The 230,686-nt window shown below is 57.2% G+C and carries 199 protein-coding genes (1 of these 199 cut by a window edge); 118 read left to right on the forward strand and 81 right to left on the reverse strand.

Going from position 1 to position 230,686, the window contains the following annotated elements; translation table 11 throughout:
- The 5 genes from CPH17_RS14890 to CPH17_RS14910 all read left to right on the forward strand — a co-directional run.
- On the forward strand, positions 1-801 hold the 3' portion of the coding sequence (locus tag CPH17_RS14890; RefSeq protein WP_074395026.1) for a gamma-glutamyl-gamma-aminobutyrate hydrolase family protein. Its footprint begins 6 nt before the window's first position; 801 of the gene's 807 nt are visible here — the last part of the coding sequence; its start codon lies beyond the left edge, outside the window; its stop codon occupies positions 799-801.
- A 35-nt stretch (positions 802-836) separates the two neighbouring features.
- Positions 837-2,213 carry an aspartate aminotransferase family protein gene (locus CPH17_RS14895; protein WP_074395027.1) on the forward strand — a complete coding sequence of 459 codons (1,377 nt, stop codon included), beginning with the start codon at positions 837-839 and terminating at the stop codon, positions 2,211-2,213.
- Complete coding sequence (locus CPH17_RS14900; RefSeq protein ID WP_074395028.1) at positions 2,213-3,712, forward strand: aldehyde dehydrogenase; 1,500 nt, start codon at positions 2,213-2,215, stop codon at positions 3,710-3,712. Before CPH17_RS14895 ends, CPH17_RS14900 begins: the two co-directional genes overlap by 1 nt.
- Before the next feature lie 221 nt (positions 3,713-3,933).
- The gene (gene nhaC / locus CPH17_RS14905) at positions 3,934-5,388 is read left to right on the forward strand and encodes a Na+/H+ antiporter NhaC (RefSeq protein ID WP_096300124.1); all 1,455 of its coding nucleotides are present in this window, start codon (positions 3,934-3,936) and stop codon (positions 5,386-5,388) included.
- A 167-nt stretch (positions 5,389-5,555) separates the two neighbouring features.
- A complete protein-coding gene (locus tag CPH17_RS14910; protein WP_082934174.1) occupies positions 5,556-6,107 on the forward strand; it encodes a cupin domain-containing protein in 552 nt (183 codons plus the stop codon).
- A gap of 74 nt (positions 6,108-6,181) precedes the next feature.
- On the opposite strand, the gene CPH17_RS14915 is transcribed toward CPH17_RS14910, so the two are convergent.
- From CPH17_RS14915 to CPH17_RS14925, 3 genes are read right to left on the reverse strand one after another with little or no spacing between them, the layout of a single operon-like run.
- The gene (locus CPH17_RS14915) at positions 6,182-6,922 is read right to left on the reverse strand and encodes a sulfite exporter TauE/SafE family protein (protein ID WP_096300127.1); all 741 of its coding nucleotides are present in this window, start codon (positions 6,920-6,922) and stop codon (positions 6,182-6,184) included.
- An 11-nt stretch (positions 6,923-6,933) separates the two neighbouring features.
- On the reverse strand, positions 6,934-7,614 hold the full coding sequence (locus CPH17_RS14920) for a transglycosylase SLT domain-containing protein (RefSeq protein ID WP_074395031.1): 681 nt from the start codon (positions 7,612-7,614) through the stop codon (positions 6,934-6,936).
- 60 nt (positions 7,615-7,674) lie between these two features.
- A complete protein-coding gene (locus tag CPH17_RS14925) occupies positions 7,675-9,093 on the reverse strand; it encodes an aminotransferase-like domain-containing protein (RefSeq protein ID WP_074395032.1) in 1,419 nt (472 codons plus the stop codon).
- Between the two features lie 237 nt (positions 9,094-9,330).
- On the opposite strand from CPH17_RS14925, the gene CPH17_RS14930 reads away from it, so the two are divergent.
- From CPH17_RS14930 to gabT, 3 genes are read left to right on the forward strand one after another with little or no spacing between them, the layout of a single operon-like run.
- A complete protein-coding gene (locus tag CPH17_RS14930; RefSeq protein ID WP_074395033.1) occupies positions 9,331-10,746 on the forward strand; it encodes an APC family permease in 1,416 nt (471 codons plus the stop codon).
- A gap of 29 nt (positions 10,747-10,775) precedes the next feature.
- On the forward strand, positions 10,776-12,227 hold the full coding sequence (locus CPH17_RS14935) for an NAD-dependent succinate-semialdehyde dehydrogenase (RefSeq protein WP_096300129.1): 1,452 nt from the start codon (positions 10,776-10,778) through the stop codon (positions 12,225-12,227).
- A gap of 11 nt (positions 12,228-12,238) precedes the next feature.
- Entirely contained in the window at positions 12,239-13,510 is a 1,272-nt protein-coding gene (gene gabT, locus CPH17_RS14940; protein WP_096300131.1) for a 4-aminobutyrate--2-oxoglutarate transaminase, read from the forward strand.
- 257 nt (positions 13,511-13,767) lie between these two features.
- Here the strand turns inward: gabT and CPH17_RS14945 are convergent, their stop codons facing one another.
- The 3 genes from CPH17_RS14945 to CPH17_RS14955 form a co-directional block, all read right to left on the reverse strand.
- Entirely contained in the window at positions 13,768-14,058 is a 291-nt protein-coding gene (locus tag CPH17_RS14945) for a type II toxin-antitoxin system RelE/ParE family toxin (RefSeq protein ID WP_074395036.1), read from the reverse strand.
- The gene (locus CPH17_RS14950; RefSeq protein ID WP_074395037.1) at positions 14,051-14,272 is read right to left on the reverse strand and encodes a TA system antitoxin ParD family protein; all 222 of its coding nucleotides are present in this window, start codon (positions 14,270-14,272) and stop codon (positions 14,051-14,053) included. The genes CPH17_RS14945 and CPH17_RS14950 overlap by 8 nt, the downstream gene beginning before the upstream one ends.
- A 348-nt stretch (positions 14,273-14,620) precedes the next feature.
- Positions 14,621-16,198: a cryptochrome/deoxyribodipyrimidine photo-lyase family protein gene (locus tag CPH17_RS14955; RefSeq protein WP_096300133.1), complete on the reverse strand. Its 1,578-nt coding sequence runs from the start codon at positions 16,196-16,198 to the stop codon at positions 14,621-14,623.
- A gap of 106 nt (positions 16,199-16,304) precedes the next feature.
- On the opposite strand from CPH17_RS14955, the gene CPH17_RS14960 reads away from it, so the two are divergent.
- The 9 genes from CPH17_RS14960 (at position 16,305) to etfB (ending at position 26,353) form a co-directional block, all read left to right on the forward strand.
- A complete protein-coding gene (locus CPH17_RS14960; protein WP_074395039.1) occupies positions 16,305-16,607 on the forward strand; it encodes an antibiotic biosynthesis monooxygenase family protein in 303 nt (100 codons plus the stop codon).
- Between the two features lie 43 nt (positions 16,608-16,650).
- The gene (locus CPH17_RS14965; protein ID WP_074395040.1) at positions 16,651-16,890 is read left to right on the forward strand and encodes a hypothetical protein; all 240 of its coding nucleotides are present in this window, start codon (positions 16,651-16,653) and stop codon (positions 16,888-16,890) included.
- A 20-nt stretch (positions 16,891-16,910) separates the two neighbouring features.
- Positions 16,911-18,053 (forward strand): GlxA family transcriptional regulator, encoded by a 1,143-nt coding sequence (locus tag CPH17_RS14970; RefSeq protein ID WP_074395041.1) that lies wholly within the window; start codon positions 16,911-16,913, stop codon positions 18,051-18,053.
- 236 nt (positions 18,054-18,289) lie between these two features.
- Positions 18,290-19,267: a dipeptidase gene (locus CPH17_RS14975; protein WP_074395042.1), complete on the forward strand. Its 978-nt coding sequence runs from the start codon at positions 18,290-18,292 to the stop codon at positions 19,265-19,267.
- Positions 19,268-19,458: 191 nt separating this feature from the next.
- The gene (locus CPH17_RS14980) at positions 19,459-20,004 is read left to right on the forward strand and encodes a DUF5943 domain-containing protein (protein ID WP_074395043.1); all 546 of its coding nucleotides are present in this window, start codon (positions 19,459-19,461) and stop codon (positions 20,002-20,004) included.
- Between the two features lie 23 nt (positions 20,005-20,027).
- A complete protein-coding gene (gene dgcA / locus CPH17_RS14985) occupies positions 20,028-22,112 on the forward strand; it encodes a dimethylglycine demethylation protein DgcA (RefSeq protein ID WP_096300135.1) in 2,085 nt (694 codons plus the stop codon).
- A gap of 170 nt (positions 22,113-22,282) precedes the next feature.
- Positions 22,283-24,286, forward strand: a complete 2,004-nt coding sequence (locus CPH17_RS14990; protein ID WP_096300137.1) for a (Fe-S)-binding protein — start codon at positions 22,283-22,285, stop codon at positions 24,284-24,286.
- Positions 24,283-25,551, forward strand: coding sequence for an electron transfer flavoprotein subunit alpha (etfA, locus tag CPH17_RS14995; protein ID WP_096300140.1), 1,269 nt, complete (start codon positions 24,283-24,285; stop codon positions 25,549-25,551). Before CPH17_RS14990 ends, etfA begins: the two co-directional genes overlap by 4 nt.
- Complete coding sequence (gene etfB / locus CPH17_RS15000; protein ID WP_096300142.1) at positions 25,541-26,353, forward strand: electron transfer flavoprotein subunit beta; 813 nt, start codon at positions 25,541-25,543, stop codon at positions 26,351-26,353. The genes etfA and etfB overlap by 11 nt, the downstream gene beginning before the upstream one ends.
- Before the next feature lie 76 nt (positions 26,354-26,429).
- Here the strand turns inward: etfB and CPH17_RS15005 are convergent, their stop codons facing one another.
- Together CPH17_RS15005 and CPH17_RS15010 are read right to left on the reverse strand one after the other, a co-directional pair.
- A complete protein-coding gene (locus CPH17_RS15005) occupies positions 26,430-27,317 on the reverse strand; it encodes a DMT family transporter (RefSeq protein ID WP_074395048.1) in 888 nt (295 codons plus the stop codon).
- Positions 27,318-27,422: 105 nt separating this feature from the next.
- Complete coding sequence (locus CPH17_RS15010) at positions 27,423-29,174, reverse strand: sodium:solute symporter family protein (protein ID WP_074398387.1); 1,752 nt, start codon at positions 29,172-29,174, stop codon at positions 27,423-27,425.
- A gap of 278 nt (positions 29,175-29,452) precedes the next feature.
- Between CPH17_RS15010 and betC the strand changes: the two genes are divergently transcribed.
- Positions 29,453-30,967, forward strand: a complete 1,515-nt coding sequence (gene betC, locus CPH17_RS15020; protein ID WP_074395050.1) for a choline-sulfatase — start codon at positions 29,453-29,455, stop codon at positions 30,965-30,967.
- A 140-nt stretch (positions 30,968-31,107) separates the two neighbouring features.
- On the opposite strand, the gene CPH17_RS15025 is transcribed toward betC, so the two are convergent.
- Entirely contained in the window at positions 31,108-32,697 is a 1,590-nt protein-coding gene (locus tag CPH17_RS15025) for a BCCT family transporter (RefSeq protein WP_096300144.1), read from the reverse strand.
- Positions 32,698-32,942: 245 nt separating this feature from the next.
- Here CPH17_RS15025 and fdhA point away from each other — a divergent pair, with 245 nt between their 5' ends.
- The 7 genes from fdhA (at position 32,943) to CPH17_RS15060 (ending at position 43,664) form a co-directional block, all read left to right on the forward strand.
- On the forward strand, positions 32,943-34,133 hold the full coding sequence (gene fdhA / locus CPH17_RS15030; RefSeq protein WP_074395052.1) for a formaldehyde dehydrogenase, glutathione-independent: 1,191 nt from the start codon (positions 32,943-32,945) through the stop codon (positions 34,131-34,133).
- Between the two features lie 139 nt (positions 34,134-34,272).
- On the forward strand, positions 34,273-35,991 hold the full coding sequence (locus CPH17_RS15035) for an NADH-ubiquinone oxidoreductase-F iron-sulfur binding region domain-containing protein (protein ID WP_172898701.1): 1,719 nt from the start codon (positions 34,273-34,275) through the stop codon (positions 35,989-35,991).
- Between the two features lie 11 nt (positions 35,992-36,002).
- Positions 36,003-38,861: a formate dehydrogenase subunit alpha gene (fdhF, locus tag CPH17_RS15040; protein WP_096300146.1), complete on the forward strand. Its 2,859-nt coding sequence runs from the start codon at positions 36,003-36,005 to the stop codon at positions 38,859-38,861.
- Positions 38,862-39,136: 275 nt separating this feature from the next.
- Positions 39,137-40,276: an ABC transporter ATP-binding protein gene (locus CPH17_RS15045; protein ID WP_096300148.1), complete on the forward strand. Its 1,140-nt coding sequence runs from the start codon at positions 39,137-39,139 to the stop codon at positions 40,274-40,276.
- A 79-nt stretch (positions 40,277-40,355) separates the two neighbouring features.
- Complete coding sequence (locus CPH17_RS15050) at positions 40,356-41,465, forward strand: extracellular solute-binding protein (RefSeq protein ID WP_096300150.1); 1,110 nt, start codon at positions 40,356-40,358, stop codon at positions 41,463-41,465.
- Positions 41,466-41,555: 90 nt separating this feature from the next.
- A complete protein-coding gene (locus tag CPH17_RS15055; protein WP_096300152.1) occupies positions 41,556-42,809 on the forward strand; it encodes an ABC transporter permease in 1,254 nt (417 codons plus the stop codon).
- Positions 42,810-42,812: 3 nt separating this feature from the next.
- The gene (locus tag CPH17_RS15060) at positions 42,813-43,664 is read left to right on the forward strand and encodes an ABC transporter permease (RefSeq protein ID WP_096300154.1); all 852 of its coding nucleotides are present in this window, start codon (positions 42,813-42,815) and stop codon (positions 43,662-43,664) included.
- A 30-nt stretch (positions 43,665-43,694) separates the two neighbouring features.
- On the opposite strand, the gene CPH17_RS15065 is transcribed toward CPH17_RS15060, so the two are convergent.
- From CPH17_RS15065 to CPH17_RS15075, 3 genes are all read right to left on the reverse strand, one after another.
- Entirely contained in the window at positions 43,695-45,731 is a 2,037-nt protein-coding gene (locus CPH17_RS15065; protein WP_096300967.1) for an NADH:flavin oxidoreductase, read from the reverse strand.
- A 156-nt stretch (positions 45,732-45,887) separates the two neighbouring features.
- Entirely contained in the window at positions 45,888-46,523 is a 636-nt protein-coding gene (locus tag CPH17_RS15070; protein ID WP_096300156.1) for a TetR/AcrR family transcriptional regulator, read from the reverse strand.
- A gap of 122 nt (positions 46,524-46,645) precedes the next feature.
- On the reverse strand, positions 46,646-47,932 hold the full coding sequence (locus CPH17_RS15075) for an aromatic ring-hydroxylating oxygenase subunit alpha (RefSeq protein WP_096300158.1): 1,287 nt from the start codon (positions 47,930-47,932) through the stop codon (positions 46,646-46,648).
- Between the two features lie 361 nt (positions 47,933-48,293).
- Between CPH17_RS15075 and CPH17_RS15080 the strand changes: the two genes are divergently transcribed.
- From CPH17_RS15080 to CPH17_RS15120, 9 genes are all read left to right on the forward strand, one after another.
- Positions 48,294-49,400, forward strand: a complete 1,107-nt coding sequence (locus tag CPH17_RS15080) for a hybrid-cluster NAD(P)-dependent oxidoreductase (RefSeq protein WP_074398390.1) — start codon at positions 48,294-48,296, stop codon at positions 49,398-49,400.
- A 41-nt stretch (positions 49,401-49,441) separates the two neighbouring features.
- Complete coding sequence (locus CPH17_RS15085) at positions 49,442-50,476, forward strand: GlxA family transcriptional regulator (RefSeq protein ID WP_096300160.1); 1,035 nt, start codon at positions 49,442-49,444, stop codon at positions 50,474-50,476.
- A 286-nt stretch (positions 50,477-50,762) separates the two neighbouring features.
- Positions 50,763-52,064, forward strand: coding sequence for a serine hydroxymethyltransferase (gene glyA, locus CPH17_RS15090; RefSeq protein ID WP_074395061.1), 1,302 nt, complete (start codon positions 50,763-50,765; stop codon positions 52,062-52,064).
- A gap of 25 nt (positions 52,065-52,089) precedes the next feature.
- A complete protein-coding gene (locus CPH17_RS15095; RefSeq protein ID WP_074395062.1) occupies positions 52,090-53,340 on the forward strand; it encodes a sarcosine oxidase subunit beta family protein in 1,251 nt (416 codons plus the stop codon).
- Between the two features lie 14 nt (positions 53,341-53,354).
- On the forward strand, positions 53,355-53,714 hold the full coding sequence (locus CPH17_RS15100; RefSeq protein WP_096300162.1) for a sarcosine oxidase subunit delta: 360 nt from the start codon (positions 53,355-53,357) through the stop codon (positions 53,712-53,714).
- Complete coding sequence (locus CPH17_RS15105) at positions 53,711-56,761, forward strand: sarcosine oxidase subunit alpha family protein (protein ID WP_082934175.1); 3,051 nt, start codon at positions 53,711-53,713, stop codon at positions 56,759-56,761. The genes CPH17_RS15100 and CPH17_RS15105 overlap by 4 nt, the downstream gene beginning before the upstream one ends.
- Entirely contained in the window at positions 56,754-57,416 is a 663-nt protein-coding gene (locus CPH17_RS15110; protein WP_096300164.1) for a sarcosine oxidase subunit gamma, read from the forward strand. The genes CPH17_RS15105 and CPH17_RS15110 overlap by 8 nt, the downstream gene beginning before the upstream one ends.
- 58 nt (positions 57,417-57,474) lie before the next feature.
- Positions 57,475-58,341, forward strand: coding sequence for a formyltetrahydrofolate deformylase (purU, locus tag CPH17_RS15115; RefSeq protein WP_074395064.1), 867 nt, complete (start codon positions 57,475-57,477; stop codon positions 58,339-58,341).
- 36 nt (positions 58,342-58,377) lie between these two features.
- Positions 58,378-59,757 (forward strand): L-serine ammonia-lyase, encoded by a 1,380-nt coding sequence (locus CPH17_RS15120; protein ID WP_096300166.1) that lies wholly within the window; start codon positions 58,378-58,380, stop codon positions 59,755-59,757.
- 97 nt (positions 59,758-59,854) lie between these two features.
- Here CPH17_RS15120 and CPH17_RS15125 read toward each other — a convergent pair whose 3' ends face one another.
- The 5 genes from CPH17_RS15125 to CPH17_RS15145 are packed head-to-tail and all read right to left on the reverse strand — an operon-like array spanning position 59,855 to position 65,198.
- Positions 59,855-61,255 carry an amidase gene (locus CPH17_RS15125; RefSeq protein WP_096300168.1) on the reverse strand — a complete coding sequence of 467 codons (1,401 nt, stop codon included), beginning with the start codon at positions 61,253-61,255 and terminating at the stop codon, positions 59,855-59,857.
- A gap of 2 nt (positions 61,256-61,257) precedes the next feature.
- Positions 61,258-62,532: a Zn-dependent hydrolase gene (locus tag CPH17_RS15130; protein WP_096300170.1), complete on the reverse strand. Its 1,275-nt coding sequence runs from the start codon at positions 62,530-62,532 to the stop codon at positions 61,258-61,260.
- Between the two features lie 30 nt (positions 62,533-62,562).
- Complete coding sequence (locus tag CPH17_RS15135) at positions 62,563-63,390, reverse strand: FadR/GntR family transcriptional regulator (protein WP_096300172.1); 828 nt, start codon at positions 63,388-63,390, stop codon at positions 62,563-62,565.
- Between the two features lie 28 nt (positions 63,391-63,418).
- Positions 63,419-64,942: a sodium:solute symporter family protein gene (locus tag CPH17_RS15140; RefSeq protein ID WP_074395069.1), complete on the reverse strand. Its 1,524-nt coding sequence runs from the start codon at positions 64,940-64,942 to the stop codon at positions 63,419-63,421.
- 13 nt (positions 64,943-64,955) lie between these two features.
- Positions 64,956-65,198, reverse strand: coding sequence for a hypothetical protein (locus CPH17_RS15145; protein WP_096300174.1), 243 nt, complete (start codon positions 65,196-65,198; stop codon positions 64,956-64,958).
- A gap of 254 nt (positions 65,199-65,452) precedes the next feature.
- Here CPH17_RS15145 and CPH17_RS15150 point away from each other — a divergent pair, with 254 nt between their 5' ends.
- From CPH17_RS15150 to abiEi (CPH17_RS15165), 4 genes are all read left to right on the forward strand, one after another.
- The gene (locus CPH17_RS15150) at positions 65,453-66,826 is read left to right on the forward strand and encodes an aspartate aminotransferase family protein (RefSeq protein WP_096300968.1); all 1,374 of its coding nucleotides are present in this window, start codon (positions 65,453-65,455) and stop codon (positions 66,824-66,826) included.
- A 20-nt stretch (positions 66,827-66,846) separates the two neighbouring features.
- Positions 66,847-68,343, forward strand: coding sequence for a CoA-acylating methylmalonate-semialdehyde dehydrogenase (locus CPH17_RS15155; protein ID WP_074395072.1), 1,497 nt, complete (start codon positions 66,847-66,849; stop codon positions 68,341-68,343).
- Between the two features lie 95 nt (positions 68,344-68,438).
- On the forward strand, positions 68,439-69,059 hold the full coding sequence (locus CPH17_RS15160) for a TetR/AcrR family transcriptional regulator (RefSeq protein WP_074395073.1): 621 nt from the start codon (positions 68,439-68,441) through the stop codon (positions 69,057-69,059).
- A 68-nt stretch (positions 69,060-69,127) separates the two neighbouring features.
- Positions 69,128-69,667 (forward strand): type IV toxin-antitoxin system AbiEi family antitoxin, encoded by a 540-nt coding sequence (gene abiEi / locus CPH17_RS15165; RefSeq protein WP_074395074.1) that lies wholly within the window; start codon positions 69,128-69,130, stop codon positions 69,665-69,667.
- Between the two features lie 32 nt (positions 69,668-69,699).
- Here abiEi (CPH17_RS15165) and CPH17_RS15170 read toward each other — a convergent pair whose 3' ends face one another.
- From CPH17_RS15170 to CPH17_RS15205, 8 genes are all read right to left on the reverse strand, one after another.
- Positions 69,700-70,644 (reverse strand): helix-turn-helix domain-containing protein, encoded by a 945-nt coding sequence (locus CPH17_RS15170; RefSeq protein ID WP_074395075.1) that lies wholly within the window; start codon positions 70,642-70,644, stop codon positions 69,700-69,702.
- Positions 70,645-70,767: 123 nt separating this feature from the next.
- Positions 70,768-71,952 (reverse strand): MFS transporter, encoded by a 1,185-nt coding sequence (locus CPH17_RS15175; RefSeq protein WP_074395076.1) that lies wholly within the window; start codon positions 71,950-71,952, stop codon positions 70,768-70,770.
- The gene (locus CPH17_RS15180; protein ID WP_074395077.1) at positions 71,949-73,223 is read right to left on the reverse strand and encodes a metal-dependent hydrolase family protein; all 1,275 of its coding nucleotides are present in this window, start codon (positions 73,221-73,223) and stop codon (positions 71,949-71,951) included. Before CPH17_RS15180 ends, CPH17_RS15175 begins: the two co-directional genes overlap by 4 nt.
- Positions 73,223-73,948: a type 1 glutamine amidotransferase domain-containing protein gene (locus tag CPH17_RS15185; RefSeq protein ID WP_074395078.1), complete on the reverse strand. Its 726-nt coding sequence runs from the start codon at positions 73,946-73,948 to the stop codon at positions 73,223-73,225. Before CPH17_RS15185 ends, CPH17_RS15180 begins: the two co-directional genes overlap by 1 nt.
- A gap of 3 nt (positions 73,949-73,951) precedes the next feature.
- Positions 73,952-74,734, reverse strand: coding sequence for a cupin domain-containing protein (locus CPH17_RS15190; protein WP_082934178.1), 783 nt, complete (start codon positions 74,732-74,734; stop codon positions 73,952-73,954).
- 11 nt (positions 74,735-74,745) lie between these two features.
- A complete protein-coding gene (locus CPH17_RS15195) occupies positions 74,746-76,098 on the reverse strand; it encodes a pyridoxal phosphate-dependent decarboxylase family protein (RefSeq protein ID WP_074395079.1) in 1,353 nt (450 codons plus the stop codon).
- A complete protein-coding gene (locus CPH17_RS15200) occupies positions 76,091-76,639 on the reverse strand; it encodes a hypothetical protein (protein ID WP_096300176.1) in 549 nt (182 codons plus the stop codon). The genes CPH17_RS15195 and CPH17_RS15200 overlap by 8 nt, the downstream gene beginning before the upstream one ends.
- Positions 76,636-77,091, reverse strand: coding sequence for a hypothetical protein (locus CPH17_RS15205; RefSeq protein ID WP_074395081.1), 456 nt, complete (start codon positions 77,089-77,091; stop codon positions 76,636-76,638). Before CPH17_RS15205 ends, CPH17_RS15200 begins: the two co-directional genes overlap by 4 nt.
- 369 nt (positions 77,092-77,460) lie before the next feature.
- On the opposite strand from CPH17_RS15205, the gene CPH17_RS15215 reads away from it, so the two are divergent.
- A complete protein-coding gene (locus CPH17_RS15215) occupies positions 77,461-77,919 on the forward strand; it encodes a nucleotide triphosphate diphosphatase NUDT15 (RefSeq protein ID WP_074395083.1) in 459 nt (152 codons plus the stop codon).
- Positions 77,920-77,942: 23 nt separating this feature from the next.
- Here CPH17_RS15215 and CPH17_RS15220 read toward each other — a convergent pair whose 3' ends face one another.
- Positions 77,943-78,395: an Lrp/AsnC family transcriptional regulator gene (locus tag CPH17_RS15220; protein WP_096300178.1), complete on the reverse strand. Its 453-nt coding sequence runs from the start codon at positions 78,393-78,395 to the stop codon at positions 77,943-77,945.
- Positions 78,396-78,527: 132 nt separating this feature from the next.
- On the opposite strand from CPH17_RS15220, the gene CPH17_RS15225 reads away from it, so the two are divergent.
- The 3 genes from CPH17_RS15225 (at position 78,528) to CPH17_RS15235 (ending at position 81,071) form a co-directional block, all read left to right on the forward strand.
- Positions 78,528-79,469, forward strand: a complete 942-nt coding sequence (locus tag CPH17_RS15225) for a hypothetical protein (RefSeq protein ID WP_074395085.1) — start codon at positions 78,528-78,530, stop codon at positions 79,467-79,469.
- A 143-nt stretch (positions 79,470-79,612) separates the two neighbouring features.
- The gene (gene abiEi / locus CPH17_RS15230) at positions 79,613-80,152 is read left to right on the forward strand and encodes a type IV toxin-antitoxin system AbiEi family antitoxin (protein WP_074395086.1); all 540 of its coding nucleotides are present in this window, start codon (positions 79,613-79,615) and stop codon (positions 80,150-80,152) included.
- Positions 80,139-81,071 carry a nucleotidyl transferase AbiEii/AbiGii toxin family protein gene (locus CPH17_RS15235; RefSeq protein ID WP_074395087.1) on the forward strand — a complete coding sequence of 311 codons (933 nt, stop codon included), beginning with the start codon at positions 80,139-80,141 and terminating at the stop codon, positions 81,069-81,071. The genes abiEi (CPH17_RS15230) and CPH17_RS15235 overlap by 14 nt, the downstream gene beginning before the upstream one ends.
- 137 nt (positions 81,072-81,208) lie before the next feature.
- Here CPH17_RS15235 and hpxO read toward each other — a convergent pair whose 3' ends face one another.
- The gene (gene hpxO / locus CPH17_RS15240) at positions 81,209-82,429 is read right to left on the reverse strand and encodes an FAD-dependent urate hydroxylase HpxO (protein ID WP_074395088.1); all 1,221 of its coding nucleotides are present in this window, start codon (positions 82,427-82,429) and stop codon (positions 81,209-81,211) included.
- A gap of 319 nt (positions 82,430-82,748) precedes the next feature.
- Between hpxO and CPH17_RS15245 the strand changes: the two genes are divergently transcribed.
- The gene (locus CPH17_RS15245; protein WP_074395089.1) at positions 82,749-83,210 is read left to right on the forward strand and encodes an Hsp20/alpha crystallin family protein; all 462 of its coding nucleotides are present in this window, start codon (positions 82,749-82,751) and stop codon (positions 83,208-83,210) included.
- 36 nt (positions 83,211-83,246) lie between these two features.
- The gene (locus CPH17_RS15250; RefSeq protein WP_074395090.1) at positions 83,247-83,645 is read left to right on the forward strand and encodes an Hsp20/alpha crystallin family protein; all 399 of its coding nucleotides are present in this window, start codon (positions 83,247-83,249) and stop codon (positions 83,643-83,645) included.
- Between the two features lie 103 nt (positions 83,646-83,748).
- Here CPH17_RS15250 and CPH17_RS15255 read toward each other — a convergent pair whose 3' ends face one another.
- Both CPH17_RS15255 and CPH17_RS15260 read right to left on the reverse strand, forming a co-directional pair.
- Positions 83,749-84,615, reverse strand: coding sequence for a PhzF family phenazine biosynthesis protein (locus CPH17_RS15255; protein ID WP_074395091.1), 867 nt, complete (start codon positions 84,613-84,615; stop codon positions 83,749-83,751).
- Positions 84,602-84,814, reverse strand: coding sequence for a DUF1127 domain-containing protein (locus tag CPH17_RS15260; protein WP_074395092.1), 213 nt, complete (start codon positions 84,812-84,814; stop codon positions 84,602-84,604). The genes CPH17_RS15255 and CPH17_RS15260 overlap by 14 nt, the downstream gene beginning before the upstream one ends.
- A 162-nt stretch (positions 84,815-84,976) precedes the next feature.
- On the opposite strand from CPH17_RS15260, the gene CPH17_RS15265 reads away from it, so the two are divergent.
- The 3 genes from CPH17_RS15265 to CPH17_RS15275 all read left to right on the forward strand — a co-directional run bounded on the left by CPH17_RS15265 (position 84,977) and on the right by CPH17_RS15275 (position 88,153).
- Positions 84,977-86,428 carry an aminotransferase-like domain-containing protein gene (locus CPH17_RS15265; RefSeq protein WP_074395093.1) on the forward strand — a complete coding sequence of 484 codons (1,452 nt, stop codon included), beginning with the start codon at positions 84,977-84,979 and terminating at the stop codon, positions 86,426-86,428.
- 32 nt (positions 86,429-86,460) lie between these two features.
- Positions 86,461-87,078 carry a class I SAM-dependent methyltransferase gene (locus CPH17_RS15270; RefSeq protein ID WP_074395094.1) on the forward strand — a complete coding sequence of 206 codons (618 nt, stop codon included), beginning with the start codon at positions 86,461-86,463 and terminating at the stop codon, positions 87,076-87,078.
- 103 nt (positions 87,079-87,181) lie between these two features.
- Entirely contained in the window at positions 87,182-88,153 is a 972-nt protein-coding gene (locus tag CPH17_RS15275) for a zinc-dependent alcohol dehydrogenase family protein (RefSeq protein ID WP_082934179.1), read from the forward strand.
- An 8-nt stretch (positions 88,154-88,161) separates the two neighbouring features.
- Here CPH17_RS15275 and CPH17_RS15280 read toward each other — a convergent pair whose 3' ends face one another.
- Genes CPH17_RS15280 through pcsA form a run of 3 tightly spaced genes read right to left on the reverse strand, consistent with a single transcriptional unit; the run spans position 88,162 to position 89,838 of the window.
- Positions 88,162-88,566: a VOC family protein gene (locus CPH17_RS15280; RefSeq protein WP_074395096.1), complete on the reverse strand. Its 405-nt coding sequence runs from the start codon at positions 88,564-88,566 to the stop codon at positions 88,162-88,164.
- Positions 88,567-88,594: 28 nt separating this feature from the next.
- A complete protein-coding gene (locus CPH17_RS15285; protein WP_074395097.1) occupies positions 88,595-89,197 on the reverse strand; it encodes a DNA-3-methyladenine glycosylase I in 603 nt (200 codons plus the stop codon).
- Between the two features lie 14 nt (positions 89,198-89,211).
- Positions 89,212-89,838 (reverse strand): phosphatidylcholine synthase, encoded by a 627-nt coding sequence (gene pcsA / locus CPH17_RS15290; RefSeq protein ID WP_082934307.1) that lies wholly within the window; start codon positions 89,836-89,838, stop codon positions 89,212-89,214.
- A 259-nt stretch (positions 89,839-90,097) separates the two neighbouring features.
- Here pcsA and CPH17_RS15295 point away from each other — a divergent pair, with 259 nt between their 5' ends.
- Entirely contained in the window at positions 90,098-90,547 is a 450-nt protein-coding gene (locus CPH17_RS15295; RefSeq protein WP_074395098.1) for a GNAT family N-acetyltransferase, read from the forward strand.
- Positions 90,548-90,570: 23 nt separating this feature from the next.
- On the opposite strand, the gene CPH17_RS15300 is transcribed toward CPH17_RS15295, so the two are convergent.
- From CPH17_RS15300 to CPH17_RS15315, 4 genes are all read right to left on the reverse strand, one after another.
- Positions 90,571-91,047: a YbaK/EbsC family protein gene (locus CPH17_RS15300; RefSeq protein WP_074395099.1), complete on the reverse strand. Its 477-nt coding sequence runs from the start codon at positions 91,045-91,047 to the stop codon at positions 90,571-90,573.
- 52 nt (positions 91,048-91,099) lie between these two features.
- Positions 91,100-92,353, reverse strand: a complete 1,254-nt coding sequence (codA, locus tag CPH17_RS15305) for a cytosine deaminase (protein ID WP_074395100.1) — start codon at positions 92,351-92,353, stop codon at positions 91,100-91,102.
- Between the two features lie 16 nt (positions 92,354-92,369).
- Positions 92,370-93,635, reverse strand: coding sequence for a cytosine permease (codB, locus tag CPH17_RS15310; RefSeq protein WP_074395101.1), 1,266 nt, complete (start codon positions 93,633-93,635; stop codon positions 92,370-92,372).
- A gap of 66 nt (positions 93,636-93,701) precedes the next feature.
- A complete protein-coding gene (locus CPH17_RS15315; RefSeq protein WP_096300180.1) occupies positions 93,702-94,325 on the reverse strand; it encodes a TetR family transcriptional regulator in 624 nt (207 codons plus the stop codon).
- 156 nt (positions 94,326-94,481) lie between these two features.
- On the opposite strand from CPH17_RS15315, the gene CPH17_RS15320 reads away from it, so the two are divergent.
- Complete coding sequence (locus tag CPH17_RS15320; protein WP_096300182.1) at positions 94,482-95,576, forward strand: efflux RND transporter periplasmic adaptor subunit; 1,095 nt, start codon at positions 94,482-94,484, stop codon at positions 95,574-95,576.
- A gap of 1 nt (position 95,577) precedes the next feature.
- Entirely contained in the window at positions 95,578-98,622 is a 3,045-nt protein-coding gene (locus tag CPH17_RS15325; protein WP_096300184.1) for an efflux RND transporter permease subunit, read from the forward strand.
- A 64-nt stretch (positions 98,623-98,686) separates the two neighbouring features.
- On the opposite strand, the gene CPH17_RS15330 is transcribed toward CPH17_RS15325, so the two are convergent.
- Positions 98,687-99,703, reverse strand: a complete 1,017-nt coding sequence (locus tag CPH17_RS15330) for an IS30 family transposase (RefSeq protein WP_027336024.1) — start codon at positions 99,701-99,703, stop codon at positions 98,687-98,689.
- Positions 99,704-100,162: 459 nt separating this feature from the next.
- On the opposite strand from CPH17_RS15330, the gene CPH17_RS15335 reads away from it, so the two are divergent.
- A complete protein-coding gene (locus CPH17_RS15335; protein ID WP_074395104.1) occupies positions 100,163-101,842 on the forward strand; it encodes a methyl-accepting chemotaxis protein in 1,680 nt (559 codons plus the stop codon).
- 128 nt (positions 101,843-101,970) lie between these two features.
- Here CPH17_RS15335 and preA read toward each other — a convergent pair whose 3' ends face one another.
- From preA to CPH17_RS15355, 4 genes are read right to left on the reverse strand one after another with little or no spacing between them, the layout of a single operon-like run.
- Positions 101,971-103,305 carry an NAD-dependent dihydropyrimidine dehydrogenase subunit PreA gene (gene preA, locus CPH17_RS15340; protein WP_096300187.1) on the reverse strand — a complete coding sequence of 445 codons (1,335 nt, stop codon included), beginning with the start codon at positions 103,303-103,305 and terminating at the stop codon, positions 101,971-101,973.
- Positions 103,302-104,681, reverse strand: coding sequence for an NAD(P)-dependent oxidoreductase (locus CPH17_RS15345; RefSeq protein WP_096300189.1), 1,380 nt, complete (start codon positions 104,679-104,681; stop codon positions 103,302-103,304). The genes preA and CPH17_RS15345 overlap by 4 nt, the downstream gene beginning before the upstream one ends.
- Positions 104,682-104,729: 48 nt before the next feature.
- Positions 104,730-106,169 carry a dihydropyrimidinase gene (hydA, locus tag CPH17_RS15350; protein ID WP_096300191.1) on the reverse strand — a complete coding sequence of 480 codons (1,440 nt, stop codon included), beginning with the start codon at positions 106,167-106,169 and terminating at the stop codon, positions 104,730-104,732.
- Positions 106,170-106,200: 31 nt separating this feature from the next.
- Positions 106,201-107,067, reverse strand: a complete 867-nt coding sequence (locus CPH17_RS15355; RefSeq protein ID WP_074395108.1) for a nitrilase-related carbon-nitrogen hydrolase — start codon at positions 107,065-107,067, stop codon at positions 106,201-106,203.
- A gap of 539 nt (positions 107,068-107,606) precedes the next feature.
- Between CPH17_RS15355 and CPH17_RS15360 the strand changes: the two genes are divergently transcribed.
- Entirely contained in the window at positions 107,607-109,127 is a 1,521-nt protein-coding gene (locus tag CPH17_RS15360) for an NCS1 family nucleobase:cation symporter-1 (protein WP_096300193.1), read from the forward strand.
- 79 nt (positions 109,128-109,206) lie between these two features.
- On the opposite strand, the gene CPH17_RS15365 is transcribed toward CPH17_RS15360, so the two are convergent.
- Complete coding sequence (locus CPH17_RS15365; RefSeq protein WP_096300195.1) at positions 109,207-110,109, reverse strand: LysR family transcriptional regulator; 903 nt, start codon at positions 110,107-110,109, stop codon at positions 109,207-109,209.
- Between the two features lie 160 nt (positions 110,110-110,269).
- Between CPH17_RS15365 and CPH17_RS15370 the strand changes: the two genes are divergently transcribed.
- Positions 110,270-112,960 carry a bifunctional diguanylate cyclase/phosphodiesterase gene (locus CPH17_RS15370; RefSeq protein ID WP_074395111.1) on the forward strand — a complete coding sequence of 897 codons (2,691 nt, stop codon included), beginning with the start codon at positions 110,270-110,272 and terminating at the stop codon, positions 112,958-112,960.
- Here the strand turns inward: CPH17_RS15370 and CPH17_RS15375 are convergent.
- Genes CPH17_RS15375 through CPH17_RS15395 form a run of 5 tightly spaced genes read right to left on the reverse strand, consistent with a single transcriptional unit; the run spans position 112,957 to position 117,680 of the window.
- The gene (locus tag CPH17_RS15375) at positions 112,957-113,976 is read right to left on the reverse strand and encodes a CobW family GTP-binding protein (RefSeq protein ID WP_096300197.1); all 1,020 of its coding nucleotides are present in this window, start codon (positions 113,974-113,976) and stop codon (positions 112,957-112,959) included. The genes CPH17_RS15370 and CPH17_RS15375 overlap by 4 nt on opposite strands.
- 2 nt (positions 113,977-113,978) lie before the next feature.
- Positions 113,979-114,971 (reverse strand): GTP 3',8-cyclase MoaA, encoded by a 993-nt coding sequence (moaA, locus tag CPH17_RS15380; RefSeq protein WP_096300199.1) that lies wholly within the window; start codon positions 114,969-114,971, stop codon positions 113,979-113,981.
- On the reverse strand, positions 114,968-116,215 hold the full coding sequence (moeA, locus tag CPH17_RS15385; protein ID WP_096300201.1) for a molybdopterin molybdotransferase MoeA: 1,248 nt from the start codon (positions 116,213-116,215) through the stop codon (positions 114,968-114,970). Before moeA ends, moaA begins: the two co-directional genes overlap by 4 nt.
- Positions 116,212-116,823 (reverse strand): molybdenum cofactor guanylyltransferase MobA, encoded by a 612-nt coding sequence (gene mobA / locus CPH17_RS15390; protein ID WP_096300203.1) that lies wholly within the window; start codon positions 116,821-116,823, stop codon positions 116,212-116,214. Before mobA ends, moeA begins: the two co-directional genes overlap by 4 nt.
- Positions 116,820-117,680 (reverse strand): formate dehydrogenase accessory sulfurtransferase FdhD, encoded by an 861-nt coding sequence (locus CPH17_RS15395; protein ID WP_096300205.1) that lies wholly within the window; start codon positions 117,678-117,680, stop codon positions 116,820-116,822. The genes mobA and CPH17_RS15395 overlap by 4 nt, the downstream gene beginning before the upstream one ends.
- A 109-nt stretch (positions 117,681-117,789) precedes the next feature.
- On the opposite strand from CPH17_RS15395, the gene CPH17_RS15400 reads away from it, so the two are divergent.
- From CPH17_RS15400 to CPH17_RS15450, 11 genes are all read left to right on the forward strand, one after another.
- Positions 117,790-118,230, forward strand: coding sequence for a DUF3305 domain-containing protein (locus CPH17_RS15400; protein ID WP_096300207.1), 441 nt, complete (start codon positions 117,790-117,792; stop codon positions 118,228-118,230).
- Positions 118,227-118,871 (forward strand): DUF3306 domain-containing protein, encoded by a 645-nt coding sequence (locus tag CPH17_RS15405; RefSeq protein WP_096300209.1) that lies wholly within the window; start codon positions 118,227-118,229, stop codon positions 118,869-118,871. The genes CPH17_RS15400 and CPH17_RS15405 overlap by 4 nt, the downstream gene beginning before the upstream one ends.
- A gap of 250 nt (positions 118,872-119,121) precedes the next feature.
- Positions 119,122-120,879, forward strand: coding sequence for a 4Fe-4S dicluster domain-containing protein (locus tag CPH17_RS15410; protein ID WP_096300211.1), 1,758 nt, complete (start codon positions 119,122-119,124; stop codon positions 120,877-120,879).
- A gap of 3 nt (positions 120,880-120,882) precedes the next feature.
- On the forward strand, positions 120,883-121,497 hold the full coding sequence (locus tag CPH17_RS15415; RefSeq protein ID WP_074395120.1) for a TorD/DmsD family molecular chaperone: 615 nt from the start codon (positions 120,883-120,885) through the stop codon (positions 121,495-121,497).
- Positions 121,498-121,595: 98 nt separating this feature from the next.
- Positions 121,596-121,796 carry a twin-arginine translocation signal domain-containing protein gene (locus CPH17_RS15420; protein WP_082934180.1) on the forward strand — a complete coding sequence of 67 codons (201 nt, stop codon included), beginning with the start codon at positions 121,596-121,598 and terminating at the stop codon, positions 121,794-121,796.
- A gap of 24 nt (positions 121,797-121,820) precedes the next feature.
- Positions 121,821-124,676, forward strand: coding sequence for a formate dehydrogenase subunit alpha (locus tag CPH17_RS15425; protein WP_074395122.1), 2,856 nt, complete (start codon positions 121,821-121,823; stop codon positions 124,674-124,676).
- 65 nt (positions 124,677-124,741) lie between these two features.
- Positions 124,742-125,356 carry a formate dehydrogenase FDH3 subunit beta gene (gene fdh3B / locus CPH17_RS15430; RefSeq protein ID WP_074395123.1) on the forward strand — a complete coding sequence of 205 codons (615 nt, stop codon included), beginning with the start codon at positions 124,742-124,744 and terminating at the stop codon, positions 125,354-125,356.
- Positions 125,357-125,367: 11 nt separating this feature from the next.
- Positions 125,368-126,462 carry a formate dehydrogenase subunit gamma gene (locus CPH17_RS15435; protein ID WP_074395124.1) on the forward strand — a complete coding sequence of 365 codons (1,095 nt, stop codon included), beginning with the start codon at positions 125,368-125,370 and terminating at the stop codon, positions 126,460-126,462.
- 89 nt (positions 126,463-126,551) lie between these two features.
- Positions 126,552-126,875: a DUF1244 domain-containing protein gene (locus CPH17_RS15440; RefSeq protein ID WP_074395125.1), complete on the forward strand. Its 324-nt coding sequence runs from the start codon at positions 126,552-126,554 to the stop codon at positions 126,873-126,875.
- A gap of 4 nt (positions 126,876-126,879) precedes the next feature.
- Positions 126,880-127,401, forward strand: a complete 522-nt coding sequence (gene moaB / locus CPH17_RS15445; protein WP_074395126.1) for a molybdenum cofactor biosynthesis protein B — start codon at positions 126,880-126,882, stop codon at positions 127,399-127,401.
- Positions 127,394-128,599 (forward strand): molybdopterin molybdotransferase MoeA, encoded by a 1,206-nt coding sequence (locus tag CPH17_RS15450; RefSeq protein WP_074395127.1) that lies wholly within the window; start codon positions 127,394-127,396, stop codon positions 128,597-128,599. Before moaB ends, CPH17_RS15450 begins: the two co-directional genes overlap by 8 nt.
- 86 nt (positions 128,600-128,685) lie before the next feature.
- On the opposite strand, the gene CPH17_RS15455 is transcribed toward CPH17_RS15450, so the two are convergent.
- The gene (locus tag CPH17_RS15455; protein WP_082934181.1) at positions 128,686-130,071 is read right to left on the reverse strand and encodes a GGDEF domain-containing response regulator; all 1,386 of its coding nucleotides are present in this window, start codon (positions 130,069-130,071) and stop codon (positions 128,686-128,688) included.
- A gap of 506 nt (positions 130,072-130,577) precedes the next feature.
- Here CPH17_RS15455 and CPH17_RS15460 point away from each other — a divergent pair.
- Complete coding sequence (locus CPH17_RS15460) at positions 130,578-132,173, forward strand: solute:sodium symporter family transporter (RefSeq protein ID WP_074395128.1); 1,596 nt, start codon at positions 130,578-130,580, stop codon at positions 132,171-132,173.
- Positions 132,174-132,253: 80 nt separating this feature from the next.
- Here the strand turns inward: CPH17_RS15460 and CPH17_RS15465 are convergent, their stop codons facing one another.
- From CPH17_RS15465 to dctP, 5 genes are all read right to left on the reverse strand, one after another.
- Complete coding sequence (locus CPH17_RS15465; RefSeq protein WP_074395129.1) at positions 132,254-133,777, reverse strand: malonate--CoA ligase; 1,524 nt, start codon at positions 133,775-133,777, stop codon at positions 132,254-132,256.
- Positions 133,774-135,129 (reverse strand): malonyl-CoA decarboxylase, encoded by a 1,356-nt coding sequence (locus CPH17_RS15470; RefSeq protein ID WP_074395130.1) that lies wholly within the window; start codon positions 135,127-135,129, stop codon positions 133,774-133,776. Before CPH17_RS15470 ends, CPH17_RS15465 begins: the two co-directional genes overlap by 4 nt.
- Positions 135,130-135,142: 13 nt before the next feature.
- Positions 135,143-136,477, reverse strand: a complete 1,335-nt coding sequence (locus tag CPH17_RS15475; protein WP_074395131.1) for a TRAP transporter large permease — start codon at positions 136,475-136,477, stop codon at positions 135,143-135,145.
- A gap of 2 nt (positions 136,478-136,479) precedes the next feature.
- A complete protein-coding gene (locus CPH17_RS15480; protein WP_074395132.1) occupies positions 136,480-137,001 on the reverse strand; it encodes a TRAP transporter small permease subunit in 522 nt (173 codons plus the stop codon).
- Between the two features lie 66 nt (positions 137,002-137,067).
- Positions 137,068-138,063: a TRAP transporter substrate-binding protein DctP gene (gene dctP, locus CPH17_RS15485; protein WP_074395133.1), complete on the reverse strand. Its 996-nt coding sequence runs from the start codon at positions 138,061-138,063 to the stop codon at positions 137,068-137,070.
- A gap of 157 nt (positions 138,064-138,220) precedes the next feature.
- On the opposite strand from dctP, the gene CPH17_RS15490 reads away from it, so the two are divergent.
- The 5 genes from CPH17_RS15490 to CPH17_RS15510 all read left to right on the forward strand — a co-directional run bounded on the left by CPH17_RS15490 (position 138,221) and on the right by CPH17_RS15510 (position 142,122).
- The gene (locus CPH17_RS15490) at positions 138,221-138,904 is read left to right on the forward strand and encodes a GntR family transcriptional regulator (RefSeq protein ID WP_074395134.1); all 684 of its coding nucleotides are present in this window, start codon (positions 138,221-138,223) and stop codon (positions 138,902-138,904) included.
- Between the two features lie 96 nt (positions 138,905-139,000).
- Entirely contained in the window at positions 139,001-140,005 is a 1,005-nt protein-coding gene (locus tag CPH17_RS15495; protein ID WP_074395135.1) for a GlxA family transcriptional regulator, read from the forward strand.
- Positions 139,996-141,180 carry an MFS transporter gene (locus CPH17_RS15500; protein WP_074395136.1) on the forward strand — a complete coding sequence of 395 codons (1,185 nt, stop codon included), beginning with the start codon at positions 139,996-139,998 and terminating at the stop codon, positions 141,178-141,180. The genes CPH17_RS15495 and CPH17_RS15500 overlap by 10 nt, the downstream gene beginning before the upstream one ends.
- 13 nt (positions 141,181-141,193) lie before the next feature.
- Positions 141,194-141,772: a YgjV family protein gene (locus CPH17_RS15505; protein ID WP_074395137.1), complete on the forward strand. Its 579-nt coding sequence runs from the start codon at positions 141,194-141,196 to the stop codon at positions 141,770-141,772.
- A gap of 83 nt (positions 141,773-141,855) precedes the next feature.
- Positions 141,856-142,122 carry a DksA/TraR family C4-type zinc finger protein gene (locus CPH17_RS15510; protein WP_027336913.1) on the forward strand — a complete coding sequence of 89 codons (267 nt, stop codon included), beginning with the start codon at positions 141,856-141,858 and terminating at the stop codon, positions 142,120-142,122.
- Positions 142,123-142,130: 8 nt separating this feature from the next.
- Here the strand turns inward: CPH17_RS15510 and CPH17_RS15515 are convergent, their stop codons facing one another.
- From CPH17_RS15515 to CPH17_RS15555, 9 genes are all read right to left on the reverse strand, one after another.
- A complete protein-coding gene (locus tag CPH17_RS15515) occupies positions 142,131-142,415 on the reverse strand; it encodes a YrhK family protein (RefSeq protein WP_074395138.1) in 285 nt (94 codons plus the stop codon).
- Positions 142,416-142,569: 154 nt separating this feature from the next.
- Positions 142,570-143,250 carry an RES family NAD+ phosphorylase gene (locus tag CPH17_RS15520; RefSeq protein ID WP_074395139.1) on the reverse strand — a complete coding sequence of 227 codons (681 nt, stop codon included), beginning with the start codon at positions 143,248-143,250 and terminating at the stop codon, positions 142,570-142,572.
- Positions 143,247-143,648 carry an MbcA/ParS/Xre antitoxin family protein gene (locus tag CPH17_RS15525; protein ID WP_074395140.1) on the reverse strand — a complete coding sequence of 134 codons (402 nt, stop codon included), beginning with the start codon at positions 143,646-143,648 and terminating at the stop codon, positions 143,247-143,249. The genes CPH17_RS15520 and CPH17_RS15525 overlap by 4 nt, the downstream gene beginning before the upstream one ends.
- Before the next feature lie 95 nt (positions 143,649-143,743).
- The gene (recQ, locus tag CPH17_RS15530) at positions 143,744-145,582 is read right to left on the reverse strand and encodes a DNA helicase RecQ (protein WP_074395141.1); all 1,839 of its coding nucleotides are present in this window, start codon (positions 145,580-145,582) and stop codon (positions 143,744-143,746) included.
- A gap of 64 nt (positions 145,583-145,646) precedes the next feature.
- Positions 145,647-146,489 (reverse strand): carbohydrate ABC transporter permease, encoded by an 843-nt coding sequence (locus CPH17_RS15535; RefSeq protein ID WP_074398396.1) that lies wholly within the window; start codon positions 146,487-146,489, stop codon positions 145,647-145,649.
- On the reverse strand, positions 146,489-147,373 hold the full coding sequence (locus CPH17_RS15540; protein WP_074395142.1) for a carbohydrate ABC transporter permease: 885 nt from the start codon (positions 147,371-147,373) through the stop codon (positions 146,489-146,491). Before CPH17_RS15540 ends, CPH17_RS15535 begins: the two co-directional genes overlap by 1 nt.
- A 60-nt stretch (positions 147,374-147,433) precedes the next feature.
- Positions 147,434-148,717 (reverse strand): ABC transporter substrate-binding protein, encoded by a 1,284-nt coding sequence (locus CPH17_RS15545; RefSeq protein WP_074395143.1) that lies wholly within the window; start codon positions 148,715-148,717, stop codon positions 147,434-147,436.
- Between the two features lie 11 nt (positions 148,718-148,728).
- The gene (locus CPH17_RS15550) at positions 148,729-149,880 is read right to left on the reverse strand and encodes an ABC transporter ATP-binding protein (RefSeq protein WP_096300214.1); all 1,152 of its coding nucleotides are present in this window, start codon (positions 149,878-149,880) and stop codon (positions 148,729-148,731) included.
- Between the two features lie 112 nt (positions 149,881-149,992).
- A complete protein-coding gene (locus CPH17_RS15555; protein WP_096300216.1) occupies positions 149,993-151,411 on the reverse strand; it encodes a sigma-54 interaction domain-containing protein in 1,419 nt (472 codons plus the stop codon).
- 220 nt (positions 151,412-151,631) lie between these two features.
- On the opposite strand from CPH17_RS15555, the gene speB reads away from it, so the two are divergent.
- From speB to hpaI, 7 genes are all read left to right on the forward strand, one after another.
- Entirely contained in the window at positions 151,632-152,582 is a 951-nt protein-coding gene (speB, locus tag CPH17_RS15560; RefSeq protein WP_096300218.1) for an agmatinase, read from the forward strand.
- Positions 152,583-152,727: 145 nt separating this feature from the next.
- Positions 152,728-154,110, forward strand: a complete 1,383-nt coding sequence (locus CPH17_RS15565) for a YjiH family protein (RefSeq protein ID WP_096300220.1) — start codon at positions 152,728-152,730, stop codon at positions 154,108-154,110.
- Between the two features lie 10 nt (positions 154,111-154,120).
- A complete protein-coding gene (locus tag CPH17_RS15570) occupies positions 154,121-155,779 on the forward strand; it encodes a 5-guanidino-2-oxopentanoate decarboxylase (RefSeq protein WP_096300222.1) in 1,659 nt (552 codons plus the stop codon).
- Positions 155,769-157,079 (forward strand): purine-cytosine permease family protein, encoded by a 1,311-nt coding sequence (locus CPH17_RS15575; protein WP_096300224.1) that lies wholly within the window; start codon positions 155,769-155,771, stop codon positions 157,077-157,079. Before CPH17_RS15570 ends, CPH17_RS15575 begins: the two co-directional genes overlap by 11 nt.
- On the forward strand, positions 157,076-157,810 hold the full coding sequence (locus CPH17_RS15580; RefSeq protein WP_096300227.1) for an MBL fold metallo-hydrolase: 735 nt from the start codon (positions 157,076-157,078) through the stop codon (positions 157,808-157,810). The genes CPH17_RS15575 and CPH17_RS15580 overlap by 4 nt, the downstream gene beginning before the upstream one ends.
- Before the next feature lie 13 nt (positions 157,811-157,823).
- Positions 157,824-159,302 (forward strand): aldehyde dehydrogenase family protein, encoded by a 1,479-nt coding sequence (locus tag CPH17_RS15585; protein ID WP_096300229.1) that lies wholly within the window; start codon positions 157,824-157,826, stop codon positions 159,300-159,302.
- A 104-nt stretch (positions 159,303-159,406) separates the two neighbouring features.
- Positions 159,407-160,174 (forward strand): 4-hydroxy-2-oxoheptanedioate aldolase, encoded by a 768-nt coding sequence (gene hpaI, locus CPH17_RS15590; RefSeq protein WP_096300231.1) that lies wholly within the window; start codon positions 159,407-159,409, stop codon positions 160,172-160,174.
- Positions 160,175-160,192: 18 nt separating this feature from the next.
- On the opposite strand, the gene CPH17_RS15595 is transcribed toward hpaI, so the two are convergent.
- Genes CPH17_RS15595 through CPH17_RS15605 form a run of 3 tightly spaced genes read right to left on the reverse strand, consistent with a single transcriptional unit; the run spans position 160,193 to position 164,134 of the window.
- Positions 160,193-161,617 carry an FAD-binding oxidoreductase gene (locus CPH17_RS15595; RefSeq protein WP_096300233.1) on the reverse strand — a complete coding sequence of 475 codons (1,425 nt, stop codon included), beginning with the start codon at positions 161,615-161,617 and terminating at the stop codon, positions 160,193-160,195.
- Entirely contained in the window at positions 161,617-162,918 is a 1,302-nt protein-coding gene (locus CPH17_RS15600; protein ID WP_096300235.1) for an L-fuconate dehydratase, read from the reverse strand. The genes CPH17_RS15595 and CPH17_RS15600 overlap by 1 nt, the downstream gene beginning before the upstream one ends.
- 52 nt (positions 162,919-162,970) lie before the next feature.
- Positions 162,971-164,134, reverse strand: a complete 1,164-nt coding sequence (locus CPH17_RS15605; protein ID WP_096300237.1) for a fumarylacetoacetate hydrolase family protein — start codon at positions 164,132-164,134, stop codon at positions 162,971-162,973.
- 215 nt (positions 164,135-164,349) lie between these two features.
- On the opposite strand from CPH17_RS15605, the gene CPH17_RS15610 reads away from it, so the two are divergent.
- The 8 genes from CPH17_RS15610 (at position 164,350) to nanR (ending at position 171,389) form a co-directional block, all read left to right on the forward strand.
- Positions 164,350-165,114 carry an SDR family NAD(P)-dependent oxidoreductase gene (locus tag CPH17_RS15610; RefSeq protein ID WP_074395154.1) on the forward strand — a complete coding sequence of 255 codons (765 nt, stop codon included), beginning with the start codon at positions 164,350-164,352 and terminating at the stop codon, positions 165,112-165,114.
- The gene (pdxA, locus tag CPH17_RS15615) at positions 165,111-166,130 is read left to right on the forward strand and encodes a 4-hydroxythreonine-4-phosphate dehydrogenase PdxA (protein WP_096300239.1); all 1,020 of its coding nucleotides are present in this window, start codon (positions 165,111-165,113) and stop codon (positions 166,128-166,130) included. Before CPH17_RS15610 ends, pdxA begins: the two co-directional genes overlap by 4 nt.
- Positions 166,127-166,255, forward strand: coding sequence for a hypothetical protein (locus CPH17_RS20405; protein ID WP_269457709.1), 129 nt, complete (start codon positions 166,127-166,129; stop codon positions 166,253-166,255). Before pdxA ends, CPH17_RS20405 begins: the two co-directional genes overlap by 4 nt.
- A gap of 189 nt (positions 166,256-166,444) precedes the next feature.
- The gene (locus CPH17_RS15620; RefSeq protein ID WP_096300241.1) at positions 166,445-167,446 is read left to right on the forward strand and encodes a sialic acid TRAP transporter substrate-binding protein SiaP; all 1,002 of its coding nucleotides are present in this window, start codon (positions 166,445-166,447) and stop codon (positions 167,444-167,446) included.
- 56 nt (positions 167,447-167,502) lie between these two features.
- Positions 167,503-168,045, forward strand: coding sequence for a TRAP transporter small permease (locus tag CPH17_RS15625; protein WP_096300243.1), 543 nt, complete (start codon positions 167,503-167,505; stop codon positions 168,043-168,045).
- Between the two features lie 42 nt (positions 168,046-168,087).
- Positions 168,088-169,467 (forward strand): TRAP transporter large permease, encoded by a 1,380-nt coding sequence (locus CPH17_RS15630; RefSeq protein WP_096300245.1) that lies wholly within the window; start codon positions 168,088-168,090, stop codon positions 169,465-169,467.
- 55 nt (positions 169,468-169,522) lie between these two features.
- Positions 169,523-170,599 (forward strand): Ldh family oxidoreductase, encoded by a 1,077-nt coding sequence (locus tag CPH17_RS15635; RefSeq protein WP_096300247.1) that lies wholly within the window; start codon positions 169,523-169,525, stop codon positions 170,597-170,599.
- 64 nt (positions 170,600-170,663) lie between these two features.
- Positions 170,664-171,389, forward strand: coding sequence for a transcriptional regulator NanR (nanR, locus tag CPH17_RS15640; protein WP_074395160.1), 726 nt, complete (start codon positions 170,664-170,666; stop codon positions 171,387-171,389).
- 104 nt (positions 171,390-171,493) lie between these two features.
- Here the strand turns inward: nanR and CPH17_RS15645 are convergent, their stop codons facing one another.
- From CPH17_RS15645 to CPH17_RS15675, 7 genes are all read right to left on the reverse strand, one after another.
- Complete coding sequence (locus CPH17_RS15645) at positions 171,494-173,128, reverse strand: UxaA family hydrolase (protein ID WP_096300249.1); 1,635 nt, start codon at positions 173,126-173,128, stop codon at positions 171,494-171,496.
- The gene (locus CPH17_RS15650) at positions 173,125-174,180 is read right to left on the reverse strand and encodes a zinc-binding alcohol dehydrogenase family protein (protein WP_096300251.1); all 1,056 of its coding nucleotides are present in this window, start codon (positions 174,178-174,180) and stop codon (positions 173,125-173,127) included. The genes CPH17_RS15645 and CPH17_RS15650 overlap by 4 nt, the downstream gene beginning before the upstream one ends.
- A 14-nt stretch (positions 174,181-174,194) precedes the next feature.
- Entirely contained in the window at positions 174,195-175,046 is an 852-nt protein-coding gene (locus CPH17_RS15655) for a fumarylacetoacetate hydrolase family protein (RefSeq protein ID WP_096300253.1), read from the reverse strand.
- 84 nt (positions 175,047-175,130) lie between these two features.
- Entirely contained in the window at positions 175,131-175,880 is a 750-nt protein-coding gene (locus CPH17_RS15660) for an SDR family oxidoreductase (protein ID WP_074395163.1), read from the reverse strand.
- Positions 175,881-176,205: 325 nt separating this feature from the next.
- Complete coding sequence (locus tag CPH17_RS15665) at positions 176,206-177,489, reverse strand: TRAP transporter large permease (RefSeq protein ID WP_074395164.1); 1,284 nt, start codon at positions 177,487-177,489, stop codon at positions 176,206-176,208.
- Between the two features lie 3 nt (positions 177,490-177,492).
- Positions 177,493-178,086: a TRAP transporter small permease gene (locus tag CPH17_RS15670; RefSeq protein WP_074395165.1), complete on the reverse strand. Its 594-nt coding sequence runs from the start codon at positions 178,084-178,086 to the stop codon at positions 177,493-177,495.
- An 83-nt stretch (positions 178,087-178,169) separates the two neighbouring features.
- The gene (locus tag CPH17_RS15675; protein ID WP_074395166.1) at positions 178,170-179,258 is read right to left on the reverse strand and encodes a TRAP transporter substrate-binding protein; all 1,089 of its coding nucleotides are present in this window, start codon (positions 179,256-179,258) and stop codon (positions 178,170-178,172) included.
- 329 nt (positions 179,259-179,587) lie between these two features.
- On the opposite strand from CPH17_RS15675, the gene CPH17_RS15680 reads away from it, so the two are divergent.
- Genes CPH17_RS15680 through CPH17_RS15695 form a run of 4 tightly spaced genes read left to right on the forward strand, consistent with a single transcriptional unit; the run spans position 179,588 to position 184,104 of the window.
- On the forward strand, positions 179,588-181,390 hold the full coding sequence (locus CPH17_RS15680; RefSeq protein WP_074395167.1) for an IlvD/Edd family dehydratase: 1,803 nt from the start codon (positions 179,588-179,590) through the stop codon (positions 181,388-181,390).
- Between the two features lies 1 nt (position 181,391).
- Positions 181,392-182,339 carry a DMT family transporter gene (locus CPH17_RS15685; RefSeq protein ID WP_096300255.1) on the forward strand — a complete coding sequence of 316 codons (948 nt, stop codon included), beginning with the start codon at positions 181,392-181,394 and terminating at the stop codon, positions 182,337-182,339.
- A gap of 31 nt (positions 182,340-182,370) precedes the next feature.
- Positions 182,371-183,141, forward strand: a complete 771-nt coding sequence (locus tag CPH17_RS15690) for a FadR/GntR family transcriptional regulator (RefSeq protein WP_096300257.1) — start codon at positions 182,371-182,373, stop codon at positions 183,139-183,141.
- A 36-nt stretch (positions 183,142-183,177) separates the two neighbouring features.
- Entirely contained in the window at positions 183,178-184,104 is a 927-nt protein-coding gene (locus tag CPH17_RS15695) for a Gfo/Idh/MocA family protein (RefSeq protein WP_096300259.1), read from the forward strand.
- A 19-nt stretch (positions 184,105-184,123) separates the two neighbouring features.
- Here CPH17_RS15695 and CPH17_RS15700 read toward each other — a convergent pair whose 3' ends face one another.
- The 3 genes from CPH17_RS15700 to CPH17_RS15710 all read right to left on the reverse strand — a co-directional run bounded on the left by CPH17_RS15700 (position 184,124) and on the right by CPH17_RS15710 (position 187,831).
- Complete coding sequence (locus CPH17_RS15700; RefSeq protein WP_096300261.1) at positions 184,124-185,698, reverse strand: aldehyde dehydrogenase (NADP(+)); 1,575 nt, start codon at positions 185,696-185,698, stop codon at positions 184,124-184,126.
- Between the two features lie 44 nt (positions 185,699-185,742).
- The gene (gene araD1, locus CPH17_RS15705) at positions 185,743-186,729 is read right to left on the reverse strand and encodes an AraD1 family protein (RefSeq protein WP_096300263.1); all 987 of its coding nucleotides are present in this window, start codon (positions 186,727-186,729) and stop codon (positions 185,743-185,745) included.
- A gap of 160 nt (positions 186,730-186,889) precedes the next feature.
- Positions 186,890-187,831, reverse strand: a complete 942-nt coding sequence (locus CPH17_RS15710) for a LysR substrate-binding domain-containing protein (RefSeq protein ID WP_074395173.1) — start codon at positions 187,829-187,831, stop codon at positions 186,890-186,892.
- A gap of 168 nt (positions 187,832-187,999) precedes the next feature.
- On the opposite strand from CPH17_RS15710, the gene CPH17_RS15715 reads away from it, so the two are divergent.
- The 6 genes from CPH17_RS15715 to CPH17_RS15740 all read left to right on the forward strand — a co-directional run bounded on the left by CPH17_RS15715 (position 188,000) and on the right by CPH17_RS15740 (position 195,514).
- Positions 188,000-189,241 (forward strand): aldose epimerase family protein, encoded by a 1,242-nt coding sequence (locus CPH17_RS15715; RefSeq protein ID WP_096300265.1) that lies wholly within the window; start codon positions 188,000-188,002, stop codon positions 189,239-189,241.
- Positions 189,242-189,306: 65 nt separating this feature from the next.
- Positions 189,307-190,302 carry an arabinose ABC transporter substrate-binding protein gene (locus CPH17_RS15720; RefSeq protein ID WP_096300267.1) on the forward strand — a complete coding sequence of 332 codons (996 nt, stop codon included), beginning with the start codon at positions 189,307-189,309 and terminating at the stop codon, positions 190,300-190,302.
- Between the two features lie 44 nt (positions 190,303-190,346).
- Positions 190,347-191,840 (forward strand): L-arabinose ABC transporter ATP-binding protein AraG, encoded by a 1,494-nt coding sequence (araG, locus tag CPH17_RS15725; protein WP_027336864.1) that lies wholly within the window; start codon positions 190,347-190,349, stop codon positions 191,838-191,840.
- Between the two features lie 62 nt (positions 191,841-191,902).
- Positions 191,903-192,919: an L-arabinose ABC transporter permease AraH gene (gene araH / locus CPH17_RS15730; RefSeq protein ID WP_096300269.1), complete on the forward strand. Its 1,017-nt coding sequence runs from the start codon at positions 191,903-191,905 to the stop codon at positions 192,917-192,919.
- A gap of 52 nt (positions 192,920-192,971) precedes the next feature.
- On the forward strand, positions 192,972-194,717 hold the full coding sequence (locus CPH17_RS15735; RefSeq protein WP_096300271.1) for an IlvD/Edd family dehydratase: 1,746 nt from the start codon (positions 192,972-192,974) through the stop codon (positions 194,715-194,717).
- A gap of 20 nt (positions 194,718-194,737) precedes the next feature.
- Positions 194,738-195,514 (forward strand): SDR family oxidoreductase, encoded by a 777-nt coding sequence (locus tag CPH17_RS15740; protein ID WP_096300273.1) that lies wholly within the window; start codon positions 194,738-194,740, stop codon positions 195,512-195,514.
- A 47-nt stretch (positions 195,515-195,561) separates the two neighbouring features.
- Here the strand turns inward: CPH17_RS15740 and CPH17_RS15745 are convergent, their stop codons facing one another.
- Positions 195,562-196,788: an ROK family transcriptional regulator gene (locus CPH17_RS15745; protein WP_096300275.1), complete on the reverse strand. Its 1,227-nt coding sequence runs from the start codon at positions 196,786-196,788 to the stop codon at positions 195,562-195,564.
- A 202-nt stretch (positions 196,789-196,990) separates the two neighbouring features.
- On the opposite strand from CPH17_RS15745, the gene CPH17_RS15750 reads away from it, so the two are divergent.
- The 17 genes from CPH17_RS15750 (at position 196,991) to CPH17_RS15830 (ending at position 212,799) form a co-directional block, all read left to right on the forward strand.
- Entirely contained in the window at positions 196,991-198,502 is a 1,512-nt protein-coding gene (locus tag CPH17_RS15750; protein WP_074395181.1) for a sugar ABC transporter ATP-binding protein, read from the forward strand.
- Positions 198,495-199,511, forward strand: coding sequence for an ABC transporter permease (locus tag CPH17_RS15755; protein WP_096300970.1), 1,017 nt, complete (start codon positions 198,495-198,497; stop codon positions 199,509-199,511). The genes CPH17_RS15750 and CPH17_RS15755 overlap by 8 nt, the downstream gene beginning before the upstream one ends.
- A gap of 82 nt (positions 199,512-199,593) precedes the next feature.
- On the forward strand, positions 199,594-200,547 hold the full coding sequence (locus CPH17_RS15760; RefSeq protein ID WP_074395182.1) for an ABC transporter substrate-binding protein: 954 nt from the start codon (positions 199,594-199,596) through the stop codon (positions 200,545-200,547).
- Between the two features lie 75 nt (positions 200,548-200,622).
- A complete protein-coding gene (locus CPH17_RS15765; RefSeq protein WP_074395183.1) occupies positions 200,623-201,675 on the forward strand; it encodes a sugar phosphate isomerase/epimerase family protein in 1,053 nt (350 codons plus the stop codon).
- 15 nt (positions 201,676-201,690) lie between these two features.
- A complete protein-coding gene (locus CPH17_RS15770) occupies positions 201,691-202,854 on the forward strand; it encodes a Gfo/Idh/MocA family protein (protein WP_074395184.1) in 1,164 nt (387 codons plus the stop codon).
- 50 nt (positions 202,855-202,904) lie between these two features.
- On the forward strand, positions 202,905-203,675 hold the full coding sequence (locus CPH17_RS15775) for an SDR family NAD(P)-dependent oxidoreductase (RefSeq protein ID WP_074395185.1): 771 nt from the start codon (positions 202,905-202,907) through the stop codon (positions 203,673-203,675).
- Between the two features lie 266 nt (positions 203,676-203,941).
- Positions 203,942-204,301, forward strand: a complete 360-nt coding sequence (locus tag CPH17_RS15780) for a hypothetical protein (protein ID WP_096300278.1) — start codon at positions 203,942-203,944, stop codon at positions 204,299-204,301.
- A 409-nt stretch (positions 204,302-204,710) separates the two neighbouring features.
- On the forward strand, positions 204,711-205,013 hold the full coding sequence (locus CPH17_RS15785; RefSeq protein WP_082934183.1) for a hypothetical protein: 303 nt from the start codon (positions 204,711-204,713) through the stop codon (positions 205,011-205,013).
- Between the two features lie 556 nt (positions 205,014-205,569).
- Positions 205,570-205,830 carry a hypothetical protein gene (locus CPH17_RS15790; protein WP_074398401.1) on the forward strand — a complete coding sequence of 87 codons (261 nt, stop codon included), beginning with the start codon at positions 205,570-205,572 and terminating at the stop codon, positions 205,828-205,830.
- A gap of 193 nt (positions 205,831-206,023) precedes the next feature.
- Positions 206,024-207,160 carry an OpgC domain-containing protein gene (opgC, locus tag CPH17_RS15795; protein ID WP_231896500.1) on the forward strand — a complete coding sequence of 379 codons (1,137 nt, stop codon included), beginning with the start codon at positions 206,024-206,026 and terminating at the stop codon, positions 207,158-207,160.
- 22 nt (positions 207,161-207,182) lie between these two features.
- On the forward strand, positions 207,183-208,280 hold the full coding sequence (locus CPH17_RS15800) for a serine hydrolase (protein ID WP_231898042.1): 1,098 nt from the start codon (positions 207,183-207,185) through the stop codon (positions 208,278-208,280).
- A gap of 89 nt (positions 208,281-208,369) precedes the next feature.
- A complete protein-coding gene (locus CPH17_RS15805; protein ID WP_096300282.1) occupies positions 208,370-209,311 on the forward strand; it encodes an ABC transporter ATP-binding protein in 942 nt (313 codons plus the stop codon).
- Complete coding sequence (locus CPH17_RS15810; RefSeq protein ID WP_074395188.1) at positions 209,308-210,069, forward strand: ABC transporter permease; 762 nt, start codon at positions 209,308-209,310, stop codon at positions 210,067-210,069. The genes CPH17_RS15805 and CPH17_RS15810 overlap by 4 nt, the downstream gene beginning before the upstream one ends.
- Positions 210,070-210,122: 53 nt before the next feature.
- Positions 210,123-211,127, forward strand: coding sequence for a nucleoid-associated protein (locus CPH17_RS15815; RefSeq protein WP_096300285.1), 1,005 nt, complete (start codon positions 210,123-210,125; stop codon positions 211,125-211,127).
- A gap of 36 nt (positions 211,128-211,163) precedes the next feature.
- Complete coding sequence (locus tag CPH17_RS15820; protein WP_096300287.1) at positions 211,164-211,628, forward strand: TerB family tellurite resistance protein; 465 nt, start codon at positions 211,164-211,166, stop codon at positions 211,626-211,628.
- Positions 211,621-212,214 carry an exopolysaccharide biosynthesis protein gene (locus CPH17_RS15825; protein WP_096300289.1) on the forward strand — a complete coding sequence of 198 codons (594 nt, stop codon included), beginning with the start codon at positions 211,621-211,623 and terminating at the stop codon, positions 212,212-212,214. The genes CPH17_RS15820 and CPH17_RS15825 overlap by 8 nt, the downstream gene beginning before the upstream one ends.
- A 27-nt stretch (positions 212,215-212,241) precedes the next feature.
- Complete coding sequence (locus tag CPH17_RS15830; RefSeq protein WP_074395192.1) at positions 212,242-212,799, forward strand: YqhA family protein; 558 nt, start codon at positions 212,242-212,244, stop codon at positions 212,797-212,799.
- Positions 212,800-212,803: 4 nt separating this feature from the next.
- Here CPH17_RS15830 and CPH17_RS15835 read toward each other — a convergent pair whose 3' ends face one another.
- Both CPH17_RS15835 and CPH17_RS15840 read right to left on the reverse strand, forming a co-directional pair.
- Positions 212,804-213,838 (reverse strand): serine hydrolase domain-containing protein, encoded by a 1,035-nt coding sequence (locus CPH17_RS15835; protein ID WP_096300291.1) that lies wholly within the window; start codon positions 213,836-213,838, stop codon positions 212,804-212,806.
- A gap of 350 nt (positions 213,839-214,188) precedes the next feature.
- Positions 214,189-214,494 (reverse strand): hypothetical protein, encoded by a 306-nt coding sequence (locus tag CPH17_RS15840; RefSeq protein WP_096300293.1) that lies wholly within the window; start codon positions 214,492-214,494, stop codon positions 214,189-214,191.
- A 213-nt stretch (positions 214,495-214,707) separates the two neighbouring features.
- Between CPH17_RS15840 and CPH17_RS15845 the strand changes: the two genes are divergently transcribed.
- The 6 genes from CPH17_RS15845 to CPH17_RS15870 all read left to right on the forward strand — a co-directional run bounded on the left by CPH17_RS15845 (position 214,708) and on the right by CPH17_RS15870 (position 225,941).
- Positions 214,708-216,030 (forward strand): UDP-glucose dehydrogenase family protein, encoded by a 1,323-nt coding sequence (locus CPH17_RS15845; protein WP_096300295.1) that lies wholly within the window; start codon positions 214,708-214,710, stop codon positions 216,028-216,030.
- A gap of 196 nt (positions 216,031-216,226) precedes the next feature.
- On the forward strand, positions 216,227-217,558 hold the full coding sequence (fliD, locus tag CPH17_RS15850; protein WP_096300297.1) for a flagellar filament capping protein FliD: 1,332 nt from the start codon (positions 216,227-216,229) through the stop codon (positions 217,556-217,558).
- A 174-nt stretch (positions 217,559-217,732) separates the two neighbouring features.
- Positions 217,733-219,115, forward strand: coding sequence for a flagellar filament capping protein FliD (gene fliD / locus CPH17_RS15855; protein WP_096300299.1), 1,383 nt, complete (start codon positions 217,733-217,735; stop codon positions 219,113-219,115).
- Between the two features lie 134 nt (positions 219,116-219,249).
- A complete protein-coding gene (locus CPH17_RS15860; RefSeq protein WP_096300301.1) occupies positions 219,250-220,131 on the forward strand; it encodes a flagellin N-terminal helical domain-containing protein in 882 nt (293 codons plus the stop codon).
- A gap of 359 nt (positions 220,132-220,490) precedes the next feature.
- The gene (locus CPH17_RS15865; protein ID WP_197703495.1) at positions 220,491-224,525 is read left to right on the forward strand and encodes a CDP-glycerol glycerophosphotransferase family protein; all 4,035 of its coding nucleotides are present in this window, start codon (positions 220,491-220,493) and stop codon (positions 224,523-224,525) included.
- Positions 224,526-224,561: 36 nt separating this feature from the next.
- Positions 224,562-225,941 (forward strand): formyltransferase family protein, encoded by a 1,380-nt coding sequence (locus CPH17_RS15870; RefSeq protein WP_096300307.1) that lies wholly within the window; start codon positions 224,562-224,564, stop codon positions 225,939-225,941.
- Between the two features lie 73 nt (positions 225,942-226,014).
- On the opposite strand, the gene CPH17_RS15875 is transcribed toward CPH17_RS15870, so the two are convergent.
- From CPH17_RS15875 to CPH17_RS15885, 3 genes are read right to left on the reverse strand one after another with little or no spacing between them, the layout of a single operon-like run.
- Complete coding sequence (locus CPH17_RS15875) at positions 226,015-226,767, reverse strand: phosphocholine cytidylyltransferase family protein (RefSeq protein ID WP_096300309.1); 753 nt, start codon at positions 226,765-226,767, stop codon at positions 226,015-226,017.
- A complete protein-coding gene (locus tag CPH17_RS15880; protein ID WP_096300311.1) occupies positions 226,764-227,378 on the reverse strand; it encodes a gamma-glutamyl-gamma-aminobutyrate hydrolase family protein in 615 nt (204 codons plus the stop codon). Before CPH17_RS15880 ends, CPH17_RS15875 begins: the two co-directional genes overlap by 4 nt.
- A complete protein-coding gene (locus CPH17_RS15885) occupies positions 227,375-230,422 on the reverse strand; it encodes a PEP/pyruvate-binding domain-containing protein (protein ID WP_096300314.1) in 3,048 nt (1,015 codons plus the stop codon). Before CPH17_RS15885 ends, CPH17_RS15880 begins: the two co-directional genes overlap by 4 nt.
- Between the last annotated feature and the right edge of the window lie 264 nt (positions 230,423-230,686).

The raw sequence follows: 230,686 nt of genomic DNA on the forward strand, positions 1-230,686 counted from the left end.
AAAATCCAATCCCCAAGCCCGGTTGTGGGTGTAATCGCCTGCTGTCGGGATGTGGAAGGCCACCCTGCTCAGATGGTGACCGACAAATACCTCCAAGCGCTCTACCAGTATGGTATGACGCCGATTATTCTCCCCGTGCTAGCTGCCGACACGTTGACCTTTGAACAGCGCAAAGCTCAGGCCGTAGCGCTCTTTGGTAATCTTGATGGTCTTTTGCTTACAGGCAGCTACACCAACGTCTCACCGTCCCGTTATGGCGCCGAGCGCGCACCTGAAAATACCCGCGATGACGCTTGGCGTGATGAGCTGGCACTTGTCTGGGTGCATGAAGCAGTGAAGCAAGCGTTGCCGTTATTCGGAATCTGCCGCGGTTTCCAGGAAATCAACGTGGCATTTGGCGGCACATTGCACCAAGCCGTACACACGCTACCAAATATGCTCGACCACCGTGAGCCATCCGCCGATAACAAAGCCGGTCATTATGCGCCTGCTCATGAGCTGAATATCCGTCCTGATGGTGCTTTGGCGGCGCTATATGATGCAGAGCACGCCGAGGTGAATTCGCTTCATCAGCAAGGGATTGATCAGCTTGCGCCGGAGCTTGATGCGGAGGCGTGGGCGCCGGATGGGTTGATTGAAGCGATTTCTATACGTGATGCCACCGCGTTCGCGCTGGCCGTTCAATGGCATCCTGAGTGGTATCCCAAAGAACATCCTTTATACGACTCGCTGTTTCAGGGCTTTGCAGCGGCTTGCCGTCACCATCGCTACCAACATGACGCACAGCCTGCCGCTTGTTGAGGCTTGTCGTTATGATCTGATCAGGAGCCATGCTCATGCAGACCCAGGATTACCAAACGCTGGATCGCCAGCACCACCTTCACCCATTCTCCGACTTTAAATCACTCGGAGAAGAGGGCAGTCGCATCATTACCCATGCTGATGGGGTGTATATCAACGATAGCCAAGGCAATCGCATCCTTGATGGTATGGCGGGCCTGTGGTGCGTCAACCTCGGCTATGGCCGTCAGGAGCTGGTGGATGCTGCCACCAATCAGATGCAGCAATTGCCGTATTACAACAACTTTTTCAAAACTACTCACCCACCAGCAGTGAAGCTGGCAGCTAAGTTAAGTGAGCTGGCACCCGAGCATATCAATCATGTGTTCTTCACGGGATCCGGCTCTGAAGCCAACGATACCGTGCTGCGCATGGTGCGCCGCTATTGGTCGATCAAAGGCAAGCCGGAAAAGCAATGGATCATCTCGCGTGACAATGGTTATCACGGCTCTACCGTTGCAGGCATGAGCCTTGGCGGCATGGCGCCGATGCACGATCAAGGCGGCCCTTGTGTGCCGGGCATTACCCATATTGGCCAGCCTTACTGGTTTGGCGAAGGGCGCGACATGAGTCAGGAGGCCTTCGGCAAGCAGTGTGCCCAAGCGCTAGAAAAGCAGATCCTGTTGTTGGGTGAAGACAACGTGGCCGCCTTTATTGCCGAGCCGGTGCAGGGCGCGGGCGGTGCCATCATTCCGCCGGACAGCTATTGGCCTGCGGTGAAAGAGGTACTGGCTAAGTACGATATTTTGCTGATTGCCGACGAAGTCATTTGCGGTTTCGGGCGTTTAGGCGAGTGGTTTGGCAGTACTCACTATGGGCTAACACCTGACCTGATGCCGATTGCCAAGGGCTTGTCGTCGGGCTATCTGCCCATTGGCGCGGTGCTGGTGGGAGACCGCGTGGCCGATACATTGATAGAAGATGGCGGTGAGTTCTTCCACGGCTTTACTTACTCCGGCCACCCGGTCTGTGCGGCTGTGGCGCTTAAAAACCTCGAGCTGATGGAAAGTGAGCAGGTGGTCGACAACGTTCGCCATGACCTGGGCCCTTATCTGGCGAAACGTTGGCAGGCGTTGGCGGAACACCCGTTAGTTGGTGAAGCTCGCTCGCTAGGCCTGATCGGGGCACTTGAGCTGGTTGCTGACAAGACGACCGGTGTGCGCTTCGATAAATCCCTTTCGGTAGGCAATCTGTGTCGTGATTTGTGTTTCGAAAGCGGGCTAGTGATGCGCTCAGTGGGCGACACCATGGTGATATCCCCGCCGCTTATCATCACGCACAGTGAAATTGATGAACTGGTGAGCAAAGCGCGTTTGGCACTGGACAAAACAGCCGAAAAGCTGGCGATAACACACCCCATGGAGAGTGCATAATGGCGGCAGATAACACGAAAACCCTAGCCGACTGGCAAGCAAAAGCAGCGTCACTGAGCTTTGAAACGCGCGCTTTTATCAATGGTGAGTTTGTGGCCGCCGCAGGTGGCAGCACACTGACCAGTATCAATCCTGCTACCGGAAGCGTGCTTGCCGAGGTGGCCAGCTGCGATGCGCCAGAGGCTGAGCGTGCAACGCAAGCGGCCCGTGAAACCTTTGATAGCGGTGTCTGGTCACGTTGCCCTCCGAGTCAACGCAAGCGCGTGTTGCTGCGCCTCGCGGATTTGGTAGAGACGCACCGCGATGAGTTGGCGTTACTCGATACGCTCGATATGGGTAAGCCGATTTCCAGCTCGCTTGGGGATTTGGCAGGCACCGTTGCCTGCTTGCGCTATCAGGCGGAATGTATCGATAAACTCTATGGCGAAGTGGCCCCCACGGGAGATCGTGCGCTCGGATTGGTGCTACGTGAACCCATGGGCGTTGTTGCGGCGATCGTGCCATGGAATTTTCCACTGATGATGACGTCCTGGAAGATTGCCCCGGCACTGGCCGCGGGCAACAGCGTGGTTCTCAAACCGTCGGAAAAATCGCCGTTGTCGGCGCTGCGCTTGGCGCATCTTGCCCAGGAAGCCGGTATTCCTGACGGCGTATTTCAGGTTTTACCCGGTTACGGCCATACGGTGGGCAAAGCACTGGCGCTCTCCATGCAGGTAGATTGCTTGGCGTTTACCGGCTCCACGGCGGTGGGTAAACAGCTCATGCAGTACGCCGGACAATCCAACCTGAAACGCGTGTTTCTAGAGTGCGGTGGCAAAAGCCCAAACATCGTTTTTGCGGACTGTCAGCATCTAGATGCCGTCGCCCAAAGCGCTGCAGAAGCTATTTTCCACAACCAAGGTGAAGTCTGTATTGCCGGTTCGCGCCTGTTGGTGGAAAACAGTATTCGCAAGGAGTTTGTGGCCCGTGTGGTGAAAGCCGCTGAGCACATGCAGCCAGGAGACCCGCTCGACCCGGATAGCTTCATGGGCGCCATGGTCGATGAAGCGCAGTACCACCGGGTACTTGAGTATATTCGCCAAGGCGAAAGCGAAGGCGCCACCCTGACGCTAGGGGGTGAAGCCAATCACTCCCAGGGATATTTCCTGTCGCCGACGATTTTCGATGACGTTACTCCCGATATGCGCATTGGCCGCGAAGAAATCTTTGGCCCCGTGCTGAGCGTGTTCGGTTTCGACAGCGAAGAGCAAGCGATTGCACTGGCCAATGATAGTGACTTTGGCCTCGCTGCCGGCGTTTGGAGCCAGGACATTGACCGCATTATGCGGGTCTCTCGGCGTCTGCAATCCGGTCAGGTATACGTGAATAACTGGGCGGGTATCGATCAGACAGTACCCTTTGGCGGCGTTAAACAGTCGGGCAATGGGCGCGATAAATCGCTTCATGCGCAGGAGAAATACTGCGAAGTGAAGACGGTGTGGATGTCGCTGAGCGTTTGAACCCTCGAAGTTCGTAACGAACTTCACCTGGGTACTTCACCCTTTATTGATTCGATTCAACAGCGCTAGGTGTCACGGCAAAAGCCGTGCCCCTCGCCGAGGGGGCCTTGTGCCTGAAAAACCAATAAAAACAAGCATAAGAAGGACCGGAGTCGCCATCACTGCAAGGATTTCCTAACGGAAATACGACGACCAATAATCAAATATTAAGTGAGGACATTATGTCGACTGACCACACTGCTAAAGAAGACCAAGAAACTCCCCGCCCAAGTTTGAAAGCGACCATGATACCCGTTGTGTTTATGGCGGCATCATTGGGCATTTTTATCGGCTATTTCGAGACGGATCCGCACTTGCCACTTTTTTTGAGTGCGATTGTCGCGACGATAGTGGCTATTGCGACGGGTAGTCGCTGGAAGCATCTCGAAGCGGGAATCATGCGCTCTATTGGCCTGACCACTCAGGCGATTGTGATTCTAATCATTATCGGCACCATTATTGGCTACTGGATTGCCGGTGGGATCGTGCCCACCATGATCTATTACGGGCTGAGCATTTTGGCACCAGACTACTTTTTGGTCGCGGCGTGCCTGATCTGCTGCTTGGTATCGCTGGCTGGCGGTAACGCCTGGACGGCGGCCGGCACTATTGGCATCGCTCTGATGGGAGTCGGTGAAGGACTAGGCCTTAATCCGGCGATGGTAGCAGGCGCCGTGATCTCTGGGGTTTATTTTGGCGACAAGATTTCTCCGCTTTCCGAAACTACCAACATGGCGCCAGGTGTCGTCGGTGTCGATCTGTTTGAACACATTCGCTATATGCTCTACACCACGGTTCCTGCGCTTGCAGTAGCGCTGGTGCTTTACACCATTCTTGGTCTGAACATGACGCCTTCTGGCGATGGCGCGACACAAGTAGCCGAGTTGCAGCAGAGCCTAAATGAGTTGTTTATCATCAGCCCGTGGCTGCTACTGGTGCCGGCAGCGGTTATCGTCATGATGATCAAAAAGGTGCCGGCTATCCCTGCGCTTTCTGTTGGTTCGCTAATGGGCATCGTCTGTGCGATTGTGATTCAGGGTGTGCCTCTAGATGATAGCTTCACAATTTTTGTGGAAGGCTATTCGGTAGACACTGGCAATGTCACGGTGGACGACCTGCTGACCAACGGCGGTACTGACGCCATGATGTGGACGGTTTCGCTGATTATCATCGCGATGAGCTTTGGCGGGATTCTTGAGTCTGCAGGTTTCTTTCGCACTATTGTAGAAAGCCTGCTTAAACTGGCCAAGACGACTGGCAGCTTGATCGCTACCACGGTGGCGACGGCGATGACCGCTAATGTAGTAGGTTGTGATCAGTATTTGAGCATTATCCTACCTGCCCGTATGTATGCCAACGAGTTCCAGCGTCGCTCGCTTAAGCTGAAAAACCTGTCGCGCACGGTAGAGGATGCCGGCACCATGACATCACCGCTAGTACCTTGGAATACTTGTGGTGCCTTCATGTTTGCCACGCTTGGTGTCAGTGCTTTCAGCTACGCGCCCTATGCCTTTCTAGCGTTGCTTAGTCCGCTATTTGCCATTCTTTACGGCTTTACCGGTTTCCGGATTGCTTACGAAGACGAGCCGCAAGAGGCTGAAGTGAACTCTGGCTTGGCTGATGCTCGAAGTGCTTGAGCTGAGCACGATGGTGCACACCGATTAGGCGAATTATCTTTTATCGGAAGTACCCTTTTAATTAAGTTTTTGCCCCACAGTCGTGGGGTTTTTTTTTGCGCTATTATGTGCCCTCAATAGATAGTCGAAATAACCTAATTCACTTATTGAGAGGGAGTGAAAAAAGCATGTCGGATGACGTGGGTGCGAGCTTGCGTTCCTTGCGCAAGCAGCGGGGAATTTCGCAGCGTGAGCTGGCAAAGCTATGTGGAGTTACTCACTCTAGTCTTTCGCTGATAGAGCAGGGAAAAGTTAGCCCGTCAGTCAGTTCCCTGAAGAAAATTCTGAACGCATTTTCCATAAGCGTCGGTGATTTTTTTACGATGGACCTTGATAGTCAGGAGCAGGTTTTCTATTCGGCTGATGAGCTTGTTGATATCGCCTCTGGTGATATTTCCTACAAGCTTGTAGGAGCGAATCGGCCTAATCGCGCGTTGGCATTTATGGTTGAGAATTATCAACCGGGCGCTGACACAGGGCAGGCGATGATTGCTCACTACGGTGAAGAGGCTGGCTTCGTCATAGAAGGTGAAATCGAAATCATCGTGGGAAGCACCGCTAGACGCTTAGGGCCGGGTGAATCGTATTATTTCAAGACAAGCGTTCCGCATCGTTTCCGAAATACCGGAGATGCACCCTGTAAGATAATTAGCTGTGCTACACCTGGTAAGACGTTCTGACATTACTGGCTTATATTGTGCGGCAACTGTTGCAGCAATGATGGCGCGCAAATCGCTTGGACTCTGCTGCAACGCTAGCGGGTGAGCAGAAAGACCCCTTGCAAGAAGTAGAAGACCCCAATACCGGTAACAATCCAGCGCGTCCAGGTGCGGAAGTTGGCATCGGTGAGGCGGTGTAAAATGCGGTTGCCGGTGTGGGTACCAAAGATCGCAAACGGGGCGGCTAGCAGCACAATGCCCCACTCTCCGGCACTAAGTGCCATGGCGGCACCCAGGTAGAAGATGATTTTAATGCTGTGCGCCACCACCTGAATCATCGCTTTGGTCGCCACGACTTGGCGGCGATCCATCTGGGAGCGCACAAAGAAAATATCGATCAGTGGCCCGGAAACCCCCGCCGCAATTGTCAAACCGCCGGAGGCAATGCCACAGCACAGGGTGTGACTGGCGCGGTTGGCATCCAGGTGAAACCAGCGCTTGGGCATCCATACCAAAATCGGCATCAGGCCTATCAAAATCGATACGCTGGCGGCGTTAGGGCTGTAGTTGAACAACAGCAGCAAGCCAGCGGCACTCAATACGCCAAGGGTCATAAAGGCAACGATACGCCAGACAATATAGCGCCGCGATAGCCATGCCCGTGACCCATTCGCGGTGAGCTGTATTACGCCGTGCACCGCCATTGCCGTGCCTGCAGGAAAGATCAACAGTAGAAACCACAGCAGTACCAAACCGCCCGCCATGCCAAATACGCCAGAGAGCATCGACGTAAAAAACACCACACTAACCAGGGCTGCACCAATCCATAGTGACATCGTCAGATCCCTTAACTACGACAGAACGGCCATACCTGATAAAACTTGCGGCATTGGAATTCCGCTTCGCAGCTGTTGAGTTGCGATTGGTAGCGGCTGGCCCGCGTGGCGACTTGGCTGGCGGCCCGCTGTACGGCGGGTTTACCACGGTAGCTGCCGCGCTGATAGCCGCCTGCGCCTTCGTGATAGGCCAGGTAAAGGTGTTCAGGGTTGCTGAGTGAAACGCCGGTTTGTTCGCGGGTGCGTTGGTTGTACCAGCCAATAAAATCGGTGGCGTGTTTCATGTGCGTGCGGCGGGAAAATAGCCCGCCTACGTCATCTTCGTATTCACTCCACACAGGGTCTTGGGCCTGGGCGTAGCCTTTGGCTGAAGAAGGTCGCGGGCCGGGGATAAAGCCCAGGTAGTACTTGCGGTCTGGTCGAATGTGGCTACGAAACGACGATTCCTGCTGAATAAATGACATCTGGGTGGCGATCGGCGTGCCCCACTTCTCCTGAGACTCTTGGGCGTAGTCATACCAGCTGGGCTGTTCGCGGAAAATCTCGCAGATGTTGCTTTGATCCTCGGGTGGGTTGGGCGCGAAGGTAGCGCAGCCCGAGAGCGCCAGAACTAGGCCTAGCGGCACCCAACGGCGAAGCGTAGCGAAAGCCGGCCAGTGGCGAGCGATAAATCCATCAACAGGGCGGGGCATGACAAAGTCCTTGTGAATAAATTGTTATCGTTAAATGAGTGGCTGCTCACAAATCGCACGCTAGCGTAGCAGGCTCTCTAAGCAACGGCGTAATCGCTGGGCTTCGCGCACCAATGTTTCCCCCGAAAGCATTCCCACGCCCATTACCAGACCAACCCGTGGGTCGTGTTTGGCGCATACGGGGCTAAGTGGACGCACAACCAGATGTTCTTTTAACAGTGCTTGGGCGATCTGCACATCATTGATACCCGGCTCAAACTCAACACATAGGCTGATGGCGCTGCTCGGCGGTGAGACGCTGCGCACCTGTGGCAGCGAGCCTAGCTGGTCATGCAGTACCTGCTGGCGGCCTAAATAGTCACGCTGGATACGGCGGCACCAGGCGTCCAGGTCACCATCAAAAATGAATTGCGCCAGTACGGCCTGATCAAGCATGCGCCCTTCGCGGAAAAGCTCGCTGCGTAGGCGGTTCATTGGCCCTGCTAGATGATGCGGTACGACCAGGTAGCCCAAGCGCAAGCCAGGAAACATCATCTTGGAAAACGAGCCGACCAGCAAGTGGCGCGCCGAGTGCGCATCGAAGAGCAGGTTAGCGTGATCGTCGCGGTTAAATTCGTAGTCGTCTTCCACCACGTAGCTGGGCGACAAGGCATCACAAAGCTGTTGCTTATGCTCGGCGCTGGTGGGCACGCTCAGTGGATAGTGGTGGGAACCGGTCAAGTAGGCCAGTTTTATCGGGCCGGTATCGGAGGGCAGCGAATGCCCGTTACCGGGCTGCCACGCCAACATCTGGATGTCTAACCCCGCAGCGGTAAATACATTGCGCGCCCCCCAGTAACAAGGCGACTCCATTGCGACGGTATCGCCCACATCGGCCAGCGCCATGGCGCACAGCTGGATCCCGTTATGAGTGCCGTCGGTGATAATAATTTGCTCGGTATCGCAACTGATGTTGCGCCAGCGCGCCAGAAAATCGCGTATCGCACGTTTAAGCGGCCCATAGCCGCCGGTGGAGTAAGACAGCAGCAGGGCATTCTGCGGCACGGTGACACTGGCATACAGCTGCCGCCACTTGCGCATCGGAAACTGGGCAATATCGGGAATGCCGGGGACAAAGGCCCCACTTTGAATCATGCTGGCGCCGGGGCCGTCTAGTACGCGCTGGGCGCGCTTTGAGAGTTGGGTGTTGACTGGCAATGTCGTTGCAAGAACCGCCGGCTTGCAGGTCCAGGTCCCCTGGCCGTGGGCGGTTTTAAGCAATTGCTCCTCAAGTAACGTGCCGACTGCTTGCGCCAGGGTTTGGCGAGACACCCCCACAGCACTGGCCAGGGCACGGTGGGAAGGCAAGCGCAGCCCAGTAGGCCATTGATGGGTAATCGCCTGGCGCAGTGCCAACTCGATACGGACTTGCTTACTCAACTGTTCAGGCTGGTGTGCATAAAGCTGTTCAAAGTGGTGCAAAGCCTCCGTATGGTCCATTTTGAAAGTCTCCTGTCGCACTTTAAGCCGGCAATGATCGGGTGTTACTACGAAAGTCGAATGCAAGTTGCGCACTAATTTGGTGCGCCCAGAAAGTGGTCTAGTCGAACGCCAAAGTGGTGCATTCGCGTTCTGCCCGCTGCCTGCTAGCGTGTGGTTATTCCGTTCAAGCGGAATCGGGATACTGCGCCTCAGAGCGCCCATGACAACATCCAATAACTTGCAGGACTCTGCGCTATGACAACGTCTTCTTCAGAACAAGCCAAACTCGTCCGGGTGCTGGCCCGCGGCGACGTACTCGCCCTGGCATTTGGCGCCATGATCGGCTGGGGTTGGATTGTCCTTACCGGCACCGCCATTCAATCCGCTGGCAGCGTAGGCGCCATTCTAGCCTTTATTATTGGTGGTTTAGCGATTGTTTTAGTCGGCCTAACCTATGCTGAGCTCGCTTCGGCGATGCCTAAAGTCGGCGGTGAGCATGTTTACAGCTACCGCGCGCTAGGCCATTGGCCCTCTTTCTTCTGCACATGGGCGATCATATTAGGCTATCTGAGCGTGGTGGCGTTCGAAGCCGTCGCACTGCCAACAGTGGTCGAGCATCTTGCGCCCAACTACGCCGTCGGCCACATGTGGACCATTGCTGGCTGGGAAGTTAAAGCCACCTGGGTGGCAGTGGGCGTAGGTGGCTCGCTTGCCATGATGATCATCAACTACTTTGGCGTGAGCACGGCCGCACTGCTGCAAAAAGTGGTCACAGGGGTGATTTTGCTGGTGGGGGTGATGTTTGTTACCGGCTCCCTGTTTGAGGGCAGCACCGCCAACATGATGCCTCTATTTTCACAGTCTGAAGGCAGTGTGATATCCGGTATTATTGCGGTTATCGTGATGGTGCCGTTCTTGTTTGTCGGCTTTGATGTCATCCCACAAGCCGCTGAAGAGATCAACTTGCCTTACAAAGCCATCGGCAAAGTGTTGATGGTCTCGGTGATTTTGGCGGTGGTGTGGTACTCGCTGATTATCCTAGCCACCAGCCTGGCGCTGGATAACGAAGCAATCGGTGCCAGTTCGCTAAGCGTGCCCGACGCCATGGAGAGCCTGTTCAATGCTTCATGGGCGGGTAATCTGATGGTGATCGCCGGTATCGCCGGGATCATTACCAGTTGGAATGCCTTTTACATCGGCGGTTCGCGGGCTATCTACGCACTTGCCAATGCGGGCATGCTGCCAGCCGTCTTCTCCAAGCTACATCCGCGCTATAAAACGCCCACCAACGCTATTTTCTTAATGGGCTTTCTGTCCTGCCTTGCCCCGTTATTCGGCCGCCCCGCGCTGGTGTGGATCGTCAATGCCGGTGGCCTGGGGATTGTACTCGCGTACCTGTTTGTGGCGGTGTCTTTCATGGTGCTTCGCGTACGCGAGCCGGATATGCCCCGTCCGTTCAAAGTGAGTTACGGCAAGCTATGCGGCACCTTGGCCGTCGTGCTTTCGTTTGGCATGGCCTGCCTTTACCTGCCGGGAAGCCCAGCAGCATTGGGCACTGCAGAGTGGATCATCCTTGCCGTATGGACGCTACTGGGGATCGGGTTGTACTTCCATGCGCTGCACACTTATGGGCGCGACTACAGCGATCGCCACATGAAAGCTGAGATGTAAGCCGACCCAAAAGATTTCTGGAGAATGTCATGAGCTTTATCGATCAGTGGTTGCACGACGCGGTTCCCGCTCTTGTAGGCGGCGAGTGGCGCACAGGCAAGCAAACCTTTGCGGTGGATAACCCCGCTACCGGCGAAATCATTGCCCGGGTGGCTGATATGGACGCCGACGATACCCGTGACGCGGTGGCTGCTGCTTATAACGCTGGTGCCGCTTGGCGCGCTACCCCAGTGAAGCAGCGCTCGGCGCTGTTACGCCGCTGGTTTGAGCTTATCCATGAGCACGCCGACGACCTGGCCCGTTTGATGACCCTGGAGCAGGGCAAACCGCTGGCGGAAGCCAAAGGCGAAGTGATCTACGGCGCCTCGTTCATCGAGTTCTTCGCCGAAGAAGCCAAGCGCATGGCCGGGGAAACCCTGCCCAGCCACGGTGCCGACAAGCGCCTGCTGGTACTGCGCGAGCCGGTGGGTGTCGTCGCGGCGATTACCCCCTGGAATTTCCCGCTGGCGATGATTACCCGCAAGTGCGCACCGGCTTTGGCCGCTGGCTGCACCGTGGTCATCAAACCCGCAGAGGCGACACCGTTAACGGCGCTTGCCGCCGCTTATTTGGCGCTGGAGGCGGGCCTGCCCGCAGGCACCATTAACGTGATTACCGCGTCAGCACCGGCCGCAGTCGGTGAGGTGCTCACCACGGATTCACGTGTGCGCAAGGTGTCGTTTACCGGCTCGACACCCGTGGGCAAACACCTGCTGGCCCAGTGCGCCAGCACGGTGAAGAAAACCGCCATGGAGCTGGGCGGCAATGCACCGTTTATTGTGTTTGACGACGCCGATGTGGATGCCGCCGTTGACGGTGCGATTGCGTCTAAATTCCGTAACGCCGGGCAAACCTGCGTGTGTACCAACCGCTTTTTGGTGCAGGACGGCATTTACGATGCATTTGTCAGCAAGCTCACCGAGCGTGTCAACGCGTTAAAAGTAGGCGATGGCCTAGCAGAGGGCAGCATTATCGGCCCGCTGATCAACCAGGCGGCGGTGGATAAAGTGCAGCGCCACGTCGATGACGCGATGAGTCAGGGAGCCAAGCTGATGTGTGGCGGCAAGGCCCACGCCGCAGGTGATCGCTTCTTTACCCCCACGGTACTCGCCGATGTCACTACCAAGATGGCGGTAGCCGACGAAGAGACCTTCGGCCCGGTAGCGCCGGTATTCCGCTTCCAGCGCGATGAAGAGGCCATCGCCATGGCCAACGATACGCCGTTTGGCTTAGCCGCCTACTTCTACGCCACGGATTACCGCCGCATTTGGCACACCATGGAGCAGTTGGAGTACGGCATGGTCGGCGTGAATGAAGGGCTGATTTCCACCGAGCTAGCACCCTTTGGCGGCGTAAAAGAGTCCGGCCTGGGTCGTGAAGGCTCACACCATGGCCTTGATGAATTTACCGAACTGAAATACGTCTGTGTTGGCGGTTTATAAAGAGAACGATGATGACGAACCAAGAACTGAACGAACTAAAAAACCGCTTTGTGGCCAACGGTGCTGCGACGCCAACCACCCAGTTTGCCGAGCATGCTGAAAACGCCGAGCTGTGGGATGCCGACGGCAACCGCTGGATCGATTTCGCCGGCGGCATCGGCGTGCTCAACCTGGGCCACCGCCACCCGAAAATCGTCGCCGCGGTAGAAGCGCAGCTCAAGAAGGTGATGCACACCAGCGCCGCGGTGATCTCCTACGCCCCTTATGTGCAGCTGTGCCAAAAGCTCTGCGAACTTACTCCAGTGCGCGGTCCCGAGCGTAAAGCGATGCTGGTCAACACCGGTGCCGAAGCGCTGGAAAACGCCGTGAAGATTGCCCGCGCCGCCACGGGCCGCACCGGCATCATCACCTTCGATGGCGCCTTCCATGGCCGCACCATGATGACCCTGGCGATGACCGGCAAGGTGCTGCCCTACAAGAACGACTTCGGCCCGATGCCGGGCGACGTGTTCCGCGCACCGTTCCCCAACCCGCTGCACGGCATTAGCGAAGAGGCGTCGCTTGATGCCATTCGCACGCTGTTCAAGACCGATATCGCCCCCCACCGCACGGCGGCCATCGTGATCGAACCGGTACAGGGCGAAGGCGGTTTCTACATCGCCTCACCGGACTACCTGAAAGCGCTGCGTGCCCTGTGCGACGAACACGGCATTCTGCTGATTGCCGACGAAGTGCAGTCTGGCTTTGCCCGCACCGGTAAGCTGTTTGCCCTCGAACACAGCGGCATTGAGGCGGATATTCTTACCACCGCGAAAAGTCTCGCTAACGGCATGCCGCTTTCAGCCGTCGTGGGTAGTGCCAAAGTGATGGACGCCTCCGGCCCCAACTCACTGGGCGGCACCTACAGCGGCAACCCGCTCTCCTGCGCGGCAGCACTGGCGGTCATCGAGGCGATCGAGGAAGAGAGCATCCTTGAGCGCAGTGAGCAGATGGGCAAGATGCTTGCCGAGCGATTCGCGGTATGGGAAGCGCGTTTCCCCGCTGTGGCCCACGGCCGCCAGCTAGGCGCAATGGCAGCGTTTGAATTGCTTAACAGCGACGGCAAGCCGGACGCGCAGATGACCGTTGCGCTATGCGCCAAGGCCCGCGAAAAAGGATTGATCCTGCTCTCCTGTGGATTCTACGGCAACAGCATCCGCATTCTGGTACCGCTGACGGTGTCCGTCGCCGTATTGGAAGAGGGGTTGAGTATTATCGAGCAGTCTTTGGAAGCGCTTAGCTAATACCGTTTAAGCAGCACTAAACCCGCCATCGTCAAGCAGTGAAAGCTGTTGGCGATTGGCGGGTTTTTTTATGCGTTGAAAGCTCATAGCTGAGATAGTCATTCGCTCCCAAGGCCTTGTGCTAAGCTGGGTTTGGCAGGTTAGATGAGAAAAATAGCAATACAGGTACCCTCCAACGTATCGCAGGCACGGCGACGCCTTTTTCATTGCGGCTTCGCCTCCATTACAAAGCCGCGCGTGCTGCGGGCGTTACAGCGTCACTGCTTACGCTTAATATCGCGGTAGAAGTTTTCGTGTGAGCCTAGTGCCATCAGTTCAAGGACAAGAGTGCCATCATCAAAACTGTAGCCGAGTAGCGTCAGTTGCTTGTTCATCTTGAACTTATGGACTCGCAGGAAGGCTAGGTCCCCTTTCTTTTGTTCTCCGATGTTAGGGTTGGCCATAAGCTCCTTAACGGCCAAATCAAGGTCCTCTTTCTGGTTAGGCTTGAGCTTCTTTACCGCTTTTTTGAATGTAGGTGTCTGTAAGACACTCGTGGCTTTAACCAAAATCGTAGGCCTCTAGCTTTCCGGCGTCTCGTTCTGCCTGCGCGATGATGGCCTGCCTTACAAACTCGTAGGGTAAGTCGGGGTTATCTTCCATGATTTCGCCGATTTTTGCCCAATGTTCTATTTGCTTGGGCGGGGTCCGATTAAGCGCCTTGGCCATAATGGTTGCCTTTTCAATTAGCTTTTGATCTAAGCGAATGCTGTTCGTAGCCATTTGTACCTCCAAAGTTGGGTTTTCTTGAATGTAGCAATACGCAACAATTGATGCAAGTTGCTACAAAGTTCTGTTGTCGGGCTGTGTTTCCGCTGGCGCTCTAAAGCAGCTGCAAAGCGCGGCGTTAGGCACTTTCCTGTCAACTGAGTAAGCACATATCGGCCGTTCCTCAAACGAGACGCAGGATGGGTAGCGTTTGGCGGCATTGCTGAAGAAATTCACTAATAATATCAGCGATGTGGCGAATTTTAGGCTCCTCCTCATGGCGCATATGCCATGCCGTATTGTTCCCCGATGTGGCCGCGCCCTCTGTTGACAAGCTAGCTATAGCTAAGCGGTAACAGCTACCTATCCTTCCAACCCGCCGTCATCAAACAGCGAGAGCTGCTGCCGATTGGCGGGTTTTGCTTTTTTAGCGCGCTGCTTTGAAGGCCGACGCTGGCTAGCCAGCTTATCCACAATCGCTTGGCTGGCGTCTCGGGCATCCGGGGTGCGACGCAGCTCGTACAGCATCTTCTTCCAGTGGCGCGCCTCACACTCAAAGTCGTTGGGCAGCGGGTAGTGCTCGCCGGGCTGAAAGCCGAATCGCTGGTGCAGGCTTTCCGGCAGCGCCCAGGGTTTGGCGCGCCACTCCAGCGGCAGGGCAGTTAACTCCGGCACCCAGCGGGCGATGAACTCGCCGGTGGGGTCGTTATCCTCCGCTTGCTTGATGGGGTTGTAGACCCGCAGCGCGTTGGTGCCGGTAGCGCCCGCCTGCATCTGCACCTGAGGGTAGTGAATGCCCGGTTCGAAGTCGGTAAACAGCCGCGCCAGGTGGAGGGCGGGTTCACGCCAGTGCAGCCCTAAACCAAAGGTGGCGTGGGAAATCAGCATGGCGCGCATGCGAAAGTTAATCCAGCCGGTGGCGATCAGGCTGCGCATGCAGGCATCTACTAGCGGCACCCCAGTTTGGCCGCGTTTCCAGGCGATTAGGTTGGGATGTTCTGGGCTGCGCTCCCGCAGGCCTCGCAGTGCTGGGTGAAGGGTTTGCGTCTCTATGCTTGGCTCACTTTCGAGCTTTTGAATAAAGTGGCAGTGCCAGTAAAGCCGCGAGGTAAAGGCGCGCAGCGAACGGGCCCAGGCGGTATCGTCGACGTGCTTTTGCCGCTGGCGGCGCAGTGATTGGACCACTTCGCGCATGGAAAGCGTGCCCCAGGCCAGGTGGGGCGACAGCCGCGAGCCAAATTCCCAGGCAAGCAAAGGTTTAGACAGCGATCCACGATAGCGCCGCCCGCGCTGGTTGATAAAGCTGCGCCATACTGCGCGGCCTTCGCGACGACCGCCTGACTGGCGCTCGGGGCAGGGCGTGGTATCAAATCCCAGCGTTAGGTTATGAAGCTGCTCAACGTCGATGTGATGAAAGGCTTGCCATCCTTGGGCCACTCGCGCGTTTTGCGGTGCAGAAAAGGGTGCCGCCGCCATTAGCGTTTCCCAATGAGTTTCCCAGCGAGTTTTGTGCCCGATGCGGCTGGTTAGACCCCGCACCACTCCCTGTTGGCGAGCCTCCTGCCACGTAATGCCATGTTGACGACACCATTGGTTAACGTTTTTATCGCGTTCAAAGCTCCAGGCGTTGCCGGTTTCCTGGTGGGAGTGAAGGGTAAAGTGGCTGTAGTGCACTTTCAGGGCGTTCAGCAAATCGACAATATCGCCCTGCCAAATACACAGCGGCAGGCCCAGCGTCTCCAGGGCGTTGGAAAGGTCGATAAGTGAGTCAGCGGCAAACTGCCAGTGGCGCAGAGCACTGTCGGGTGCTTGCCACTGTTCAGGTGCGATCGCAAAGATGGGCAGGACCGGGCCCGCCGCTGCCGCATTGGCAAGCGGTGCGTGGTCATGGATACGTAAATCGCGCTTAAACCAGACGACCTGAAGGTGTGTGTTCGCCATACGCCCCCGAGTGGCAAAGGGCTATCCGCCGTTACGCCTTGACGTTACCATCAAGCTACCGTTTGCGTAATCAACCTAGCGCTACCCAACCCGTAGGAGAGACACAATGTATATTGCCATGAACCGTTTCCGTATTGCCCCCGGCCGCGAAGAGGACTTCCTAGAGGTATGGCGTAACCGTGACTCTCACCTGGAAGAAGTGCCGGGCTTCAAACAGTTCCAAATGCTGCAAGGCGAAAGCCAGGAAGATCACACCGTGTTTATTTCTCACAGTGTCTGGGAGTCGGAAGAAGCCTTCCGCGACTGGACCAAGTCAGAGGCGTTTCGCAAGGCTCACGCCAATGCCAAGTCGCCCGAAGGGATTTACCTTGGCCCGCCCAAGTTTGAAGGCTATGAGGTGGTGCTCTAAGGCCATTCATTAACTAGACGTCATCAAATAAAGTGTCATAGGCATGGCCGCCAATCAGACCTTTCTGCTGAGCGATCATAGCCCACGGTTTGAAAGCGACATCGAGCGTTTAATTTGCGACGCGTTGCTGGCTTTTCGAGAGAAAATTTGTCGCGTTTTAAACTATTCGTGCCAATATACGACTAAAGAGCAGTACCCATGTGTGGGTGAGAATTTGACGCCGCACAGGGAAGCCGAACAACGCCAGCGACACCTAAATCAACAAGAAAATTTGATGACGTAAAGGTGACCGAGGTAGTAAAGATGAGTTCTCATCAAGCAAATGACCAGACAGCACCGCTCAATCGTACAGGCGAACCGCAAACCCTGGGCTTTCTACTGTTAGATAACTTCACATTGATTTCTCTGGCATCCGCAATAGAACCTTTGCGGATGGCCAACCAGTTGGCCGGCCGAGAGCTGTATCGCTGGTATACCCTGACCCAGGACGGCTTGCCCGTGCGCGCCAGCGACGGCTTACAGGTGACGCCGGACGCCTCTATGCATACCCCGCTGTCGCTTGAGTGGGTGGTCGTTTGCGGCGGGGTAGGCCCGCAGCACAGCGTTACCCGGGAGCACGTGCGCTGGCTTCAGTCGCAGTCGCGCCAACTAAAACGGTTAGGCTCGGTATGTACGGGCAGCTGGGCGCTGGGGCAGGCGGGGCTGCTCGATCACTATCAAACCAGCGTACACTGGGAGTGCTTGGCTTCCATGCAGGAGGCTTTTCCAAAAGTCGTTCTGACCCCGCATTTATTCTCTATCGACCGTGATCGATTCACCGCCTCTGGTGGCACCGCACCGCTGGATATGATGCTCAACCTGATTGCCCACGACTATGGACGCGAGCTTTCGGCAGGCATCTCAGAGATGTTTATCTATGAGCGCGTGCGTACCGAGCAGGATCAGCAGCGTGTGCCGCTCAAACACGTGCTGGGTACTGCCCAGCCCAAGCTGTTGGAAATCGTCGCCTTGATGGAATCCAATCTTGAAGAACCGATCGAACTCGATGAATTGGCACGTTACGTTAATGTGTCCCGTCGCCAGTTAGAGCGGTTGTTCCAACGCTACCTGCTCTGCTCACCGTCTAAATATTATCTCAAGTTGCGGTTGGTACGGGCACGGCAGTTGCTTAAGCAAACCTCCTTATCGATTATTGAGATCGCTTCCGTTTGCGGTTTCGTTTCCACGCCTCATTTTTCCAAGTGTTACCGTGAATACTTTGGCGTGCCGCCGAGAAACGAGCGTCTGGGTGGCTATGATCGCCAAGGCAATAACAGTCAGCCGTTACCTTTAATCAGGCAGTGGGGAAGCAAGCCGACAGCCAACGAGCCGTCATCAGGTGCTCAGCAGGCGCTTGCCAATGCACAGGGCGAACCTACTTTTGCCAGCGTGTTGTTGCTGGACTAATCTCCACTGCGCAAGCAATGCTTATAACGTGCTACCCGTTGCCGGGTAGCACGTTTTTTATGATCGCTACTGGCTATTTTGGCGTTATTCGGCGGCAATGTTGGCAGAAGCACGCGTAGTGGTCGTGTTCAAGACACAATGACGTTTTTGGAATTTCCGCTGTCGTTTCCAAGAGCAGTTCACCCCAACGTCAGCGCTATGCTCGCTACATTCATCAATGTTGCTGGAGCTTAGCCATGACCCCCACCGAACTGCACGATGACGCTATCGTCATCGATGGTCTGATTATCGCCAAATGGAACCGTGAGCTGCTTGAAGACATGCGGCGCGGCGGGCTTACTGCCGCCAACTGCACGGTCTCGGTGTGGGAGGGGTTTCAGGCCACGGTCGATAACATTGTCGCCTCCAACCAGCTGATGGCGGAATGTAGCGACCTGGTACGCCCCGTGCGAACCACCGCGGATATTACCCGCGCTAAAGAAGAGGGCAAAACGGGCATTATCTACGGCTTCCAGAACGCCCACGCCTTTGAGGACCAGATCGGCTATGTCGAGATCTTCAAGCAGTTGGGCGTGGGCATCGTGCAGATGTGCTACAACACCCAGAATCTGGTGGGTACCGGCTGCTACGAGCGCGACGGCGGGCTCTCCGGATTTGGTCGCGAAATCGTCGCCGAGATGAACCGCGTCGGCATCATGTGCGACCTTTCCCACGTGGGTGCCAAAACGTCCGAAGAAGTCATCCTCGAGTCCAAAAAGCCGGTCTGCTACTCCCACTGCCTGCCCTCAGGTCTCAAAGAACATCCGCGCAATAAATCCGATCAAGAGCTGAAGTTCATTGCCGACCACGGCGGCTTTGTCGGCGTCACCATGTTTACACCGTTCCTCAAGAAGGGTGTCGATTCGACCATCGACGATTACTGCGAGGCCATCGAGTACATCATGAACATCGTCGGTGAAGACGCCATCGGCATCGGTACCGATTTCACCCAGGGGCACGACCAAGCGTTCTTCGAGTGGTTGACCCATGACAAGGGCTACGCCCGCCGCCTGACGGACTTCGGCAAGATCATCAACCCCGAAGGCATTCGCACCATTGGTGAGTTTCCCAACCTGACCGAGGCGCTACTGAAGCGCGGAATGAGCGAGTCCCAGGTGCGCAAGATCATGGGCGAGAACTGGGTGCGGGTATTGAAGGATGTATGGGGTGCCTGATTGAACTGAGACCGACACTGGACGCGATCGGGGCGTCGGGGATAGGCCGGAGAGGAGGTTCTTCGCCATGGATGGCGAAGGTAGCGCCCAGGGATGGGTTCACAGCGCCTCCTCGCAGGTCTATCGCCGAACCAGCCCCGAGACTGCCAAGCCAGATGTATTGAAGAACAATGATTTTGAGGAATATAACCGTGACCAAACTGGCCCCTGCACTGCCCATCGAAGTGGATAGCGAGACCGGCGTCTGGACAAGCGACGCCCTGCCGATGCTGTATGTACCGCGACACTTCTTTATCAACAACCATGTGGCCGTCGAAGAGGCGCTGGGTGCCGAGAAGTATGCCGAGATCCTCTACCACGCCGGCTACAAGAGCGCCTGGCACTGGTGCGAGAAAGAAGCCGAATGCCATGGGATCGAGGGCGTGGCCGTCTTTGAGCACTATATGCTGCGCCTCTCCCAGCGCGGCTGGGGACTCTTTATTACCGAGCACATCGACCTCGATGCCGGTACAGCGAGCGTGCGTCTAGAGCACAGCGCCTTTGTTTACCAGCTGGGCAAGACGGGAAAAAAAGAAGAGTACATGTTCACCGGCTGGTTCGCCGGGGCTATGGACCAGATCCTCGCGGCACGTGGCAGTTCACTGCGCACCGTCGCCGAGCAGACCCAGAGTGCCGCCGAGCCTGACTGCGATGTGGGCATCTTTGACGTCAAGCCGCTGACCGACGGCGCCCGCTAACCCGGCTACGAGGAGAGAACATCATGGCATTCGACGCAATCTTCGAGCCGATCGACATCGGCAAGCTGACCATCCGCAACCGCGTGGTCAGTACCGCTCACGCCGAGGTGCATGCCACCGACGGCGGCATGACCACCGAGCGCTACGTCAAGTACTACGAGGAAAAGGCCAAGGGCGGCTGCGGCCTGTGTATCTGCGGTGGCTCGTCGGTGGTGTCCATCGACAGCCCCCAGGGCTGGTGGAGCTCGGTAAATCTTTCCACCGACCGCATCATCCCGCACTTCCAGAACTTGGCCGATGCCGTGCACAAGCATGGCGGCAAGATCATGATCCAGATTACCCATATGGGACGCCGCTCGCGGTGGGACGGCTTTGACTGGTCGACCCTGCTATCGCCCTCGGGTATCCGTGAACCGGTGCACCGCTCCACCTGTAAGACCATTGAGGAAGAGGAGATCTGGCGCATCATTGGTGACTTCGCCCAGGCCGCGCGCCGAGCGAAAGAGGGCGGGCTCGACGGTGTCGAACTGTCTGCCGTGCACCAGCACCTGATCGACCAGTTCTGGAGCCCAAGGGTCAACAAGCGTACCGACGAGTGGGGCGGGAGCTTCGAAAATCGTATGCGCTTCGGTATGGAAGTGCTCAAGGCGGTGCGCGCTGAAGTGGGTGACGACTTCTGCGTCGGCATGCGGATCTGTGGCGACGAGTTCCATCCGGATGGCCTCTCCCACGACGACATGAAGCAGATCGCCGCCTACTACGATGCCACCGGCATGGTGGATTTCTTCGGCGTGGTCGGCTCCGGTTGCGACACCCACAACACCTTGGCCAACGTCATTCCTAATATGTCCTACCCGCCAGAGCCTTTCCTACATCTGGCGGCAGGGATCAAGGAAGTGGTGAACGTGCCGGTGATCCACGCCCAGAACATCAAGGATCCCAACCAGGCCCAGCGTATTCTCGAAGGGGGCTATGTCGATCTGGTCGGCATGACCCGGGCACATATTGCCGACCCCCACCTGATCGCCAAGATCAAGATGGGCCAGATCGACCAGATTAAACAGTGCGTGGGCGCTAACTACTGCATCGACCGCCAGTATCAGGGCCTTGATGTGCTGTGTATCCAAAACGCCGCCACGTCCCGTGAGTACATGGGGCTGCCGCATATCATTGAGAAGACCGAAGGCGCCAAGCGCAAAGTCGTGGTGGTCGGCGGTGGCCCTGGCGGTATGGAAGCAGCGCGGGTCGCTGCGGAGCGCGGTCACGATGTCACTCTGTTTGAGGCTGCTGACGCTTTGGGCGGACAGATCACCATTGCCGCCCAGGCCCCACAGCGCGATCAGATCGCTGGTATCACCCGCTGGTACCAGTTGGAGCTGGCGCGGCTGAAAGTCGATCTGCGTCTGGGCACCCGCGCCGATGAAGCAACGCTACTCGACCTGCGCCCGGATATCGTCGTGCTCGCCACCGGTGGTCAGCCCTTCCTGAGCCAGCACCCCGAGTGGGGTTACTCGGAGAACGCCGAGGAGAGCCTGGTGGTCAGCACCTGGGATATTCTCTCGGGCAAAGTGGCACCGGGTAACAACGTGCTGATTTATGACGCCATCTGCGAGTTCTCCGGCGTCTCGGCGGCGGATTTCCTCGCCGACAAGGGCGCCAAGGTGGAGATCGTCACCGATGATATCAAGCCCGGCGCGGCGGTGGGCGGCACCACCTTCCCCACCTACTACCGCAGTCTCTACGAGAAGGAGGTGATCATGTCCTCCGACCTGATGCTGCATAAGGTTTATCGCGAGGGCGACGGCCTGGTGGCGGTGCTCGAAAACGAGTACACCGGTGCTTTGGAAGAGCGCGTGGTGGATCAGGTGGTGGTGGAGAACGGTGTGCGGCCCGATGAAGCGCTCTATTACGCCCTCAAAGAGCAGTCCCGCAACAAAGGGCAGGTGGACCTGGAGGCGCTGTACGCCATCAAGCCGCAGCCGTGCCTGGTTGATGAGAAAGGCGAGGAGGGCGATGGCTTCCTGCTGTTCCGCTTGGGCGACTGCACGGCGCCGCGTAATACGCATGCGGCTATCTATGATGCCCTGCGGATCTGCAAGGACTTTTAACGCGAGCTTGAAGCAGGGGATCCGGGCGCCGGGGGCGGGTTGTTGCGAGGGTTGTTTGCCATGGATGGCAAACGTAGCGCCCAGGGAGGGGTTTACAGCGCCCTCGCAACAGCCCGCCACCGGTATTCCCGGACGTGATCGCTAGTTGTTCCAGCCATGAGGTGAGCACCATGCTCGAAACGCTCTTGCCGATATTAATCTTCACCGCCCTGGCCCTGGCGGCGATCGGCGCTGTACGCCGTATGCGCCTGTGGCGTCAGGGGCGCCCCTCGCCGGTCAGTTTCTTCAAGGGGTTGGCGGCCGTGCCGCGTCGCTACCTGGTGGATCTGCACCATGTGGTGGGGCGCGACAAGATGATTTCCAACACCCACGTGGCCACCGCCGGTGGCTTTGTGGCGGCCGCTGTGCTGATGATCCTGGTGCACGGGCTGGGGCTTGCCAACCCGGTTCTGGGTGGGCTGCTGCTGCTGGCCAGCACTTCCATGTTTATTGGCAGTCTGTTTGTGGCGCGACGGCGCATCAATCCCCCCGCCCGGCTTTCCAAAGGTCCCTGGATGCGCCTGCCCAAGAGCCTGATGGCGTTCTCGCTGGGCGTCTTTCTGATTACGCTACCCACGGTGGGGCTGCTGCCCGAAGGTCTGCTTGAAGGAAGCGGCAGCTGGTTCCTGGCGCTAGTGTTAGCGGGCGTCGTGGCCTGGGGGCTGGGCGAAATGTTTTTCGGCATGACCTGGGGCGGGCCTATGAAGCACGCCTTCGCCGGCGCCCTGCACCTGGCCTTCCACCGCCGCGCCGAGCGCTTCTCCACGAAAAATGGTGGCATCGGCCGGTCAACGGGTCTCAAGGCGCTCAATCTGGAAGATGAAACAGCGCCCCTGGGGGTGGAAAAGCCCGCCGACTTCACCTGGAACCAACTGCTGGGCTTCGATGCCTGCGTGCAGTGCGGGCGCTGCGAGGCGGTGTGCCCGGCGTTTGCCGCCGGTCAGCCGCTCAACCCCAAGAAGCTGATCCAGGACATGGTGGTGGGCATGGCCGGGGGCACCGATGCCGCCTATGCCGGCTCTCCCTACCCTGGCAAACCGGTAGGTGAACACGCGGGCTCGCCCCACGGGCCCATCGTGGCGCTGGAAGGCAAGGCGCTGGTCGACGCCGATACGCTATGGTCGTGCACGACCTGCCGCGCCTGCGTGGAAGAGTGCCCGATGATGATCGAGCACGTGGATGCGATCGTCGATATGCGCCGCCACCTGACCCTGGAACGGGGCAAGACGCCTAACAAGGGCGCCGAGGTGCTCGACAACCTGATCGCCACCGACAATCCCGGCGGTTTCGACCCCGGCTCGCGGCTCAACTGGGCAGCGGATCTCGACCTGCCGCTGATGGCCGATCTCAAGCAGGTCGACGTGCTGCTCTGGCTGGGTGATGGCGCCTTTGATATGCGCAACCAGCGTACCCTGCGTGCCCTGATCAAGGTGCTGAAAGCCGCCGAGGTAGACTTCGCGGTGCTAGGTAATGAAGAACGCGACAGCGGCGATGTGGCACGGCGTCTGGGCGACGAGGCGACGTTCCAGTCCCTGGCGAAACGCAATATTGCCACCCTGTCCAAGTATCAGTTCTTGCAGATCGTGACCTGCGACCCCCACAGTTTTCATGTGTTGGGTAACGAGTACGGCGAACTGGGCGGTCAATACAAGGTGCGTCACCACAGTACCTTTATCGCCGAGCTGTTTGAAGCCGGTCGGTTGTCCTTTGCCCCCTGGAAGGGCGGCAGCGTCACCTATCACGACCCGTGCTACCTGGGCCGTTATAACGGCGAGTTTGAGGCGCCCCGCAACGTGCTCAAGGCGCTGGGTATCGAGGTCAAGGAGATGGAGCGCTCCGGCTTCCGTTCGCGCTGCTGCGGTGGCGGTGGCGGGGCACCGATCACCGATATTCCCGGCAAGCAGCGGATTCCCGACATGCGCATGAACGACGTCAAGGAGACCGGCGCCGAACTGGTCGCGGTGGGCTGCCCGCAGTGCACCGCCATGCTGGAAGGTGTGGTGGATGCCAGCGCCGAGGTGCGCGACATCGCTGAGCTGGTGGCCGATGCGCTGGTTGAGCGCCCCGCCGCCGATGCGCCCGACGCGTCCCGCCGGCCGGCAGCAAACGCAATGGCTGAAGAGGTGACCGTATGAGCGAGATTATACGTCGCGATCCGCGTCGCGAGTGGATCGCCCGGAACCGTCTGCATCCCGACTACGCCACGGTGCTGGCTGCAATGGGCGGTGGTGCGACCAGCGAATGGATGGGCCCCAACGGCGTGGTGCGCAAGGACCCGCGTGCCATCGGCTTTATCGGCCCCAATGGCGTCAGGCGGATTGACCGTAGCGGCCTCCAGCAGGGCGGGCAGTCACCCGCCGCCGCTGCGGCGGCACGCGATAGTCGGCGCACGGTGACCATTGATCACCCCGCCTTCCTGGTGGCCGTGGTGCCCGACATGACCGGCGGGCGTCTCTCCGGTCACGACAAGGACCTGCTGGGGCTGGCCCGGCGCGTGGCGGATGCCGACGCCGACCAGCCCGGCGCCGTGGTGGCGATCCTGTTCGGCGAGCACAAGGAAGACGGCCTGGGCGAAGCCGGCATCGATCGCGTCGTGCACCTTGAGGATGAGCGCTACGCAGGCTTCGCCCCCGAGGCACGCCTGGCGGTATTAAGCGCCGTCGAGCGGGAGATGGCGCCGCGTTTCTGGCTGCTGCCGGACTCCCCGCTGGGCGGTGCCGATCTGGGGCGGCGGCTGTCCCTACGCCTGGGCGAACGGGCCGCCACCGGGGTGTGGCAGATCGAGGCCGACCAGGACGCACCGCTTGGCTGGCAGTGTACGGCCCGGGGCGGCGCCGGAAGCCTGGATATTCAACGGCCTCTACCGCGGGTGGCGCTGGCGCTGGCCGAGTGTGCCGAGCCGGTGGACGAGACCCGCCACGCAGCCGAGCACCTGACCCTTTCGGCGTCAATTCCCACCAACCTGTCCCGCATTGAAGACCTGGGGCAGGTGGCGGTGGACCCCGCCGGCGTGGCGCTGGATGAGGCCGAGTTCATCCTCTCAGGCGGCAACGGCGTCAAGGATTGGGAGGCTTTCCATCACGCCGCGAAGGTTCTCGGCGCGACCGAAGGCGCGTCACGCGTCGCGGTGGACGACGGCTATATGGCCCGCGACCGGCAGGTAGGCGCGACCGGCACCTGGGTCACCGCCCGGGTCTATGTGGCGGTGGGCATTTCGGGCGCTATCCAGCACCTGCAGGGCATTCAGCGCTGCGACAAGGTGGTGGCGATCAACCTCGATCCGGGGTGCGACATCATCAAGCGCGCCGACCTGGCGGTGATTGGCGACAGTACCCAAATCCTGGCCGCGTTGGTGGCCATGGTGGAACAGCAGCGGGGAGGGCAGCGCGATGCAGCCTGAACGACAGCAACAGGGAATCGACGTGGCAGTGCTGGTCTCCATCGGCCGCCACCCAACCACCGGTCGCCCGCGGCGCGCCGAGCAGGACGCCCGCGGGCTGGAGCTTGCGCTGGCCATGGAGACCGAACTGCCGGATATGCGGATCAGCGTGCTGCACGCGGGTCCTCAGGATGATGACAGCGAAGCCGCCCTGCGCGGCTACCTGGGCATGGGGCTTGAGTCCATGACCCTGCTCGAGCAGCCCGAGGGCAGCGACGCCATTCCCGCGCTGGCGGCGCACCTGGCGAACGCCGCGCCCCAACTGGTGATCACCGGCGCCCGGGCGGAGCGCGGTGAAGGGTCGGGGCTTTTGCCCTATGCCCTGGCCGAGCGCCTGGGCTGGCCGCTGGTGAACGGTCTGGCAGCGGTCGAGTCGGTGGAAAACGGCGTGGTGACGCTGCTTCAGGCATTGCCCCGGGGGCAGCGTCGCCGACTCCAGGTGCGCCTCCCGGCCATCATCAGCGTGGACGAAGCGGCCCCGGCGGCTCGCCAAAGCGCCTTCGGTCCGGCGCGTCGGGCCACCTTCGCGTTCGCACCCACCAATCCTGAAGCCGACAGCGAGCTGGCGCAATGGCAGCTGGCCCCCGCGCGTAAACGGCCCAAGCGTCTGAAGATCGTCAAATCCGCTTCGGCCAGGGATCGCTTCAAGGCGGCAGCCGCCAAGTCGGAGGGCAAGGGCGGGCAGGTGCTCACCGACGTGACCCCCGAGCAGGGCGCCGAGGCGATCTACAAGCTGCTCAAGGAAGAGGATGTACTGCGCTGACGTTGCTTGCGCATCACGCTGCTAACCCTCTTTCAAGCCCGCTTTGGCGGGCTTTTCTTTTGTTGAGGCGTGCGTGCTATTGGCTGGTAAACCCCGGATAAAGCAGCAGGCGCTGTCTTTCCAGGCGCAAGCCGATCCAGGCGTGCACGACCAGCACCAGAATCACCACGCCACCGCCAATAAGCGTCGAGGTCGTGGGTGTCTCACCCAGCAGCCACCAGACCCACAGCGTGCCCAATGCGGTTTCGACCAGGTAGAACAGCGCCACCTCCGTCGACGGCAGGTAGCGGGTGGCGCTGTTGATCAGCACCGTGGCAAGCGGCATCTGCACCAGGCCCATGAGGGCCAGTACGCCATAACGCTGGGCATCCAGCGTCAGCGGCGAGGCCATGGGTAGGGCAATGGCCGCCGAGAGCAGCCCTCCGCCGGCAATTACCGTCATAGGGTCAATCGCTGGATAGCGGCGCAGCAGCGTCAGGTTGCCACCGATGGCCGCCGCGGCTGCCAAGGCATAGAGGTTGCCGGTTAGCATCCCCATGGCTCCCTCGCCCATAAATACCAGGCCCATGCCCAGCATGCAGACGGCAATGGCCACCAGCGTTCGCAGCGCGACTTTTTCGCCCAGGAAAACCCGCGAAAACAGCGCGGCAAATAGCGGCGCGGTACTCAGGATCACCACCACGTTGGCCACGTTGGCGTTCATGACCGCCAGCACAAACAGGCTGGATATCAGGCCCAGCAGCAGGGCTGAGGCCAATGAGGAAAACGGGTTGCTGCAGAGCGTCGCAAGCCGCTTGCCTGCCCAGCACAGAAGCCCCAGCACGCAAAACATCAACAAACCGCGCCAGAACACGATGGTCCAGCCGTCGGTGCGCGCCAGGCGTATCAGCAATCCGTCGAAGCTCAGGAACACCACGCCTAGGACTACCGTAAGCAGACCGCGTTGGTACGAACTTAGCTGCATTGACTTACTCCCGGCGGGTAAAAAGCTAACCGCCCGCCGGTTAGGCGAGCGGTTGAGAAATGCGCAGCGGGCCAATGGTCATTGGCTCGCTCGGCTGCCCTGCGCTTAGCGATTGTCTGCCATGGTTGCGCGCGCAACAGCGGCTTGCTGATGGCGAGGGCGCACTATCCAGTAGCCCACGCCCCCGGCAATCAGCAGCATGCTGCCGCAACCTACTGCCAGCAGGTAGGCGCCTTGAACCGCGCCTGATGAGAGCGCAAAGCGCTCGGCGAAGCCCGCCAGGGTGACCGCATACTGTTGCCACAAAAACAGCCCGATAGCGACCCCGGAGAGCATGGTACATAGCGCAATCCAGCGGGTGCCGGACACCCAGCCGCTCAGCGCCCGGGTATCAAACTCATGCAGAAACGCACGGTAGTCTACCTCGGACTGGCTCACGCGGGTCATGGTGGATGCCAGCACGATTGCCGCCAGCGCCATCAGCGTACTCAACAGCACCGGGTGTAAATACACTGGCAGACTGATCCACTCGGCCTGCGCCATTAACGATAGGACCAGGTTGCCGACAAATCCGACCACCAGGCCCCAGCTGGCCCCGGCGGCGGTAATCCGCCGGCTCCAGATGCTCATCAAAGCCACCGGACCCCAGGAGGAGGCAAACAGCGTGGCGGCAAACCAGACCACCGCCATGACCGCGGGCGGCTGAAAAAGCGCCAGCAATAGAGCTGTAAGCCCCGCCGAAAGCACAGCGATACGGCTTTTACGCATGGCCTTTTTTTCGTCCAGCGAGGCAGGGAGAATATCGTTGGAGAGGCTAAAGCCGATGATCGACAGGAACGTCGAGCAGGACGACAGGCCGGCGGCAAACACCCCGGTGAGAATCACCACCCCAAGCCAGGTCGGCAGGATGTTGAGCGCCACCCAGACCATGGAACGTTCGGGCTCGAGGGTCGGGTCGTAGAGATTGATTGCCGCGCCGGTCATCATCATCAGCGCATAGAAGACGGCGAGCGCCACCGCCGTCAGCATGGCCGAGCGCATCACCACGTGCTCGTTACGCGCCATCAGGTAGCGGCTGGACTGCCAGGGGCTCGCCGCCAGCACCGCCGCCCAGACAAGGCCCAGGGTCAGGCCCCAGACAAGCGCCTCGCCGGGAGAGGAGAAGTTGGCATCAGGCCCTTCGATCACCCCATGCCACAGGCCAATGCCGGGCTTGTCCGTCTGGGTTAAAAGCCCCTCAACGACGCCACTCCAGCCGCCAAGATCCTGAATGACATACAGCGACCCGCCCACCGCGGCCAGCGAAAAAATCACGAACATGACGGTGTCGGTGATCATCACGCCGGGCGAGCCCGAATACAGAATGAAGCCGGTGTAGGTCATCCACACCAGCACCAGACCCACCCAGTAGGGCATGCCGGTCAGCTCGGCGAACATGATGCCCGCGCCTTGCATGACCCCCAGCAGATACGCCCCCAGGCCGATGACCGTGGTGAGCCCGGCAATGACCTGGACGCGCCGCGAGGCAAAGCGCTTGCCAAAAAACTCCGGCACGGTTTTGGCGCCGCTACGGCGCAGGTAACGGCCGAACACCAAGGCCCCCAGCAGGCAGCCCGAGGTGCTGACCGCCGCAAAAATCAGCATGACGAACGGATAGCCCTGGTAGGCAAAGCCCGTTTCGCCGAGAAAGGCGCTGGTGCTCAGGTAGCTGGCCACCAGCGTACCCAGGATAAAGAAAGTGGGCGCATTGCGGCCAGCGACCAGGTAGTCATCCAGTCCCTTGACGCGCCGCCCAGCCAGATGCCCGATGACAAAATAGCCGACCAGGCTCAACAGTATTGCGATGGTATAAATCATGAGCATAACCATGGGGTTGTTAACATTGTGCCGTCATGGTGCAGCGCTTTATAAGCACGCTCATAGTCGCCAGCGGCACCCAATGAAAGAATTACGACATGCCGTTAAAAAGTCGGGACGTCGCGTCGTGGCAGCACAAAAGGCAACGCTGGGTGGGTCGGCCGCTGAGCCCCAGCTAAGCTGGGGCTTTGAGCCTAAATAAATCGTTTGTGCCGCTTTGTCTTTGTAACGCAAGCTGAGGCTTCTTCCGTCACCCTAACCACACCCCAGAGGCAGCGATGACAAAACCCAATATTCTGGTGCTGATGGCCGACCAGGTTAACGGCACGCTGTTTGAAGATGGCCCGGCAGATTTTCTGCATATGCCGAACGTGAAGGCACTGGCCGAGCGCTCGGTGCGCTTTCGCAATGCCTACACGCCGAGCTATCTCTGTGCTCCCGGGCGTGCGGCTTTCATGTCAGGTCAACTTCCCTCCCGTACCGGCGTCTACGACAACGCTGCCGAGTTTCCGTCGAGCATTCCGACCTGGGCGCACCACTTGCGGCGCGCTGGCTACCAAACGTGTCTCTCGGGCAAGATGCACTTCGTCGGCCCGGATCAGCTACACGGCTTCGAGTCGCGCCTGACGACCGATGTCTATCCGCCTGATTTCGGCTGGACGCCGGACTATCGCACCCCTGGTGTACGCATCGACTGGTGGTATCACAACCTGGGCTCTGTTACCGGGGCCGGCATCGCCGAGATATCCAATCAAATGGAGTATGATGACGAGGTTGCCTTCCACGCCGAGCAAAAGCTCTACGACCTGGCGCGCGGTCATGACGAACGCCCCTGGGCATTATGCGTGAGCTTTACTCATCCCCACGATCCCTACGTAGCGCGCCGCCAATACTGGGATCTCTACCGTGACTGCGAGCATCTCGAGCCAACGGTGGGTGAGATTCCCTACGCCGAGCAGGATCCGCACTCGCAGCGTCTCTTCGATGCCAACGACTATACCCAGTTCGACATAAAGCCCGAGAATATCCGCCGTGCTCGCCAAGGATATTTCGCCAACCTGTCTTACATCGACGACAAGGTGGGCGGTATTCTCGACGTGCTCGAGCGCACCCGCATGCTCGACAACACCATCATTCTGTTCGTCTCCGATCATGGCGACATGCTTGGCGAGCGCGGATTGTGGTTCAAAATGAGCCCCTACGAAGGCTCATCACGCGTACCGCTGATGATCAGTGCGCCGGGTCTTGAGCCCAAGTGTGTCGGTACGCCGGTGTCTGCGCTGGATATCAATCCGACGCTGGCTGATCTGGTGGGTATCGACCTGAGTGCCATCGAACCGTGGACCGACGGCGAGTCGCTGGCACCGCTGATGAAGGGCGAAAGGCGCGATACACCGGTTTGCTTGGAATACGCCGCCGAGGGCAGCTACGCGCCGCTGATCACGATCCGGCATCGTCAGTGGAAGTTCAACCATTGCGAGCTTGATCCGCCGCAGCTATTCAATCTCGCCGAAGACCCGCACGAGTTGAATAATCTGGCGGAAGATCCGGCGCATGCCGAACAACTCGCCGACTTCCAACAGCAATGCCGCGAGCGCTGGGACATGGCGCGCTTCGACGCCGAGGTGCGCGAAAGCCAGGCGAGACGGTTGATCGTCTACGAAGCACTGCGCAACGGCGCCTACTATCCGTGGGATTATCAGCCGCTGCAGGTGGCCTCGGAGCGCTATATGCGCAACCACATGGACCTCAACATACTCGAAGAGGCCCAGCGGTTTCCCCGCGGAGAGTGAGCCACGCTCGCGAAAAGATAAGCGGCCGGGGCACGGCGCTGGGAAGGGGTATGCTCGCGTTTAGCGTTTTTGCTATCACTGATGGCTAAACGAGCCCCCAAGAAGGAGCGCCTACAAGGCGCTCCCGTCATGTTGCGACATCACTTTTGGAGCGACGTGGTGGGTACCTTGCCAGAAAGTTGCTGCTGCTCCTTGTGCAGTCCTATATACAAGCTGAAGCACATCACCAGAAGCACCAGCGTAAAGGGTAGCCCGGTGGCCACCGCGCCCGCCTGAAGCGCACTGAGTGCCGTGCTCCCCCCGCCATACAGCAGCACGCCGGCAATCACCCCTTCAAGCGTGGCCCAGAACACTCGCTGGCTTTTGGGGGCATCGGTCTTGCCGCCCGCGGTGATGTTGTCGATCACCAGCGAGCCGGAGTCCGATGAGGTAATAAAGAACACCAGCACCAGAATGATCGCGAGCGTCGAGGTAATGCTGGTCAGGGGCAATTGTTCCAGCATGTGGAACATGGCAAGCGAGACGTCGTCAATACCGTTGGCCAGCTCGCCCACTTCGTTTGAGGCCTGAAAAATCGCCGTGCCGCCAAAGGCGCTCATCCATACCAGGGTGACCAGCGTCGGCACCAGCAGCACCGCGATCAGGAACTCACGCACCGTCCGGCCTCGCGACACGCGCGCGATAAACATGCCGACAAACGGAGACCAGGAGATCCACCATGCCCAGTAAAAGATGGTCCAGCCGTGATACCAGGTATCGTCGTCGCGACCAACCCAGTTCGACAGCGGCAGAAGGTGGCTTGCATAGTCCAGCGCGGTGGTGCCAATCCCTGTCAGAATCATCAGGGTCGGCCCCGCCACGACCACAAACAGCAACAGCACGGCCGCGATGACCATGTTGATATTTGAGAAAAGCTTCACGCCGCCGTCGATACCCCGCCATACCGAGATCAGCGCAATCACCGTGACTACCACGATAATCGCCAGCTGGGTGCCGATGGTATTAGGGATATCGAACAGATAGGCAAGCCCGCCAGCTGCCTGGGTAGCGCCAAAGCCAAGCGAAGTGGCCAGGCCGAAAATAGTGGCCAGCACGGCAAGAATATCGATGATATGGCCTGCCCAGCCGCGGGTTCGCTCGCCCAGAATGGGGTAGAAGGCGGAGCGAAGCGTAAGCGGCAGGCCCTTGTTATAGGCAAAGAAAGCCAGTGACAGTGCCACCACACCATAAATGGCCCAGGGGTGCAGGCCCCAATGGAACATGGTCGCCCCCATAGCGGCGCTGGCGCCCTCCGGGGTGCCCGCCGGCGCATTCAAAGGCGTGCCGTACCAGTCGGTGTAGTAGGCCACGGGCTCAGCAACGCTCCAGAACATCAGGCCGATGCCCATGCCCGCCGCAAACAGCATGGCGAACCAGGAGGTGCGCGAGTATTCCGGCTTCGCATCTTTGCCGCCCAGACGAATCCGCCCCAAAGGCAAGCAGATCAGTACGAGACAGAACACCACAAAGATGTTGCCCGCGATCATGAATAGCCAGTCGAAGTGTTCGATCGACCAGTTCTTGGCAAGCCCCAGGTGAGTATTAGCGGCATCTGGGTAGACCAGCGCGTAGATAATAAACAGTAGGATGGCGAGAGCGGAAAGCGGAAAGACGGGGTTATGAAAATCCAGCCCCATTATCTGAGTATTGTCCTGTCCGGGCGACAGGACCGGGTCGTCATTGTTGTTCATCAGGGTTCCTTGGTTGCTCTTGTTAGACGTCGGATATGAGCCAGGCATCGCCGACGCACCGAATTGTTGGCCCTGTTTAAGAACAAGAGTGTCGTGAAAGCGACCTCTATCTATTCGTTCTGGCTAGGATGTCTTGAATAGATATGTGAGTGCCTTTTTGGGGTAAGTCCTAAGACGCGGAGGGGATAGGGTGGAAAAGCGCAATCCACCCTATCGAGCAGAACAATAAACTACAGGAGCCAGCCATGAATGCAGCCAACCGCGGAGTGGTCTACAAAGGACCGGGTGAAGTCGCCGTTGAATCCATTGCCTATCCTGAACTTGCTTTAGGCAATCGCAAATGCGAGCACGGCGTGATTCTCAAGGTCGTTACCACCAATATCTGTGGCAGCGACCAGCATATGGTGCGTGGTCGCACCACTGCCTCACCTGGCCTGGTACTCGGCCACGAAATCACTGGGCTGGTTATTGAGACCGGCCGTGACGTCGAATTCATCAAACCGGGCGACCTGGTCTCGGTGCCATTCAACATTGCCTGTGGCCGCTGCCGCAACTGCAAGGAAGGCCGCACCGGTATTTGCCTCAACGTCAATCCAGCCCGCCCTGGCGCCGCCTACGGTTACGTGGATATGGGCGGCTGGGTCGGCGGCCAGACCGAATATGTCATGGTCCCCTACGCCGACTTTAATCTGCTGAAGTTCCCGGATGCCGATCAGGCCATGGAGAAGATCAAGGATCTGACCCTGCTTTCCGATATCTTCCCCACCGGCTTTCACGGCTGCGTGACCGCCGGTGTCGGCCCGGGCAGCACCGTCTATATCGCCGGTGCCGGGCCCGTCGGGCTGGCCGCTGCGGTTTCCGCTCAGTTGCTGGGTGCGGCCTGCGTGATCGTTGGCGATATGATCGAAGAGCGCCTGGCCCAGGCCCGCAGCTTTGGCTGCGAGACCATCGACCTGACCCAGGACGGTGACATGGCCGACAAGATCGAGGTGATTCTCGGCGAGCGCGAGGTCGATGCCTTTGTCGACTGCGTTGGCTTCGAAGCCCACGCCTGTGGCTGCAACCACGGCAAAGAAGCGCCCGCCACGGTGCTCAACTCGGCGATGTCGCTGACCCGCGCGGGTGGCCAGATCGGTATCCCCGGCCTGTACGTGACCGAAGACCCCGGCGCGGAAGACGATGCTGCCAAGCAGGGCGCGCTGAGCATGCGCTTTGGTCTTGGTTGGGCTAAGTCCCACAGTTTCCATACTGGGCAGTGTCCGGTGATGCAGTACCATCGCCCACTGATGCAGGCTATTCTGTTTGGCAAGGTCAATATCGCCGATGCGGTCAATGTCCAGATGATTAACCTGGATCAGGCGCCCCAGGGCTACGCTGACTTCGATGGTGGTGCGGCCAAGAAATTCGTTATTGACCCACATGGCAGCGTGGCCTAATAACGTATTAACTCAGCAATTTAGTAAACAGCCCTAACCCCTACCTGGCGGTGGGGTAGCGAGACCCTAGACGGCGCCCCGCGGGGTGCCGTCTTCGTTCCTACGTAAAAAAGCCGATCAAGATAATAATGAGTGCCCAATGACCGTTCAGACCGTGACCCCCAAGCGCCCCTTTCGCGGCAAGCCCCGCGGCCGTGAGCTCGATCCCAACCGCCTTGAGGGATTGCGTGAGCTGCTGGGCGACGAACGCGAAGACGCCACGCTGCGCCGCCGTGACCTGCTGATCGAACATTTGCATGTTATTCAGGATGCCCGGGGCCATCTACTGCTTGCGGACCTGCGTGCCCTGGCGGCCTACATGAACCTGCCCATGGCGGCCGTCTACGAGACGGCCACCTTCTATGCCCACTTCGATGTGATTCACGACGATCAGGAGACGCCGCCCGCGTTGACCATCCGCGTTTGTGATTCTCTGGCCTGCCAGTTGGCCGGTGCCGAGGCGCTGAAGGCCCAGTTGGAAGCCAATGTGGATATCGAGCAGGTGAGGGTACTGCGGGCGCCCTGCATGGGCCGCTGCGACACGGCGCCGGTGGCGGAAGTAGGACATCATCATGTTTTGTTTGCCACCCAAGAGAGTATTGCGACGGTGATCGAGGGGGCGCACTTTCACCCCGCTACCGTCGACTGGCAGCGGCTGGACGACTATCGGCGCGAGGGCGGTTTCGCGCTGCTGCGCGCCTGTCGCGAGGGCGAGGTCACGGTGGAAGCGCTGATGGACGCGATGCAGCAGGCCAATCTGCGGGGCTTGGGGGGCGCGGGTTTCCCTACCTTCAAGAAGTGGACCTTCGTGCGCCAGGAGGCCGGCCCCCGCTACTGCGCCATCAACGCCGACGAGGGTGAGCCCGGCACCTTCAAGGACCGCTATTACCTGGAACGCTCGCCGCACCAGTTTCTGGAAGGCGCGCTGGTCAGTGCCTGGGCGGTCGACGCCGAGGCGCTGTATATCTACCTGCGCGATGAGTATCCGGCGTTGCATGGCGTACTGCGCGAGGCGATTGGCGAGCTCGAGGCCGCCGGCCTGGTGGCGCCGGGCTACATCGTGCTGAGGCGCGGCGCGGGGGCTTATATCTGCGGCGAAGAGTCGGCGATGATCGAGTCCCTGGAAGGCAAGCCGGGCAAGCCCCGTCATCGCCCGCCGTTTGTGGCCCAGAAAGGGCTCTTTGATCAGCCGACGCTGGTCAATAACGTCGAAACCGTCTACTGGATTCCCATGATCTGGCAGCGCGGCGCGGAGGCCTTCGCAAGCCAGGGTCGCCACGGCCGCGTGGGGGTGCGCAGTTTCTCGGTCTCGGGCCGGGTCAAACACCCTGGCGTGTATCTGGCGCCGGCGGGGATCACGCTTAGCGAATTGATTGACGAGTATTGCGGTGGCATGGCCGACGGCCACCGTCTGGCGGCCTACCTGCCCGGCGGCGCCTCCGGCGGCATTCTGCCCGCTGCCAAGGCCAATATCCCCCTCGACTTCGACACCCTTCAGGAGCACGGCTGTTTTATCGGCTCCGCCGCGGTGATCGTACTCTCTGACCAGGACGATCTGCGCGGGGTCGCGACCAACCTGCTGGCCTTCTTTGCCGACGAGTCCTGTGGTCAATGCACGCCCTGCCGGGTGGGCACGGAAAAGATGCTCACCCTGCTCGAGCGCAATGAATGGGACGCCGGGCTGATGACACAGCTTTCCCAGGTGATGATAGATGCCTCTATTTGCGGGCTTGGCCAGGCAGCCCCCAACCCGGTGCTCGGGCTGCTCAAGGATTTCCGCGGCGAACTGGCCGCCCAGAATGTCATCGTCAAGGGGTAGGGGAGATGAGTATGAGCGAGCAGGTCTCAAGCCAAGCCTTAAACAACAGCTTAAACGAACGCTTTACCCTGACGCTGGATGGCGTAGAGGTGAGTGCACACCCCGGTGAAAGCCTCTGGCAGGTGGCCAAGCGCGCCGGTGAAACCATTCCCCATCTTTGTTTCAAGGACGCCAGCGGCTACCGCGCCGACGGCAACTGCCGGGCCTGCATGGTGGAAATCGAGGGTGAGCGGGCGTTGGCCGCCAGCTGCCTACGCCAGGCGGCGCCCGGGATGGTGGTCAATAGCGCGGGCTCTGAACGCGCAAACGCGGCCCGCAAGATGGTCATGGAGATGCTGCTAGTCGACCAGCCAGAGCGGGAAGACAGCCCCGACAGCTCAAGCCACTTTTGGGCCATGGCTGACCAGTTGGCTATTGATGCCACAGAGGTGCGCCGCAAGCTGCCCCGGCGCGATGAGCGCGAGGCGCCCACCGTACACCATGTGGCCTCCCGGGCGGATAGCCTGGAACATGACAGCAGCCACTCTGCCATGCGCGTCAACCTTGATGCCTGTATCGAGTGCAACCTGTGCGTGCGCGCCTGCCGTGACGTGCAGGTCAACGACGTCATCGGCCTGGCGCACCGCGGCGCGGCCTCGAAGATCGTGTTTGATTTCGACGACCCCATGGGGGATAGCACCTGTGTGGCCTGCGGGGAGTGTGTCCAGGCCTGTCCCACCGGCGCCCTGATGCCCGCGACCCTGGTCGATCAACAAGGCCACGGCGACTCCGCAGCGGCCGATCGCCAGGTCGACTCGGTATGCCCCTACTGCGGGGTGGGCTGCCAGCTGACCTACCATATCAAGGACGACGAGATCCTGTATGTGGAGGGCCGCGAAGGACCCTCTAACCAGAACCGGCTGTGCGTCAAAGGACGCTTCGGCTACGACTATCCGCGCCATCCCTCCAGGCTGATCATGCCGCTGATTCGCCGCGAGGGAGTGGCGAAAGGTCTCGACCCGGACTTCGATCCCGCCAAGCCTCTGACCCATTTTCGCGAGGCGAGCTGGGACGAAGCCCTGGAGGTTGCCGCCGGCGGGCTGGTGGACCTGAAAGCGGCCCATGGCCCCGACGCTCTGGCCGGATTCGGTAGCGCCAAATGCTCCAACGAAGAGGCGTGGCTGTTCCAGAAGCTGGTGCGGACCGGTTTTGGCTCCAACCATGTGGATCACTGCACGCGGTTGTGCCACGCAAGCTCGGTGGCGGCGTTGATGGAGTGCATTGGCTCCGGCGCCGTGACCGCCTCCTTCATGCAGGCCGAGCAGGCAGACGTGGTGATCCTGACCGGCTGTAACCCGGCGGTGAACCATCCCGTGGCGGCCACCTTCTTCAAGCAGGCCGCCAAGCGCGGTACCAAGATCGTGATCCTCGACCCCCGCGGCCAGGCGCTGGATGCCTACGCTCACCTGAGCGTGCGCTTCTCGCCGGGCGCCGACGTGGCGCTGTTCAACGCCATGCTCAACGTGATCATCAGTGAAGAACTTTATGACACGGCCTATATTGCCGAGCACACCGAAGGCTTCGAGGCCCTTAAAGTGCATACGGTAGATATGACGCCCGAAGCGATGAGCAGCCTATGCGGCGTTGCGCCTGAAACCATTCGTCAAGTGGCGCGGCTCTATGCCAACGCCGAGCGGGCGATGATCTTCTGGGGCATGGGTATTTCCCAGCATACTCACGGCACCGACAACGCGCGTGGCCTGATCTCGCTGGCGCTGGCCTGCGGCCAAACCGGGCGCCCCGGCACCGGCTTGCACCCTTTGCGGGGGCAGAACAACGTTCAGGGGGCGTCCGATGCGGGCATGATCCCCATGGTAATGCCCGACTACCAGCCGGTCAGCGATGATCAGGTACGCGCGGCGTTTGAAGAGCTGTGGAACACCCAACTGGATCCCAAGCCTGGCCTCACCGTGGTGGAAATCATGGACGCCATCGCCGCCGGCACCATCCGCGGCATGCTTATCCAGGGCGAGAACCCGGCCATGTCCGACCCGGACCTGGACCACGCCAGGGCAGCCTTGGCCAAGCTGGAGCATCTGGTGGTTCAGGACCTCTTCGTCACCGAGACCGCCCAGTTCGCCGACGTCATCCTGCCGGCCTCCGCCTGGCCGGAGAAGAACGGTACCGTGACCAACACCAATCGCCAGGTGCAGATGGGCCGTGCGGCCGTGCCGCTACCCGGCCAGGCCAAGCCGGACTGGTGGATTACCCAGGAGATCGCCAAGCGTTTCGGTCTGGACTGGAACTACCAGCACCCGCGGGACGTCTTTGCCGAAATGACGCAGGGCATGGCGTCCCTCGATCATATTTCCTGGGAGCGCCTGGAGCGGGAGCAGTCGGTGACCTATCCCTGCCCAGCGGAAGACGCACCGGGGCACGACGTGGTCTTCAGCGATGCGTTTCCCACTGCCAGCGGTCGGGCAAAATTTGCGCCTACGCGCCCGTTACCCCCGGATGAGCCGGTGGACAACGACTACCCGACGGTATTGACCACCGGTCGCCAGCTGGAGCACTGGCATACCGGCTCCATGACCCGACGCGCCAAGGTACTCGATGACCTGGAGCCGGAAGCGGTCGCCAGCCTGGCCCCCGCCGAGTTTATCCGGCTGGGGATGGCGCCGGGCGATGACCTGACGATCGCCACCCGGCGGGGGACCATCACGCTCAAGGCGAGAACCGACCCGGGCATGCCCGAGGGCATGGTCTTCGTGCCCTTCTGTTACGGAGAAGCGGCGGCCAATCTACTCACCAACCCGGCGCTGGACCCGTTTGGGAAAATTCCCGAGTTCAAGTACGCCGCCTGCCGGTTGAGCCGCGCAGACGTGGCCTGACCGATCACCGTTCCCCGACCGCCCATGGAGGTTGCCTCCATGGGCGTTTTCGTTTCCAGGCATGCGGAAATCATTGCCTTAGTTGACTTTGCTGCACATGTGGCAGGTTGATATTCAACGCTAATTGTCCCCTCGAAAATTGTAATGCGATGTAAGCTCGCCTTATTGTCGTTATCAAGCATTAGCAAAAAAATATAAATCAATAGAGTTCCAGGGGATGCGTGAGGTTAGGGGTGTTGACCTTGGCGCAACGGGACGTTTATCGGGGGATGTGCATGAACGAGACCCTTGCAGACGCTGGGGAGGCGAGGGCGGCAACGAGCGAAACGCCGTTGAGTTTTGCCCGCTTCGTCAATGTCCAAAAGAGCTATGACGGTGTCGAACTGGTCGTCAAGGACTTCAACCTTGATATCCGCAAGGGTGAATTCGTCACCCTGCTGGGGCCTTCGGGCTCCGGAAAGACCACCTGCCTGATGATGATGGCAGGCTTCGAAACGCCCACCCACGGCGAGATTTTGCTCAATGGCGAGCCGATCAGTGGCTTGCCACCGCATAAGCGTGGCATCGGCATGGTGTTCCAGAACTATGCGCTGTTCCCGCACATGACGGTGGCTGAGAACCTCGCCTTCCCGCTCGAAGTACGTCACCTCAACAAAGCACAGATCAAGGAAAAGGTGGATAAAGCACTGGCCATGGTGCGTCTGGAAGAGTTTGGCGACCGTCGCCCGGCGCAGCTTTCCGGTGGCCAGCAGCAGCGCGTGGCATTGGCTCGGGCGCTGGTGTTTGAGCCTGAGTTAGTGCTGATGGATGAACCGCTAGGCGCGCTGGACAAAAATTTGCGTGAAGAAATGCAGTACGAGATCAAACGCATTCATGCCAGCCTCGGCGTCACCATGATCTACGTCACCCATGATCAGACCGAAGCATTGACCATGTCCGACCGCATTGCGGTTTTCAACGACGGTATTGTTCAACAGCTAGCCTCGCCGGATGAACTCTACGAGCGGCCGCAAAACGCGTTCGTTGCCTACTTTATTGGCGAAAACAATCGCCTGCAGGGTGAGGTCAGTGAGCGACTCGGTGACGACTGCAAGGTACGCCTTGATAGCGGCGACACGGTGGTTGCCAAAGCAGTGGCGGTGAGCGGCGTGGGTTCACGTACGACACTGTCGCTACGCCCCGAGCGGGTCAGCATCCTGAGTGGGGATGCGGCGGAACAGTTCGAGAATCAATTTACCGCCACCGTGCAGGAAGTGATCTACCTTGGCGACCATTTGCGCACGCGGGTGTCGGTGTGCGGTAACGATGACTTTATTTTGAAAACACCCAACGCCCAAGGGTGTGGGGGGATGCGCCCCGGCCAGCAGATTCAGGTCGGCTGGTCGAGCGCCGATTGCCGAGCGCTGGATGCATGAGCAGGACGGCAGTCAAGTGCGCCGTTTCTCGGCATCCCACGGTGTCGGCGGCGATGGCAACAATAAACGGAGAATAACCATGAAAATCAGCATCAATAATCGCATTGTCAAGACGGGTGTCGCTGCCCTGGGGGTCTCGGCACTGGCCGTGGCGGTCAGCGCCCATGCCGAGCAGACGTTGAATATTGTGTCCTGGGGCGGTGCTTACAGCATGAGCCAACATGAAGCTTACGATAAGCCGTGGATTGAAAAAACCGGCGACGAGATCGTCAATATCGACCGCAGCGGCAACGCCCTGGCCGGATTACGCTCCCAAAGCCAGGCTGGCAACGTCACTTGGGACCTGGTCGATATGCTCCCGGCCGATGCCATGATTGCCTGCGATGAAGGCCTGATCGAGCCGCTTGACCATGACGAACTGCTGGCCGACGCCCCGGATGGTACGCCGCCCAGTGAGGACTTCGTCGAGGGCGCTTTGGGCGATTGCTTCGTGGCATCCATCGTCTATTCGAATATCGTTGCCTTCAATAGCGAGATGTTTCCCGAAGACGACCAGCCCAGCACCATCGAGGATGTCTTCGACCTGGAAAACTACCCTGGCAAGCGGGCCCTGCTGCGCAAGCCGATCAACAACATGGAGTGGGCCTTGATCGCCGATGGCGTCGAGCGTGATGAAGTTTACGCCATGCTCGAGACTGAAGAAGGCGTTGAACGTGCTCTTGCCAAGCTCGATACCATCAAGGACGAGATCATCTGGTGGGAAGAGGGCGCCCAGCCGCCACAGTTGCTGGCCGACCAAGAGGTGGCCTTCGCCTCCGCGTATAATGGCCGGATCTTTGATGCCATGGTCACTGAAGACCAACCCTTCGAGATCATCTGGGATGCCCAGGTATTCGAGTTGGATGGCTGGGTCGTCCCCACCGGCAAGCTCGACAAGGTGAAGGATTATCTGCATTTCGCCACCGATACCCAGCGTCTCGCTGACCAGGCCAAGTATATTTCCTACGGCCCGGCGCGCGAATCTTCCGCGGAATTTGTCTCCACTCATGCCGAGACCGGAATAGAGATGGAAGAGCATATGCCCACCTATGGTCCGAACTTTGAGACGGCGATACAGAAAGATGACCTGTTCTGGGCGGACTTCAACGACGAGCTGACCCAGCGCTTCGACGCCTGGCTGTCCCAGTAAGGTGCTGCCGCCGCCCGGTGAAAATCGGGCGGCGACATGTCGATAGCCGGTCATTGCTGATCGATTCTTTCGCCTGATGGAGAGACCTACGTGTCCGAGTCTCCTGCACCCCCTTTAAGAACGGCCGATGGTGTGCCGCTCAAAGTAAGTTTGCGTCGTACCGTGCGACGCTCGAAAATCAAGGCGCTGCTACTGGTCGCGCCGCTGCTGGCGTTCCTGATCATCGCCTTCGTAATGCCAATTCTTGAGATGCTGTGGCGCAGCGTCGACAATCCCGAGGTTTCCACCTACTTGCCGCGTACCGCCGCCGCCCTAGAGCGCTGGGACGGCACTGACCTGCCCGACGAGGAGGCCTTCGCCGCGCTTGCCGAGGACCTGCGCGTGGGCCAGGCCGAGCGCAGCATGGGAACTCTGTCCAGTCGGTTGAACTACGAGAAGTCGGGCATGCGCTCAGCCATCAGCCGCACCGCACGTGGTGCCGCTAACCTCGAGCCGCCGTTCCGTGAGTCCCTGGTTGACGCTCATCGTGCTTGGGGAGAGACCGACACATGGCGGTTGATCAAGCGCGAGTCGCGGCCCTACACGCCGTCTTACTACTTGGCGGCGATGGACCGCCAGATGAGCCCGGACGGCGAGATAGTCAAGGTGCCGGAGCACATGCGGGTCCATGCCACCCTGTTCTGGCGAACGCTGTGGATGAGTGCCGTCATCACCGGCCTTACGCTGTTGCTCGGTTATCCGGTGGCCTTCCTGCTGGCGAGTCTTCCGGCGCGTCGCTCCAACCTGCTGATGATCCTGGTATTGCTGCCGTTTTGGACCTCGCTGCTGGTGCGTACCACTACCTGGATCGCCATCCTGCAATCCCAGGGCGTGCTTAATGACGTGATGGTGGCGCTAGGTGTGGTGGCAGACGAGGCGCGTTGGCAGATGATCCACAACAAAATGGGCACCATCATCGCCATGACACACATCCTGCTGCCGTTCATGATCCTGCCGCTCTACTCAGTGATGAAGACCATCCCGCCAAGCTACATGCGAGCGGCTCGCTCGCTGGGGGGCAAGCCGCTTCTCAGTTTCCGCCGCGTCTACTTCCCGCTGACGATTCCGGGCATTGCTGCCGGCGGCATCCTGGTGTTCATCCTGTCGATCGGCTACTACATCACGCCGGCGCTGGTGGGCGGACAGTCGGGGCGCTTTATCACCAACTACATCGCTTACCATATGCAGACATCGCTCAACTGGGGGCTGGCGGCCGCTATTGCCTCGATCCTGCTGTTCGTGGTGATTATCTGCTACTTGGTATTCAATCGCCTGATCGGCGTCGACAAGGTCAAGCTGGGGTAAACGATGGCCATTCCTTCTTACGCCACTCGTGGCGAGCGCATCTGGCACTACTTATTTCTGGGCATCTGTGGGCTGGTCTTTCTGTTCCTGATTGGACCGCTGCTGGTGATTATCCCGCTGTCGTTCAATTCGCAGCCCTACTTCACCTTTAGCAAGGAAATGCTGACCTTCGACCCGTCCGGTTATTCGCTGCGCTGGTATCAGGACTTCTTCACGTCGAGCGCATGGCTCAATGCCATCAAGAATAGCTTCATCATCGGTATCGCCTCCACAATCCTTGCCACGGTGCTGGGGACGGTGGCGGCGCTGGGATTGTCGAGTCGCTACATGCCGGCGCGTGGCGCGATCATGGCGCTGCTGATCTCGCCGATGATCGTGCCGCTAATCATCTCGGCGGCGGCGATGTTCTTCTTCTTTTCCAAGGTTAATCTCGCCCAGACCTATGTGGGGGTGATTCTGGCCCATACGGCGCTGGGCATTCCCTTCGTCGTGATCACCGTGACCGCTACGCTGTCGAGTTTCGATACCACGCTGATTCGTGCGGCGCATAGCCTGGGCGCCAATCCGACCCGCACCTTCTTCAAGGTGGTGCTACCGCTGGTCACACCGGGGGTGGTGTCGGGAGCGTTGTTCGCCTTCATTACGTCCTTCGATGAGGTAGTGGTGGTGCTGTTCATTGCAGGCCCTGAGCAGCGCACCATGCCGATTCAGATGTGGTCGGGCATTCGCGAGCAGATCAGCCCGACGATCCTCGCCGTGGCGACCCTGCTGGTGCTGCTATCGATGATGATGCTCACCACCCTTGAACTGCTACGCCGCCGGAGCGAGCGGCTGCGGGGGCTTTCACCCGAATGAGCCTAAACAGCGTTGAGGCCGCGCTGGTTTTTATATGTCCTTGACCAACCTGAGCGCATCGTAGATGGCCGCGTGGGTGTTTCGGGATTCGACGGCATCGCCGATCCGGAACAGCTGGAAACGGCCGTCCGGGTTATTGATCACGCGCTGGGGGTTGCCCACGATCAGGTCATCGTAGTTCACCTCGCCGCCGTTGCTGGCGTGCGATTTGAGCTCGAAATAGATATCGGCCATCGGCGTGATGCCGTAGTTGACCACCACCTGGTCGATGCGCCGTTCGTGCTCAAGGTCCATGTAGTCGCTGGTGATCTTGGCCAGTAGCTCGCCACCATTGCGTGCCACGGACTTCAGCCGGTAAGTGGTTGTGAAGGTGACGTTGGGTCGCTGCAGGGAGCGCATGTAGGGCACCAGGTTCATGGCCATGATCTCTGCGGAGAAGGTGCGATCCGGCGTCATGATCTCCAGTTCGGCCCCCGTGGCGGCAATGATCTCCGCCGCCTGCAGGGCGGCATGGTCGCCAGCATCGTCGAACAGCAGTACCCGCTTGCCCGGTGGCACATGACCGGACAGGATGTCCCAGGTGTTGACCATCAGCTCACAGCCGACCTCAGGTTGATCTTCCATGGGGTAGCCGCCGGTGGCCACGATCACCACGTCCGGCTGCTCGGCGAGTACGTCCTCCACCTCGGCCCAGACGTTGTAGCGGATCTCGACGCCAAGCGCCTCGCAGCGCGCCAGACGCCAATCGATGATGCCCAGCATCTCGCGGCGCCGCTCGCTCTGTGCGGTGAGTCGCACCTGCCCACCGGCATCGCTGGCGGCTTCCAGCACCACTACCGAATGGCCTCGCTCGCCGGCGACCCGAGCGGCTTCCAGCCCCGCCGGTCCGGCGCCGATAACCACCACTCGCCGCTGCTGTGCCGCCTTGGGAATACTATGGGGCATGCTGGTTTCGCGCCCGGTAGCTGCGTTGTGGATGCAGTAGGCGGCGCCACCCTGATAGATACGATCCAGACAGTAGTTGGCACCGACGCAGGGGCGGATCTCTTCTTCTCGGCCTTCAATGATCTTGCGCACGATGTGCGGGTCGGCCATGTGGGCGCGGGTCATGCCGATCATGTCGACCTTGCCCGAGGCGATGGCATAACGGGCAGTGGCGACATCCTGGATCTTGGCACCATGGAAGGTGGGAAAGTCGACTTCACGACGGATTTCCCCGGCGAAATCCAGGTGCGGGGCGCTGGGCATGCCCTGGATGGGAATCACGTCGGTGAGCCCTGCATCGGTGTCGATGTGGCCGCGAACCACGTTGAGGAAGTCGACTAGGCCGCTGTCCTTCAAGCGCCGTGAGATATCCATTCCATCGCCGGACGTCAGCCCACCCGGCAGCATCTCATCGCCGGTGTAACGCACGCCGACGATGAACGCTTCACCAACCCGCTGACGAATGGCGCGCAGCACCTCGAAAGTGAAACGCAGTCGATTGTCGAGATCCCCGCCATAAGGCCCCTCAAGGGTATTGGTCAGCGGCGACCAGAACTGATCCATCAGGTGGCCATAGGCCTGCAGCTCGATGCCATCGAGGCCGGCGGCGTGCATGCGTTCAGCGGCATCGGCGTAGTCGCGGATCAGGCGCTCGATATCCCACTCCTCGACCTGCTTGGGAAAAGCGCGGTGGGACGCCTCGCGACGATGCGAAGACGATACCGCTGGCAGCCAATCGCCCTTGTCCCAACGGGTGCGCCGGCCCAGGTGGGTCAACTGGATCATCACCGCAGTGCCGTGTTCGTGGCAGGCGTCGGTCAGCTCGCGCATCCACGGCACCACTTCATCCTTGTAGGCGAGGATGTTGTTGAACACGGGTGGGCTGTCCTTGGCTACCGCCGCAGACCCGGCGGTCATGGTCAGGCCGAGGCCTGCCTTGGCGCGTTCAACGTGGTAGGCACGGTAGAGTGCTTTGGGCATCCCGTCCTCAGGATAAGCGGGCTCATGGGCGGTCATCATAAGCCTGTTTTTCAGGGTCAGGTGCTTTAGCTGAAAGGGCTGCAGTAGCGGATCGTTAAGCATGGATAGGACGCCATTTTGTTGTGCATTGGATAAATCTAGGTGTCTATGTTCATAGTTGTCAATATAATGTTCATCGATGTACATTTTGAGGCGATCACGTTCACCCGCCATCACCGCGGCCAGGTAGATGGCGTTAGCCGGTCGGGCTTACGGTGGTCAGTCGGTGTCGGGTGGAGCATACCCATGGCGGGCATGGAAGCGTTGCAGCTCCCTGCAACCAGGCGGCTGGCCGGTGAATATCTCGACATAGGCGGGGATGCGCTGCATACGCACCTCGAGTGGTTCCTGGGTGTTCATCGAGATATAGCCGATCTGGGTTAGGTAGATGGTGCGGCCACGCACGTTGGCCGCTAGCGGGTCATAGCCGTAGCGCTCGAACATGCGCATCAGCGCTTCTATACGTGTGGCATCGGCAGCATCGATTTCACGCACCACTGGCGCCGACTGCAGCGCCCAGCTGCGCATGGCGAATTCCAGCTGTGAGTCGAACAGGTGAGGGTTCAACCAGCAGTCGAAGACGTTGAGCATCGCCTCGACGATATTCTCGGCATAGGCTTCGGTCTGATGCACCAGGCCCTGGGTGTTCTTTTCACGCCAGCGTGCGATCAGTGCTTCCAGCAGCGCCTCGCGGTCCTTGAAGAACCAGTAGAAACTGGTGCGAGAAAGCTTTAGCCGCTTGGCCAGGGGAAGAATGCGTACGCTATCGACGCCGGATTCGAGCAGCATCTCAAATGCCGCATCAAGCCAAACGTCTTGGGAGCCCTTGGCAGCGGGCGTGTTGGAGGAGGACATCGAACTCGTCTCTAGGAATGTTGTGACAAAGTGTACACAGGTGTCTGTTATGTGTACACGTTGTCAGTTCCTTTGGCTGAGGCCTAGAGACGGCAACCGCCACTGCCTGTAGATTTCAAACGTCACCCTTGGGCTAGATGCAGCGCAGGTGCCTCGTAGCCTAAGTTTTCGAGCATGCGTGTTGCATACCAGTCGACAAAATCAATAACGCCGAACTCATAGGTCTCGGAGTAGGGACCGGGTTGATACGCCCTGGAGTTGATGCCGCGCTGGTTCTCCTCGGCCAGTTGGCGGTCCTGATCGTTGGTCGCGTCCCATACGCGGCGAAGCTGTTCCGGGTCGTAGTCGACACCTTCCACGGCATCCTTGTGGACCAGCCACTTGGTGGTCACCACGGTTTGCTGTGGGCCAAGCGGCAGCACGCGAAAAACGACCGCATGATCGCCCATGAAATGATTCCATGAGTTGGGCAAATGCAGGATACGCAGGGAGCCCATGTCGGGGCTTTTCAGGCGGCCCATTAGCTTCTTGCAGCCGGGCTGGCCATCCATGGTCATCGACACGATGCCATCCAGCAACGGCGTGCGGGTCAAACGGTTACGCTGGCCAAGCCGCGTTAGCTGGTAAGGCACCTGCTCTTGGTCCCAGTCCGCCTGTTTGCGTGCTACCAGTGCTTTGTAGGCAGGTGTGGCGCGCGGGTCGTCGGTGTCATCGAACTCCTGCAGCGAATTCAGCAGCTCGGGGTGCGCGCCGTTGCAGTGATAGCACTCGCGGTTGTTTTCGATGACCAGCTTCCAGTTGGCTTGCTCGACGATGCTGGACTCGGTGGCGACCTTGACGTTATCCATCTGGTACGGCTCGAGATAATGCTCAAGCGTTGTCAGAAAGTCGTCAATCGCGGGTGGTTCATCGCTCAGGTTGATAAAGATGAAGCCGCCAGCGGTGCGCACATTGACCGGCTTGAGGCCAAACTGGTTGAGGTCGAAGTCAGTGCCCATGTCGCTGCCGGCAAACAGCAGTCGACCATCAAGTTCGTAGGTCCACTGGTGGTAGGGGCAGACGAGCTTGGCCACCTTGCCCTTATCCTTGACGCAAAGACGCGACCCGCGGTGGCGGCAGACGTTATGAAACGCATGGACAGCGCCTTCATTGCCGCGCACGATGACAATGGGATTGTCACCGATATCCAGCGTCATGAAGTTACCCTTGGCCGGGATCTCGCAGGTCATGCCTGCAAACAGCCACTCTTTCTCGAAGACCTCCTGCATATCAAGCGCGAACAGGCGGGCATCGTTATAAAACGGCTGTGGAAGCGAAAAGGTTCGCTCTCTTTCCTGCAACATCTCGGCCGTTGACTCACGAGCCGCCGCGAGCGGGTCGTCCATCCGATTAGAAACACTTTTTTGCATACCAGTATCCTCGTAAACCTCTGCTCCCCCTAAAGGGCTGCGAGTCGGCCGTTAGTCAAGATTGCTTAATCTTGTTGTTGTGTTGCGTAACCTGGCGTTTTTTCATGCCCGAACTGAATCAAGTCACAGATTGTGTTGCAGGCGTGCCCCTGCCAGTTATCTACTCGCGACATTAGGTGACGCAGTGGCGACTAAAACAGAGGTTTCTAAACGATAAAGAGTGGCACGAGGTAAGTGCGCGTCGCTGTCAGGTAAGTCGGTTAGCTGGCGCGTACCCAAAATGCAGCTCAAAGGTACTGGCCGTATAACGAATACGGTCCGGTGATGCATAGCGATGAAGGCTGGTCAGGCAGAGGCGAAAATGACAACTAATTTCTTCAATCCGGTCACGACCCAAACCTGGACCAACGGACGTCACCAGGTACGTTGCGTCAAGGTGATCCAGGAAACCCAGGATGTACGCACGTTCTGCTTTATGGCCGAGCAGCCGGTACTGTTCTTCTTCAAGCCTGGTCAGTTCGTAACGCTTGAGCTTGAGATCAACAATGAGCCGGTTATGCGCTCTTATACGATCTCCAGTTCTCCCTCCATTCCTTACAGCTTTTCGATCACCGTCAAGCAGATTCCGGATGGCAAGGTATCTAATTGGCTGCATGCCAATCTAAAGGTGGGCGACGAGTTAGTCGTGCACGGGCCGGTAGGTAACTTTAACTCTATCGATTACCCGGCCGAGAAAGTGTTGTTTCTCTCGGGTGGTGTGGGTATTACCCCGTTAATGTCGATGACACGCTGGCTTTTCGATACCAACGCCGCTGTCGACGTTGAGTTCATCCACAGCGCCCGTGCCCCACGCGATGTCATTTATCACCGCGAATTGGTGCATATGTTTTCGCGCATCCCTGAGTTTAAGCTGCATATCATATGCGAGAGTAAGGAAGATATTGGTGAGGCCTGGGCCGGCTACCGCGGCTACCTCACTAAGCCGCTGTTCGAGCTGATGGTGCCGGATTTCATGGATAGGGAGATATTTTGTTGCGGCCCTACTCCGTATATGGAGGCCATCAAACGCATCCTGCGTAGCAACAACTTTGACATGAACCACTACCACGAAGAGTCGTTTGGCGCTACGCCGGTTGATGTCCGTGAGGATGTACGTGAGCTTGCCGAGCAAGCAGAAGTCGACGCCGAAAATGTCGATAGCAATGAACTGCACAGCATCGAATTCGCGTCATCAGGAAAAAGTGTGCGTATCCAGCCTAGTGAGACCGTGCATGCGGCGGCGGCAAAACTTGGTCTGCATATTCCCAAGGCCTGCGGTATGGGGATTTGCGGCACTTGCCGAGTCGAACTTAAGTCGGGTGAAGTGGAAATGGAACATAACGGTGGTATTACGGAGGAAGATGTCGAAGACGGCTACATTCTGTCCTGCTGCAGTCGTCCCAAGGGTAACCTGGTCGTGGATTTTTAGTGGCACATGGTATTAGTGGCACATGAAAGAGGTACTTGCGAATGACGATGTTATTGAATAAGCCTCTTTCCATTGGGTTTGTGCTGCTACACCGCTTTACGCTCTTTCCTTTTGCCGCCTTCGTCGACTGTTTGCGCTTGGCTGCCGACGAAGGCGATCGCAGTCGTCAGTTGCGCTGCCACTGGCGCTTCATGACCAGCGGCGGGCAGGCGGCGCTTTCCAGCTGCGGGGCGAGCATCTCTCCCTGTGAGACGTTTCGCGATCCCCATGAATTTGACTACATCGTGGTGATCGGTGGCGTCCAAGACGACCAGGATGGCCCGGATAGCGCCGCTCTTGCTTACCTTCGCCAGGCAGCAAGCGTAGGTGTGCCATTGATTGGCGTGTGTACAGGCGTATTCGCGCTGATTCAAGCGGGGTTAATGACCGGACGCCGCTGTTGTATCAGTTGGTATCACCATCGAGACATGAACCACCGTTTTCCTGACACTGAGCCTGTCGCTGATCGTTTGTTCATCGATGATGGCGACAGGATTACCTGTGCAGGCGGCGCCGCAGCGGCTGATCTGGCGGGCTACCTGATAGAAAAGCACCTGGGTAAGGCGTGGGCGATGAAAAGCCTGAACATCATGCTGCTTGATGAAGCCCGAAAAGGCGCGCATCCCCAGCCACAGCCTGTTGTGTTCGGCAAGGTTGATGACCGATTGGTGCGTCGCGCGATCGCCGTGCTTGAGCAACATCTCGGAGAGATGATCTCGATGGATGAGCTGGCAGGGCGAGTGGGCACCTCCCGTCGAAACCTGGAGCGTAGATTCAGTGACGTTCTGGGCGTGGGTCCACAGAAATTCGCGCGGGATCTTCGCCTTCGATACGGTGCTTGGCTACTGCATTACACAGGCAAAAGTATTACCGAGATAGGCGAGCGCTGCGGCTTCGCCGATACGGCCCATTTCTCACGTCATTTTCGTAGTGCCTTTAGTATGACGCCGTCGGAAATGCGCAAACGTGCTAGCTCGCCCAGTCGTGACCAAGTTGATCCTTTCTTCCTAAATATTGATGACCGCTTGGCCGTCTGAGAGGGCTGGATGCCCCGCTTATCAAGCTTTATGGCGAGGCCGCTCTGCTCATAAAAAGCACCCAAAAACGACGTTTTAAACAATGAGTTGCTGTTTGGTGTTCCAGGCGTTCAGGAAATATGTCGCATTTGTTCAATTTATTTCAGCGAGTGTGGCGTATTAATAGTAAGGAGCGAAAGCACTGGCATGCCCACAGTCGGGGTCATAAGCGCCTCAACGTGAACCGCTGCCAATTCAGCCACTAAATCGCCCATGTCACGGCTGCCGATAACAACAGGAGATTTTTATGAACCATTCCACACTTGCCAACTTCGATTCCCAAATTGCGGCGGCCATCGCTGATGAGGTGGCGCGTCAGGAAGCGCATATCGAGCTAATTGCCTCCGAGAACTATGCCAGCCGGGCAGTGATTGAGGCGCAGGGCACGGTGCTTACTAACAAATACGCCGAGGGCTACCCCGGTAAGCGCTACTACGGTGGCTGTGAGCATGTCGATGTGGTCGAGCAGTTGGCGATCAACCGCGCTTGCGATTTGTTTGGCGCTGAATATGCCAATGTTCAACCGCACTCCGGTGCCCAGGCGAATGCCGCGGTGTTCATGGCGTTGATCAAACCGGGCGATACGGTGCTGGGTATGAGTCTCGCCCATGGCGGGCATTTGACCCACGGTGCCGCGCCTAATTTTTCCGGAAAGCATTACCATGCCGTGCAGTATGGTCTCAAGCCGGAAACCGGTGAGATCGATTACGAAGAAGTTGAACGCTTGGCTCGCGAGCACCAGCCGAAGATGATTATTGCTGGCTTCTCGGCGTATTCGCGGGTCGTCGATTGGCGTCGTTTCCGCACCATTGCGGATGAAGTAGGTGCTTGGCTGATGGTCGATATGGCGCATGTCGCTGGGTTAGTGGCCGCCGGTCATTACCCAAGCCCGGTGCCCCACGCCCATGTGGTCACGACCACCACTCATAAGACTTTGCGTGGTCCGCGTGGCGGGCTGATTCTTTCAGATCATGGCGACGCCGCGCTGTATAAAAAGCTCAATGGCGCTGTCTTCCCTGGCCAGCAGGGCGGCCCGCTAATGCACGTGATAGCCGCTAAAGCGGTCGCGTTCAAAGAGGCGATGAGCCAAGACTTTGTGCAATACCAGCAGCGTGTGATCGCAAACGCGCGCGCCATGGCAAATGTGTTCATGGAACGAGGCTTTGATGTGGTGTCCGGCGGCACCGATGACCACCTCTTCCTGTTGTCACTAATCAAGCAGGGCGTGACCGGCAAGGACGCGGATGCGGCCCTGGGCCGGGCGCATATTACTGTCAATAAAAACGCAGTGCCCAACGACCCGGAAAGCCCTTTTGTCACCTCGGGGCTGCGTATTGGCACGCCTGCCGCGACATCGCGTGGTTTCGATGAAACGGACTGTGCGCAATTGGCCAGTTGGATCTGCGACATCCTTGATGTCCTGGCCGAGCGCGGAAGCACCGATGCGGTGGAAAGCGAAGTGCGCGAGAAAGTCTCAGCACTTTGCGAGCGTCATCCGGTTTATGGCGAGAGCCGCGAACCACAAGTAACGGCCGAGACGGCGCTGTAACGCCATTACGAATCAGGAGAGTTATATGCAACGTTATTCAGGGTTCGGGCTGGCCAAGCACGCGCTAAGTCATCATGAAAACTGGGAGCGCCAGTGGCGTAACCCCACCCCCAAGAAGCAGTACGACGTCGTTATCGTCGGCGGTGGTGGCCATGGCCTGGCCACTGCCTACTATCTGGCCAAGGAGCACGGTATCACCAATGTGGCCGTGGTCGAGAAAGGTTGGCTGGGCGGCGGTAACACGGCGCGTAATACCACGATTGTGCGTTCCAATTATTTGTGGGACGAGTCGGCAGCGCTTTACGAGCACTCCATGAAGCTGTGGGAGGGGCTATCCCAGGACATCAACTACAACGTGATGTTCTCCCAGCGTGGGGTGATGAACCTGGCCCACACGCTCCAGGATATGCGCGATGTGCAGCGCCGCGTAAATGCCAATCGCTTGAACGGTATCGACAGCGAGGTGCTCACCCCTGAGCAAATCCAGGCAATCGTACCGATTATGGACTGCTCTAAAAATGCCCGTTATCCCATTCTGGGCGCCTCGTGGCAGCCGAGAGCCGGGGTGGCGCGTCATGATGCGGTGGCCTGGGGCTTCGCCCGAGCAGCCGATGCGCTGGGCGTGGATATTCTGCAGAACACCGAGGTGACTGGCTTCAAGATTCGCGACGGGCGTATCTACGGAGTGCATACCAATCGCGGTGATATCGAAGCAAAAACCGTGGGCTGCGTGGCCGCAGGTAATTCCGGGGTATTGGCCAAGATGGCTGGCTTCAGGCTGCCATTGGAATCTCACCCGTTGCAGGCATTGGTGTCTGAACCGCTCAAGCCGGTGCTGGATACAGTGGTGATGTCCAACCATGTGCATGGTTATATCAGCCAGACCGACAAGGGAGACCTGGTCATCGGCGCAGGCATTGACGGCTATAACGGCTATGGGCAGCGGGGCAGCTATCCCACCGTCGAGCACACGCTGCAAGCGGTGATTGAGATGTTCCCCATCTTTTCGCGGGTGCGCATGAACCGCCAATGGGGCGGCATTGTGGATACCTGCCCGGATGCGTGCCCGATCCTTTCCGCCACACCGGTTAAGGGGTTGTTCTTTAACTGTGGCTGGGGCACCGGTGGCTTTAAAGCCACCCCAGGATCAGGCCATGTGTTCGCCTGGACCCTGGCGAAAAACCAGGCGCATCCCATTGCGGCGCCGTTCTCTATTAATCGCTTTCACACTGGTGCGCTGGTGGACGAGCACGGCGCCGCAGGCGTGGCCCACTAAAAGGAGTCAGTACCATGTTGCATATTTACTGCCCTTATTGCGAAGAGCTCCGAGAAGAAGAGGAGTTTCATCCCAAGGGCCAAGCGCATATCACACGGCCAGCAGACCCCGACGCCTGTAGCGATGAAGAGTGGGGCGACTATCTGTTTTTCCGTGATAACCCGCGCGGCATCCACCATGAAATGTGGGTGCACGCCATCGGCTGTCGAAAGTTCTTTAATGTCACACGTAACACGGTGACGTACGAGATTCTTGAGACGTATCCCATGGGCGAGCAGCCGCACTTTACGGCGGAGTACCCCGAGGGCAAGCCCACTGATCAGGTCAACGCCACACAACAAGAGCTGTCGCGTCAGGAAGGAGTTCACGTATGAGCCAGTTGTTGAAACAGCCAAATCGTGTGCGTGAAGGGGGGCGAATTGATCGCTCGAAAACGCTGAGCTTTACCTTCAACGGCAAGCAATACCAGGGCCATGCCGGTGATACCCTGGCCTCGGCGCTGCTGGCTAACGGCGTGAATATCGTCAACCGCAGCTTCAAGTATTCGCGGCCGCGGGGGATTGTGGCGGCTGGGGCTGAGGAACCCAATGCATTGGTGCAGCTAGGCAGCACCGAAGCGGCTCAGGTGCCCAATGTGCGGGCCACGCAGCAGGCGCTGTTTGATGGCCTGGTGGCGCGCAGCACCAACGGCTGGCCATCTGCGCAACGCGACATGATGAGCTTCGTGGGTAAGCTCGGTGGGCGCTTTATGCCGCCGGGGTTTTACTACAAGACGTTTATGGCGCCTGCCTCCATGTGGATGACCTACGAGAAGGTTATTCGTAAAGGAGCGGGGCTTGGCCGCAGCCCGATGGAGCGCGATCCGGATCATTACGACCATCTCAACCAGCATTGCGACCTATTGGTCGTGGGGGCTGGCCCGGCCGGGCTGTCCGCAGCGCTCACCGCCGCGCGCAGTGGTGCGCGGGTGATTCTTTGCGATGAGCAGGAAGAGATGGGCGGCTCGCTACTCGATAGCCGCGAACAACTCGATGGCCAGCCGGCCAATCAATGGGTCGAGCGCGTTGTGAGCGAGCTTGCTCAGATGGATAACGTCACCCTACTGCCGCGTACCACGGCGAATGGTTACCACGACCATCACTTTGTCACCCTCCATGAGCGGCGCACCGAGCACCTTGGTGAGACGGCTCCACTGCTTGATGGGCGTCGCCCGAGCCGTTCACGCATGCATCGCGTGCGTGCGGGGCAAGTGCTGCTGGCAACCGGTGCCCACGAACGTCCCTTGGTTTATGGCCATAACGACGTGCCGGGCAATATGACCGCGGGAGCAGTGTCGGCTTACATCCGTCGCTATGGCGTGGTGCCCGGCAACAAGCTGGTGCTTTCAACCACCAATGATTACGCCTATCGCGCGGCTCTCGACTGGCTTGATGCCGGCCGTGAGGTGGTCGCCGTTGTGGATGCTCGCCTGGCGCCGGATGGCGATTTGGTCGAACAGGTTCGTGCGCGCGGTGTGCGCATTATCGACGGCGCCGCCGTACTGGAAGCGAAGGGCGGGGATCGAGTAAGCGGCGCACGCGTTGCGACGATCGATGCAGAAGCTTTCAAAGTGACCGGCCCGTCTGAAACCTTGTCGTGTGACACCATCGCAAGCTCTGGTGGCTACAGTCCGGCCATTCACCTGGCGTCGCATACCGGGGCACGGCCGACTTGGAACGACGAGATTCTCGGTTTCGTGCCTAGCCTGGTCAAAGGCGTGCATGCCGCAGGTAGCGTACGTGGCCTGCATAAGCTCGCGGATGGCCTGGCGGATGGTTGTGCAGCAGCGGCTGAGGCGCTATCGGCGCTTGGCCAGTCGGTAACGGCCATCGAACTGCCACATGTTGATACTGCCCGCCAAGGTGTCGCCTGCGCGCTGTATCAGGTGCCGCACGAGAAATCGACGCTGCGTGGTCCCAAACAGTTTGTGGATATGCAGAACGACGTGACGGCGGCCGCGATCGAGCTTGCGACGCGCGAAGGGTTTGAGTCCATCGAGCACGTTAAACGCTACACTGCGATGGGTTTTGGTACCGATCAAGGCAAACTTGGCAATATTAATGGCATGGCGATTGCGGCACGTTGCCTAAATAAGACGATCCCCGAGGTAGGCACTACCGTGTTCCGGCCCAACTATACGCCGGTGACGTTTGGTGCCATTGTGGGCCGCCACTGCCGTGACCTGTTTGACCCCGAGCGTTATACCGCCTTGCACCAGTGGCATGTCGAGCAGGGGGCCGAGTTTGAAGAGGTGGGTCAGTGGAAACGTCCCTGGTATTTCCCGAGAACCGTCGATGGCAAGACAGAATCGATGCACGACGCGGTGGCCAGAGAGTGCCTTGCGGTGCGTCAAGGGGTGGGTGTTTTAGATGCCTCGACGCTGGGCAAGATTGATATCCAGGGCCCGGATGCCCGAGAGTTCCTGGGGCGAATTTACACCAATAAGTGGGCCAAGCTAGCGCCCGGGCGCGTACGTTACGGCCTGATGTGCAAAGACGATGGCATGCTGATGGATGACGGCACCACCAGCTGCCTGGGTGAGAATCACTTCTTGATGACCACCACTACCGGCGGTGCGGCGGGCGTGATGGAGTGGTTGGAACTGTGGCATCAAACCGAATGGCCCGAGTTACAGGTGTATTTCAATTCGGTGACCGACCACTGGGCGACGATCACGGTCACCGGGCCGGAGGCACGCAAGCTGCTTGCCGAGATCACCGATATCGACCTGGATCGCGAGACCTTCAAATTTATGGACTGGCGCGAGGGCAAGGTTGCCGACGTGCCAGCACGGGTCTTCCGTATCTCCTTTACGGGCGAGCTGTCCTTCGAGATTAATGTCCAAGCCAACTATGCGCTGCATGTTTGGAAGACGCTTTTCGCGCACGGCGAGAAATACGACCTGACCCCCTATGGCACCGAGACCATGCACGTGCTCCGGGCTGAGAAAGGCCTGATCATTGCAGGGCAGGAGACCGATGGGTCGGTCACGCCGGAAGACCTCGGCATGCAGTGGGCGGTGGGCTATGACAAGCCTTTTCCATGGGTCGGCAAGCGAGCGCTAACCCGTTCGGATACTCGGCGCGTGGATCGCAAGCAGATGGTCGGCCTGAAGCCCCAAGACCCCTCTGTGGTGTTTGAGGAAGGCGCACAGATCGTGCTTGATCCCGATCACGCCATCCCCATGCCGATGGTGGGGCACGTGACGTCAAGCTATTACAGCCCGATACTCGAAAGCGGCTTTGCACTGGCGGTGGTCAAAGGCGGGCATCAGCGTATGGGCGAGATCGTCTATTTGCCGATGGGCGATGGCAAGACTCATGCCGCCGAAATCGTCAGCCCTATCTTTTACGACCCCAAGGGAGAGCGCCAGCATGTCTGAACACACATCTGCAAATACGCTAACCGGCACCAATATGTATGATGTTCGCCCCACCGCCGAGGTGCTGACAGAGTCTCCACTGGCTTGGTCGTATCATCGTACTGGCCGCCCTAGCGTTTCAGACCGTAGTCGCGTGGTGATGCGCGAGCGCGCCATGTTAGGCCATGTGATGTTGCGCGGTGGTGCCATTGTGCTTGATGAAGCGGTTCGGCAAGTCCTCGGCTTTGGCCTGCCGGCACGCCCTAATACGCTTAGCCAGGATCAAAGCGGCGAGCGTTCTGCCCAGTGGCTCTCACCGGACGAATGGCTCGTCATTGTCCCCGGTGGCGAAGAGTTTTCCCTGGAGGCAAAACTGCGCGAGGCGCTGGGCGATGCTCACTATGCCATCGTCAACGCCAGCGGTGGCCAGACGTTGATTGAGCTTGAAGGCGACGCCGCCACGGAGCTTCTGATGAAATCGGCACCTTGTGACGTGCATCCTGCGGCCTTCCCCGTTGGCAAAGGCGTCACCACAGTCTTTGCTAAAAGTAATCTGATCCTGCGTCGCCCTGCCGAGGACCGTTGGGAGTTGGTATTGCGCCGTAGCTTCGCCGATTACCTCTATCGCTGGCTGCTTGATGCGGGCGAAGAGTATGCCATCGGCGTTAAAGACTGATGAGTGGACGCCGGCAAATGCCGGCGTCCACTCTTTCTTCACTGGGGGGGAGCCTACTATGCAAGATAAAAATAACCGTTGGATATTGGCGGCTCAGTGCGCCAGTAGGCTTGGCACGGTCGATGTTGTCACGCGCTTTTTAAAAGAGCAGCGCTGTTACATCACCGAGCAGCAGTCGTTTGATGATCGACTAAGCGATCGCTTTTTTATCCGCACCGAGTTTCGACCGGAAGACGAGGCGTTCGATGCTGAGGCTTTTCAATCGGGATTTGCCGAGCGGGCCGCTGACTTCTCAATGAGTTTCGAACTGACGGCACCCGAAACGCGGATGCCGGTGGTGATCATGGTGTCCAAGGCCGATCATTGCCTCAACGACTTGCTGTACCGTTATCGCATTGGTCAATTGCCCATCGATATTCGCGCCATTGTCTCCAACCATCCAGATTTGGCGTCCCTGGCCGAATGGCATGATATTCCTTACCGTTATTTACCGATCACCCCCGAAACCAAGCCAGAGCAAGAGGCTCAAGTCTGGGACGAAATAGAAGCAGCCGGTGCTGAACTGGTCATTCTCGCGCGGTATATGCAGGTGCTCTCAAGTGGCATGTGCAAAAAGTTAACGGGGAAAGCGATCAATATTCATCACTCGCTGCTGCCAGGTTTCAAAGGGGCTCGCCCTTATCATCAGGCCTATGAGAAGGGGGTCAAGCTAGTGGGGGCGACCGCTCACTACATTAACGATGACCTCGACGAAGGGCCGATCATTACCCAAGGGGTTGAGCCCGTCAGCCATACCGACTATCCGGAAGACTTAGTGGCCAAGGGGCGTGATGTCGAGTGTTTGACGCTTGCTCGGGCCGTTACACTGCATGTGGAGCGACGTGTCTTCCTGCATGCCAACCGCACCGTAGTTTTTGACCGCTAGTCAGATAATGACAACACCTCTGGAAGGTAGATAAGCATGTCAATTAGTGTTTTCGATCTTTTTAAGATCGGCATCGGACCATCGAGCTCGCATACAGTCGGCCCTATGCGGGCCGCTTTTGACTTCATCGGTGAGCTTGAGGCAAAGAAACTGTTGAACGAAGTAACTCGCGTGGAGGTGCACCTCTTCGGTTCTCTCTCCGCCACGGGAGTTGGCCATGGCACCGATCACGCCGTGATCATGGGCCTGATGGGGAAAAGGCCAGATGATATCGACCCAGATGTTATTGCGCCCTCTATCAATGCGTTAAAAGCCTCTGAGGTGCTGCTCCTGAACAGCCATTACAGCGTGCCCTTTCAGTGGCAGCGAGACATGCAGCTGTTCGAGGAAAGCCTGCCCCATCACCCCAACGCCATGCGGCTGATCGCACATGGACACAGCGCTGAGCTGTATCAGAATACCTACTACTCGGTAGGCGGTGGGTTTGTGGTGGATCAGGCCCAGGCAGAGCAAGGCCAATTGGATAGCGATACCACTAAGCTTCCCTATGACTTCCAGACCGCCGCCGACTTGTTGACCATGTGTCAAGAAAGCGGCTTGCGCATTAGTGAGTTGATGCTCGAAAACGAGCGCGCCTGGCGCAGTGAGGCCGAGATCCGCAAGGGGCTTTGCGATATCTGGCAGGCGATGAAAGCCTGTGTGAACAAAGGGCTTGAGGCCGAAGGTGTGTTGCCCGGCGGGCTGAATGTTCGTCGGCGGGCGCGTTTGCTGCATGAACGATTGCAGGCGGTTGATGAAAATCCCTCAGTGATTACCACGACGATGTCGGCGATGGATTGGGTCAACCTCTATGCGCTGGCGGTCAATGAAGAAAATGCCGCGGGTGGGCGTATGGTGACGGCGCCGACAAATGGTGCCGCGGGTATTATCCCGGCGGTATTGCATTACTACATGCACTTTCGCGAAGGGGCCAGCGAACGAGACGTCGTCGACTTCCTGCTGGCGGCGGGTGCTGTGGGCATTCTATGCAAGAAAAACGCCTCGATCTCGGGTGCTGAGGTAGGTTGCCAGGGGGAAGTTGGCTCTGCCTGTGCGATGGCGGCCGCAGGCCTTGCCGAATTGATGGGTGGCAGTGTGGCGCAGGTAGAAAACGCCGCTGAAATAGGCCTGGAGCATAACCTGGGGCTAACCTGCGATCCTGTCGGCGGTCTAGTCCAGGTACCCTGCATCGAGCGCAATGCCATCGCGTCGATAAAAGCTATTAACGCGGCGCAAATGGCACTAAGGGGTGATGGCCAACACTTTATTTCGTTGGACAAAGTGATCCGCACCATGCGCGATACGGGCGCTGACATGCAGGATAAATATAAAGAAACCTCGAAAGGCGGGTTGGCGGTTAATACGATTGAGTGTTGAGTGTTGAGTGAAGTAATTAACCGCAACCGAAAGTTGATGCTATACAACAGGCACGCGTTGCGTGCCTGTCATCATTGCACCATGAACGCTTAACATTTTAAGCCAGAGAAGGCGGCGTTAGCAGGGGCAGATAACGTTCCAGCAACTGGGCAGCCTGTAGCACCTTAAGGTCTTGGTATTTGTCTGCCACAAGGTGTAGCCCCACCGGTAGCCCCTGGCTATCCAGCCCGCAAGGCAGCGAGGCGGCGGGCTGCTGGGTGAGATTGAAGGGGTAGCTGAATGGCGTCCAGTCCATCCAATCGCGGTAGGCTCCACCCGGTGGCACGTTGTGGCCCGCAGCAAATGGCGCAATCGGCATGGTGGGCGTGACCAGCAAATCATACTGCTGATGAAACGCCGCCATGTGGGCCGTCAATTCGCTACGCTCGCGCCGCGCGGCGAGGTAGTCGGAAAGCGATACATCCTGCCCACGTCGAGCGATATCCAGAAACCCTGGGTCGAGCGCTGCCTGCTGCTGTTCGTCCAGTTTTTCGAGTGCTTGAGTGGCACCTGCAAACCAGAGCTTGTTGTATGTCCTAAGCGGATCGCTGAAGCCAGGATCAACCCGCTCAACCGTTGCACCCAGCTCTTCGAGATGGGCAACGGCTTCTTCTACCCGCTGAGCAATATCCGGCGCTACCTCCACATAGCCCAGGTTGGCGCTAAAGGCGATGCGCCAGCCGCGTAGATCAACAGGGGGCGGGGTTAGCCAGTTTGGTCCACGTGGATTACCGGAATAGCCATCCCGAGGATCCGGCTGCGCCATCACGTTGAGCATTAGCGCGCTATCCGTCACAGTGCGGGTGATTGGGCCGAGGTGGGAGAGCGTACTCATAGCGCTGGCGGGCCACTGGGGCACCCAGCCAAAGGTTGGCTTAATGCCAAAGGTGCCGGTAAAGCTGCAAGGGATACGGATAGAACCGCCCGCGTCGCTGCCCTGATGCAACAAGCCCAGATTGAGCGCGGATGCCGCGGCAGCACCCCCTGACGAGCCTCCCGGTGTAAGTTCTATCTTCCAGGGGTTGCGGGTAATGCCGTGCAGCGGGTTATCGGTAACGCCTTTCCAACCAAACTCTGGCGAGGTGGTTTTGCCGATCACGATGGCTCCGGCATTGCGTAGATGGCGGCTGATAGGAGCGTCTACCTCCCAGGGGCCATCCGGTGCAGTGGTCGTCGACCCCAAGCGCGTAGGCAGCCCTTTGGTCAGCGTCAAATCCTTGATGGTGACGGGAATGCCGTCCAGCGGACCAAGCGGTGCACCTGCCTGCCAGCGCTGGGCGGATTTTTCCGCCAAACGCCGGGCCTCTACCTCGTTAACGCAGGTAAACGCATTCACCTTGGGGTTGTCGCGGGCAATCCGCCCCAAGCAGTCATCCACCAGTGCCTCCGGCGAGAGCGATCCCTCGCCAAAGCGCTCCAGTGCGGTAACGGCTGTTAGAGTGTCAAACGTTTCAGCCATGGTTATACGCTTTCCTTAACGCCCGCCGCATTTAGCATGGCGTGTAGTAGAACGTTACAGCCTGCGTGAACGTGCTCCGCGGTGGCGCTCTCAATTTCGTTGTGGCTGATACCATCCTTGCATGGAATAAAGATCATTGCGGCGGGGGCCACGCGGCCGACAAACATTGCATCGTGGCCCGCGCCGCTAATGATATCCATGTGGGAGAGGGTGAGCTTTTCCGCTGCCTGGCGAACCGCATCTACGCATTCCTTATCGAAGAGTTCGGGAGCAAAGTTGGCGGTGGGTTCCAGAAGGTATTCAAGCCCATGGCGCTGGCAAATCTCCTCGACGGCTGCAGTGACTGCTTGGCCCATGGTTTCAAGCGCTTCTGGTTCCCAGTGGCGCATATCCAATGTCATTTTGACCTGGCCGGGAATCACGTTGCGCGAACCAGGGTGCAGCGTCATGCAGCCGACCGTGCCACGGCCATGGGGCTGGTGCTCTTGGGCAATGCGGTTGAGCGCTTGGGTAACTTCCGCAGCACCCATCATGGCGTCGCGGCGCAGGTTCATCGGCGTAGGGCCTGCGTGAGCTTCAAGCCCGGTTAGGGTTAAATCAAACCATTTTTGCCCCAGTCCGCCGATCACCACGCCAATCGTGGTGTCGGCGTCTTCCAGGATTGGCCCCTGCTCAATGTGGGGCTCAAAGTAGGCGTGGATCTCACCCGGAGAGACGCTATCGTTGCCGCGGTAGTGAATGGCGTCCAAGGCATCGCTGACCGTGATGCCGTCGGCGTCAGTGCGCGCCATCATGGCATCAAACTCAAGCGCCTCGGTAAAGACACCAGAGCCCATCATGCAAGGAGCGAAGCGGCAGCCCTCTTCATTGGTCCAGGCCACTACTTCAACGGGTGCTTTCGTGGTGATGTTGTGCTGGTTAAGGGTGCGGATCACTTCCAGACCAGAGAGTACGCCGAAGCAGCCGTCATACTTGCCGCCGGTGGGCTGGCTATCCAAATGGCTGCCCGCCATCACCGCTTTGGCGGTGGGGTCGCTGCCTTCCCGGCGGGCAAAGATATTGCCGATATTATCGATGCGAATCGTGCAGCCCTCTGCCCGACACCATTGAATAAATAGATCACGCCCCTGGCGCTCTAAATCGGTAAGCGCTTGGCGGTTAACCCCACCTTTAGCGGTGGCGCCTAACGTTGCCATCTCCATTAGCGACTGCCAAAGGCGGTCGCTGTCGGTGTGTAGATCAGTGATATTGGTAGTTGGGTTCACGTAGGTGTTCATCTTGGTGTCCTCGCAGGGTCAAACGCAGCGCTAGGGTGCAACGTTATCTGTCAATAAGTCGTGTAGCTTGGAGCGATGATTGTGGGGGTACAGAAAGTCACTATTTATCAGCATTTGTGCCGCCATTTCCGCTTCCAGCGCACTCATATGGCTTTCTGCGTCCGCCATATGCTCGGTCATGATCTGGCGTACACGCAGGGTATCTTCGGCCCGGTAAGCCTCCACCAGTTGTCGGTGGTAATTCTGGTTGGCGTGGTCGAACTGTTTACGCTCGGGCACGTAGGCCTTTTTGATCACCACCAAGTCGCGCAGCATGTCGTTTAAAAATTGGCATATAAACGCTAGCAAAGGGTTAGGGCAGGCGCGGGCCAGTAATTGGTGGAACTCCAGCTCCAAAAAACGCTGGTGCCGGTGGTCCTCCTCACCGCCGCAGCAACTGCAGGCTGTCATATTGGCTTCAAGCTGCTGGTAATCGTCCTCTGTCAGTCTGCCTACCACCGATGCTGCCAGCTCGACTTCCAATAGTTTGCGCAACTGGTAAACCTGCTTGCCATCCAACTGCTGAAAATGCAGGAAGTTACGCAGCATGCGGCTGGCGGGCTCCATGCCCGGCTGATTGATTACCGCGCCTCCTTTAGGCCCGGTTTTTAAGGTAATAAGCCCCTCAACCTCCAGAATCTTCAGTGCTTCGCGCACCGTGGCTTTGGCGCTGCCATAAAGCTCCATCAGGGCTTTTTCGTTAGGCAGGCGATCACCTTCCCCAAGCGACTCGGCGGCAATCCAGCGCTTGATATCATCGCTGATCAGCTCGGCGAGCTTGGGTCGGCGCCTGGAGGTTGGAACAGGGGCTTGAGCCATCAACACACTCCTTGGTTGTCGTTAGCGATCATTTGTAGCTGTCGATAGAGGCCGTTTCCTGCGTGTAGGCAGGTAACCGCTCGGGGTGGTACTCAGCATCATAGTCGTAGCGTGCCTGGGTAAAGCGCTCCACTACGGCTGTATCGCGACGATGCAGCGCATGACTTAGGCCAACAAACAGCAGGGTATTTAGCAATAAGCCCCAGATGCCTGCATGGAAACCCCAAGGAGCGCTTAGCGGCCCAAAGGTCATCAGTAGCACACAGGCAACGCCGCCCCACAAGCCAGCAAGCGCAGCAGTAGGGTGGGCTTTTTTCCAGGCGATAGCGCCGATGGTGGGAATCACCAGCTGGGCGGTGCCCGCCAAAGCGGCAATGCCAATCGTCACTAGTACTCCGGGTACGGTGAGCGCCATGATGTAAGCGGCGAGGGAAAAGCCCACCAGTGATAAGCGGCCAATAAAAACAATACGTGCTTGGCTTGCTTCACGATTCACATAGCGCTTGTAGATATCCATCGTCACTACGGTGGAAACCGCGTGGATCTGTGAATTAGCGGTCGACATGGCGGCTGAAGCCCCGGCGGCCATAATCAGTGAAGCGAGCAGGTAAGGCGCATACTCCATCAGCATAATGGGCAGGATTTGGTCAGGGTTGTCTACATCGGGCTCAAGCAAGACCCCAGAGTAACCAGATAGCACCGATCCCACATAGGCAAAGGCCGCCAAGCCCAGTAGAAATGGCATTAAGTTAAATAGCTTACCGCTTTTAACCGAATACATGCGTAGCCAAATCTGTGGCCCCATAAAAGCACCAATGGCGGTTACGACAAATAGCGAGAACCACATGGGGTAGCCCATCGTGCCGTTAGGCCCTGGCATAGTGAGGTGTTCTGGAGAGGATTGTTGTAACTGGCTAAAAAGCGCCGCCGGGCCACCCACTTGGGAAGAAATGTAGTAACCAGCGTACATCATGCCAAAGAACAACAGGGCGCCATAAATCACGTCGGTCCAGGCGATAGCGCGAATGCCGCCAATCCATACGTAGATAATGATAATGAAGTAGAACAGCAGCGCTGCCAGCCAGAACGGAATCAACCCTCCGGAGGCCACTTCAATTAAGTAGGCACCACCGGTTAGCTGAATCTGTAAATAAGGAATAGTAAAAATAAGAGTAATAGCGGCCACGGTAATACGCAGGGCCTCGCTATTATAAAAATCACCGATTAAATCTGAAGGTGTTAAGTAGTTGAACCGCTTGCCTAAAAACCACACCCGCTTGCCAATCCAGTAATACATAAAGCCAAATAGCAGGTTCCAGGCCAGCGCGGTAAGAAATACCGGGCCGTTGGTATAAAATGTGGCATTAGAGCCCAAGAAAGCAAAAGCACTCCACCAGGTTGCCGCCACGGTGAAGAACACAGCGATGCTGCCCATGGCGCGGCCTTGTACGAAAAAATCTTCACTGGTTTCCTGCGATTGACGCGCTGATAAAACCCCTACTATCAAGGGGATAATCATAAAAGCCGCGATAATTAATAAGCTGCCGGTCATACGTTATCCCCCTCTATGGCTGTTTAATGGCGTGCTTGGCATTGGGTGCTGGGCTGCCCCAGTTGGTAAAGTACGCCACCAAAAAAAGTGCTGTTAACACAAACCACCAAAATAGGTTCCAGACAATAAGAAACGGAATGCCCAGTACCATGGGTTCTATTCGGTTAGCCAGCATAATGACCGGGCTTTCCAGCATTAAAAAGCTGAAAATTATGCCACCGTAGAGCGCTAGTTTTTGCGGAGTTAAATACTTCATAGTGAGTAAGCCCTTCAGTTGTAAGAAATTTGTGAGCAGTGCAATGCACTGTGGGGCGTGATCTGTATTATTAGTATTTATTCGTATAAATATAACAATTAGGCAATTTGGTGATCAGCGTCAAGCGACCAGGATGCTGAAACAGCTTTTTTGCGTATGGATTTTCTAACGTGAACAAAAGAAAAGCATAATTTTACAAACGTGTTTAGTCAGCCATGCTGAGGTGATGCCTTATAGCGATGGAGCTGGACACCATGTTTGGACTAAAAAGCAAAACATCCCCGCAGACTTCTGCGGATGCTGTTGAAGATCACTCGCCTAATGCCGCGCTTAATCAGCATTACTGGATGCCATTCAGCTCGAATCGCGATTTCCGCGCCAACCCCCGCGTGATTACCGGGGCGGAAGGCCGCTATTACATCGATGATCAGGGCCGTAAGCTGTTCGATTCGCTGTCTGGCCTGTGGACCTGCGGTGCGGGCCACAACCGCGAAGAAATCCAGAAAGCCGTGTCTGCGCAGCTGGGCAGCCTCGACTTTGCTCCCGGCTTCCAGATTGGCCACCCGCTGGCCTTCAAGCTGGCGGAAAAGGTCGCAAGTCTCACGCCGGCCGGTCTGGATCATGTCTTCTTTACCAACTCCGGCTCGGAAGCGGCGGATACCTCGGTCAAAATGGCCAAGGCCTACTGGCGGTTGAAGGGCAAGCCCGAGAAGACCCGCATGATCGGCCGCGCCAAGGGTTATCACGGGGTGAACATCGGCGGCACCAGCCTCGGCGGCATCGGCCCCAATCGTAAGCATTACGGCCCGTTGATGGACGTGACGCACCTGCCGCACACACTCCAGGCGAGCCATGCCTTCACCAAAGGCCAGGCGGACAGCGGCGTCGAACTCGCCGATGCGCTGCTTGATCAGATCGCGCTCCACGACGCCTCCACCATCGCCGCGGTCATCGTCGAACCCATGTCCGGCTCGGCGGGGGTGATCGTGCCGCCCAAAGGCTACCTGGATCGGCTGCGTGAGATATGTACCGCCCACGATATCCTGCTGATCTTCGACGAGGTGATCACTGCCTTCGGGCGCAGTGGTGCCACCACAGGTGCCGAGGCCTTTGGCGTGACGCCGGATATCATGAACGTTGCCAAGCAGATCACCAACGGCGCCATCCCCATGGGCGCGGTGATCGCCTCCAGCGAGATTTTCGATACCTTTATGCACGCGGGCGGCCCCCAGCACGCGGTTGAATTCCCCCACGGCTATACTTACAGCGCCCACCCGGTGGCCTGTGCGGCGGGGCTCGCTGCGCTTGACATGATGGAGCGTGACAACTTCCCCGCCCAGGTGAAGGCCATCGCGCCTACCTTTGAGCAGAAGCTGCACGCCCTGAAAGGGCGCAACCATATTGTCGATATTCGCAACTACGGTCTGGCCGGGGCGATTCAGTTGGCCCCCCGCGATGGCGATCCCACGATTCGTCCCCGCGACGCGCACATGGCGCTTTGGGAGGCGGGCTTCTACGTGCGCTACGGCGGCGACACGCTGCAGTTCGGCCCTCCGTTTGGCACTACCGAGGCCGAACTCGAGCGCCTGTTCGACGCGGTGGCGACCACCCTGGATTCGCTGGCATAGGTTATTTCGGAGAGTAAAACATGAGTGTTGTTTCCCACCTGATTAACGGTGAGTTGATCGAAAGTCAGCGCACGCTGGACGTGACTAACCCCTCAACGGGCAAGGTGATCCGCCAGGTGGCGGATGCTAATGCTGCCGACGTGGAACGCGCGATTGCCGCCGCCCAGGCGGCGTTTCCCGCCTGGCGCGATACGCCACCCAACAAGCGCGCCCAGGTCATGTACCGCTTCAAGCAGCTGCTCGAAGATAACGCCGACCGCCTGGTGCAGCTGGTCAGCGAAGAGCACGGCAAAACCCCTGAAGACGCCATGGGCGAGCTCAAACGGGGTATAGAGAACGTCGAGTACGCCTGCGGCGTGCCGGAGCTGCTGAAGGGTGAGTATTCCCACAACGTCGGGCCGGGCATCGATGCCTGGTCCAACTTCCAGCCTCTGGGCGTGGTGGCGGGCATTACCCCGTTCAACTTCCCCGCCATGGTGCCGCTGTGGATGTACCCGATGGCGATTGCCTGCGGTAACACCTTTATCCTCAAGCCGTCGGAAAAAGACCCCTCCGCGGCCATGGCGGTGGCGGAACTGCTCCAGGAAGCCGGGCTCCCCAACGGTGTGATGAACGTGGTGCACGGCGGGCGCGAAGCGGTGGAAACGCTGCTCGATGCCAAGGCCGTCAAAGCCATTTCGTTTGTCGGCTCCACCCCGGTCGCCGAGGCGATCTATACCCGTGGCTCCGCCGCCGGTAAGCGTGTGCAGGCCTTGGGCGGCGCTAAAAACCACGCCGTGGTGCTGCCGGATGCCGATCTGGAAAACGCCGCCAACACCCTGATGGGCGCGGCATATGGCAGCTGCGGCGAGCGCTGTATGGCGATCTCGGTCGCCGTATGCGTGGGCGATGAGACCGCCAATCGACTGGTGGAAACCATGCTGCCCAAAATCGCCCACCTCAAAGTGGGCCCGGGCACCGAGAAAGGCCTGGATATGGGGCCGCTGGTCACCGCCGAGCACCGCGATAAAGTGCTGAGCTTTATCGAGGACGGCGTGAGTGCCGGAGCCACGCTGGTCGCCGATGGGCGTAAGCTGACAGTGCCGGGCCATGAAGAGGGTTACTTTGTCGGCGGCTGCCTGTTCGATAACGTCACCGCCGAGATGCGTATCTACCAGGAAGAGATTTTCGGGCCGGTACTCTGCGTTGTTCGGGTGGGCAGCCTGGACGACGCCATGCAGCTGATCAACGACCACGAGTACGGCAACGGCACCTGCCTGTTCACCCGCGATGGCGAAGCCGCCCGCCGCTTTACCGACGGTATTGAAGTGGGCATGGTCGGGGTCAACGTACCGCTGCCAGTGCCTGTGGCGTATCACAGCTTTGGCGGCTGGAAGCGCTCGCTGTTTGGCGACCTTCATGCCTACGGGCCTGACTCGGTGCGCTTCTATACCCGCCGCAAGGCGGTGTCCCAGCGCTGGCCGTCGGTCAGTGAAGCGACCCAGGCCGAGTTCTCGTTCCCGGCCAATCAGAGTTGACGTCCTGGGGTAACTAGGACATCTTCTCAGCACCATCGCCCGGCGGTGGTGCTTTTTTTGGTGCGTACTTCAGGCGTAAAAGGGACGAGGACAGCGTGGCAAGAACTCAGGACGAAATTCGGCAAACCAACGTGAAAAAGATTCTTCAGGCGGCGGAACAGCTGTTTGCTGAAAAGGGCTATGCCGGCGCCTCCATGGGCGATATCGCCCAGCTGGCCGACATTCCCAAATCCAATGTGCACTATTACTTTGCGACCAAAAAAGCCCTCTATCAGGAAGTGCTGCTGGAGCTTTTGGAGGTATGGAAGCAGGACGCGCTGTGCTTTGAGCTCTATGACGATCCCCGCGTGGTGCTCTCCAGCTACATTCGCGCCAAGATGAACCACTCGCGTAACCGCGCCCACGGTTCCAAGGTCTGGGCCGCCGAGGTGATGCAGGGTGCACCGATCCTTAAAGAGTGCCTGCGCGACAACCTTTACGAATGGGCCAAGCTCAAGGAGGCCAAGATTCGTGAATGGATCGACACGGGCCAGATCAATCCCGTCGAGCCTTCCTATCTGCTCTACATGATCTGGGCGTCGACCCAGCACTACGCCGACTTCGACTACCAGATCTACCTGCTCAACGACGACCAACCGCTTGACGACCTGCAGTTTGAAAAAGCCGTGCAGTCAGTCACCTCGGTCATCCTTCGGGGGATTGGCCTGACGGCGTGAACGAAAAGTGGCTTGAAGGCATTTAAGTGTACATCTATGCTATGTATATATAGTCTAGGTGTTCACTTATGAATCATATGGTCGCCCGCCAACGCTTGGATGCATGGGATCGCCAGGGGCGCACTATTTTCACGTTGCGAGATCTCGCCAAGCTGTTCCATGAAGATAACTCGAAAACGCTACAGGAAGGGGTGAACCGCCTCCGTCGTCATGGAGTGCTGGAAAGTGTTGCGCGGGGTATCTATCGCTATACCCTGTCTCGAACTCCAGACGCTTATCGACTGGAGCGTATCGCCCGGGCCATGCGGCGCGGCGAATATAGTTACGTCTCCTTAGAGTCGGCTTTATCTGAATATGGCGCTATCTCACAGATTCCGGTGGATCGACTGACTGTTATGACCACCGGCCGAAAGGGCACTTATCGCACACCTTATGGCACCATCGAGTTCACCCATACACGCCGCCCAGTCACCGAGCTGATGGGGCGCATGAAAGATATTGGTCGGCCCCTCAAAATCGCGACGCCTGAAGCCGCTTGGGCTGACCTTAAACGCGTAGGGCGAAATACCCATATGGTCGATGTTGAGGTGTTGAATGAACCGAATTGAGCCTGGGGATTATGAAAAGCTAGTGGTGAAAGCTATGAGAAATCCGGCTTATATACTGAACATTTGGCTCTATAATCTCTTGGAGTGGCCTTGACAACTTGAGAGAATGTCTTTGAGAAAGATGAAGCGCTATTAAACCCGCAACGCTCGGAGATCAATCCAATAGGCAGTTCCGTAGTTATCAGTAGCTGTGATGCTTTGTGAATGCGCTGAGCGATGACATATTGAAGAGGTGTCATACCAAAAGTGGTTTTAAAAGCATGAATAAAGTAATATTTGCTAAGGCAAGCCACTTTGGCTAGTTCGTCAAGCGAAATATCATTAGCTAAATTGGCCTGAATAAAATCAATCACCTCTCTACGTCGTGCCCGAGATAACCTAGGTTTTTTGGAGATTTCCTTTTTTTCAACGCTGCTATATCGTTTCAAAACATGTAGTGCAAACAAGTTAAGCGTTTGCTCTACATAAAGTGATGAAATAGCTGAAGGAGAAGCCAATGCATCCTTGAGCCCGCACGCCAAACCGGTCATTACGGGATCCTGAATGTTCATGCGATGGCCGACTCGGATAACAGGGTTCGCCTGGCCAAAGCATTCAATTGCCTTTAAGTGAAGAAGTTCAGGTGACAAGTGTATTCGGCAAATACAGGGTGTTTGACTCGCTTCTCCAGAGTGCGGTTTCCAGTAAATCTGGTTTTCTAGTGCAGGCGCGATAAACCAGTCATGTTTTCGCTTTCGATAAGTACGCCAACCGCCATTATTGTACTGATACTCACCAATTTCCTCGTTAGCGCTATACAAAACGAATTGATGTTCTTCTGTGGCAGGGCGTAAGCTTTCCTCGGGATCGCGGGGCTGAGTGTGCCAGCCGACATAATAACTCCCCAATTGTGAATTGGATGAGCTAAGTGCCATTTCGCCTGGAATATATTTCTCGTAATCATCTCCGCGAACCGGACTGGAGCTGACGTTCCGCATAGTCATCATCCTTGGATCAGGACATCAACCTAAAGCCTAGCATCTTTGATTAGGATGCGTGCCAGATTATAACGCATCGAATCTGATTGCCGAGGGAAGCGCGTCACAAATATGTTGGCTGGTTCACCAGGGCGGTTGGCCAAGCCTCACAAAGCCACCGCACTGCCAAACACTGATTAGAAAAGCGGTCAGGCATAGGGCTGCTGCGGTCAGAAGCAGTATGGGGAATTGCCCCAATTGGTACAACCAACCGAAAGTAATTCCTGCCACCATGGTTCCTCCGTAGGCCACGGCACTATATATTCCCATAAGCCGCACCCGTTGCCGTTCATCGAGCTGCGTGAGAATAGAAACTAGGCAGTTGAGTCCTATCTGGTTGACGATGCCCCAAAGCATACACCCTAGTACCAAGCTCCAATATTGCTGAGCTAGGAGTAGAAACCCCAGGTAGATGCCAGCAATGGCCAGGAGGACGGTTCTGATTAATTTCTGAGGTGTCCAAATATCGAGAAGGCTCCCACACATACCAGCCAAGCCAAACCCAAGACCGTAGGCCAATACCGCAAAGCCTGCATGAGCCGCTGCTAGATCCAATCCTTGCTGAACTTGGCTTCCAAGAAATGTGTACGTGCCATAGAAGCTCACCATATATAGGAAGCTGATCATCAATGTTGATTTTGCTTCTGGGATGGCCAAGGCCTGAACCAGTGTTGTGGATCCACCCGCGACGCTTGCCCTCCCTGGAGGAAGACGAGAAAAGCCCAGAGTGGCAAGGAAGGTCAGGAGGAAGACTAAATAATAGGCGTAGCGCCATGATAGTAAGTCTGAAACAAATGCGCTCAATGGAACACCGGCCACCATAGCTAAAGACCACCCAGTGATGACCTTCCCCAGTGTGGCTGATTCATGCCCTTTAGGGGCAATAATCGCCGTCATCGAGTACAGTGTTGGCAGCATTATGCCCGCTCCCACGCCAGCCAACGACTGGGCTAAAATCAGTATCGCCCAGTCGGTTGCTAGCCCTGAGGCAAGAATGCCTGCCGCTAGAGTGCAGCCTGACAATTGAAGCGTCAGGCGATACTCGAGGCGTTGAGCTAACCCTGTCAGAAACAGCCCAGCCATTGCCGTTGAGCCGCCGTAAGCAGACACAGCCCAGGCTACCTGAGCAACGCTGGCCCTCAGTGAGTGGGCTATATCATTCAGAATGGGACTCATGAGGAACGCGTTAGAGCCAATGACTGCCACACCAAGCATAAGGACGATCGTACGGAACGTAACGTTATCCTCCAGATTCTGAGAGACCGTCATGAGGCCCCCTGGTGCCCATGTCGGAATGGTATCAGTTGAGTAAGCTCACCAGCCTTCACGACATGCTCAAGGTTCTGAGGATTATGAATAGAAGCAAATCCTTTTGCAGGATCCTTGTTCACTACGATAAGATCAGCCATATAGCCTGGGGCAAGCGCGCCTAGCTTCCCTTCCAAGCCTAAGGTCAAGGCGTTGTCGCTTGTGGCTGCCTTGATGGCCTCCTGAGGCGATAGGCCGGCATATTCCATCAGCAAGTCCATTTCCAGCGCATGGTACTTTCCGTATTGCATGATTTGGCTGTTTCCGGTGTCCGTCCCGCAAAGCAGGGTTATTCCATACTCTCTACTCAACTCGAGCATGGCGATGGCGCAGTCTCGGTTTAGTCGAACCTGATCAATGATGGGTTGGGGGATACCGTACTCTGCCCCATGGCGGCAGATCACTTCCAGAGCGGCAAGGGTAGGCATTATTGGTGTTCCCCGCTCGGCGACAGTTACCAGTTCTTCTGCACGTGCATAGTCTGCATGCATGATCCAATCGACTCCAGCTTCTGCAGCAATACGAGTTGAACCAGCGCCACGAGCGTGAATCGTTACCCGTTTGTTGCGACGGTGAGCTTCGTCCGTGATGGCTTGCAGCTCCACCAGTGAAATCATCTGTTCATTACCCCAGGGGCTATCTCCAACTTTGATGAGATCCACGCCATTTTTGGCTTGGCGTCTTACTTCCGCGACCATCTCTTCTTTGGTGTTTGCGAGAATTCCGATGCCATGTTCTGGAGTGCCGATAGAGGAAGGGTCTGGATCGGCGATGGTGTCATATGTCGAAATAAATCGCCCCCCAGCAAAAATACGTGGCCCTTGAGTTACTCCAAGATTGATTGCATCACGAACCGCGACGTCAGCGAACCAAGCACCTCCAGGAACTGAGATGCCGGTTACGCCGGAGGCCAGCACTGCCTTGGCATTTTCTATTGCCCGTAACGTACACAGTTCTACTCTCGAAGTGCTGCCATCGGGTAGAGCCTGGCCCCAGCTAGGATGCCCGAAAGTGAGATGGCAATGTCCGTCGATAAGTCCTGGCATAATCCATCGATCAGTAGCATCAATGGTATGGATTGAAGGGTTTTCTAGCATCGACTCAAGCTCAGTGGGGTGGATATCCATGCGCATGATGATACCTTGCTCAACGAGTATCCCGGTGTTATTGGTCGCGGGGTCTCCGAGTCCGTTATAAAGCTCTCCACCATATATGAATAATTTACTCATCATTAAGCTTCCTTAAGTAAGGTATAGAAAGTCTGCATCACCGCATGCGTAGACTGAGTGTTTTGGCCCGTGACCAGCTCACGATCCTTGACGGTAAAGGAACTCCAGCTCCCCCCGTTGCGGTAAAGGCAGCCAGCTTGGGTCAAAGCAGTTGGGGCATCTTGCACAATAACTCGCCCTAGCTCCGTGTCAGCTTCCTCCTGTTGGCTGAATGCAGTAACTGCATATCCTTCATACGCAAAGCCTTTTTGAGTCCTCCCCGTGCTAAGTAGGGCTATTGGGCCATGGCAAAATAAAGCTGTTGGAAGCCCCCGGCAATGAAAATGCCATAACACCCTGCCTACAGATTTATTACTAGCTAAGTCGACCATCGGGGCATAACCACCAGGCACAAAAACCCCTTTGTAGGCGTTTAGATCAGTACTTGAAAGATCAGCAAGAGAAGCAAACATCCGTTCGTCCTTGAAAAGGCGGTGAAGTTGTAAGCCATACTGGAACTGATCTGGTTGTTCCCAGTTCTTGCATTCACCAGCGCCATCGACATCCAAACTGGCTGGATCAGGTACGGGGAGCTTACCGGTGGGCGTGGCCACAGTTATATCGATACCTCTTTGCGTCAGGTATTGATAAGGTAATGCAAATTCCTCTAACCAATAACCTGTCTCACGATTGAGTCCATCACTACCCTGAATATGTGTAGCTTCGCTGAGGATTATTAAAACTCGCATAAGCTATCTCTTCCTCAAGCTGGCCGTGTCATTACTATTGAGGCGATACCCATAACACCAGTGGTTCATCGAATCGCTATTGTTATGGACGGTGTGTGTAGCTCCTGCGGGTACAAATATCTCTTGCCCGGGTTCGACACGTATATATTCTCCATCAACAACAAAGACCAATGTTCCCTGGATCAGATAAACGACTTCATCGACGGGGTGAATGATAGGAGGCCAATTCTTCCCAGGAGGGTCACGCCACTCAACAAAATTGAAGCCATCTGCAGCCCAGCGTGATTGAATTTCTTTAAGTCTTGAATCGATCGTGTCACTGTCTTCTCCAAATCTTTTTCTCGAATGGGTGGGAAGGGATGGGATGGGGGTTGCAAGTTGGTCCAATATTGTTCCCAGGTCATAATAGAGGCGAATGTCGCTGATCTTCTCTTGTCGCTTCTCAATAACAATGCAAGCAGCCCAGGAGACCTTGCGGCCAGTGGCAGGTATCTTTCCATCCTCAACTATAAAGCCGCCTTGCTGGTGGCCTTCAAACAGAAGTTCACCGATGTCTACTTTCTCAGCGAAATGATGTGAAATGAGGGTTGCTCTCAGATCAGGGAATGAGCTGACCCATTGCTGTAAACTGTCCACGCTTTTTTGGATATCGCTGGTGGCATTAGAAGTAGCCATATCTTTAAAACAAACTTGGTAACCGCAGCGTGCGATGACTCCTGACCAGTCGCGAGCATTGAAGTCGTCGACCAAAGCGCGAGCAGAAGTCGCCAAAGCGATAAATGACATAAGAGTCTCCTTTATTTACTAACACAATCCATGGCTGCGCTAATGCGCTGCCATATCTCGTCGAGATAGTTGAGGTGTTCAGGCTTCATGAGGCATGCACGAAGGCAGGTGACATGGTCTATATCCCACTCCAGCTTTGGAGCTCGGATGGATACCATAGCTTTTGGAACCTGAAACAGAGCTAGGTGAATTTCCTGAGTAGCACAGCTCTGTAACAGGGCTTGGGATAACTGTGACACCTCACTAGCTTTAGCCCCTTTGGGCATCCAAACTGCAATATCCAGATCCGGTACCCAGGCAGTGAGAAATCGACAATCGGCGTGTACAAGAGATACAAGCCGCTGTGCAGCCTGCCTACTTCTGGCTAGGCGTTGACCCAATTCCCCTCCGGGTTTTAATGGAAACGCCTGCATTGTCGCGTAAAGGGCAACTGCCGAGGCCCCTGCCCGAGAGCACTCGAGGCTTATTTCTCCCAGATGTAGTTCATCTGAGCTGAAATAGGTATATGGCGATTCGTGCTGGTAGTGTCTGCCTACGAGAGGGTCTGAAAATAGAACGCACCCACAGCCGTATGGTTGCAGGCCATGTTTATGTGGATCGATGACAACAGAGTCGGTAAACTGAATGCTGCTAAAATGTCGCCTGATCGACTCATCAAGAGATTCATCGAGCATGAAGTAACCGCCATATGCGGCATCGACATGTATCCGAAAGTCATAGTGTTTCCGAAGCTGAAGCACCTCAAATAATGGATCAATGGCGCCGAATCCTGTTGTTCCAAGCGTTACTACGACAGTACCTATTGTTCCGTCGCCAAGCATTTTATCCAAGGCTTGAATGTCCATGCGCCCTATCGAGTCGCTGGGTATCTCCCTAAACTCCAATCCCAATACACCACTGATCCGCTGGTGGGTATAGTGGGCCTGATCTGACGCGGCAATAGCTTTTCCGGGATGTTCCAGGTTTGCAATCCACAGAGCCTCAAGATTGGCCATTGTTCCACCACTGGTTAGATGACCAAGGTAGTGGGTAATCTCGAACATTTCAGCTATACCTTTCACTGCCTCCTTTTCCATGGCAGAACTGGCAATGCCTCCGTCAAGTGCATGATTATTGGGATTGATGTGCAGAGCGAGCTGGTAGGCCAAACGGGCAACGTGATGTGGAGGCTTAAGCATCTGGCCTAAATAGTAAGGATGAAAGTAGGGGTAGTTATCGTGGAGTCTCTCGGCGACATCTCGCAAAATTCTTGACATATTTACAGGATCGTTTGACTCCTCTGTCTTGGGTAAGTGACTATAACCTTCTTCTAAAACCTTGAGGCTTTCATGAAGAAGTTTTGTTTCCCGAGAGAAGCTATTCATTGGGAACTCCTTCAGTTGAAAGTTTCGATAAGTCCGCATCAATAGTTGAAAGTCGCTTCCTTTTGAAATTTTTGAGTACTTCGCGGGCTGGTGATGCCGATGCCTTTGTTCGGAGGCTAGTCTGTTCTTGTACAAACTGGTCACAGACATATGCATGCGCTTCATAAGCTTTGGCTAGAGCATTATCGAAGGCCTCCTTCGCGTCTGAAAGATCGTCTGGAAGATCTAGAAAATAGGGCCGCAATGCTTTCATCTGTCTTACAAGCGCATTGTGGTCAGATGAGTCCAATCCACTGAAGCGATTTGGCATAGAGGGCCTAATCACATTTATATAATTATCACGGCTGAAATCCGCTGCAAATTTCATAGAAAACGACGAAACCTCCAAAAGCGCTGCTGCATCCAACAGCTCTCCTTTGGCCCTGGAGGTGTTTCCAGCTTTTAAGTTGTTTTCAAAGCGGGATAGACTAATAAGAGTCCCTTGAATTAGAGAAATAAAAAGATGATGGCCTGTTGTCCAGCGCTTTAGATGTGTGTTCATTGGGCAAGAGCCTCCTCTTGATTGCCAGTTATGTCAGTGTTGTCTTGGTCGAGTATTTTTCCAACAATCAGGGGAAGCATTCTCATTATCTGTTGCCACTCATCATGAGGAAGCTGCGAACCATTCTGCTGAGCATCAATGATGGCGCTACGAAAAGCCAGGAGATGAGACTTTATAGCCGCCTCAATATTGCGACTTTGTATGCGGCGTATGCGGAAGTAATTATCGAAAAGAGCATAATTGGCAGCAGGTGCATATACTTCTTTTACCTCAAAAAAACTGATTTTATCGATCATGTTATTTAATGCGGCTATCTGTGCCTGGCTGCTGATTTTGTTAAATCCGCTCAGTGATTCGATAGCTATTTTTGAGGTGAGTTTTGACTGCCTGAGGTAGCAAAATGTTTTGATATCTTCAGGAAGAAATGTCTCTATATAGTCTACATTCTGCATATATGTATCCTCCTTGTGCGACGTTTATTAAAATCCTAGTTCAGTTTAAAATGGCTGAGTTGGCTAAAGTTGCTTTAGTTTTTCAGTTTGTTGCGTATTTGGCGGTTGTTTCACTTATCAATGGTCGGAGCGCCCATCAAAGATTTACATGGATTCGCAGCTTGGATTCCACCGATGAGGTCAGCTAACCGGATTAAGTCTCGCCAGAGTATGCTTATTCCTGGCGGGTAATTGCTTGAATGGATCCAGATGAACAACACCATCATTTGGCAAATGGTCGTTTGCCTAAAGACGAAATGCCCGCGTCAATGCTAATCTCAGTACGAAGAAGATCTATAACCCCTAATTTCATCAAGAGATAAAAGAAAAATGGAGAGTTATACCGGACAGCCTGTTATCGGTGTTGGCGCTATTCTTGCCCGGCCTGACGGCGCTGTGCTGCTTGGCTACCGCGATAAGCCCGGTGAATCGCCATGCTGGTGTTTACCCGGCGGCCATGTTGATGCGGGAGAATCATTTGAAGCGGCGGCTGTTCGCGAAGTTGCTGAAGAAACGGGTATTTCCGAGCTGCAGCGTCCAAAATTGCTGGCGGTTACCCAGAACTTGAATAGTGCAGCCTCTATCATAACAGGGGCAGTGCTCGCCAACGTGGAACAGGAGGCTGACGCATTGGTGCTTGAGCCGGAAGTATTTACTCAATGGCGCTGGTTCAGAGCCGGCGCGCTTCCCACGCCGTTATTCCCGGCCAGCCAGGCGGTACTTGCCCACTGGCGGGGTCATGAGCCGCCAACCGGCTGGCTGACGTATCCCATCGTTCCAGTAGCGTAAATCACGCGATGTAGAGCGAGATTTTATATCGGCACCGACGTCTCAAACTTATGCCGCTTACGCGACAGTAACGTGCGGAACTTGCGTAGGTTGTCATCGCTATAGAGCACTCGGTCAAGGAAACGGTCGTACTCATCTAAATCAGCCACCGTCACAATCAATACAAAGTCACACTCACCGGTCACTTGGTAACATTGCTTAACCTCCGGTGCGCTCAGAGCGGATGTCAAAAAGCGCTGGTAGAGCGACTTGTTATCCCGCTCCATTGTCACCTCCACCACCATATGTAGGCACTGCCCCAAGGTGTTGGGGTTGAGCAGCGCCACCTCCCGCTCGATGATTCCCGCGTCGCGCAACCGCTTAACCCGCTTTAAACAGGCAGAGGGAGAGAGCCCTATCTCATCCGCTAACGCTTGATTGGTCAGGCTGGCGTCACGCTGTAGCTGGTCAAGGATTCGTCGATCAATGGCATCCATGAAATAAAATGCTCTCCCTGCGCTTATAAAGAACGAATAGTGATCGTTAGTGCGGTATTGAAAAGAAGATTCTGCATTGCCTCTTTTACAATAACGATTATTCAGACGATGGCAATGGAGAGCCAGAGGTGTATGAGCATTTATCACCTATTAGGTAGCTTATCTAGCGTTCTCAAAGATGCGCTGCGCGTATACATGACGCTACTCAAAATCCTGATCCCGGCGTTGCTTATCGTCAAAGGATTAGAACTGCTAGGTGTGGTCGGTTGGTTGGGCGCCGTATTGGCCCCTTTAATGAGCGTGCTGGGATTGCCCGAGCAAATGGGTATTGTTTGGGCGGCGGCGCTCTTCACTAATTTGTACACCGCCATCGCGGTATTTTTCCAAGTTGCTGGTGATACGCCCTTGAGTTGCGAGCAAGTAACCGTGCTAGGTGCGTTAATGCTGGTAGGACACTCGATCCCTGTTGAGGGGGCGGTTGCCAAGCGTGCGGGTGTACCCTGGTGGGCTACGCTAGTGCTGCGTGTCGGTGGGGCTTTGTTGTTTGCTTGGCTTTTACACTGCTTCTATTCGTATTTTGATTTGTTACAAGCGCCTGCAGCATTGGTATGGCAGCCAAGTTTTTCGACAGCGCCAACGCTAAGTGGTTGGGCAGTGGCTCAGCTTGAAACGCTAACACTTGTTTTTGTCATTATTTTAGCGCTGATTGTGCTCCTGAAACTTCTGAAAAAGATTGGCCTGGAGCGCTGGATTCATCTTGGGTTGCTACCGCTACTCAAGCTATTAGGCATCGGCCGTTCGGCCGCTAATGTAACGGTGATTGGGTTCACGCTGGGGCTAAGCTATGGCGCGGGGCTGTTGATTCGTGACGTGCAAAATGGGGTGCTTAGCAAGCGAGAAAGCACATTAGCGCTTTGCTTTCTCGGCCTCTGCCACAGCGTTATAGAAGATACGCTGCTGATCTTAATGCTCGGGGCCGATATAGCGGGCATTTTGTGGGCAAGGTTGCTGTTTGCCGTTGTGGTTGTCGCGATTATCGCTCGCTGGCCCAAAGCCACGGTAACTAATAAATAAGCAAGTACGCCCTAGAGGTGCTTTGAGCTGGTCGCCTCGGTAATTATGAGAGGGATCGGGCTAACGGCTTAAGCTAGGGAAGAAGATTTGAAAATCTGTAAGTATACACCTAGACTATGAGTATATAGTCCAGGTGTCTACTTATGGATCAAATGCTCGCTCGCCAACGCTTGGATGCTTGGGATCGTCGGGGGCGCACTATCTTTACGCTGCGAGATATCGCCAAGCTGTTCCACGAGGATAGTCCGAAAACGCTGCAAGAAGGCGTAAACCGACTCCGTCGTCATGGGGTGCTTGAAGGTGTTGCGCGAGGTATCTACCGCTATACCCTGTCTCGAACCCCAGATGCTTACCGGCTGGAGCGTATCGCTCGTGCCATGCGGCGTGGTGAATACAGCTATGTATCTTTAGAGTCTGCCTTATCAGAATACGGTGCTATCTCACAGATTCCGGTTGATCGACTGACCGTGATGACGACCGGCCGAAAGGGAACCTATCACACACCTTATGGCACCATTGAGTTTACCCACACAAGCCGCCCAATCACTGAATTGATGGAGCGAATGAAGGATATCGGCCGCCCCCTCAAAATCGCGACACCTGAAGCTGCCTGGGCTGATCTAAAACGTGTAGGGAGAAATACCCATCTAGTCGATATCGAGGTGCTAAATGAGCCGGATTGAGCCGGGTGATTATGAAAAGCTGGTGGCGCAAGCCATGGAGGATCCAGCGCGTAAAGCCATGCGCCCGGTGATTGAAAAGGAACTGCTCCACTTCGATATTCTATATGCCCTTGATAGAGAAGGACTGCTTGATGCACTAACGTTCCAAGGGGGAACGTGTTTGCGACTTTGCCGGGGGGCACCAAGATTTAGTGAAGACCTGGATTTCGCGGGAGACCGACACTTTAAGCGTGAAAACTTTACGCGGATCAAAGAATGTATTGAAGATTACATGAGTAGCCGCTATCGTCTTGAGGTCACAGTGAAAGCACCAAAAGAACTCAGAGACGATCCTCGATACGCTGATGTAAGAGTCGATAAGTGGCAGGTTGCCGTCGTAACCGCACCCATGCGACCAGACATTCCGAAGCAGCGAATCAAGCTGGAGATCGCGAACATTCCTGCTTATACCCGCGAGGCGCATGCCATCAAGATTCACTATCCTTTTCTGCCTGATGGGTACAGTGATCTATTGGTCGTCACTGAAAGTAACGATGAGATCATGGCAGACAAGCTCGTCTCGTTAGTGAACACCAAAAAGTATGTGCGTCACCGGGATATCTGGGATCTGCAATGGTTAAAGCAGCAAGGCGCGACACTTAAACTTGATTTACTCCAGCGCAAACTCAATGATTACAGCGTTGAGAATTACGCAATCAAGGCGCGCGGCATGATCGAGCAACTGCCCAGTATTATTTCAGGCACTGCTTTCTATTCAGAAATGACGCGATTTCTCCCCACTGACACGCTGGAACGAACGCTGGATAATCCGTTATTCGGCAACTTTCTGTCGCGAGAACTGACAACAATGCTTAGTTCGGTTGTCGCAACGCTAGACGGGCCTGAACCAAATACACCGCCTCCAGAATTTACGCTTTAACGTGCCCATCGACACCCCCAACGCTTGACGAACTACAGTTCGAAAAAAAAGCGGTGCAGTCGGTGACTTCCGTGATCTTGAGAGGGATCGGGCTAACGGCTTGAGCTGGGCAGATCCCCTCTTCAAGTCAGTTGGGGTTATCTCAGCGGTCCGCCGGTAACCGTGGTCTTCAAGCCATCAATGATGGCTTGGCCGTCTTCGTTCTTGAGCTCGTCGTACCAGGCTTGGGTGTGAGTGGCGTCGTGCCCATGGATCATCGCTGCGCGCTTGCGGGCGCGTTGGACAATTTCCCCCACCCGGTCGACGCGCGCCCTATCATACTGCGTTAAGGCGCTGGCAATGGCCGCCGACGTGTCCGCGTTTTCTTCAAGTGACCGCTGTACCGCTTGGGCAAGCACCCAGGCATCTTCCATGGCTTGGCAGCCGCCCTGGCCGAGGTCTGGCGCCATGCCATGGGCGGCGTCGCCAAGCAGTGCGACGCGGGGCGCGGTTAGCGAATCGAGCGGTGGGATATCGTAGATTTCCACGCGTGCCATGCGCGCCGGGTCAAAGCGTTCAATCAACGTCTGTACGGGCTCGGCCCAGCCTGCGAAATGCCCACGTAACTCATCGCGATAGTGATTGGCGTCGTTGGTAGTGCCAGCGGGGAGGGGCACATCAAAGAAGCAATAAAACTCCTGAGCACCTTCCTCATTACCACCGCTACCCATGGGCATAAACGAAACCCGCTTAGCGTCGCCGACATACTGGTCCCAATGGCTCAGCGGTGCCAAGGCTTCATCAGCGGGCACGCGAACATTCCAGTTCACGTAGCCAACGTATTGGCGCTCAACGGGGTGACCCACTACTTTGCCGCGTAGTTTTGAGTGTGTGCCTTCGGCCACTACCAGCAAGTCGGCATGTAGGCTTTCGCCGTCGTCAAAATGTGCCGACACGCCGTCCTGCGTTAACGTGTAATCATCGCAACGGCGGCCAAACTGGATGTGCTCGGACCCGACGGCCTCCAGCAGTGTTTGTTGAAGCGCGGCGCGGGCAATCGGGCAGGCCCGCTGGCCCACATCGCCAAACAGCGGTGCAAGACTGAAGTCGGTCAAGGTTTGCCCGGTGTGGGTGAGATAACGCATCTGGGTCATCTCACCGCTCAGGCCTTCGATGGTTTCGCCAAGCCCCAGCTGATGCATGACTTTGACGCCGTTAGGCCATAGTGAAATCGCCGCGCCCACTGGGCGGATGGTCGCCACGCGCTCGACAACCCTGACGTGGTGCCCTTGCTGCTGGAAAGCGAGGGCCGTGCTCAGTCCCCCAATGCCCGCGCCGATAACGAGAATGTTGAGAGGGGTTGGGTGTGGGCGGGGCATGACAAACTCCTTAAAACGGTAAAATAGCGCGATGTTGACGAGCAGGCGCAGTTTACGACCTCAGCCAACCGCTGTGACTAACTATATACAAAATTGAGTCGTAATGTACAAGCATCAGCAATGCCAAGCTAAGTAGGCGTGTTGGAGAGTACTTGCTGGACAATGGCGATGCTGCAAACCAGGGCGAAAAAAAACGCTAAAAAATTGCCTAGGAGGCCCTTGAAAGCCGCTCAAATGATCCTATTTTCAGCTTGTAGAGGCCAGTGCGATGGCATGAAGGCCTCTTACCACAATCTGCTTAACGTAGGAGGTGTTCGATATGTTCGATGATCTCAAGCGTTTTGACGTAGGCTCGCCCCAGCGGCTGGATTGGTTCCGGCAGTTGTTGGACGACTTCCTGCCTAATGATGCCGCTGCGGACATTCGCGCGGTGCCGCATGGCAGCTTTCCAATGATCAACGTAGCGCGTAGCGATGAAGCCGTACACGTTTATGTGTTTGCGGCGGGGCTAGACGCTTCGGACCTTACTATTGATGTCCAAGACAATGTGCTCACGCTGCGCGGTAAGCGTGAATCTGTCATCGGCAATGGCAACAACGGCAACTCGCGTCCGGTCTTTCGCCGTGAACGCGTTAACGGTGACTTCGTGCGTGCCATTGCATTGCCGGATGGCGTGGATGCCGATCGCGCCGAAGCACGTTATGCCCATGGCGTATTCGAGATAGTACTGCCCAAGCGCGAGGAGCTTAAGCCGCGTCGCATTGATGTCCAAGCGGCTTGATCATTGTTTATTAAGCATTTTAGGAGGTGATAAGCCATGAATAAGATGGTTCGTTCATCCGATAATCAAGCGGTTCAGCAAGGTGGCGAAGAGAAACGCCGTGAAGAGACATTGTTGCCAGCGGTCGACATTGTTGAAGAGGCTGATGCCCTCAAACTGGTCGCTGATATGCCCGGCGTGACGCATGAATCGCTTAACGTAGAGCTCGACAATAACGTACTGAGCCTGGAAGGGAATATCAGCCTCAACATGCCGGAGGGGCTGAGTGCACTTCACGCCGAGGTACGTGGGCAGCGCTTTGCACGACGTTTCAACCTCAGTCACGAAGTCGACGGTGATGCCATTACGGCTCGTATCGTCAATGGTGTACTGACGGTAACGCTGCCGAAAAAAGATAGCCATCGAACCCGGCGAATAGACGTCCAAGCTGCTTGAGGGACGTGAGTATCCTTCCTCTATGTTTTGTTGAGCCTTTTAATAGCTTCAGCTAGGAGTGCCTGTGATAAAGCAGGCACTCTTTTTTATTCTCAATGAGGCTTCACTTATAGAACTCGCCTTTCCCCGCCACTACCGCGTTACCGCCAACCTGAACGAAACCGGGCTTGATATCGCCATTGGCGGCGGTGTGAATAACACTGGGGCGGTTCATTTCAACGCCTTGGTGAATCTGCCAGCTTAAAACGTTTGGTTGTATCGGTGCCAAGTAGCCAGTCAGGGCTGCTGCCGCGCTACCGGTAGCGGGGTCTTCACAAATGCTTGCGTGCATGGAAAACATGCGGCTATGAATCGTTGTGTCAATTTCGTCTCGCTGTTTATTCACATAAAGGTAGATCTGTTCCACGTTGCTCGGGGTGATGGCATTCGCCCAGCTCGCCGCCGAAATACAAACGGACTCCAAGGCGTCCTGATCGGTAAGCTCAATCAAATGAAAGGGCAGGCCGCAGGAGGCTATCACCGGGTCGCCCATCACCTGATGCTCCTTGATACCTAATAGCTCGGCGGCGGTAGCGTAATCAAGTGTGCTCGCCATCACCGAGGCAGGCTTAGCGGTAGTAAACGTCGCTCTTCCTTGCTCATAGCGTACCGCCAGTTCGCCGATAGGGGGCTGAAGCACGATGGTTTGCTCGCGATTGACGAGATTTAAATCTGCCAATAGATGCGCGGTGCCGACCGTAGGGTGGCCGGCAAAGGGCAACTCTCGGGTGGGCGTAAAGATCCTCATTGGGTAGTGGTTCGGCCCAGTGGCAGCGCCCAAAAACACCGTTTCGGCAAGATTCAGCTCGTTGGCCAACGCCTGCATGGTGTTGGTTGCTAACCCACCGGCATCTAGAAACACCGCCAAGGGGTTGCCTGCAAACGGCTGGTCGGTAAATACATCTAGCAAATAATACTCAGTGCTCTTCATTCGGTCTCCCTTTACATGACGAGTGTTGCCAAAACGGCTTATGGCCCTCTTTTTGCGCCTGGACGCGGGTAATGCCGATATCCTCCAGTAGCCGGTCATCCAGCGCCAGTAGCTGACGGCGGCTACGGCGATAGTGATGATATTGACACAGTTGATAACTTAACTGACAGCGAAGCTGGTTGAGGCTGAAACGCGGCATAACGCTCCCTCCGTGTTGTATGTCCAACCAGATTACTCAGTGCTACTATTTGAATACAGATATAGAAATTATTATTTTAAGGATACAGAGAGGCGTGTTATTCCTCTGTATGCTGGTTAAGAAGCGTATCTGTATCGTTTATGGGCTGTGGGGTAGGGTGTTATGACGCGCTATGAAGAGGTCGCCAATGTATTGCGGGAGCGTATCGAGCATGGCATTTACCGTGTAGGCGACCGCTTGCCTTCTATCCGCGCGGTGTGCCAGGAGTTGGATGTCAGTATCTCGACAGCTCAGGAAGCCTATCGACAGCTAATGGATGCGGCACTGATCGAGTCACGGCCAAAATCGGGTTACTTCGTGCTGCCGAGCAGGGTGCCGTCGGTGCTGCCGTCGGTTTCTCGCCCGGCACAACGGCCTCTGGATATTTCTCAATGGGACCAGGTGCTGGAGCTTGTTGCCACCCAGCGAGATGACATCCGACTTCTACTCGGGCGTGGCGTGCCGAATCTTGAGTATGAGACGCTGCGGCCATTGTCGAAAATCCTAGCGGGTCTGCATCGCAGTGCGGATATTAACGGGTTTAATTATGACAAGCTGAGCGGTAGCCCCGAGCTTCGCCAGCAGGTGGCGCGGCTGGCCATCGCATCTGGCTGTTTGCTGCACCCGGACGACATCATGATTACCACCGGCTGCCAGGAGGCGCTGGCCATTTCGCTGCGCACCCTCACCCAGCCCGGCGATGTGGTCGCCGTGGATTCGCCCAGCTTCTACGGCACCATGCAGATTCTTAAAGCCAACGGCTTAAAAGCGTTAGAGATTCCCACTGACCCGCAAACGGGCATCAGTCTGGAAGCCCTGGAACTGGCGTTGGAACAATGGCCGATCCGCGCCATACAAGTCACGCCAACGTATAATAACCCGCTTGGCTACACTATGAGTGAGGCGCGCAAGCGGGCGCTTTTTCAGCTCGCCCAGCGTTTTGATGTGGCGATTATCGAAGACGATATCTACGGCGACTTGTCTTTCACCCTGCCTAGGCCGCGCACAGTGAAATCCTTCGATGACGACGGGCGTGTGATGCTGTGTAGCGGCTTTTCCAAAACGGTGGGGCCTGGGCTGCGGGTGGGCTGGCTGGCACCGGGTCGTTACCGTGATCAGGCGCTGCATATGAAGTACGTCTCCACCGGCGCTTCGGCGACGCTGCCGCAGCTGGCGGTGGCGGAGTTCGTGGCTAAAGGGCACTACGAGCGCCACCTGCGTTTCGCTACCCGCCAGTATCAGCGCCAGCGGGACATCATGATCAGTTGGGTGCAGCGTTACTTCCCTAAGGGCGCGGGTATCAGTTATCCCCAGGGCAGTTTCTTGCTATGGGTTGAACTACCCGCCGCCGTGGATTGCGTGCGCCTAAATGAACACTTGGCAAAGCGCGCCATCCACGTGGCCCCCGGATCGCTGTTTTCAGCCTCGGGTAAGTTCCGCCAATGCCTGCGCTTGAACTACGCCTTTACCCTCACGCCTGCCATCGAAGATGCTGTGCGCACGGTGGGTGAGCTAGCCGCTGAGATGGTGGAAGAGGAGGAGCGGCATGCGCTGGAAGATAGGGTGATAGAGTAATATTAGCTGTTTAACACGATGGGAGAGCCATCATGCAATCCAAAGAACACTGGGAGAAGGTCTACACCAAGAAAGCGCCCACAGAGGTCAGCTGGTTTCAGGAATATGCGGCACTTTCCGTAAAGCTTATTCGCGATGCTACCGTTCCCGCGTCAGCATCAATAATTGACGTGGGTGGTGGTGCCTCAACGCTGGTGGATGACCTGTTAGCGCTTGATTATGAAAAGATAACCGTGCTGGATTTATCGTCATCCGCGCTGGCCACAGCCAAAAAACGGCTTGGCAAGCGTGCATCACACGTCCTATGGCGTGAAGAAAATGTGCTGGAGGCTGAGTTTACTGAGCATGGCTATGATGTTTGGCATGATCGCGCCGTTTTCCATTTCCTGACGAGTGAAGAAGAGCGTCATCGTTATGTACAACAAGTGATGGGGGCTGTTAAACCGGGCGGGCTTGTGATGGTGGCTACCTTTGCCGAAGATGGCCCAACTCAATGCAGTGGGCTCCCCGTGATGCGCTACAGCGCTGGCGCGTTGCACGCAGAGTTTGGTGAGCCGTTCGAGCTTATCGGTCACGAAAGAGAGTCACACCAAACGCCAGATGGCAGTGAACAAAAGTTTATATACTGTCTTTGTAAGAAAATGAAGTAACGACGCCTTTATTTAACAGACCGTTAAAACTGTTTCAGTTCCTGCTCAACATATCCTCAACTGTTTTTGCAATATTTACATTAGTTAAACGGAGTTTGTCTCTGTGTTCAAAGTACCCCTGCGGCGCCATGCTCTCATTTATCGCTCGCTCGGAGCGCCGCTGGAAACATTGAAAATGGAAGCATCGGATGTTCCAGGCCTCAGTGAAGGCAAGCTCAGGGTTCGGATGTTGTGTGCCCCGGTTAATCCCTCTGATTTGATCCCCATCACCGGTGCCTATTCGCATCGTATCAAGCTGCCCGCTGTCGCCGGTTACGAAGGTGTTGGTTGTGTTATGGATGCTCCGCGAGAGTACTCCTACTTGGTCGGGAAGCGAGTGCTGCCATTGCGAGGCGATGGTACTTGGCAGACTATTTTGGACTGTGATCCAGCGCTCGCTGTGCCCGTGCCCGATACTATTTCTGACATCACCGCAGCTCGCGCTTACATTAATCCCTTAGCCGCCCTAACCATGCTCGAAACGTGGCCTGTAAAGGGGAAGCGTGTTCTTCTCACTGGAGCCGGTTCGAACTGTGCTGAATACCTTGGAGCATGGGCATATCAGCACGGCGCCAAGGACGTCGTTGGCATATACCGTTCCGAGAGTAGAGTTGCCCGCCTGGAAAAGCTCGGTATCAAACCGGTATCTATCCAAAATATGTCCCAGATTTCGTATGTGGCCCATGAGTCGGACATGGTGTTTGACGCCTTAGGAGGGCCGGTTGCGGCAAATATATTGCAACTAATGGTATCGGGAACGACGTTTATTGCTTATGGACTATTAACGGGGCAGGCAATTCAATTGGATTCCAAACCCCGCGCTCACTTCAGAAGGTTTCATTTGCGCGATAGTTTGGCCAGGGTTTCTGCAGAAGCTTGGCAGCATAAATTCTCGGCTATCTGGAAACTGTTAGGCCAGTCAGCGATGCCTGATTATCAAGTGCTTCCAGGTCAAAAGTGGCGACAAGCTATCGAGATGGCATTTCGCCCTAGCGCTCAGAAGGTGCTTCTGAACTTCTCCACTCTTGGGCAATGAGAATTGCCTCACGTCAAATCCATAAACGGATTGTAGGCGACTTCCCAGTAGTGGCCTTCTGGATCGCGAAAGTAGCCGGAATAACCGCCCCAGAATACCTCTTCCGCTGGTTTGATCAGTTCAGCGCCTGCGGCAACCGCTTGTTCAAGCACCTGATCAACGGCATCTTGGTTGGCGACATTATGGGCAAGCGTCATACCGCTGAAACCGCTCGGCGCATCATCCGCGATGCCGATATCGCTGGCCAGTGCCTTACGTGGGAAAAGCGATAGCCAGGCACCTTCCGTTTTGAAAAATGCGACCTCCTCGCTATCCGTTGCGTGCTCCGGAAGGCCTAATCCATCACGGTAAAAGCGGATGGCGCGTTGCAGGTCATGCACACCCAGGGTGATCAGGCTGATTTTGGGCTTCATGGAAGTCGCTCCTAATTCGTTAATTATGCTAGCTGGGCCGCTGAAACTGCTGCCGCGCCTGCTCTGCGCGTTCGCGCGTGATGCAATTAAGCGAGTGATCGTTGAGCAACCCCATGGCCTGCATAAAGGCAAAAGCGGTGGTGGGGCCGAAAAATTTCCAGCCGCGCTTTTTTAACTCTTTGGCTAGGGCAATGGATTCGGGCGAGGTGGTCTGGGTTTGGGGTGCGACTAACTCGCCAGGCTCATAGCGCCAGAAGAATGCGGCCAGCGAGCCTTCCTGCTCGACCATTTCCTGCGCGCGTCGGGCGTTGTTGATTGTCGCTTCTATTTTGCCGCGGTGGCGAATAATGCCCGCATCCTGCAATAAACGCTGCACATCGTGTTCGCAAAAACGGGCGATGTGATGGAAGTCGAAGTGGTGAAAGGCGGCGCGAAAACTGTCGCGCTTATTGAGAATGGTGCGCCAGCTCAAGCCCGACTGAAAGCTCTCCAGGCAAAGCTTCTCGAACAACCGCTGGTCATCATCTACCGGGAAGCCCCACTCGTTATCATGATAGGGCAGAAACTCCGCTGCCCCGCCACACCATTGGCAGCGGGGATGTCCATCGGGGGCAATAAAATCGTTGGCCATCTGCTACTCGCCTATTAATCGAACCATTCTTGGGCAGTACGCCATAGGCACATACCGATGAAGTAGACGGACGCAATGCCCCACCCCCACAGTGCCCAGGCCGCGTGCTCGGGGCTTGAGAGCACCAATGACGTGGCACACGCACACCACACCAGGGTGACGGCGATATTGAGCGGCATGAACAGGCGCACCCGAAACGGGTGTAAAAACTTCATCCGTGTCACGGTAAGAAGGGCCAAAAAGGTGATAGTGGCAAACGTAAGGAAGGGCGGGAAATCGAGGATATAAAAATAAGCAGCGGCGATGTTCCAGGCGGCAGGAAAGCCTACGAAGTAATTATCCTGGCTTTTCATATCGACGTTGCAGAAACAGAACATCGATGACAGTAAAATGATGAAGACTGATATCAGTCCTAAATAAGGTGGCAACTCAATAAAGAAGTAGATAAACAGAGCGGGGATAAAGGCCCAGGTCAGATAATCGATGACCATGTCGAGCGTCGAGCCATCAAAATGGGGCAGTATGGCTTTCACTTCATACTTGCGCGCCAGGGTGCCATCCACGGCATCGACCATCATCGCAGCCCCCAGCCAGAGCAGACAGGCAACGGGATTATTGTCGACCAGGGCGAGCAGCGCCATGGTGCCGAGCAGCACGCCACTGGCGGTGAATACGTGTACGCTCCATGCCTTCCATATCGAGGCGCGGGAGTCTGCAGGCGAAGAAAGCGATTGAACCACGTTAACCCCATTGGGAACGTGTGTCCCCTTTGCGTTTGGTTGATAGATAAGCCTGTAAAGAACGATACACTACTACAGGACGGCACCCAGAGAACATGCTGGCCTGTCATCCCTTGCTATATAGTCTAGTGCAAGGCCAAACGTATGAAGGAGATTGCTGATGAAGAGGGTACGCACGGCCACTGTTGGTGACCTTGAGGCCTTAACCGAGCTTTTGGATGGCTACCGTCGGTTTTATGCGCAGCCGAGCGATAGGCAAGCCGCGCGTGATTTTCTGCGTCAGCGTTTTGGTCAGGCAGATTCGCGCATCCTAGTCAGTGAAGACGCTGAAGGGGCGCTCACCGGCTTTGTTCAGCTTTACCCTGGGGTTTCCACAGTGGGCTTGAATGCCCGCTGGACCTTAAACGACCTGTTTGTGCTGCCGGAATGCCGTGAAAAGGGCACCGGTAGGGCCTTAATGGAAGCCGCCACAAAGCTAGCTCGCGAGCACGGCGTTGCACGTTTGATACTCATGACGCAGGTCGAAAATGCGCGTGCCCAGCACCTTTATGAATCCCTGGGTTGGCAGCGCAACACGGCGTTTTATGGGTATCTATTGGATCTTAAGTAGGCGCTAAGAAGTGAGGTCGGCGGTTAGCTGACCTTCTCCGGCAGCTTACATACATCCAACCACTGCGCGCCGACCAGCTCGGCCAGACGCTTGGGGCTCAGGCGCACGGCGCTGTTGGGCGAGCCGGCGGCGGGCAACACTTCGTCATAAGCGTGGAGCGACTCGTCGCAGTACACCGGCAGATTGGTGGCAAGGCCAAACGGGCAGACGCCGCCCACCGGGTGGCTGGTGAGCTCCATCACCGTCTCGGCGTCGAGCATCTTGGCCTTGCCGCCAAAGGTAACGCGAATCTTACGGTTGTCGATACGCGCGTTGCCGCTGGCCACGATCAGCAGCGGTTTTTCACCGACCTTGAACGCCAGGGTTTTGGCGATCTGCCCGGGTGCCACGCCGTGGGCCTCGGCGGCCAGCGCTACCGTGGCGGTGCTGGTTTCAAGTGCCTCGATGGTGATATCCGGCGCGTGCTCGGCAAGAAACTGGCGAACGGTCTCGACGCTCATCGTGAAATCCCTTTATTGACTGAGTGGTTAGCGTAACGCGCTTTTGGCTGAATCAGCCAATCCAAGGCGGTGTGGTGATCGTTGCGGGCTCGCGCTGCATGATGACCTCGCCGTGGCGAACCGAAAGGAGCACTTCCCCCTGGGTACGCAATACGCTGTAGTCATCCTCGCCGTCCAGCAGGTTGAAGCTGGCGGGCTTGCCTACCTCAATGCCGTAACGGCCTTCAATATTAAGCGTGCGCGCGCTGTTATCGGTAATTAGTGAAAGCGACTGGCTGAAGTCCTGGTAGCCCATCATGTGGCAGATATGCAGGCCAAAATCCAGCGTGCGCAATAGCTTGCCGTTGCCCAGCGAGTACCAGGGGTCGACGATGGAGTCCTGGGCCAGGCACACGTTGATGCCCGCTTCGTTGAGTTCCTTCACCCGGGTCACGCCGCGGCGTTTGGGGTAGCTGTCGAACCGCCCCTGCAGATGAATGCTTTCGGTAGGGCAGGAGACAAAGTTGATGCCCGAGCGCTTGAGCAGTAGAAACAGCTTGGAGCAGTAGGCGTTATCGTAAGAGTGCATGGCCGTGGTGTGGCTGGCGGTAACGCGGCTACCGAGGTCATGCGTCAGCGCTTCATGGGCCAGCACTTCAAGAAAGCGTGAGTTGGGGTCGTCGATCTCGTCGCAGTGGACGTCCACCAGCCGATCGTATTTGATCGCCAGTTCGATCACCTGCTTCATGGAGGCCACCCCCAGCTCGCGGGTGTATTCAAAATGAGGAATGCCGCCGACCACATCGGCACCGATCTCAAGCGCTTCTTCCAGCAGTTTGTCACCGCCGGGGTAGGAGAGCAGGCCGTCCTGCGGAAAGGCCACCACCTGGATGTCGATTTTATCTTTCAGCTCGTCGCGCAAGGCGCACAGCGTTTTGATGCCGACGAGGCTGGGGTCGCTGGTATCGGCGTGGGTGCGCACAAATTGCACGCCGTTACTGATCAGCAAGTTCAGTGTTTTCAGCGCACGCTCGCGAATGTCGGCCTCCGACAGCATGGGTTTGCGCTCCCCCCAACGTTCAATGCCTTCGAACAGCGTGCCGCTCTGGTTCCAGTTGGGCTCACCCGCCGTCAGCGCCGCATCCAGGTGGATATGGGGCTCGATGAAGGGGGCACACAGCAGTTTGCCGCCCGCGTCGATCTGCCCTTCGCTGGGTTTTTGCGGCGCATCCTGAACGGTAATGGCGCTGATGATGCCATCTTCTATCTCGAGGCGATAAAGCGCCGGGAGTTGGCGCAAACGGGCGTTGATGATCTGCATGCTCATATAAAAAACGGCTCACTTATTGCTTGGCGGTCGAAGGAAGGCTATCGCCAAGCGTAGCGTGATTTACGCGCAGCAGCACGGCATAGCTGCCGGCGGCCACGGCCACCCCGACAAGCGGCGGCAGCAACGGCGAGAAGTAGGCAGCCCCGGCGCCCAGCGCATAGGCCGCCAAACCCCGGCGGTTGAAGTCGGGCAGTTGGGCGGTATCCAGGGCGGGATAGCGACCTTTATGTTTGAGCCAGAAGTCCGCCATGATCACCCCGCCCATGGGCGGAATAAAAGTGCCCAACAGCACCAGGAAGGGAATCAGCAGGTTATACATGCCGCCGACCGCCAGCACGGTGCCAATTGCCGCACCGCCCACGGTGACCAGGCGGCGTTTTTCGGTGCGCAGCAAATTGCAGCCCGCCACGGCGAAGTTGTAGATGGTGTTGTCCTGGGTGGTCCAGATGTTCAGAAACAGCATCAGCACGGCGATGGTGACAAAGCCCTGGGCGATCAGCACATCGACGATATCCGCCTGCTGATAGATCATGGTGCCCAGCGCGCCGGTCAGCACCATCAAACCGTTGCCTAAAAAGAAGGCCGCCATGGTGGCGATGACCGCAATTTTGGGTGTCTTGGCGAAGCGGCTCCAGTTGGTCGCCTGGGTGCCGCCGCTGATAAAAGTACCAATGATGACGGTAACCGCCGCCGCCACGCTCATGCTCTCCGTAGGCGTTTGCTGGCTTAGCCCTGTAAAGCCGCGCACATCCACCAGCCCGGTAAACAGGCTGATGAGGATAAACAGCATCATGGCGGGGACGGCAAAGCGCGAAAGCCAGTCCATTCCCTTATAGCCGATCATGGCGGTCACGCAGAAACCCAACCCAAACAGCACCATTAAGGGGATTTCCAGCCATTCAGGCATCCCGGTGGTGCGAACCAGTACCAAGGCAATCGTTGCCGTGCCCCAGGCGTACCAGCCGATCTGGGTAAAGCCCAGGATAAAATCAGACAGCTTGCTGCCCTTTTCACCAAAGCAGAAGCGCCCCATCAGCACGGACGTAAGCCCGCTTTTACATGCAATGTAGGCCAGGGCCGCCGCATAAGCGCCGAGCAAAAAATTGCCCAGCACAATGACCCACAACAGCTGGCCAATGGAGAAGGCTTGGCCCAAGGTGCCACCCGCCCACATGGTGGCGGTGAAGAACGTAAAGCCAAGTAGCACGGCAGACGTGGAAAGCAGGCCCTTGCGGGCGTTGAAAGGCACTTCCGTTAATGGGTAGTCAGAGGGGTGCATGGCAGGCTCCAGGAAAAAGACATTCACCCAGTATAGGAAGCAAGCCGTGTGCCAGTGTGGCGAATATTAGCGCTTCTGCTCTACCAACAGCCCGCGCATCAGCGTTTCGACAATACTGTCGCGGTCATCATCCAGCGAATACTGGTGGGTGTCTTGCAGCCAATCAAAGCAGGTGCCGATCAAAAAACCGTGAAACTGGCGGCGAGCGCTTGCGGGTGTCAGGTCGGCGCGTAGCTGGCCGTGGTGCTGGACCTGTTCAAAAAGCTGCTCGACCCGGGCTTCGGCATGCTCTGAAAGCCGTGTGATCATACAGATCCGCGGGTGCTCGTCTTCCAGCTTCTCGCAGCGGTGCAGCACAATGGTGGCCGCACGCTGCAGGGAAATATCGTGGCAGATGCCCGCCAGCGAGCGCTGGGCAATGTTACGCAAACAATCCACCGGCGTGGTGCCCAGTTGGTGCACGGCGTCGTCGACAATTTCATCCAGCGGAATACGCACGCGTTCAAGCAGCGCATCAAACAATGCCGCCTTGTCCTCAAAGTGCCAATAGATCGCCCCGCGGGTCACGCCTGCCGCCTGGGCAATATGCGCCAGAGTGGTGCGGGCAACCCCTTGGGCGAGAAACGTCGTTTCAGCCGCATCGAGAATGGCTTCGCGAGTGCGTTCGGCGTCGGCCTTGCGGCGGGTCATGGCGGCTCCTGAATGAATGCGTTGTAATATTCTGGCATTGATGGATAGCAAAGTCGCCAGTAGGCGATTAGTATACACATAACTGACATTCATGAATGTCAGTTATGTGTATACTTCCGTTATCTACTCTGGATGGCCGTTGCCAAGGAGCTTACCGTGCCCGTTACCCTCATTCGTTTATTGCCAGGGCTGCTGGTGCTATTGGTCCTGGCTGGCTGCGAGCCGTCTCAGGCAGAATCAGAAAGCACCGTACGCCCGGTCAAGCTGTTAACGCTGGAGTCGGCCAACGCCGCGGCACAGCGGCAGTTTCCGGGGCGAGTCGAGGCCACTACGCGCAGCAACTTATCGTTTCGTATGGCGGGGGAGTTGATTGAGCTTAACGTTAGCCCCGGCCAAAAGGTTTCCGAGGGAGAGGTAATCGCACAAATCGATAATCGCGACGCGCAAAGTGAGCTGGAAAGCGCGCGTTCGCGGCTGGAGCTTGCCGACGCAACCCTTGAGCGAATGCGCTATACCCTGAAGCGTGGTGCGGTCAGCCAGGCCCAGTTTGATGAAGCTGAAAGCGAAGCGCGGGCGGCGCGGTCAACCTTTGAGCAGGCCGAAGAACAGCTCACCCACACGCAACTGCGCGCGCCCTACGACGGGGTGATCGCCCAGGTGCCGGTGGATAACCGCCAGATTGTCCAGGTTCAGGAAACCGTCGCGGTCATCCAGCAGCCGGGGCAGTTGGACGTGGTGTTTCACCTGCCGGAGCAGATCGTTCAGCGCATGCCGCGTGGCGACGATCAGCCCTTTGGTGACGAACTGGCGTTCGAAGTCCGTTTTGGTAACAGTGACACACCCTACCTGGCCCAGCTTGCGTCTTACACTACCCAGGCCAGTGAGCAAAGTTTGGCCTATGAGGTCACGCTGACGTTACCCCAGCCTGACGATATCAACCTGCTCGATGGTATGAGCGCCAACGTGCGCCTGGATTTGAGTAGTTTGCAGTCCAATCAAACAGCACCGCTTTGGCACCTTCCCCCGGAAGCCGTGAGCTATTCAGGCGATGACCCTGACCAGGCCCAGGTATGGCGGTTCAGTGAGCCAGACCGCGTTGAGGCGGTGCCCGTCGAGGTGGGCCGATTGACGTCAAACGGGCTGGAAGTCAGCGGAGAGTTGGCCGCCGATGAACGCATTGTGGCCGCTGGCGCGCACCGGCTGAAGGCCGATATGCGTGTAACCCCATGGGAAAAAGAGCAGGGGCTATAACATGGTGGATTACTTTTTACGCCACCGGGCGGCCAGTTATTTAATGACCGTCGTGCTGCTGGCAGGCGGCGCGCTGGCATTTTTGGGCATGGGGCAACTGGAGTTCCCTGAGTTCACCATCCGTAATGCGCTCGTGACCACTCAGTACCCGGGGGCAACGCCTGAAGAGGTCGAGCAGGAAGTCACCTCGACCCTTGAGCAGTCCATCCAGGAAATGTCATCGATCAAGCGCGTAAGCTCGGTCAGCTCAGATGGCCTCTCGCAGATCACTGTGGAGCTTGAAAGCACGGTGCAAAACGAAGAGCTTGAGCAGCTATGGGATTCGCTGCGCCGTAAAGTGGAAGATGCCCAGGGCCGTTTACCGCCAGGCGCCAGTGAATCGAACGTCAACGATGATTTTGGCGATGTGTTCGGCCTGATGGTCAACCTGACCGGTGAAGGCTACAGCATGCCCGACCTGGCCGACCATGCGGATTTTCTTAAACGCGAGCTGGCGCTGGTGGAAGGCGTCGAAAAAGTGTCGCTGGGTGGTGAGCACGAAGAGCGCATTTATATCGAAGTCGACCGCGAACGCCTGCGCGCGCTAAATATTCCGCTCACCCGCCTGCAACAGTTGCTCGACACGCAAAATGCGGTGGCCGATTCAGGCCACCTTCAGCAGGATGGCCGCCGCTTTCGCATCACGCCCACCGGCAGCGCGGCCGACATCGACGACCTGCGTGCGCTGATTGTCAGTGAAGGCGAGGGCGAGCTGGTGCGGTTAAGCGATATCGCGGATGTATCGCGCGGGCTCGCGGAGCAACCACAGCAGCTCTACCGTGACATGGGACGACCGGCGATTTCGCTCGGGGTCTCGTTTGAAAGCGGCGTGAATGTGGTTGAGGTCGGCGAGCGCTTGCAACAACGCCTTGCCGAGCTAGAGGAGCGCACCCCGCTGGGTATGGAGCTCAACGTGGTCTACGACCAGCCCCAGGTGGTCGATGAGGCGGTATCGGGCTTCCTGGTCAGCCTGATACAAGCGGTGGCTATCGTCATCGTGGTGCTGATGCTGTTCATGGGCTGGCGCAGCGGCCTGCTAATGGGCTTTATCCTGCTGATCACCATTATCGGCACCTTCATGATGATGCGCATCCACGGCCTGCAGCTGGAAAAGATCTCCCTGGGGGCGCTGATTATTGCCCTCGGTATGCTGGTGGACAACGCCATTGTGGTCACCGAAGGCATGCTGGTGGGCTTAAAGCGCGGCCACAGCATTCGCGCCTCGGCCCACCAGGTGATTCGCCAAAACGCCTGGCCGTTGCTGGCGGCCACGCTGATCGCGATTGCCGCCTTTGCGCCCATTGGGCTGTCGCCTGACACCACCGGCGAGTTTATCGGCTCGCTGTTTTTCGTGCTGCTCTACTCGTTGCTGCTGAGCTGGATCACCGCGCTGACGCTTACGCCTTTCTACTTCAAGCTGTTCTTTCGCAACGTGGCCCCCGGCGACGGCCAGGAAGACCCCTACAAAGGGGTCGTTTATCGGCTGTTCAGTCGCGTCATTATCGTCGGCATTCGCTTTCGCTGGGTCACCATCGCCCTGGTGGTTGCCCTCTTGATCGGCGCGGGTATCGGCTTTGGCTCGGTCAAAAACGCGTTTTTTCCCGCGTCGAACACGCCGATCTTTTTTGTCGACTACCGAACGCCCGAAGGCACGGACATTCTCGAAACCCAGCGCCGTGTCAGCGAGCTTGAAGATAGCGTGATGGAGATGGACGGTGTCCGCCATTTGACCACCACCGTGGGCGGCGGGGCGCAGCGTTTTACCCTCACCTACTCGCCGGAAGATCGCTATGCCAGCTACGCGCAGTTGATCGTCGAAACCGATGATAAGGCCACCCAGCGCGAACGCATGGCCGAGGTGGAGAAGGTGCTAAAGCGCGACCATGGCGATATTGACTATAAAATCGCCCCGCTTGAAGTCGGCCCCGCGCCCAAGGCCAAGCTGGAAGCGCGCTTTTACGGCAGCGACCCCGAGGTGCTGCGCCAGCTTGGCGAACAGGCTGATGACATCTTCCGCGATACACCCAACATGACCAGCGTGCGCACCAGCTGGCGCAACCGGGTGCAGGCGATTGAACCGGCGTTTTTGGAAGACACCGCCCGGCGTTTGGGCGTTACCCGCCAAGACCTGGCGGATACGCTCGCCTTGAACACCAGCGGTAGCCAGGTGGGCGTTTATCGCGATGGTAGCGATTTGATCCCCATGGTGGCGCGGGCGATCCCCGGCCAGCGACACGACATCGATAACCTTGGCTCGCTGAACGTATGGAGCGAGGAGCGCGGGCGTTATATCAGCGCCGATCAGGTGATGGGTGACGTCACCACCCAGGTCGCCGACCCGCTGGTAATGCGCCGCAATCGCGAACGCATGCTGGCGGTATATGGCGAACCGGACCCGCTAAGCGGCGTCACGGCGGCCAGCGTATTGGCCGAGGTGCGCGACCGCGTGGAGGCCATTGAACTGCCCAGCGGGTATCATCTTGAGTGGGGTGGCGAGTACGAGACCGCCGGTGAGGCACAAAGCGGACTGTTTTCCTCGCTGCCGCTGGGGCTGGCGATGATGTTCATTATCACCGTGGTGCTGTTTAACAACTTCCGCCAGCCGCTGGCCATCTGGTCGCTGGTGCCGCTGACCATTATCGGCGTGGTGGGGGCGCTGCTGCTCACCGGCCTGCCGTTCTCGTTCATGGCGCTGCTCGGCACGCTAAGTTTGATTGGCATGGTGATCAAGAACGCCATCGTGCTGGTGGAGGAAATCAACGTACAACTGCCGCTGCATCAGGACCGCTACCACGCGGTGGTGCGCGCAGCGGTCAGCCGCGTAAGGCCTGTCGCCATGGCCGCGCTGACCACCATGTTGGGCATGATCCCGCTGATCAGCGATGCCTTCTTCGCCAGCATGGCGGTCGCGCTGATCGGGGGGCTTGGCGTCGCCACCTTGCTGACGCTAGTCGTGCTGCCGGTAGTCTACTGCGTGCTGTACCGGATCAAGATCCATGCGGATTAATAATCCCTAGACGCCTGTTTCATTACACCGCCTTGGGCGGATGCAGGCTCTGAGTGCAACACCGTCAATGTGTCGATGACGGAACCTCATGGTACTTCGCCAGCTCCTCGCTCATCACCTCAATAGGGCACTTGAAGTCGAAGCGCTTTCGCGGGCGCATGTTCAGCTCAAGCGCGATCTCATCCAGTTCTTGCTGGCTATAGATCGATAGATCCGTTCCCTTGGGCAAGTACTGTCGTATGAGCCCATTGATATTTTCGTTGGCGCCCCTCTGCCATGGGCTGTGTGGGTCACAGAAGTAGATAGCGACACCAGTATTCTGGGTGACCTTGGCGTGCTGCGTCATCTCACGTCCTTGGTCATACGTCATGCTCTTCCGTGCGGCCAACGGCATGCGATTCAGCGCTGCGCTGAAGCCTTCTACAGCAGAGGTAGCAGTCGCATCGTTCATCTTCGCTAGGATCAGGTAACCGCTTTTGAGTTCGACAAGGGTGCCGACAGCCGATGCATTGTTCTTGCCCTTGATCAGGTCGCCTTCCCAGTGGCCAGGAAATTCACGTTTTTCCACCTCTGGAGGGCGGAGATGGATGCTGACCATGTCCGGGATCTGGTTGCGCCGGTCGACCTGGCCACGGCGCGGCTTACGGGTTGGCTTGCCTTGCCGCAAACAATGGATCAGCTCCTTTCTCAGTTCACCGACGGGCAACGCGTAGATGGCACTGTAGATCGTTTCTCGGCAGACGTAGGCGTCTCGAAGGTCAGGGATATTCATATGCTTGAGCTTGCCGCTGATCTGTTCGGGAGACAAGCGCCGACGCAGCATGTGCTGAATCAGGGCGAACCGAGGGCTGCCAGGAAGCAGTTTGCGCCTTGGTCGACAACCGTCTCGACGGTGATCACGGCATTGTTGCGCATGTGGCGCACGATAGCTGCCATCGGACGATCTATTGCGCCGTATTTCTCGGCTAATCGTTGCCGGGGAGCGCTCGAGCAGGGCCGCTACCTTCCTGATGCTCAAGCCTTGCGCGAAGCTGACATGGATCGTGGCACGTTCTTCAGTGCAGAGTTCAGAATATGACATGGATACAACACCCTACCGGTTTGGTCAGGTGTTGCACTCAGAATTTGCGGCCAAGTTGGCTAGCCCAGTCGAGGTGGTGTAATCCACCCGCAGAGCCTCAACCTCACGCCTTTGCTGTACCTTCATAACCATTTCTTACGCCCAAGCACTGAGCTTGGCGTAGACCCTGCTCGTAAATCTTAAAGTTGCTCCATGTAAAATTATTTAAAGCGATAACTCAGGTTAAGTTATTTAATTTTTTTCTTTTATTAATGTGAGTTTTTTAAGCTAACCGTTATTAAATAGTGCGTTAACCATAAATATTGTTAACTTAGACTAAAGTAGGTGTTTTTCAGGCCGATAATTTTTCTCGCTCACAAAAGCATGGCAATTTTAATGAATCTAAAATCGCTGGTCTGTCTCCAGCTAGGTTTTAAATTGCCACTAGCTAATATATCCAGCCTGGAGAAATACCACACGATGAACCGTCTACTTAGCAATGTTTCCGTCAAAATGGGGTTAACCCTCGTTCTCGGCATTTTCTCACTGTTAATTATCATTATCGCGTTTCTCGGTTATCAAGCAGGCGAAGAGGGTAGCTCGTCGCTTAGAGAAGTCGATCGTGGTGCAGATCAAATGCGTTCGGTCAATCGTGGACAACTGTCCATTGCGAACGCTCAACTTTTTTACGTGAATAGCTATGTTGCGGCTTATGAAGGTGATGCTCGCGCAGCGAGTGATTACCTGACTGAAGCACAGGAAATGCAGCAGCAGGCTCAGGAGTACTTTTCGCAATTTGAGTCAATCGCTATTCAGACGCCTCTTGTAGAAACGTTGATGACCAGTTTCCAGAGTTTGATAGAACAGGGAGTGAGGCCCCAGGAAGTGGCGTTGGCAGAAGGCGATGAGGAACAGTTTCGTAACTCAAGAGAAGCGGCCAGCGATTTAAATCAGCAGTTTATCGAGGCAAGCACTGCCTACAACGATTATATGGCGGACCAAAATGGGCTGATGGTTGTTGACTATGAAAGGGATATGCAGCTGATTGGCTATATCGATATCGCCGTGTTGATTTTTGCCGCGTTAATGGTGTTGTTTGTGCGTATTGCCATGGTTGGGTCGATTGTCAAACCGCTCAACGAAGCGGTTGCGCATTTTGAGCGTATTGCCCAAAACGACCTGTCGGGTAAGGTAAGAGACCGCGGACGTAACGAAATTGGCAAGCTGTTCAGTGCCATGCAGCATATGCAGAGCAATTTGGTTAAAACCGTGACGGAGGTGCGCAATAGCAGCGGTTCGATTCATATTGGCGCGCGGGAAATTGCTTCCGGCAACGCGGACCTCTCGTCACGCACCGAGCAGCAGGCGGCATCGCTGCAAGAGACAGCCGCGAGCATGGAGCAGTTAACGACGACGGTGAAACAGAATGCCGATAACGCCCGCCATGCGACGCAGCTGGCGCAGGATGCCTCCACCACGGCAAGCAGCGGCGGCGAGGTGGTGGAAAAGGTGATTACCACCATGCACGGCATCTCGGACAGCTCACAAAAAGTGTCGGATATTATCAGCGTTATTGATTCCATCGCCTTCCAGACCAATATCCTGGCGCTCAATGCCTCGGTAGAGGCAGCGCGAGCGGGCGAACAGGGGCGCGGTTTTGCGGTTGTAGCAAGCGAAGTGCGTAACTTGGCCAGTCGCAGTGCCGACGCCGCCAAAGAGATCAAGGCATTGATCGAGGCGTCATCGACCCAGGTAAAAGAAGGTTCCGTCCTGGTCGAGAGCGCAGGTAAAACCATGAGTGAAGTGGTCGCTTCCGTGCGGCGGGTGACCGATATTATGGATGAAATCTCGGCGGCGTCACAGGAGCAAAGCTCGGGCATTGAGCAGGTCAACCAGGCTGTCGCTCAGATGGACGAGGTCACCCAGCAGAATGCCGCGCTGGTCCAGGAGGCATCCTCGGCGGCCAGCTCCCTGGAAGAGCAGGCGGCACGACTTGAAAGTGTGGTGTCTGCTTTCCGCCTGGTGGAAGGCGAGAGCCGCACCCAGCATGCACCTCTGACCTCCCCCCAAACGCAGCCGGCGCTTTTGCGGCCCGCCACCCAAGGGGGTGGGAAGTCGAAAGCAGCGGCAAGCGCGGACCAAGAGTGGGAAGAGTTTTAAGGATCAATGCCGCAAGTTGTCTGATGAGCTCTTGGTTTAAGACGGCAGGCGCTGGATAACGATTCAGCGCCGACAAAAACGCCACCGCCCTCACTCTGTGGGGGCGGTGGCGTTTTGCAGGACATTAATCAAGAGGCCGCGCGGAAGGGGTTGCGCGGGTCGTCATCCCAGGCCAGGAAAGGCTTGCCGGTTTCCTGCGGCACCATGGTGATGCAGTTTTCCACCGGGCAGGTGATCTGGCAAAGGTTGCAGCCCACGCACTCTTCTTCGATCACTTCGTAGCGGCGCGCGCCGTCTTTTTCGGTGAGCTTGGCAATCGACTGGTGGGAGGTATCCTCGCAGGCGATATAGCAGCGGCCGCACTCGATACACAGGTCCTGGTCGATCTTGGCGATGGTCTTGAAGTTGATATCCAGATGTTTCCAGTCGGTGGTCTGGGGGATCGCCTTGCGCGAGAAAGCCTCGATCGAGTCGTAGCCTTTTTCCGCCATCCAGCGGGAAAGCCCGTCTTTCATCTCCTCCACGATGCGAAAACCGTTGAGCATCGCCGCGGTGCACACCTGCACGCTGCCCGCTCCCAGAGCGATAAACTCCGCCGCATCCCGCCAGGTGGAAATGCCGCCAATACCGGAGATGGGCAGCGTGGGCGTTGCCGGATCCCGGGCGATTTCTGCCACCATATTCATGGCGATGGGCTTAACGGCGCTGCCGCAGTAACCGCCGTGAGTGCTCTGGTGACCCACCGTGGGCTTGGCGACCATGTTGTCCAAATCGATACTGGTGATCGAATTGATGGTGTTGATCAGCGACACCGCATCGGCGCCGCCCCGCAGTGCCGCCTGGGCGCCCACGCGAATATCGGTGATATTGGGGGTAAGTTTTACAATCACCGGTTTGGAGTAGTGCTTTTTACACCAGTAGGTGACTTTCTCGATCAGGTCCGGGTTTTGGCCTACCGCCGCGCCCATACCGCGTTCGGGCATGCCGTGGGGGCAGCCCAGGTTGAGTTCGATGCCGTCCGCGCCGGTGGCTTCCACCAGTGGTAGGATATAGGCCCAGGCTTCCTCGTTGCAGGGCACCATGATGGAGACGATCAGTGCGCGGTCGGGCCAGTCCTTTTTCACCTGAGTGATTTCTTCAAGGTTGATCTCAAGCGAGCGGTCGGTAATCAGCTCGATGTTGTTAAAGCCGATCACCTCGCGGTTTTTGCCGTAGTGGGCCGAATAGCGCGACGAAACGTTCACCGCAGGCGGCTCTTCACCGAGTGTTTTCCACACCACGCCGCCCCAGCCCGCCTCATAGGCGCGCACCACGTTGTAGGCCTTGTCGGTGGGCGGTGCAGAGGCTAGCCAGAACGGGTTGGGGGCTTTGATACCGGCGAAGTTTACTGACAAGTCAACGCCGTTGACCACGCTGGCGCCACTGTCGTGCTTGCCCGGTGGGGTAAAGTTGAGGGTATTCATGCGGCCTCCTGCTTGGCGGTAAGCGCCTGATGGATGGCGTGGGCGGCCAGCTTGCCGTGCTGGACGGCCTGTACGGTGAGATCCTGGCCGGGCTTGATGCAGTCACCGCCGGCGTAAACGTTAGGTAGCGACGTTTGGAACATCTCATTAACGTGAATACGTTCGCCGTCACGGGCGAGCTCAGCAGCGGTAGCGTCGCTGAGACTTTCACCGTCAAAGCCCTGACCGATCGCCTTGAAGATGGCATCGGCGGCAATCTCGAAGGTGTCGTCGGTGGCGGTCAATTGTCCCGCCTGTTCCCGGGTCTTGGCGAATCGCATGCCCGCCACTTGGCCTTGGCTGTCGAGCAGAATCTCGTCGGGCTGCGCCCAGGTGAGCATGCGCACGCCGTTGGCTTTGGCGATCTCCTGCTCGTGGTCGGTGGCGGACATCGACTCGACGCCGCGGCGGTAGACCAGCGTCACCTCGGTGGCACCCAGGCGGGCCATCTGCGTCGCCAGATCGATGGCGGTATTGCCTGCGCCAATCACGATGCAGCGCTTGGCGACCGCAAGGCTGCCCAGGTCATCGGTTTGGCGCAGGGTTTTGATGTAGTCCACGGCGGGCATCAGGCCGGGGGCATCTTCCCCGGTGAGGCTTAGTGCACGGCTGGTGCCCAGGCCCAGGCCAAGAAACACGCTGTCGTACTGGTGATGCAGGCTGGCGAGCTCCAGGTTGTCACCCAGCCGTTTTCCGTACTGGATGTCGATGCCGCCGATCTCCAGCAAAAACTCGACTTCCTTGCGGGCGAAGTCGTCGGTCATCTTGTAGCGGGCAATACCGTATTCGTTCAGTCCGCCGGGCTTTTGCTCGGCTTCAAAAATGGTCACCTGATGGCCCAGCATCGCCAGGCGATGCGCGCAGGAGAGCCCCGCTGGCCCGGCACCCACTACGGCCACATGACGGCCGGTGGATGCTGCGCGTGTGAAGGGGTGGCCATCGAACTGCATGTTGTCGGTGGCGTGGCGCTGCAACAGGCCGATTAGCACCGGCTGGCACTCGGCGTCGTGATTACGCACGCAGCTGCGCTCGCAAAGGATTTCCGTCGGGCATACCCGGGCGCAGCTACCGCCCAGGATATTGGCTTCCAGGATGGTTTCCGCCGCGCCGTTGATGTTGTTCTCGCTGATCTGGCGAATAAAGCTGGGGATGTCGATCTCCGATGGGCAGGCCTCGACGCAGGGCGCATCAAAGCAGTAAAGGCAGCGCTGGCTTTCGATCATCGCCTGGCGATGGGTCAGCGGCGGGTGTAGGTCGCTAAAGTTGCTGTCCAGCGTTGGCGGGTCGTAGGTGCCGACCTCTTTTGCGCTGGGTAGATGATTCAGTGGGCTAGTCACGGTAGAGCCTCCGCTGTTTTTATAGAAACACCTGTTATTGAGCGCCGGTTATCGTTTAACGGCGACGGGCGCATTGAGCTCAGCGCGCTTGGCCAGCAGCTCAAACATGCCGGGGTAGGCGGGGCGCTCCAGATAGCGGCCTGCGCCGCGCTCGGCGCGCAGGTCGCCGTCGCGCCATACCCACTTACCCTGGCTGATGGTATGGCGGGCGATGCCGCGCACCGTCTTGCCTTCGAAGATATTGAAGTCGACGTTTTGGTGGTGGGTCTTGGCGGAAATCGTGCGTGTACCGTTGGGGTCCCAGACCACGATATCGGCATCGGCACCCACCTGAATCGCGCCTTTACGGGGGTAAAGGTTGAATATCTTGGCGGTGTTGGTCGACGTCAGGGCGACGAATTCCTGGGGCGATAGCTTGCCGGTGTTGACGCCTTCATCCCACAGTACGGCCAGGCGGTCCTCGACCCCGGCGGTGCCGTTGGGAATCTTGGTGAAGTCGTCCTTGCCCGCCGCTTTCTGATCGGCGCAGAAGCAGCAATGGTCGGTAGCGGTGGTCTGCAGGTTGCCTGACTGCAGGCCGTGCCAGAGGGCTTCCTGATGGCCTTTGGGCCGGAAGGGTGGACTCATCACATGAGCGGCGGCGCGGCCCCAGTCGGTATCTTGGTAAACGCTGTCGTCAATCATTAGATGACCGGCGAGGCATTCGCCGTAAACTTGGTGGCCTTGGTCGCGGGCGTAGGCAATCTCATCCACCGCATCCTTGGTAGACACGTGCACCAGGTAGATCGGCGCGCCCAGGGTGCTGGCAATACGAATCGCCCGGCTGGCGGCTTCGCCTTCCACCTGGGGCGGGCGGGAAAGCGGGTGGGCTTCCGGCCCGGTGATGCCCTGGGCGAGCAGTTTTTGCTGCATGTGGTAAACCAGCTCGCCGTTTTCAGCGTGGACGGTAGGCACCGCGCCCAGCTCCAGGCAGCGCGAAAAACTCTCCACTAGAATGTCATCGGTGGCCATGATGGCGCCCTTGTAGGCCATAAAGTGCTTGAAGCTGTTAACCCCATGCTCGCGCACCAGGGTGCCCATGTCTTGTTTGACGCTCTCGTCCCACCAGGTGATCGCCACGTGGAAGGCGAAGTCGGTGGCGGCTTTTTCCGCCCAGCCCTGCCAGGTCTCAAAGGCTTCCATCAGTGACTGGCCCGGCTGGGGAATCACGAAATCGATGATGGACGTGGTGCCGCCCGCCAGCGCGGCAGCGGTGCCGGTATAGAAATCCTCGCTTGCAACGGTACCCATGAACGGAAGCTGCATATGGGTATGGGGATCGATGCCGCCCGGCATCACCAGCTGGTCGCTGGCATCGACAACCTCGCAATCGGCGGGGACTTCTAAATCGGTGCCGATGGCGCGGATTTTACCGTCGACACACAGCACGTCGGCGCGGTAGGTATCGGTATTAGTGACGACAGTGCCGCCCTTGATCAATAGGCTCATGGTTTGCTCCTTGTGTTATCCGGTAGCCGGGTTACTCGCCGTCGGTCAGGCGGGTGTAGGTTTCCGGTCGACGGTCGCGGAAGAACTGCCAGTTGTTGCGTACCTCACGCACCATGTCCAAATCGATCTCGTGGATCAGCAGTTCATCGTCGGTTTCGCTGGCCTGTGCCTCGATCTTGCCGCGTGGGTTGACGATATAGCTGGAGCCATAAAAATTGCCGATATTCCAGGGGGCTTCTGTACCTACCCTGTTGATGGCGGCGATAAAGCAGCCGTTGGCCGCGGCCGAGGCAGGCTGTTCCAGCTCCCAGAGGTACTGGGAAAGCCCGGCCACGGTAGCGGAAGGATTGAAAATCACCTCGGCACCGTTGAGTGCCAGTGCCCGCCAGCCTTCGGGGAAGTGACGGTCGTAGCAGATATACACGCCGATCTTGCCGTAGGCAGTATCGAACACCGGCCAGTTGGATTTGCCCGGTTTGAAGAAGAATTTCTCCCAAAAGCCTGCGATCTGAGGAATATGCGTTTTGTGGTACTTGCCCAGATAGCTGCCGTCGGCATCGAACACCGCGGCGGTGTTGTAGTAAACGCCGGTCTCGGTTTCTTCATACACGGGGACGATAATCACCATACGGTGCTTGGCGGCCAGTTTTTGCATCATCTGGCAGGTCGGGCCTTCGGGTACCTTTTCAGCGGCGGCGTACCATTTGCCGTCCTGGCTGGGGCAAAAATACGGCTGGTTAAATACTTCCTGGAAGCACAGCACCTGTACGCCCTGAGCTGCCGCTTGCTCAATCATCGGCAGGTGCGCTTCGTTCATGGCGTCACGAATCGCCGTGGGTTCTAGGTCGGTGCTGGTTTTTAGCCCCATTTGAATCAGGCCGATTTTCATCTTCTGCATCAGACACTCCCTCTTATTAGCGTTAGGCCAAAGTGTTGGTGTTATTTGATGTTCTGTTTTAAGCGGGTGGTTTTCAAAGCTGACCATTACGACAGCTTTTAAGAAAGTATCGTCAGGTTGTGCGTTTTAGCAAGTCAGTCGGTGGTTTTTTCATGATGATGTTTAACTCATTGAGTTAAATTGATTTTTTTATTTTAGCATTGAGAAATCCCTAATCTGGTGAAGATGCGCACTGTTTTGGGTGCTTGGCTTAATTTTTTTAAATCAGTGGCTTGAACTTTTTTGTTGAAAACAAACGCAGGTTTTTATGTTTAAAATTGGTGCAAATATTTTTTTTGATCTAGCCTTTTTGAGTCCGCCGGGTATTCGGTGACTCAGAAGTCGGCAAGATGACGACAACAATAAAATTCTTGTCCTGGAAGACAGTTTTTGATCAATGAGTTAAGTGGCTAGAATGGCTTAGTCGGCACGCTTATTGCTTGAAACTACCTCAGACCGTGAGGGTTTTCTGGGAAGCGGATGACACTGAGGAGAGATCAATGACGAAAACAACCTCTCAGATGGTAGATCGAGAAGGGCTGGTTGAGCTGGACGTGGGGGATGATGTTCGCGACAGCTCACGTTTCAATGAGGATATTGCCCCGACCCGGGCAAGCGAGCGTACCTGGTCAAAGTGGAATATCGCCGCGCTGTGGGTGGGCATGGCGATCTGCGTGCCCACTTATACGCTGGGAGGCGTATTAACCGCCTACTTCGGCCTGAGCGTGGGCGAGGCGCTGTTAGCGATATTGCTCGCCAACGTGATTGTCTTGATTCCGCTCACGCTCAATGCTTTCCCGGGCACAAAATTCGGGATCCCTTTTCCTGTGGTGCTGCGCTCGTCGTTTGGTATTTTCGGCTCTAACGTGCCCTGTCTGGTTCGTGCGCTCGTCGGCTGCGGGTGGTTCGGTATTCAGACCATGTTCGGCGGCCTGGCCATCCACCTGCTGCTTTCCGAGTTGATACCGGCCTGGGCCGCACTGGGCGGGGTTGGCGAAGTCATTGGCTTCTTCGTGTTCGGTGCGATGAACCTGTATGTAGTGATTCGCGGTGCGGAATCGATCAAATGGCTTGAGACGTTTGCCGCCCCTTTGCTGCTTGCCGTCGGCATCGGGCTGATGGTCTGGGCGTGGCCACATACGTCAATGACCGAGTTGCTGGCGCAGCCGCCATCGCGGCCTGAGGGGGCCTCGGTGTATGGCTACTTCTTTGCCGGATTAACCGCCATGGTGGGGTTCTGGGCCACGCTGTCGCTGAATATTCCTGACTTCAGCCGCTTTGCCAAAAGCCAGAAAGACCAAATTGTCGGCCAGGTGATTGGGCTGCCGCTAACGATGTTTTTCTTTGCTGCGTTGGGCGTGGTGATGACCGCTGCCTCCGAAAACTTGGTAGGGCAGACCGTCGCCGACCCCGTGCGTCTTATCGGCTTTATCGATAATCCCTTCTGGGTCGTGCTGGCGATGCTGCTGATTATCATCGCCACCATTTCAACTAATACCGCCTCCAACATCGTCTCGCCGACCAATGATTTCCAGAATATTGCACCGAAGTTTATCGATCAGACGCGTGGCGTGCTGATGACCGGTGCGGTGGGGGTGCTGCTGATGGGCTACGACCTGTTGCAAAAAGCCGGCATCATTCCGCCGGGAGTATCGCTTGAACAGATGTACTCCAATTGGCTGTTGGGCTACTCAAGCCTGCTTGGGCCGATCGCCGGGATCATGGCGGTGGATTACTTCCTGATTAAAAAGCAGCGCCTGGATGTGCCCAGTCTGTATATGGATAACCATGCTTATCCGGCCGTCAATATCGCCGGCTTTATCGCGTTTGGCGTGCCCGTGGCGCTGACCTTAATAGCACTAACGACAGGCACGATGTACTGGTTCTACGATTACGGTTGGTTTACCGGTTCGGCGCTGGGGGCGATTGTTTACTATATCGCCAGCCAAGTGCTTTCTACGGTGCCATCAGTTGGACCGTCGCCAGTAGCTGATAGGGAACCTACGGAGCAACTACCCTAGACGATACGCTGCTGTTTGACCGTTCATCCCAACACCCGGCTATCTGTCGGGTGTTGTAATACGTGGAGGGATATTCGTGTTAAGGCGTATCGATAAAGCTTAAAAAGGCATCAACAACCCGATTGGGGCGGCGGTCACGGCGTGAAATGAGCGCAAAGGGAATACGGTAGTGTTGGCTCTTGCTATTCAGCGTGCGCATTTTGCCTGCTGAGACCCACTGCGCCGCCACATGCTCAGGGAGAAAACCAATAAAACGCCCGGTGAGAATCAAAAAAGCCGCGCCCTCGCGGTCAGAGGCAGAGGCGCGTAGGTTGAGTGCCTCGTGGGCTTGGCGTGCTGCAGCGGGTAGCGGGTAGCGCGGCGATATCGCAGGATGGCGCGCAATATCTGACAACCCGAGGCTGTCACTCTCCTCATTAAACAGCGAGTGCCCAGACGCACAATACAAATAAGAAGGCTCATCGTAGAGGTGCTGGGTGTCTAAGCTCGTGGGCAAATTGACCGCTGGCACCACGCCGACGTGCAAGTGGCCATCCATCACGCCGCGAATCACCGCGTCCGATGGCTCCATATGAATGTTCAGCGTGACATCGTGCTCCGGCGCGCTGAGTTTGGCCAGCGCATTGGTAACGTGCATCGCAGGCAGGGTCACCAAATTGTCGGTAATGCCGATGTTAAGCTCGCCTTTGATCGTTTGATGCAGGGCGTTGACATCGCTTTTGAAGGTTTCAAGGGCGGAGAGGAGGGTAAGCCCTGCCTGATAAATTTCTTTACCCTCCTCGGTTAAGCTAAATCCCCCGCGTCCGCGCTGGCAGAGCGAAAAGCCTAGCCGTCCCTCCAAATCGTTCATATGCTGGCTAATCGCCGACCGGCTGATGCCCAGCGTGGTTTCTGCTGCTGTAAAGCCACCGCACTCCACTACCGTTTGAAAAATACGAATTAGGCGAATCTCATAATCGCTCATTTGACCAAGCGTAGGCATGGCAAGCTCTCATGGCTGTTAATCAGTTGATTTTATGATAAGAGAGTTGAAAAGGGCCGATATACTTTTCAAAAATAACCCTTCAATATCATCGACGTTTAGGCTTATGTTAAGGCGATTACATTTGTTTAATGCCACTTTATGACAAGGCGTCCGCGCAATGCCACAACCTGTTACTCCGTTATCGGCCGATTTGGCGAAAAAGTATCGCCAACAGCGCCATGGTGCGTTGACGCTTTACGGGGTAGCGCTTTTGCTACTTCTAAGTATCTTCGCGTGGATACTCTACGAACAATATCGCCAGGAAATTCATGCCCTTGAAGCACGCAATGCCGCCCGAGCGGATGTCGTGGTCGAGTGGGCAAAAGGCGTCTTTGCGCAAAGTGACCAGGCATTATTGAGCATTGCAGAGCTGATCGAGCTTGAGGGTATGCCGACCCAAGGCGAATCTCAGGTGTTAATGCGTGCCTTACTCAACCGTAGCCGCTATGTGGATTGGATTGATGATATTGGTGTGATTGATGCCGAGGGCATTTTGCAAGCCAGCACAATTAGAACGGATATGGTAGGCCGCGATCTGAGCGATAGTGCCTTTTTTCAAGCCTTTCGCGACCAGCCGGAACGCACCAAGCTGGTGACGCCGCTCTACTTGGCCTCTCACGATGATCGTTACTTTCTCTATCAAGCGCGACGGTTAACACGCAGCAACGGTGAGTTTAATGGCATTGCAGTGGCGCGTATTTCCCCTGGGGTGTTCGAGCGTGCCTTGCAACGCCTGGGTATTGCGGAAGGTGAAAGCATTGCCCTGGTCGACGCTGAGCTTAAGCTGATCGCACGGTTGCCCGCGCTGGATGACCCCTTGCCATCCGGATGGCAAGTCGACAGCCCCGAAACCCTGACGATGATTGAGCGTGGCGACGAGAAGTGGTCGCTGCAATTAACCTCGCCGCTGGACCAGCGCGAGCGACTGTTTCAAATGCAGTGGATAGAAGCGCTGCCGCTGCTTGTGGTTGTCGGCGAAGACGTCCAACTGCAATTGGCCAGTTGGCGGCAACGAGCCGGCATACTGGCTGGTGTCATGGTGTTGATTGCCCTGTTGGGCGCTTGGGGGGTGCGCCATTATCTGAATCGGCTACGTTTTGAACATCGGTTGTCTCAAAGTGAAGCGGAACTGCGGATTTCTGCCACGGCGTTCCAGACCCACTTGGGCATGTTGATTGCCGATGACAAAGGGCGCATTTTGAAGGTTAACGAGACCTTCACGAGGATTACCGGCTACAGCGAAGACGATGTCGTGGGTAAGAGCACACGCATGCTCAACTCGGGTCGCCACGACGCCTCGTTTTACCGCAAGATATGGCGGCGAGTGCAGTCCACCGGCAGTTGGGAAGGAGAAATCTGGAACCGGCGCAAAAATGGCGATGTATTTCCCGAATGGTTGACCATTAGCGCCGTCTACGACCCGCAAGGCGCGCTGACCCATTACGTGGCGACCATGAGTGATATTAGTGAACGTAAAGCAGCAGAGCAGGAAATTCATCAACTGGCGTTTTACGACCCTCTCACCGGGCTTGCCAATCGCCGGCTGTTCATGGACCGCATGGAGGCCGCGCTTAAGGACGTCAACCGGTATGCGCACTGTGGTGCCTTGCTATTCATTGATATCGATAACTTCAAGCAAATCAACGACACTCTAGGCCATTTCGCCGGCGACCAGTTGCTACAGCACTTGGCACGCATAATGGGGCATATGCTGCGTGAAACCGATACCCTGGCGCGGCTGGGGGGAGACGAATTTGCCGTGCTAATCGAAGGATTGGGCAAAAATCGTGAGCATACCGCCGAGCTTGCCGAGAGTATTGCGCAAAAACTACAAGACGTGATTCAACAGCCAATTGCCGTTCAAGATGAAAGCCTAAGCGTGACGGCAAGCATTGGTATAACGGTGGTAAGTGATCATGCAAGCTCGGTAGACGATTATTTACAGCAGGCCGACATGGCGCTTTTTCAAGCCAAAAGTAGCGGCCGCAGTGCGCTGAGCTTTTTCGATCCCGCCATGCAAGCCGAACTGTTGGCACGAGTACGCTTGGAAAACGAGCTGCGCCAAGCGCTCGCTAATCAGGAGTGGCGACTGTACTACCAGCCTCAGGTCGACCAAGACGGTCGCTGCATAGGTGTCGAAGGGCTGTTGCGCTGGCAGCATTCGGAACGCGGACTGGTCATGCCCGACGAGTTTATTCCCCTACTGGAATCGACCGAACTGATTAACCCAGTGGGTGATTGGGTGCTCGAGGCTGCCTGTACGCAACTGGCGCAATGGGCCAGCCAGCCTGCGTTTGCCGAGCTGAGCGTGGCAGTTAACGTAAGCCCGCTGCAGTTCCAGCAGGCAGATTTTGTCGCCAAAGTGGAGGGCATATTGCAACGTACCGGCGCGCCTTGGCACAAGCTTAAGCTGGAGGTAACCGAATCTTTATTTGTCGAAGCGCGTGATGATGCCCGTGACAAGATGCAGCAGCTTAAACAGCGGGGTGTGCGTTTTGCGCTGGACGACTTCGGTACCGGTTACTCGTCGCTTGCGTATGTTGCGCAGTTGCCTCTCGATCAATTAAAAATCGATCAGTCCTTTGTAAAACAGGTAATTGACAGCAAGGCGAATGCCGCGATTGTGGAAAGCACCATTGCGCTGGCGCAAAGTCTGTCGCTTGAAATCATTGCCGAAGGCGTTGAGAGTGAAAAGCAGCAGGCGTGGCTGCTGACCCACGGGTGTCATACCTACCAAGGCTTTCTATATGGAAGGCCGATGCCGCTAGACGTGCTAGAGGCGTGGTTAAAAGGTGGACATTTGCCTTAAACTATCGAGGTATCCGCGAACGCGGCTATGAGGATGTCAGCGTCTGGCAGGTGCGAGGCTGACAACTCAGCTGCAATGACCTCCACACGTGAATCCTGCCGCCAGGCAGATGGCGTAACGCTCAGCGTGCCGCCCGCACGATTAAGCTGCCGCCAGCCATTATGAGTGTGAAATACCCCTTTAACACGAACATCCCCATGTAGCTCGCCAAGATAGGCCGCCAAGCGGTCAAGGTCGAAGCAATCGCTAGGGTGCCAGCGCAATCCAGTGCTGGTGTAACCCAGTGACGAGCCGGTTTCGCACTGTGGTTTGCCAGGCGCTGGCGGGAAGTCGAAAAAACCACCTTCCAAACTCGGTGGCGCAGATTGCGGCTGGTGGGCGTCCGGAGTGGTGCTGCTGCCCTGAGCGTGTCCGCCTTCCAGCAGGCGTGACAGCGGCAGATGGCCGTCGTGCACCTCATGGACCCACTTACGCGGTGGCCAGCGCTCGGCAATGAAGGCATGTGCCGCGCTGAGCTGTTCGGCGGTACATTGATTGCGCATGGTCAGAGCGACAGCGTCGGCAATTTCCAACTGGTCGCGGAAGGTCTCGTGGGCGACAACGCGGGGTTCATCCAGGCGGCGCGGGTCCAGGGTTGCGATAATATCGCGCACCTCCACGGTTCCCTGAAACGCCTCGCCGCGCAACAGGTCGACCAAACCGGCGGGGTGGCCAAGACCGGAAGGTTCGATGATCACCCGGTCGGGACGGCTGCGTGCCAGCAAATTGACCAGGGCGGCCTGGAGGACAAAGGCCAGCTGGCAGCATAGGCAGCCGCCGGGTAGGCCTTTCACTACCACGTCATCGCGGGTTTCAAACATCGCCTGGTCGATGCCGATCTGACCAAACTCGTTGACCAGAATCGCCCATTTTTCATCCACAGGCTTCTGCTCGATCAGGCTGTGGATAAGCGTGGTCTTGCCGCTCCCCAGAAAGCCGGTGACGATATGGACGGGAACGTTGGACAGTGCCGCCATGTTTAGCCGCCGGTCATGTTCATGAAGCGTACGACCTGCACGTCGCCGTCGGTGGTGAAATGATGGCGCTCGGGCTTGAGCGGCAGGGCGTTGATGATGGCGTCTTTCAGCGCCTGCATGTTGCCCGGATGACGGCGCAGCACGGCGCGCAGGTCCACCGAGTGCTCGTTGCCGAGGCACAGCAGCAGGCGTCCTTCGACGGTCACGCGGACGCGGTTGCAGGTATCGCAGAAGTTATGGCTGTGCGGCGAGATAAAGCCGACGCGGCTTTTGCTGTCGGCCATCCGGAAGTAGCGCGACGGGCCGGGCGTGGTTTCTGGGGTGGCGATCAGCGGATAGCGGGTTTCGATCAGCGCCTGGACGTCGTCGCTCGAGTAGAAGGTTTCCGCGCGGGAGTGGTCGGACACGTCGCCCAGCGGCATTTCTTCGATGAAGCTGATATCCAGGCCTTCCCGGCGGGCAAACTCGACCAGATCGAGCACTTCGTCCTCGTTGCGGCCCTTGAGGATCACCGCGTTGAGCTTGATGCGCTCAAAGCCTGCTTCCTTGGCGGCACGAATGCCGTCGATGACTTTTTCCAGTTCACCGGTGCGGGTGAGCTGCTTGAAGCGCTCCGGGTCAAGTGAGTCCAGGCTGATGTTGAGACGTCGCATGCCACCGGCGTAGAGCTGTTTGGCGTGCTTGCGCAGGCTGGCGCCGTTGGTGGTCATGGTGAAGTCGCTGAGGCCTGGCATCGAGCCGATTTCATCCACCAACTGGGTGATGTCGCGGCGCACCAGTGGCTCTCCGCCGGTGAGGCGAATTTTCTCCACGCCGAGCTCGGTGAACGCGCGGGCGACCATGGCCAACTCTTCCAGCGTGAGCACCTGAGCGCGGGGCAGGAAGGTCATCTCTTCGCTCATGCAATATACGCAGCGAAAGTCACAGCGGTCGGTTACCGAGATACGCACATAACTAATGCGGCGGCCAAAGTTGTCGATCAGTTGCTCGGTCATAGCCATTCCGTAAGTGGTTGTATGCTGACGACCTCGCCTGGTTGCACACCATCTTGGTCGTCGGCTAGCTCAATCAAGCAGTTAGCTGCCACCATCGAGGTTAATATGCCCGACCCCTGGGCGCCGGTGCTACGTACGCGTAGCTGTCCCTGTTTATCACTATGGTAGACCCCACGAAGGAAGTCTGTCCGTTGAAAGCGGCTTTTCAATGCGTCGTCGGCAATCGCGTTGAGGCGGCGGGGCGGTGTAACGGGTTGGCCCTGAAGTCGCTGCAGCAGCGGCACGACAAACTGCAGAAAGGTTACCATGACCGCAACGGGATTGCCGGGCAAGCCGACGAAAGGCGTGTGCGATTCACCCAGCCAGCCGCAGGCCATGGGGCGGCCCGGTCGTAAGGCCACCCGCCAGAATGCCAGCCGACCCAACTGTTCCAGGGCGTCGCGGGTAAAGTCGGCGTGGCCCACCGATACCCCGCCGCTTGAAATCACCAGGTCGCTGTTTGCCGCGGCGTGCGACAAGGTGTCCTTAAGCGCGGTTAGCTCGTCCGGCAGAATGCCCAGATCGACCACCTCAACGCCGTGTTCGGTAAGCAGTCCCGAAAGCGTATAGCGGTTGGCATCGTAGATGCCGGCGCTGGGCAGGGCTTCGCCAGGAGCGGTGACTTCGTTACCGGTGGAAAAAATCGCCACCCTGGGACGTCGGCAAACCGACACGGCAGCGCAACCCAGGGAGGCGGCCAGGCCCAGTGCGGCAGCGTCCAGCCGCGTGCCGGCGGGTAGGGCGACGCTTCCCGCGGCAATGTCTTCTCCTGCCTGGCGTACGTTCTGGCCGCGTTTGACGCGCTCGGGGGCGTCAATCACCACGCGGCTTCCCTGCTCGCTCAGCTGCTCGCGCATGATCACCGTGTCAGTCCCCGGCGGTAGCGGTGCGCCGGTGGTAATGCGCACGCACTGTCCGGCAGCAACGCGTCCTTCGAAGGCCTGCCCGGCAAAGGCATCGCCAATCACGGCCCAGTCGGTTGGCGCGTCCTGTGTCCAGGCCAGGGCCACGCCGTCCATCGCCGCATTGGTATTCTGCGGGACGTTGATCGTGGCGGTGATGTCCTCTGCGAGCCGCCGGCCATGGGCCTCGGCCAGCGCGACCCGCTCGCTACCCACGGGGCGTTCGACCAGCGTGGCCAGCGCCGTCCGTGCTTCCTCCACGCTGAGCATCTGTTCGCCGAGTTCAAAGCAGGACAGGGTCATGGCGTCGCCGGTTTTGTCTTGGGGGCTAAAGCGGCTTCCAGGCGGAATTTCTCTTCCTCGGTGTTGAGGTTGGCAAAGGCGTCCGGGCAGTCGGACATATCCACCTTGCACCACGCGTGGCGGGCGAACCAACGGTCGATCTTGCGCTCGCCTTCGCCAAGCGTCGCGGCGAGATCATCGGCAAGCGCAGTGCGTAGCAAGGCCACCACGGGGTGAAGGCGCTCGCCGTCGAAGGCAACGCCGATATCATGCTCGCCAATACCCGCGACCATGCGTGCCACCAGGTCGTCCGGCAGGGCGGGTGAGTCGCAGGGAGCGACCAGTAGCCAGGGTGTTTTGGCGGCGCGCAAGCCGCTGTAGATGCCCATCAGCGGCCCTTTGAAGCCGCCTTCGGCGTCGGCAATGACGCTGTCGGCAAACATCCTATAAGCATCGGCGTTGCGATTAGCGTTGATCAGTAACTCGGCCACGCGACCGTTAAAGCGCTGGGCCACGTGGGCCACCAGCGGCAGCCCGGCGAAGGGCTCGAGGCCTTTGTCGCGGCCACCCATACGGCGGCCTTCGCCGCCGGCGAGAATCATGCCGGTTAGGTCATGGGTGGGAATCATGAGCGCGCCTCTTGATGGGCCGCGCGAGCGCGGGGCGGGCGCGGCGGAATGGCATCCAGGGTGAGTCGGCCTGCGGCATTGATGGCCTGAAAGTGCTTACCCTTGGCGCGGGCGATCAGCATGACGCCAAACCGCTCGGCCAGCTCGACGCCTTTCTGGGTGACGCCCGAGCGCGAGACCAGCACGCTAATGCCCATCTGGGCGACCTTGAGCACCATCTCCGACGTAAGACGCCCGGTGGTATAGAAAATATCGGCATCGGCACTGTCTGCCTGCTGCAGCCACTGGCGGCCCGCCAGCGTATCCACGGCGTTGTGGCGCCCCACATCTTCAACGAAATCAAGCACGTCGCTTTGACGACATAGCGCGCAGCCATGCACCGCCCCGGCGCTGCGGTAAGTTTCATTATAGGCGTTGAGGTTTTTCAGCAGTTGATAAAGCGTTGTCTGGTTCAGACGGGTATCGGGCAATGCGGTCAGGTCGGTCTGGTCGAGCAGCTTGCCGAACACCGTGCCCTGGCCGCAGCCGGTGGTCACGGTGCGCGTGCTCAGGCGCGCTTCAAGATCGTCGGGAAGGTGCCCGGTGACGACCACGGCGGCTTCGACTTCCCAGTCAACCTGAACAACGGAAAGGTCGGCGGCGGCGCGCAGCAGTCCCTGGTTGCGCAAGTAGCCAACCACCAGCGCTTCCGGGTCGTCGCCGAGCGTCATGAGCGTGACGATTTCACGCTTGTTGAGATAAACGGTCAAGGCCCGCTCGGCGGCGATGGCCTGCCGACGGGTATCACCAAATTCGTCTACCACGTCTATATCGGTGGTGGCCGGTAAGCGGGCTCGGCTTAGCTCCAGGGCGGGCATCCGCGATCCTCATGGTGCGTACAACGTTTGAGTTGACGATGATGGCGCTCGAAAGGCTTACTTGTCTACCCGAACCTGTCTTTGCAAATAACGCATAAGGGCTAATGTGATGACCGATAATCTCCGCCCGCTAAGCATTACGCTGGTCGCCGAGACCAAGCATATTAACCGTTTTAGCCAAACGCAGTGGCGTATCGGTGAACTGACGCTAGGCGAGCAAGGCCCGTATGTGTTGTTTTTACAGCTGTCCATGACCGAGCGGGCGGCATACCGCTTCAACCTGACGGCCGCCACGCCACGGCTATTTGTGCGCGCCGGATTTACCGGTCAGGCGCCTGAGCCTGGCGCTATTACGGCGAGTCAAGATGTCGCAGCCGGTTGGATGGACGGTGAGCAGCAGGTGCTGGAAGTGGCGATGCCGATGGCAATCCAAATATGGATCGAAAGCTATCTGGCCCGCCATGGCGAAGCGCCGATGGAAATACGCAAGAAGAAACGCAAAGGGGCCGGGCGCGCTAAAGAAACGCCCACCCAGGAGAAACCACAATGAGTCGTTTAGAGCGCTGGTCACGCATCAAGCGGGGGATCGAGCCTGACGATCCCGCACCGGACGCAAAGCGCGATGAGCCAGCACAGCGCGATGCTCAGTCTTCGCCATCGTCAGACGAGCCGCAGCCTTCGCAAGAGCCTTCCTTGGAAGACGCGCCTGAAAGCCGCAACGGCGACGATGCCGACGAGTCTGACACGCCAGCCAAAGCGCCACCGCCTCCAGGAAGCCTGGATGATACGTTGCCTGATCCTGAAACACTGGTCGCCGGCAGCGACTTCAGTGGCTATATGGTGCCCGGCGTAAGTGCAGCGCTGAGACGGCGGGCGTTAAAGCGCCTGTGGTCGACCGGCAACTACAACGTGCGCGATGGGCTGGACGACTACGACCTGGATTACCGCCAGCAGTTGAAGCCCATGGCGTCGGAGCTGGCGGGCAAGCTACGTCGTTGGGTTAAAAAAGCCGATGATAGCCTGGACAAAGCTGCCGAGGAAACACCTGTAAACGAACCAGCCGCGTCTACGGTAGCCGAGAACGAGACCCTGCCGTCAGAGGCCAGCGATGGAACAGCTGCCGCTACGTCAACGAATGAGCAGAAGGCGACACTAGACGACCAGTCTGATAACGCTCAGACCAAAGCATAAGGATAGGCGTTAGCCTAGTAGAAACAAGATGTTGTGGTGGTAGCGGGATAACAGCGTTGAAAGTGCCGGGTGCAAATGCCTTGGCAAAACCTGCTCAGTCACCATACGCTTATGAACATGAGTAACGGGGCGATCAAATGAGGACTGATCGGCTAAGCAAGTGCTAGGTATTGGCACAGCCGTTATGCCACAATAGTAAAAAAGTATGATCAACTATTATAAAAAAATGATCCTCTGACCGTGAGAATGCATGAACCAACGAATCCAGCTGGCGTCGCTAGACGACCAGCGTAACGCTGAAGCCAGAGAAGCGGTACGCCAACGCATCTCGTGGCCAGCGAACTTAACGCCAGCCAACGTGACCTATCATAGCCGAGGTCATGCGATGGTGATTGGCTCAGCTAGCGACGCTGAGCAAGCGGGTCGTGCTCTTCAGAACAGCGGGCTTGCCTCAATCACATTGCTGATGGCTAATGCCGACGACCCGGCAACGCAATCGCCAGAGGCGTCGCCGCAAACTGAAACGCCGCTAGACACATCTCCACAGGGCCACGCCCAACCGCTCGTTCGCCATGTAATGACCCCCGGCCAGATCACTGCGTTACGTATTTCAGGTCACCTGGGTGCATTTGATGTTCAGCTCGATGACGATGTTGAGGCTCCGCTCAATCTGGCCCGGGCGTTTATCGATCGTGACCACTTCGACGTGGTGTTGGATCTGAATGCCAATCCGGTGATGGCTGCCGAGCTGCCGCCCCCCGGCTACGTGCTCCTCGACTGGACGGACGTCGACCGCCGCCGCGACGCGGTGGATGCGGTCGCTGAGCTGGTCGGCGAGTTCGACAAGCCGCGTTATTTCCAGGTCAACAGCGATCTCTGCGCGCATTCCTCCAGCGGCAACACCGGCTGCACCCGCTGCCTGGACGTGTGTCCCGCCGATGCTATTAGCAGCCACCAGGGCCGCATTGAATCGCAGATCGAGATCGATCCCTACCTTTGCCAGGGTGTGGGCAGCTGTACCAGCGCCTGCCCCACCGGTGCCATTGAGTTTCGCTTGCCTGACACGCGCCGTCAGCAGGACACGCTGTCCACGTGGCTTGCTGCCTACCGCGAGGCGGGTGGCCAGGCGCCTGTGCTGCGCTTTATCACCCACGACTCGCAGGACGCTGAACAGGCGGCCGGCGTCACGCCCGCCGGGCACGTGTTAGATATCCCTTTAGAAGAGCTTGGGGCGGCCGGGCACGACCAGTGGCTGACCGCTCTGGCCAGCGGCGCCGCCGAAGTGCGCATTCAGCAGCATGCCGATATGCCCGCCCGGCTGAGTGCCTTTTTGGCTGACCAGGTGCGCCAGGCCCAGACGTTGTTGACCGCCTTGGGGCACGACCCTGATCGCGTGCAACTGCTGGCCGACGACGATGCTCAGGCACGCGACGCGTTGCCCATGCTGACGCCGTTGACCGACCAGCCGCTGGCGCTGAACGAGCCCAATAAGCGCGCCCGTCTGAATATCGTGTTGGCACGCCTGGCCGAACTGGGTGCGCCTAGCGGTCAGCGCCACGCCATGCCGCAAGGCGCGGCGTACGGGAGCATTCAGGTCGACAGTGACGCCTGTACGCTGTGCCATGCCTGTGTCAGTAACTGCCCGACGCCGGCGCTTTCCTCCGGTGGCAAAGCGCCTTCGCTGAACTTCCGCGAAGCGGATTGTGTGCAGTGTGGGCTCTGCGAGCAGGCCTGCCCTGAAGATGCCATTACGCTGATGCCGGGCTTTTTGGCCGCTGACGAGCGTGAAACGCGTCAGGTGTGTCACGAAGAAGCGCCCTTCGAGTGCATCGGCTGCGGCAAACCGTTCGCCACGGCAAGCACGGTCGCTAACATCAAGGCCAAGTTGGCCGATCACCCCTATTTTGCAGGCGATGCCATGCTGCGCCTGGAAATGTGTGAGGACTGCCGGGTGAAAGACGTGTGGAAAACCATGATCCGTGATCCTGACGCCCAGTTGAGGATATAAGCCATGACGCAAACTGCCCCAGCGCTGAATGAGGCCGATGCTTTACGCGCTGATATCTATCGGCTGCTGGCCGCGCTCCTCCGTGAAGTGCCTAGCGAGGAACTGCTCGGCTGGCTGGCCTCGCTGGACATCGAACAGGACGGAAGCCGTCTGGCCGAGTGCTGGCGCGGGCTTAGCCAGGCCGCTGACAGTGCCGACACCGCGCCTTTGAAACGCGCGCATTTCGGCCACCTGGTGGGCGTGATTCAGGGCGATGTCGTGCCCTATGCCTCCTGGTACCGCAACGGCGAATTGATGGAGGCAGCGCTGGTGGCGCTGCGTCGCGATCTTGGTGCACTGGGCTTCGAGCGCAGCGAGCACACAAAGGACCCTGAGGATCACCTGGCCGCGCTCTGCGAGGTGATGGCCATGCTGATCGACGCGACGAGCGCGGACCAGGCGCACTTCTTTATGCATCACCTTGCCCCTTGGGCAAGCGACTGTTTTAACGACCTAGGGCAGGTCGACACGGCTTTTTATGCAGCGCTCGGGCAGTTGGGTAGCGCTTTCATGGAGAGCGAAGAGGCTCGCTTAGCCATTGAGGCGAGCCATGCCCCGGTACGAATCGTAGAACCTTGACGTGACGCGCTAATGCGTAGATTCACCGTCGGGTGGGCGCGCGGCAGCCATAGCATAAGACAAAACGGCCAAAGGCCATGGCAAGAGAGGAGAACACCATGCAAAAGTCACACAATCCTGAGCGCCGCCGGTTTATGAAAACCGTGGGGTTGGGAACAGCCGCAGCGGGTGCTGCCGCTGCGGTGGGCCATGTCACCTTGGCGCAAGCCGATAGCGCACCCAGCGACGCTGAAAAACCGACAACAAATTACCGTGAGACCGATCACGTCCGTGCTTTTTACGCCACCTTGCGTGACTGACGGCGGAATGCCAGGAGAATTGCCATGCGTTTAACTCGCAAAACAGACACTCCCAAAGCGCCCGGCCTGGGTATTTCGCGCCGCCAGTTTATTCAACGCAGCGGTGCAGCGACCGGTGGTGTGGCCGCGCTAGGCTTTATGGGCGCGCCCATGATGCGGCGTGCCGAGTCGGCGGACAAAACCCCGGTGCTCGACTCGCCAGTGGAAACCAAGCGCACGATCTGTTCGCACTGCTCGGTGGGCTGCGGCGTGTACGCCGAAGTGCAAGAGGGTATTTGGACCAAGCAAGAGCCTGCCTTCGACCATCCGATCAACCGCGGTGCGCACTGCGCCAAAGGGGCTTCGTTACGCCAGCACGGCCATTCCAGCCGCCGTTTGAAATACCCCATGAAGTTGGTTGGCGGTGAATGGGAACGCATGAGCTGGGACGACGCCATTGAAGAAATTGGCGACAAGCTGCTTGAGCTTCGCGAAGAGCACGGTCCTGATAGCGTTTACTGGTTGGGTTCAGCCAAGTTCAGCAATGAGCAGGCGTACTTGATGCGCAAACTTGCTTCCATGTGGGGGACTAACAATACCGACCACCAAGCGCGTATTTGTCACTCAACCACGGTTGCCGGGGTAGCCAATACTTGGGGCTACGGAGCGATGACCAACTCGCTTAACGACATGCAAAAGAGCAAGTCGATGCTGTTCATTGGCTCGAATCCGTCAGAAGCCCACCCGGTGGCGATGCAGCACTTCCTGATTGCCAAGGAGCGCAACAACTGCGACATCATCGTCGCTGATCCGCGCTTTACCCGCACGGCGGCCAAAGCCAATAAGTTCGTGCGCATTCGCCCGGGTTCCGATGTGGCGTATATCTGGGGCCTGCTATGGCACATCTTTGAAAACGGCTGGGAAGATAGCGAATACATCAGCCAGCGCGTTTACGGCATGGATGAGGTGCGCGAAGAAGTCGCCAATTTCCCGCCGGACGTTGTGGAAGACATCACTGGCGTTAGCGAAGAAGACATGCGCGACGTTGCCAAGCGGCTGGCCGACAATCGCCCCGGCTGTGTGGTGTGGTGCATGGGCGGTACCCAGCACACCACGGGCAACAACAACACCCGCGCCTACTGCATTCTAGAGCTGGCGCTGGGCAACATTGGCAAGTCGGGTGGCGGGGCCAATATTTTGCGTGGCCACGACAACGTTCAAGGCGCCACCGACCTGGGCCTGGGTTCTGACTCCTTGCCGGGTTACTACGGCCTGGCAGAAGGTGCCTGGCAGCACTGGGCCAAGGTATGGGACGTTGACTACGACTGGCTGAAAGAGCGTTTCGACGACAGCGAATATGCTGACGGCAAGCCCATGAACACCAGCGGTATTACCGTATCGCGCTGGGTTGACGGGGTGCTGGAGGAAGACGAAAACATCTCCCAGCGCACCGCGCTCAAAGCCATGTTCTATTGGGGCCATGCGGTGAATTCCCAGACCCGCGGCGTCGAGATGCAACAGGCGATGAAAAAGCTTGAAATGATGGTCATCGTCGACCCCTACCCGACGGTTGCGGCTGTTATGCACGACCGTACGGATGGTGTGTACCTGCTGCCGGCAGCGACCCAGTTCGAAACCACCGGCAGCGTGACGGCGACCAACCGCTCACTGCAGTGGCGCGATAAAGTCATCGATCCGCTGTTCGAGTCCAAGCCCGATCACGAGATCATGTACCTGTTCGCTCGCAAGCTCGGGTTTGGCGAAGAGCTGGTGGCCAACTACGAAATGAACGGCGATGAGCCGCTGATCGAAGATATCCTGCGCGAAATTAACAGCGGCATGTGGACGGTCGGCTACACCGGGCAGAGCCCGGAGCGGCTGAAAGAGCACCAGAAAAACTGGCATACCTTCAGCTTCGAGAACCTGCGCGCCCAAGGTGGCCCGGCCGATGGCGACTACTACGGCTTACCCTGGCCCTGCTGGGGCACACCGGAGTTTAAGCACCCAGGTTCGCCCAACCTTTACGACATCAGCGTACCGGTGATGGAAGGCGGTATGGGTTTCCGTGCGCGTTTCGGTATCGAACGCGATGGGGTCAATCTGCTGGCCGAAGGTTCGGCACCGGTTGAGGGCGACATTGACGACGGCTACCCAGAGTTTACTGATCAACTGCTCAAAGACCTTGGCTGGTGGGATGATCTCACCGACGAGGAGAAAGAAGCGGCGGACGGCAAAAACTGGAAAACCGATTTATCCGGCGGCATACAGCGCGTGGCGATCGAGCACGGCTGTGCGCCCTATGGCAACGCCAAAGCCCGCGCGGTGGTGTGGACCTTCCCCGATGGCGTGCCCAAGCACCGCGAGCCGCTTTACTCAACACGCCGTGACCTGGTCGATAAATACCCGACCTGGGACGACTTTGACTCCATTATGCGACTGCCGACGATGTACAAGAGCGTACAGGATGGCGCACCCTCGGTGGATGACTATCCCATCATCCTTACCTCCGGGCGTTTGGTGGAATACGAAGGCGGTGGTGAAGAAACGCGTTCCATGTCGTGGCTGGCTGAGCTTCAACAAGAGATGTTCGTTGAGATCAATCCTGCCGATGCGAATGATTTAGGCATCAGCGACGGCGACGAGGTATGGGTCGAAGGCGCCGAAGGCGGCCGGGTGAAAGTCAAAGCGATGGTCACTCCACGCGTGGACCGCAAGGTGGCCTTTATGCCGTTCCACTTTGGCGGCATGTTCCAGGGCGAAAGCCTGGAAGGCATTTACCCAGAAGGCACAGCGCCCTACGTCATTGGCGAAGCGGCCAATACCGCGACCACTTATGGCTACGATCCGGTGACACTGATGCAAGAGACCAAGTGCACCATCTGCCGTATCGAGCGTGCCTAAGGCCCGCCCAGACCTGACAGCATCCACGGTGTGGGCGACATCCCGCACCGTATGAGGAGAACACCATGGCTCAAATGAAATTTATGTGTGACGCCGAACGCTGCATCGAATGCAACGGCTGCGTTACCGCCTGTAAAAATGCCAATGATGTCGAATGGGGCATTCAACGTCGTCGCGTTGTGACACTAAATGACGGCGAAGCCGATGAAATGTCCATTTCGGTTGCCTGCATGCACTGTGACGACGCGCCTTGCATGGCAGTGTGCCCCACTGACTGCTTCTATAAAACCGACGACGGCATCGTGTTGCACGACAAAGACCTGTGTATCGGCTGTGGCTACTGCCTGTACGCCTGCCCGTTCGGCGCCCCACAGTTCCCGCAGCAGGATGCGTTCGGCGAGCGTGGCAAGATGGACAAATGTACTTTCTGTGCCGGCGGCCCAGCCGAAAGCAAAGAAGAAGAGTACGAGAAGTACGGCTCCAACCGCATCGCCGAAGGCAAACTACCACTGTGCGCGGAAATGTGCTCCACCAAGGCGCTGCTGGCGGGCGACGCCCAAGACGTTGCCGATATTTTCCGTCAGCGCGTGGTGCATCGCGGTCACGAGGATGGCGCCTGGTCTAACAACCCTCAGGCCAGTGCCGACAACCTAGCCTATGATGCTGCCCGTAAAGGGTAAGGAGGCTTTCCATGAACCAGTTGACTGCTCAGGCGCCCGGTGGGGTGCCGCATCTGAACCTCTGGCAAGGGGTTTGGCGCTGGCTATTGTTGGCTTTTGTGCTGGTGCTGAGTCTCGGCGTGACACAGGTGGCGAGTGCCCAGGCCGACCCTGACCGGGAGATGGGCACGGCAGCGCCGGGTATCGATGCTGACCAGTGGCGGGAAGTGCGCAGCGGCGAAACCGATGCCAACTATCGCGACTCGCGTTACGAGAGTAACTACAATCTGATCAATTCTAGCGGGGAAACCTGGCGTCAATGGCGTAATCGCTGGGTGTCACCTTTCGGGTTGATCGTGATTGGCGGCATGATCGGGATCATTACGCTGTTCTACCTGATCATTGGTCGCAAGCATCTTGAAGAACCCCGAACGGGACGCAAGCTGTTCCGCTGGCCGCTTTTCATGCGTGCCTTGCACTGGTCGGTGGCATCGCTGTTCATTGTCCTGGCGCTTACTGGGCTTAACCTGCTGTTCGGCAAGTTCGTCTTCCGCGGCCTGTTTGGCGATGCCTTTTGGGGATGGATGGTTTCCTCCTCCAAGGTGCTGCACAACTATCTGGGACCAATCTTCGGTATCTTGCTGGTCATACTGCTGGTCAGTCTAATCAAAGACAACCTACCCAAAAAGCACGACCTGGAATGGTTCAAGAAAGGTGGCGGCCTTGTAGGTAAAGGGCACGTGGACGCCGGTTTTGCCAACGGTGGCGAAAAAGCCTGGTATTGGCTATTGGCCACGGTTGGGCTTCTGGTGGTTGCCAGCGGCTTCGTGCTCGACTTCCCCAACTTCGGTCAGGGACGCGACACCATGCAGTGGGCTAATCTCGTTCACGCGGTGGGCGCCCTGGGGCTGACGGCCGTGTCGATCGGTCACATCTACATCGGCACCCTGGGCACGGAAGGCTCGCTTGAAGGCATGACTACCGGCTACGTCGATGAAACCTGGGCCAAAGAGCACCACAACTTGTGGTACGAAGAGGTCAAGGATCAGGCAGTTTCCGAGCAGGATCTGGCCGATCGGAAAGCTTCAAAAGACTCCGGTGAGTCTCCCGCCACACGCTCCTCGTAAGGCGCGTTGGAATGTTGCAAAAGACACCGCCTACGGGCGGTGTCTTTTGTTATGCTGAGCTTAATTTCACTCCATAGAGGTCAAAGGCGATGGATAAGTTTGACGACACCACCCGTACCGAACTCGAAGCAGCGGCGTTTCGCCGTTTGCTGCAGCATCTTGATGACAATAAAGACGTGCAGAATATCGATCTGATGATCCTGGCTGACTTCTGTCGTAACTGTTTGTCCAAATGGCTGGTTAGCGCGGCGGAAGCACGGGGCGAGCCGCTTACCTACGAAGAAGCCCGTGAATACGTTTACGGCATGCCCTATAGCGAATGGAAAGAGCTCTATCAAGCGCCAGCGACACCCGAGCAGATGGCGGCCTGGGAAGCGCACCACGCCAAAAAGAAAGCCGCCAAACAGGGGTGATGCCATGAACGAGCTAATGATTCCGCTGCGTATCGCCGTACTGACGATTTCCGATACGCGGACCGACGAGACGGATCGCAGTGGTCAGGCGTTGGTCGAGCGACTCACCGAGGCTGGGCATGAACTGGTGGAAAAACGCATCGTGCCGGACGACGTGTATACCATTCGTGCCGTCGTAGCCCAGTGGATTGCCGATAGCAATGTGCAGGTGGTGATTACCACCGGCGGCACCGGCTTTACCGGCCGCGACTCTACCCCAGAAGCGGTAGGCGTTCTGCTGGATAAGCGCATCGAAGGCTTTGGCGAGCGCTTCCGCCAGCTCAGCGGTGAGGAAATCGGCAGCTCGACGATTCAAAGCCGCTGCCTCGGCGGGCTGGCCAACGCCACGGTGATCTTCTGCCTGCCGGGCTCGACCGGCGCCTGCCGCACCGGCTGGGACGGTATTCTGGCCGAACAGCTCGACAGCCGCCACAAGCCGTGCAACTTTGCCAACCTGGTCATCCCCGAGCGGGGCCAGCATGGCTGAGCTGCACTCAATTGAGGACGCTCTGGCCGCGCTGCTGGCGGATGTCACGCCCGTGACGGCGGAGCGTGTGGCGCTTACCGACGCGGCCGGGCGGGTGCTGGCTGAAGACGTTACCGCACAGCTTGATGTGCCGCCCTACACCAACAGCGCCATGGATGGCTACGCACTGCGCGCTGCCGAAGCCGGTCGGCGCCTTGAAGTCAGCCAGCGTATCGCGGCGGGCACGCCGGCCACCCCGCTGGCGCCGGGCAGCTGCGCGCGCATTTTTACCGGCGGTGAAATCCCCCCGGGGGCCGACTGTGTGGTCATGCAGGAGCGCGTTGAGGTGGATGGCAATGCTGCCCACATTCCAGCGGATATTCCCGCCGGCGACAATGTGCGTCTGAAAGGGCGCGATGTGCGTCAGGGTGATGTGCTGTTAAGCGCCGGTGAACGTCTGGAAGCCGCCGCCCTCGGTCACCTGGCCGGGCAGGGGGTCACAGAGGTTGGCGTACGCCGTCGGCCTCGGGTGGCGCTACTATCTACCGGCGATGAAGTGATTGATCCCGGTACACCGCTCAAGCCCGGGCAGTTGTATAACTCCAACCGCCCCATGCTCACCAGGTTGCTGGAAACCTTTGGCGCTGAGGTAGTGAGTCAGGTCAGCGTGCCCGACGATGCCGAGCGTACCCGTGAACTGCTTGCCCAGGCGGCGGAAGACGCCGACGTGGTCGTTAGCACCGGCGGTGTCAGCGTCGGCGAAGAGGATCACGTGAAAGCTTCGCTTGAGGCGCTTGGCGAACTTACGATGTGGAAACTCGCCATTCGGCCGGGCAAGCCATTGGCCCTGGGTCGCTTACCTAGGCGGGGCGGTGGTCAGGCGCGTTTTGTTGGGCTGCCAGGCAATCCAGTATCGGGGTTTGTCGGCGCGTGGCTCTTTTTACGCCCGTTGATGGGCGCGTTATTACGCTGCCACGATCTGAGGTCGCTGCCCTGCGTCACTGCACGGGCGGGGTTTTCAACGTCGACGGGTCCAAGGCAGCACTATATGCGCGTAACCCTAACGTTTGATGACCAGGGCGCGAAAGCCATGGCCTTCGACGATCAGAACTCTTCAGTGCTTTCCTCGTGCATACAGGCCAATGCATTGGCAGTGATTCCACCTCACAGTGAACTTGCGATGGGGCAGCCGGTGGCATGTCTTTGGCTTATGAGCTAAGGGGTTACGCACTTAAGGCTTGCAGACCATCGCCGGGTATCCAGCAGTGGCACCGCTGATAGTGGCTAAAAGTAAGCTTTTAGCTTTCATGGCGCTAGATCCATGTGGATAGCCACTTGATTGCGACCCTGTTGTTTGGCGCGGTAGAGCGCTTGGTCGGCGGCTAAACGCAACGACTCTGTTGCGGGGTGGTCAGGAAAATCGCTTATCCCAGCGCTGAAGGTGCAGCGAAAATGGTTGCCGTGGGCATAAAAATCAACTGACCCAAAATCCTCGCGAAGCCCGTCGATCAACTCGGCGGCACGTTGCACATCCACGCCTTTGAGCAGCACTACAAACTCTTCCCCGCCGTAGCGGCCAATAATATCCGAGAGCCGTAAGCGGCTCTTTAGTAGTCGAGCCAGGGTGATAATGACTTGGTCTCCCGCCAAGTGACCGTGGATGGCATTGACCTGCTTAAAGTGGTCAATATCGATCATCGCCATGGCGTGCTGGCTATCGTCTCGATGCGCCTGGGCGAGGGCCTTGTTGATAAAATCGGTAGTGGTGCTGTGATTGTAAAGCCCGGTCATGCTGTCGTGGCTCATTAATGAGTGCAGCATGCGCAGCCGCTCGCCCCGCAGTCGTACAGCAGAGATCAGTTCAGCGGGTTGTACTGGCTTGGTAATCAGCGCCTCGACTTCGGAGGCCATCGCCGAAAGCTGCTTTTGACTGTCGGCGCTGCCCGTTAAATAAACGATTGGTAGGCCAAGGTACTCGGGCTGATGGCGAATCATCGTCGCCAGCTCTTCACCGGAGCAGTCAGACATAAACATATCGACCAGCAGCAAATCCGGATTAAAGCGCTCCAGCGCGATGAGCGTCTCGGCGGGGTGGTGAACTTGCTGGACGATCATGCCCGCGCCTTTAAGCAGCAGCGCGTGGTATTCGGCGGCGTCGACTTCATCATCCACTACCAGCACGCGTAGTGGCTCCTTTTCTATCGGGGTGGTCAATTCGTCGATGGCCAGCATTAAGTCGAGCGGTTTAACCGGGTGTGTGAAATACCCCTGGCAGCCTGCGCGTACCGCGCTCAAACGCGATGAAAAATTGCCGTAGGCCGACAGTACGATGGCGGGCATCTGCGATCCGGTTAGCCTGTTTAATTCGGCCAGCGTATCGGTGCCATCGGTTTGGCCCTTGGGAAAGTTTACATCCATGATCACTACATCAGGGCGGCGCGTCAGCGCAGCATCAAAAAACGTCTCGGTATCTTCAAAGGACACCACCTCGTGGCCGAAGCAGTGCAAGTGATGAACTAGAATGCCGCTGTGCTCAGGGTCATCACCGCACAGGTAAATCAGCCGCTGTCGCTTGCTGCGTACTTGGCTGGAAGATGGGTTGGGAGACAGCGCTTGCAACTGTTCCTCATCGATATAACGCTGACGCCGTTGGCTCAGCTTGTGATGCGGCGGTTTGGAGGAGTGAGACATCAAGCGACCTGGGTAAGTGAGCGTGCGGGGCGAGCTATTTCAGCACTGAAGATCCCTTTCACAGCTTACAATTCACAATATACGCATCGGTATCGACCTCACCATTAATAGTCGATCTTAATAGCGTTCATATTCGCGCAATCTAGCAATGAGTGCAAAGCTGCCCAGGTTAGGGTAAGTGGCCAATCAGAGAAGCATGTCTCGGCACACACCATAGGGCATGTCTTTGCGAAGCGCTGAAGCGCCTTTGCCATACCTCAGCAAGGCGGGCGGTCACCGATCTAATCGAATTGTTCAAAGAGAACATGTTACAAATGTCTGATATTTAGAAAAATTTGTTAAGAAAACACGCCATTAGCATCATTAATTCGACTAAAGACCAATAGTAGAATCGAGTCACCCAACTACAATCCATCGCCAATCGGTAAATTTACCTAAATCCACTGCGCTGGCAATTCGTACACTTACGTACACGAGCATGCGCGACCGCCCCGAAGGATGTTCTTATGCATGCCCTCACCCTGGCGTCATTTCTATTCTTCACTTGTTTAGTGGCCTTTATCACCTGGCGCATCACGCGACGGGATGATCACAGCAGTACCAGCGGTTATTTCCTGGCAGGGCGAACGCTAACGTTCCCGTTGATTGCTGGGTCGCTATTGATGACCAATCTGTCCACCGAGCAAATGGTAGGCTTGAATGGCTCGGCATTTAGTGATGGCTTGAGTGTGATGGCCTGGGAAGTGGTGGCGGTCATAGCCTTGGTGGCGTTGGCCCTGTTCTTCCTGCCGCGCTTCTTGAAAAGCGGTATCGCGACCTTACCGCAGCTGCTGCTGATCCGCTTCGATAAAGGCACGCAGTTGATAGCCAACGTGATCTTTTTGATCGCCTACGCGGTGATTTTGCTGCCGATTATCCTTTATTCTGGCGCGGTAGGGCTTCAGGGCATGCTCGACTTGCCCGCACTGACCGGCATCGAATCATCCACCACGCTACTCTGGTTAACCGTTTGGATCGTGGGCATCATCGGTGCGGTGTACGCTCTATTTGGCGGGCTGCGCACGGTAGCCGTGTCCGACACGCTTAACGGCGTCGGTCTGCTTATCGGTGGTTTTGTCATCGTCTACTTTGGTCTGCAAGCGGTGAGCGATGGCAACGGCATCGCGGAAGGCTGGAATATCCTTAAAGAAAGCAATCCCGATAAGCTTAACTCCATCGGCGGTGACGACCAGCAGGTGCCGTTCTTTACGCTGTTTACCGGTGTCTTCTTGATCAATCTGTTCTATTGGACGACGAATCAGCAGATTATCCAGCGTACGTTTGCCGCTAAAAACCTCGCTGAAGGTCAGAAAGGCGTACTGCTGACCGGCTTCTTCAAGCTGTTGGGCCCACTTTACCTGGTGCTGCCGGGGATCATCGCCTACCACCTGTACGCTGATGACGGCATCCGTGCCGACGAGGCCTATGGCCACCTGGTTTTCAACGTGCTGCCGCCTTATCTCACCGGGTTCTTCGCGGCGGTGATGGTCGGTGCCATTCTGTCATCGTTCAACTCCGCGCTAAACAGCACCACGACCATCTTCAGTCTGGGTATTTACAAGCAGGTTCTCAATAAAGACGCTAGCGAAGAACAGGTAGTGAAGTCGGGCAAGGTGTTTGGCTGGATCATGGCAGGCATTACCATGACCATCGCGCCGCTGCTGGCGGGTCAGGATAGCCTGTTTGGTTATCTGCAGAAGATGAATGCTATCTACTTTATTCCCATTCTGGCCGTAGTGCTGGTGGGACTTTTGACCAAACGGGTACCGCCGATGGCCGCCAAAATCGGCTTGGTGGGGGGCTGTTTGCTGATCGCGGCGGGTTACTTCGTGCCGCCGTTCAACATGTTGCCGACGATCATGCACGAGTTCCACTTTGTGGCGGCGGTATTCGTGCTGCTGGTCGCAATGATGCTGGTGATTGGCAAGCTGCGCCCCCGGGAGACCGACTGGGTTCAGGAATACTCGGGCGACGTTGATCTCACTCCATGGAAGGGCGCGGTGCCTACCGGTATCGTGTTGGTGGTGCTGGTGATTATTATGTACGCCTCGTTCGCTGGGTAATGCGTTGGCTAAATAAATAACCCGCGATCGCTTAACGCCCCATGACCACTAATGCTGGCATGGGGCGTTTTCGTTGCGCCTTATGCGGGCTGATAGGTGTCGTGGAAGCGTTTGCGCAGCTCGTTTTTTTGCACTTTGCCCATCGTATTGCGCGGCAGGCTGTCGATAAAGAACACGCGCTTGGGCTGCTTGTATTTGGCAAGCCGACCCTGCAAGTGAGCCAGTACGGCGGCTTCGTCGAGGCGTGCACCCGGTTGGGTGACCACAGCGGCGGTCACACCTTCGCCAAAGTCCGGATGTGGCAGTCCGATCACGGCGGATTCTGATACGCCTTCCAGTTCGTCAATCACCTGCTCGATTTCCTTGGGATAGACGTTATACCCCCCAGAAATTACCAGGTCTTTATCCCGCCCGACGATATGCACATAGCCCTGCTCGTCGACCATGGCCAGATCACCGGTAATGAAAAAGCCATCCTCCAGCAGCTCTTCGCGGGTTTTTTCCGGCATTCGCCAGTAGCCAATAAACACGTTAGGGCCACGAATCTGTAGCATGCCAATCTCGCCGGGGGCGACCTCGGCGCCGGTTTCCCGATCGGTGATACGCATCTCCACGCCGGGCAGCGGCATACCCACCGTGCCTGCCCGTCTTGCCCCCTCATAGGGGTTAGAGATGTTCATATTGGTTTCGGTCATGCCGTAGCGCTCAAGAATGGCATGCCCGGTCTTGGCCTCGAAGGCTTCGTGGGTCTCAGCGGTCAGCGGCGCTGAGCCCGATACAAACAGGCGCATATTGGTGGTGACCTCGGGCGTCAGGCGCGGGTCTTGCACAAGGCGCGTATAGAACGTCGGCACGCCCATCATCACACTTCCACGGGGCAGTTCCTCGAAAATCACATCGGCGTCGAACTTAGGCAGAAACAGCATGCTGGCACCGGCCATCAGGGTGACGTTGCACGCCACAAACAGACCGTGGGTATGAAAAATCGGCAGCGCGTGGATCAGACGGTCGTCAGCGCTGAAGTGCCAGGCCTTGACGAGTGTTTCGGCATTGGAGGCCAGATTCTGGTGGGTCAGCATGGCGCCCTTGGAGCGCCCGGTGGTGCCCGAGGTGTATAAAATCGCCGCCAGATCACGCGCTTGAAGCTCGGCGATGTCGTTATGAGGGGTGACGCTCGCGGCTTCGTCCATCAGGCTGCCGTCGGCTGCGCTGCCCAAGGTCACAACGGCGGGGCAGCCGGTATCGCTGGCGATTTGGCGGGCCTCATCGGCTACAGCGGGTCGGCAGACAAACAGTGCCGGTTCAGCATCGCCCAGAAAATAGCGAATTTCATCGCCGGTGTAACCGGTATTGAGCGGCAAATAAGCCCCGCCAATTTGCAGGCAGGCAAGGTAGAGCAGAATAGCTTCGGGGCTTTTATCTACCTGGACCGCCACGCGGTCGCCCTGACGTACGCCAAGAGCGATAAGCGCCCCGGCCAGCCTGGCACTTTGGTTCAGCGCATCCGTGTAGGAGTAGCGCCGGCCCTCGCGGGTGGTGATAAAATCGGCCTCCCCGCGCTCATGCATTTGCGTGGCAAAGGTGGCAAACAGGTTATGGTTCATTTGGCAGTTTCTCCCTTGGCCAGCTTGCGCGCGCGCTTGGCGAGGTCACGCACATCGTTTGAGCAGGCAATGGTGCCCTTGGAGGTGTAATTTTCGTGGTTTCGCTCAATGTCATCGAGCACATAAAGGTAATTGACCATCAGCCCAGCCGCTTGTTTAAGCCCTTTATCGGATATGTCGCCAAGCCAGTTGATACGGTGCAGTTTGGCCCCATTGCCCAGGTGAAAGCGTGCCACGGGGTTGAGCGGGAGGCCATGGCGGTTTTTTTCGTCTACCAGATAATGAGCCGCCAGCGGTTGTAGCGTTGTTCTGAGCCGCTCCTGGCGGAGTTTGTCCTGGTGCCAGCCCGGTGTCTCCAGCTCGGCCAGCGTTTCACGCACGCTGGGTGGCCACTGCTCGCTATCACGCTGCTCGTTAAGCCATTGGGCGAAGCCTGGTACGGGCGAGAGGGTGACAAAATACTTGAGCTGCGGCAGTTCCTGGGAAAGCTCCTGTACCACCTGCTTGATCAAAAAGTTACCGAACGATATGCCGCGCAAGCCGGTCTGGCAGTTGCTGATGCCGAAGAAGGCGGCGCTGTCAGCGTCTTCGGGGTCGTCAACACCGCTATCTTCACCGGAGAGAATCGGTTGAATGCGGCTGGGCAGCCCCTTGTGCAACGCTACCTCGACGAAGATCAGCGGCTCATCGCCAATCGCCGGGTGAAAAAAGGCGAAGCAGCGCCGATCGCGGGCATCCAAGCGTCGGCGCAGGTCGTCCCAGTCTTGAATTTCGTGGACCGCTTCGTAGCGGATGATTTTTTCCAGAATCGATGCTGGCGTATTCCAATCGATGCGCTTGAGCATCAGGAAGCCGCGGTTGAACCAGGAGCCGAACAGGTGGGCAAAGTCGTCATCGATGGGTGCAAGTTCGGGCTGCTCGCGTAGCAGATCAAGCAAGTCCTGACGCATATTGACCAGCTCATAAGTGCCATCACTGGCAAAGTTCAACCGTCGGAAAAGCTCCTGGCGTAGCGGTTCGCAGGCTTCAAACAACTGTTGCAGTGTGCGGTTATCGCGCGTGTCGCGATAGGCGGCGTAGGCTTGGTCAATCTGCTCCGGCTCTGCTGCAAAGTCGTCTGCCAGACGCTGGAAAAAGCGTTGTTTTTCCGTGTCTGAAAGGCGCTGGTAGATGGCAAGCGCGCGGCTTGCCAGGGCAATGCTTGAGGCTTCCCCGTCGCTTGCCAGCAGCGCCTGGCAGGCCTTGATCAAGTGGTCGTGGTCAACGGCCAGGGTGCTTGGGTCGCGGCGACGCAGCAGGGCATCGCGTTGGGTAATGTTGTTAAACAGTTCCTGAAGAAAGGTCATGTTCATAGCGATGCTCCTTTTAGCCCATGATCAGGTTGGGCAGCCACAAAGCCAGGCCGGGGAACAGGCACAGCAACAAGATACCCAGCACCATGCATAGCGCATACGGGAGACTGCCCATCAGCACGTTGCGGAGCGAAATATCTGGCGCGATGCTGTTGATGATAAACAGGTTCAGCCCCACTGGTGGCGTGATCAAGCCGATCTCCAGGTTGATGGTCAGGATGACCGCGAACCAGTAGGGGTCGAAGTTCGCCGCCAGGATGACCGGCATCAGGATCGGCGCTGTCATCACGATCACCGCCACCGGGGGCAGGAAAAAGCCGGCCACCAGCAGGAAGAGGTTGATCAGGGCCATCAGCACCCAGCGGTTGACCTCCAGGTCGGCGATGCCGCCAGCCACGGTCTGGGTGATGAACAGCGACGACAGGGCATAGGCGAACACCTCCGCGGCGGCGATCACCAACATGATCATCACACTCTCGCGCAACGAGTCACGCATAATCAGCTTGAGCGGCTTCAACTGCCACATGCGGTAGATGATTATCGCCAGCGCCAGGCACATAAAGGCGCCGACGCCGGCGGCCTCGGTGGGGGTGGCCACCCCGCCGTAGAGGGCGAAGAGGATGAGGCCCACCACCGCCAGGAAGGGCAGCACGCGCACCAGCGCCTTGAGGTTGGCGTCGACGTTCTGGCGCAGCGTCTGCTTGACCGCTTCGGTGTTGATGGCCATGGGGTTCTGGTAGCCGCCTGCCAGCTTGCAGGCGATCAGCGTCCAGATCATGAACAGCCCGGCGAGCATGAACCCTGGCACCACGCCGGCGATGAACAGCCGACCGATGGAGGTCTCGGTGGCGATGCCGTAGATGATCATGGTCACCGAGGGTGGAATCAAGATGCCCAGGGTGCCGCCTGCGGCGATGCAGCCGGCGGCCACGCCATCGGGATAGCCACGGGCACGCATCTCGGGGATGCCCATCTTGCCGATCGCCGCACAGGTTGCGGGCGAGGAACCGGACAGCGCGGCAAAAATCGAGCAGGCGCCGATGTTGGAGATTGCCAACCCCCCTGGCAGCTTGCCCAGCCATAGGTCAAGCGAACGGTAGAGGTCGCGCCCGGTAGGCGACGACGCCACAGCAGCGCCCATCAGGATAAACATAGGGATGGCAATGAAGCCGAACTCGGCGATGCGATCGTAGAAGGTTTCGCCGAAGTAGGTCAGCTCCGAGATGCCGCGGCTGGCGACCAGCGCGATCAGCGAGACGCCGCCCAGCGCAAAGGCGATGGGCGTGCCGATGGCCATCAGCACGATCAGGCCGATGGCGACGAAAATACCGGCGGTAACAGGATCCATGCTCAGTTCTCCCCACGCATGATTTCGGCGACGTATTGCAACGTCAGTTGAGTGGTGCCCACGGCCATGGTCAGCACAGGTGGCCACAGAGGGGGATTCCAGACGGTGCCGGTGGTCCAGCCCCCGTGCCAGGCCTCGAACACGTAGACCCAGGCGGCGTAGGCCAGGCAGGCACAGAACCCCAGGCCAACCAGGGAGGCGACCAGGTTCATAATTCGTTTGGGCGTACCGCCAAGCTTATCGGGCAGCACGGTGACCGCCACGTGGCCGCCGGTCATCAGCACGTAGGGGCTACCCAGCAGCATGGCAGCGGTGACCGAGAAGACGGTGAATTCGGTCTGCCAACTGGTGCTGACGCCGATCACGTAGCGCATGAAGACCATCTGGCAGATCACGAAGGTGCCAGCGACGAACAGCGCTGCGGCGAGGTAGGCCATCCACCGCGAGATGCGATCCATCAGCCGGACATAGCCGTGCCGTGGTCCGCCACGGGAGTTGGCCGTGAAAGAGGGCGAGTGGGTCATGAGGCTCTCCGAGAAGGCAGGAAGGCCGCCCCGGCGGGGCGGCCGATCGTCAGGGGGCTTGCGGGATCACTCCACCTCAAGGGCGGCGTCGATGATCGCCTGACCGTTCTCGACATTCTCGGCGAAGTTTTTGTAGGAAGTCTCCTTGGCGATCTCAAGCCACGCCTCGTAATCTTCCTCGGACATGCTGACTACCTCGACGCCTTCTTCCTCGAAGACCTCGACCATTTTATCATCGAGTCCCGCTGCCTCACTGGCGAAGAACTCCTCGGCCTCCTCGGCGGCGGCGGTCAGCGCTTCCTGCTGCTCCTCGTTGAGTTTCTCCCAGCTCTGATTAGAGATCAGGATCGGCTCGTACATGAACCACAGGGCGTAGTCGCCGGGTTCGGTCAGGCACTCGACCTGCTCGAAGAGGCGGAAGGAAACGAACGACATCGAGGAGGTATTGGCGGCGTCCAGCACGCCGGTCTGCATGCCGGTGTAGATCTCTGAAGAAGGCATGGACGCGATTGATGCACCGGCTTCCTCAAGCATTTCTTCAAAGGCTGGCCCGGCGGCGCGGATGTTCTGGCCCTCCACCGTGTCCGGTGAGGTGATGCACTGCTCACTGGAGGCGAAACCGCCGGCTAGCCATGCATCAGCCAGCACCTTGGCACCGCCCTCGTCGATCACGTCCTTAATCATCTCCATGTATTCGGAGTCGTTTAGGCGCTGGGCGTGATCATGGTTACGCACCAGCCCCGGCATCAGGGTGGCGGAGAATTCCGGATGGCGGCCGCTGGCGTAATCGAGCGGCAAGGCGGTGATGTCCAGACGGCCGCGGACCAAGGCGCCCCACTGCTCGTCGGCCTTGAACAGCGACTGGCCGGGGTGGACCTCGATCTCGAGGCCGACGTCGGCCTCGGCGACCTTTTCGGCGAGCATTTGAACCATCTCGTCACGCACATCGCCCTTCCCGCCGGGGAACTGGTGGGAAGCACGCAGTACGGTATTTGCCGAGGCATGAGAAGCGGCGATCATCAGGCCCAGGGCAGTGGCGGTGATTAGATGTTTACGTTGCATGTGGCGTCTCCAACAATTGTTGTTGTGTGCTTGGATTAGCTTAATGTGTTTATCAGTCGAGCTGATATATATATCAATAGGCGCTGCGTATGCTAATGTCAACTTTATGACATATGCTTTGTGTAAAATATTGCGCTGCTAAATAAGGAGGTGACGCATGCCAGACTCAAAGCGCTCCAACGCCCAGCGGCTCAAGGATTCATTGGAAAATGACATCATTAATGGGCGCCGGGCGCCCGGCGAGCGGCTTGACCCTGAAACACTAGGCAAGCAGTTCAGCGTTTCGCGCACGCCGGTCCGCGAGGCGATTCAGCAGTTGGTGGCCAGCGGCCTGGTCACGGTATCGCCTAAAAAGGGCACCTTCGTTGCTAAGGTGGGGATTGACCAACTGATTGAAATGTTTGAAGTGATGGCTGAGTTGGAAGGCATGTGTGGGCGACTCGCCGCGCGACGCATTACCGAGCAGGAACTTGCAGCTCTGCGCGACGCCCATCAGCGCTGTGAAGCCGCCGCCCAGGCAGGTGATACCGACGAATATTATTACGAGAATGAAGGGTTTCACGACTGTATCTACACGGCGAGTCACAATAGCTTTTTAGCCAGCGAGGCGCGCCAGCTCAAGCAGCGCTTGAAGCCTTACCGGCGTTTGCAGTTGCAGGTTCGTCAGCGCATGCACAACTCGCTTAGCGAGCATCAGACGATCTTTGACGCCATTGAACGCGGCGATGCGCCGGGCGCCCAGCAGGCGCTTAGTGATCACGTACTTATTCAGGGCGAGCGTTTCAGCGACTTTGTGTCCAGCGTGCGGCGTATGGAAGCGCCCATCTCACAAACGGGATAGTACGAGTATGTCTTTATCGGTGGGGTAATGGTCCTTGCCGACATGGGGCGTAGCGCCGACACTCTCTCTATCGCTTGAGTATCGCGGAGAGAGACTGTGACTCGCCATATTGCCCTACTTGCCTATCCCGACTGCCAGTTGCTGGATGTCAGCGGCCCTTGGCAGGTGTTTGCCAGCGCCAATGCGTTGAGCCCCCACCCGTTGTATCAGTTAACGCTTGTCGCCGATGACGTCGGCCCGGTCGCCACTAACGGCGGCTTAGCGGTGCACGCCACGCACACCTACCGTCAGCTCAATCATTTAGTGCCTTTGGATACGCTTCTGGTCGCGGGCGGTAGTGGCGTGATGCAGCAGCGTGACATCGCCGCTGTGAAAGAGGTGCTGTGTGGGGTTGCGCCTGAGGTTAGGCGACTTGGTTCTATCTGCTCCGGGGCGTTTTTGTTAGCCGCCGCTGGGCTGCTGGATAGCTGTCGCGTGACGACCCACTGGCGACATGCTCAGCAATTGGCTGATGAATACCCCGCGCTAAGCGTCGAACCGGATGCGTTGTATATTGAAAGCAATGGCCGCTACACCAGCGCTGGCATAACGGCAGGCATTGATTTGGCGCTCTCTTTAGTGGAAGCGGATTATGGGGCGACGTTAGCCGGGCGAGTGGCCCGCGAGCTGGTGGTGTTTCTGCATCGCCCGGGCGGGCAATCGCAGTTCAGCGAAGCGCTGCGCCACCAGCAGGATGCAGGCTCTCTGCGTCGGCTAATTGATCAGTTGCATGCGGATCCTGCTGCCGACTACTCCCTTGAACGTATGGCCGACGTTATGGCTGTGACGCCGCGTCATCTCACTCGGCTGTTTAGGCGCCACTTGCAGATCACCCCAGGGGCGTATGTGACGCAATTACGCTTGGAACAAGCTCGCCTGGCGCTACTCAACGAGCGTGGGCAGTTATCACTTGAGCGCCTGGCGCAGCGCTGGCGCCTGGGCGGCGCTGAGCAACTGCGTCGCCAGTTCCAGCGCTACTACGGCGTATCGCCCTCGGTCTATCGTCAACGATTTGCTTCTTCCTGCGCTGACTCCCCAATGGAGCATCTATCATGCCTTTAACCGTCACTTTACTATCGCTTTGCCAAGCGTTGTTGGTCACCGGTAATGTCTTACTGATCGCCGTCTCACCACTGATAGGGGCATCTTTGGCCCCCAGTGCATCATGGTCGACCGCGCCGGTCGCCACCCAGTGGCTGGGGCTGATGTGCGCGACGATTCCCGCCTCGCTGATCATGGCCAGGCTGGGCCGTAAGCGCGGCTTTATTCTGGGCAATATCGTTGGCTTGGTGGGCGCGCTGGTCGCCGTGCAGGCGCTGATGAGCGAACGCTTTGGGTTGTTTCTGTTAGCCACGTGGCTGATCGGTATCGGCATTGGCTTTGGTCAGCTGTATCGCTTTGCTGCGGTGGAGGCCGCTCCCGCGCAGCTGCGTGACCGGGCGATTGGTTTGGTGATGGGGGGCGGTGTGCTGGCGGCGTTTGCCGGGCCGTGGTTGTCTAGGGTGAGTCGTGAGATGGGCGAGGTGCCATTTCTGGGCAGCTTTATGGGGTTAGCCGCGATCTACGCACTGGCGCTAGTGGTGCTGATGCTGACGCAACTACCGCCTGCTTCCCGCACCCATGGCGAAGGCATCGCACTGCCGCTGGGCAAGATACTCCGCCAGCCTGGATTTATTGTGGCGGTAAGCGCGGCGATGGTCGGTTATGGCGTGATGAACCTGGCCATGACCGCCACGCCGCTTGCCATGGAGGGGGCCGGGCATCACTTTAACCACGTATCAATGACCATTCAGTGGCACGTGGTGGCGATGTTTTTACCCTCGTTCTTTACTGGCCATTTGGCCACCCGCTTCGGCGCCAAGCAGGTCATTGTGGCAGGCTGCCTGCTGCTGGTGGCAAGCGCTTTGGTCGCCCAGTGGGGTATCGGGTTAGCCGGTTTCAATGTGGCGCTGATTCTGCTGGGTCTGGGCTGGAACTTTACCTTTCTGCCTGCCACCGGGCTGCTCACCGAGAGCTACCGCCCGGTGGATAAAGCGCGCACCCAGGCCGCCAACGAGTTTTTAGTGTTTGGTACCGCCGCCACGACCGCCTTGCTTGCCGGGCCCTTGGTTAACGGGTTGGGCTGGGCGACGCTTAACCTCGTGTTGATTCCTATTGCTCTGGTGCCGATCCTCGCCATCGCCTGGCAGCGGTACCGCCAGCAAGATGATAGCCTGGGGGCTCAACCCCGCCCCTAGGAGCCTAGCCGCCATGCTTGAATCGTTCAGCCAGAGTGCCCTGGCAGGCCAGTGTTTTGGTCTGGTGGCGCTTGTGCTTTGCCTGGTGGCGTTTTCAAGCAAGCACGACGATCGGCTGCTCGTGATACTCATCTCCGCCAATGTCGCCTTTGCGCTGCAGTTTGTTTTCTTCAAGAGCTGGACCGCCGCTGCGCTAACCGTACTGGTGATCGTACGTATCGTGCTGGCCCGCCGCTATCTGGGCAGCAAGCCGGTCATGGTGGGGGTGCTGGTGATCAGCGGTATCGTGGCATGGCTGACCTGGCAGAGCTGGGTGGATGTGCTGCCCTTGACTGCCATGGTGCTGGGTACCGTTGGTATGTTTCTGCTGCGCGGTATCAGTATGCGGGTATTTCTGGGGCTCGCCGCCCTGGCGTGGATGCTCAATAACCTGCTGATAGGCACCATAGGCGGCACGATGGCAGAAGCGCTCATCGTAGTGACCAATATCATCACTATCATTCGGTTGGCGCGGGCCAAGCGTAAATACCCCGAGGCGTATCAAGAACCGGAAGTGCTTGAAAACCCAATAAAGCGTGATCCTGCCAATTAGCCAGCGGTATTTGCCCGCGCTACCTTAGGTGTTGTGGCTGCTATGCTCAAAAGATGATGTGACGTTAAGCGAGGAAGACGACGATGGCCGGCGGATGGGCAAAAGACGGTGCCGAACAAGAACAGATGGAGAGCACGCTGAACGATGCGGTTCAGCGCGCCCGCAGCCAGCTTCCCCGTGGCGAGAGCCTGGAGCTATGCGAAGAGTGCGGTGACCCTATTCCCGACGCGCGCCGTAACGCCATTCCAGGCGTTCGGCTGTGTGTCGTTTGTCAGGCTGAGCTGGACAAAAAGCAGTCGGCCTTTAGCGGCTACAACCGGCGTGGCAGCAAAGACAGCCAACTGCGTTGAACGTGGGCCTAGGCGTCGTGATCGGTGTCCGGCAACCGCTTGAAATAGACATAGCGGTGAAGACGAATCGTCGGACGAATCAGTAGCTGCAGGCTGCCAATCACAAATAACCACACCCCGACGGTTTGAACGGCGCCTTGGTAAAAGAAACATACACTCCCGATCGTGAACCATATCCCCAGCAGGAAATCGTTGATCATGCTCAGCACCTCATAGCGCTGATGCACGATTAATTCACGATGCCCTATCGTGAAGATCCAGTCGCGGGTTTTTGCGTCCTGCTCTCTTTGCATGGCGTCCCTCCTGGCATGGTGATTAGGCTTAGCCTTGCAGGATATTAGCATTGATGGCGCTTGATCAGGTGTAGTGGTATCCCGCTCTACTTTACTGAATGATCCGTCTGTAGTGTCTGTTCATGCAGATTGGTGACCCGCCGTACTGGGATGGTTAACACAATACCGTTAATTCATAAACATGGCGGATACGCTGACCATCCCAGTCATAGCCGAGATGACGCCCTTGCCGTGTTGCGGAGAGCACGGGAGGGCGAAGCACCGCAGCACATTCGCCCTCCGGGTCGCGAACGCTTTGGTAAACGATACCGTCCGCTTGTTCTTCCCAGGCTTTTCTCCCCAAGGTTTGCCCGGCTGCCCAGCTATCCGGCGTTAGCAGCGGTTGGGCCGTATCCTGTTCGCGTAAATCAATCAGTTGGCCCGACAAATCCGACAGGTAAACACGCTGCTGAAGCATCATGGGCGGCTCGTTTGACTCTCCCATAAAGCGCTCTGCATGGTAAACGGTTTCGGCGATGGCCGTGGCTTCTGTTAACGCACAGTAGTAGGCGCCAAAGGTGCCATCGCTAAAACGCGAACCGGTTTTGGGGAAGTGGCAGAAGGCCGCCATGACGGGCGTCCAGCCTGGGCCGTAGCGACGGTCATCATCACGGACGAGGTGTATGGCGCCCGCTTCCTCGCGTAGCCTTGCGGAGGTTTCACCCTCGAGCTCATTGAGCAAGTCCCAGTCATCAGGGTTGCTGTTGACGCCTTCAAACAAATCAATGGGTGGGAAGCGCGAGGGAATAATGCGATAGCTGGGGTGCCACGTGACCTTGCTTATTGGAAATGTCATGCATGGCCCCCACCACGCGTGGCATCTAAATGTTGGCGAACAACGTAGAGATCGGAGACTTGTCCGTTTAACAGACGCTCCATTGGTGTATGACCGGCAAAAAGGGGATTGCGGTTGGCGCGCTGCAACCAGCTGTCAGCCGCTTCTTTACTGGGCAACAGTATATGCAGTGCTTTATAGATGCCGAGAATCAACGACATTCGCTCCAGGTGGTTAGCGTCCAGGCGGGCATTCTCTGGTGCCTGTTTCCAGCGCCGGTAGGTGGAATCAGGCACCCCGAGCAGCAGAGCGGCTTCGCTCTCTTTCAAACCCCATGCGTGTGAAATGTTAGGGTAAGTGCGCATCGCAGCGGCCCCCATTTCGCGGCGCTTGTCGGCGGTTTTGTGCTGAATGGCCATATAGTTTCCTCCTCAATGATGTATAGTTTACGCCAGTTGAGCGGTTATTGAAAATATCGACCATTTGATCTTTTTTTGAGCCCTGGCACGCTGGTTCAGCCGCTTTGCTCGGTTTGCCGATGCGCCAGAATGACGTCCAAAAACCCCTCGCCGTAATCCGCCAGCTTGCGCGCGCCGATACCGGAGATGGCGCCTAATGCCTCCAGAGTTTGTGGGTTCTGCTCGACCAGTTCGGCCAAGGTGGCGTCGTGGAAAATCACATAGGCGGGTACGCCCTGAGCCTCGGCCAGTTCCCGGCGATGCTGGCGCAGCGCATCCCACAGCGGGCCGTGGCCCTGGGGCGCAGAGGCGCTTTTGCTTCCCCGTCGCGCGGTTTTAGCTTTGCTGGGTTTGTTGCTGGGCTTGCGCAGCGTGAGGCTCTGCTCGCCGCGCAGCACCGGCTTGGCATTGGCAGTGAGCTTGATGCCGCCGTGGCCCTCCATGTCCACGCTCAAAAAGCCGCTGGCAATCAGCTGGCGAAAGAGCGCTTTCCATTCGTTGGCCGCGAGTTCTTTGCCAATACCGAAGGTGCTTAAGCGGTCGTGGCCAAAGCGGGTGATACGCTCGTTGTGCTTGCCCAGCAATACGTCCACCAGATAAGTCACGCCGAAGCGCTGCTCGGTGCGGTAGACACACGACAGCGCCTTTTGCGCCGCCACGGTGGCCTCCCAGGTCTCGGGCGGGGTCAGGCAGTTGTCGCAGTTGCCGCAGGGGGCGTCCAGGTGATCGCCAAAGTAGTGGAGCAGTGCCTGGCGGCGGCAACTGATGATCTCGCACAGCCCCAGCATGGCGTCGAGCTTCTGCTGTTCGATGCGCTTTTGCTGGTCGGCGGCGCTGGAGTCCTGCTGCATCTGGCGCAGGGTGATCACGTCCTGAAGCCCGTAGGCCATCCAGGCGTTGGAGGGCAGGCCGTCGCGCCCGGCGCGGCCGGTCTCCTGGTAATACGCCTCGATGCTCTTGGGCAGGTTGAGGTGGGCCACAAAGCGCACGTCCGGTTTGTCGATGCCCATGCCGAAGGCGATGGTGGCCACCACGACCACGCCATCTTCACGCAGAAAACGGGTCTGGTGCTGCTGGCGCTGCTCGGCGGGGAGTCCTGCGTGGTAGGGCAGTGCGGTCAGCCCCTGGCGTTCCAGCCAGGCGGCGGTCTCCTCCACCTTGCGCCGGGAGAGGCAGTAGACGATACCTGCCTCGCCGTCGTGGTGCTCGCGGATGAAGCGCAGCAGCTGTTCCTTGGCGTTGCCCTGATTTTCGGCGATATGGTAGCGGATGTTGGGCCGGTCAAAGCCGCTGTTGTACAGCGCCGCCGCCTGGAGCTGCAGATGCTCCATGATATCGCCACGGGTAGGCACATCGGCGGTGGCGGTCAGGGCGATGCGCGGCACCTGGGGGAAGCGCTGATGAAGCTGGGAGAGCTGGCGATACTCGGGACGAAAATCGTGGCCCCACTGGGAAACGCAGTGGGCTTCATCAATGGCGAATAGCGCGATCTGAGTCTGTTCCAGCAGCGTCTGCATACGCGGTGTGGCCAGCCGCTCGGGCGCGACGTACAACAGATCCAGCTCACCCGCCCGCAGGCGGTTTTCCACCTCGACCGCCTCATGGTAATCAAGGCTGGAGTTGAGGTAGGCCGCCTTGACCCCGTTCTGCTGAAGTGCTGCCACCTGATCCTGCATCAGCGCGATCAGCGGCGAGATCACAATCGCGGTGCCGTCGCGCAGCAACGCCGGAATCTGATAGCACAGCGACTTGCCGCCGCCGGTGGGCATTAATACCAGCGCATCGCCGCCGGCCATTACATGTTCGATGATCGCCTGCTGCGGGCCGCGAAAGCTATCGTAGCCAAATACCGACCGCAGCACCTTGAGGGCTGCCGGGTGAGGGTCGCCGTGCATCAATGCTCTCCTTGTCTGGTGCCTGAGGGAGGATTGTCGCACGAAAAACCCGAGGGGCGTCTGCCTAGCGAATCCCCGCCCGTAAAAACGACTGCACGAACTGGCGCTGGAAGAGCAGAAACGCCACCAGCAGTGGAGCGATACTGAGCAGCGTGGCGGCGCTTACCGTCGCCCAGTTGACGCCGGTTTCCGGTGCCGAGAAAACGCCGAGGCCAACGGTCAGCGGGCGGCTTTCCACCGAGTTGGTGACGACTAATGGCCACAGGAAGTTGTTCCAGTGGTGGCTGATCGACACCAGCCCGTAGGCCAAGTAGGTGGGCTTGGCCAAGGGTATGTAGACCTTCCAGAGGATGGCAAGCCAACCGCAGCCTTCAATGCGCGCGGCGTCCTCAAGCTCACGGGGGATGGTTTTAAAGGTTTGGCGGAGCAGGAAAATACCAAAGGCACTGGCCACGTAGGGCAGGCCAATCCCGGTGATGGTGTCGATCAATCCCAGCCCGCTGGCGATGCGGTAGTTTTCGACAATCAACACTTCGGGAAACACGAACAGCTGAATCAGCACCAGCATGAACAACACGTTTTTGCCAGGCACCGGAAAGCGCGCAAAGGCAAACGCCGCCAGGGTACACACCACAAACTGGGCCAATACCACGCCGGTGACCAGCGCAAAGGTATTGAGGTAGTAGCGGGCAAAGGGCGCCTGGGTCCAGGCGTTGACGAAGTTTTCAAGCGTCAGCGGCGCCAGGAACTCAAAATTGACCATGAACTCGCTGGCATGAAAGGCGGCCCAGAAGGCGTACAGCAACGGAAACACCCAGATGATCGCCAGCAGCCATGCCGCGACCGTATCGAGCGACGGCACTGAAAGGTAACGAGAGCGAGGCGCATAAGTCGTTGTTTGATTCATCATTGATAATGCGTCCTGCGGTCGAGAATCGTGAACTTCAGTGTGGCCACCACCGCCAGCACCAGCAGAATGACCATCGTGATGGTCGCCGCCGTGGTGCGGTCAAAGAACGAAAAGGCATTCTCGTAAACGTAATAAAGCAGTAAGTTGGTGGCGTTGTTGGGGCCGCCTTTGGTCAGGATGAACAGGTGATCCACCACCCGCACGGCGTTGATAAGGGCGTTGATCAGCACGAACAGCGTCGTCGGCATCAGCAGCGGAAAGGTGACCCGCCAGAAGAAGCTCCAGCGGCTGGTACCCTCCAGGTCAGACGCCTCTTTAAGTTCCGGTGGGATACTTTGAAGCGCGGCCAAATAGAAAATCATAAAAAAGCCGGCTTCCTTCCATACCGACATCACAATCACCGAGCCAAGCGCCACGCTTGGGTCACCCAGCCAATTCACGCCGGAAAACCCCAGTGCGCCGAGCAGCTTATTGAACAAGCCGATTTGCGGGGCGTAGAAAAACATCCAGATATTGGCCGCCGCGACCATCGGCAGAATGGTGGGCGTAAAATAGGCCATACGCACAAAGCCGCGCCCCGGCAGCTTGCCGTTGACGAACAGCGCCATGCCTAAAGCCAAGGCAATAGAAGTGGGAATAGTGCCCAGCGCATAGAGCAGATTGTTACGCGCCACCTTGCAGAATGTGGGGTCGTCAAACAGCACCTGGTAGTTCTCGACCCCGACAAATTCGGCGGGCGCACCGCGAAAGCCAGGTAAAAACAGGCTGTTGATCACGGTCATCACCGTGGGTAGGTAGGCGAACGTAGCCAAGAGCACGGCAGCGGGCAGTAACAACAGCGCGCCGTACAGCTGCATTTTGCGATGGGCAGTTAAGGTCATAGCTGAATGCCGCAAGTCGGATAAAGCCGGGGCGGGCCCCGGCAAGCATGGAAAAGTGCGTTAGCGAGCGTAGCGGCGCAGTACGCCTTCGGCTTCCTGCTGTGCTTGGCTAAGCGCTTCTTCCGGCGACATTTGCCCTGTTAGCGCGGCCTGAACAGCATTATCCAGCGCGCGGCGCACGCGGCCACCCTGGTAGGTGGAAAGCTCCGCTGTACCGTGTTCAAGCTGGTCGCGAGCGACTGCCGCTGGTGCGAATTCTTCCACATAGTCGCGCAGTGCCTCGGTCTCGTAGGCATCGGGGCTGACGCCCATGTAGCCTGTTTCGATCGACCAGGCAGCTGCCCGCTCGGGATCGGTCATCCAGCGGATAAACGTCATCGCCGCACGCTGTTCTTCTTCTGTCGCGTCTTCAAAAACATAGAAATTACCGCCGCCGGTGGGGCTGCCACGTTGGGTTTTCATCGGTAGCATGGCGACGCCAAAGTCAAAGTCGGCCTCACTGCGAACGGCCGTCAGGTTGCCGGTGGTATGCCACATCATGGCAGTGGACTCTTCGATAAAGTTCTGGCGTAGCGTGCCCCATTCAATAGTACCGTCGGGCATTGCCGCGTGCTCATCCGCTAGGGATACCCAGTATTCGAGCGCCTCCACAGCGGCGGGGTCGTCAAAGTACACCTCGGTGCCGTCTTCGCTCATCAGGCGGTGGCCGTTTTGAAACGCGAAGGCCTGAAACATCCAGTACGGATAGCCGGTGGAGGGCACCATGACACCCCACTGCTCCTCGTCGGACGCCTCTCGCACGGTGGCCGCCATCTCGGCCATTTCTTCCCAGTTTTCAGGGGGTGTCTCGGGGTCAAGGCCAGCGGCTTCAAAGGCGTCTTTGTTCCAGAACAGTACGATGGTCGAGCGCTGGAAAGGGATGCCGTAGGTTTTGCCGTCCAACTGGCCGTTTTCCATTAGCCCTGGGTAGAAGCTGTCGAGCCATTCGCGTTCTTCGTTGGTCTCAACCAGGTCATCGAAGGCCACAATAGCGTCTTGCTCAAGCAACTCGTACAGGTCGATGGAAAACAACACCGACAGCTGCGGCGTATCGCCGGCTTCAATGGCTGACATTGCGCGTACACGAGTGTCGTCGTAGTTGCCAGCGTAGATAGCGTCCACGTCGATATCGGGATGCTCGCTTTCAAATTCGTCAACCAAATCGTCAACCACATCGGTAAGCGCACCGCCTACCGAGACGGGGTAGTACATGGTCAGTTCAATCGGGTCGTCGGCGACAGCCTGGCCAGCGCTTAACAGGCCCGCGGTGAGCGCGGAAAGGGCAAACGGTATTCGTGCACGCATGGGGTAACTCCTCAACGAGGGGGGTGGAGTACAGCGTCTTGAAATGAGCTGAAGGGCGAGGCACTGGTGGCCGTCGTTTCAGCGGTGGGCATCAGGTGATAAGGCGAAAGGTCATCACGGCGCAGCCCATCGTCACCGAACAGGTGAGCGGCGTGGGCGGGCCAGCCAATCCGGCATGTCTGGCCGGTGATCGCGTGGCGACCGCTCAGCCGAATCCTCAAAGTGTGTTCGCCTACCGCTAAGTGGGCGATGGTGTCGGCGCCCAAATATTCATCGTTCAACACCCTTGCAGTGACACCGTGGGCGGCTGAGTGACGTAGTTCGATATCTTCCGGACGAACTCCCAGTTGCCCGCCGACGGCTGCCAGGGGCGCTACGGGCGTGGTCGGTTCACCCTCAATAACGGCGCCGTTGTCACCTGCCACCAGCGGTAGCAGGTTCATGGCCGGGCTGCCGATAAAGCTTGCGGCGAAGGCGCTGGCGGGGCGGTTGTAAAGCTCGTCGGGCGTACCGTCCTGCACGATCTGGCCGTGTTGCATCAGAATCACACGGTCACCCATACTCATGGCTTCCACCTGGTCGTGTGTGACGTAGACCACCGTCATATTCAGGCGGCTCTGTAGTGCTTTTATTTCCCGGCGCATATCGCTGCGTAGGCGAGCGTCCAGATTGGAAAGCGGCTCATCCATCAGGCAAATCGGGTGTTCGGAAATGACGGAGCGCGCGAGGGCAACGCGCTGGCGCTGGCCACCAGACAGTTGAGCCGGTTTGCGGTGCAGGTAGTCGGTTAGGTCGACTAATTCAGCGACTTTGGCCAACCGCTCGCGCTGTTCTGCCTTGGGGACCTTGCGGCTGCGTAGGCCAAATACGATGTTGTCGGCCACGTTCAAGTGCGGAAATAGGGCATAGGACTGAAACACCATGCTCAGCCCGCGATCGCCGGGCGGTAAGCGGGTTACGTCGCGCTCACCAATATAAATATGCCCGTCGCTGGCTTCTTCTAAGCCCGCGATCATACGCAATGTGGTTGATTTACCGCAGCCCGACGGCCCCAGCAGAATGACGAACTGCCCTGGCGTCACGTCGAAAGAAATATTATCGACAGCGGCGGTCGCATCCCAACGTTTAGTGACGCGTTCCAGGCGGATACGCGATTGGTTCATAACACACATCACCGGCTGTTGATTGTTATTGGTACAGCTTGTGTTGAAGGTGTTGCACTTGCATGACACTTATATGGATGGGTTGTTACGTTAGCTGTGTCAAGCGAAATATTTACCGAGTGACTTTAATACCGTAGCGCTGCAGGCGTCGAACGACGCTGGATTGGCTGATGCCCAGCCGCTCGGCGATGGCATAGGTGCTGGGTAACGTAGCGCTGAGCTGTGTGAGCGTTTCCCGCTCCAGCCGCGCGAGATATTGCTTGAGGGTTTCGTGGGGCTCGATGGGTGCTGCGTCGGCAGTAGGCGAGGCGCTTTGCACATTCATCGACGATTGCTCGGTATAGGGGTGAGCGCCGGGAGCTTCGATTTGATCGCTAGGACTTGAAAGCCAGACTCTTTCCAACCAGTTTTCCAGCTCGCGCACATTGCCCGGCCACTCGCTTCCCATCAGCGTCGACCATACTTGATTGCCCAGAATTTTTTGTCGGCCGTAGCGCTGATTCAGCCGGTTCAAACAGGCATCAACAAGGTCGGGGATATCCTCTCGGCGGTCGCGCAGTGGCGGCAGAGTGACGGGAATTACGTTAAGACGGTAGTAAAGATCCAGCCTAAAGTGCCCGGCTTCGACCTGTTTGCCTAAGTCCTGATTGGTGGCCACTACCAAACGAAAATCAACCCGGCGCGGGCGCGTATCGCCTAAACGGGTCAGGCTGCCGTCCTGAATTACTTTGAGCAGCTTGGTTTGCATCAACAGTGGCAGTTCGCCGATCTCATCCAAAAATAATGTGCCACCTTCGGCCTGTTCTAATAGGCCCGCTTTACCTTGCCTTGCGGCCCCACTGAAAGCGCCAGGCTGATAGCCGAACATCTCGGATTCGAAAAGGTTTTCGGGGATGGCTGAACAGTTGACCTCGATAAACGGGCCATCGCGTCGGCCACTCCAGCGGTGTAACTGCTTGGCAAAGGCGGTCTTACCCACGCCGGACTCGCCAAGCATCAGCACGTTGGCATCGGAAGGGGCCACCCGCTTAAGCAGCAGGGCAATTTCGCGCATGACATTACTTCGGACCTGGAGATTATCCAGTGCGTCATCTAGTGCCTGTTCTTCGGCGTCGGGCGCGGCGTGGCTGCGTTTTAAATGTTCGCTGAAGCGTTTTTGCAGCAGAGCATATTCGTCTTGTAGTAACTGCAAGTCGGTTAGATCCCGCGAGCGGCTAATAATGCGCTCAAGTTTGCCGTCCACAAACACCGGGTAGGCTTCAGCAATTACCCGGCGCCCCGTCCCGGTAACCTGCATAAGCTGCGCCGGCCTTCGCGTGCGCATCACTTCCAGGGTGATCGACGGCTTTAATATCCCTGCTTGCTGCAGTTGCTGAACCGTGCTGGAAAGCAGCTCTTCTCGGGAGACACCGTAAACCGCCTCTGCCCCGGGGCTAATATCCAGCACCCGACCCTTGCCACTAACAATGAAGAAGTGGTCGTTGGCCGTCTCCACAATCGTTTGCAGCACGCAACTGTCGATGTTGCTCACCGGCTGGCTCCTATGATGCGTTTTTGAATCGATGATTCATTATTGAATCAGCAGGCTGATTGTTTCAATGCATTTTTGCATTAAATAGCTGGCGGTAGCGCCTATTTAGCGGTTTCGGCGACTTGGCACGCTCTGTGCAGTATTTATTAACAGTTAAATAGCGCTTTAAAAGCGATCGCATTGCGATTCAATAATTTCAAAGAAGATCGAGGAGAGATGCATGTCGGACTTCAACCAGCCGCTGGGTGGCAACACAATGCCCCGCTTTGCGGGGCCCGCCTCTATGATGCGCCTGCCCACGCAGGAGACTGCCAAGGGACTCGACGCGGCGTTTATTGGCATTCCGATGGACATTGGCACCTCGAACCGCCCCGGCACACGTCTCGGGCCGCGCCAGATCCGTGATGAGTCACGCATGCTTCGTCCTTATAACATGGCGACCCGCGCGGCTCCCTTTGAGAGCCTGCAAGTGGCCGACATCGGTGACGTGCCTATCAATACCTTTCACCTGCCGAAAAGCGTCGACATCATCACCGCGTTTTACGATGACGTGCTCAAGCACAACTGCATTCCACTAACGCTAGGTGGCGAACACACGCTGACACTGCCTGTATTGCGTTCCATTGCCAAAAAGCATGGCCCGGTGGGGTTGATCCACATCGATGCCCACGCCGATGTGAACGAGCATATGTTTGGCGAACCCATTGCCCACGGCACGCCGTTTCGCCGCGCCCAGGAAGAGGGGTTATTAGCCCAAGGCAAGGTGGTGCAAATTGGCCTGCGCGGCACCGGCTACGCCGCTGAGGATTTCGACTGGTGTCGCGACCAGGGCTTTCGTGTCGTCCCGGCGGAGGATTGCTGGTACCGCTCGCTGGCGCCGCTGATGAAAGAGGTGCGCGAGCAGATGGGCAACATCCCGGTGTATATCAGCTTCGACATTGACGGGTTGGATCCGTCGGTGGCGCCAGGCACCGGCACGGTAGAAATGGGCGGGCTGACCTCTGCCCAGGGGCTGGAAATCGTGCGTGGCGCTGCGGGCTTAAATATTGTCGGCGGCGATCTGGTGGAAGTGTCTCCTCCTTATGACACCAGCGGTAACACCGCACTAATGGGGGCCACGTTGCTGTATGAAATGCTCTGCGTGCTGCCAGGTGTAAAGCGTAGCGATTAAACCGATGACGTCAGGAAATTGCGATAGAAAAGCGTCGGCTTAACAAGGCGCAGTCGATAAATAGACAAGCTAAAGCAGCGGCGCTTGTCGCCGCGACCAACGCCGCCAACTCACCTCCAATAAACCTTCAATACAGGTGAATTTTATGTCCTCCTCGCATATGCAGCTAGACGAGCCAAGCGCCGATGAGCCGATCCAACGGCGCCATTTGCTTAAATTCTTAATTCCTTCCTTGATCGGGGTGTTGTTGTTTCTGGTGCCGTTCCAAGTGGGTGACACCATTAACATCGGCATGGGCCTAATGGCCGATGGCTTGCAAACATTACTGGGCTCGGCATTGCCTGCGATTGCAGTAATTGTGCTCTGCCTATCGGTGGTGGCGACGCTTTACGTCAAGCTGGTCGATCCCAGTTGGGCGAAAGTCGGCATACTGCAGGAGATGTTCCACGTCGGGCTGGTATGGCTTGCGATGCGCATACTGGGTGCGATATTTGCTCTGATGACCTATTTCCAGTTTGGACCTGAGTTTGTCACCGCGTCGTTTACCGGTGGGGTGATGCTCAACGACCTGGCGCCGGTGCTACTCACCTTCTTCTTCTTTGCCGCGCTGCTGCTGCCTTTTCTGGTGGAATTCGGCTTTATGGAGTTTATCGGCAGCCTGGTGCGCAAGCCGTTCCGGATTATTTTTAATTTGCCGGGGCGCAGCGCCATCGATGCCACCGCCTCATGGATGGGGTCGGGTACCGTCGGCGTGCTGATCACCACACAGCAGTATGAGCAGGGCTACTATAACGGTCGTGAAGCGGCGGTGATTGCGTCAAACTTTTCGGTGGTATCTATTGCCTTTGCGCTGCTTGTGACCAGCTTTGTGGATATTAACCACCTGTTTGTGCAGTTTTACTTCACAGTAGTGGTTGCGGGGTTAATCGCGGCGGTAATTGTGCCTCGCTTGCCACCATTGTCTCGTAAAGCCAATGACTACTACGAGCCGGTGGGCTGTCAGCTAAGCGAAAAACGTACCGCAAAAATCGGCCTGTTTCGTTATAGCCTATTGCAGGCAACCCGCCGCGCCGCTGGTGCCCCTGGGCCCCAGAAGTTAGCGCGATTAGCGCTGCTTAACGTAATGGATATCTTCCTGGCGCTATTACCTCTGGTGTTTGCGATTGGCACGGTAGCGCTGATTCTAGCGGAATTTACCCCGCTGTTTACCTGGCTTTCCTACCCCATGGTGCCGGTGCTTGAGCTGCTGAGGATTCCTGAAGCGGAAGCCGCGGCACCTGCCACGCTGGTGGGCTTTGCGGATATGTTCCTGCCGGCGGTACTGGCGACCAATATTGAAAGCGAGCTTACCCGCTTTGTGATCGCTTGCCTGTCGCTCACCCAGTTGATCTACATGTCGGAAATCGGTGCGCTGCTGCTCAAGTCGAAAATTCCCATCAAGCTCTGGGAGCTGGTGGCGATCTTCCTGCTGCGTACCGCTATCACGCTGCCGATTATTGCCTTTATGGCCCACACGTTTTTCTTCTAAGGGGGCTGTAATGAGCGATGCCAATGAGAGAACGGCAACGACCCTGACCTGCGCCGAGTTACTGATCCGTCTGCTGCGCGATACCTACGGCGTGAGGACATTGTTCGGCATTCCCGGTGTGCACACGGTGGAGCTTTACCGTGGGCTTGAAAGCAGCGATGTACAGCATGTCACCCCGCGCCATGAGCAGGGGGCGGGGTTTATGGCCGACGGCTACGCACGGGCCAGCGGCCAGCCCGGAGTGTGCCTGATTATCACCGGACCGGGGATGACCAATATCGCCACCGCCATGGGCCAGGCCCTGGCGGACTCGATCCCCATGCTGGTGATCTCAAGCGTTAATCGCCGCGATACCCTGGGCCTGGGCCAGGGGCGACTGCACGAGCTGCCCAGCCAGCAGCAGATGATCAGCGGTGTGGCGCGCTTTAGCCACACGCTGCTGGATGCCAGCACCCTGCCTGACGTGCTGGCCCGCGCTTTTGCCGTGTTTAACGGCGCGCGCCCTGGTCCGGTGCATATTGAAATCCCTATCGATTTGTTCAATGCGCCGGTGAGTGTGCCGGTGAGTTGGCAGGCGCCTACGCTTTATCGAGCCGCCCCCGACCCAGAAGGGGTTGCCGAGGCTGCACGCTTAATAAAAGCAGCGAAGCAGCCCTTGGTGCTGCTGGGCGGTGGCTGTGTATCGGCGCCGGAGGCGGCAACGGCATTGGTCGACAAACTCGATGCCCCCACGGTAACGACCATCAACGCCAAAGGCCTGCTAGGCCGCGACCACCCGCTGGATTTAGGCGCTAACGCCGCGCTGCCACCCGTGCGAGAGTTGGCGGCCAACGCCGATGTGATTTTGGCGGTAGGCACCGAACTGGGTGAAACCGACTACGACGTGGTGTTTGACGATGGTTTTCAGCTCAACGGCACGCTGATTCGCATTGATCTAGACCCTGAACAGTTAGTACGCAACCAGCATACAACGCTTGGACTGGTGGGCGATGCGGGGCGGAGCCTTGAGCTGCTACTGGCTTACTTCCCTAATCAACTACAGCGTAATGGCGTTGAGAGAACCGCCGCGGCCTTGAGCGCGTTGAACTTGGAACATGATCCGGCGTTTAGCGACTTTGTGCCGCTGTATACAACGCTTGCCGAGTATCTTCCCGACGCCATTCTGGTCGGCGACTCCACAGCACCGGTATATGCCGGCAACCATCTGGTCAGTCAGCCAGCGCCCCGGCGCTACTTCAATGCGTCCACCGGCTACGGCACCTTGGGCTACGGCCTGCCGGCCGCGTTGGGCGCGCAGCTTGCCCGGTTGGACCTGCCGGTGGTAGCCCTCGTCGGCGATGGCGGGGTGATGTTTACCCTCTCTGAGCTTGCCACGGCGGTAGAAGAACGCTTACCGGTGGTCATTGTGCTGTGGCACAACGCCGGTTACGAAGAAATTCGCCGCTATATGGACGCTAACGGCGTGGCGCGCTTGGGCGTGGATATTCAAGCGCCCAACTTTCTCACTCTGGCCGAAGGGTTTGGTTGCCCCGGCGTTCTGGTGGAAAGCCCCAAAGAGCTTGCCAAGGCACTAGCCAATCGCGCACCTACCGGACCTCTGATGATCGAAATTGACGCCGTTGCCTGGCAGAGAAATCTAATAAACTTGGGAGACACCCATGAAGACTGATCGAATTGTAGGCCAGGATACGCTGTCGGCAGACAACGTCGAGCATAGCCTCGGACTGCCCGGAACCTTCGCGCTGTGGTTGGGCGCTAACGTCGTTGTTACCACGATTCTAACCGGCATGTTTCTGGTGCCAGATCTCACCTTCCAGCATGCCATGCTGCTGATCGCGGTAGGCTCGGCGATCGGCATTATCCCACTGGTGTTGATCGGGGTCATGGGCCAGCGGACCGGTATGACCACCATGGTGCTAGCGCGCGGTACCTTCGGTAGAAAAGGCGCTTTTTTCCCCGCCTGGGTGAACCTGCTGGCGCTGATTGCCTGGAGCTGGATCCAGGCGCTGTTGGCGGGCATGAGCCTGGATTACGCCGTGGAAAGCCTGACCGGCTACTCCAATGTGGCACTCTTTACCGTCATCTGTGAGTCACTGGTGGTGCTGATTGCCCTACGTGGCCACCTGGGTATCGAGAAGGTCGAGAAAATCGCGGCGCTGTTGATGGTGGGGCTATCGGCGGTGGTGCTGTTTGCGCTCAATCGTCACTACGACCTGCCAAGCATTACCCAACTGGAGCCTGAAGGGGTGCTGGGCGGCGGTGTGATCTTCGATATTGTGGTGGCCACCGCGTTTTCCTGGATACCGCTCGCGGCAGACTACAATCGCCACTGCCGAACGTTGAAGGCAGCGGTCGTCGGTACCTGGGGCGGCTATGTGACGGCCACCTTGATAGCCATGGGGCTGGGCGCAACGGTCTCGGCGCTTTCCATCGCGGAAGGCATGGAGCAGACCTACGATCCCACAGCCCTGCTAAGCGGTTTTGGGTTTGGGCTACCGGCAGCGCTGGTGATTTTCTTTTCGGTGCTGACCACCAACGTTATGTGCGTGTACAGCGCGACGCTTTCGTTCATGAGCGTGCGGCCCAAGGTGCCGTTCTGGAAGCCAGCGCTGATCATTGGCGTCGTGTCGGTGGTGGGTGCGTTGATCCCTGGCATTCTCGATCAGTTCCAGAATTTTCTGCTGATTATTGGCAGCGTCTTTATTCCTGCCTTTTCACTGATGATCGTCGACTACTTCCTGCTGGGTCGCCAACGCTACACATCGGCTCAGTTGATTCATGGCGCCGAGAGCCTTCCCGCCTTTAACTGGTTCGCTCTGGGCAGCTATGCGGTCGGGGCCATGTTGGCTTACTACTGGAACTGGGTGGCACCGCTGGACTTCGGCGCCTCGCTACCGGTGTTTGTGATTACCGGTGCGCTTTATTACGTTGTCAGTAAAGTGGCCATTAGCAAGCGGGCAACGGCATGAGGCTGACACGTATCAACGAACGGCAATGGTACCGTACCGCCACCCAGGCGGACGGTATTACGCTGATTGACGAGCCGTGGATCAAGCCGTTTTATCGCTGCAATATCTGGCATGTCCAGGGCAGCAAGCGGGGCATGGTCGTGGACTTTGGCCTGGGCGCGGTGCCGTTGCGCCAGCACGTGGCGCAGCTTGCCGAGCGTGATCTGTTAGCGGTGGCCAGCCACACGCACTTTGACCATATCGGCGCTGCCCATGAGTTTGGCTGTTGCCATGTGCATGCTGCCGAAGCCGATATTCTTCGCTCACCCGACAACAACCGTACGCTGGCAGCGCAGTTTCTCAGCGATGATATGTTTGAAGCGCTGCCTCCCGAGCCATATTCCCACGAACGATACTGCATTACCGCGCCGCAGATGGTATGCCCGTTAGAAGATGGCGAGATACTTGATTTAGGCAATCGCCAGTGGCAAGTCATTCATACGCCGGGCCATTCCCCCGGCGGTATCGCCCTGTGGGAAGCGGCTACCCAAACCTTGATCTCGGGCGATTTAATTTACGATGGCCCGTTGATTGAAGATCTATGGCACAGCAACCTCACCGACTATGCCGCCAGTATGCGACGGCTTAACGAGTTGCCGGTGCGCACGGTACACGGCGGCCATTTTCCCAGTTTTAGCGGCCAGCACCTCAAGCAACTAATCGATGACTGGCTTCGCCAACACGCCCTTTAAAGGAGTCACCCAGGTGCCTACTTCCTCAAGCGCAGACCACCCAGCGCTGTTAGATAAACAGTTTATTAACAATCAATGGGTTGCCTCCAAAGGCACGCGTCTGCTCGACGTGATGAATCCCTATCGTGAAGAGCGCATTGCTCAGGTCACCGCCGGAGATGCTGCGGATGTAGACGCTGCCGTTCAAGCCGCGCAAATGGCGCAGCCTGCCTGGCAGGCGCTGGGTGGAACTGCTCGTGCAAACTACCTTGAGGGGTTTGCCGATGCGCTGGAAGCCCGTCGGGAAGCGCTCATGGCGCTTTCGGCCACCAATAACGGCAAGCCGCTGGCGGAAGCGGGTATCGATCTTGACGACGCCATTGCCTGCTATCGCTACTATGCCAGTCAGGCTAGGGCGCTGGATGCCCGCCAGGGCGAATTGGTCAGCGTGGAAATGGAGGGCGTTGAGGCGCGCACTTATCACGACCCCGTGGGCGTCGTAGGGCTAATTGCCCCGTGGAATTTCCCGCTGGTGACCAGCGCCTGGAAGCTGGCGCCCGCTTTAGCGGCGGGGTGTGCTGCCGTGCTTAAACCGTCGGAAGTGACGCCGCTGCCCGAGCGTGTGCTGGCGGAGATCGCGCTGGAAATCGGCTTGCCAGCAGGCGTGCTCAACCTGCTCAACGGCGACGGTGAAGGCATAGGTGCGCCGCTGACGAATCATCCAGGTGTGGACAAAATTTCTTTTACCGGCAGCAATCGGGTCGGCGAAGCGGTGATGCAGGCTGCTTCCGCACGCTCTGCCAGCGTATCCCTGGAGCTAGGCGGCAAATCACCCATTCTGGTGATGGAGGATGCCGACCCCGCCCAAGCCGCTGACTGGGTGATGGCGGGTATCTACTTCAATGCCGGACAAATCTGCTCGGCCACCTCACGCCTGCTGGTCCATGAAAACGTAGCCGAGGCGCTTTACGACGCCCTTGCCGAGCGTATGGACGTGCTAACCCTGGGTGACCCTCTCGCCGAAGGCACTGATCTTGGCCCAATGACCAGTGCCAAACAGCGCGACGCCGTGCAGCGCTATTTGGATATTGCCGAACAGGAAGGCCTTGCGGCAGTGCGCGATGTAAAACACCGCGCCTTGCCAGAAAAAGGCTACTTCCTGGCGCCCACGCTTTACCGCGATGTGCCGGTAGAAAGTCGGTTATGGAAAGAAGAAATTTTCGGCCCGGTACTTTGCGCGCGCAGCGTCGCCAGCGAAGCCGAAGCCATTCAGCTTGCCAACGACAGCGTCTTTGGCCTAGCGGCTACTGTCATCAGCGGGGACCCAGAGCGGGCGAAGCGCATTGGGCGTCAGCTTAAAGCCGGTAGCATTTGGTACAACAGCGAACAGCTGGTGCTACCCGAAACCGGTTGGGGCGGTTTCAAGCGCAGCGGGATCGGCCGCGAACTCGGCCCCTGGGGGCTAAGCGCTTATCTCGAAGTGAAGCATGTGATTGGGCCTGCAGAAGGTTAACCCGACATCATGGGTCTTTATCCTTGCATCGCGGGGTGTTTGGCGCTTAGCTGGATGCGATGTCCCAGGTATTGTCAACAGAGCCAGCATGCAAGGGAGCCCGTATGAAAATGCCGCACAACGCTTTTAAGCGACAGCTACTGGCGGGCCAACCCCAAACGGGGATTTGGCTCGGGCTGGCGAGTGCCTATTCGGCCGAGATCGCCGCCACGGCAGGCTTCGATTGGCTGCTGCTTGACGCTGAACATGCCCCCAATGATGTGTCGAGCCTGCTTGCCCAACTCCAGGCGCTGGCACCTTATACAAGTCATCCGGTGGTTCGCCCGCCCACCGGCGATGCCGTGCTGATCAAGCGCTACCTGGATATTGGCGTGCAGAACCTGCTGATCCCCATGGTGGAAACAGCCGACCAAGCCGCCGAGCTAGTCGCGGCCACGCGCTACCCACCCCGGGGCAGTCGCGGTGTGGGCCATGTGCTGGCACGCGCCTCGCGCTGGGGGCAGGTGGAAGACTATCTCACCCGCGCCGATGAGGAAGTCTGCCTAATGCTGCAGGTGGAGAGCCCCCAGGCGCTGGATAACTTAGCGGCCATTGCCGCCGTAGAAGGCGTCGATGGAGTATTTATTGGCCCGGCGGATTTGTCGGCCTCAATGGGGCATCTCGGTAACGCTGACCATCCCGAGGTGACAGCGGCGATCAGCGATGCCATCACCCAGATACGCGCCGCGGGCAAGGCCGCGGGTATCGTCACGGTAGATGAGCAGGCCGCCCGCAGCTATCTCGCGGCGGGCTGCACCTTCGTTGGCGTGGGGATTGATACGCTGCTTTATGCAAACGCTCTGCGTGGGCTGGCAGAGCGTTTCAAGCGCTAATGGCATCTCAAGCCGGCGCTACTTATCAGTAGGCAAAATCCGCCCGGGGTTCATCAGTCCCTTGGGATCAAATAGTGCTTTAACGCCGCTGATCAGTTCCCGTTCAATAGGTGATAAGCGCGCCATATAATGCGTTTGCTTGGTGCGGCCAATGCCATGTTCGGCGCTGATGCTGCCGTGGAAGTCGTCGAGCACGTTAAAAAGCCGCTCCTCCAGGTCGTGTAGGTGGGCTTTTTTATCGCTATCCGCCATTGCCGTAGGCGGCAGGATATTAAAGTGCAGGTTGCCGTCGCCCACATGCCCGTAGGCAATAATTTCGCACTCGGGGGAGGCGGCCATGACGACCTCACTCGCTTGGCTAACAAAGTCCGCAATTGCCGAGATGGGCACCGAGATATCGGTGCGCAGATGCTCGCCACGCCGTCGTTGGCCTTCCAGCATGCTCTCGCGGAACTGCCACAGCTGGGCGGATTGGGTGTCGCTTGATGCCAGCGCGCCATCCAGCACCAGCTCGCGCTCCATGCCGGTTTCCAGCAGTTGCTCCAGCATTGAGCCGAGATCTACCGGCCCCGTGGCCGCCACTTCCATCAACACGTACCAGGGGTAGACGCTGTCCATCGGGTCGCGCAGCTCGGGGGTCGCTTCCATGGCCAGCTCGATACAGCGGCAGGGGATCAGCTCGAAGGCGGTCAGCAAGTCGCAGCAGTCGCGGCGCGCTAGACCATACAGGTCGATCACTGCCTGAACAGAGGGCAGGCCAAGTAACGCGGTGCGGCTCTGGGTAGGGCGTGGTGACAGTTTGAGTACCGCACCGGTAACAATGCCCAAGGTGCCCTCACTGCCCAGAAACAGCTGTTGAAGATCGTAGCCGCGGTTGTCCTTATGCAGGGCATTAAGGCCATCCCAAAGGCGCCCGTCGGGGAGTACCACTTCAAGACCCAGCACCAGCTCGCGCATCATGCCGTAGCGCAGCACGTTAAGCCCACCCGCATTGGTGGCGATGTTGCCGCCAATTTGACAGCTACCTTGAGCGCCCAGCGAGAGCGGGAAATCGCAGTCATGCTCAAATGCCGCCAGCTTAACGTTCTCAAGAATGCAGCCCGCGTCCACCGTCATGGTGAAGTTGACCGGATCAATGGCGCGCACCGTGTTTAAGCGCTCCAGGCTGATTACCAATTCCTGCCCGCTGGCGGCGGGCAAGGCGCCTGCCACCAAGCCGCTATGGCCGCCTTGGGGCGTCATCGCTATTCCATGCGCATAACAGCGCTTGGCGACCTCGGCGACTTCCTCGGTAGTCGCCGGGCGTGCCACGGCCAGCGGCGTGCCAAGCGTATCGCCTGCCCAGTCGCTGACGTAGCGCGCCATGGCCTCTGGCTCGCGGACTAAACCCCGCTCGCCGAGCAGGGCAGTTAGCTCATTTAGAAAGGGGGTGGTGTCTGTCATTAACACTTTTCCTGCCAGGCCGCGCCCTCGGGGAAGCGGTGCTGTGCTTGAGACTGCGCGTGCATGGCAATACTGTAACCCGGCGCTTCAGGCACCTGGTAGCGGCCACGGTTGATGACCACTGGGTCGATAAAGTGATCGTGAAGGTGGTCCACGTATTCAAGCACACGACCTTCAAGACTGCCGGAGACTGCGATGTAGTCGAACAGCGAAATGTGCTGGGTGTACTCGCACAGCCCGACGCCGCCGCCATGGGGGCAAATGGGTACGCCGAATTTGGCGGCCATCAGTACCACCAAAATGACTTCGTTAAGCCCACCCAGGCGTGCCGCATCGAGCTGGCAGTAGTCGATGGCGTCGGCCTGGAAGAACTGTTTGAACATCACCTTATTGTGGCAGTGCTCGCCGGTGGCCACGCCGATAGGCGCAACGCGGTGACGAATCTCGGCGTGGCCAAGAATGTCGTCAGGGCTGGTGGGCTCTTCGATCCACAGCGGGTCGAATTCCGCCAGGCGACGCATCTTGGTGACCGTCTCGTCGACTTCCCATACCTGGTTAGCGTCCATCATCAGCACGTTGTCCCAGCCGATCTCTTCGCGCAGCAGCGCTGCACGGCGGGCGTCCTCTTCAATATCGCCGCCAATCTTCTGTTTGAAATGCGTCCAGCCTTCGGCTAGCGCCTCCCGGGCCAAGCCGCGCACTTTTTCGTCGCTATAACCCAGCCAGCCCGCAGAGGTGGTGTAGCCGGGGTAGCCATCGCGGCGCATTTCGGCTTCGCGAGCTGCTTTGCCGGGGGCCTGGCGGCGCAGTAGGCAGATCGCTTCTTCGGGCGTCAGCGCATCGGTGACGAAACGGAAGTCGAGGCAGCGCACTAGCTGTTCCGGCGTCATATCCACCAGCAGTTTCCATACCGGCTTGCCTTCGTTTTTGGCCCACATATCCCACACGGCATTGACGATGGCGGCGGTGGCTAAGTGTATCGCGCCTTTATCGGGGCCAATCCAGCGTAGCTGACTATCGCCGGTGATCTCCCGCCAGAAATTGCCCATGTTGTCGGTAATTGAGGCAAGCGTTCGCCCTTCAATCAGCGGTGCCAGCGACTGTACGGCGGTAACCACGATCTCGTTGCCGCGGCCGATGGTAAAGGTTAAGCCGTGCCCTTCGGGGCTGCCGTCATCGGTGTGCAGGATGACGTAAGCAGCGGAGTAGTCCGGCGCGGCATTCATGGCATCCGAGCCATCCAGCGAGCGCGAAGTAGGGAAACGAATATCCTGGATCTCGACGCGAGTAATGGTTGTCATTGTGCTCTCCTTGGCGTTGAGGTGGTTGGTGTATTGATTAACAGAAACAGTCTTAACGGTGCGATAGATGACGCATCAGTTCGCGAATGCCATACGTCCAGGGCGGCAGTTGATCGCTTCTGCCTACCTTATTGACCAAGGCGCCGAGCGCTGGCGTCGCAATGGTGACGCGGTCGCCCAGGTGGTGGGTGAAGCCCTGACCTTCGCCGTCGCGGTCCTGAATTGGCGAGAACATGGTGCCGAGAAACAGCATAAAACCGTCTGGGTATTGATGATGGTCGCCAATGGTTTGACTTACCAAGTCGAGCGGGTCGCGGCTGATCTCGCGCATATCGCTCTCACCCTGGAGTAGGAAGTCGTCGTCTTCGCCTTCGATCCGCAGCGAGACCTGGCAATTGCGTACGCTGTCGATATCGAAGTGGTCATCGAACAGACGGATGAACGGACCCATCGAGCAGGAAGCGTTGTTATCTTTCGCCTTGCCTAACAGCAGGGCGCTGCGCCCCTCAACGTCACGCAGATTAACATCGTTGCCCAGGGTAGCACCGCGCACTTGGCCACGGCTGTCCACCGCCAGCACGATTTCCGGCTCGGGGTTATTCCATTTTGAAGACGGGTGCAACCCCACCGGGGTGCCAAAACCCACCGATGAGAGCGGCTGGGATTTGGTAAACACCTCCGCATCGGGGCCGATGCCGACTTCCATATATTGTGACCACCCTCCGCGGGCCTGGAGCGCTTTTTTAAGCGACATCGCTTCGTCAGACCCGGGCTTAATCTTGGAAAGATCTTTGCCGATCAGCGCCTGCAAATCGTCACGCAGCTCCGCGGCCTTAGCCGGGTTGCCGCCTGCCTGCTCCTCAATCACACGCTCCAACAGGCTGACGGCAAAGGTGACGCCGCATGCTTTAACGGCTTGCACATCGCAGGGGGCAAGCAGGTAGGGCGCTTGGGGTTGTGGTAACTGAGAGTTCGCCAGCAGCGCTTCAATACTGCCTAGATGGGGGCCTTTTGCTCGCTGCACTACCTCCAGCAAATCGTCGCGCTCTAGCAGGTCCGCCATGGTCGGGCCAAACTCGGTGATATCGATCACCTGGCCGTTGTTTATAGTAATCAGTGCGGGCCCAGGCCGTTGGCCATCCCGCCATACGCGGCCGACGAGCAGCGCTTTGTCCACGTCATCGGGAAGAGTGTCGGTGTGTGACAGTGGTTGCATGCGTGCCTCCAGAGTAGTGGAAATTAGTCATGGCGACTGGCGGTTGGTGCGCTATCGCCTATCATGTTATGGATGTTGTGTTGTATGACAGGTATGCCAGATCATGCCTTACTCTAGCGCACCGCTGTATTTCAGGTCGATAGGCAAATTTGCCTAGTTGATGGTGATTTCACTGAGCGTGGGCCTTCAAAACAAAAAGCGTTAAGGAGCCTTGCATGTTAGACGAGTGGAAAGGAAAACGAGTACTGATTACCGGTGCCAGCCGGGGCATAGGCGCGGCAGTCGCCAAGCAGTTGGGGGCGCTGGGTGCCCATGTGGCGGTGCACTACCACAGCAGTGACGCACCCGCCGAAGCGGTGGTCAAGGCGATCAACGAGGCAGGCGGCGAGGCCTTTACCCTCAAGGCCGACGTTAGCCAGTCAAGTGAAACAAAGCGGCTGGTCGATAACGCCGCCGAGCGCCTGGGCGGTCTGGATGTGTTGATCAATAACGCCGGTGACATGCTGGGGCGGGTTGGTCTAGCCGAGATGGACGATGACCAGTACGACCGGGTGATGGATCTCAATGTGCGCTCGGTGGTTATGGCCAGCCGCGCGGCGCTGCCGCATTTCCAGCGTGCGGGGGGCGGTAATATTATTCACACCACCTCGATTGCTGCGCGTAACGGCGGTGGGGGAGGTGCAGGCCTGTATGCCTCGGCGAAGGGCTTTGTGAGCACCATAACGCGCAATATGGCCAAGGAGTTGGCCGGGGATAATATTCGTGTTAACGCCGTGGCCCCCGGCACCATTGCCACCGACTTCCACGAGCGTCACTCAAGCGAAGGGCATTTGTCGGCCGCCCGTGCATCGATTCCCATGGGCCGCCTGGGCACGGCGGATGAGTGCGTGGGGGCCTATGTTTTCCTCGGCACGGATGCATTAAGTGGCTATGTCACCGGACAGATCATTGAAGTCAATGGCGGGCAGTTGATGCCATGAGTAGCTCGACACTTAACGCTGAACGTCACAACTGCTATGACATTGTTATCACCATGGGTGACCCTGCCGGTATCGGCCCGGAGATCATTTGCCGTGCGCTGGATGCCATGTCCGCCGCCGAGCGCGCCACTGCCATGGTGGTTGGTGACCCGGCGATTTATCGCCGCGCGGCGGCGAGTATTGGCGCTAAGCTTGAGTTCGTGCCGCTGGAACAGGTTGAGCGTGGCGAGGATTGTGTGGCTATCGGCGTGGTTGACGTGCCGGAGGGCGTCAATATTCCCGATGGTCGGGTTAGCGCCGGTGCTGGTGATATGGCGTTTCGCTGTGTTCAAAAAGCCGTCGAACTGGTGCAGGCGGGGCGCGCCCGTGTGATCGTCACCGCGCCGCTGAACAAGGCGGCGCTGCATGAAGCCGGGCACCACTACGATGGTCACACTGGGATGCTTGCATCGCTGACCGGTGCGCCCTCATCGTTTATGCTGCTGGCGTCAGAGACGCTCTCGACACTGCATGTTTCCACCCATGTCTCGCTGCGGGGCGCCATCGACCGGGTTACCCCCGAGCGCATCATCGCCACGGTTGAAGCCGGGCAGGCGCACTTGGTGGCACTGGGCATGCGTGAGCCGCGTATCGCTGTTGCGGGGCTTAACCCGCACTGTGGCGAGGGCGGCATTTTTGGCGATGAGGATAGCCGTTGTATTGCCCCAGCGGTGGAGCACTTGCGGGAACGGGGTTTTGATGTGAGCGGGCCGATCTCCGCCGATACGGTGTTTTATCGTGCTTCGAAAGGCGAGTTCGATCTGGTGATTGCCCAGTACCATGACCAGGGGCATATTCCCGTCAAGCTGATTGCCTTTGACACTACGGTGAATGTCAGCCTTGGGCTACCGCTTCAGCGCACCTCGGTGGATCATGGCACCGCCTTCGACATTGCCTGGCAGGGCAAAGCAGATGCCACCAACATGGGATCAGCGATTGCCTACGCCCGGCGGCTCGCCAGCGGTGCTAAACCATGACGAGCTGTCGATTGGTGGTTAGTGCCGACGATCTATCGGGGGCGCTGGATGCATCTGCCTCGTTTACCGCGTGCGGGGCGGATGCCTTTGGTGATCCGCAAATGCTAGCCCGCTTGCACGCCTAGCTCGGGCCAAACGATGGAGTGCGCTAACCTCGACTAAAAACCCTTATCTGAATGGTTGCGCGATTGCAGGCGACCAACTAGGTTTGAAACTGGTGGTATGATACGTATACAGCAAGATGGTCGGTTACTTCGGCTGAAGCCACCCGCACAATGACCAACAACAAATTCAATGGTTGTGAGGAGTACACGATGAGCCACAAACACCAACACCGCCTAACTAAGACCCGCCTGCTGACTGCCACGCTAATTGCAGCGGGTATCGGCATTGCCGGCACCGTCCAGGCCGCTGAAGAGCTTCGCTTCGCTCACGTCTATGAAACCTCTGAGCCCTTCCACGAATGGGCACTGTGGGCCGCAGATGAAATCGAAGAACGTACCGATGGCCGCTACACCATGAAGGTGCATCCCGCCTCCTCGCTGGGTAAAGAGGAGGATATCAACGAGGGGCTGGAGCTTGGCACAGTGGATGTTATTTATACCGGCACGCAGTTCGCTGGCCGCGCCTATGGCCCCATTGGCATCGCCGGGGCTGCCTATATGTTCCGCGATTTCGATCACTGGCAGGCCTTTGCCGATAGCGACCTGTTCAAGGAAATTGCCCAGGGCTATGAGGATAAAACAGGCAACGTACCCATTGCGCTCAACTACTACGGTGAACGCCATGTCACCTCCAACGAGCCGATCAATGAACCTGCCGACATGGAAGGGCTAAAAATCCGGGTGCCCAACGCGCCGATGTATATGATGATGCCGGAAGCGGTCGACGCGAATCCTACGCCTATTGCGTTTGACGAGGTGTATCTGGCGTTGCAACAAGGTGTGGTGGACGCCCAGGAAAACCCGCTACCGACCATCCGTGCCAAGGCATTCCACGAAGTACAGGATTACATCAACCTGACCGGCCATATCACCGACTCGTTGATCACCATTGTGGGTGGGCCGCGTTGGGATCAGCTATCTGAAGAGGATCGCGAGATCTTCCGAGAGGTGTTCCAGGAAGCCGCCGAAAACAATACCAAGGATATCCTCAAGTCTGAGGAAGAATTGATCGCCTGGTTCGAGGAGCAGGGCAACACCATCAACGAGGTGGACCGCGACGTCTTTCGTGATGCCGTTGTTCCCGAACATAACGGTGATGCCGCCACCTGGGACGAAGAAACCTACGAGCGTCTTCAAGAAATCGGCAAGTAATCTTATCCTTCGACAGCACTCCGCTCTGGTGAGCGGAGTGCCTGGAGTCTTGTGCCATGAATGACACGCGAGACGATTCCCCACCCATCGGCGATCCGATGATTGATTTTGAGGCTGGCTTCGACGATACCCCGTTCAGACTTAGCGACTACCGGCTTGAGGATCTGGTGACCCTGATCCTGTTTTGGGCACTGATTCTAGTCGTATTTGCGCAGTTCTTTAGTCGTTACATACTGGGTGATTCGATTGGCTGGACCGAGGAAATCGCCCGTTATCTGCTGATCGGGGTGGGTTTTCTTGGCAGTGTGATGGCCGCCCGTAATGGCAGTCATATTATGGTGGAGTTCTTCTACCACTATATGCCGGGGTGGCAGGCGCGCTTGATGGAACGTTTGGTCAATATCGTCAGCTTGACCTTTTACATCGCGATGGCCTGGGTAACCTTTCAACTGGCATCGCGCACCAACAGCCTGATGGTTTCCATCGACCTGCCCAAGAGCATTATCTATTTCACGGTGTGTGCTGCGTTTGTATTAATGGCCATGCGCACCGTTCAGCGGCTTTATCTGAAATATCGGGCGCGTCCCCATGACGTATAAGGGATGGTTTCCCGCCGTGCCATTTTTATCGAGAGGCCTGCTATGTCCCGACTTTCCGTGATGCGCTGGCAAAAGCCAATGATATCGCCACTTCTGACGGTGTTGGCGGTGCTGGGCTGCGTCATCTTACCGCTGATGGGCTACCATCTTGCATTTCTGTTTTTCGCTCTGTTTACCATGCTGGTGCTCGGGGTGCCCATCGCCATTAGTTTGGCGGGGGCCTGTTTGATGTTTGTGCTGATCACCGGGCAAATACCCAACATCGTCGTTGCGCACCGTATGATTAACGGCATCGACAGCTTCCCACTGCTGGCAATTCCGTTTTTTATTTTCGCTGGCAGTTTAATGAACAACGGCGGCATTACCGAGCGGATCTTCAATTTCGCCAAGGCGTTGATGGGCTGGATGCGTGGCGGCCTTGGGCATGTCAATGTCGGCGCCAGCATCGTGTTCTCAGGGATGTCGGGGGCGGCAGTCGCCGATGCTGGTGGCCTTGGCATGATTGAAGTAAAGGCCATGAAAGACGCTGGCTACGATGAAGAGTTCGCGGTGGGGATTACCGCCGCTTCCTCCACTATCGGGCCGATTATCCCGCCTAGCCTGCCGATGGTGATTTACGGGGTCATGGCGTCCGCTTCGGTGGGTCAGCTGTTTGCAGCCGGGTTGCTGCCGGGTCTGTTGATGGGTGCCATGCTGATGCTGATGATCTTTATTATCTCGCGTCGGCGCGGTTACACCCGCGATGCGGTATTCTCAATGCGCGTCCTTGGCCATACCTTCAAGCGGGCTTTTTTATCGCTACTGACGCCGGTCATTATCGTTGGCGGCATTATTACTGGGGCCTTTACGCCCACCGAGGCGGCGGTGGCTGCCGTGTTCTACGCGCTGCTACTGGGCGTGGTGGTTTATCGCACACTGACCTGGCACAAGCTGCTTAAAGTCAGCATGGAAACCATCGAAACCACGGCGGTGATCCTGTTGATCGTCTCCTCAGCGTCGATTTTCGCCTGGATACTCACCAGTAATCAGGTCACCCAAAACGTGATTGCCTTGATGGGCCCCTTCGCCGACAGCAAGGTTGCGGTGCTGATGATGGCCAATATCGTGCTGATTATCGTCGGCTGCTTTATGGAAACCATCGCGGCGATCACCATTTTGGTGCCAGTACTTCTTCCGATGGCGGTAGCGGTGGGCGTAGATCCAGTTCACTTCGGTGTGATCATGGTGCTCAATTTAATGATTGGGTTGCTGACCCCGCCGGTGGGCATGGTGCTCTACGTACTGTCCAGAGTCTCAAACGTCAGCTTTGAGCGCTGCATGCGCGGCACGATACCGTTTTTGATCCCGTTGGTGATCTGTCTGCTATTGGTGACCTTTATCCCGGCAATCTCAATGTGGTTACCCACGCTGATCTATCGCTGATAACGGGCTTGCTTCGCCCAGATGCCCGCACACTGCGCCAAGGAGAAATCGAACAATGACGGACACTTCGCTTGATTTCCGCGTTGCCCGGAAGGACCTGGAGCGCTTCATGGGCGAGGCGCTTGCCGCGGCCGGCGCCGATCATGCCTCGGCAGCCGCGGCAACCCGCGCCCTGGTAACGGCCTCGCGCATGGGCACGGATAGCCACGGCCTGCGCTTGTTGCCCCACTATTTGCAGGCGCTCCAAGGCGGGCGTATTAAGGGCACGCCCAACATGGTGTTTCATCAGCGCTTACCCGCCACGGGCTATTTAGATGCGGATGATGGGCTGGGGCATCTGGCGGGTTACACCGCCATGCAGCACGCCATGGCGATGGCGGAAGAAGTGGGCATGGGCGCCGTTGCCGTGGGTAACTCATCGCACTTTGGCGCGGCGGGCTGCTACGCGCTAGCGGCGGCGGAGCGTGGTTATGTGGGAATGGCGTTCTGCAACTCGGATCCCTTTGTGCTGCTTCACGATGGCGCCAAACCATTCCATGGCACTAACCCTATTGCCTTCGCGGCGCCAGTGGCGGGCGAGTTGCCCTACCTGCTGGATATGGCAACCAGCGCGGTACCCTGGAATCGCGTGCAGCAGTTCGACGCCATTGGCCGTGAGCTACCCGATCAAGTTGCCGCTGATGCCACCGGGGAGGTCAGCCGCAATCCCAGCGAGGTGGCGGCATTACTGCCGCTAGGGGGCCGTGACTTTGGCTTTAAGGGCGCGGGGCTCGGTGGCATGGTGGAGATACTGAGTTCGATGCTGTCGGGAATGCAGCACGGTTTTAAGCTTCTTCCCATGGGTGGGCCGGATATGTCGACGCCCCGAGGAGTGGGGCACTTTTTTCTGGTTATGAAACCCGACGCATTTGTGGATGAGGGCACATTTGCGCGAGGGCTGGCTGCTTATCTGGCTGACCTGCGTGCCCAACCCGCCTCTGCCAATGCCAGGGTAATGGCGCCGGGAGATCGGGAATGGCGTTGCCAGGCAAAACGCGATGCTGAGGGGATCCCCTTGGATTCTGCCAATCAGTTAGCCTACGTCGAGATCGCTGAACAGTATCAAATATCGACGCTCTCTCGACTCGGTTGAAGGATAATGGTCAGAAATGCAGTAAAATGGCGGCGAATTTCAGGTTAACCAGGGGTGACTGCCTATGAGCAGATACCGGATCGAGCGTAAAACGCTGTCCGAACAGGTCGCCGAACAGCTCGAGGCGGAGATCCTCGAGGGGCGGCTAAGTGAAAATGATCAATTGCCTTCAGAAAGAGAGTTGATGGAGCAGTTTGGTGTTGGCAGACCCGCGGTGCGCGAAGCGCTGTTTCATCTTCAACAGCTTGGGCTAATTGCCATCAACAGTGGCACTCGCGCCAGAGTGATTCGCCCTACCGCCGAGGCGGTCATGGCCAGGCTATCCGGGGTAACCCGGCAACTGCTTTCAAAACCCGATGGTCAGCAGTATTTTCAGGAAGCGCGGGCCATGTTCGAGATTTCGTTGGCTCGCTATGCCGCTCGTAATGCCAGTGACGAAGACCTGGCGCGGCTGCGCGGTGCGCTTGCCGACAACCGCGACGCCATCGGTGACGAAGCACGCTTCAAGCGTTCCGACAATGAATTCCATGGCGTCCTGGCGAGCATCGGGCGCAACCCGATTTTCGATGCTATTCATGTGGCGCTGTCGGAATGGCTGGACGACCGGCGTGCCCAGGTGCTGCAACAGAAGGACGAGGACAAGGCGGCCACCGCCGCGCATACTGATATCGTTGAGGCGATTGAGTCGCGTGATCCGGATGCGGCCGAAGCGGCGATGCGCCGTCATTTGGACCGTCACTATGGCACCTATATGCAGCTCAAACAGCGCTTGGCCCCAGCCCCGGATTGACGCGGTCAACCACCTGTCAGCATCAAGCTAGTATGCCCTTTAGCAATACGGCCCGCCTAAAGCGGGTCGTATCGTTTCTTACCCACGTTTACGCCATAGCAGGCCTACAGCGAGACGCCGCGCTTCCAGGGGATGAAGTCATACTGAGCAAGCGTCACCGCACGCGGCTGGTAACGCCCAGACGCCGTCTCGATGCACATTTCCAACAAGCGGTCAGCCAGTTCGCCGATTTCTACCTCACCGCGAATGATCGGGCCGGCATCAAAGTCGATGATGTCACTCATGCGTGTGGCAAGCGCGCTGTTGCTGGCGATTTTGAGCACCGGCGTGACCGGGTTTCCTGTCGGCGTGCCAAGCCCAGTGGTGAACATGATCAGGTTGGCACCGGATCCGGCAAGCGCGGTGGTCGATTCCACGTCATTGCCTGGGGAGCACAGCAGACTGAGCCCCGCACGTGTTTGTGGTTCGGTGTAGTCGAGCACGTCGACCACTGGGCTGTCGCCGCCTTTCTTGGCGGCGCCGGCAGACTTCATGGCGTCGGTGATCAGGCCATCGCGGATGTTGCCAGGCGATGGGTTCATCGAAAAATCGGCACCCACCAGCGCCGCATGACGCTGATAGGCCTCCATCAGCTCGCTGAACCGCTCGGCCACCGCATCGTCACTGCAGCGGGCGATCAGCTCGTGTTCCACGCCACATAGTTCTGGAAACTCGCTGAGGATGCCGCTGCCGCCTAGCGCCACCAGGCGGTCGATCACCGCGCCAACCAGCGGGTTGGCGGAAAGCCCGGAAAAGCCGTCCGAGCCCCCGCATTCCACGCCGATGCTGAGCTTCGACAGTGGCGCGGGGGCGCGTTCGACCTGATTGGCCGTGGCCAACCCATCGAAGATGGTGGTCAGCGATTCGCGGATCAATGCGGTTTCATTCTGACTGGCCTGCTGCTCAAGGTAGTGCACCGGGCGTAGCCCCTTGGGGTCGCGCGCCTGAACGGCGGCCTTGATCATGTCGATCTGCGCCTTCTGGCAGCCGAGGCTGAGTACCGTAGCGCCGGCCACGTTGGGGTGGCAGATATACCCGGCGAGCAATTGGCAGAGTGCCTGGGCGTCGCCATCCGTGCCGCCGCAGCCGAGGGTGTGGGTCAAGAATCGCACACCATCAACGTTGGGAAACAGTCGCTCGCGGGGCGACGACGACTCGCCCGCATCTCCGTGCAGTAGCTCGCGGGCAAGCTGCTTGTACTCGCGGAACGGGTCTTCGCCCAGGGCATCGGCGACGCACTGGCGCAGCACCTCGATATTGCGATTCTCACAGAACACCAGTGGAACGACCAGCCATACGTTGGCGGTGCCGACTTGGCCATCCGGACGATGGTAACCATCGAAGGTGGCGCCATGAAAATGCGAAACGTCTGGCGCCTGCCAGTTGCCGCGTTTCGCCTGAGGCGCGGTGCTAGCGGTGCTGTGCTCGACATTGTCGGTAGTGATGGCCGCACCTTGGGCGATGGGCTGGGTAGCGCGCCCCACGGTAACGCCGTACATGATCACGGTATCGCCGGGCTCAAGGGGCGTGAGAGTGAACTTGTGCTTGTGGCGAATCGCCTCGGTGAGGGTAATGTGCTGGCCGTTGTCGGTGATCTCGCTGCCAGCGGGCAGGTCTTTGAGGGCAACGCGAACATTGTCGGCGGCATGCACACGCAGGGTGTCCAACTGGCCGCTGTCCCTGGCGATGGTCTGGCTCATGACGGGGCTCCCGATGTGGATGGTTGGGGCGTTTCATTGAGTTCGATCATCGCCTTGACCACGCCGGTGGCGGGCGTGCACCAGGCGGGCATCCGCTCGGGTACATCGGCCAGTTCGGCGCGGTGGGTGATCATCACCTCGGCTTTAAGACGACCGCTTTCCATTAGTTGAGTCACCTGGTCAAAATCGGCCCGGGTGGCGTTGCGGCTGGCCAGCAGGGTCAGTTCCTTGCGGTGGAAATCGGGGTCATGGAAGGAGATATCGGCCTTAACAATACTCACCAGTACATAGCGCCCGGCTTGCCCTGCCAGGTCGAAGCCGGCCTGCATGGCGGCGGGATTGCCGGTAGCGTCGAACACTACATCGGCGAGCTCGTCGTCGCTCAAGGTCTTGAGTTCGGCGTCGATATCGTCCTCGTTGGGGTTCAAGGTCAGTTCGAGGCCAAGCTTGTCGCGGCAGAACGCCAATCGCTCAGGGTTGGTGTCGATCACCACCACCCGTGCACCGCGTTCACGGGCAAGCTGGGCGACCCCCATGCCTATCGGCCCGGCGCCAGCCACCACCGCCAGTTCTCCATGGCTGAGCTCGCTGCGGCGTACCGCATGGGCACCAATGGCCATGCACTCGACCAGCGCCAGTTGATCGAGTGCGAGGGTGTCGGAGACCACCAGGTGGTCGATGGGCACCGCCAGGGTGTCGCACATGCCACCATCCCGATGCACGCCGATCACCTGTATCTGCTGGCAGCAGTTGCTGCGCCCGTGGCGACAGGCGCGGCACTGGCCGCAGTGCAGATAAGGAATCACGTAGGCGCGCTGGCCGATCAGTTCGGGGTCCACCCCGACACCCACCTCGACGATCTCGCCGGCCAGTTCATGGCCGAGCACACGGGGATAGCTGAAGTAGGGTTGATTGCCGCCATAGGCGTGGATATCGGTGCCACACACGCCGATACGGCGAATACGCAGCAGCGCTTCTCCCTCTCCACAGCTCGGAGGGTCGCGCTGTTCAAGGGTCATGTGACCCGGTTCAGCACATACGACGGTTCGCATCTGGGCCTCCTGGATCAGCGTTGCTGGTCGGCAACGACGGTCTGGTGCTGCTCGCCGAGCCCTTCGATGCCCAGGCGCATGCGTTGGCCGGGCTTGAGATAAACCGGCGGCTGTTGACCCATGCCGACCCCCGGTGGGGTGCCGGTGGAGATCACATCGCCCGGCTGCAGGCTCATGAAACGGCTTAGATAGCTGATCAAAAAGGGGACCTGGTAGACCATGGTGCGGGTGTTGCCGTCCTGGTAGCGCTTGCCATCCACCTCGAGCCACATATCGAGCTGGTGAGGGTCTGCCACCTCGTCGGGGGTAACCAGCCAAGGGCCGAGCGGTCCGAAGGTGTCGCAGCCCTTGCCCTTGTCCCAGGTGCCGCTGCGTTCGAGCTGGAACTCGCGCTCTGAGACATCGTTGACCACACAGAAGCCAGCGACGTGCTGCATAGCATCGGCTTCGTCGATATAGCGGCCGGGCTTGCCGATTACCACGCCGAGTTCGACCTCCCAATCGGTTTTCTGGGAATCGCGGGGGATGATCACCTCGTCATTCGGGCCACAGATGGCGCTGGTCCATTTGTTGAAGATCACTGGCTCCGGGGGAACCTGGGCACCGGTCTCGGCGGCATGGTCTGAATAATTCAAGCCGATGCAGATGAACTTGCCCACGCCGGCAACGCAAGGGCCGATGCGCGTATCGGCAGGCACTTCCGGCAGGCTCGTGGCGTCCAGCTCGGAGAGCCCCTTGAGGGCCTGACGGTCGAGATAATCTCCGGCGAGGTCGGTGACATGGGCCGAGAGGTCGCGGACAACGCCGTGGTCATCCAGCAGGCCGGGCTTTTCATGGCCGCGCGGGCCGAAGCGTAACAATTTCATCGGTCGGTTCCTCGATTGTCTTGATAGCAAGTGGTTTTGCGAACCTTAGCCGCGTTGGCAAGGGGCGGTTCGGCATCCAAGAGGTCAGATTAGCCAGCCGCCATCGATGATCTGGGCGGTACCGGTGGTATAGGCCGACTCGTCGGCAGCCAGATAGGTGGCAAGGGCGGCAATTTCTTCCGGGCTGCCGAGCCGACCCTGGGGCTGCCTGGCAATAAATTCGGCGTAGACATCATCTTCCAGTCGACCCTGCCGCTGGGCTTGTTCGCCAATGCGCTGGCGCAGCGAAGGGGAGTCCACGGTGCCGGGGCAGATGGCGTTGCAGCGTATCCCTTGCCCGATGTAGTCGGCGGCCACTGACTTGGTCAGGCCGAGCACCGCGGCCTTGGTGGTGCCGTAAGCGCAGCGGTTGGGCACGCCCTTGAGACTTGAGGCCACCGAGGCCATGTTGATAATGCTGCCACCGCCGTTGTTGAGCATGGCCGGTAGCAGGGCGCGAGTGATGCGCATCATGGCCATCACATTCAGCGAGAGCGACAGCTCCCAGTCGTCATCGCGGCCATCCAGCAGCGAGCCGTTGGCCACGAAGCCGGCGCAGTTGAAGAGGATGTCGACCGCGCCAATGTCGGCGGCTAACGCCTTGATGGCAGCGGTGTCCAGCACATCAAGTTGGCGCGTGGTGATGCCGGAGGTGTCGGCCAATTCAGCGAGGCTCTGGGCATTGATGTCGGTGGCAATGACCTGCGCGCCCTCGGCAGCGAAACGCAGTGCCGTAGCCCGGCCGATGCCCTGGCCGGCGGCGGTGATCAGGGCCGTCTTGTTGTTGAGTCGCATGGCGGTTCCCGGTGCTGTTGTTGTTGATCCGGTGATGATCGCTCATCGGTCTGTTGCAATAGCCACTGCGAAGGTGGCGGTCATCGCGTCGCTAACGATACGTCATATGGTATGACAGGATGCTAGGATGACGTTTATCCAAGTATGGCCTAGTTACTCGCCGTTGCCAACATCCTGGGATCTGCCATAAAACGTAAAAGGGACGGCCGAAGCCGTCCCTGATAGTTCCTCTGATGATTTTCTTGAAAGCTCTCCTAAGCGTGCCGGATGACGAAGGCTTAAAGCGCGCGGATAGGCGGCTGCGTGGCTAGTATTTCGAAAGCTATCAGTTGCCGCTTACGTCAGTAAGGTTAGGCAGCCACGTCACAATACCGGGGAACGCGATCAGGATGACCATCACCACTAGCAAGGCAGCGTAGTAGGGCAGCATGGCCTTAACGAGCTGTTCCATGGAAACTCTGCCAACCCCGCAACCGACGTACAGGCAGGTGCCCACGGGTGGTGTCAAAAGACCAATGCCCAGGATAAATGCCATCAATACGCCGAAGTAGACTGGGTCGATGCCGACCGATTCGACAATGGGCGTTAGCATCGGTGCCATGATCACCATGGCGGGGGTCAGGTCCATGACAAAGCCTACCAGCAGCAGCAGGCCCGCAACGATCAGCAATAGCAGGAAGGGGTCCTGGGTAATCGCTTGCACTTGGGTGACCAGCGTTTGCGGTACCATGTTAATGGTTAAAAACCACGCGATAACGGTGGCAAAGGCCAGCAGCAGCAATACCATGCCGGTCAGGCGGGCGGTGCGGATCAGCATGCCCCATAGTTCAGTAATCTTAAATTCGCGGTAGACCACCAGTGAGATAAACAGCGAGTAAAGCAGCGCTGCGACGGCGGCCTCGGTGGCGGTAAAGACGCCCGCAATAATGCCCCCGATAACGATGAACGGTAGCACCAGCGCCAGCCACGCCGCTTTGAAGGCTTGCCATAGTACATCTAAGCGGAACTTACGGGTCTGACCGGCGTGCCCTATGCTGGCCATGATGAACGTCGTGACCATTAGCCCAAAACCGATCAATATCCCCGGCACAATGCCCGCTATAAACAGGCGGCTAATTGACGTTTCGGTCACAATGCCAAATAAAATCAATGGAATAGAGGGCGGGATAATAATGCCGATTACCGACGAAACGGTGTTGATCGCGGTGGCTTGCGGTGCGGTGTAACCCTGCTTGGTCATGGAGGGAATCATCATCGCCCCAGTGGCGGCGGTGTCGGCCACGGCTGAACCGCTAATCCCACCGAAGAACATAGAGCCAGTAATCGCCACCTGACCTAAACCGCCGCGCACGAAGCCTACCAGGGCCCCCGCTAATTCCATTAATCGGCGGGCGATACCACCGTTGCTCATTACTTCGCCGACCATGATAAAGAACGGTATCGCCAGCAGCGGAAAGCTATTGACCCCGCGAACCGACTGCTCGATCAGGATTGACAGCGGAATATCAGAGATAAAAGCCATAACAACGGCAGCAATGCCTAGACCAAACGCAATAGGCAGGCCCAGAGCTAGCGAAGCAAAAAGAATGCCGAGAAATATCCATAGCATGGTCTAACGGCCTCCATCGGGGGTAATCGCAACATCAGGCGAGCGTATTTGTTGAATGCTCTGCCAAGCGCGCCAAATCGCCACGGCGGCAATAAAGATCGCACAGAGTACTACCGAGACGTTGACCAGACTCCAGGGCACATTAAGGATGGCGGTCCGTCCAGAAGCGCGCACCATCACCAGCGAACCGCCCCAAATGATGACACCCATTAACAGCGTGATAATCACGTGCTGAAACAGATACAGCATATGTGCTGCACGAGGAGGAAGACGGCGTACTAAAATATCAACGGCAATATGCTCATAACGCGCGAAAGCCGCGGCGGCACCAATAAAAATCAGCCAAATAAACAGCATGCGGGCCAGTTCATCGGCCCAGGGCACGGAGTTATTCAAGACGGCGCGACCCACCACATTGATCGACACCGAGACGATTAACGCTAACAGCAAGGTGGCGATCACATGTTCCATGGCTAGGGTCAACCAGCGAAACAGCGCAGGCCCCCGGCGCTGCTCGGTGTCGATCTCCAGCGGTCGGCGTTGTGGGTCGTCTAAAAAGACCGCCGTATCAGGGATTTGCGTTTCGGGTATATCCATGAGTTCTCCACAGAGACAGATAACAACACGACAAGAGGCGTTAGCCTCTTGTCGTATCTAACAGCAGGAAGACAGTGCGACGCTTATTCGTCTTCGTCCGACATTGTCGATTCGACGATATCCTGTATTTCAGCGACTAGATCTTCACCGATTTCCGGTGTCCATTCGTCGTAAACTGGCTGAACAGCTTCCTGAAAGGCTTTGATTTGCTCATCATCAAGGCGGGTGATCTCCATACCTTTCTCTTCAAGCTGATCACGCGCCCATTCGTCGTACTCAGTGGCGAGCTGGATTTCATAGGCGGCTGCCTCTTGAGCGGCCTCTTCAATCAGCTCTTGGTAAGCCGGATCAAGGTCATCCCAGGTACGCATGGACATCATGATGATGAAGGGAGTATAGACGTGGCGTGTTTCAGAGCCGTAGTCCTGAACCTCGTTGAAATTGGAGGTCAGGATGGTGCTCCAAGGGTTTTCCTGACCATCAATGACGCCTTGTTCCAGGGCGGAGAAAACCTCGCCAAATGCCATCGGCGTGGGATTGGCGCCCAGTTCTTCCCAAATGCTCAATTGCACCGGGTTTTCCATGGTACGGATGGTGAGGCCGCTGACATCAAGGCCAGCCACGTCTTCAGGCGACTTGACAGGCCGCTCACTATTGGTCAACTGCCGGTAGCCGTTCTCATGGTAGGCTAACGCTTTAATGTCGGAGTCTTCGAATTTATCCAGCAGATCAAGGGCAACATCGCTTTCCAGTACCTCTATGGCGGCTTCGCGCGTGGGGAACAGGAAGGGTAGATCGAAAACGGCCAGTTCCTCGACATAGCTGGTGGCGGGTGAGGTCGATGGAATCGTCATGTCCAGCGTCCCCGTTTGTAGCATCTCCATCATTTGAGCATCGTCGCCCAACTGACTGTTTGGAAATATATCAACCGTCAGTCGCCCCTCGGTACGCTCGGAAAGGATGTCACCGAAATGCTGCGTAGAGATATACAGCGGAGAGGACTCGGCTAAGCCAATACCCACACGGATATTATGCGAACCGAGATCCTCGGTGATCACATCTCCCTCGATGTCTGGCGGGTCGGATAGGTCAGGCGTTTGCGCGTAAACGGCCGTTGAGCTGAACAGTGTGGCACCGGTCATTAACAGGGTGCGCTTCCAAAGGTTTGTCATAGTTATCACTCTCCTGGCGTGCTGCAGTCCGCTTTGCTAAGGGGATCTTTCAAGCGAGCTACAGCGTGGTGGCTATTGTTGTTGTATGTAAGCGGCACTTTCTCAGATGGGAGTAATGCCGCAACCCTTAGCTAAATGTCTAACGTTTTGGTTATATGTTCAACATATACTTTTGTATGTATCGACGTTTCTAGGAAGAAAGCGTACCGTCATAGCGACTACTTACGCGCAATTCAGTAGGCGATTAAACGACAATGTTGGCGGCGCAGCTTTAGTGGTTGATGCACGCTTTCTATCCTTTGCTTTTACTCTAGGCGTGGAGCGGCACCATGGCCAATTTTCAGCGAATAACTCCAGAGCAGTTGCGTTCACGTTATTGGTTCGACAACCCAGATCACCCCGGCACTACGGCGTTATGCATTGAGCGTTACCTTAATTACGGCATTACCCTGGATGAGCTAACCAGCGGTAAGCCAATTATTGGTATATGCCAGTCAGGTTCTGATTTAACGCCGTGTAATCGTCACCATATTGAGCTGGTTAAACGGGTGAAAGACGGTATTCGCGCGGCAGGCGGCGTGCCGTTTGAATTCCCCATGCACCCGATTCACGAGAACGTCCGGCGTCCTACCGCCGCTCTGGATCGTAATCTCGCCTATTTAGGCATCGTTGAAGTGCTGCACGGCTATCCGCTGGACGGCGTGGTATTGACCACGGGCTGCGATAAGACCACGCCCGCAGCGCTGATGGCCGCGGCAACGGTGAATATTCCTGCCATTGTGCTGTCTGGCGGGCCGATGCTGAACGGCTGGCGCGGCGCCGAGCGGGTGGGTTCGGGCACGATTATCTGGGAGCTTCGCAAGCGCCTGGCAGCGGGTGATATTGACTACGCCGAGTTTCTTTCCCGGGCCAGCGATTCAGCACCCTCCATTGGCCACTGCAATACCATGGGCACCGCCTCCACCATGAACTCCATGGCGGAAGTGCTGGGCATGAGCCTGCCAGGTTCAGCGGTAATTCCCGCGCCCTATAAAGAGCGCGCCATGGTGGCCTATGATACCGGCACGCGGGTTGTTGATATGGTCTGGGAAGACCTGCGCCCGCTGGATATTCTGACTCGTGAAGCGTTTGAGAATGCCATTGTGGCCTGCTCGGCCCTGGGCGGTTCCTCAAACGCGCCGGTGCATATCAATGCCATCGCCCGCCATGCGGGCATTGAGTTGGATAACGATGACTGGCAGCGGCTGGGCCATGAAATTCCTTTGCTTGCCAACGTCATGCCGGCGGGCGCTTTCCTGTGTGAAGAGTTCCACCGCGCCGGGGGCGTTCCTGCGATTCTTCATGAGTTGCAGGCGGCAGGTAAGCTGCACGGCGATGCGCTGACGGTGAATGGTCGTTCATTAGGCGATAATCTACAGGGCCGCGAAACCCAAGACCCGGATGTGATTTGCCGTTACAGCGATCCGTTGGTGGAGCACGCAGGGTTCCTCAATCTCAAGGGCAATCTGTTTGATTCGGCGCTGATGAAAACCAGCGTCATCTCGCGGGACTTCCGCGAGCGCTTCCTGAATGATCCCGACGACCCGGACGCCTTTGAAGGCAAAGTGGTGGTATTCGATGGTTCCGAGGATTACCACGCGCGTATTGATGACCCAGCGCTCGACATCGACGCGCGCACCATTCTGGTGATGCGCGGGGCCGGCCCGGTAGGCCACCCCGGCGGTGCCGAAGTGGTCAATATGCAGCCGCCGGAAGCACTGATCAAACAGGGCATCGAATCGCTGCCATGCCTGGGTGATGGCCGTCAGTCGGGCACCTCCGGCTCACCGTCGATTCTAAACGCCTCTCCCGAAGCTGCCACCGGTGGCGGCTTGGCGCTGCTTGAGAGTGGCGACTGGCTGCGGGTCGATCTCAAGCGCAGCGAGGTACAACTGCTGATTGAGGCCAGTGAGCTGGAGGCGCGACGCGAGCGTTTAGCTCAGCAGGGCGGATACCGCTACCCAGGTCACCAAACCCCCTGGCAGGAGATCCAGCGTAGTATGGTCGAGCCGCTGGATCGCGGTATGACATTGGAACCTGCCACCAAGTATCGCGATGTGGCTCGCCAGCATCCGCCCAGGGATAATCATTAAAATGAGTCACTTTAGTACCTTGTCGCATCGCCAGCAGGGCCTGCTGTTAACCGGTGGCGGGGCGATGATTATGGCGCCAGATGCCCTGCTGATTAAGGTAGCCGACCTGCCAGATGCGGAGATACTGATGTGGCGCGGTTTCCTTTCGGGCCTGGGCTTTCTGCTGATTGCCCTGCTGCGCTATGGGCGTGGCACGTTGGCAGCCTATCGCCGCTGTGGTTGGACGGGTATCGCCGTGGCGCTGTTGTTCAGCCTTACCACATGCGGTTTTGTGTTGGGCAACCAGTACACCAAGGCGGGCAATGTATTGATGATCCTGGCCAGTTCGCCGCTTATTGCTGCCGCTCTTTCCTGGGTAATACTTAAAGAGCGTTTGCCTAGACGAACGTGGCTGGCGATTGTGCTGTGTATGGCGGGTATCGCCATGATCGCGCTGGATGACGCAGGCGCCGGCTCTTGGGTGGGCAATGGTTTTGCTTTAATGGCGGCGACGACGCTGGCGATTAATTTTACCCTTTGCCGAACCCGCCCAGGCGTGGATATGAGCCCGATGCTGGTGTTCAATGGCATTATTGTGGGTAGCGTCGCCGGACTGTTTTGGCTGGCAGGGAGCGAGCCGTCACTCCCTACCGTCAACCAGCTAAGCGTGGTGGTCCTGCTGTGCCTGTTCATTGTGCCCTGCGGGGTGACGCTGCTGCAGCGTGGACCACTTTACTTGCCTTCCGCTGAAGTGGGCTTACTGCTGTTGCTGGAAGTGGTAGTGGGGACATTGTTGGCTTGGTGGGTGCTGGCCGAGCAGCCAGCGCCGATGGCATTGGTCGGCGGCACCCTCGTCTTAGGTACGCTATTTGCCAAAGGGCTTTATGAACGGCGACTGGAATTGAGGCTGCGTGCGGGTATCAGCGAACCGAAGCCCCAAGTAACAGTAGACCGGTCAAGTACGGTATGATTGGCAAGCATTTAAACAGGGGCCCATCTTAGTGACGTCATCTCTTAGCAAGCCACTGGCTCGACCTAGCATTGCCGAATATCTCGCCGAGGAGATCTTCGGCGGGCGTTATCATCCCGGCGACTTTGTTCCTCGTGAACTGGATTTGTGCGAGCGCTTCTCGATCAATCGTTCTGCGGTGCGCAGTGACCTGCGCCAGCTGGTCGATGCCGGTATTATCGAGCGTATCTCCGGCCATGGCTCCAAGGTGCGTGAGTACTCGGAGTGGCATATTCTTGACGCCCAGGTGACCGACTGGTTGACCCGTTACGCGGCGCCCAACCCGGATATTCAGCGCGAAATCCTTGCCTTCCGCCTGGATGTGGAGCCCTATGTCGCCATGACCGCCGCTAAGCGCGCCAAAGCGCGTGATCTGGTTGCCATCGAGGAGGCCTTTGAAGGGCTGGGGCAGAATTTGCGCAATGCCACCTGTGAAGAAGAGCGGCGACTGCACAGCGAGTGCGATTTCGCCTTCCATGAGGCGATCTTCAAGGCGACCCACAATATTGTCTGGGCGCAGTTATCGCATATTCTGCGTCCTTCCATCTACATGCTGATCTCGATGTCCAATGAGAATGCCGCGGATCCTGAAGAAAGCCTGGAGCGTCACCGCCAACTGATGGAGAGCATTCGGCTGCGCCGCCCTCGGGAGGCGTTTTTAGCCTCCCAAGCGGTGTTGGCAGGCACTGCCGCAGCACTAGGGCTTGAGCACAGCGTCAGTTCATTGGGGCGCAGCGTTGAACTTCCCTACACCGCTCCTTAATGTCTATGTTCAATAGCAAAATACAAAGGCAAGCGTATGTCTGACTTCACCCTCGGTTTGGTAGGCGTGGGCAAAATTGTCCGCGACCAGCACCTCCCCGCGATAGCCGCCACCTCGAACTGCCACCTTGTCGCCACGGCGGATCCCTACGCTTCGCTGCCTGATCTACCCGCCTATCAAGACCTGGAGGCGATGCTTGATGCTTGTCCAAATATTGACGCCGTAGCGGTCTGCACGCCGACGCACTTGCGCTACTCCCAAGCGCGGGCTGCGCTGATGCGTGGCAAGCACGTGCTGCTTGAAAAGCCGCCCGGGGCAACGTTAAGCGAAGTGGAAGACTTGGTTGCCACCGCTGACAAGCAGGGCGTTAGTCTGTTTGCCGCCTGGCACTCGCGGTTTGCCCCCGGCGTGGCGAAGGCCAAACGGTGGTTGAGTGAACGTCAGGTGCAGCGGGTTGAGATCGAGTGGAAAGAGGATGTGCGGGTATGGCATCCAGGGCAGGCGTGGATCTGGCAGCCCGGTGGTATGGGCGTTTTTGATCCCGGTATTAACGCGCTGTCGATTGCCACCGAGACTCTGCCTCAGCCTTTTTTCTTGCAACAGGCGCGGCTATTAGTGCCAAGTAACGCGCAAACCCCGATTGCCGCCGAGCTATCGTTTACCGACCCGGAAGGCGCGGCGATTGAGGCAGATTTTGACTTTCGTCAGAGCGGTCCGCCCACCTGGGATATGCATATCGACAGCGATGGTAGCCGCTTGAGCCTCACCCAGGGTGGCTGTCGATTGATGATCGACGACGAACTTATCATCGACGCTGAAGAGCGTGAGTACCAAGGCCTCTACGCGCGCTTTGGCGAACTGATCGCAAAAAAACGCAGCGAGGTGGATGTTGCCCCGCTGCGCCAGGTTGCCGATGCGTTTCTATACGGTCATCGTGAAACCACCGACGCCTTCGTTGAGTAACGGTTTGAGTGACGCGCGTTTATTCGCGCTTGCCGTCGACCAAGCGTGACACCCCATAGGGGTTACCGTCACGAATGGCCTCGGGCAATAGTCCCTCCGGCAGCGCCTGGTAGCACACCGGGCGCAGGAAGCGGAAAATTGCCGCGCTGCCCACTGAGGTAGTGCGCGAATCCGAGGTCGCTGGGTAAGGCCCGCCGTGCACCATGGCATGGCATACTTCCACACCCGTTGGCCAGCCGTTGGCCAGAATCCGCCCCGCCTTGCGCTCCAGGGTTGGCAGCAGTTGCTTGGCGGTCGCCAGGTCGCCGTCATCCATGTGTAGCGTGACGGTCAACTGCCCTTCCACCTGGGCAGCCACGCGGTGCATCTCGTCCACATTGGCGCAAGCGATCACCAGCGAGGTCGAACCAAACACCTCTTCCTGGAGGGCTGGGTCGCTGAGGAATGCCTCGGCCTGGGTCACGAACAGCCCTGCCTGGCACGGGTTGGCCGAGTCACCCGCCTGGCCGCGTGCGACCTCGCTGACCTTGGCGTGGTTGGCGAGCCGATCAACACCTTGCTGATAGGCGTCGTGAATGCCCGGGGTCAGCATGGTCTGGGCGGCGCTGCCCTTGACGGCCTCACCGGCCGCCTCAACAAAGGCATCCAACTCAGGGCCCTGAACCGCAATCACCAGCCCTGGGTTGGTGCAGAACTGGCCGGCCCCCATGTTGAGCGAGCCGACAAACCCTTCGGCGATCGCTTTGCCGCGTGCCTTGAGGGCTTCCGGCAGTAGGAACACCGGGTTAATGGAGCTCATCTCGGCGTAAACCGGGATCGGCTGAGGGCGTGCCTGGGCGGTGGCCATTAGTGCCGTGCCGCCGCCGCGTGAACCGGTGAAGCCCACCGCTTGGATGCGCGGATCGGCGACCAGCGCCTGGCCAATCTCTTTACCGGAACCAAACAGCAGCGAAAAAACGCCCTCAGGCAGTTGGCACTTGGCAACGGCGCGTTGAATAGCGCGGCCGACCAGTTCGGACGTGCCGGGGTGTGCAGAGTGCCCCTTGACCACGACCGGGCAGCCAGCAGCCAGCGCCGAGGCGGTATCGCCACCGGCAACGCTAAAGGCCAGCGGGAAGTTACTGGCGCCAAACACCGCCACCGGGCCCAGAGCGATATGCCGCTGGCGCAGGTCGGCACGGGGCATGGGTTCGCGGTCGGGCAGTGCCGGATCGATGCGCACATCGAGCCACTCGCCGGCGCGCACTACCGAGGCGAACAAGCGAAGCTGGCCGCAGGTGCGTCCCCGTTCCCCCTGCAGGCGGGCCTCGGGGAGGCCGGTTTCGGCGACGCCGCGCTCGGTCAGTTCTTCGCCAATCGCCTCGATTTCGCTGGCGATGGTTTCGAGGAACACAGCGCGCTCCTCGAGCGAGGTTTCGCGGTAGCTGGCATAAGCCGCTTCGGCGAGTTCACAGGCGCGCTCGACCTCGGCCTTGCTGCCGCCAGCGTAGGTGGGTTCAAGCTTTTCGCCGGTGGCGGGATTAACGGCTTGAATGTCAGCCTGTTGGCCGCTGACGGCCTGCTGACCAATAAGCAGTTTGCCTTCCAGATTCATACCATCTCCTGCTGGGCTAGTTCGTTTGCGTTAGCGTGTTTGAATTAAAGAGGTTTGACGCGAATGGCGGGTGCGTCTGCTTCCACGCGCAGCGGGTTGCGTAGAGCACGGCCGAAATCGCTGATATGGATCTCAAAGCGATCCCCTTCGCGTACCTTAATGCCGTCGGCGAAGCTCAGTGTTGCGGTACCGAAAAAGTGCACATGCACATCGCCGGGGCGGCGGAAGCCTGGGTATTTAAAGTGGTGGTACTCCAGGTTGGCGAGGCTATGGGCCATGTTGCCCTCGCCGGTGAGGAAGGGCTTCTCCCACACTATTTCGCCGCTGCGCTGGATACGGCTGGTGCCTTCCAGATGGTCAGGCAATTCGCCGATTAATAGCTCGGGACCAAAGCTGCAGGCACGAAGCTTGGAGTGGGCCAGCCACAGGTAGTTGAAGCGCTCGGTAACATGGTCAGAGAACTCGTTGCCAAGGGCGTAGCCCACCCGCCAGGGTTGACCATCGTCGCCAATCACGTAGAGGCCCGCCAGTTCCGGCTCCTCACCTGCATCCTCGGCGAAGGCCGGAGAGGGAATCTCTGCTTCCGGTGCCACGACACATTGGCCATCCCCCTTGTAGAACCACTCAGGCTGCGCGCCAACTTTGCCGTCGCCGGGCTTGCCGCCCTCCACACCCAGCTTGAACATGCGCATGGAGTCGGTCATATCTTCTTCCGCCGCTTGAGCTTTTGCGTGCATCGCCGAGCGGGTGTCGGCACTGCCCAGGTGGGTAAGGCCGGTACCGGTTACCAGACAGTGCGCCGGGTCGGTATGCGTTAGCGGCGGGAGTAGGCGCTTAGCGTCCACTAACTGCTGATAATTCAGGCGCGTATCGGTCAATGCTGCCGTTAACGTATTGCTGAGTGGCTGACCGGCGTTAATCGCCCGGTGGGCCAGGGTGTAGGTATCGCAGTCAAGCAGCCTGACCTGCTCTTCGCTCTCCACCAGGGCGGCGCGCACTTGGCCCTGGTGGTCACACTGAATTAGTCGCATTGAGCTATTCCTAACGTTTATTGTTATGCGAGATAGGGTGGACACAATATTTTAGAGCCACATGAATCGCATAATGTTGAACATTTGCATTAATTGTTCAACATAAACTTTTGTATGGTAGCTCAAGGGTGTGGGTTTGTCGCCTAGCGGTCATTGCCCGTTAAGCATCCTGCGCAATAATCGTGCGCAGGGTGCTCATTAATGCGGCGGCCCCCGGTGAAAGTCGTTGATGGCGCAAGCTCACCAGCCCATACGGCTGCACGCTAAGCGTCTCGTTGAAAGGCAGCAGGTGAAAGCGTTGTGGGTTGCACAGTAGGTCCGCGGCTTCACGGGTGGTGACCGTGATGGTGTCCGATTTATCAACCAGCGCCAACGACAACAGCAGGTCTGCGGTGTCGACGACCTGGCGAGGTAACGCGACCTGATGATGCAGGAACAGGCTATCCACCCGCTGACGCATCAGGGCGCCGGTGGGCTGGAGCGACCACGGATAGGTCGCCATATCCGCCAGGCTTAGCGGTGTTTTATCCGCTAAAGGGTGCCCTTTGCGGCACACGAAACACAATTCCTCCTCGCCAATCTCTTCAAACACAAACCATTCGGCATCCACGCCTGCAGGTATACGCGTAATCGCGAAATCCAGCTCACCTTCGAGCAGACGCGGTACCAGCACCTTGCTGACGTCCACATCCACGCTGATCTTTAGTCCCGGTCGGTCTCGGTGAACCTGCTCAATTGCACTGGTGAGTAGCGTTACCGCTGGCGCCATGACCGTGCCTACCGCCACCATACCTGCATTGCCCTTCTGTAACGCATTCAACTCCTCGCCGGTGTGGCGGAGTGCCGACAGCATGCTGTGCGCATGGCGAATCACCACTTCGCCGTACCAGTTAGGCGTGAGCCCGCGGGGGTGGCGTTCGAACAAACGAATTCCCAGGTTGGCTTCCAGATCCTTCAGTAGTTTTGACGCGGCGGGTTGGCTCATATTGAGCTGAGCGGCCGCTCGGTGCAGGTTGCGGTGCTCATCAAGTGCTAAAAAAAGCTGGAAGTGACGCAACTTTAGTCGTGCGCCGAGAAACCAGTTTTCGTCAAGAACGCCCATGGGATAAGCCTTACGGTGCTTTTGATAACCATAAGCATATCAAGATTGCAGGGTTTATGTATTGGATGGTTATGTCAGGCGTAGCTACTGTAGGGACTGTATCGGCAATGATGCCGAGCGAATAACAACAACCGAACAACAATAACGATGCCCTCAAGGAGGAATATCATGCCTCTCATAACTGCGCAGATAGATGCTCAGCGACTCCGCACTGGCTCGACGCTGCTGCTGAGTGCCGGTATCGCTCTGCTGATGGTCAGCACGGCTCAAGCACAAAGCGAGACGAAAACGACCGCCGGAAGTGATGCCGAAAACGGCACCGAGAAATCGGTGTTTGGTCAATTGCCGGATGGCCGACAGGTCGATGTCTATCGGTTGAGCAACGCCAACGGTATTGAGCTACAGGTAACCAACTATGGCGGTATCATACTGTCATTGAAGACGCCCGATGTAGACGGCGAATTCGACGATATCGCCCTGGGTTTCGACTCGCTTGAGGCCTACCTCTCCGACGAATACCGCCAGGCCAATCCCTATTTTGGCGCCATCATCGGGCGTTACGGCAATCGCATTGCGGGTGGTCAGTTCTCGCTCGATGGCGATACCTACTCACTGGCCACCAATGACGGTAACAATCATCTACACGGCGGCGATCAGGGCTTCGATAAAGTGTTGTGGCAGGCCGAGCCGTTCGAGAGCGATGCAGGTACGGGACTTGTGCTGCGCTATACCAGCGAGGATGGCGAAGAGGGCTATCCCGGTAAGCTGGAGACCGAAGTCACCTACACCTTGACCGACGATGACGAGCTGATGGTCGATTATCGGGCGGTGACCGACAAAGCCACCCCGATTAACCTTACCCAGCACAGCTACTTCAACCTCAAGGGAGAGGGTAGCGATAGCATTCTTGACCACCAGTTGATGATCAACGCCCCCGAATTTACCCCAGTGAATGATTCGCTGATTCCCACCGGCGAGCTTCGCGCCGTAGAAGGCACGCCGTTCGACTTTACTCAGGCGACCGCCATCGGCGAACGGATCGATCAGGACAACGAGCAGCTCGAATTCGGCGGTGGCTATGACCACAACTTTGTGCTTGCCCGCGATAACGCGGCGTCAGATGAGTTGGTGCTGGCCGCCAAGGTATGGGAGCCGCAAAGCGGGCGCATGGTAGAAATCGAAACCACCGAGCCGGGCATTCAGTTCTACTCGGGCAATTTCCTCAACGGCAGTCTGACCGGCAAGCAGGGCGAGGCCTATGAACACCGCTCCGGCTTTGCCCTGGAAACCCAACATTTCCCTGACTCACCCAATCAGGAGGCGTTTCCCAGCACTACTCTAGCGCCGGGCGATACCTATCGCTCCCGCACGGTGTACCGCTTTTCCGCCAAGGAAGCGTTTGACTCATAACAACACCTGTTAGCGAAACACACTTCGCAATAACAACAACCGCCAAAACGGCAGGAGATACGACCATGCAACTCACAGCGACATTCAATCGTTTAGCTCTCGGTAGCGCCATCATGCTGGCTTCATTAGGGACGGCCCAGGCGCAGGAAGACGACGTCAAGATTGGCTTTATCGTCAAGAAACCCGAGCAATCCTGGTTCATCAATGAGCAAGAAGCAGCCACCGAGTTAGGCGAAGAGATGGGCTTCGACGTGGTGCGGCTGGGCGGTGAAGACGGCCAGGAAGTGCTCAGCGCGATCGATAATCTTAATTCCCAAGGTGCCCAGGGATTCGTCATCTGCCCGCCTGATGTGCGCCTGGGGTCTGCGATTATGAATCGCGCCGAAGAGTACGGCATGAAAGTGATTACCGTGGACGATCAATTTGTTACCTCCAGCGGTGAGCCGATGGAAGGCGTGCCACACCTGGGCATGTCAGGTACTAAAATTGGCCAGCAAGTGGGCGATGCCATTGCTGAGGAAATGGAAGCTCGCGGCTGGGACCCAGAAGAGGTTGGTGCACTACGCATCACTAATGAAGAGCTACCCACCGCCGTCGAGCGAACCGACGGTGCTACTGAATCGCTGCTGGCATCAGGCTTTCCTGAAGATAATATTTTTGATGCCCCCCAGAAGAGCACCGACACCAGTGGGGCTTTCTCGGCAGCGTCTCCCGTGTTTTCAAAGCAGGATGATTTCGAGCATTGGGTGATTTACGCCCTTAACGAAGAGAGTGTGCTGGGTGGCGTCAGGGCGTCTGAACAGTATGGTTTGGATGATGAGGATGTGATTGGCGTGGGTATCAACGGCTCGGGTGCTGCCTTTGCGGAATTCTCCCGCGACAACCCCACCGGCTTTCACGGCACCGTGGCGGTGAGTTCCACCATGCACGGTCGTCAAACGGCGGAAGATCTCTATCGCTGGATTACGGAGGACAAAGAACCGCAGGCCAACACTGAGACCTCCGGTACGTTGATGACGCGCGATAACTGGGAAGAAGTGCGTGAAGAACTCGGCCTATAAAGCACGGTGTCTATAACGGCAAGCGTCTGCGGGAGAATTGAAGCATGTCAGATCCATATCTACGTTTCGACGGTATTAGCGTCGTTTTTCCCGGCGTACGCGCACTGGATGGCGTGAGCTTTGCCGCTCACGCCGGTCAGGTGCATGCCCTGATGGGCGAGAACGGTGCGGGTAAATCCACACTGCTTAAAGTGCTAAGTGGCGTAAACCGGGTGGCTGAAGGCGCGCTGTGGATCGATGGCCAACGCCACGTGTTCAGCAACGCCCGGGAAGCGCTGGGCGAAGGGGTCGCCATCATCTATCAGGAACTCACGCTCTCGCCCAATATGTCGGTGGCTGAAAACCTGCTGCTGGGGCAACTGCCCACGCAGCGGGGATTTGTTAACCGTCGCCAGCTACGCGAAAAGGCGCTGGCGATTCTTGACGACCTTGGCGAGGGGGATATCCACCCCTCCACCAAGGTGCGCGAGCTTTCCATCGGCCAGCAGCAGATGATTGAGATTGGCCGTGCCTTGCTGCGAGACGCCAAGGTCATCGCCTTCGATGAGCCCACCAGCAGCCTGTCCATCCAGGAAATTCGCCAGCTTAAGCGCATCATTAAACGGCTGCGCGACGAAGGGCGGGTGGTGCTCTACGTGACCCATCGCATGGAGGAAGTGTTCGAGATGTGCGATGCGGTCACCATCTTCCGCGACGGCAAGCACATCCGCACCCACGAGGGTATGTCGACGCTGACCCACGATCTTCTGGTAAGTGAGATGGTCGGCCGCGATATCGAGGATGTATATGGCTTTCGCGAGCGCCCGTTGGGTGACGTGGTATTTGCGGTAGACGGCATTGAAGGCCGCGGCCTGAAAGCCCCGGTGAGCTTTTCCGTCAAGCGCGGTGAAGTTTTTGGACTGTTTGGCCTAGTGGGGGCGGGGCGCAGCGAATTACTGCGCCTGGTCTGCGGTGTTGAAGAACCCAAGGCAGGCAGCGTGCAGTTTAACGGTGAGTCGCGGCGCTTCAAGAACCCTGGCGAAGCGATTCGCGCCGGGATTGCCATGTGTCCCGAGGACCGCAAGTCCCAGGGCATCTTCCCGGTCGCAAGCGTAGCTGACAACCTCAATATCAGCTGCCGACGTCTATTCAAGCGCTGGGGGCTTTTTCGCCACCCCGGGCGGGAGCGGCGCAATGCCGAGTCTTACATCCAGCAACTGAGCATTAAAACGCCAGGCCCCCGCACGCCTATCGGCACCCTGTCGGGAGGCAATCAGCAAAAGGTCATTCTGGCGCGCTGGCTGGCCGAAAAAATCGACCTGTTCGTGATGGATGAGCCGACCCGCGGGATCGATGTCGGTGCGCGGCGGGATATCTACACCCTGCTTTACGATCTGGCCGAGCAGGGCAAAAGCGTGGTGGTGATCTCCAGCGACCTGGCGGAAGTCAGCTCCATCTGCGACCGCATTGCAGTGATGCGCGACGGCGAGCTGGTGGACATCGTGCCACGCGAGTCGGCAACGGCAGAACGCCTGCTGGGGCTGGCACTGCCGGCCTGAGCGCGGCGCTTCATAGATTTTTTAACATACCGCTCTTCGAAACAGTTTTCAGGACAAACGCCATGACAACTAACAATGTAACCCAGGGTGAGGAAAATGCCGTACCTGGGCGTCCAGCGGGGCGCCAGGGACTTATCAAACCGCTACGTACGCTGCTGGATACGTCGGGGCTGATTGCTATTTTCTTGCTGCTGTTTGTGGCACTCGCGGTGCTCATCCCCGACTTCCTAACCGGCCGCAACATGGTCGGGCTGCTGCTTTCGATTACCCTGATCGGCAGCTTGGCCACCACCATGATGCTGGTGTTGGCGCTTGGGGAGGTGGATCTCTCGGTGGCCTCCACGGTGGCCTTCGCGGGGGTGGTCGCCGCGGTGGTGACCTCGACCACCGGCAGTGTGTTTATTGGCGTGATCGGCGGCATTGTCGCTGGCGGCGCGGTGGGGGCCTTTAACGGTTTAGTCATTGCCAAGTTCGGCATTAATTCCTTGATTGCCACCTTGGCGGCGATGGAGTTCGTACGTGGCCTCGCCTACATCACGGCGGGCGGCGATGCGGTGATGATTACCGTGCCGGCCTTTTTCGACCTGGGCAGTACGGCCTTTCTCGGCCTGACCCTGCCGGTTTGGACCATGCTGGCCTGCTTCTTGATCTTCGGCGTAGTGCTCAACATGACCAGCTTTGGGCGTAATGTGCTGGCCACCGGCGGCAACTCGGAAGCCGCTGCGCTTGCCGGGGTTAACGTACGCCGTCTCAAGATTATTGTCTTCGGCCTGCAGGGCGTAGTGGCAGGCGTTATCGGCGTGCTGCTGGCCTCGCGCATGGGGCTTGGCGATCCCAATACCTCCATGGGGCTCGAGCTGGCGGTGATCTCTGCCTGTGTGCTGGGCGGCGTGGCGCTGTCGGGCGGCGTGGCGACGATCACTGGCGTCCTCGTCGGCGTGCTGATCATGGGTTGCGTGCAGAACGCCATGGGTCTGCTCAACGTGCCCACCTTTTATCAGTATCTGGTGCGTGGCGCGATCCTGTTGATGGCGGTGATGTTTGACCGTTGGAAACAGACCCGCCGTCAGGGCACCTGACGCTTCAGCCTTCTTTTATTCCCATTTTCCCGGTTTTTTACGGAGACTCATCATGTCCGAGCGCCAGCGCCCCTTACGCTCCGCCGAGTGGTTCGGCACCGCCGACAAGAACGGCTTTATGTACCGCAGTTGGATGAAAAATCAGGGCATTCCCGACCATGAGTTTCAGGGCAAGCCAATCATCGGGATCTGCAACACCTGGTCGGAGCTGACGCCGTGCAACGCTCACTTCCGCAAACTCGCAGAGCACGTGAAGCAGGGCATTCTGGAGGCGGGCGGCTATCCGGTCGAGTTTCCGGTGTTCTCCAACGGCGAATCCAACCTGCGCCCCACGGCCATGTTTACCCGCAACCTGGCCAGCATGGACGTGGAAGAAGCCATTCGCGGCAACCCCATTGACGGGGTGGTACTACTGGTGGGCTGCGACAAAACCACCCCGGCGCTGCTGATGGGCGCGGCGAGCTGCGATATCCCTACCATCGTGGTCACCGGCGGGCCGATGCTCAACGGCAAGCACAAGGGAAAGGATATCGGTTCCGGCACCGTGGTCTGGCAACTCTCCGAGCAGGTCAAAGCGGGGGAGATTTCACTCCACGATTTCATGGCCGCCGAAGCCGGTATGTCCCGCTCGGCGGGTACCTGCAACACCATGGGCACCGCCTCCACGATGGCCTGCATGGCCGAGTCGCTGGGCACCTCGCTGCCCCACAATGCGGCAATTCCGGCGGTGGACTCCCGCCGCTATGTGCTGGCGCACCTCTCGGGTAACCGCATCGTCGAGATGGTGAATGAAGACCTCAAGCTCTCCAAAATCCTCACCCGGGAAGCCTTCGACAACGCCATTCGCACCAACGCCGCCATCGGCGGCTCCACCAACGCGGTGATCCACCTCAAGGCGATCGCCGGGCGCATCGGGGTAGACCTGACGCTGGATGACTGGAGCCGGGTCGGACGCGGCACCCCGACGGTGGTGGATCTTCAGCCTTCCGGGCGCTTTCTGATGGAGGAGTTCTACTATGCCGGTGGCCTGCCAGCGGTACTCAAGCGCCTGGGCGACGCAGACCGCCTGCCCTTCAAGGACGCGCTCACCGTCAACGGCAAAACTCTGTGGGAAAACGTTCAGGATGCCCCGTTGTATAACGACGACGTCATTCGCCCACTGGATAATCCCCTCACCGCGGACGGCGGCATTTGCGTGGTGCGCGGCAACCTCGCCCCCAACGGCGCGGTGCTCAAGCCTTCGGCCGCGACCGCTGAACTGATGCAGCACCGTGGTCGTGCGGTAGTGTTCGAGGACTTCGACGACTACAAAGCGCGCATTAACGACCCGGACCTGGACGTTGAGGCCAGCGACATTCTGGTCATGAAGCACTGCGGTCCGCGTGGATATCACGGCATGGCCGAGGTAGGCAATATGGGCCTGCCACCCAAGATCCTCGCCCAGGGGATTACCGATATGGTGCGCATCTCCGACGCCCGCATGAGTGGCACCGCCTACGGCACCGTGGTGCTGCACGTGGCACCCGAAGCCGCCGCCGGTGGCCCGCTGGCCGCCGTCCGCAACGGTGACTGGATCGAACTTGACTGCGCAAGCGGCCGCCTGCACCTGGAACTCAGCGATGAAGAGCTGGCCTCGCGCCTGGCCGAAAGCGACCCCACCGCTGCTTCAACGTTGATTGCCAGCCAGGGCGGCTACCGCCAACTCTACATTGAGCGCGTCCTTCAGGCCGATGAAGGCTGCGACTTCGACTTTCTGGTCGGCTGCCGAGGGGCTGAGGTGCCGCGCCACTCGCATTGATATCTCAATAAGGAAGTCCAATGACCGCCAGACTGGCCGCTAAGCATATTCTGGTGACGGGCGCGGCTACCGGCATTGGCCGTGCCGTTGCCGAGGCCTGCGTTCGCGAGGGGGCCAAGGTCGCTTTGCTGGATCGGGATGGCGATGGCGTCGAACGGCTGGCGGAAGCGCTGCGTGGCGAAGGCTGCCCAGCCCAAGCCCTGGTGGCGGACATTGCCGACCGCGCTGCGGTGGAGGCCGCAGTGGCTCAGGCGCGTAAGCTTTCCGGGCCGTTGACCACCTTGGTCAATAACGCGGGGATGAATGTCTTTCACGAGCCGTTGGCCATGCCGGACGAGGCTTGGCAGCGTTGCCTCTCGGTCGATCTGGAAGGCGCCTGGCACTGCAGTAGGGCGGTATTGCCGGGTATGCTCGAGCAAGGCGGTGGTGCGATTATCAACGTTGCCTCCACCCATAGCTTCTCGATCATTCCGGGCTGCTTTCCCTACCCAATAGCTAAGCACGGTTTGATTGGTTTGACGCGGGCGCTCGGCATTGAGTATGCCTCGCGTGGCGTGCGGGTTAATGCCATCGCGCCGGGCTACATTGCCACTCCGGCAGTAGAGGCGCATTGGCAGTCATTCGAGGATCCTGCAGCGGCGAAGGCTCGCATCGAAGCACTGCTGCCGCCTGGTCGGCTAGGGCGCCCCGAGGAGGTGGCCATGACGGTCGTTTTTCTGGCGTCGGATGAAGCGCCCTTTATCAATGCAAGCTGCTTGACCATCGACGGTGGGCGCAGTGTGGTCTACCACGATTGACGCAGCACTACTCACCCCACCTTGCTGGCTGCTGCGCGCTACGCTGATTAACTTACCGACTTGGTCTGGCTATCGAAAAGGGTCTCTGCATCGGTGGCGGTTAGCGTCATGGCGATGCCGCCCATGCAGGTCATATCGCGATCCCAGGCGCAGCTCTCGATACGGGTAGTGCCCTTCAACTCGGCTACCAGAGCGTCATCAATGGCGCCGTGCATGGCGGTTTGCATAGCCTCAAAGCCGCGCACGCCGGAGCCGGTAATCAGCACTAAATCAGGGTTGAACAGTGCCATTACATTGGCAACACCGATACCCAGCGCACGGCCCGCCTCTTCATAGATGCGCTGAGCCACGGGATCACCCTGCAGTGCCAGTTGGGTTAGCGCCTGCATTTGTTGCTCAGAAGGGTGGGCGCTGTCGCCAGCAGGCAGTGCTAAATGATCGGCGGCGGCGCGATAGAGCGCGTAGTCGCTTGCGTAGGCTTCAATGCAGCCCCGGCGCCCACAGGCGCATAGCGCGCCACCCGGCTGGTATTTGCTATGCCCAAATTCGGCCGCTGAGCCATTGGCACCCAGAAACGGCACGCCGTTAATTAGCACCGACATGCCGATGCCGTAACCCAGCATAATGACCACCAAGTTGGGGCTGTTCACATAGGCGGGCTGGCCTGCCAGCAAGCTGGCGATGCAGTTGGCATCATTCTCCAGCAGTACACTGCAGTGAAAACGTTCCGCTAATTGTGCCGATATCGGTGCGTTACGAAAGCTTAAAGCGGGCGACCAGATAATCGTACCACTCTGCGACGACACCACCCCCTGTACCGCCAAACAGATCCCCGCCAAGCGTTGAAACCCCTTCAGCTGTTGCGCGCAAACAGCGCTGATCTTCTCTTCCAGTAACGCTTCCAGGTCGTCGGCGCTCAGCGTCAAGGTGGGCACCGCGTGGTGCTCGCTGTGGCGTACCTGACCCGAAAAGTCGCCCACCACCAGTTGGATCTCATTAATAGATAGTTTGATGCACACCACGCAGGCGGCATGCGGGTTGAGCTGTATCAGGGTTTTAGGCCGACCACGCCCGCTGGGGCGGGGTGTTTCAGGAGGACGCTCCTGAATCAACCCCTGTTGAAGCAACTCGGCGCTGATGGAGGTGACGGTGGCGGAACTGATGCCGTTTAGTGTGCCCAGGTCGACGCGTGCCACTGGCCCTTGGTCGCGCAGGGTGCGAATCACCGCCAACGTATTATCGTGGCGGCTGGTGTCAGTGGACGGAAGGGGCATAGATATCGCCATTGTTGAGTAACGCAGAACAGTCGATTTGCGTTCACATCCTGGCCTGTTCGCTCAAATGTCAAAACACGACCTAAGTTGCATATGCAGGTATTTATTTTAGCGCCTAAAGTAAATAAAACATCATTCAATAAGAATGAAAAGTGGGTAAGCCCCATACGCATAATAACAACAGCAATAAAATAGGTGGCCCATGCTCTTATCGGCGCGGCGAATCTGCCGCTCGTTTGGTGAAAACCAGGTGTTATTCGACGTTGACCTTGACCTGCAGGCGGGCGAGGTGCATGCCCTGCTGGGCGAGAACGGCGCCGGTAAATCGACCCTGGTAAAAATCCTTGCTGGCTATCTTCGCCCCACCTCGGGCGAGGTGTTTCTCGACGGAAAACAACAATACTACCGTTCAAGCGGCGAGGCAGAGGCCGACGGGGTGGTGATGATCCACCAGGAGCTGGCGTTAGCGGAACAGCTTAGCGTGGAAGAGAACATCTTCCTGGGCCGCGAACTACGCTGTGGATTGCTGCTGGATCGTCGCACCATGCGTGAGCGTAGCCGGACGGTATTGGCGGAGCTTGAAACCCATGTAGATCCCCGCGCCCGAGTGAAAGATCTCAGTACTTCAGATCAGCAGATGGTCGAGATCGCCAAGGCGATCACTCGCGATGTGCGCGTGCTGATCATGGATGAGCCGACGGCCACCCTGACGGAAAGCGAAGTGAAGGTGCTTTTCGAATTGGTTGCCCGCCTGCGAAAGCGGGGCGTAGCGATTCTGTATATCTCTCACAAGCTGCGCGAAATTGAGCAGATTGCCGACCATGTAACGGTGCTGCGCGACGGCCATTTGGTGGATAGCGGGCCTATGGCCGGGCGCAGCAAAGAAGAGCTGGCGCGGCTGATGGTGGGCCGCGAAATTAACGAGATGTATCCACCGCGTACCCACCTTCCGGCCGATGCGCCAGTGGTGCTGGAAGCGCGGGAGTTTGTGGTGCCGGGCGCCGTTAAGCAGGCCAGCTTTACCCTGCGGCGAGGTGAAGTGCTGGGGTTCGGCGGGGTCGTGGGTGCAGGTCGAACGGCGCTGATCGAAGCAGTGCTTGGACTGCGCGGCAAAAGTGCCGGCCAAGTGCTGCGTAACGGGCAGCCGATAGTGTTGCGCCACCTGCGCGATGCAGTACATCAGCGTATTGCCTACCTCACCGAGGATCGCAAAGGCAAAGGTTTGGTGCTCAATATGGACTTGCGCTCCAACGTTACCCTGCTCAATTTACGCGCTCATTGCCACCCGCTGATTGACCGCCGCCATGAAGAGCAAGCCTTTCAACAGGCCATTCAGCGCTTCGATATCCGGCTGCGCACGGCGACACGCACCGCCTCCGAACTCTCCGGCGGCAACCAGCAGAAGCTACTGCTCGCCAAGGTAATGTCCATCGAGCCCGAAATCGTGATTATCAACGAGCCAACCCGGGGTATCGATGTGGGAACCAAGCACCAGATTTATCACTTTATCCACGAGCTTACCGAGGCGGGCTGCTCGGTCATTTTAATCTCTTCAGAGATGAGCGAGCTGATCGGGCTTTCCCACCGCGTGGCGGTAATGTGCGCTGGCGTGCTCACCGGGGTGCTTGAAGGCGAGCAAATTAACGAACAAGAAATCATCCAGTACGCATCCGGCATTAAGGGAGTAGGGGTAGATGAGCAGCGTCATGCCTAATAACAAAACGGCCAACAACAAAAACATCAATTCGAAGGGGTTCTCCGTTGACCTGAAAACCTGGGGGCCGTTTGTGGCGCTGGTGGTTCTAGCGCTGCTGGGCGTGCTGATCAATCCGGCATTTCTAGGGCTGGATAACCTCTCGAACATGCTCACCCGCAGTGCTTTTATCGGCATTATTGCCATTGGCGCTACCTTCGTGATTACCGCCGGCGGGCTGGACCTTTCGGTGGGGTCGATGGCGGCGTTTATCGCCGGGGTGATGATCATTCTGATGAACAGCCTGGTTGAGCAGTTTGGGCCAGGGTTGACCACCGTGCTGTGTGGCGTGGGTGCCTCGCTGTTGTTGGGGCTATGCGCTGGTTTGATTAATGGCATGGTAACCACCAAAGGCAAAATCGAAGCCTTTATCGTTACTCTCGGCACCATGGGGATTTACCGCTCGCTGGTTACTTACCTGGCCGATGGCGGCACCCTGACGCTTGATTGGGCGGTGCGCGATATCTACCGCCCGGTCTATTACGGCAATTTTTTAGGCATCACCTTTCCAGTCTGGGTGTTTCTGTTTGTCGCCATTGTTGGCTACATCCTGCTTAACTACACCCGTTTCGGGCGCTACTGTTTTGCCATCGGCTCCAATGAAAAAGTCGCCGAATACAGCGCCATTCACGTTGACCGCATCAAAACCATGACCTACATGCTGCAAGGCGTTTGTGTGGCCTTGGCGACGATTATCTATGTGCCGCGGCTGGGTTCTGCATCCGGGGCTACCGGGGTGCTATGGGAACTTGAGGCGATTGCTGCGGTGATCATTGGCGGCACCATGTTGAAAGGTGGCCACGGTCGCATCTGGGGCACGGTGGTGGGCGCCATCATGCTCACCATGATCGGCAATATTCTTAATTTGACCGACGCCATTTCCAACTATCTCAACGGTACGGTGCAGGGGATCATCATCATTGTGGCCGTCTACCTGCAGCGTGCCTCGTGGAGGAAAACTGGGCCGTAGGGCCACTTAAAAACCGCAACAGCGAGTGCAACATCGAAGGCTTCAACCGCATAACAAGTACAAACACAAAAGGAGCATCATTATGCCAACTATCAAAACAGCAGTGGCAACCTTTGTCACCGCAGCCGCACTGGGGCTTTCCGGGGCCGTGGTGGCCCAGGAAGTTACCATCGGGGTCTCGATTCCGGCCGCTACCCATGGCTGGACCGGCGGGGTCAACTACCACGCCGAGGAGGCCAAAGAGCGCCTTGAGGAATTGTACCCCGATATTGAAATCACCATTTCCACGGCGAGCACGCCAGGCGAACAGGCCAACGATCTGGAGGACCTGGTGTCGTTGCGTGATATCGATGCCCTGGTCGTATTGCCGTTCGAGTCGGGCCCGCTGACCGACCCGGTGCGCCGCGTTAAAGACTCTGGCGTGTTCGTTACCGTGGTAGACCGGGGACTCAATGAAGAAGGCATCGAAGATCTCTACGTGGCGGGTAATAACCACGAGTTAGGCCGCGTTTCGGGCGAGTACATCCGCGAACAGCTGGATGGTGAAGGCGACATTGTCGTGTTGCGCGGCATTCCTACCGTGATTGACGACGAGCGCGTGGAAGGCTTCGAGGAGGCAATTGAAGGTTCTGACGTCAATATCCTCGATATGCAGCACGCCAACTGGAATCGTGACGATGGCTTTGAAGTGATGCAGGACTACCTGTCGCGTTTCGATAATATCGACGCCGTTTGGGCTCAGGATGACGACATCGCGCTTGGTGTGATTGAAGCGGTACGTCAGGCGGAGCGCGAAGACGAGCTGTTTATCGTCGGCGGCGCGGGCATGAAGGACATTATCAAGCGCGTGATGGACGGCGATGAACTGGTGCCGGTAGACGTGCTGTATCCGCCCGCCATGATCGCCACGGCCATGGATCTGACCGTGCAGCACTTCGTCTCTAATGGCCCGGTATTGGGCGAGTACATTCTAGGCTCGCCGCTGATCACCGAGGAGAACGCCGAGCAATACTATTTCCCCGACTCGCCGTTCTGAGCTGACAAAAAAGGCGCGGGTGACGCCGCCCGCGCTCCTCTATTCATATCAATTAGATTTCACAGAGAGAGTCCTATGAAAACCATCAAAGGGCCCGCGCTCTTTCTCGCCCAGTTCGCCGGTGACGACGCCCCCTTTAATAGCCTCGACAGCATTGCCGCCTGGGCGGCGGGGCTGGGGTATCAGGGTGTGCAGATTCCCAGTTGGGATGCGCGCATGATCGATCTCAAGCGTGCCGCCGAGAGCCGCACCTACTGCGACGAGATCAAAGGCACCTTGGCCAAACACGGCCTGGCGCTCACCGAACTCTCCACCCATCTTCAGGGCCAGTTGGTCGCCGTGCATCCGGTTTACGACGAGATGTTCGACGGCTTCGCGGTACCCGAAGTGCGCGGCAACCCCAAAGCGCGCCAAGCGTGGGCGGTGGATCAGCTCAAGCTGGCTGCCAAGGCATCGCAAAACCTTGGCCTTACCGACCACGGCACCTTTTCCGGGTCACTGGCGTGGCCGTTTATTTATCCTTGGCCTCAGCGCCCCGCAGGTTTGGTCGACACCGCGTTTGACGAGCTGGCTAAACGCTGGCGGCCGATTCTGGATGCCTTTGACGAGGCGGGCGTGAACCTCTGCTACGAGATTCATCCCGGCGAAGATCTCCACGACGGCATCACCTTTGAGATGTTCCTCGAGCGGGTCGGCCACCACCCGCGCTGCCACATTCTTTATGACCCCAGCCACCTGATTCTGCAGCAGCTCGACTACCGTGGCTTTCTGGACGTGTATCGCGAACATATTCAGATGTTTCACGTTAAGGACGCCGAGTTTAACCCCAGCCCCAAACAGGGCGTGTACTCCGGCTATCAGTCGTGGACGGAGCGCGCGGGACGATTCCGCTCGCTGGGCGATGGCCAGATCGACTTCAAGTCGATCTTCTCCTGGATGGCGGCTAACGACTATCACGGCTGGGCGGTGCTGGAGTGGGAGTGCTGCCTGAAACACCCGGAAGTCGGCGCCCGTGAAGGCGCGACCTTTATTCGCGACCACATTATTGAGGTCACCGAGCGGGCGTTTGACGACTTCGCCGACGGCGGCTCCGACCAAGCCGCCAATCGCCGCATTCTGGGTCTTTAAGGAGGGCAATACGACATGAGCACTCAACACGACACGCCGCGTCGGCTGCGCTTGGGCATGGTCGGCGGCGGCCAAGGGGCGTTTATTGGTGGGGTGCACCGCATCGCCGCCAGATTAGACGACCACTACGAGCTGGTCGCCGGGGCTTTCGCCTCTGACCCCGAGCGTAGCCGGGCCGCCGGCGCGGAACTGCACGTGGCGGATGACCGCGCTTACCCTGACTACCAAACCATGGCTGAGGCGGAGCGCAAGCGCCCGGATGCCATCGATGTGGTCGCCATTGTGACCCCCAATCACATGCACTTCGACGTGGCACGCACTTTTCTGGAAGCGGGCTTTCACGTCATCTGCGACAAGCCGATGACGATCACCCTGGAAGAGGCCGAAACCCTCGCCGAGCTGGTGGAACGGACGGGACTGTTCTTCGGTTTGACCCATAACTACTCCGGCTACTCGCTGGTTCGCCAGGCTCGGGAGATGGTGGCCAACGGTGAGCTGGGCGAGCTGCGCGTGGTGCAGGTGGAGTATCCGCAGGATTGGCTTTCCACCCGCCTGGAAGACAGCGGCGTTAAGCAGGCCGAGTGGCGCACCGATCCCAAGCGCAGCGGCCCCGCGGGCTGCTTGGGCGATATCGGCACCCACGCCTATCACCTGGCGCGCTATGTGACCGGCCTGGAGCTCGGATCCCTCGCCGCCGATATGCACACCTTTGTGGAAGGCCGCGCACTGGATGACAACGTGCATATGCTGCTGCGTTTCAAGGGCGGCGCACGGGGCATGCTGTGGTCGAGCCAAGTGGCACCCGGTAATGAAAATGGCCTGCGGATCCGCGTTTATGGCAGCCAAGGTGGTCTTGAGTGGCGCCAGGAAACCCCCAATCAGCTCGTGCATTCGCCGCTGGGCGAGCCACCACGCATCCTGACGCGCAATGGCCCTGGCCTGTGCGATGCAGCGCTGGCGGCGGCGCGCATTCCACCGGGGCATCCGGAAGGCTATCTCGAAGCTTTTGCGCAGCTTTATCGTGATTTCGCGGTGCAAATCCATGCTCGCCAGAACGGCGCAAGCGCCAATGCGCTTGCCGCACTAACGCCGGGGGTGTCCGATGGTGTTGATGGTCTGACGTTTATCACCCGAGCATTGGCCTCGTCCGCCGCCGGGGGGCAATGGGTAGACGTTTAGGCAAGGCGAATGGGGTTCTGTAATAACAATAAAGCGGCGTAGGAATCGACATGAATCAACATTCAGCGCGTTATGCGAGCCTAGAACAGCGAGTGGTCTTGATTACCGGGGGTGGCAGTGGCATTGGGGCTGCTCTTACCCGTGCCTTTCATCGTCAGGGCGCGCGGGTGGTGTTTGTGGATATCAACGACGAGGCCAGCCAAGCGCTGGTCGCAGAACTCAGCGACGAAACCGGCCAGGCGCCGCTTTACCACCACTGCGATATTCGCGACGTGGCAAGCCTACAGCAGGTGATCGCGGATACCGGCCAAAATGTCGGGCCGATTCATACCCTGGTGAACAATGCCGCCAACGATGATCGTCATGCCTGGCAGAAGGTGGATGTTGCCTACTGGGATGAGCGTATGTCACTTAACCTGCGTCCGATGTTCTTTGCTGCCCAGGCGGCGGCTGAACAGATGATAAAAGCAGGCGGTGGCTCGATCATTAATTTTGGCTCGGTCAGCGTGCAAATGGCGCTGGGCGGTTTGCCCCTTTACGTTACTGCCAAAGCGGCAGTGCACGGTTTAACGCGCAGCCTGGCGCGGGACCTGGGGGAGCACAATATTCGCGTTAATACGCTAGTGCCTGGCGCGGTGATGACCGAGCGGCAGTTGGAAAAATGGATCGGCCCCGACGACGAAGCCGCCATTCAAGCGCGCCAGTGCTTGAAGCTGCGTCTTCAATCCCAACACATTGCCCCCGCCGTGCTGTTTTTGGCCAGCGCCGAAAGCCAGGCCATCACCGGCCAGGAGCTGGCGGTGGATGCCGGCTGGGCTTAGATAAGCAGCCGTTAATAACGAAAGCGGGCTTGGCGTTTGCGGAATCGAGGCCAATATAGATTTGGATAGTTCCTTGATGGACGACTACATTGTTATTTGCCGTACGCGTTTATGGTGACCTTTCACCTTTTGCAGTTGAGGGGAAACTTAAATACGGCTTGGTATGACTTGACTGATACATAATCATTTACTAGTGTAAGAGTTGTACAGGTAAGGGCGGCTAGATGTTCTCACCTGGGAAGTAAAGCCAAATAGGAGATGGTATTATGATGAAGAAGGATTTTTCCAAAAAACTAGGCATTCTAGGCGTATCGTTTGCTTTGATGGCCAGCCCACTCGCCTTTGCCGACATGCATGAAGATGACGAGCCAAAGACTGGCACTAAGCAAGAGGCTGATCTGGATGAAGGTCAAGATACGGCGGGCTCTTCGGGTTCAGATAGCGGTGAGCCTGTAGCGGGTGAAGAGGAGAATGATTCAACGACGGGTACTCAAGAAGAATCTGATTTAGACGCAAGTCAAGAGTCCACGGGTTCCTCTGACTCTGACGACCCCGTTGTAGGTGAAGAAGAAAATGACGCATCGACCGGCACCCAGCAAGAGTCCGAAGTTGACGAAGATGAATAAGTCATTACGGTTTTGAGGTAACAGGTACTGTTATGTCTCAGCTGTCTTAACTCTCTCATTTCGTATATGAGCTCTAAATGCCCCGCTAATGCGGGGCATTTTCATTTAGCGATGAGCCTCAATTAAGCAACATAAGCCGCTAGATACTATTCATTTACTCAATCACTTGCCCCTCACGGCAGAGTCCCTCGGGCGCATGTGCCACGGTTAAACAGCCAAAAGCCGCTAAGTTGATCCGGGCTTGGCATGAACTGGCACGCCTTTTTTTCAGTATGATGTTGAAATTGAATAATTTTTTATTTTTATAAAAAAAATGGCATGGTGACTGCAATCATTAGGGCAAGAACGGACAGGTAGGACGACCTAACGTTCTTGTCCAGAAAGTGAAGCCAAGATAGGAGGCAGTATCATGTTGAAGAAGGATTCTCTCAAGAAGCTAGGCATCCTCGGCGTATCTTTCGGTCTGATGGCCAGCCCGTTAGCTTTTGGCATGGATGAAGAAGAGGAGCAAGAGCCTGCACCGCAAGAAGAGACGACGCAGGATGAAGATCAAGGTTCCATGAATTCATTCGACTCAGAGGAAGAGGAAGACACTTCTACTGAGTACGAGGAAGAGGAAGAAGAGAAAGACTTCTCTTACGAAGATGAGGAAGAAGAGGAAGAAGATTGGGAAACTGAGGAAGACGATTCTGAAGAAGATTCAGATTGGTAATCCCCATCTTGATGGAAGATTAACTCTTCAGTTGATGGAAGATTAACTCTTCAGATTCAAGGATGAATCTTAAATGCCCCGCTACTGGCGGGGCATTTTGCGTGTGCTTGCCTAGCGCACAGTGAATAACGGGCGTTGAATGTCACGGCGTGCCCGGCGCAGTGATGATCGAACGGCAAGTGTAAAAGTGGATCTGCCCCGACGACCAAGCGGCAATTCTCAAGCCAGGCAGCACCACAAGCTGCGTCTCAAATCTCAACATAGTGCCGCCACCTTGCTGTTAGTAGTCAGCGCCGAAAGCAGGCAATTACCGTTTAAGAATTGGCCGTGTAATGCGGGCTCATGTGCCGGAGTTAAACAGCAAAAACGTCCTTCAAGCGGTAGGTTGGCAAGCATTGGCATGACGATTAATTTTTTATCATCATGATTTTATGAGACTTTTTATTTTATTGTGAAAACTGGCATGCCAGCTGCAATTATCTGGGTAAGAACGGACAGGTAAGACGACCTAACGTTCTTACCCAGAAAGTGAAGCCATATAGGAGGCAGTATTATGTTGAAGAAGGATTCTCTCAAGAAGCTAGGCATCCTCGGCGTATCTTTCGGTCTGATGGCCAGCCCGTTAGCTTTTGGCATGGATGAAGAAGAGGAGCAAGAGCCTGCACCGCAAGAAGAGACGACGCAGGATGAAGATCAAGGTTCCATGAATTCATTTGACTCAGAAGAAGAGGAAGACACCTCTACTGAGTATGAGGAAGAAGAGGAAGAAGATTGGGAAACCGAGGAAGATGATTCAGAAGAAGATTCTGACTGGTAAGCCCGTCTTCAATGAAAGGTTAACTCTTCAAATTCAATGATGAGTCCAAAATGCCCCGCCGTTTGCGGGGCATTTTTGCGTGGGTAGATATCAAACTGTTACTAGTCTCTAGGTGTACAGCGTTGAAGCAGAAACATAAGGGTGGGTTCATATTCGAGGCCAAATAAGGTAATACCGTAAGGGTCAATGTGGGATGATCACTGGAAATAAGGATATGCCGATGGCGATTGCCTGGAACGAGACGCCCCACCTGCCCAAAACGGAAGGCCGCATTGAGGCGATCGATTTAGCTCGCGGCATCGCAATCGGGTTAATGATCGTGAGCCATTCCGTCAGTGGGCTAGTGGGCATTCCTAACGTGCCCGAGTGGGGTATGGTGCCCATTCACTTTCTCACCAAGTTTTCTTCGTCGCTGTTTATCCTGGTATTTGGTATCGCGCTGGCGGTGGCGTTTTTGCCCCACGTGCATCGCGATGGCTGGCCCAAACGCCGCCTTAAATTGTGGTTGCGCGCGGTAGAGGTCTGGTTTTGGTACAAGGCCCTGCTGATTTTTGAAATGTTGCCGTTTAACACGCCGAGCGAAATCGTCGATGCGCTGCTCTACGGTCGCTTTGGCATCTGGGTGGAAATTCTCGGGTTTTACGCCATCGCGCTGTTGTGGGTGCCGTTAATACTGCCACTTTGGGCACGAGCGCCCCTTTGGAGCCGATTGGCCGTTATCGCCGGGCTGACCTCGCTCGCAGCGTGGTTGCAAGGGCTTTCATTTGGCGGTAACGATATTCTCAAGGCGCTGCTGGTAGACCACGAGGATCACTATGCCTGGGGCCAGCTCAGTCGTGCGCCACTTATTTTGCTGGGGCTTTTGTTGGGTGAAGCGTTACTGCGCTGCGTGGGCGACCCGGCGCTAAAACGCCGTCTGATCTTTTCGCTGCTTGGCGTAGGAGCGCTACTGGTCGCTGGGTTTTATGTGCTGGCGTTGGCCGGTGGCGATGTCCATGCCGCCATGCTGGCGGTGGCCAATAACCAGGGTAAACATCCGCCGGGGCTTGCGTTTATGCTGTTTAGCCTGGGTGGCGCGCTGGTGCTATTAGCCCTTGCGATAGCCGGTGGCACCAAAGCAGCCAAAGCACTGATGCCCCTCACGCTGGTGGGCTCGGATGCGCTCAAAGCGTTTATCTTTCATATCGTGGTGATTTTTCTGATGCTGCGTTTTTTGTGGGAAGGCGAGGGTATGTATAGCTATCCACAGGCGCTTGGCGTTGGTGGCCTGTTAATCCTTGGGGCAGCCGCGTGGATTTGGCTGACTCGCTGGATGAATGCTCATCGCTAATTCAATCTTAGGAGTTGGTACGTTGCGACACTGGTTTTATGGCAGCTTGGTCGTGGTAGCGCTGCTTTTTGTGCTGCCTGCCCACGCGGGTGGATATGACGCGCATTGGTACCATGAGGTGGACAAACAAAGTGCTTGGCAAAGCAACCTGGATGCCCGAATGACCGCAATAGCAGAGCGCTTTGCGGGCAATATTGGCGTTTATGTGCAAAACCTTACCAGCGGCGAAGCCTACAGCTGGCGCGCCGATGATCCTTGGTATCTTGCTTCGCTCATCAAAGTGCCGGTCGCGGCGGAGGTGTTGGGCAAACGTGTGCCGACCAGCGAGCGGTTGACGCTGACCCAAAGCGATTATGTAGATGGTGCGGGGCCCACCAACTGGCACGACCCTGGCACGCCGATATCGGTGGGGTACTTGTTGGAGCATATGATCACCGTGAGCGATAACACCGCTACGGACATGCTGATTGAGCGCGTCGGCCTGGATAACGTCAACCAACGCGCCCGCGCCATGGTGGCGGCCAATGGCGGGGACCCTGATACGCTAGGGCCGATATCCAAATTGGTGGGTGTGCGCCAAGGCGTTTACGGCGAACTGCATTCAGAGGCGCGCTCATTGGACGGTATGGATTTTATAGCGCTGCGTGAATCCCCGGTAAGTCAACGCACTCAGGCGCTAGCCAAGCGGCTAAATGTTTCCCCTGAGACGTTCAATCAGCCCGATTACCATCGCGCCTTTGATGCCTACCAAGAGAGGGGCGAAAACGCAGGCACTTTGCGCGCGTTCGGCGATGTACTGGCGACGCTTTACCGAGGTGCCATGCCCGACCTTCAAGGTTCGCCAAGCGATGAGGTGCTCGCCTTAATGGCCAACACCCGCTCCGGCGAACAGCGGCTAAAGAAAGGCTTTGGCGAGTCAGTCAGCTACGCACACAAAACCGGCACCCAGAACCGCCGTAGCTGCGATGCCGGGTTGGTAGAGCGCAAGGAGCAGCCCAACGCCGCCTGGGCGGTAGTGGTCTGTACTCAGGGCCCGGACGAGGTCAGCGACCATGAGCGCGCCCTAGCAGGCGTGGGGCTGGCACTGCGACGCAGTGGTGCGCTGGGAGCGCCCTGGTAGTCAGCCGTTTTTTATCCTCCGTGCTAAACTAGCCATCGCGCCACTCGCTATCAGCGGCCGCCCGACGGCCGCTTTGTCAGGAGCCTGCCTTGAACGACCCCATTATCGAAATCCGTGGTCTGAATAAAACCTACCAAGGAGGATTTCAAGCGCTTAACCGTGTGGATTTGCAGATTCAACGCGGCGAAATTTTTGCCTTGCTAGGCCCCAATGGGGCGGGCAAGACCACGCTGATTAGCGTGGTATGTGGCTTGGTTACGCCCAGCGAAGGTCAGGTATTGGTCGATGGCTTCGACAACGTAACCGAGTACCGCCAAGCCCGGGAACGCATTGGCCTAGTGCCCCAGGAGCTAACCAATGAAGCCTTTGAGACGGTATGGAACACGGTTAGCTTTAGCCGTGGCTTGTTTGGCAAGCCGCCTAACCCTGGTCATATCGAAAGCGTGTTGAAATCGCTAGCGCTGTGGGAGAAACGCGATAACCGCTTGATAACGCTATCGGGCGGCATGAAACGCCGCGTGTTGATCGCCAAGGCGCTCTCCCACGAGCCGCGCATCTTGTTCTTGGATGAGCCCACCGCTGGCGTTGACGTCGAGCTGCGCCGAGAAATGTGGCAGGTGGTGCGCGAACTACGCGATAACGGCGTAACCATTATTCTGACCACGCACTATATCGAAGAAGCCGAGGAAATGGCCGACCGCATCGGGGTAATTAACCGGGGTGAAATCGTGTTGGTCGAAAATAAGCACGCGCTGATGAGCAAGCTGGGCAGCAAGCAACTGACGCTTTACCTCAACGAGCCGTTAGCGATGCTGCCACCTGCGCTCGACCGGCCTGAACTCAGCTTAATGGCTGAAGGTTATGAACTGGTCTACACCTACGATGGCCACCAGGAAGAGGATGGCCATGGTATTCCGGCCCTACTGACAGCGCTTGAACGTGAGGGCATCACCTTCAAGGACCTACACACTCGGCAAAGTTCGCTCGAGGATATTTTTGTTGACCTGGTGAATCCTAAGGAACACGCATGAACCTCTATCCCGTTCGCGCTATTTACATGGCCGAAATGGCGCGCACCCGGCGCACGTTGCTGCAAAGCATTGTGTCGCCGGTAATTTCCACTTCGCTCTACTTTGTGGTGTTTGGTGCGGCGATTGGTTCGCGGATTAGCGAAGTGGACGGCGTTAGCTATGGTGCGTTTATCGTGCCGGGGTTGATCATGTTGATGCTGCTGACCCAGAGCGTCTCGAATGCCTCATTTGGGATTTTCTTCCCCAAGTTCTCCGGCAGCATTTATGAATTGCTCTCAGCACCTATCTCGCACCTGGAAATTGTCGTTGGCTATGTGGGGGCGGCGGCGTCCAAGTCGATTTTGCTAGGACTGATTATCCTCGCTACCTCCGGGTTTTTTGTGCCGCTGGAAGTCGCCCATCCGATATGGATGCTAACCTTTCTGGTGCTCACCGCGATCACTTTCAGTCTGCTAGGTTTTATTATCGGTATCTGGGCGGAAGGGTTTGATCGCTTGCAGTTAGTGCCGTTACTGGTGATTACCCCGCTGACGTTTTTAGGCGGTAGTTTCTACTCCATCGATATGCTGCCACCGTTTTGGCAGGGCGTCACACTGCTTAATCCGGTGGTGTATCTGGTCAGCGGTTTTCGTTGGAGCTTTTACGGCATCAGCGACGTCAGCCTTGCGGCCAGCGTTATTATGATATGTCTGTTCCTGGCGGCTTGCCTGGCGACTATTGGCTGGATTTTTCGCACCGGCTACCGTCTCAAACCCTGATCGTGAATTAACCCGCGTCTTAAAACGTCAACTCAGGAAGCTAGTAAACCTTTATGCCGCTACTGCACAGTATCGTCCACCGCCTGGACCCGACGCTTGATGGCGAGCGCCTAACGCTGACCGCGGCTCCTGCCGAGGCCGATAACGTCGAGCCCGTGATGGAAAGCCTGGTCAGCGCGCTCAACGACACCTACAACACCAAGCCCAAAGGTTGGGGACGCTTCGCCGAAGAGGGCGAGCAAGCCGGGCCGCTGTCGGTATGGTTGCGCGACTATTTAGCTGGCGAGAAGCGCTTTGACGAGTTGGCCACCGCGCTTGCCGAAAGGCTTGCAAGCCAGCTTCAAGAGCAGCTGTCAGTGAGTGGTTACTTGGTGATCAGTCATCAGCGCCAGGGCGATACCGAAACCCTGTTTATGGGGCTTGTTCACCAGCGCGAGGGCATTGGCATTAACGATGCGCACCAGGCAGTACCCGCCGCCCAGCTCAATACCCGCCAACTGACGCTGGCGGCGCGGATTAACCTCAGCCAATGGCAAAGCGATTCGCCGGATGCTCAGTACGTGTCGTTTTTGAAAGACCGCGGCGGTAAGAAGCTAGGCGAGGGGATGATGGCGCTGCTGGGTATGGAAGAAGGCATTGACGCGCCCACCGAAACCCGCACGCTGCTTAAAGCCTTCAGTGACTACGTCGAAAAAGAAGACTTCGACGACGAGGCCAGCCGTGAAAAAACCGACACCCTGGTAGGTTACGCCAACGACCAGCTAAGTCGAGGGGAACCCATGACGCTCGACGAACTCTCAGCGCTGGTCGATGAAAAGCAGCCAAAGGCCTTTTACGAGCACATTCGTAATGCTGATTACGGCCTGTCGCCGGAGATTCCACCGGATAAGCGCACCTTGAATCAATTTAGGCGCTTCACCGGGCGTGCGGGCGGTGTGTCGATCAGTTTTGATTCACACCTGCTTGGCTCAAGCATTGAATACGATGCCGCCCAGGATCGACTGATTATCAAGCAGGTACCCAAACAGCTCAAAGAGCAGCTAACCAAGCAGGAGTAAGGCCGCGACAACGGCTTGCCGCCCGAGGAGACCCCCATGCTGGATACTATCCAACAGTTTTTTCAGCGCACGCTTTCGCAACCTGAGCAGCGCGACAATCAAACCCTCACGCTGGAGTTGGCTTCGGCGGCGTTGCTGTTTGAAATCGCCCGCGCTGACCACGATACCAGCGACGCCGAGCTTGACGTCCTGCGCAGTATGCTGCTTGAGCGCTACCAACTGAGCGAAACCGATGTTGACGAGCTGATGGCGTTGGCGCGGGACGAAGTGGAAGACGCGGTCGATCACTACCAGTTCGTCAGCCTGATTAAAGAGCACTACGGCTACGATCAGCGCTGCGAATTGGTGGCGCTGATGTGGCAGTTAGCCTGGGCCGACGGCAGCGTGGATGCGTTGGAAGAACACCGTATTCGTCGCTTGGCTGATTTATTACATGTCAGCCACAGCGACTTTATTCGCACCAAACTATTAACCGAGGAGCGTGTAAACCAAGATGGATGATCGCAACGAAGGCTCAACATTAATGGATCTGATTGCGTCAATGGAGCGTATGGAGCAGGAAGCTCAGCGAGTCAGCGTTGACGATGTGGTTCAGGCAATAGGGCGGCGTTCGTTTGGGCCGCTGTTGCTGGTCGCTGGATTAATTACGCTTACCCCGATCATCGGCGATATACCCGGTATGCCGACGCTTATGGCTGCGCTGGTGCTGCTAGTATCGGTGCAGCTATTAGCCGGGCGGGAGTCCTTCTGGTTGCCCGGCTGGATGCTCAAACGCTCCCTTTCACGCCAGAAGTTCGATAAAGGCATCAAGTTGATGAAAAAGCCCGCCCGTTGGATTGACGGGCTGTTAAGGGTACGTCTGCCGTGGCTAACCGGCTATATTGGCATCCGGGTGACGGCGGTTGTGTGCCTGTTGATTGCTCTGGCCATGCCGCCGATGGAGTTTATTCCCTTCTCAGCCAATGGCGCGGGCTTGGCGCTGGCGCTGTTAGGCCTGGGGTTGGTAGCGCGGGACGGCTTAGTACTGCTATTAGGATTTGCCCTCATAGGCGCAACCGCCGCGCTCGTTTTGGTTAACGTACTTTAATCCGGCATTATTCATAGGAGCCTCATTATGACCGATACGCCGCCGACACCCCCAAAGCTGCCGGAAGAACAGAGCTCTTGGGAGCGCCGAGTGGAAACCGCCCTATGGAACTCGCGGTTTTTGGTCATGCTGGCTGTGGTGCCGAGCCTGTTGGGCGCGGTGATGCTGTTTGTGGTGGGCACCGCTGATATCTTTAAGGTCGTGATACGCACGCTGCATTACTATTTTGTCGACAGTAGCGTGGATATCCACGAAAGCCTGGTGCCCGATATCATCATTGCTGTGGATATCTATTTGATTGCCATCGTACTGATGATATTTGGGCTAGGCATCTACCGACTGTTTGTGTCGCGCATTGACCAGGCGGAAGCCCGAAATCCCAATCACCCTTTTAATGTTGCCTCGCTTGACCAGCTAAAGGATAAAATCGCTCGGGTGGTGATTCTGGCGGTGATTATCGAATTCTTCCGCGCGGTGGTGGATATCCGCTTCGCTACCCCGTTAGAGGCAATTTACCTGGCGCTTTCAATACTGGCGCTGGCCGCCGCGCTCTATCTGATGAGCCTGGGGCACAAAAAAGAATAGCGGGCTAGCCGTCAGTCAACAGGTCCTCTACTAGGTCATGCAAGCGTTCCTGAAACTGCCCGCCGGGCGAGGGCGGGCTTGGGTCCGCCGTAATCACGATGGTTAACTCCCGCTCTGGGATTACGTACAACGCCTGGCCGCCGAACCCGCGCCCGTAGTAGGCCTCTTCGCCACCCAACTGGGTAATAAACCAGCCGTAGCCATAGCCGTCGCCGGTCCAGCGCGAGGTGCCCCGTGGCGTCCACGATTGCGCTACCCAGCCTTCCGGCAGCACGCGCTGGCCGTCTCCGTTGTTATCAAAAACCATGCCATCGTTGCGATATAGCTCGCCGATTTCCACCAGCGCCCGCGGCGAAAGCTGCATGTCGTTGCCACCGAAATAAACCCCCTGCGGGTCGCGCAACCAACCAGGAATGGCAATGTTAAGTGGCTCGGCCAACAGGCGCTGGGCCAGGGCGTGGGTAGACTCGCCGCTGGTATACGTCAGCGCGGCGGAAAGCAGATGGCTAGAGCCAGTGGAATACAACATGCGCCCGCCGGGGCGGTCGACAAACGGCCGCGTCAGGGCATCCTCCACCCAATTGGGGCTGGCCACCCAGGAAGCGTAATTCTCACCGGAGGTGCGCTCAAGCCCCGCCTGCAGCGACAGCAGATGGCTCACAGTAATATCGGCGACTTCCGGGTCCGCTGACTCGGGCACGCGATCGCCAAGCAACGACACCAGCGACTGACCGGTCGACTCGATAATATTCGCCTCAATCGCAGCACCGACCAACGCCGCCAACACGGTTTTGGATAACGATTTGATGTTTGCCAGGGCATCAACGCCAGGCCCGCCCTGGTGGTGCTCGTGGATCACCTCACCCTGATGAGCGACCACAATGTTGTGCAAACGCGAATAGCCGCGGGCGTCCTCGCTCAGGGTTTGTAGCGCGGCGGCGCTGGGGGCAGTGGATGAGGCTTCTTGGGCAAGCACTGGGGAGAAAAATGGCGTAGCAGCTAAAAAACTGATGCAGGCAGCGGATAACAGCGAGCGCATGACAAACCCTCAGCGAATGGGAATCCCTTTGAGCCTACCATCATCCCAGGGTTCCAGCCCCGTCATGGTAAATCGTGTAAATCAAGTAACGTCTTGAATACGCAAAGTTTGAAAAGGCCTGCTAGGCTTTAGGGGGTAAGCGATAATCGCAATACGTATTCCAACCGCGCAACACGCAAGGAGCGACGCAATGAATAGTATTATTTACATCGTAGGACTGGTAGTGGTCGTGCTGTTTATTCTTTCAATTCTCGGCCTACGCTAAAAAACACTGACTAACATCGCGCTCATCCCGTTAATCAGGATTTTTCAAACCGTATGGGTCATCGCAAGCAGTTTTGGTACAACGACTAGGCGCAGTCCGCTGCGCCTTCCCCAAACATATCAAACATCAGCTCGCGCCCCATGGGCGTTAATACGAAGCGGCCTTGCTCATTGCGAGTGGCCGCTTGGCTGGTTTCCAATACCTGCTGGCAGGTGGCCCATCCGGGAGCGTTTTGGCTTAGCGACTGCAGTTCCTTCCGATTGAGGCCGCGCTGGGCCAGCGTAATCGTCTCCAACACATGGCCATTGTCATAAAGTAATTCGGCCACCACGGCCAAACACTGGCGTAAGCTGCGCTGAACGTGACTGGCGGTGGATATGTCGCTGTGCATTCCCTTCTCCTAATACGTTAGCTCGGCAGGGCACTGGCATCTAAAGCCTGATTGCCAATGACGATGTGTTGCAGTGCATTATAAACCAAAGTCGATATTAGACCAACGTCTAGCCTACGTTTTTCACTGGCCGCCCCGTCATCAAAACGTGGATGACGTGATAAGCTCGTCTTTATCTTCGTCATCCCGTATAGATGAGTGAGTTAACACGGCATGCATATCAGTGTTTTTGGAAGCGGTTACGTAGGATTGGTGGCAGGCGCCTGCCTGGCCGATGTAGGGCATCAAGTGACCTGTATGGACGTCAATGCCGAGCGAATCGCCCAGCTTAATGCCGGTGAGGTGCCCATCTTTGAGCCAGGGCTGAGCACCCTCGTCGCGCATAACATTGAGGCGGGGCGGCTACGCTTTACCACCAACGCAGAACAAGCCGTTCTGGAAGGCGAACTGTTGTTTATCGCCGTTGGCACTCCGCCGGATGAAGACGGCAGCGCCGACCTACGTTATGTGTTGGATGTCGCGCGTACCATTGGCCAGCACATGAACGATTACAAGCTGGTGATTGATAAATCAACCGTGCCGGTGGGCACCGCTGAAAAGGTGCAAGCGGCAATCAGCAACACCCTCGCCGCCCGCGGTGTCGATGTGCCCTTTGATGTGTGCTCTAACCCCGAGTTTATGAAAGAAGGCGCGGCGATCGAGGACTTTACCCGCGGCGCGCGGATTATTGTGGGCACCGAGAGCGAGCGTGTGAAAGCCCGCATGCACGAGTGCTATGCGCCCTATAACCGCAACCACGACAAGCTGATGTTCATGAGCGTGCGCGCCGCCGAGCTCACCAAATACGCTGCCAACGCCATGCTGGCCACCAAGATCAGCTTTATGAACGAGATGGCCAATCTGGCCGAACGCCTCGATGTAGATATTGAAGACGTACGCCGGGGAATTGGTAGCGATCCACGCATTGGTTACCACTTCATTTACCCAGGCTGCGGCTATGGCGGCTCGTGCTTTCCCAAGGATGTACAGGCACTAGAGCGCACCGCACGCCAGCTAGGCTATACCCCTGCGCTACTTAGCGCCGTAGAAACGGTCAATTTGCAGCAAAAGCAAACGCTGTTCACCAAACTGCAAACTGCATTGGGTAACCTAAGCGGCAAAACCATCGCGGTATGGGGGCTGGCTTTTAAGCCCAACACTGATGACATGCGCGAAGCGCCCAGCCGCACGTTGATGGAGGCGCTATGGCAGGCGGGCGCCAAGGTGCAAGCCTTCGACCCCGAAGCCATGGCTGAATGCCGCCGGATTTATGGCGAGCGCGACGACTTACTGCTCGCCGGCGACCGCATTCAGGCAGTGAAAGGCGCTGACGCTCTGGTGATCTGCACCGAATGGAAAGCGTTTCGCAGCGTCGACCTTGAATGGCTGGCTAACCAGTTGAGTGACAGACTGGTGGTGGACGGGCGCAACCTGTTTACCCCCAGCGCTGCGGAGGCGGCGGGGCTGATGTATGTTGGGGTAGGGCGGCGTAGTTAACTTCTGCTAATAGCAAACATTCACGGTGAGGAAACACATCGTTACGAAAAAAAGGCTATGGTAGTTAAAGTTACTTATAAATAAGCCGACGGGTTTAGGTAATACGAGAAGTAAGTGCTGCGCGAGGCTTCAAGGCGTAATAGAAGTACTGGGATGGTTAGCGCAGTAAAATGCATCAGACAAGGCGCATGTTGTTATGTCTTCTATTTCTTCACTCGGTGTTGGTTCGGGCTTAGACCTGAACGGACTACTCGGCCAGCTACAAGAATCAGAGCAGGCAAAGCTTGAACCGATCCAGCAGCAAGCTGAGACGGAAGAAGCGCAAATTTCTGCCTATGGACAATTGAAAAGCGACCTTTCGCAATTTCAAAGTGCAGCTGAAAAGCTGAATGACCCTGCCACTTTTGAAAGTCTCTCGACAGATGTTGAAGGCAGTGGTGTTAGCGCGGTCAGTAGCGAAGATGCCCAGCCGGGTCAATATAATGTTCAGGTCGATCAACTTGCCTCTGCAGGCAGCTTGGTTACTGAGCGTTTAGATACTTCCGACGAAGCGGTTATCGATGGTGATCAGTCGCTTTCGTTTAACTTGGCCGAAGGTGATATCGACCCTATCAATATTGCAGATGGTAGCTCACTGGAAGACATGCGCGACGCTGTAAACACCCAAAGTGATGGCCGTCTGAATGCCTCCATCGTTAACGACGGTGATGGCTACCGCTTGGCTGTGAATTCAACCGAAACCGGTGCAGCTTCCAGTATTGAAAGCACCAACTTTTCCGATATCCTCTCAGCCGATGCGCAAACAAGCGATGCACAGGTTGTGCAGGCAGGCGAAGATGCTGCCTTTAACGTTAACGGTATTGATATCACGAGCCCTACTAATCAAGTAGAAGATGCAATTCAGGGAGTTACCCTGAACCTAACCGAAGCAGGTTCTTCAAGCACCGTAACGGTTGAGCAGGATAGCGATTCGATTCGTGAGCAAGTTACTGCTTTTGTTGACGATTATAATGCTCTCAAAGGCACTATTGGCGAGCTAACCGCCTTTGATTCTGAATCTGGTGAAGCGGCTGATTTAAGTGGCGATAATGCTACCCGTGCCGTTGAGTCCTCCCTGCGTACAGCACTCAGCAGCGTGGTGGACGGTGATGGTTTCAATGTTCTGTCTGATGCGGGTATTTCGCTAGAGCTCGATGGAACGCTTGCTATCAATGAGGACGAACTAGACAGCGCGATTGCCAATCAGCCCAATGAACTTGCCAGCTTTTTTGCCGGTGATAGCGAAAACAGCGGCTTGGCAGGCCAGGTAAGCACCGCGATTGAACAGCAAATTGGCACTAATGGTCGGCTGGAAGGCGCTATCACGTCTTCTGAAAACCAGCTAGAGCGGCTGGGTGAGCGTTTTTCAACCACCGAGGAGCGTATCAATACAACGGTTGAGCGTTACCGTGAGGAATTCTCTGCCCTGGATAGCATGGTAGGCGACATGAACCAGACAAGCGCTTACCTGACTGAACAGCTTGGGTAATAATGGGTGCAGCTATCAGGCTGATAAATAGTTAAATATCCGCAGTAAAAAAGTCCGGCATGTAATGTCGGGCTTTTTTTTGTTCGTTTTGGAAGATTTTCCTAAAGTTATCGCGGTTGGTGCCGATTAATTAAGCCATCTACCTCAACATAAATTCACTAGGAGCTGTCCAACATGGCAACCATTACCTCACTCGGCGTTGGTTCTGGCCTTGATCTCAACGGCTTGTTGGATCAGCTCCAGTCGGCGGAGCGACAAAAGCTTACACCGATAATCGAGCGCCAAAACAATGAGCAAAGCAAGATTTCTGCCTATGGACGCCTTCAGTCCGCAATGGGCCGAGTGCAAGACGCTGTCGCCACGCTGAACGATATTGCTTCTTTTAAGCAGCAAAAAGCCACTGTCAATGGAGACGGCGTGATAGCGACCGCAAGCGAAACCGCTAATGCAGGCCGCTATAATATTAACGTAACCCAGCTTGCCAGTGCAGGCAGCGTTGCTTCAGGTAGCGTGGCGCAAGGTACCGTGGTGGCAACCGCTGATACCACCTTGACCCTGAACTTCGGGGCAACGTATACCGGCGGCGAGTTAGACGTAAATGCCGAGCCACTAAGCACTCGTACCCTTGAGGTTGCCGCAGGCAGCACGCTCGAAGATGTGAGAGACCAAATTAACCAAGATGCAGAAGCTGGTGTCACCGCCTCCATCGTTAACGATGGGTCGGGCTATCGCTTGGCGCTCAGCACAAAAGATACTGGGGAAGAAGCCTCTATCATTGGCTTTGAGGGGTTGGATCAACTCAATATGGATGATGCCACGCTTCGTGCGGGGCAAGATGCTGAGTTGGATGTAAATGGTATTGCGATCACCAGTAAAACCAATCAGGTTGAAGAAGCTATTCAAGGGGTAACACTTGACCTCACAGCTGTCTCTGATAACCCCGTATCGCTGATGATTGAGCGTGATGAAGAAGCGCTGAGAGAAGCCATTGATGAGTTTGTCAGTAACTACAATGAAATGAAGTCCACGGTTGGCCGAATGACCGCCTACAACGGTGAAGGCGAAACTTCGGGCGAGCTAGTGGGCGACCGCACCGTTCGTACGATTGAAGAGCGCCTACGCCGGGATATCACTGAGAATTTTGGTACCAGCGATATATCACGCCTTTCTCAACTGGGCATTGCCATTGATGAGCGTGGGCGGTTAAGTGTTGATGAAACCAAGCTAGATGACGCTGTAGCCAGTAACCCTGAGGGGCTAGCCGCCTTTTTTGCGGGTGATACGGAGGAAGGTGGCTTTGCAGGGCGATTAAATTCAACGCTTGAAACCATCACGGCGGATGAGGGCATTATTCAAAGCTCGTTGAGTAGTGCTGAGCTCCGAATTGAAAGCCTGGATGAACGCAAACTGCGTATGGAAAACAGTATCGAGCGAAGCGTAGAGCGCTACCGCAAGCAGTTTGGGCAGTTGGATGGCATGATCGCCCAAATGAACTCCATGAGCAGCTATTTATCTCAGCAGTTCAGCATGATGAGTGGTATGCAGAATAGCAACTAAGCGAGTTACATTAATTTACATAAAAAAATTATTTTTTCTAAAGAAACTGGCTGAACTGCCGTTAATTATAATAACGGCGATGCAAGCGCCGCTAAGCAGGCCATAAGGCCAGTTAAATTTCGAGGAGCATTCACATGTCTGTAATCAACACTAATATTACTGCCCTGATCGGCCAGAATAACTTGTCCAACTCGCAGTCTATGCTGGCCAAATCTCAAGAGCGCCTGTCTTCTGGCCTGCGCATCAACAGCGCCTCTGACGACGCCGCTGGTCAAGCTATCGCCAACAAAATGAGCGCGCAGATCAAAGGCATGGACCAGGCTAGCCGTAATGCTAGCGATGGCATCTCAATGGTGCAGACCATGGAAGGCGGTCTTGATCAAATCAACGATAATATGGGGCGTATTCGTGAGCTGGCGGTGCAAGGTGCCAACGATACCAATACCGCAGAAGACCGCGCAGCCATTGAGACTGAAATCAATGAGCGCCTGGCCGAGATTGACCGTGTTGCTGAAAGCAACAACTTTAACGGCACTGATTTGCTGAATAGTAGTGGTAGCCTTAGCATTCAGGTTGGTTCTAACACTGCTGATGAAGATGTTATTTCGGTAAACACAGTCGATGCTACTACCGGCGGCGATCTTGGTCTGCAATCGGGCTCTAGTGGCGCCCTTATTGCCGATGGCGATACTTCTATAATCTCAGGGTCTGGAGATTCTGGTGCAGTTACGCACGATGATTTCCAGAATATAATTGATTCCGTCGATGCTGCTACGGAAACCCTGGACACCAACCGTGCGGAGTTGGGTGCTACTCTCAACCGCTTTGATTCAGTAATTGATAATCTAGCAACGACGTCCACCAACCTATCTGAAGCTCGTTCGCGCATCGAAGATGCCGATTACGCAGAGGAGGTGTCTAACATGACGCGCTCAAACATTCTCCAGCAGGCCGGTACCTCTATGCTGGCGCAGGCCAACCAGACGCCTCAGTCTGTGCTGTCTCTGCTGGGCTAATAACTTAGCCGAAAAAGTTTCGAACGAGAGTAACGACGGGGCCCAAGGCCCCGTTTTTTGTGGTTAAGCTTGTCGTTGAGTTTGTTGCCAAAAAAAGGCATAACCATACATTCAAGCTCACACCAGTCTCTGATTGATTCCAATTGTGAGAACACCTACTCAAATACTAGCGCATTCGTGCCTTTGCTTATCGCACTAACGCAGTATGCTAGGTATATTGCCGTCCATTTTTTGTGAGCCGCTTCATGGTTAAAACCTCATCTACCTCCGCTACTCAAAAACGCAAGCCCCGCATACTCTGGGCAAATCCTTTCTGCTTATTGGATACCTCTAGCGGTGCCAGCATGACCGTGCGGCAAATGTTGCTACAGCTCGTGGCTCATGGCTATGAGGTTCAGGTGCTAGGGGCGACGGTATTCGATAATGCCAAAGGTATGGGGCGACTCAAAGAGCAGTTTTCAAATCTAAACGATTACCTCCATCAATTGATTGAAGCAGAAGATGGAACGTTAACGCATCAGTTGGTGGTGAGTTATAGCCACAATCGTAATCATTTTACGACACATGAAGAAGGGCTTTGGTATGGGCAGTACCTTTACCTGTTAGATTCCTTTAAGCCAGATATAGTTTGGTTTTACGGTGGTCAGACTCTAGATTTATTGATTGCCGATGAGGCGCGCAATCGTGGTATTCCTGTCGCTTCCTATCTAGCAAATGGAAACTATAAAGCCTCGCGCTGGTGCCGCGATGTGGATTTGATTCTCACCGACAGTCAGGCCACGGCGTCCATGTATCGTAAAACGGTGGGCTATACCGCGAAGCCTGTAGGCAAGTTCATTGACCCGGCTAATTTTATCGCGGATCACCATGAACGCAAGCGTCTCTTGTTTGTTAACCCCAGTTGGCAAAAAGGTGCCAGCGTATTTGTCCAACTGGCGGAAAAATTTGAGCGGGAAAGACCTGATATTGAACTAGAAGTGGTCGAAGCCCGGGCTGATTGGCCAGCAGTACTGCGGGACACCACTCGACGTATGGGTAGCCAGCGAAGCGCGTTAAACAATGTGACCGTGACGGCCAATACCAGTGATATGCGCGGCCCATACAGCCGTGCCCGTGTGCTGGTGGCCCCTAGCTTATGGTGGGAAAGCTCCGGGCGAGTGCTAGCAGAGGCCATGCTCAACGGTATTCCGGCACTGATTACCAACCGTGGTGGCATGCCGGAAATGATTGGCGACGCCGGTATGACCTTTGACTTCCCCGACGCCTGCTACGAAGAACCTTATCAACACCTGCTTAGCGACGAGGAGCTTCAGCCACTCTTTGATTCCGTCATCAACTTTTATGATGACGAAGCTCTCTATCGGGATTATGTGGCTCGTGCCTGGCAGGTAGGCGAAGACAAGCACCACCTTGATCGTGCGACTGATCGGTTGCTCACCGCACTAACACCGTTGGTGCGGCAACGCGCCGGTAACAAAGATTTTTCAATCAGTCAAAAAAAACGCCACCGCCAACGCCTAGCAAGCCGCGCGACCAAGCCAGAGTTTAAAGTCGATAAGTCTCTTCAGCAGTTGGTTAGTGCCAATGCTGGGACCACACAGAACGGCGAGCCCAAGGCCAATCGTCTGTCGCTTACTGATGATTTTACTTGGCAAGTCAAGGGCAAAGTCATGGTGCTCGACAACCGCGCCAGCCTGATCAAAAGTGGCCTAGCCGACCAGATGGCGGCAACCCACGCATTCGGCATTGTTGCCTTCGACCCCGCGAGCGAAATAAAGGATACCAAACAGTACGAGGGCAGCGAATACATACAACTGTTTCAGCACGCCTTGCTAGGCGATGGGCAAGCGGCAACGCTTCACGCCTGCGTCGCCCCGGAAATGACCAGTGTTCTCGCACCGTTACCGGCTGACAAACTTCCCAAACGCCATCAATTGGCCGCCAAGCCACTGGCGGAACTGCCTATTAATACCGTGGCCTTGGATAGTATTGAAGGATTGGGGAGCCTCGACTGGTTGATTCTCGATGAACTGAGCGATGCCATAGCGGTGCTGGAGCATGGAAAAAAATCACTCACAGATACGCTGCTGATTCAGGTACGTGTCGCCTTTCAGCTTACCCATGAGCACCAACCCAGCTTTGCGGAGCTGCAGCATTGGGCCAGTCGCAATGGCTTTCGATTCTATCGTTTCCATAACATTCAGCACCACAGTCATTTGCCGGATGAGCTGAGCGCCCGTGTTCCTTGCGCCACAGAGCAGGAAAGCGCTGATGTGCTGTTCCTTCCCTCCCACGAGCGCATGGCGATTATAAGCGATGAAAGCAAGACCAAGCTGGCATTTATACTGAGTGCCATCTTTGCAGCGCATGATGTCGCTTTTGACCTAATAGCAGATGTTAGTCAGGAGAAAGCGCTGGAGTTTCTGGAAGGGCAGTCGATTTTGCCTAAGCTGCCAGAGAAGGGGTTTTCGCCTGTATCAACCGTTGAAGATTTAAAAGAATTGGTATCTAAATCGCCACTTTCACGAGTTAAAGCAAACCATTCTCTACCAGGCCACTTAGTCGTATCTCTGACCTCTTATACACCACGTTTTGAAAATCTTCATCTAACTCTGCGTAGCTTGTTGTTGCAGGAAATAAAACCGGATGCTCTGATTTTATGGATTGCCGAAGAAGAAAAATCTGAGATTCCTCTAGCTGTATGGCAGTTAGAGGAGTATGGTTTAAGTATTCGCTTCTGTGAAAATATTCACTCTTACAAAAAAATAATCCCTACGCTACGCGAGTACCCTGGCAGTTTTATTGTTACTGCTGATGACGATCTCTACTATGAGCCCAGCTGGCTTAAAGGGTTGTTGAATAGCTGGAATGGTAGTTATAAAACAGTTGTTGCACACCGTGCCCATAAAATTCGCCTTGATAATAAAGGTAATCCAAAACCATATCGCCAATGGAAATGGGAAGTTGGGCCTGATGAGCTTTCAGATGGTTTGATTTTTCCAACTAGTGGGGCAGGTGTGTTATATCCCCCACGCATTTTTCATCAAGATATTACTAATCAAAAACGGTTTATGGAGATTTGCTCGACTGCAGATGATGTTTGGCTATATTGGATGGTATCGCTTAATGGGGGTAAGTTTAAATGCTCTAGTTATAAGTTTAATATTGTTGAATGGCCTGCTAAAAATAATGAGTCACTTTGGCAGGAAAATATACATCGTGGTGGTAACGATAGGAATATAAAAAAGATTGTTGACATTTACGGGAAGCCTTGGGGGGGGGTAGGGTTAAGAAAAAATAAAGCACGCAGGCATCCTGTTGTAAGCTTAGTGTATAGAGATTTTTCAGGCTCTAACGCTGTAGCTTTGTATAAAAGAGCAAAAGATTTTTTTCCATACAATGCTAAAAATGTGAATATTTACCATCAGAATGAAATAAATGAAAGTGTTATTTTGAAAAGTGATTTTTTACTTACAACTCATGGTCCTATAGTTAGCAAAAAAGATAGGTTGAGTGGAAAAACTTTTATTGATCTTTGGCATGGTTTTCCTATGAAGAACCTAGGCCTAATGACTGAAGGCGTTATTGATAAAGAACAAGTTAAGCGCCAATGGGGAAATGTGGACTATATGTGCGCTATATCCAAACTTGACTTATTGACTAAAAAAGAGTCTTTCGATCTCGGTGACAATAAATTATGCATAACTGGCTATCCTAGGAATGATTTTCTGCTACATAGCAATGGCAGAAAGAACCTTGGAAAAGTGTTAGGCCATGAATTTAAAAATAAAAATATTGTTCTTTATGCTCCTACGTTTAGAGAAAGTGTGCTTTGGCCTAATCGTATTGATGGGAGCAAAAAATGGGATAATGTTTTTGGTTTTGATTTCTTTAACCAAGATAGTTTTAATCTTTTTTTAGAAGAAAATAATATCCATTTTGTAGTTAAGCTGCATCCTGCTGAAGAGCCGATTGCTATAAAAAAAATAAAGCCGCATAAAAACATTAGCTTGCTTTTAAGTAGCCGTTTGAATGAGTGTATGATTGATCTTTATGAGGTCATGAATGCTTTTGACTTGTTGATGACAGACTATTCTTCAATATTTATTGATTATATATTGTTAGATAGGCCTGTTATTTTCATTACACCAGACGAAAAAGAATATGCGGAAAGCCGCGGAATCGTATCTTTCTTTGAAAGCTTCAAATGCGGCCCAACTTGTAATGACCAAATGAAGCTAGAGAAAGGAATTCTAGAAAGCATAAATGATAGTAGTTACTATAAAAATGCGAGAGCTTTTGCACTGAATGAATCCCATATGCATAAAGATAGTAGTTCTTCTAAGAGAGTGTGGGATCTTGTTCAGGATGTTTGGATAAACAAAGTATTATAAGATATTGTCTTTTGCGTTCATTATGAGGAGTGTTTAATGAGGGAAATGTTGTATCCTTACAGCAATGGCGATAATTTAAAAAACCGTCACGATTATGCTTACTCTCCTTATCATGGAGAGCGTTTTTTGGAAGCCTGGATAGAGGCACGCAAAGCGCTTTTAAAAGATACTATACCTCTCGAAGAGGTTCCTATGCCTGTTGATTCATCGTACCCCAGCGGGAGTGACGTCCATACAGCACATCTTCTGGAAGCGCTGTTCTATCAGCTAACAGAAAGCGATGAGCCTCAAACGTATAATTTTCAACATTGGCTCAATTGGATTATAAAGCGCTTTGAAGTATCCAAGCGCTTGCACGTGCGTTATGCCCTTAGCGGGAAACGCACCAAGCCACTAGGTACATTTAGAAATCTTTCTCTTTACGTTCGTTTTGCGGAAATACTGGTCCTTGCCTACAGTGAAAAGAACAAAGTCCCGGCGCTTAATGCTCTTATTAAATGCCTGGATACTCTGTATTCGGTGACAGAAAATTTAACGGCTGAACAAAAGCAAAGAGTGGCTCGAGTTGCGACGAAAGAACAAGAATTTGTACTTCGCTTGCGAAGCAGGTTGGAGGTTAACTCTCGGCAAGCCTTCGTCATGCCTTCTACCCAAATCGGCGATCGTTCTTCTAAACCACTGAGCAATGTCACCTTATTGGTGGCGGATACAATACGCTCGCGCGCCTATACCCAAGCATTGCTCGCTTACGGGTTTCATGTAGAAAATATTTTATTGCTTACCTCTTCTACACGCAAGCAATGGGGACAATCTGATCAGCTACTCAACCCGCCTACTGCGGGCAGTTTTGGAGGTGCCTTCATTCCTGATTTGCGTATTCCATTGGACGATACTTGTCAGGCACTTACGCACTGCGTGAAAGTGTTAGATACAGGAAGTGTCAATAATCCAGTAGTTATTGAAAATCTGCATACTCTTAACCCTGAGCTTGTGATCTTTTCTGGCTTTGGCGGAGAGATTGTTCATGAAGATGTTTTAGGTGCTGCTGGTCCCTTTCTTCATATGCATGCAGGAGAGTTGCCGAAATTTCGAGGTAGCACGACCGCTTATTACAGCTTCCTGATGACAGGGAATGCGGGGGTCTCTGCTATTCTATTGTCCCCAGATATCGATACAGGAGAGATCGTTTATCGAGCGCTGTACCCTTTGCCACCTGCCCAAATGAACATTGACTATTATTACGACGGCATCATTCGCTCTGATGTCCTTATTCGCGTACTGGCTTACTACTCAACCCATGGCCGGCTACCTGATACGCAAGCGCAAAACACAGGAGAAGGTGAAACCTACTATATCGTCCATCCTCTTATTAAAACCATGTCGATTTTAAAAGTTCGAGAGCAAGCCCGTGCTTAGATGCAAGATGCACCAATGGGGCTGCCTGGAGGTGGTTTTTAATTGATTTGCCCATAAAAAAAGATATTGCCAGCTAGTTAACAGGATGCCAAAAATGCGTCGCTACCTTTAAATCTTCTTGGCAATCGACCTCTGCCCAGCCGTTCTCGATCAAGGCAGCGCGGGCTTCCCAGCCGCTGTTGATCAGGTGTTGTAAGAAACTGGTCATGTACATGTTGGGGTAGTCGTTGCCGTCGTACAGGGCATCCTTGTCCATTTGTTGCCATGTGGTAAGCAGTTTGGGCACATGGTCGGCGCGGATTTTAATTAGCCCGGTGTATTGACCTTGTATGTCATCGTAGGACTGAGGTTTTTTACCCAGCTCAATAATGTGGTTGCCATCTTCCAGCTTGAGGGTTTCCGCATCGCTCAGCGGGTCGTCCATACGTGCTGCCCAGTATCGATGCCACTCTTTATCTACCGCTAAACAGATAGGCGAGTTGCAGGCATTGAGCGCGGCAAGCACCCGAGGCTCATAGACGATATCGCCGTAGCTGATAATCAAGTCGCTCTCGCCGGTCATGATGGATGCCGCCGCGAAAAGCGTGGTGACCATGTTGGTGCTGGCGTAATCCAGGTTTAGGTGGCGAGTGATGTCGGACCGGTCAAGCTGTTCGGCACAGTAGCCTGCCACGATATGAATCTCGTTAATGCCTGCGCCGCGTAAGGTAGTCAGCTGGTGCTCCAGCATTGGTTTGCCGGCAAGTTCGACAAGGCATTTGGGCTTGTGGTCGGTGAGTGGCCGCAGGCGTGTGCCTTGGCCAGCCGCAAGAATAATGGCCTTCATGGCAATGTACCCTGGGTTAAAAATGTATTGATCAGGTGGCGGTCCGCGTCGGCGATGGGGCTATCGCGCTCTGGATGCCACATGATACCTAACCAAGGGCGTTGGTAGTGGCATAATGCTTCGATAGTGCCATCGTTGGCCCACGCAAGAGCTTTTAGGTCATACCCTAAATCGTCAACTGTTAGCCCTTGGCCGTGGTAGCTATTGACCCAGCGGCCTGATTTGGGAGTGAGTGGCCCGGTTACCCAGTGAACATTGCCAATATGGTCAGCTACTGAGCGTAAGCGCCCCCCTTGATAGTGGTTGAACATTTGTAAGCCACGGCAAATACCCAGTACAGGGATGTTATGGTGAATGGCATGGTCGAGTGCTGCTTTTTCTAGGGCATCACGGTGGGTCGCACTTCCTATGTCGTTACCGCCGGAAAGCACGATTGCATCAGGTGCCAGTTTATCCAGGTATGCCTCTGGGTTGGCAATCGTATTGGGCAACGGCATGGGCAAGAAGCCTAGCTGCCAGAGCAACTCCGCCATGCGGGTGTCTAGGCTGTCGCGTACTTCATTGCGGCCTTCAATGGCATCTTGGCGTTGACTTATCGCTACCCGCTTCATTGGATCACTCGCAATATGCTGTTGCTGGGACTCAGCTCGATGACGCGTGCGCGTGCCAGTTCGCGGAAGCGTTGCTCGCCGACCCCGATAGCAGCGGGTAAGCCAAACTCGGCGGCCCGGATCGCCATATGTGAGTTGGCGCCGCCGTACAACGTGATAAGGCCGGCAATACCTTGGCCAAACAGCCAGTCATAGCCTGGGTCCGCTTGTGGAATCAGCACCAGCCGCCCGGCGACATGTGCATTGACATCCGCGGGTTGGTCGCTCAGGTCGATACAGTTCGCGGTTATGCTGTCGGAGCCAATGAAATTGGGCTGGTCTGCGCCCAGTATGAAGGCTTCAAAATCGCTTTCTTTCGCCACCAGGGGAGGGAGCTCGCAGGTTGATGCAATACGTTGTGCTAGGGACTCTTCCTCTGCTCGCTGATGCAAGGAGTCCGCGACCGCGCTTAATGACTGCACGCTATGGCGAAGGGTTAGCAGGTCGTTCAAGGATAGGTGCGAAACGTGTTCACGTGTTAGGCCATATTCGTGACCAACGTCAGCCAGCGATTCTAATGCCGCGGATAAATTACGGGTAAAGATGAATTTGGCGTATTCACGGCCTTCGATGGCCTGGCGCAGAAAGCTTTCCACGAGCTCTGGTTCGCTTGGCAGGCCGATATCGGCCAACGCCTGACAGAAAGCGTCGCGTTCATCATGCCATGCGTGCGGCTCTGCCTTTTCATGGGCTGCCGCTTTGGCGTGTTCGACGAGGGGCCTCAAGAAGCGCTCGGGGTCGGCGTCATAGCGGGGGGAAGTAATATCGTAAGTGCCAGGCCTGAGGTGGCCGTACCGGGCCTTGAAGTCTTCCCACGACATATCTCCCGTGGCGGTCATTTTGGCATCCGCTGTAAGCTCGTGGCTCACAGTATGCAGCGTCGAAAGAAAGCTTTCGCGGGCGTGATTGGTCAACATCCCCGTTGCCTGCGCTTCACGTAACAGAGTAACCGCCACAAAACCGCTACGAGCTAAGTGAGCAAAAGGCAATGCACCCAGGCGCCGACAATCATCGAGCAAGGCATAGGCGCGTTCTAACGCGGGTAAGTCCTTTTCCGCCATCAGGGCATCAAAGCGCTGCGAGAGTTGGTGAATAAGCGCCAGATCCTGTGGACAGCGCTGAAAGGCGTTGGCAGTGATTCGGCGTAAACCGCTACGCAATTGCGCAACATCGTCTCGGCTAAAGCCTCCTTGCTGCTTCAGGCGTTTTTCCCAGCGTTCAAACCCTGGCGCCAGGCAGGTGGGAACTACGTCGAACTCGACTTTATCGTGTAGCTCGGGGTGTTTGCTGAGCCAACCTGTATAGAAATTCAATAGCCTACCGGCAAGGCCTTCGCTCAGTTCTGAGGGGAGAAAAGAGGCAAAACTGGCACGAACATCAACGTAGGGGTGGCCTGCAAATTCCGTTAACAAAGGGGCTGGCCTGACATCACGATAACCGTATTCAGCTCGCTGTATTGCCCATGTTTCGTCCATTATCAAATAGCGATATAAACTTTTCGCAAGCGCGCCGGGTGATGTGCCAATAATTTCGGCTGGGTTCCAGTCGGGCATGACGCCGTAAAGCGCTGCGGCTTTGCCTGGTAAGTGAGGAAGAGCGTTGGATTGCGCTAGCCAGCGGGTATGTGCTAATTGGATGGCTTCATGACAGCGGCTGTCGTCGCAATCGCTATTACTCCGGTCAACGGCAATCGGGCGTACTTGTAGAATATAAACGGTGTTATCGGTGTCGATAGCGAACTCTATATCTAACGCATCGTAACTCAGTAATGATTCGATTTCCTTGAGTGCTTTAATCAGGCCAGCTAAAGCAGGCTCGGGCAACTCCTTTTCGGTGCTTTCGCGACGCAGCAGTAGCGTTCGGTGATCGCTGCTCACGCCACTGGTAATCGCTTCTGTATCACCATTGGTTTCGTAATTGACCACATACCATGGTGCGCCATGCTTTAAAGTTCTGGTAAAGGCAACACCGCTTATCCGAACGTCGGTGACCATGGGCTGTATAAGCACTTGGTCGTCTGACGCAGCTTCGCCGTATGAGTTGATAACCTGATTGACGGCATCCGCCAGTTCGCTATTGGTATCAACATTCAGCAAGCTTTCATAACCACCGGCATTGGAGGCGTAAAACGAATCTTCACTACGTGCGCTGGAACGAACGACAACTCGCTGATTGCCAAATTGCTTGCGCGTTTTTGACAAAGTGGCGTTGGGGTTTGAGCGCCAGCTTGATACCGAACAGGCAACCTGGTCTTGGATGATAGCGTGTCGCATCATGCCGCGTAAGCGGCTAAGTGTTTCCGCTTTTGTCCCTAGTATAAAATGCGCAATATCCTGAGGGTCGTTGAATTCTGCCCAGTCACCGGCAACATCAACGGCGGCCACACTGCATCCAAAAACTCGCAAATACTCAATATAATCAGATAAATGGCGGCGAGTTAGGCTTTCTGGGGCTTTCTCTCGCAGTTCAGCCAGCTGCTTCAATGCCTTGGATGAAAAGCGCACGAGTCCGATAAATTCACCATCAGCCCAGTCAACAGGTACATCACCGCCCAGACGCACTATATGACCGTTATTCACGACTACCTTTTCACGGTGATCAAGGTGCTCTGCGGCTCGACCTGAGTATCGTTTTTCCCATGCGCTATCCCAGGCGACAGCTATATCGGCATCGCACTGCGTAAGGGCAGTGGGCACGGTTTCACGAAAAAGAATGTCGCTATAACAGACCAGCAAAGGTTGATCTGTTGGAAAGTTCGCCACTAAGAGAGAGGCGCCGCTGCCGGTATTTTCCCAATTTTGGTTCTTGGCTAGCGTGAGCTTGGGGTAGCTTGCTTGAACAGCATCTGCCTGATACCCGGCAACAAAGGTTGCTTCATTTAGCTCACATCGTGAGGCGTCAAGTATCCACTGGAGCATGGACGTACCAGACCTGGGCTCTCTTAATGCAGCAGGCTTTTTCCCGTGGTGGGGAGCGCCTGCACCGAGAATAATGAGTTTTGGCATTGATAGTCCCAAAATGCTTGTTGGATCAGAAAGACAGTTCACTTGCTTTATCGTATTGGTCGACAGCGGTGCGGTGGTCGATAAATACCGCGCCGCAGGAAATCAATTTTTTTACACAAGGTCGTCTAATTATTAATCATGGTACTAGGCATTAGTTTGCCTGAAATTGTTTGCAGCGAAACGCTCAATATGCCCAAGTTTTTGATGCCATTGGTAGCGATGGAGTCTCGGTGCTGTGGCTTACTGGCGTGGGGAATCGGTTAT

This window comes from Halomonas sp. hl-4 (assembly GCF_900215475.1).
Taxonomy (GTDB): domain Bacteria; phylum Pseudomonadota; class Gammaproteobacteria; order Pseudomonadales; family Halomonadaceae; genus Vreelandella.

Coding starts and splice junctions, on each gene's coding strand:
- pdxA (WP_096300239.1), top strand. CDS start 165,111: ATGAGTAGCTCGACACTTAACGCTGAACGTCACAACTGCTATGACATT.
- CPH17_RS15660 (WP_074395163.1), bottom strand. CDS start 175,880: ATGCGACTCAACAACAAGACGGCCCTGATCACCGCCGCCGGCCAGGGC.
- CPH17_RS15375 (WP_096300197.1), bottom strand. CDS start 113,976: ATGGCGGCACTGTCCAACGTTCCCGTCCATATCGTCACCGGCTTTCTG.
- CPH17_RS15650 (WP_096300251.1), bottom strand. CDS start 174,180: ATGCGAACCGTCGTATGTGCTGAACCGGGTCACATGACCCTTGAACAG.
- CPH17_RS14915 (WP_096300127.1), bottom strand. CDS start 6,922: ATGTCACTATGGATTGGTGCAGCCCTGGTTAGTGTGGTGTTTTTTACG.
- CPH17_RS15830 (WP_074395192.1), top strand. CDS start 212,242: ATGACCGATACGCCGCCGACACCCCCAAAGCTGCCGGAAGAACAGAGC.
- CPH17_RS15600 (WP_096300235.1), bottom strand. CDS start 162,918: ATGACAACCATTACTCGCGTCGAGATCCAGGATATTCGTTTCCCTACT.
- preA (WP_096300187.1), bottom strand. CDS start 103,305: ATGAATACCCTCAACTTTACCCCACCGGGCAAGCACGACAGTGGCGCC.
- CPH17_RS15095 (WP_074395062.1), top strand. CDS start 52,090: ATGCAACGTTATTCAGGGTTCGGGCTGGCCAAGCACGCGCTAAGTCAT.
- CPH17_RS15550 (WP_096300214.1), bottom strand. CDS start 149,880: ATGAACCAATCGCGTATCCGCCTGGAACGCGTCACTAAACGTTGGGAT.
- purU (WP_074395064.1), top strand. CDS start 57,475: ATGCAAGATAAAAATAACCGTTGGATATTGGCGGCTCAGTGCGCCAGT.
- CPH17_RS15035 (WP_172898701.1), top strand. CDS start 34,273: ATGACCGTTCAGACCGTGACCCCCAAGCGCCCCTTTCGCGGCAAGCCC.
- CPH17_RS15825 (WP_096300289.1), top strand. CDS start 211,621: ATGGATGATCGCAACGAAGGCTCAACATTAATGGATCTGATTGCGTCA.
- CPH17_RS15540 (WP_074395142.1), bottom strand. CDS start 147,373: ATGACCTTAACTGCCCATCGCAAAATGCAGCTGTACGGCGCGCTGTTG.
- CPH17_RS15880 (WP_096300311.1), bottom strand. CDS start 227,378: ATGAAGCGGGTAGCGATAAGTCAACGCCAAGATGCCATTGAAGGCCGC.
- CPH17_RS15110 (WP_096300164.1), top strand. CDS start 56,754: ATGTCTGAACACACATCTGCAAATACGCTAACCGGCACCAATATGTAT.
- CPH17_RS15155 (WP_074395072.1), top strand. CDS start 66,847: ATGAGTGTTGTTTCCCACCTGATTAACGGTGAGTTGATCGAAAGTCAG.
- etfA (WP_096300140.1), top strand. CDS start 24,283: ATGAGCGAGATTATACGTCGCGATCCGCGTCGCGAGTGGATCGCCCGG.
- CPH17_RS15405 (WP_096300209.1), top strand. CDS start 118,227: ATGAGTCGTTTAGAGCGCTGGTCACGCATCAAGCGGGGGATCGAGCCT.
- codB (WP_074395101.1), bottom strand. CDS start 93,635: ATGCACCCCTCTGACTACCCATTAACGGAAGTGCCTTTCAACGCCCGC.
- CPH17_RS15710 (WP_074395173.1), bottom strand. CDS start 187,831: ATGGGCGTTCTTGACGAAAACTGGTTTCTCGGCGCACGACTAAAGTTG.
- CPH17_RS15865 (WP_197703495.1), top strand. CDS start 220,491: ATGTTGCTACAGCTCGTGGCTCATGGCTATGAGGTTCAGGTGCTAGGG.
- CPH17_RS15050 (WP_096300150.1), top strand. CDS start 40,356: ATGAAAATCAGCATCAATAATCGCATTGTCAAGACGGGTGTCGCTGCC.
- CPH17_RS15575 (WP_096300224.1), top strand. CDS start 155,769: ATGAAGACTGATCGAATTGTAGGCCAGGATACGCTGTCGGCAGACAAC.
- CPH17_RS15580 (WP_096300227.1), top strand. CDS start 157,076: ATGAGGCTGACACGTATCAACGAACGGCAATGGTACCGTACCGCCACC.
- CPH17_RS15750 (WP_074395181.1), top strand. CDS start 196,991: ATGCTCTTATCGGCGCGGCGAATCTGCCGCTCGTTTGGTGAAAACCAG.
- CPH17_RS15475 (WP_074395131.1), bottom strand. CDS start 136,477: ATGGATCCTGTTACCGCCGGTATTTTCGTCGCCATCGGCCTGATCGTG.
- CPH17_RS15260 (WP_074395092.1), bottom strand. CDS start 84,814: ATGCCGCGTTTCAGCCTCAACCAGCTTCGCTGTCAGTTAAGTTATCAA.
- CPH17_RS15780 (WP_096300278.1), top strand. CDS start 203,942: ATGATGAAGAAGGATTTTTCCAAAAAACTAGGCATTCTAGGCGTATCG.
- CPH17_RS15605 (WP_096300237.1), bottom strand. CDS start 164,134: ATGCAACCACTGTCACACACCGACACTCTTCCCGATGACGTGGACAAA.
- CPH17_RS15465 (WP_074395129.1), bottom strand. CDS start 133,777: ATGAACCATAACCTGTTTGCCACCTTTGCCACGCAAATGCATGAGCGC.
- CPH17_RS15220 (WP_096300178.1), bottom strand. CDS start 78,395: ATGGATGCCATTGATCGACGAATCCTTGACCAGCTACAGCGTGACGCC.
- CPH17_RS15460 (WP_074395128.1), top strand. CDS start 130,578: ATGCATGCCCTCACCCTGGCGTCATTTCTATTCTTCACTTGTTTAGTG.
- CPH17_RS15595 (WP_096300233.1), bottom strand. CDS start 161,617: ATGACAGACACCACCCCCTTTCTAAATGAGCTAACTGCCCTGCTCGGC.
- hydA (WP_096300191.1), bottom strand. CDS start 106,169: ATGAGCCTATTGATCAAGGGCGGCACTGTCGTCACTAATACCGATACC.
- CPH17_RS15700 (WP_096300261.1), bottom strand. CDS start 185,698: ATGAATCTGGAAGGCAAACTGCTTATTGGTCAGCAGGCCGTCAGCGGC.
- CPH17_RS15685 (WP_096300255.1), top strand. CDS start 181,392: ATGAGTCACTTTAGTACCTTGTCGCATCGCCAGCAGGGCCTGCTGTTA.
- CPH17_RS15360 (WP_096300193.1), top strand. CDS start 107,607: ATGACGAAAACAACCTCTCAGATGGTAGATCGAGAAGGGCTGGTTGAG.
- CPH17_RS15810 (WP_074395188.1), top strand. CDS start 209,308: ATGAACCTCTATCCCGTTCGCGCTATTTACATGGCCGAAATGGCGCGC.
- fdhA (WP_074395052.1), top strand. CDS start 32,943: ATGAATGCAGCCAACCGCGGAGTGGTCTACAAAGGACCGGGTGAAGTC.
- CPH17_RS15265 (WP_074395093.1), top strand. CDS start 84,977: ATGACGCGCTATGAAGAGGTCGCCAATGTATTGCGGGAGCGTATCGAG.
- CPH17_RS15205 (WP_074395081.1), bottom strand. CDS start 77,091: ATGCAGAATGTAGACTATATAGAGACATTTCTTCCTGAAGATATCAAA.
- CPH17_RS15080 (WP_074398390.1), top strand. CDS start 48,294: ATGACAACTAATTTCTTCAATCCGGTCACGACCCAAACCTGGACCAAC.
- CPH17_RS15670 (WP_074395165.1), bottom strand. CDS start 178,086: ATGGATATACCCGAAACGCAAATCCCTGATACGGCGGTCTTTTTAGAC.
- CPH17_RS15075 (WP_096300158.1), bottom strand. CDS start 47,932: ATGCAAAAAAGTGTTTCTAATCGGATGGACGACCCGCTCGCGGCGGCT.
- CPH17_RS15510 (WP_027336913.1), top strand. CDS start 141,856: ATGGCCGGCGGATGGGCAAAAGACGGTGCCGAACAAGAACAGATGGAG.
- CPH17_RS15610 (WP_074395154.1), top strand. CDS start 164,350: ATGTTAGACGAGTGGAAAGGAAAACGAGTACTGATTACCGGTGCCAGC.
- CPH17_RS14920 (WP_074395031.1), bottom strand. CDS start 7,614: ATGCCCCGCCCTGTTGATGGATTTATCGCTCGCCACTGGCCGGCTTTC.
- CPH17_RS14970 (WP_074395041.1), top strand. CDS start 16,911: ATGAGTTCTCATCAAGCAAATGACCAGACAGCACCGCTCAATCGTACA.
- CPH17_RS15620 (WP_096300241.1), top strand. CDS start 166,445: ATGAGCCACAAACACCAACACCGCCTAACTAAGACCCGCCTGCTGACT.
- CPH17_RS15775 (WP_074395185.1), top strand. CDS start 202,905: ATGAATCAACATTCAGCGCGTTATGCGAGCCTAGAACAGCGAGTGGTC.
- recQ (WP_074395141.1), bottom strand. CDS start 145,582: ATGCACGGCGACCCTCACCCGGCAGCCCTCAAGGTGCTGCGGTCGGTA.
- CPH17_RS15740 (WP_096300273.1), top strand. CDS start 194,738: ATGACCGCCAGACTGGCCGCTAAGCATATTCTGGTGACGGGCGCGGCT.
- CPH17_RS15400 (WP_096300207.1), top strand. CDS start 117,790: ATGACCGATAATCTCCGCCCGCTAAGCATTACGCTGGTCGCCGAGACC.
- CPH17_RS15250 (WP_074395090.1), top strand. CDS start 83,247: ATGAATAAGATGGTTCGTTCATCCGATAATCAAGCGGTTCAGCAAGGT.
- CPH17_RS15755 (WP_096300970.1), top strand. CDS start 198,495: ATGCCTAATAACAAAACGGCCAACAACAAAAACATCAATTCGAAGGGG.
- CPH17_RS15720 (WP_096300267.1), top strand. CDS start 189,307: ATGCAACTCACAGCGACATTCAATCGTTTAGCTCTCGGTAGCGCCATC.
- CPH17_RS15520 (WP_074395139.1), bottom strand. CDS start 143,250: ATGACATTTCCAATAAGCAAGGTCACGTGGCACCCCAGCTATCGCATT.
- dctP (WP_074395133.1), bottom strand. CDS start 138,063: ATGCAACGTAAACATCTAATCACCGCCACTGCCCTGGGCCTGATGATC.
- moaA (WP_096300199.1), bottom strand. CDS start 114,971: ATGACCGAGCAACTGATCGACAACTTTGGCCGCCGCATTAGTTATGTG.
- CPH17_RS15470 (WP_074395130.1), bottom strand. CDS start 135,129: ATGAACATGACCTTTCTTCAGGAACTGTTTAACAACATTACCCAACGC.
- CPH17_RS15190 (WP_082934178.1), bottom strand. CDS start 74,734: ATGTCATTTATCGCTTTGGCGACTTCTGCTCGCGCTTTGGTCGACGAC.
- CPH17_RS15195 (WP_074395079.1), bottom strand. CDS start 76,098: ATGAATAGCTTCTCTCGGGAAACAAAACTTCTTCATGAAAGCCTCAAG.
- CPH17_RS15765 (WP_074395183.1), top strand. CDS start 200,623: ATGAAAACCATCAAAGGGCCCGCGCTCTTTCTCGCCCAGTTCGCCGGT.
- CPH17_RS14965 (WP_074395040.1), top strand. CDS start 16,651: ATGGCCGCCAATCAGACCTTTCTGCTGAGCGATCATAGCCCACGGTTT.
- fdhF (WP_096300146.1), top strand. CDS start 36,003: ATGAGCGAGCAGGTCTCAAGCCAAGCCTTAAACAACAGCTTAAACGAA.
- CPH17_RS14975 (WP_074395042.1), top strand. CDS start 18,290: ATGACCCCCACCGAACTGCACGATGACGCTATCGTCATCGATGGTCTG.
- abiEi (WP_074395086.1), top strand. CDS start 79,613: ATGGATCAAATGCTCGCTCGCCAACGCTTGGATGCTTGGGATCGTCGG.
- CPH17_RS15570 (WP_096300222.1), top strand. CDS start 154,121: ATGAGCGATGCCAATGAGAGAACGGCAACGACCCTGACCTGCGCCGAG.
- CPH17_RS15505 (WP_074395137.1), top strand. CDS start 141,194: ATGCTTGAATCGTTCAGCCAGAGTGCCCTGGCAGGCCAGTGTTTTGGT.
- mobA (WP_096300203.1), bottom strand. CDS start 116,823: ATGATTCCCACCCATGACCTAACCGGCATGATTCTCGCCGGCGGCGAA.
- fliD (WP_096300299.1), top strand. CDS start 217,733: ATGGCAACCATTACCTCACTCGGCGTTGGTTCTGGCCTTGATCTCAAC.
- CPH17_RS15355 (WP_074395108.1), bottom strand. CDS start 107,067: ATGCAGAAGATGAAAATCGGCCTGATTCAAATGGGGCTAAAAACCAGC.
- CPH17_RS15565 (WP_096300220.1), top strand. CDS start 152,728: ATGTCCTCCTCGCATATGCAGCTAGACGAGCCAAGCGCCGATGAGCCG.
- CPH17_RS15300 (WP_074395099.1), bottom strand. CDS start 91,047: ATGAGCGTCGAGACCGTTCGCCAGTTTCTTGCCGAGCACGCGCCGGAT.
- CPH17_RS15180 (WP_074395077.1), bottom strand. CDS start 73,223: ATGATGAGTAAATTATTCATATATGGTGGAGAGCTTTATAACGGACTC.
- CPH17_RS15200 (WP_096300176.1), bottom strand. CDS start 76,639: ATGAACACACATCTAAAGCGCTGGACAACAGGCCATCATCTTTTTATT.
- moaB (WP_074395126.1), top strand. CDS start 126,880: ATGAACGAGCTAATGATTCCGCTGCGTATCGCCGTACTGACGATTTCC.
- CPH17_RS15105 (WP_082934175.1), top strand. CDS start 53,711: ATGAGCCAGTTGTTGAAACAGCCAAATCGTGTGCGTGAAGGGGGGCGA.
- opgC (WP_231896500.1), top strand. CDS start 206,024: ATGATCACTGGAAATAAGGATATGCCGATGGCGATTGCCTGGAACGAG.
- CPH17_RS14895 (WP_074395027.1), top strand. CDS start 837: ATGCAGACCCAGGATTACCAAACGCTGGATCGCCAGCACCACCTTCAC.
- nanR (WP_074395160.1), top strand. CDS start 170,664: ATGAGCAGATACCGGATCGAGCGTAAAACGCTGTCCGAACAGGTCGCC.
- CPH17_RS15455 (WP_082934181.1), bottom strand. CDS start 130,071: ATGTCTCACTCCTCCAAACCGCCGCATCACAAGCTGAGCCAACGGCGT.
- CPH17_RS15490 (WP_074395134.1), top strand. CDS start 138,221: ATGCCAGACTCAAAGCGCTCCAACGCCCAGCGGCTCAAGGATTCATTG.
- CPH17_RS15280 (WP_074395096.1), bottom strand. CDS start 88,566: ATGAAGCCCAAAATCAGCCTGATCACCCTGGGTGTGCATGACCTGCAA.
- CPH17_RS15005 (WP_074395048.1), bottom strand. CDS start 27,317: ATGCAGCTAAGTTCGTACCAACGCGGTCTGCTTACGGTAGTCCTAGGC.
- CPH17_RS15440 (WP_074395125.1), top strand. CDS start 126,552: ATGGATAAGTTTGACGACACCACCCGTACCGAACTCGAAGCAGCGGCG.
- CPH17_RS15415 (WP_074395120.1), top strand. CDS start 120,883: ATGACGCAAACTGCCCCAGCGCTGAATGAGGCCGATGCTTTACGCGCT.
- CPH17_RS15285 (WP_074395097.1), bottom strand. CDS start 89,197: ATGGCCAACGATTTTATTGCCCCCGATGGACATCCCCGCTGCCAATGG.
- dgcA (WP_096300135.1), top strand. CDS start 20,028: ATGGCATTCGACGCAATCTTCGAGCCGATCGACATCGGCAAGCTGACC.
- CPH17_RS15835 (WP_096300291.1), bottom strand. CDS start 213,838: ATGCGCTCGCTGTTATCCGCTGCCTGCATCAGTTTTTTAGCTGCTACG.
- CPH17_RS15410 (WP_096300211.1), top strand. CDS start 119,122: ATGAACCAACGAATCCAGCTGGCGTCGCTAGACGACCAGCGTAACGCT.
- hpxO (WP_074395088.1), bottom strand. CDS start 82,429: ATGCCCCGCCCACACCCAACCCCTCTCAACATTCTCGTTATCGGCGCG.
- CPH17_RS15175 (WP_074395076.1), bottom strand. CDS start 71,952: ATGACGGTCTCTCAGAATCTGGAGGATAACGTTACGTTCCGTACGATC.
- CPH17_RS15435 (WP_074395124.1), top strand. CDS start 125,368: ATGAACCAGTTGACTGCTCAGGCGCCCGGTGGGGTGCCGCATCTGAAC.
- CPH17_RS15675 (WP_074395166.1), bottom strand. CDS start 179,258: ATGACAAACCTTTGGAAGCGCACCCTGTTAATGACCGGTGCCACACTG.
- hpaI (WP_096300231.1), top strand. CDS start 159,407: ATGAAAATGCCGCACAACGCTTTTAAGCGACAGCTACTGGCGGGCCAA.
- CPH17_RS15010 (WP_074398387.1), bottom strand. CDS start 29,174: ATGATTTATACCATCGCAATACTGTTGAGCCTGGTCGGCTATTTTGTC.
- glyA (WP_074395061.1), top strand. CDS start 50,763: ATGAACCATTCCACACTTGCCAACTTCGATTCCCAAATTGCGGCGGCC.
- CPH17_RS15170 (WP_074395075.1), bottom strand. CDS start 70,644: ATGCGGAACGTCAGCTCCAGTCCGGTTCGCGGAGATGATTACGAGAAA.
- CPH17_RS15395 (WP_096300205.1), bottom strand. CDS start 117,680: ATGCCCGCCCTGGAGCTAAGCCGAGCCCGCTTACCGGCCACCACCGAT.
- CPH17_RS15785 (WP_082934183.1), top strand. CDS start 204,711: ATGTTGAAGAAGGATTCTCTCAAGAAGCTAGGCATCCTCGGCGTATCT.
- nhaC (WP_096300124.1), top strand. CDS start 3,934: ATGTCGACTGACCACACTGCTAAAGAAGACCAAGAAACTCCCCGCCCA.
- CPH17_RS15295 (WP_074395098.1), top strand. CDS start 90,098: ATGAAGAGGGTACGCACGGCCACTGTTGGTGACCTTGAGGCCTTAACC.
- CPH17_RS15760 (WP_074395182.1), top strand. CDS start 199,594: ATGCCAACTATCAAAACAGCAGTGGCAACCTTTGTCACCGCAGCCGCA.
- CPH17_RS15625 (WP_096300243.1), top strand. CDS start 167,503: ATGAATGACACGCGAGACGATTCCCCACCCATCGGCGATCCGATGATT.
- CPH17_RS20405 (WP_269457709.1), top strand. CDS start 166,127: ATGACGAGCTGTCGATTGGTGGTTAGTGCCGACGATCTATCGGGGGCG.
- CPH17_RS15635 (WP_096300247.1), top strand. CDS start 169,523: ATGACGGACACTTCGCTTGATTTCCGCGTTGCCCGGAAGGACCTGGAG.
- araG (WP_027336864.1), top strand. CDS start 190,347: ATGTCAGATCCATATCTACGTTTCGACGGTATTAGCGTCGTTTTTCCC.
- CPH17_RS15120 (WP_096300166.1), top strand. CDS start 58,378: ATGTCAATTAGTGTTTTCGATCTTTTTAAGATCGGCATCGGACCATCG.
- CPH17_RS15215 (WP_074395083.1), top strand. CDS start 77,461: ATGGAGAGTTATACCGGACAGCCTGTTATCGGTGTTGGCGCTATTCTT.
- CPH17_RS15315 (WP_096300180.1), bottom strand. CDS start 94,325: ATGACCCGCCGCAAGGCCGACGCCGAACGCACTCGCGAAGCCATTCTC.
- CPH17_RS15325 (WP_096300184.1), top strand. CDS start 95,578: ATGGTGGATTACTTTTTACGCCACCGGGCGGCCAGTTATTTAATGACC.
- CPH17_RS15875 (WP_096300309.1), bottom strand. CDS start 226,767: ATGAAGGCCATTATTCTTGCGGCTGGCCAAGGCACACGCCTGCGGCCA.
- CPH17_RS15665 (WP_074395164.1), bottom strand. CDS start 177,489: ATGCTATGGATATTTCTCGGCATTCTTTTTGCTTCGCTAGCTCTGGGC.
- CPH17_RS15655 (WP_096300253.1), bottom strand. CDS start 175,046: ATGAAATTGTTACGCTTCGGCCCGCGCGGCCATGAAAAGCCCGGCCTG.
- CPH17_RS15820 (WP_096300287.1), top strand. CDS start 211,164: ATGCTGGATACTATCCAACAGTTTTTTCAGCGCACGCTTTCGCAACCT.
- CPH17_RS15500 (WP_074395136.1), top strand. CDS start 139,996: ATGCCTTTAACCGTCACTTTACTATCGCTTTGCCAAGCGTTGTTGGTC.
- CPH17_RS15070 (WP_096300156.1), bottom strand. CDS start 46,523: ATGTCCTCCTCCAACACGCCCGCTGCCAAGGGCTCCCAAGACGTTTGG.
- CPH17_RS14930 (WP_074395033.1), top strand. CDS start 9,331: ATGACAACGTCTTCTTCAGAACAAGCCAAACTCGTCCGGGTGCTGGCC.
- CPH17_RS15815 (WP_096300285.1), top strand. CDS start 210,123: ATGCCGCTACTGCACAGTATCGTCCACCGCCTGGACCCGACGCTTGAT.
- CPH17_RS14955 (WP_096300133.1), bottom strand. CDS start 16,198: ATGGCGAACACACACCTTCAGGTCGTCTGGTTTAAGCGCGATTTACGT.
- CPH17_RS15885 (WP_096300314.1), bottom strand. CDS start 230,422: ATGCCAAAACTCATTATTCTCGGTGCAGGCGCTCCCCACCACGGGAAA.
- fdh3B (WP_074395123.1), top strand. CDS start 124,742: ATGGCTCAAATGAAATTTATGTGTGACGCCGAACGCTGCATCGAATGC.
- CPH17_RS15045 (WP_096300148.1), top strand. CDS start 39,137: ATGAACGAGACCCTTGCAGACGCTGGGGAGGCGAGGGCGGCAACGAGC.
- CPH17_RS15150 (WP_096300968.1), top strand. CDS start 65,453: ATGTTTGGACTAAAAAGCAAAACATCCCCGCAGACTTCTGCGGATGCT.
- CPH17_RS15770 (WP_074395184.1), top strand. CDS start 201,691: ATGAGCACTCAACACGACACGCCGCGTCGGCTGCGCTTGGGCATGGTC.
- gabT (WP_096300131.1), top strand. CDS start 12,239: ATGACGAACCAAGAACTGAACGAACTAAAAAACCGCTTTGTGGCCAAC.
- CPH17_RS15245 (WP_074395089.1), top strand. CDS start 82,749: ATGTTCGATGATCTCAAGCGTTTTGACGTAGGCTCGCCCCAGCGGCTG.
- CPH17_RS15335 (WP_074395104.1), top strand. CDS start 100,163: ATGAACCGTCTACTTAGCAATGTTTCCGTCAAAATGGGGTTAACCCTC.
- CPH17_RS15420 (WP_082934180.1), top strand. CDS start 121,596: ATGCAAAAGTCACACAATCCTGAGCGCCGCCGGTTTATGAAAACCGTG.
- CPH17_RS15845 (WP_096300295.1), top strand. CDS start 214,708: ATGCATATCAGTGTTTTTGGAAGCGGTTACGTAGGATTGGTGGCAGGC.
- CPH17_RS15480 (WP_074395132.1), bottom strand. CDS start 137,001: ATGACCCACTCGCCCTCTTTCACGGCCAACTCCCGTGGCGGACCACGG.
- CPH17_RS15525 (WP_074395140.1), bottom strand. CDS start 143,648: ATGGCCATTCAGCACAAAACCGCCGACAAGCGCCGCGAAATGGGGGCC.
- CPH17_RS15145 (WP_096300174.1), bottom strand. CDS start 65,198: ATGAAGTATTTAACTCCGCAAAAACTAGCGCTCTACGGTGGCATAATT.
- CPH17_RS15645 (WP_096300249.1), bottom strand. CDS start 173,128: ATGAGCCAGACCATCGCCAGGGACAGCGGCCAGTTGGACACCCTGCGT.
- CPH17_RS15225 (WP_074395085.1), top strand. CDS start 78,528: ATGAGCATTTATCACCTATTAGGTAGCTTATCTAGCGTTCTCAAAGAT.
- CPH17_RS15330 (WP_027336024.1), bottom strand. CDS start 99,703: ATGTCATATTCTGAACTCTGCACTGAAGAACGTGCCACGATCCATGTC.
- CPH17_RS15860 (WP_096300301.1), top strand. CDS start 219,250: ATGTCTGTAATCAACACTAATATTACTGCCCTGATCGGCCAGAATAAC.
- CPH17_RS15715 (WP_096300265.1), top strand. CDS start 188,000: ATGCCTCTCATAACTGCGCAGATAGATGCTCAGCGACTCCGCACTGGC.
- abiEi (WP_074395074.1), top strand. CDS start 69,128: ATGAATCATATGGTCGCCCGCCAACGCTTGGATGCATGGGATCGCCAG.
- CPH17_RS15140 (WP_074395069.1), bottom strand. CDS start 64,942: ATGACCGGCAGCTTATTAATTATCGCGGCTTTTATGATTATCCCCTTG.
- CPH17_RS15870 (WP_096300307.1), top strand. CDS start 224,562: ATGAGGGAAATGTTGTATCCTTACAGCAATGGCGATAATTTAAAAAAC.
- CPH17_RS15680 (WP_074395167.1), top strand. CDS start 179,588: ATGGCCAATTTTCAGCGAATAACTCCAGAGCAGTTGCGTTCACGTTAT.
- CPH17_RS15630 (WP_096300245.1), top strand. CDS start 168,088: ATGTCCCGACTTTCCGTGATGCGCTGGCAAAAGCCAATGATATCGCCA.
- CPH17_RS15535 (WP_074398396.1), bottom strand. CDS start 146,489: ATGAATCAAACAACGACTTATGCGCCTCGCTCTCGTTACCTTTCAGTG.
- codA (WP_074395100.1), bottom strand. CDS start 92,353: ATGAGCATGCAGATCATCAACGCCCGTTTGCGCCAACTCCCGGCGCTT.
- CPH17_RS15365 (WP_096300195.1), bottom strand. CDS start 110,109: ATGCCTACGCTTGGTCAAATGAGCGATTATGAGATTCGCCTAATTCGT.
- speB (WP_096300218.1), top strand. CDS start 151,632: ATGTCGGACTTCAACCAGCCGCTGGGTGGCAACACAATGCCCCGCTTT.
- CPH17_RS15450 (WP_074395127.1), top strand. CDS start 127,394: ATGGCTGAGCTGCACTCAATTGAGGACGCTCTGGCCGCGCTGCTGGCG.
- CPH17_RS15135 (WP_096300172.1), bottom strand. CDS start 63,390: ATGGCTCAAGCCCCTGTTCCAACCTCCAGGCGCCGACCCAAGCTCGCC.
- CPH17_RS15060 (WP_096300154.1), top strand. CDS start 42,813: ATGGCCATTCCTTCTTACGCCACTCGTGGCGAGCGCATCTGGCACTAC.
- CPH17_RS15065 (WP_096300967.1), bottom strand. CDS start 45,731: ATGCTTAACGATCCGCTACTGCAGCCCTTTCAGCTAAAGCACCTGACC.
- CPH17_RS15695 (WP_096300259.1), top strand. CDS start 183,178: ATGTCTGACTTCACCCTCGGTTTGGTAGGCGTGGGCAAAATTGTCCGC.
- CPH17_RS14990 (WP_096300137.1), top strand. CDS start 22,283: ATGCTCGAAACGCTCTTGCCGATATTAATCTTCACCGCCCTGGCCCTG.
- CPH17_RS15745 (WP_096300275.1), bottom strand. CDS start 196,788: ATGCCCCTTCCGTCCACTGACACCAGCCGCCACGATAATACGTTGGCG.
- CPH17_RS14935 (WP_096300129.1), top strand. CDS start 10,776: ATGAGCTTTATCGATCAGTGGTTGCACGACGCGGTTCCCGCTCTTGTA.
- CPH17_RS15100 (WP_096300162.1), top strand. CDS start 53,355: ATGTTGCATATTTACTGCCCTTATTGCGAAGAGCTCCGAGAAGAAGAG.
- CPH17_RS15425 (WP_074395122.1), top strand. CDS start 121,821: ATGCGTTTAACTCGCAAAACAGACACTCCCAAAGCGCCCGGCCTGGGT.
- CPH17_RS15545 (WP_074395143.1), bottom strand. CDS start 148,717: ATGCGTGCACGAATACCGTTTGCCCTTTCCGCGCTCACCGCGGGCCTG.
- moeA (WP_096300201.1), bottom strand. CDS start 116,215: ATGACCCTGTCCTGCTTTGAACTCGGCGAACAGATGCTCAGCGTGGAG.
- CPH17_RS15235 (WP_074395087.1), top strand. CDS start 80,139: ATGAGCCGGATTGAGCCGGGTGATTATGAAAAGCTGGTGGCGCAAGCC.
- CPH17_RS14960 (WP_074395039.1), top strand. CDS start 16,305: ATGTATATTGCCATGAACCGTTTCCGTATTGCCCCCGGCCGCGAAGAG.
- CPH17_RS15130 (WP_096300170.1), bottom strand. CDS start 62,532: ATGAACACCTACGTGAACCCAACTACCAATATCACTGATCTACACACC.
- CPH17_RS15515 (WP_074395138.1), bottom strand. CDS start 142,415: ATGCAAAGAGAGCAGGACGCAAAAACCCGCGACTGGATCTTCACGATA.
- fliD (WP_096300297.1), top strand. CDS start 216,227: ATGTCTTCTATTTCTTCACTCGGTGTTGGTTCGGGCTTAGACCTGAAC.
- CPH17_RS14925 (WP_074395032.1), bottom strand. CDS start 9,093: ATGGACCATACGGAGGCTTTGCACCACTTTGAACAGCTTTATGCACAC.
- CPH17_RS14910 (WP_082934174.1), top strand. CDS start 5,556: ATGTCGGATGACGTGGGTGCGAGCTTGCGTTCCTTGCGCAAGCAGCGG.
- CPH17_RS15840 (WP_096300293.1), bottom strand. CDS start 214,494: ATGCACAGCGACATATCCACCGCCAGTCACGTTCAGCGCAGCTTACGC.
- CPH17_RS15735 (WP_096300271.1), top strand. CDS start 192,972: ATGTCCGAGCGCCAGCGCCCCTTACGCTCCGCCGAGTGGTTCGGCACC.
- CPH17_RS14900 (WP_074395028.1), top strand. CDS start 2,213: ATGGCGGCAGATAACACGAAAACCCTAGCCGACTGGCAAGCAAAAGCA.
- araH (WP_096300269.1), top strand. CDS start 191,903: ATGACAACTAACAATGTAACCCAGGGTGAGGAAAATGCCGTACCTGGG.
- CPH17_RS15185 (WP_074395078.1), bottom strand. CDS start 73,948: ATGCGAGTTTTAATAATCCTCAGCGAAGCTACACATATTCAGGGTAGT.
- CPH17_RS14950 (WP_074395037.1), bottom strand. CDS start 14,272: ATGGCTACGAACAGCATTCGCTTAGATCAAAAGCTAATTGAAAAGGCA.
- araD1 (WP_096300263.1), bottom strand. CDS start 186,729: ATGCGACTAATTCAGTGTGACCACCAGGGCCAAGTGCGCGCCGCCCTG.
- CPH17_RS15270 (WP_074395094.1), top strand. CDS start 86,461: ATGCAATCCAAAGAACACTGGGAGAAGGTCTACACCAAGAAAGCGCCC.
- etfB (WP_096300142.1), top strand. CDS start 25,541: ATGCAGCCTGAACGACAGCAACAGGGAATCGACGTGGCAGTGCTGGTC.
- CPH17_RS15370 (WP_074395111.1), top strand. CDS start 110,270: ATGCCACAACCTGTTACTCCGTTATCGGCCGATTTGGCGAAAAAGTAT.
- pcsA (WP_082934307.1), bottom strand. CDS start 89,838: ATGGCGCTGCTCGCCCTGGTCGACAATAATCCCGTTGCCTGTCTGCTC.
- CPH17_RS15125 (WP_096300168.1), bottom strand. CDS start 61,255: ATGGCTGAAACGTTTGACACTCTAACAGCCGTTACCGCACTGGAGCGC.
- CPH17_RS15085 (WP_096300160.1), top strand. CDS start 49,442: ATGACGATGTTATTGAATAAGCCTCTTTCCATTGGGTTTGTGCTGCTA.
- CPH17_RS15255 (WP_074395091.1), bottom strand. CDS start 84,615: ATGAAGAGCACTGAGTATTATTTGCTAGATGTATTTACCGACCAGCCG.
- betC (WP_074395050.1), top strand. CDS start 29,453: ATGACAAAACCCAATATTCTGGTGCTGATGGCCGACCAGGTTAACGGC.
- CPH17_RS15025 (WP_096300144.1), bottom strand. CDS start 32,697: ATGAACAACAATGACGACCCGGTCCTGTCGCCCGGACAGGACAATACT.